At 70.0% G+C, this 194,934-nt stretch carries 189 protein-coding genes, 1 tRNA gene and 1 pseudogene; 110 read left to right on the top strand and 81 right to left on the bottom strand.

From position 1 onward, the window contains the following. Window positions 1-322, top strand: a pseudogene (locus CLV71_RS41415) (hypothetical protein); the annotation flags it as partial. A 57-nt stretch (window positions 323-379) separates the two neighbouring features. On the opposite strand, the gene CLV71_RS41410 reads toward CLV71_RS41415, so the two are convergent. Further along, window positions 380-1,417: a WD40/YVTN/BNR-like repeat-containing protein gene (locus tag CLV71_RS41410; protein ID WP_133908416.1), complete on the bottom strand. Its 1,038-nt coding sequence runs from the start codon at window positions 1,415-1,417 to the stop codon at window positions 380-382. 102 nt (window positions 1,418-1,519) lie between these two features. Here CLV71_RS41410 and CLV71_RS41405 point away from each other — a divergent pair, with 102 nt between their 5' ends. Genes CLV71_RS41405 through CLV71_RS41395 form a run of 3 tightly spaced genes read left to right on the top strand, consistent with a single transcriptional unit; the run spans window position 1,520 to window position 4,054 of the window. Further along, window positions 1,520-2,014, top strand: coding sequence for a PH domain-containing protein (locus CLV71_RS41405; protein ID WP_133908415.1), 495 nt, complete (start codon window positions 1,520-1,522; stop codon window positions 2,012-2,014). Further along, a complete protein-coding gene (locus CLV71_RS41400) occupies window positions 2,011-3,582 on the top strand; it encodes a PH domain-containing protein (protein ID WP_133908414.1) in 1,572 nt (523 codons plus the stop codon). Before CLV71_RS41405 ends, CLV71_RS41400 begins: the two co-directional genes overlap by 4 nt. Window positions 3,583-3,595: 13 nt before the next feature. Then, complete coding sequence (locus tag CLV71_RS41395) at window positions 3,596-4,054, top strand: hypothetical protein (RefSeq protein ID WP_133908413.1); 459 nt, start codon at window positions 3,596-3,598, stop codon at window positions 4,052-4,054. Here CLV71_RS41395 and CLV71_RS41390 read toward each other — a convergent pair. Then, entirely contained in the window at window positions 4,047-4,835 is a 789-nt protein-coding gene (locus tag CLV71_RS41390) for a 23S rRNA (adenine(2058)-N(6))-methyltransferase Erm(C) (protein WP_133908412.1), read from the bottom strand. The two genes, CLV71_RS41395 and CLV71_RS41390, sit on opposite strands and share 8 nt — an antisense overlap. A 163-nt stretch (window positions 4,836-4,998) precedes the next feature. Here CLV71_RS41390 and CLV71_RS41385 point away from each other — a divergent pair, with 163 nt between their 5' ends. From CLV71_RS41385 to CLV71_RS41365, 5 genes are all read left to right on the top strand, one after another. Next, window positions 4,999-6,030: an NAD(P)/FAD-dependent oxidoreductase gene (locus CLV71_RS41385; RefSeq protein ID WP_133908411.1), complete on the top strand. Its 1,032-nt coding sequence runs from the start codon at window positions 4,999-5,001 to the stop codon at window positions 6,028-6,030. Between the two features lie 20 nt (window positions 6,031-6,050). Further along, entirely contained in the window at window positions 6,051-7,421 is a 1,371-nt protein-coding gene (locus CLV71_RS41380; RefSeq protein WP_133908410.1) for an FAD-binding oxidoreductase, read from the top strand. Window positions 7,422-7,550: 129 nt separating this feature from the next. Then, a complete protein-coding gene (locus CLV71_RS41375) occupies window positions 7,551-9,104 on the top strand; it encodes an acetolactate synthase large subunit (RefSeq protein WP_133908409.1) in 1,554 nt (517 codons plus the stop codon). A 28-nt stretch (window positions 9,105-9,132) separates the two neighbouring features. Then, window positions 9,133-9,417, top strand: coding sequence for an NAD(P) transhydrogenase subunit alpha part 2 (locus CLV71_RS41370; protein ID WP_133908408.1), 285 nt, complete (start codon window positions 9,133-9,135; stop codon window positions 9,415-9,417). A gap of 150 nt (window positions 9,418-9,567) precedes the next feature. Continuing rightward, on the top strand, window positions 9,568-10,953 hold the full coding sequence (locus tag CLV71_RS41365; RefSeq protein ID WP_279588797.1) for an NAD(P)(+) transhydrogenase (Re/Si-specific) subunit beta: 1,386 nt from the start codon (window positions 9,568-9,570) through the stop codon (window positions 10,951-10,953). On the opposite strand, the gene CLV71_RS41360 is transcribed toward CLV71_RS41365, so the two are convergent. Further along, window positions 10,950-11,321: a hypothetical protein gene (locus CLV71_RS41360; RefSeq protein WP_133908407.1), complete on the bottom strand. Its 372-nt coding sequence runs from the start codon at window positions 11,319-11,321 to the stop codon at window positions 10,950-10,952. The two genes, CLV71_RS41365 and CLV71_RS41360, sit on opposite strands and share 4 nt — an antisense overlap. Window positions 11,322-11,377: 56 nt before the next feature. Between CLV71_RS41360 and CLV71_RS41355 the strand changes: the two genes are divergently transcribed. Continuing rightward, entirely contained in the window at window positions 11,378-12,256 is an 879-nt protein-coding gene (locus CLV71_RS41355; protein ID WP_133908406.1) for an oxygenase MpaB family protein, read from the top strand. Between the two features lie 6 nt (window positions 12,257-12,262). On the opposite strand, the gene CLV71_RS41350 is transcribed toward CLV71_RS41355, so the two are convergent. Beyond that, window positions 12,263-12,604 carry a histone-like nucleoid-structuring protein Lsr2 gene (locus tag CLV71_RS41350; RefSeq protein ID WP_133908405.1) on the bottom strand — a complete coding sequence of 114 codons (342 nt, stop codon included), beginning with the start codon at window positions 12,602-12,604 and terminating at the stop codon, window positions 12,263-12,265. Between the two features lie 49 nt (window positions 12,605-12,653). Between CLV71_RS41350 and CLV71_RS41345 the strand changes: the two genes are divergently transcribed. Then, entirely contained in the window at window positions 12,654-13,640 is a 987-nt protein-coding gene (locus CLV71_RS41345) for a pyridoxal-phosphate dependent enzyme (protein ID WP_243867293.1), read from the top strand. Window positions 13,641-13,802: 162 nt separating this feature from the next. On the opposite strand, the gene CLV71_RS41340 is transcribed toward CLV71_RS41345, so the two are convergent. Beyond that, the gene (locus tag CLV71_RS41340) at window positions 13,803-15,077 is read right to left on the bottom strand and encodes a hypothetical protein (protein WP_133908403.1); all 1,275 of its coding nucleotides are present in this window, start codon (window positions 15,075-15,077) and stop codon (window positions 13,803-13,805) included. Window positions 15,078-15,261: 184 nt separating this feature from the next. Between CLV71_RS41340 and CLV71_RS41335 the strand changes: the two genes are divergently transcribed. Both CLV71_RS41335 and CLV71_RS41330 read left to right on the top strand, forming a co-directional pair. Next, complete coding sequence (locus tag CLV71_RS41335; protein WP_133908402.1) at window positions 15,262-15,753, top strand: DUF3145 domain-containing protein; 492 nt, start codon at window positions 15,262-15,264, stop codon at window positions 15,751-15,753. A gap of 18 nt (window positions 15,754-15,771) precedes the next feature. Beyond that, window positions 15,772-16,356 carry a Cif family virulence factor gene (locus CLV71_RS41330; protein WP_133908401.1) on the top strand — a complete coding sequence of 195 codons (585 nt, stop codon included), beginning with the start codon at window positions 15,772-15,774 and terminating at the stop codon, window positions 16,354-16,356. A 67-nt stretch (window positions 16,357-16,423) separates the two neighbouring features. Here CLV71_RS41330 and CLV71_RS41325 read toward each other — a convergent pair whose 3' ends face one another. The 6 genes from CLV71_RS41325 to aceE all read right to left on the bottom strand — a co-directional run bounded on the left by CLV71_RS41325 (window position 16,424) and on the right by aceE (window position 24,538). After that, on the bottom strand, window positions 16,424-17,671 hold the full coding sequence (locus CLV71_RS41325; protein ID WP_133908400.1) for a beta-ketoacyl-[acyl-carrier-protein] synthase family protein: 1,248 nt from the start codon (window positions 17,669-17,671) through the stop codon (window positions 16,424-16,426). 38 nt (window positions 17,672-17,709) lie between these two features. Next, window positions 17,710-17,961, bottom strand: a complete 252-nt coding sequence (locus tag CLV71_RS41320) for an acyl carrier protein (RefSeq protein ID WP_133908399.1) — start codon at window positions 17,959-17,961, stop codon at window positions 17,710-17,712. A 54-nt stretch (window positions 17,962-18,015) separates the two neighbouring features. Then, window positions 18,016-18,990: a beta-ketoacyl-ACP synthase III gene (locus tag CLV71_RS41315; protein ID WP_133908398.1), complete on the bottom strand. Its 975-nt coding sequence runs from the start codon at window positions 18,988-18,990 to the stop codon at window positions 18,016-18,018. Further along, window positions 18,987-19,898, bottom strand: a complete 912-nt coding sequence (locus CLV71_RS41310; protein WP_133908397.1) for an ACP S-malonyltransferase — start codon at window positions 19,896-19,898, stop codon at window positions 18,987-18,989. The genes CLV71_RS41315 and CLV71_RS41310 overlap by 4 nt, the downstream gene beginning before the upstream one ends. Before the next feature lie 133 nt (window positions 19,899-20,031). Further along, window positions 20,032-21,198: a PucR family transcriptional regulator gene (locus CLV71_RS41305; RefSeq protein WP_133908396.1), complete on the bottom strand. Its 1,167-nt coding sequence runs from the start codon at window positions 21,196-21,198 to the stop codon at window positions 20,032-20,034. A gap of 565 nt (window positions 21,199-21,763) precedes the next feature. Next, window positions 21,764-24,538 (bottom strand): pyruvate dehydrogenase (acetyl-transferring), homodimeric type, encoded by a 2,775-nt coding sequence (gene aceE / locus CLV71_RS41300; RefSeq protein WP_424923952.1) that lies wholly within the window; start codon window positions 24,536-24,538, stop codon window positions 21,764-21,766. A 217-nt stretch (window positions 24,539-24,755) separates the two neighbouring features. Between aceE and CLV71_RS41295 the strand changes: the two genes are divergently transcribed. The 3 genes from CLV71_RS41295 (at window position 24,756) to CLV71_RS41285 (ending at window position 25,800) form a co-directional block, all read left to right on the top strand. Further along, a complete protein-coding gene (locus CLV71_RS41295) occupies window positions 24,756-25,187 on the top strand; it encodes a DUF3052 domain-containing protein (protein ID WP_133908435.1) in 432 nt (143 codons plus the stop codon). A gap of 78 nt (window positions 25,188-25,265) precedes the next feature. Beyond that, window positions 25,266-25,715 carry a peroxiredoxin gene (locus CLV71_RS41290; protein WP_166664470.1) on the top strand — a complete coding sequence of 150 codons (450 nt, stop codon included), beginning with the start codon at window positions 25,266-25,268 and terminating at the stop codon, window positions 25,713-25,715. A 10-nt stretch (window positions 25,716-25,725) separates the two neighbouring features. After that, window positions 25,726-25,800 (top strand) — tRNA-Val (locus CLV71_RS41285). Window positions 25,801-25,806: 6 nt separating this feature from the next. Here CLV71_RS41285 and CLV71_RS41280 read toward each other — a convergent pair. Continuing rightward, complete coding sequence (locus CLV71_RS41280; protein WP_133908393.1) at window positions 25,807-26,868, bottom strand: sialidase family protein; 1,062 nt, start codon at window positions 26,866-26,868, stop codon at window positions 25,807-25,809. 186 nt (window positions 26,869-27,054) lie between these two features. Between CLV71_RS41280 and CLV71_RS41275 the strand changes: the two genes are divergently transcribed. Beyond that, window positions 27,055-27,378: a PadR family transcriptional regulator gene (locus tag CLV71_RS41275; RefSeq protein WP_133908392.1), complete on the top strand. Its 324-nt coding sequence runs from the start codon at window positions 27,055-27,057 to the stop codon at window positions 27,376-27,378. 358 nt (window positions 27,379-27,736) lie between these two features. On the opposite strand, the gene CLV71_RS41270 is transcribed toward CLV71_RS41275, so the two are convergent. The 3 genes from CLV71_RS41270 to lipA all read right to left on the bottom strand — a co-directional run bounded on the left by CLV71_RS41270 (window position 27,737) and on the right by lipA (window position 30,572). After that, window positions 27,737-28,612, bottom strand: coding sequence for a hypothetical protein (locus CLV71_RS41270; RefSeq protein ID WP_133908391.1), 876 nt, complete (start codon window positions 28,610-28,612; stop codon window positions 27,737-27,739). A 163-nt stretch (window positions 28,613-28,775) separates the two neighbouring features. Then, on the bottom strand, window positions 28,776-29,468 hold the full coding sequence (locus tag CLV71_RS41265) for a DedA family protein (protein WP_208297989.1): 693 nt from the start codon (window positions 29,466-29,468) through the stop codon (window positions 28,776-28,778). Window positions 29,469-29,564: 96 nt separating this feature from the next. Then, window positions 29,565-30,572, bottom strand: coding sequence for a lipoyl synthase (gene lipA / locus CLV71_RS41260; protein WP_133908390.1), 1,008 nt, complete (start codon window positions 30,570-30,572; stop codon window positions 29,565-29,567). Between the two features lie 80 nt (window positions 30,573-30,652). Here lipA and CLV71_RS41255 point away from each other — a divergent pair, with 80 nt between their 5' ends. Continuing rightward, window positions 30,653-33,190 (top strand): M14 family zinc carboxypeptidase, encoded by a 2,538-nt coding sequence (locus tag CLV71_RS41255; RefSeq protein WP_133908389.1) that lies wholly within the window; start codon window positions 30,653-30,655, stop codon window positions 33,188-33,190. 43 nt (window positions 33,191-33,233) lie between these two features. Here CLV71_RS41255 and lipB read toward each other — a convergent pair whose 3' ends face one another. Genes lipB through lpdA form a run of 4 tightly spaced genes read right to left on the bottom strand, consistent with a single transcriptional unit; the run spans window position 33,234 to window position 38,077 of the window. After that, window positions 33,234-33,962 (bottom strand): lipoyl(octanoyl) transferase LipB, encoded by a 729-nt coding sequence (lipB, locus tag CLV71_RS41250; RefSeq protein ID WP_133908388.1) that lies wholly within the window; start codon window positions 33,960-33,962, stop codon window positions 33,234-33,236. Window positions 33,963-34,003: 41 nt separating this feature from the next. Then, complete coding sequence (locus CLV71_RS41245; RefSeq protein ID WP_133908387.1) at window positions 34,004-34,888, bottom strand: TIGR01777 family oxidoreductase; 885 nt, start codon at window positions 34,886-34,888, stop codon at window positions 34,004-34,006. Further along, on the bottom strand, window positions 34,885-36,654 hold the full coding sequence (gene sucB, locus CLV71_RS41240) for a 2-oxoglutarate dehydrogenase, E2 component, dihydrolipoamide succinyltransferase (RefSeq protein ID WP_133908386.1): 1,770 nt from the start codon (window positions 36,652-36,654) through the stop codon (window positions 34,885-34,887). The genes CLV71_RS41245 and sucB overlap by 4 nt, the downstream gene beginning before the upstream one ends. Before the next feature lie 52 nt (window positions 36,655-36,706). After that, window positions 36,707-38,077: a dihydrolipoyl dehydrogenase gene (gene lpdA, locus CLV71_RS41235; protein WP_133908385.1), complete on the bottom strand. Its 1,371-nt coding sequence runs from the start codon at window positions 38,075-38,077 to the stop codon at window positions 36,707-36,709. Window positions 38,078-38,270: 193 nt separating this feature from the next. Between lpdA and CLV71_RS41230 the strand changes: the two genes are divergently transcribed. The 3 genes from CLV71_RS41230 (at window position 38,271) to CLV71_RS41220 (ending at window position 41,947) form a co-directional block, all read left to right on the top strand. After that, window positions 38,271-38,549 (top strand): oxidoreductase, encoded by a 279-nt coding sequence (locus CLV71_RS41230; RefSeq protein WP_133908384.1) that lies wholly within the window; start codon window positions 38,271-38,273, stop codon window positions 38,547-38,549. Between the two features lie 324 nt (window positions 38,550-38,873). Further along, entirely contained in the window at window positions 38,874-41,084 is a 2,211-nt protein-coding gene (locus CLV71_RS41225) for an Hsp70 family protein (protein WP_133908383.1), read from the top strand. Then, the gene (locus tag CLV71_RS41220) at window positions 41,081-41,947 is read left to right on the top strand and encodes a DUF7159 family protein (RefSeq protein ID WP_133908382.1); all 867 of its coding nucleotides are present in this window, start codon (window positions 41,081-41,083) and stop codon (window positions 41,945-41,947) included. The genes CLV71_RS41225 and CLV71_RS41220 overlap by 4 nt, the downstream gene beginning before the upstream one ends. 304 nt (window positions 41,948-42,251) lie before the next feature. Here CLV71_RS41220 and CLV71_RS41215 read toward each other — a convergent pair whose 3' ends face one another. Continuing rightward, the gene (locus CLV71_RS41215; protein WP_133908381.1) at window positions 42,252-43,754 is read right to left on the bottom strand and encodes a leucyl aminopeptidase; all 1,503 of its coding nucleotides are present in this window, start codon (window positions 43,752-43,754) and stop codon (window positions 42,252-42,254) included. Between the two features lie 99 nt (window positions 43,755-43,853). Between CLV71_RS41215 and CLV71_RS41210 the strand changes: the two genes are divergently transcribed. Both CLV71_RS41210 and CLV71_RS41205 read left to right on the top strand, forming a co-directional pair. Continuing rightward, window positions 43,854-44,780 (top strand): hypothetical protein, encoded by a 927-nt coding sequence (locus tag CLV71_RS41210; RefSeq protein WP_133908380.1) that lies wholly within the window; start codon window positions 43,854-43,856, stop codon window positions 44,778-44,780. Window positions 44,781-44,843: 63 nt separating this feature from the next. Next, the gene (locus CLV71_RS41205) at window positions 44,844-45,938 is read left to right on the top strand and encodes a branched-chain amino acid aminotransferase (RefSeq protein WP_133908379.1); all 1,095 of its coding nucleotides are present in this window, start codon (window positions 44,844-44,846) and stop codon (window positions 45,936-45,938) included. 3 nt (window positions 45,939-45,941) lie between these two features. On the opposite strand, the gene CLV71_RS41200 is transcribed toward CLV71_RS41205, so the two are convergent. The 3 genes from CLV71_RS41200 to CLV71_RS41190 are packed head-to-tail and all read right to left on the bottom strand — an operon-like array spanning window position 45,942 to window position 48,270. After that, on the bottom strand, window positions 45,942-46,661 hold the full coding sequence (locus CLV71_RS41200) for an adenosylcobinamide-GDP ribazoletransferase (protein ID WP_243867291.1): 720 nt from the start codon (window positions 46,659-46,661) through the stop codon (window positions 45,942-45,944). Further along, the gene (cobT, locus tag CLV71_RS41195; RefSeq protein ID WP_133908378.1) at window positions 46,661-47,701 is read right to left on the bottom strand and encodes a nicotinate-nucleotide--dimethylbenzimidazole phosphoribosyltransferase; all 1,041 of its coding nucleotides are present in this window, start codon (window positions 47,699-47,701) and stop codon (window positions 46,661-46,663) included. Before cobT ends, CLV71_RS41200 begins: the two co-directional genes overlap by 1 nt. 56 nt (window positions 47,702-47,757) lie before the next feature. Continuing rightward, window positions 47,758-48,270: a bifunctional adenosylcobinamide kinase/adenosylcobinamide-phosphate guanylyltransferase gene (locus CLV71_RS41190; RefSeq protein ID WP_133908377.1), complete on the bottom strand. Its 513-nt coding sequence runs from the start codon at window positions 48,268-48,270 to the stop codon at window positions 47,758-47,760. Between the two features lie 25 nt (window positions 48,271-48,295). On the opposite strand from CLV71_RS41190, the gene CLV71_RS41185 reads away from it, so the two are divergent. Beyond that, the gene (locus tag CLV71_RS41185) at window positions 48,296-48,463 is read left to right on the top strand and encodes a hypothetical protein (RefSeq protein ID WP_243867289.1); all 168 of its coding nucleotides are present in this window, start codon (window positions 48,296-48,298) and stop codon (window positions 48,461-48,463) included. Here CLV71_RS41185 and CLV71_RS41180 read toward each other — a convergent pair. From CLV71_RS41180 to CLV71_RS41170, 3 genes are read right to left on the bottom strand one after another with little or no spacing between them, the layout of a single operon-like run. Continuing rightward, window positions 48,460-49,443, bottom strand: coding sequence for an aldo/keto reductase family protein (locus CLV71_RS41180; RefSeq protein WP_133908375.1), 984 nt, complete (start codon window positions 49,441-49,443; stop codon window positions 48,460-48,462). The two genes, CLV71_RS41185 and CLV71_RS41180, sit on opposite strands and share 4 nt — an antisense overlap. A 49-nt stretch (window positions 49,444-49,492) precedes the next feature. Then, on the bottom strand, window positions 49,493-50,278 hold the full coding sequence (locus CLV71_RS41175) for an SDR family oxidoreductase (RefSeq protein WP_133908374.1): 786 nt from the start codon (window positions 50,276-50,278) through the stop codon (window positions 49,493-49,495). After that, entirely contained in the window at window positions 50,271-50,921 is a 651-nt protein-coding gene (locus tag CLV71_RS41170) for a DUF3043 domain-containing protein (protein ID WP_133908373.1), read from the bottom strand. Before CLV71_RS41170 ends, CLV71_RS41175 begins: the two co-directional genes overlap by 8 nt. Window positions 50,922-50,959: 38 nt before the next feature. Between CLV71_RS41170 and CLV71_RS41165 the strand changes: the two genes are divergently transcribed. Together CLV71_RS41165 and CLV71_RS41160 are read left to right on the top strand one after the other, a co-directional pair. After that, window positions 50,960-52,069 (top strand): glycerate kinase family protein, encoded by a 1,110-nt coding sequence (locus CLV71_RS41165; protein ID WP_133908372.1) that lies wholly within the window; start codon window positions 50,960-50,962, stop codon window positions 52,067-52,069. 110 nt (window positions 52,070-52,179) lie between these two features. Continuing rightward, window positions 52,180-52,542, top strand: a complete 363-nt coding sequence (locus tag CLV71_RS41160; protein WP_133908371.1) for a HesB/IscA family protein — start codon at window positions 52,180-52,182, stop codon at window positions 52,540-52,542. Window positions 52,543-52,593: 51 nt separating this feature from the next. Here the strand turns inward: CLV71_RS41160 and CLV71_RS48175 are convergent, their stop codons facing one another. Then, complete coding sequence (locus tag CLV71_RS48175) at window positions 52,594-52,764, bottom strand: hypothetical protein (RefSeq protein ID WP_166664469.1); 171 nt, start codon at window positions 52,762-52,764, stop codon at window positions 52,594-52,596. A 196-nt stretch (window positions 52,765-52,960) separates the two neighbouring features. Here CLV71_RS48175 and CLV71_RS41155 point away from each other — a divergent pair, with 196 nt between their 5' ends. After that, on the top strand, window positions 52,961-53,893 hold the full coding sequence (locus CLV71_RS41155) for a carbohydrate kinase family protein (RefSeq protein WP_133908432.1): 933 nt from the start codon (window positions 52,961-52,963) through the stop codon (window positions 53,891-53,893). A gap of 38 nt (window positions 53,894-53,931) precedes the next feature. Beyond that, entirely contained in the window at window positions 53,932-54,759 is an 828-nt protein-coding gene (locus CLV71_RS41150) for a hypothetical protein (RefSeq protein ID WP_133908370.1), read from the top strand. Window positions 54,760-54,877: 118 nt separating this feature from the next. Here CLV71_RS41150 and asnB read toward each other — a convergent pair whose 3' ends face one another. Further along, window positions 54,878-56,800 carry an asparagine synthase (glutamine-hydrolyzing) gene (gene asnB, locus CLV71_RS41145; protein ID WP_133908369.1) on the bottom strand — a complete coding sequence of 641 codons (1,923 nt, stop codon included), beginning with the start codon at window positions 56,798-56,800 and terminating at the stop codon, window positions 54,878-54,880. Between the two features lie 144 nt (window positions 56,801-56,944). Here asnB and ctaC point away from each other — a divergent pair, with 144 nt between their 5' ends. Both ctaC and CLV71_RS41135 read left to right on the top strand, forming a co-directional pair. Beyond that, window positions 56,945-57,904 carry an aa3-type cytochrome oxidase subunit II gene (gene ctaC, locus CLV71_RS41140; protein ID WP_208297988.1) on the top strand — a complete coding sequence of 320 codons (960 nt, stop codon included), beginning with the start codon at window positions 56,945-56,947 and terminating at the stop codon, window positions 57,902-57,904. A gap of 22 nt (window positions 57,905-57,926) precedes the next feature. Beyond that, window positions 57,927-58,328 (top strand): cytochrome c oxidase subunit 4, encoded by a 402-nt coding sequence (locus tag CLV71_RS41135; RefSeq protein WP_133908368.1) that lies wholly within the window; start codon window positions 57,927-57,929, stop codon window positions 58,326-58,328. Between the two features lie 111 nt (window positions 58,329-58,439). On the opposite strand, the gene trpD is transcribed toward CLV71_RS41135, so the two are convergent. Then, window positions 58,440-59,474 (bottom strand): anthranilate phosphoribosyltransferase, encoded by a 1,035-nt coding sequence (gene trpD / locus CLV71_RS41130; RefSeq protein ID WP_133908367.1) that lies wholly within the window; start codon window positions 59,472-59,474, stop codon window positions 58,440-58,442. Between the two features lie 7 nt (window positions 59,475-59,481). Beyond that, window positions 59,482-59,889, bottom strand: a complete 408-nt coding sequence (locus CLV71_RS41125; protein WP_133908366.1) for a hypothetical protein — start codon at window positions 59,887-59,889, stop codon at window positions 59,482-59,484. 149 nt (window positions 59,890-60,038) lie between these two features. Here CLV71_RS41125 and ctaE point away from each other — a divergent pair, with 149 nt between their 5' ends. From ctaE to CLV71_RS41100, 5 genes are read left to right on the top strand one after another with little or no spacing between them, the layout of a single operon-like run. Beyond that, window positions 60,039-60,650 (top strand): aa3-type cytochrome oxidase subunit III, encoded by a 612-nt coding sequence (gene ctaE / locus CLV71_RS41120; protein ID WP_133908365.1) that lies wholly within the window; start codon window positions 60,039-60,041, stop codon window positions 60,648-60,650. 54 nt (window positions 60,651-60,704) lie between these two features. Continuing rightward, window positions 60,705-61,502 (top strand): cytochrome bc1 complex diheme cytochrome c subunit, encoded by a 798-nt coding sequence (gene qcrC, locus CLV71_RS41115; RefSeq protein WP_133908364.1) that lies wholly within the window; start codon window positions 60,705-60,707, stop codon window positions 61,500-61,502. Continuing rightward, complete coding sequence (qcrA, locus tag CLV71_RS41110) at window positions 61,499-62,626, top strand: cytochrome bc1 complex Rieske iron-sulfur subunit (RefSeq protein WP_133908363.1); 1,128 nt, start codon at window positions 61,499-61,501, stop codon at window positions 62,624-62,626. The genes qcrC and qcrA overlap by 4 nt, the downstream gene beginning before the upstream one ends. A 49-nt stretch (window positions 62,627-62,675) precedes the next feature. Then, entirely contained in the window at window positions 62,676-64,355 is a 1,680-nt protein-coding gene (qcrB, locus tag CLV71_RS41105; protein ID WP_133908362.1) for a cytochrome bc1 complex cytochrome b subunit, read from the top strand. After that, entirely contained in the window at window positions 64,352-65,266 is a 915-nt protein-coding gene (locus CLV71_RS41100) for a class A beta-lactamase-related serine hydrolase (protein ID WP_243867287.1), read from the top strand. The genes qcrB and CLV71_RS41100 overlap by 4 nt, the downstream gene beginning before the upstream one ends. Window positions 65,267-65,281: 15 nt before the next feature. Here CLV71_RS41100 and iolB read toward each other — a convergent pair whose 3' ends face one another. The 4 genes from iolB to CLV71_RS41080 are packed head-to-tail and all read right to left on the bottom strand — an operon-like array spanning window position 65,282 to window position 69,671. Next, window positions 65,282-66,079: a 5-deoxy-glucuronate isomerase gene (iolB, locus tag CLV71_RS41095; RefSeq protein ID WP_243867285.1), complete on the bottom strand. Its 798-nt coding sequence runs from the start codon at window positions 66,077-66,079 to the stop codon at window positions 65,282-65,284. Between the two features lie 5 nt (window positions 66,080-66,084). Then, window positions 66,085-66,975: a Cgl0159 family (beta/alpha)8-fold protein gene (locus CLV71_RS41090; RefSeq protein WP_133908360.1), complete on the bottom strand. Its 891-nt coding sequence runs from the start codon at window positions 66,973-66,975 to the stop codon at window positions 66,085-66,087. Beyond that, window positions 66,965-67,903, bottom strand: a complete 939-nt coding sequence (gene iolC, locus CLV71_RS41085) for a 5-dehydro-2-deoxygluconokinase (protein ID WP_208297987.1) — start codon at window positions 67,901-67,903, stop codon at window positions 66,965-66,967. The genes CLV71_RS41090 and iolC overlap by 11 nt, the downstream gene beginning before the upstream one ends. Window positions 67,904-67,961: 58 nt before the next feature. Continuing rightward, window positions 67,962-69,671 carry a DEDD exonuclease domain-containing protein gene (locus CLV71_RS41080; RefSeq protein WP_133908359.1) on the bottom strand — a complete coding sequence of 570 codons (1,710 nt, stop codon included), beginning with the start codon at window positions 69,669-69,671 and terminating at the stop codon, window positions 67,962-67,964. A 1,786-nt stretch (window positions 69,672-71,457) separates the two neighbouring features. Here CLV71_RS41080 and CLV71_RS41075 point away from each other — a divergent pair. The 5 genes from CLV71_RS41075 to CLV71_RS41055 all read left to right on the top strand — a co-directional run bounded on the left by CLV71_RS41075 (window position 71,458) and on the right by CLV71_RS41055 (window position 77,323). Then, the gene (locus CLV71_RS41075; RefSeq protein ID WP_133908358.1) at window positions 71,458-72,804 is read left to right on the top strand and encodes an NYN domain-containing protein; all 1,347 of its coding nucleotides are present in this window, start codon (window positions 71,458-71,460) and stop codon (window positions 72,802-72,804) included. 209 nt (window positions 72,805-73,013) lie between these two features. Continuing rightward, window positions 73,014-73,229, top strand: a complete 216-nt coding sequence (locus CLV71_RS41070; protein ID WP_133908357.1) for a hypothetical protein — start codon at window positions 73,014-73,016, stop codon at window positions 73,227-73,229. A 527-nt stretch (window positions 73,230-73,756) separates the two neighbouring features. Continuing rightward, on the top strand, window positions 73,757-74,740 hold the full coding sequence (locus CLV71_RS41065; protein ID WP_166664468.1) for a C40 family peptidase: 984 nt from the start codon (window positions 73,757-73,759) through the stop codon (window positions 74,738-74,740). A 104-nt stretch (window positions 74,741-74,844) separates the two neighbouring features. Further along, window positions 74,845-76,179, top strand: a complete 1,335-nt coding sequence (locus CLV71_RS41060; protein ID WP_243867283.1) for a peptidase MA family metallohydrolase — start codon at window positions 74,845-74,847, stop codon at window positions 76,177-76,179. A gap of 10 nt (window positions 76,180-76,189) precedes the next feature. Beyond that, window positions 76,190-77,323: a glycosyltransferase family 4 protein gene (locus tag CLV71_RS41055; protein ID WP_133908354.1), complete on the top strand. Its 1,134-nt coding sequence runs from the start codon at window positions 76,190-76,192 to the stop codon at window positions 77,321-77,323. 3 nt (window positions 77,324-77,326) lie between these two features. Here CLV71_RS41055 and CLV71_RS41050 read toward each other — a convergent pair whose 3' ends face one another. Continuing rightward, window positions 77,327-78,448, bottom strand: coding sequence for an AMP-binding protein (locus tag CLV71_RS41050; RefSeq protein WP_166664467.1), 1,122 nt, complete (start codon window positions 78,446-78,448; stop codon window positions 77,327-77,329). Between the two features lie 60 nt (window positions 78,449-78,508). Here CLV71_RS41050 and CLV71_RS41045 point away from each other — a divergent pair, with 60 nt between their 5' ends. The 6 genes from CLV71_RS41045 to CLV71_RS41020 are packed head-to-tail and all read left to right on the top strand — an operon-like array spanning window position 78,509 to window position 82,539. After that, entirely contained in the window at window positions 78,509-78,886 is a 378-nt protein-coding gene (locus CLV71_RS41045) for a polyketide cyclase / dehydrase and lipid transport (protein ID WP_133908352.1), read from the top strand. After that, window positions 78,886-79,671 (top strand): metallophosphoesterase family protein, encoded by a 786-nt coding sequence (locus tag CLV71_RS41040; RefSeq protein WP_133908351.1) that lies wholly within the window; start codon window positions 78,886-78,888, stop codon window positions 79,669-79,671. Before CLV71_RS41045 ends, CLV71_RS41040 begins: the two co-directional genes overlap by 1 nt. Window positions 79,672-79,698: 27 nt before the next feature. Further along, window positions 79,699-80,136 carry an SRPBCC family protein gene (locus CLV71_RS41035; protein ID WP_133908350.1) on the top strand — a complete coding sequence of 146 codons (438 nt, stop codon included), beginning with the start codon at window positions 79,699-79,701 and terminating at the stop codon, window positions 80,134-80,136. A gap of 20 nt (window positions 80,137-80,156) precedes the next feature. Beyond that, a complete protein-coding gene (locus CLV71_RS41030) occupies window positions 80,157-81,260 on the top strand; it encodes an ArsA family ATPase (protein ID WP_133908349.1) in 1,104 nt (367 codons plus the stop codon). Beyond that, a complete protein-coding gene (locus tag CLV71_RS41025; protein ID WP_133908348.1) occupies window positions 81,257-81,595 on the top strand; it encodes a hypothetical protein in 339 nt (112 codons plus the stop codon). Before CLV71_RS41030 ends, CLV71_RS41025 begins: the two co-directional genes overlap by 4 nt. Continuing rightward, window positions 81,592-82,539, top strand: a complete 948-nt coding sequence (locus tag CLV71_RS41020) for an ROK family glucokinase (RefSeq protein ID WP_133908347.1) — start codon at window positions 81,592-81,594, stop codon at window positions 82,537-82,539. The genes CLV71_RS41025 and CLV71_RS41020 overlap by 4 nt, the downstream gene beginning before the upstream one ends. A gap of 71 nt (window positions 82,540-82,610) precedes the next feature. Here the strand turns inward: CLV71_RS41020 and CLV71_RS41015 are convergent, their stop codons facing one another. Beyond that, window positions 82,611-83,153 carry a hypothetical protein gene (locus tag CLV71_RS41015; RefSeq protein WP_133908346.1) on the bottom strand — a complete coding sequence of 181 codons (543 nt, stop codon included), beginning with the start codon at window positions 83,151-83,153 and terminating at the stop codon, window positions 82,611-82,613. A gap of 239 nt (window positions 83,154-83,392) precedes the next feature. Here CLV71_RS41015 and CLV71_RS41010 point away from each other — a divergent pair, with 239 nt between their 5' ends. The 4 genes from CLV71_RS41010 to CLV71_RS40995 all read left to right on the top strand — a co-directional run bounded on the left by CLV71_RS41010 (window position 83,393) and on the right by CLV71_RS40995 (window position 87,338). Then, a complete protein-coding gene (locus CLV71_RS41010; RefSeq protein ID WP_133908345.1) occupies window positions 83,393-84,160 on the top strand; it encodes a lysophospholipid acyltransferase family protein in 768 nt (255 codons plus the stop codon). Window positions 84,161-84,173: 13 nt separating this feature from the next. Next, entirely contained in the window at window positions 84,174-84,677 is a 504-nt protein-coding gene (locus CLV71_RS41005; RefSeq protein ID WP_133908344.1) for a polyadenylate-specific 3'-exoribonuclease AS, read from the top strand. Window positions 84,678-84,777: 100 nt separating this feature from the next. After that, window positions 84,778-85,803, top strand: a complete 1,026-nt coding sequence (locus CLV71_RS41000) for a 6-phosphofructokinase (protein WP_133908343.1) — start codon at window positions 84,778-84,780, stop codon at window positions 85,801-85,803. 164 nt (window positions 85,804-85,967) lie between these two features. Next, window positions 85,968-87,338, top strand: coding sequence for an amidase family protein (locus CLV71_RS40995; protein WP_133908342.1), 1,371 nt, complete (start codon window positions 85,968-85,970; stop codon window positions 87,336-87,338). 4 nt (window positions 87,339-87,342) lie between these two features. On the opposite strand, the gene CLV71_RS40990 is transcribed toward CLV71_RS40995, so the two are convergent. Next, window positions 87,343-87,792 carry a group II truncated hemoglobin gene (locus CLV71_RS40990; RefSeq protein ID WP_133908341.1) on the bottom strand — a complete coding sequence of 150 codons (450 nt, stop codon included), beginning with the start codon at window positions 87,790-87,792 and terminating at the stop codon, window positions 87,343-87,345. Between the two features lie 89 nt (window positions 87,793-87,881). On the opposite strand from CLV71_RS40990, the gene CLV71_RS40985 reads away from it, so the two are divergent. The 3 genes from CLV71_RS40985 (at window position 87,882) to CLV71_RS40975 (ending at window position 90,683) form a co-directional block, all read left to right on the top strand. After that, on the top strand, window positions 87,882-89,270 hold the full coding sequence (locus CLV71_RS40985) for a class II 3-deoxy-7-phosphoheptulonate synthase (protein WP_133908340.1): 1,389 nt from the start codon (window positions 87,882-87,884) through the stop codon (window positions 89,268-89,270). 79 nt (window positions 89,271-89,349) lie between these two features. Further along, on the top strand, window positions 89,350-90,159 hold the full coding sequence (locus CLV71_RS40980) for a class I SAM-dependent methyltransferase (RefSeq protein WP_133908339.1): 810 nt from the start codon (window positions 89,350-89,352) through the stop codon (window positions 90,157-90,159). After that, window positions 90,159-90,683 carry a TetR/AcrR family transcriptional regulator gene (locus CLV71_RS40975; RefSeq protein WP_133908338.1) on the top strand — a complete coding sequence of 175 codons (525 nt, stop codon included), beginning with the start codon at window positions 90,159-90,161 and terminating at the stop codon, window positions 90,681-90,683. Before CLV71_RS40980 ends, CLV71_RS40975 begins: the two co-directional genes overlap by 1 nt. A gap of 15 nt (window positions 90,684-90,698) precedes the next feature. On the opposite strand, the gene CLV71_RS40970 is transcribed toward CLV71_RS40975, so the two are convergent. Further along, on the bottom strand, window positions 90,699-92,861 hold the full coding sequence (locus CLV71_RS40970) for a Stk1 family PASTA domain-containing Ser/Thr kinase (RefSeq protein WP_243867281.1): 2,163 nt from the start codon (window positions 92,859-92,861) through the stop codon (window positions 90,699-90,701). Between the two features lie 172 nt (window positions 92,862-93,033). Between CLV71_RS40970 and CLV71_RS40965 the strand changes: the two genes are divergently transcribed. Then, the gene (locus CLV71_RS40965) at window positions 93,034-93,405 is read left to right on the top strand and encodes an Rv2175c family DNA-binding protein (protein ID WP_133908337.1); all 372 of its coding nucleotides are present in this window, start codon (window positions 93,034-93,036) and stop codon (window positions 93,403-93,405) included. On the opposite strand, the gene CLV71_RS40960 is transcribed toward CLV71_RS40965, so the two are convergent. The 6 genes from CLV71_RS40960 to CLV71_RS40935 form a co-directional block, all read right to left on the bottom strand. Further along, complete coding sequence (locus tag CLV71_RS40960; protein ID WP_133908336.1) at window positions 93,387-94,067, bottom strand: MauE/DoxX family redox-associated membrane protein; 681 nt, start codon at window positions 94,065-94,067, stop codon at window positions 93,387-93,389. The genes CLV71_RS40965 and CLV71_RS40960 overlap by 19 nt on opposite strands. A gap of 4 nt (window positions 94,068-94,071) precedes the next feature. Continuing rightward, on the bottom strand, window positions 94,072-94,350 hold the full coding sequence (locus tag CLV71_RS40955; protein WP_133908335.1) for a hypothetical protein: 279 nt from the start codon (window positions 94,348-94,350) through the stop codon (window positions 94,072-94,074). A gap of 13 nt (window positions 94,351-94,363) precedes the next feature. Then, complete coding sequence (locus CLV71_RS40950; protein WP_133908334.1) at window positions 94,364-94,840, bottom strand: hypothetical protein; 477 nt, start codon at window positions 94,838-94,840, stop codon at window positions 94,364-94,366. A gap of 177 nt (window positions 94,841-95,017) precedes the next feature. After that, window positions 95,018-96,415: a hypothetical protein gene (locus CLV71_RS40945; RefSeq protein ID WP_133908333.1), complete on the bottom strand. Its 1,398-nt coding sequence runs from the start codon at window positions 96,413-96,415 to the stop codon at window positions 95,018-95,020. 66 nt (window positions 96,416-96,481) lie between these two features. Further along, window positions 96,482-98,002, bottom strand: a complete 1,521-nt coding sequence (gene crtI / locus CLV71_RS40940) for a phytoene desaturase family protein (RefSeq protein WP_133908332.1) — start codon at window positions 98,000-98,002, stop codon at window positions 96,482-96,484. Further along, window positions 98,003-99,103 (bottom strand): polyprenyl synthetase family protein, encoded by a 1,101-nt coding sequence (locus tag CLV71_RS40935; RefSeq protein WP_243867279.1) that lies wholly within the window; start codon window positions 99,101-99,103, stop codon window positions 98,003-98,005. Between the two features lie 87 nt (window positions 99,104-99,190). On the opposite strand from CLV71_RS40935, the gene CLV71_RS40930 reads away from it, so the two are divergent. Next, on the top strand, window positions 99,191-100,093 hold the full coding sequence (locus CLV71_RS40930) for a methylenetetrahydrofolate reductase (protein WP_133908331.1): 903 nt from the start codon (window positions 99,191-99,193) through the stop codon (window positions 100,091-100,093). On the opposite strand, the gene CLV71_RS40925 is transcribed toward CLV71_RS40930, so the two are convergent. After that, entirely contained in the window at window positions 100,090-100,761 is a 672-nt protein-coding gene (locus CLV71_RS40925; RefSeq protein WP_166664466.1) for a DUF3153 domain-containing protein, read from the bottom strand. The two genes, CLV71_RS40930 and CLV71_RS40925, sit on opposite strands and share 4 nt — an antisense overlap. Before the next feature lie 76 nt (window positions 100,762-100,837). On the opposite strand from CLV71_RS40925, the gene CLV71_RS40920 reads away from it, so the two are divergent. The 3 genes from CLV71_RS40920 to ribA all read left to right on the top strand — a co-directional run bounded on the left by CLV71_RS40920 (window position 100,838) and on the right by ribA (window position 104,978). Further along, window positions 100,838-102,481, top strand: a complete 1,644-nt coding sequence (locus CLV71_RS40920) for a DUF885 domain-containing protein (protein ID WP_133908329.1) — start codon at window positions 100,838-100,840, stop codon at window positions 102,479-102,481. 296 nt (window positions 102,482-102,777) lie between these two features. Then, window positions 102,778-104,241, top strand: coding sequence for a PfkB family carbohydrate kinase (locus CLV71_RS40915; RefSeq protein ID WP_133908328.1), 1,464 nt, complete (start codon window positions 102,778-102,780; stop codon window positions 104,239-104,241). A gap of 5 nt (window positions 104,242-104,246) precedes the next feature. Beyond that, window positions 104,247-104,978: a GTP cyclohydrolase II RibA gene (gene ribA / locus CLV71_RS40910; protein WP_243867277.1), complete on the top strand. Its 732-nt coding sequence runs from the start codon at window positions 104,247-104,249 to the stop codon at window positions 104,976-104,978. Between the two features lie 85 nt (window positions 104,979-105,063). On the opposite strand, the gene CLV71_RS40905 is transcribed toward ribA, so the two are convergent. Both CLV71_RS40905 and CLV71_RS40900 read right to left on the bottom strand, forming a co-directional pair. Beyond that, window positions 105,064-105,627, bottom strand: a complete 564-nt coding sequence (locus CLV71_RS40905) for a GNAT family N-acetyltransferase (protein WP_133908327.1) — start codon at window positions 105,625-105,627, stop codon at window positions 105,064-105,066. Further along, complete coding sequence (locus tag CLV71_RS40900; protein WP_133908326.1) at window positions 105,624-106,145, bottom strand: YbaK/EbsC family protein; 522 nt, start codon at window positions 106,143-106,145, stop codon at window positions 105,624-105,626. The genes CLV71_RS40905 and CLV71_RS40900 overlap by 4 nt, the downstream gene beginning before the upstream one ends. Before the next feature lie 209 nt (window positions 106,146-106,354). Here CLV71_RS40900 and CLV71_RS40895 point away from each other — a divergent pair, with 209 nt between their 5' ends. The 3 genes from CLV71_RS40895 to CLV71_RS40885 are packed head-to-tail and all read left to right on the top strand — an operon-like array spanning window position 106,355 to window position 108,296. After that, window positions 106,355-106,774 carry an SAV_6107 family HEPN domain-containing protein gene (locus CLV71_RS40895; protein ID WP_133908325.1) on the top strand — a complete coding sequence of 140 codons (420 nt, stop codon included), beginning with the start codon at window positions 106,355-106,357 and terminating at the stop codon, window positions 106,772-106,774. Further along, window positions 106,771-107,532 carry a maleylpyruvate isomerase N-terminal domain-containing protein gene (locus CLV71_RS40890; protein ID WP_133908324.1) on the top strand — a complete coding sequence of 254 codons (762 nt, stop codon included), beginning with the start codon at window positions 106,771-106,773 and terminating at the stop codon, window positions 107,530-107,532. The genes CLV71_RS40895 and CLV71_RS40890 overlap by 4 nt, the downstream gene beginning before the upstream one ends. Before the next feature lie 32 nt (window positions 107,533-107,564). After that, window positions 107,565-108,296 carry a VOC family protein gene (locus tag CLV71_RS40885; RefSeq protein ID WP_133908323.1) on the top strand — a complete coding sequence of 244 codons (732 nt, stop codon included), beginning with the start codon at window positions 107,565-107,567 and terminating at the stop codon, window positions 108,294-108,296. A gap of 16 nt (window positions 108,297-108,312) precedes the next feature. Here the strand turns inward: CLV71_RS40885 and CLV71_RS40880 are convergent, their stop codons facing one another. Beyond that, window positions 108,313-108,894 (bottom strand): TetR/AcrR family transcriptional regulator, encoded by a 582-nt coding sequence (locus CLV71_RS40880; RefSeq protein ID WP_133908322.1) that lies wholly within the window; start codon window positions 108,892-108,894, stop codon window positions 108,313-108,315. A gap of 86 nt (window positions 108,895-108,980) precedes the next feature. Here CLV71_RS40880 and CLV71_RS40875 point away from each other — a divergent pair, with 86 nt between their 5' ends. Continuing rightward, window positions 108,981-110,402 carry a carboxylesterase/lipase family protein gene (locus CLV71_RS40875; RefSeq protein ID WP_133908321.1) on the top strand — a complete coding sequence of 474 codons (1,422 nt, stop codon included), beginning with the start codon at window positions 108,981-108,983 and terminating at the stop codon, window positions 110,400-110,402. A 57-nt stretch (window positions 110,403-110,459) separates the two neighbouring features. On the opposite strand, the gene CLV71_RS50810 is transcribed toward CLV71_RS40875, so the two are convergent. Beyond that, entirely contained in the window at window positions 110,460-111,473 is a 1,014-nt protein-coding gene (locus tag CLV71_RS50810) for a Clp protease N-terminal domain-containing protein (RefSeq protein ID WP_133908320.1), read from the bottom strand. A gap of 62 nt (window positions 111,474-111,535) precedes the next feature. Here CLV71_RS50810 and CLV71_RS40865 point away from each other — a divergent pair, with 62 nt between their 5' ends. After that, window positions 111,536-111,889, top strand: a complete 354-nt coding sequence (locus CLV71_RS40865; protein WP_133908319.1) for an excisionase — start codon at window positions 111,536-111,538, stop codon at window positions 111,887-111,889. Window positions 111,890-111,898: 9 nt separating this feature from the next. On the opposite strand, the gene CLV71_RS40860 is transcribed toward CLV71_RS40865, so the two are convergent. Then, window positions 111,899-112,453 carry an RCC1 domain-containing protein gene (locus CLV71_RS40860; RefSeq protein WP_243867299.1) on the bottom strand — a complete coding sequence of 185 codons (555 nt, stop codon included), beginning with the start codon at window positions 112,451-112,453 and terminating at the stop codon, window positions 111,899-111,901. 38 nt (window positions 112,454-112,491) lie between these two features. Further along, window positions 112,492-117,135, bottom strand: coding sequence for an ATP-dependent helicase (locus tag CLV71_RS49830; RefSeq protein ID WP_243867276.1), 4,644 nt, complete (start codon window positions 117,133-117,135; stop codon window positions 112,492-112,494). 178 nt (window positions 117,136-117,313) lie between these two features. Here CLV71_RS49830 and CLV71_RS40850 point away from each other — a divergent pair, with 178 nt between their 5' ends. From CLV71_RS40850 to CLV71_RS40815, 8 genes are all read left to right on the top strand, one after another. Beyond that, window positions 117,314-119,269, top strand: a complete 1,956-nt coding sequence (locus CLV71_RS40850) for an Hsp70 family protein (protein ID WP_133908316.1) — start codon at window positions 117,314-117,316, stop codon at window positions 119,267-119,269. Window positions 119,270-119,356: 87 nt separating this feature from the next. After that, on the top strand, window positions 119,357-121,192 hold the full coding sequence (locus CLV71_RS40845; RefSeq protein WP_133908315.1) for an Hsp70 family protein: 1,836 nt from the start codon (window positions 119,357-119,359) through the stop codon (window positions 121,190-121,192). A 171-nt stretch (window positions 121,193-121,363) separates the two neighbouring features. Continuing rightward, a complete protein-coding gene (locus tag CLV71_RS40840) occupies window positions 121,364-121,558 on the top strand; it encodes a DUF3046 domain-containing protein (RefSeq protein ID WP_133908314.1) in 195 nt (64 codons plus the stop codon). A 170-nt stretch (window positions 121,559-121,728) separates the two neighbouring features. Then, window positions 121,729-122,775 carry a recombinase RecA gene (gene recA, locus CLV71_RS40835; protein ID WP_133908425.1) on the top strand — a complete coding sequence of 349 codons (1,047 nt, stop codon included), beginning with the start codon at window positions 121,729-121,731 and terminating at the stop codon, window positions 122,773-122,775. A 702-nt stretch (window positions 122,776-123,477) separates the two neighbouring features. After that, a complete protein-coding gene (locus tag CLV71_RS40830) occupies window positions 123,478-123,960 on the top strand; it encodes a regulatory protein RecX (protein WP_243867274.1) in 483 nt (160 codons plus the stop codon). Between the two features lie 601 nt (window positions 123,961-124,561). Next, window positions 124,562-125,362, top strand: coding sequence for a hypothetical protein (locus CLV71_RS40825; RefSeq protein ID WP_133908312.1), 801 nt, complete (start codon window positions 124,562-124,564; stop codon window positions 125,360-125,362). 15 nt (window positions 125,363-125,377) lie between these two features. Further along, entirely contained in the window at window positions 125,378-127,291 is a 1,914-nt protein-coding gene (locus tag CLV71_RS40820) for a fumarate reductase/succinate dehydrogenase flavoprotein subunit (protein WP_133908311.1), read from the top strand. A 115-nt stretch (window positions 127,292-127,406) separates the two neighbouring features. Further along, the gene (locus tag CLV71_RS40815; RefSeq protein ID WP_133908310.1) at window positions 127,407-128,165 is read left to right on the top strand and encodes a succinate dehydrogenase/fumarate reductase iron-sulfur subunit; all 759 of its coding nucleotides are present in this window, start codon (window positions 127,407-127,409) and stop codon (window positions 128,163-128,165) included. A 52-nt stretch (window positions 128,166-128,217) separates the two neighbouring features. Here CLV71_RS40815 and CLV71_RS40810 read toward each other — a convergent pair whose 3' ends face one another. The 5 genes from CLV71_RS40810 to CLV71_RS40790 form a co-directional block, all read right to left on the bottom strand. Then, window positions 128,218-128,844 carry a class I SAM-dependent methyltransferase gene (locus CLV71_RS40810; RefSeq protein ID WP_243867272.1) on the bottom strand — a complete coding sequence of 209 codons (627 nt, stop codon included), beginning with the start codon at window positions 128,842-128,844 and terminating at the stop codon, window positions 128,218-128,220. Then, window positions 128,837-129,721: an amino acid ABC transporter permease gene (locus tag CLV71_RS40805; protein ID WP_133908308.1), complete on the bottom strand. Its 885-nt coding sequence runs from the start codon at window positions 129,719-129,721 to the stop codon at window positions 128,837-128,839. Before CLV71_RS40805 ends, CLV71_RS40810 begins: the two co-directional genes overlap by 8 nt. A gap of 31 nt (window positions 129,722-129,752) precedes the next feature. Then, window positions 129,753-130,400: an amino acid ABC transporter permease gene (locus CLV71_RS40800; RefSeq protein WP_133908307.1), complete on the bottom strand. Its 648-nt coding sequence runs from the start codon at window positions 130,398-130,400 to the stop codon at window positions 129,753-129,755. Window positions 130,401-130,474: 74 nt separating this feature from the next. Then, complete coding sequence (locus CLV71_RS40795; protein ID WP_133908306.1) at window positions 130,475-131,374, bottom strand: glutamate ABC transporter substrate-binding protein; 900 nt, start codon at window positions 131,372-131,374, stop codon at window positions 130,475-130,477. A 62-nt stretch (window positions 131,375-131,436) separates the two neighbouring features. Beyond that, window positions 131,437-132,165, bottom strand: coding sequence for an amino acid ABC transporter ATP-binding protein (locus CLV71_RS40790; protein WP_166664472.1), 729 nt, complete (start codon window positions 132,163-132,165; stop codon window positions 131,437-131,439). A 175-nt stretch (window positions 132,166-132,340) separates the two neighbouring features. Here CLV71_RS40790 and miaB point away from each other — a divergent pair, with 175 nt between their 5' ends. Together miaB and CLV71_RS40780 are read left to right on the top strand one after the other, a co-directional pair. Next, entirely contained in the window at window positions 132,341-133,813 is a 1,473-nt protein-coding gene (gene miaB / locus CLV71_RS40785) for a tRNA (N6-isopentenyl adenosine(37)-C2)-methylthiotransferase MiaB (protein WP_243867270.1), read from the top strand. Further along, entirely contained in the window at window positions 133,810-134,277 is a 468-nt protein-coding gene (locus CLV71_RS40780) for an Rv2732c family membrane protein (protein ID WP_133908303.1), read from the top strand. The genes miaB and CLV71_RS40780 overlap by 4 nt, the downstream gene beginning before the upstream one ends. Window positions 134,278-134,328: 51 nt before the next feature. Here the strand turns inward: CLV71_RS40780 and CLV71_RS40775 are convergent, their stop codons facing one another. Then, complete coding sequence (locus CLV71_RS40775; RefSeq protein ID WP_133908302.1) at window positions 134,329-135,645, bottom strand: DUF349 domain-containing protein; 1,317 nt, start codon at window positions 135,643-135,645, stop codon at window positions 134,329-134,331. Window positions 135,646-135,866: 221 nt separating this feature from the next. Between CLV71_RS40775 and CLV71_RS40770 the strand changes: the two genes are divergently transcribed. From CLV71_RS40770 to CLV71_RS40750, 5 genes are all read left to right on the top strand, one after another. Beyond that, complete coding sequence (locus tag CLV71_RS40770; protein ID WP_133908301.1) at window positions 135,867-136,568, top strand: class III extradiol ring-cleavage dioxygenase family protein; 702 nt, start codon at window positions 135,867-135,869, stop codon at window positions 136,566-136,568. Next, complete coding sequence (miaA, locus tag CLV71_RS40765) at window positions 136,565-137,455, top strand: tRNA (adenosine(37)-N6)-dimethylallyltransferase MiaA (protein WP_133908300.1); 891 nt, start codon at window positions 136,565-136,567, stop codon at window positions 137,453-137,455. Before CLV71_RS40770 ends, miaA begins: the two co-directional genes overlap by 4 nt. A 1-nt stretch (window position 137,456) precedes the next feature. Then, entirely contained in the window at window positions 137,457-138,281 is an 825-nt protein-coding gene (gene dapF / locus CLV71_RS40760) for a diaminopimelate epimerase (protein WP_133908299.1), read from the top strand. A gap of 123 nt (window positions 138,282-138,404) precedes the next feature. After that, complete coding sequence (gene hflX / locus CLV71_RS40755) at window positions 138,405-139,817, top strand: GTPase HflX (protein ID WP_243867268.1); 1,413 nt, start codon at window positions 138,405-138,407, stop codon at window positions 139,815-139,817. Window positions 139,818-139,863: 46 nt separating this feature from the next. Next, on the top strand, window positions 139,864-140,892 hold the full coding sequence (locus CLV71_RS40750; protein WP_424923951.1) for an SdiA-regulated/phytase-like domain-containing protein: 1,029 nt from the start codon (window positions 139,864-139,866) through the stop codon (window positions 140,890-140,892). A 58-nt stretch (window positions 140,893-140,950) separates the two neighbouring features. Here CLV71_RS40750 and lexA read toward each other — a convergent pair whose 3' ends face one another. Next, on the bottom strand, window positions 140,951-141,646 hold the full coding sequence (gene lexA, locus CLV71_RS40745; protein ID WP_208297990.1) for a transcriptional repressor LexA: 696 nt from the start codon (window positions 141,644-141,646) through the stop codon (window positions 140,951-140,953). A 277-nt stretch (window positions 141,647-141,923) separates the two neighbouring features. On the opposite strand from lexA, the gene CLV71_RS40740 reads away from it, so the two are divergent. From CLV71_RS40740 to CLV71_RS40730, 3 genes are all read left to right on the top strand, one after another. Continuing rightward, the gene (locus tag CLV71_RS40740) at window positions 141,924-142,355 is read left to right on the top strand and encodes a LysM peptidoglycan-binding domain-containing protein (protein WP_133908297.1); all 432 of its coding nucleotides are present in this window, start codon (window positions 141,924-141,926) and stop codon (window positions 142,353-142,355) included. A 485-nt stretch (window positions 142,356-142,840) separates the two neighbouring features. Further along, the gene (gene nrdR, locus CLV71_RS40735; protein ID WP_133908296.1) at window positions 142,841-143,311 is read left to right on the top strand and encodes a transcriptional regulator NrdR; all 471 of its coding nucleotides are present in this window, start codon (window positions 142,841-142,843) and stop codon (window positions 143,309-143,311) included. 112 nt (window positions 143,312-143,423) lie between these two features. Beyond that, window positions 143,424-146,240 carry a vitamin B12-dependent ribonucleotide reductase gene (locus CLV71_RS40730; RefSeq protein WP_133908295.1) on the top strand — a complete coding sequence of 939 codons (2,817 nt, stop codon included), beginning with the start codon at window positions 143,424-143,426 and terminating at the stop codon, window positions 146,238-146,240. Between the two features lie 45 nt (window positions 146,241-146,285). On the opposite strand, the gene CLV71_RS40725 is transcribed toward CLV71_RS40730, so the two are convergent. After that, window positions 146,286-146,645, bottom strand: a complete 360-nt coding sequence (locus tag CLV71_RS40725; RefSeq protein ID WP_133908294.1) for a nuclear transport factor 2 family protein — start codon at window positions 146,643-146,645, stop codon at window positions 146,286-146,288. A 62-nt stretch (window positions 146,646-146,707) separates the two neighbouring features. Here CLV71_RS40725 and CLV71_RS40720 point away from each other — a divergent pair, with 62 nt between their 5' ends. Beyond that, window positions 146,708-147,463 carry a helix-turn-helix domain-containing protein gene (locus tag CLV71_RS40720; protein WP_133908293.1) on the top strand — a complete coding sequence of 252 codons (756 nt, stop codon included), beginning with the start codon at window positions 146,708-146,710 and terminating at the stop codon, window positions 147,461-147,463. A 25-nt stretch (window positions 147,464-147,488) separates the two neighbouring features. Here CLV71_RS40720 and CLV71_RS40715 read toward each other — a convergent pair whose 3' ends face one another. Beyond that, window positions 147,489-147,917, bottom strand: a complete 429-nt coding sequence (locus tag CLV71_RS40715; RefSeq protein WP_133908292.1) for an SRPBCC domain-containing protein — start codon at window positions 147,915-147,917, stop codon at window positions 147,489-147,491. 95 nt (window positions 147,918-148,012) lie between these two features. Here CLV71_RS40715 and CLV71_RS40710 point away from each other — a divergent pair, with 95 nt between their 5' ends. The 3 genes from CLV71_RS40710 to CLV71_RS40700 all read left to right on the top strand — a co-directional run bounded on the left by CLV71_RS40710 (window position 148,013) and on the right by CLV71_RS40700 (window position 150,229). After that, window positions 148,013-148,747 carry an SDR family NAD(P)-dependent oxidoreductase gene (locus CLV71_RS40710; RefSeq protein WP_208297986.1) on the top strand — a complete coding sequence of 245 codons (735 nt, stop codon included), beginning with the start codon at window positions 148,013-148,015 and terminating at the stop codon, window positions 148,745-148,747. Then, on the top strand, window positions 148,737-149,318 hold the full coding sequence (locus CLV71_RS40705) for a TetR/AcrR family transcriptional regulator (protein ID WP_133908291.1): 582 nt from the start codon (window positions 148,737-148,739) through the stop codon (window positions 149,316-149,318). Before CLV71_RS40710 ends, CLV71_RS40705 begins: the two co-directional genes overlap by 11 nt. A 395-nt stretch (window positions 149,319-149,713) precedes the next feature. Beyond that, window positions 149,714-150,229, top strand: a complete 516-nt coding sequence (locus tag CLV71_RS40700) for a hypothetical protein (RefSeq protein ID WP_133908290.1) — start codon at window positions 149,714-149,716, stop codon at window positions 150,227-150,229. 60 nt (window positions 150,230-150,289) lie between these two features. On the opposite strand, the gene CLV71_RS40695 is transcribed toward CLV71_RS40700, so the two are convergent. Both CLV71_RS40695 and add read right to left on the bottom strand, forming a co-directional pair. Continuing rightward, complete coding sequence (locus CLV71_RS40695) at window positions 150,290-152,302, bottom strand: prolyl oligopeptidase family serine peptidase (RefSeq protein WP_243867266.1); 2,013 nt, start codon at window positions 152,300-152,302, stop codon at window positions 150,290-150,292. Between the two features lie 16 nt (window positions 152,303-152,318). Next, window positions 152,319-153,356 (bottom strand): adenosine deaminase, encoded by a 1,038-nt coding sequence (add, locus tag CLV71_RS40690; protein WP_133908288.1) that lies wholly within the window; start codon window positions 153,354-153,356, stop codon window positions 152,319-152,321. Between the two features lie 216 nt (window positions 153,357-153,572). Between add and CLV71_RS40685 the strand changes: the two genes are divergently transcribed. Further along, entirely contained in the window at window positions 153,573-155,066 is a 1,494-nt protein-coding gene (locus tag CLV71_RS40685) for a DUF4192 domain-containing protein (protein WP_166664463.1), read from the top strand. On the opposite strand, the gene galE is transcribed toward CLV71_RS40685, so the two are convergent. From galE to CLV71_RS40670, 3 genes are all read right to left on the bottom strand, one after another. After that, a complete protein-coding gene (galE, locus tag CLV71_RS40680) occupies window positions 155,041-156,003 on the bottom strand; it encodes a UDP-glucose 4-epimerase GalE (protein ID WP_133908286.1) in 963 nt (320 codons plus the stop codon). The genes CLV71_RS40685 and galE overlap by 26 nt on opposite strands. Before the next feature lie 29 nt (window positions 156,004-156,032). Then, entirely contained in the window at window positions 156,033-157,202 is a 1,170-nt protein-coding gene (gene galK / locus CLV71_RS40675) for a galactokinase (protein ID WP_133908421.1), read from the bottom strand. A gap of 202 nt (window positions 157,203-157,404) precedes the next feature. Beyond that, a complete protein-coding gene (locus CLV71_RS40670) occupies window positions 157,405-158,100 on the bottom strand; it encodes an iron-dependent transcriptional repressor DtxR (protein ID WP_133908285.1) in 696 nt (231 codons plus the stop codon). Window positions 158,101-158,230: 130 nt separating this feature from the next. Here CLV71_RS40670 and CLV71_RS40665 point away from each other — a divergent pair, with 130 nt between their 5' ends. From CLV71_RS40665 to CLV71_RS40640, 7 genes are all read left to right on the top strand, one after another. After that, window positions 158,231-159,112 (top strand): sulfurtransferase, encoded by an 882-nt coding sequence (locus tag CLV71_RS40665; protein ID WP_133908284.1) that lies wholly within the window; start codon window positions 158,231-158,233, stop codon window positions 159,110-159,112. 329 nt (window positions 159,113-159,441) lie between these two features. Beyond that, on the top strand, window positions 159,442-159,582 hold the full coding sequence (locus CLV71_RS48170) for a hypothetical protein (protein ID WP_166664461.1): 141 nt from the start codon (window positions 159,442-159,444) through the stop codon (window positions 159,580-159,582). A gap of 219 nt (window positions 159,583-159,801) precedes the next feature. Then, entirely contained in the window at window positions 159,802-160,977 is a 1,176-nt protein-coding gene (locus CLV71_RS40660; RefSeq protein WP_133908283.1) for an acetoin utilization protein AcuC, read from the top strand. Between the two features lie 6 nt (window positions 160,978-160,983). Continuing rightward, window positions 160,984-163,653, top strand: a complete 2,670-nt coding sequence (locus tag CLV71_RS40655; RefSeq protein ID WP_133908282.1) for a bifunctional acetate--CoA ligase family protein/GNAT family N-acetyltransferase — start codon at window positions 160,984-160,986, stop codon at window positions 163,651-163,653. A gap of 52 nt (window positions 163,654-163,705) precedes the next feature. Beyond that, a complete protein-coding gene (locus tag CLV71_RS40650) occupies window positions 163,706-164,179 on the top strand; it encodes a hypothetical protein (protein WP_133908281.1) in 474 nt (157 codons plus the stop codon). A gap of 166 nt (window positions 164,180-164,345) precedes the next feature. Further along, the gene (locus tag CLV71_RS40645) at window positions 164,346-164,627 is read left to right on the top strand and encodes a hypothetical protein (RefSeq protein WP_133908280.1); all 282 of its coding nucleotides are present in this window, start codon (window positions 164,346-164,348) and stop codon (window positions 164,625-164,627) included. Between the two features lie 40 nt (window positions 164,628-164,667). Next, a complete protein-coding gene (locus CLV71_RS40640; protein WP_133908279.1) occupies window positions 164,668-165,240 on the top strand; it encodes a hypothetical protein in 573 nt (190 codons plus the stop codon). Here the strand turns inward: CLV71_RS40640 and CLV71_RS40635 are convergent. The 4 genes from CLV71_RS40635 to CLV71_RS40620 all read right to left on the bottom strand — a co-directional run bounded on the left by CLV71_RS40635 (window position 165,237) and on the right by CLV71_RS40620 (window position 169,449). Then, a complete protein-coding gene (locus tag CLV71_RS40635) occupies window positions 165,237-166,892 on the bottom strand; it encodes a fumarate hydratase (protein ID WP_208297985.1) in 1,656 nt (551 codons plus the stop codon). The two genes, CLV71_RS40640 and CLV71_RS40635, sit on opposite strands and share 4 nt — an antisense overlap. 152 nt (window positions 166,893-167,044) lie before the next feature. Next, the gene (locus CLV71_RS40630; protein WP_133908277.1) at window positions 167,045-168,013 is read right to left on the bottom strand and encodes a sigma-70 family RNA polymerase sigma factor; all 969 of its coding nucleotides are present in this window, start codon (window positions 168,011-168,013) and stop codon (window positions 167,045-167,047) included. Between the two features lie 227 nt (window positions 168,014-168,240). Continuing rightward, a complete protein-coding gene (dtd, locus tag CLV71_RS40625; protein ID WP_133908276.1) occupies window positions 168,241-168,666 on the bottom strand; it encodes a D-aminoacyl-tRNA deacylase in 426 nt (141 codons plus the stop codon). Window positions 168,667-168,690: 24 nt separating this feature from the next. Further along, the gene (locus CLV71_RS40620; protein ID WP_133908275.1) at window positions 168,691-169,449 is read right to left on the bottom strand and encodes a methyltransferase domain-containing protein; all 759 of its coding nucleotides are present in this window, start codon (window positions 169,447-169,449) and stop codon (window positions 168,691-168,693) included. A gap of 80 nt (window positions 169,450-169,529) precedes the next feature. Here CLV71_RS40620 and CLV71_RS40615 point away from each other — a divergent pair, with 80 nt between their 5' ends. Continuing rightward, entirely contained in the window at window positions 169,530-169,871 is a 342-nt protein-coding gene (locus CLV71_RS40615) for a DUF3099 domain-containing protein (protein WP_133908274.1), read from the top strand. Between the two features lie 7 nt (window positions 169,872-169,878). On the opposite strand, the gene CLV71_RS40610 is transcribed toward CLV71_RS40615, so the two are convergent. Beyond that, window positions 169,879-170,751: a carbohydrate kinase family protein gene (locus tag CLV71_RS40610; protein WP_133908273.1), complete on the bottom strand. Its 873-nt coding sequence runs from the start codon at window positions 170,749-170,751 to the stop codon at window positions 169,879-169,881. Here CLV71_RS40610 and CLV71_RS40605 point away from each other — a divergent pair. From CLV71_RS40605 to CLV71_RS40595, 3 genes are read left to right on the top strand one after another with little or no spacing between them, the layout of a single operon-like run. After that, window positions 170,701-171,585 carry an ABC transporter permease gene (locus tag CLV71_RS40605; RefSeq protein ID WP_133908272.1) on the top strand — a complete coding sequence of 295 codons (885 nt, stop codon included), beginning with the start codon at window positions 170,701-170,703 and terminating at the stop codon, window positions 171,583-171,585. The two genes, CLV71_RS40610 and CLV71_RS40605, sit on opposite strands and share 51 nt — an antisense overlap. Beyond that, window positions 171,578-172,372, top strand: coding sequence for an ABC transporter permease (locus tag CLV71_RS40600; protein ID WP_133908271.1), 795 nt, complete (start codon window positions 171,578-171,580; stop codon window positions 172,370-172,372). Before CLV71_RS40605 ends, CLV71_RS40600 begins: the two co-directional genes overlap by 8 nt. 22 nt (window positions 172,373-172,394) lie before the next feature. Beyond that, the gene (locus tag CLV71_RS40595) at window positions 172,395-173,384 is read left to right on the top strand and encodes an ABC transporter ATP-binding protein (RefSeq protein WP_243867264.1); all 990 of its coding nucleotides are present in this window, start codon (window positions 172,395-172,397) and stop codon (window positions 173,382-173,384) included. Here the strand turns inward: CLV71_RS40595 and CLV71_RS40590 are convergent. Then, window positions 173,347-173,916 carry a TetR/AcrR family transcriptional regulator gene (locus CLV71_RS40590; RefSeq protein ID WP_133908270.1) on the bottom strand — a complete coding sequence of 190 codons (570 nt, stop codon included), beginning with the start codon at window positions 173,914-173,916 and terminating at the stop codon, window positions 173,347-173,349. The two genes, CLV71_RS40595 and CLV71_RS40590, sit on opposite strands and share 38 nt — an antisense overlap. A gap of 58 nt (window positions 173,917-173,974) precedes the next feature. On the opposite strand from CLV71_RS40590, the gene CLV71_RS40585 reads away from it, so the two are divergent. Then, on the top strand, window positions 173,975-174,607 hold the full coding sequence (locus CLV71_RS40585; protein ID WP_133908269.1) for an O-methyltransferase: 633 nt from the start codon (window positions 173,975-173,977) through the stop codon (window positions 174,605-174,607). Here CLV71_RS40585 and CLV71_RS40580 read toward each other — a convergent pair whose 3' ends face one another. From CLV71_RS40580 to CLV71_RS40570, 3 genes are all read right to left on the bottom strand, one after another. Next, window positions 174,608-175,165, bottom strand: a complete 558-nt coding sequence (locus CLV71_RS40580; RefSeq protein ID WP_133908268.1) for a DUF4865 family protein — start codon at window positions 175,163-175,165, stop codon at window positions 174,608-174,610. 9 nt (window positions 175,166-175,174) lie between these two features. Next, entirely contained in the window at window positions 175,175-176,086 is a 912-nt protein-coding gene (locus CLV71_RS40575; RefSeq protein ID WP_133908419.1) for a pseudouridine-5'-phosphate glycosidase, read from the bottom strand. Window positions 176,087-176,227: 141 nt separating this feature from the next. Then, complete coding sequence (locus CLV71_RS40570) at window positions 176,228-176,464, bottom strand: DUF3039 domain-containing protein (RefSeq protein ID WP_133908267.1); 237 nt, start codon at window positions 176,462-176,464, stop codon at window positions 176,228-176,230. 58 nt (window positions 176,465-176,522) lie between these two features. Between CLV71_RS40570 and CLV71_RS40565 the strand changes: the two genes are divergently transcribed. Beyond that, entirely contained in the window at window positions 176,523-177,323 is an 801-nt protein-coding gene (locus tag CLV71_RS40565) for a sporulation protein (RefSeq protein WP_133908266.1), read from the top strand. On the opposite strand, the gene CLV71_RS40560 is transcribed toward CLV71_RS40565, so the two are convergent. Beyond that, window positions 177,320-178,402: a YihY/virulence factor BrkB family protein gene (locus tag CLV71_RS40560; protein WP_208297984.1), complete on the bottom strand. Its 1,083-nt coding sequence runs from the start codon at window positions 178,400-178,402 to the stop codon at window positions 177,320-177,322. The genes CLV71_RS40565 and CLV71_RS40560 overlap by 4 nt on opposite strands. 277 nt (window positions 178,403-178,679) lie before the next feature. Between CLV71_RS40560 and CLV71_RS40555 the strand changes: the two genes are divergently transcribed. The 6 genes from CLV71_RS40555 to CLV71_RS40530 all read left to right on the top strand — a co-directional run bounded on the left by CLV71_RS40555 (window position 178,680) and on the right by CLV71_RS40530 (window position 185,722). Next, entirely contained in the window at window positions 178,680-180,413 is a 1,734-nt protein-coding gene (locus CLV71_RS40555) for a DEAD/DEAH box helicase (RefSeq protein ID WP_133908264.1), read from the top strand. Window positions 180,414-180,787: 374 nt separating this feature from the next. After that, window positions 180,788-181,921: a sugar ABC transporter substrate-binding protein gene (locus CLV71_RS40550; RefSeq protein WP_133908263.1), complete on the top strand. Its 1,134-nt coding sequence runs from the start codon at window positions 180,788-180,790 to the stop codon at window positions 181,919-181,921. Between the two features lie 73 nt (window positions 181,922-181,994). Then, the gene (locus tag CLV71_RS40545; protein ID WP_133908262.1) at window positions 181,995-182,768 is read left to right on the top strand and encodes an ATP-binding cassette domain-containing protein; all 774 of its coding nucleotides are present in this window, start codon (window positions 181,995-181,997) and stop codon (window positions 182,766-182,768) included. 25 nt (window positions 182,769-182,793) lie between these two features. Next, on the top strand, window positions 182,794-184,224 hold the full coding sequence (locus tag CLV71_RS40540) for a sugar ABC transporter permease (protein ID WP_133908261.1): 1,431 nt from the start codon (window positions 182,794-182,796) through the stop codon (window positions 184,222-184,224). A gap of 69 nt (window positions 184,225-184,293) precedes the next feature. Beyond that, window positions 184,294-185,430: an ROK family protein gene (locus CLV71_RS40535; protein WP_133908418.1), complete on the top strand. Its 1,137-nt coding sequence runs from the start codon at window positions 184,294-184,296 to the stop codon at window positions 185,428-185,430. Window positions 185,431-185,443: 13 nt separating this feature from the next. Next, complete coding sequence (locus CLV71_RS40530; protein ID WP_133908260.1) at window positions 185,444-185,722, top strand: MFS transporter; 279 nt, start codon at window positions 185,444-185,446, stop codon at window positions 185,720-185,722. 173 nt (window positions 185,723-185,895) lie between these two features. Here the strand turns inward: CLV71_RS40530 and CLV71_RS40525 are convergent, their stop codons facing one another. Further along, the gene (locus CLV71_RS40525) at window positions 185,896-186,087 is read right to left on the bottom strand and encodes a DUF7455 domain-containing protein (protein ID WP_133908259.1); all 192 of its coding nucleotides are present in this window, start codon (window positions 186,085-186,087) and stop codon (window positions 185,896-185,898) included. A gap of 272 nt (window positions 186,088-186,359) precedes the next feature. Here CLV71_RS40525 and CLV71_RS40520 point away from each other — a divergent pair, with 272 nt between their 5' ends. After that, window positions 186,360-187,154 carry an EamA family transporter gene (locus tag CLV71_RS40520; protein WP_133908417.1) on the top strand — a complete coding sequence of 265 codons (795 nt, stop codon included), beginning with the start codon at window positions 186,360-186,362 and terminating at the stop codon, window positions 187,152-187,154. On the opposite strand, the gene CLV71_RS40515 is transcribed toward CLV71_RS40520, so the two are convergent. The 3 genes from CLV71_RS40515 to ppgK all read right to left on the bottom strand — a co-directional run bounded on the left by CLV71_RS40515 (window position 187,151) and on the right by ppgK (window position 190,686). Continuing rightward, window positions 187,151-187,789, bottom strand: coding sequence for a DinB family protein (locus CLV71_RS40515; RefSeq protein WP_133908258.1), 639 nt, complete (start codon window positions 187,787-187,789; stop codon window positions 187,151-187,153). The two genes, CLV71_RS40520 and CLV71_RS40515, sit on opposite strands and share 4 nt — an antisense overlap. Before the next feature lie 75 nt (window positions 187,790-187,864). Next, window positions 187,865-189,238 (bottom strand): RNA polymerase sigma factor, encoded by a 1,374-nt coding sequence (locus CLV71_RS40510; RefSeq protein WP_133908257.1) that lies wholly within the window; start codon window positions 189,236-189,238, stop codon window positions 187,865-187,867. 686 nt (window positions 189,239-189,924) lie between these two features. Next, a complete protein-coding gene (ppgK, locus tag CLV71_RS40505; protein ID WP_133908256.1) occupies window positions 189,925-190,686 on the bottom strand; it encodes a polyphosphate--glucose phosphotransferase in 762 nt (253 codons plus the stop codon). Between the two features lie 83 nt (window positions 190,687-190,769). Here ppgK and CLV71_RS40500 point away from each other — a divergent pair, with 83 nt between their 5' ends. Then, on the top strand, window positions 190,770-191,567 hold the full coding sequence (locus tag CLV71_RS40500; protein ID WP_133908255.1) for an inositol monophosphatase family protein: 798 nt from the start codon (window positions 190,770-190,772) through the stop codon (window positions 191,565-191,567). Between the two features lie 96 nt (window positions 191,568-191,663). Here the strand turns inward: CLV71_RS40500 and cei are convergent, their stop codons facing one another. Further along, window positions 191,664-192,344, bottom strand: a complete 681-nt coding sequence (gene cei / locus CLV71_RS40495; RefSeq protein ID WP_133908254.1) for an envelope integrity protein Cei — start codon at window positions 192,342-192,344, stop codon at window positions 191,664-191,666. Window positions 192,345-192,748: 404 nt separating this feature from the next. Here cei and CLV71_RS40490 point away from each other — a divergent pair, with 404 nt between their 5' ends. After that, complete coding sequence (locus tag CLV71_RS40490) at window positions 192,749-193,057, top strand: DUF4193 domain-containing protein (protein WP_133908253.1); 309 nt, start codon at window positions 192,749-192,751, stop codon at window positions 193,055-193,057. 53 nt (window positions 193,058-193,110) lie between these two features. On the opposite strand, the gene CLV71_RS40485 is transcribed toward CLV71_RS40490, so the two are convergent. After that, window positions 193,111-193,581, bottom strand: a complete 471-nt coding sequence (locus tag CLV71_RS40485) for a DUF3093 domain-containing protein (RefSeq protein ID WP_133908252.1) — start codon at window positions 193,579-193,581, stop codon at window positions 193,111-193,113. Between the two features lie 24 nt (window positions 193,582-193,605). Between CLV71_RS40485 and dut the strand changes: the two genes are divergently transcribed. Further along, on the top strand, window positions 193,606-194,073 hold the full coding sequence (gene dut, locus CLV71_RS40480; protein WP_133908251.1) for a dUTP diphosphatase: 468 nt from the start codon (window positions 193,606-193,608) through the stop codon (window positions 194,071-194,073). Between the two features lie 4 nt (window positions 194,074-194,077). Then, window positions 194,078-194,746, top strand: coding sequence for a DUF3710 domain-containing protein (locus tag CLV71_RS40475; protein WP_133908250.1), 669 nt, complete (start codon window positions 194,078-194,080; stop codon window positions 194,744-194,746). The last annotated feature ends 188 nt before the right edge of the window (window positions 194,747-194,934 follow it).

The following is a 194,934-nucleotide window of genomic DNA, read 5'->3' as shown; positions in this document are numbered from 1 at the left end:
GGTGATCCTGTACAACGCGACCACCGACAACCTGGCGCCGCTCGCCGCGCAGGCAGCGGCCCAGGGCACCCCGCCGCCCGCGATGGACTCGATCAGCGACCTGCCCGAGCCTGTCCGCACCACGGTGGCGGGCCTGCTGGCCGACGCGTTCTCGTCGACGTTCGTGTGGGCGCTGGTCCTGCTGGCCATCGCGTTCATCCCGGCGCTGTTCCTGCCGAGGGGCAGGACCACGCCCGCGATGGTCGAGGGTGGTGTCGTGCCGTCGGACATGGACGGTTCGACGCGTGACGAGGCACCGGAGCCCGCGGCCGACCGCCGCTAGCCCGACATGCCGAGAGGGCCCCGGGGGACTTGTTCCCCGGGGCCCTCGACGTGTTTCTCAGCCCAGCCGCAGCGTGGCCACCGCCCCGGTCGCGCCTGCCGCCCAGCAGGCGCCGTCACGGCCGCAGTCGACCGTGTCGAGGCTGCCCGCGTAGAACTGGCGCCAGTGGCGGCCGCCGTCGAACGACGCGTCGCTACCGGTCGGGCCCACCGCGATCAGGACGTCCGCCAGGAACGGGTGGTAGGTGACGCCGGAGCGGTAGCCGGCAGGTGCCGTGGCAGGCGCACGCCACGTGCGACCGCCGTTGCCGGACAGGGCCAGTGCGTCGGCGCCGTTGGTCGGGTTGTCGAAGTCGCCGCCGATCGCGATGCCCGTGCGGGGGTCGCGGAAGGCCACCGCGAACACGCCCGCGCTCTCGCTGCTCGCCAGCGGGGTCTGCGAGGCGGTCCACGTCAGACCACGGTCGGACGAGTGCAGCACCCGTGCCACCGTCGAGCCGCCGGTCGCGAGCCACGCGTCCCTGCGCCCGGCCACGTTCAGGCACTGGCCGCTCGCCGAGAACTGGTACTCGCCTGCCAGGGCGGCGGGCCCCGGGACGTTCTTCCACGACCTGCCGCCGTCCTCGGTGGACAGGACGCGGAACTCGCCGTCCACCGGGTCGCCGACCGTCAGCCCGTGGTGGGAGTCGAAGAACGCGAGGCAGTTGTAGAAGGCAGTCGGCTCGGCGTTGCGGAAGGTCTCCGTCCACGTGCGACCGCCGTCGGTGGTGCGGTAGATCCGCGACGCGTCGGCCTCGCCGATCGAGAGCGCGATGGCCGTGCGTGCGTCGAACGCCTCGATGTCACGGAAGTCGAGCGACTCGGTGCCGGGTGGCGCGACCTGCTGCCAGTGCCTGCCACCGTCGACGGTTCTGAGGATGGTGCCTGCGGAGCCGCTCGCCCACGCGACGTAGCGGTCGACCGCCGAAAGGCCGCGCAGCCGCGCGTCCGATCCGGTGGTCGTCGGGGCCCAGGTGAGCGAGGTGGCGTTCGCGCCGGCGGGAGCGGTCAGGAAAGTGGCCAGGACCAGCAGAGAGATCATCAGGGCACGCTTCATGGGTTGAGAACATAATCGCGACATGTCCGCCCTGGGAATGACAACGAAGACCAATCCCCAGGTTGACGCGCCAACCTCCACCCACTCACTAGTTTGTCCCCCATGGAGGGGCACATGCGGCTGCGGCCGCCACGCAACCGGGTCGACCCCCGGGCAGTGCGGTACTGGATGACGGGGGAGGCGATCTCCAACGTCGTGGTCGCCGCGGTGCTCGGAGTGCTGGCCCTGCTGATCGAGCCGGCGAGGTTCTGGTTGCTGGTCGCGCTGGGGGTGGCACTCGTGATCGGGGTGCCTTACATGATCGTGATGCCGCTGTGGCGGTACCGCGTGCACCGGTGGGAGGTCACCGACGAGGCCGTCTACACGCGCACGGGCTGGCTGTGGCAGGAGTGGCGGATCGCGCCGATGTCACGCATCCAGACCGTCGACACCGCTCGGGGTCCACTCGAGCAGGCGTTCCGGTTATCGAGCGTGACCGTCACGACCGCCTCGGCCGCGGGTCCGCTCAAGATCAGGGGACTCGACCGCGAGGTGGCGGCGGACCTCGCCCAGAAGCTGACTGAGGTGACGCAGGCCAACCGGGGTGACGCGACATGACGGCGACGGTCTCGGCGGAGTCCAGGACCGAGGAGGGCTGGCGGCAGCTGCACCCGCGCACGGTGTGGGTGACCGCGCTGACCATCGCGGGCATCCTGGCGGGCGTCGCGGTGCCGATCATCATCGGCATGACCGACGACGTGTCGCTGCTGGTGTCGGTGCCGATCGCGTTCGGCGGGATCGTGGTGTTGTCCGGCGTGGCGGCGGTGGTCGACCTGATGCGCTGGCGGTACACGACGTACCGGGTGACCGACGAACGGGTGGAGCTGCGGTACGCGTGGGTGCTGCACAAGCTGCGGTCGGTGCCCCGCGAGCGCGTCCGCACGGTCGACCTGACGGCGAACCCCCTGCAGCGGGTGTTCGGCGTGGCGAAGGTGACCATCGGTACGGGACAGCGGACGAGCGAACACAGCCACCTGACACTGGACCCGGTCGACAAGGCGGTGGCGGAGGAGTTACGTCGCCTCCTGCTGCGCCGCGAGGCCCCCACTGCGGCGGCAGACCCGGCCGGCTCCACCGGCACGGCGGATTCGGCTGCGTCGGCTGCTCCGTCGACAGGCGCCGTGCCGGAGCCGGAGATCGCTCGTCTCGACTGGCGCTGGATCCGGTACGCGCCGATCTCGGTGACGACTCCACTCCTCGGCGCCGCGGCCTTCGGTGCCGTGATGCAGGTGTCGGAGTGGTTCAAGCTGCAGGGCGCGGTCTTCCGGACACTCCGTGACCTGCTCGGTGGCCTGTCGGTCATCGGTTTGGTCGCGGTGCTGGTCGTGGTCGGCATCCTCGTCGGGATCGTGGGCTCACTCGGCCTGTTCGTCGAGATGTGGTTCCGCTACCGCCTGTCCCGCGAGGACGGCAACCTGGTGATGACGAGGGGCCTGCTGACGACCAGGTCGCTGTCGCTGGAACGCCGTCGCCTGCGAGGGGTGGAGCTGGTCGAACCGCTGGGCGTCCGCCTGGCGGGAGCGGCACGCGTCGACGTCATAGCGACTAGCATGACCAAGAAGTCGGACGACGACAAGACCGACCCGAAGACGATTCTCCCGTCGGCCCCGTACGACACTGCCGGCCGAGTGGCGGCGGAGGTCCTCGGCTGTCCCGCCGTGACGGCGACGGCCGTGGTGGGGCACCCGAGGGCGGCTAAGTGGCGCCGGGTGCGCTGGGCCTTGTACAGCGTGCTGGCGGTGGTCGTCGTGCTGGCGTTGCTCGGTTGGCTGCTGACGGTGGTGTTGCTCCACCTGGCGTGGATCGCGGCGGTGGTCCTGACGCCGGTGGCAGTGCTCCTGGCGCTGGAGTCGTACCGGAATCTGGGCCACGGGCTGGCGGAGGAGCACCTGGTGACCCGCTACGGCGTGGGTGCGCGTCGAACAGCCGCCCTTGTGCGTACGGGTGTCATCGGGTGGACCATCACCAGCTCCCCGTTCCAGCGCCGCGCGGGGTTGATCACCATCCACGCGACGACGGCGGCCAACAAAGGCGCGTACCCGGTCTACGACGTCGGCACGGACGAGGGCCTTCGGTTCGCGGAGGAGGCGGTGCCTGGGCTGCTCGGGCCGTTCATCGAGCGCTGACTGTCAGAGAGGGTTGGAGGTCTGCCTGCCCCACACCTTCCGATCGCCGTGGCGCTGGGTCGGCGTCGTCATCGGTGCGGGGCTGGCGTTCGTGGGCGCGAGTGGTTTCACCGCAAGCCAGGTCCAACGGGGCGACATGGCCGTCGCAGGTGCCTTGGTCGCGTTCGGCTTGCTGGTCATCTATGCCTCCTGGCGTTCCGGGGTCCTGGTGGACCGGGAGCACCTGCGGCACCGGGTCATGGGTGTCGGCACGGACCGTGTGCGCTGGGTGGATGTGGCCGACGTCAAGATAGTTCGCGGACCATCGATCCTCCCCTCCCGCGCGGTCACCTTGGTGAACAAGAACGGCGATGACGAGCACACACTGACATCGCTGTCCTGGTACCAGATCCGATCACGCGAACCCCGTCGCGTCGCTCGGGTCGTTCAGGTGGCGACCATCCTCATCGAACGTTGGGAGCTGGTCACCTGAAACGTCTTGCGGGGACCACGTTCTGGTCCAGCGCCAGGGTTTTCGCCAACATCAGCCACTGTCCGGTGTGGACTCCCGATGCCGAGTGCTCACTCAGTAGGCGGTGCGTGACCCGTCGGGGTGCCCTGCCGTTCAACGCGGTTCGGGCCGGTAGGCGGGGGCGCTCGTACGCCGCCGACAGCAACGTCCACAGGATCGCCAGCGTGCGGCGGTCCAGGCCGCGCTGCCGCACACCCAGGTGCGCCGCGTCGACGCGCGGGGCCGGGGAGAAACACCGCGCCGGGATCCGTCTCCTGACGGTCATCGTGTAGCGGCACGACCACCAGGCTGCCTCGAAGTCCCTGTGATGAGTGGTGGTCAGCCGTTTCGCCAGGCCCCACTCCACCACCAGCTCGGCTCTCGAGAACCCGCCGTTCACGGGTGTCAGCAGGCGGCGCAGCAGTGGCGTCGACACCGCGAACGGGATGTTCGCCACCACGGTGAACGCACGCCTTGGCAGGCGGACCGTGCGTAGGTCCTCGTGTACCACGCTGACCCGCGGCACCGTCGCGAAGCGGCGGCGCAGGGTGTCCACGAAGCGGGGGTCGCGTTCCACCGCCAGTACTCGTGCGCCCGTGCGGGCCAGAGGTGCGGTGATGGTGCCGGGGCCCGCACCGAAGTCGATGACCAGGTCGTCCTCGGCCAGGTCGGCCGCGTCGACAAGACCGGTGATCACCCGGTCGTCGGAGAGGTGGTGCACGCCGGACGAGGTCGCGGCGGCACGCCGTCGATGGGAAGGCATGAGTGCCTGGCTCCAAGCAGGAGAGAACGGGCAGAGATGCTTGGAGACAGCGGCGTACTACGCCACGAGGAGGACGACCGCCGCTGTCAGCGACGGCGCAAACGTATCGACGCACCCATACCGATCACGCTAACCGCACGGACAACCGAATTAAGCTCGCCTCATGGTCGACGTCCTGGTCATCGGTGGCGGCATCGCCGGTGTCTCCATCGCCTACGAGCTCGCCGCCGACGTCGAGGTGCTCCTCGTCGAGGCCGAGCCAGAGCTGGCGCTGCACACCACCGGCCGCTCCGCCGCCATCTACGCCCCCAGCTACGGCGGACCCGTCGTCCGCGCCCTGACCACCGCCAGCGGCCCGCTCTTCGGCGACGGCATCCTCACCCCTCGCCCCACCCTCTGGATCGCCGTCGACGACGAGGGGGTGGCCGAGCTGCGCCGCCTGGCGGTCGAGCCCCTCACCACGGCACAGGCCGTCGCGCTCTGCCCCGTCCTGCGGACACCACTGGCCGCCGCCGTCGACCGCTCCGCGATGGACATCGACGTGATGGCCCTGCACGCCCGCTACGTCAGCGGCCTCCGCGCCCGCGGCGGCACCATTCGGAGGAACACCAGGGTCACCGAGCTGCACAGGCAGGGCGACGGCTGGGTCGTCGACGACATCCACGCCCGTACGGTCGTCGACGCCGCGGGTGCGTGGGTCGACCAGGTCGCCGAGCTGGCCGGGGTGCCGACCGTCGGCCTTCGGCCCATGCGCCGCACCATCGCGCTCGCCCACGCCACCGCCGACCCCGCCTGGCCGCTCGTCACCGACGCCCTCGACCGGTTCTACTTCCGTGCCGAGAGCGGCCACCTGCTGGTCTCCCCCGGCGACGCGACGCCGAGCGAGCCGTGCGACGCCAAGCCCGACGACCTCGACGTCGCCACCGCCATCGAGCGCGTGAACGCCGTGACCACGCTCGGGCTGCGGTCCGTGCACACCGCGTGGGCGGGACTGCGGTCGTTCGTGGCCGACGGCGAACCGCTGGTCGGCGCCTGGCCCGACCACCCCGGGTTCGTGTTCTTCGCCGGCCAGGGCGGCTACGGCATCCAGATGGCGCCCGCGTTGGCCCGAACGGGCGCCGACATCGTGCTCGGCAGGCCTTCGGCCTTCGCCGATCACCTCGCTCCGACGGCCACCCGACTAAGGTGGCCCTGATCCACGGCGGGAGGAGTCCAATGGCGGACATTGGGGCGCGACTGGAAGAGATCTGCGCCGGGCGGGTGCTTTCCGGTGACGCGATCGGCGACGACTACACCCACGACGAGACCCTGGGCGGTGAGCCGGTCCGGCCGGCACACGTCGTGCTGCCGGAGGACGCCGACGAGGTGGCCGCCATCCTGAAGCTCGCCGCCGAGACCGGCACCCCGGTGACGGCCCGCGGCAGCGGCAGCGGCCTGTCCGGCTCCGCCGTCCCTCACCCGGACGGGATCCTCGTGTCCTTCGAACGGATGAACAAGATCCTGGAGATCGACACGGTCAACCACGTCGCCGTCGTCCAGCCGGGTGTCACGCTCACCGAGCTGGAAGAGGCCACCGCCGCGGTCGGGTTCGTCTACCCCGTCTACCCCGGCGAGCTGTCCGCGAGCCTCGGCGGCAACGTCAACACCAACGCGGGCGGCATGCGTGCCATCAAGTACGGCGTCACCCGCCACCACGTCCTGGGCCTGCAGGCCGCACTGCCGACCGGCGAGGTCATCCGCACCGGCGGCCGGTTCGTCAAGGCCTCCACGGGCTACGACCTCACCCAGCTCATCGTCGGCTCGGAGGGCACCCTCGCGCTGGTCACCGAGGCCGTCCTCAAGCTCCAGCCACGCCTGGCCCACCAGGCCACGATCCTCGTGCCGTTCCCGGACCTCGCCTCGGTCATGACCGCGGTGCCGAAGGTCGTCGGCTCCGGCCTCGGCCCGCTGATCCTCGAGTACATCGACGCGCTGACCATGGGCGCCATCACCTACACGCACGACCTGCAGCTCGGCATCCCGGACGAGATCAAGGAGAAGGCACAGGCCTTCCTCGTCGTGATGCTGGAGAACAACTCGGCGGGCCGCCTCGACGAGGACATCGAGACCGCGGGCGAGCTGCTCACCGAGCTGGGCGCGCTCGACGTGTACTCGCTGCCCGGCGGCGCCGCGCGCAAGCTCGTCGAGGCTCGCGAGAACGCGTTCTACACCGCCAAGGGTGTCGGCGCCGACGACATCATCGACACCGTCCTGCCGAGGTCGTCGCTGCCCGAGTTCTTCACCAGGGTGCTGGAGATCGCGCAGGGCAACCAGACACTGGTCATCGGCTGCGGCCACGCGGGCGACGGCAACGTGCACCTCGCCGTGTTCCAGAAGGACCCCGAGGTGCGCCACCGGGTGCTGCACGAGCTGTTCGCGAGCGGAATGGCGCTCGGCGGCGCGATCTCCGGCGAGCACGGCATCGGCCGAGGGAAGAAGCGGCACTTCCTGGAGCTGGAGGACCCCGGCAAGATCGAGCTGATGCGGCGGATCAAGCAGGCTTTCGACCCACAGGGCATCCTGAACCCCGGCGTCCTCTTCGACTGAGCGGACCGGTGCGGGCCGGACTGGGCGAGCAGCGGAGGGACACACGCCGAGCAGCGCAGGGAGACCAGACGCCGGGAAGGGGCTCGCGAACCGCCGGGCGGAGCGAGGCAATCGAACAGGGAGAACAACATGAACGGCGCCCAGGCGCTCCTGCGGACCCTCGTCGGCGGCGGTGTCGACGTCTGCTTCGCGAACCCCGGCACCTCCGAGATGCACTTCGTGGCCGCGCTCGACGCCGTGCCCGAGATGCGGGCGGTGCTGTCGTTGTTCGAGGGCACGGTCACCGGCGCGGCGGACGGCTACGGCCGCATGGCGGGCCGTCCCGCGGCGACGCTGCTGCACCTGGGCCCCGGCATGGCCAACGGCCTCGCGAACCTGCACAACGCGCGCCGCGCACGCACCCCGATCGTCAACGTGATCGGTGACCACGCCCGCTATCACAAGGGCTTCGACGCGCCGCTCGAGTCCGACATCGACGCGCTCACCGGCTGGCTCGGCGGCTGGGCACGCACCACGAAGGCCGCGGCGGAGGTCGGTGCCGACGCGGCGGCCGCCATCGCCGCGGCCATGCAGCCTCCCGGCCAGCTCGCGAACCTGGTGCTGCCCGCCGACGTCTCGTGGTCCGAGGGCGGTGTGGCGGCCGACCCGGTCGAGCCCGTAGCGGCGCAGCCCGTCGAGGACGACCGGGTCGCGGAGATCGCCGGGGTGATCCGGGGTGGCGAGCCGACCGTGCTGCTGCTCGGCCACGGCACCACCCGCGAGCAGGGGCTGCGTGCCGCGAGCCGGATCGCCGCCGCGACCGGCGTCAAGCTGTTCGCCGAGACGTTCCCCGCGCGCATCGAGCGCGGTGCGGGCCTGCCAGGAGTCGAGCGCCTCGGCTACCTCGCCGAGCAGGTGCAGTGGCAGCTCACCGACGTCCGGCACCTGGTCCTGGTCGGCGCCAAGTCGCCGGTGTCGTTCTTCGCCTACCCCGGCAAGGCCTCCGAGCTGGTGCCGGACGGCTGCCAGGTGCACGTCCTGTCGGTGCTAGGCGAGGACGGGACCACCGCACTCGAGCACCTCGCCGACCTGGTCGCGGCGGACGCGGCGCCGGTGCTGCAGGAGGCGTCCCGACCCTCGGTGCCCTCGGGTGCGCTGACCCCGCAGAACTGGACCGACGTCATCGGCGCGCTGCTCCCGGAGGGCGCGATCATCTCCGACGAGGCCAACACGTCCGGTCTCATGGTCCCGATGTCCACGGCAGGCGCGCCGCGCCACGACGTGCTGACCCTGACCGGCGGCGCGATCGGCCAGGGCCTGCCGGTGGCCGTCGGCGCCGCGGTCGCCGCCCCCGACCGGCCTGTGGTGTGCCTGCAGGCCGACGGCAGCGCGATGTACACGGCGTCGGCACTGTGGACCATGGCCCGCGAGGGTCTCGACGTGACGACCGTGCTGCTCAACAACCGGGCCTACGCCATCCTGCGGATGGAGCTGTCCAGGGTGGGCGCCGAGGCGGCGGGCCCGAAGGCGCAGCAGCTGCTGGACCTGTCGGGACCGGACCTCGACTTCGTGTCGATGTCCCGGGGCATGGGCGTCCCGGCGTCGCGGGCCACGACGGCCGAGGAGCTGGCCGACCAGTTCGCCAAGGCCCTCGCCGAGCCCGGCCCACACCTGATCGAGGCGATGGTCCCGCCTCTGCTCTAGAAAGCGCTGTCCTACAAGGGGGTAGGTCATGTTGGTACAGAACCTGGCGATCCTGGTGCTGGCGGGCTTCGTCGGCTTCGCCGTGATCTCCAAGGTGCCCAACACGCTCCACACGCCACTGATGTCCGGCACGAACGCGATCCACGGGATCGTCGTGCTCGGCGGGTTCATCGTGCTGGGGCTGGGCGCCGAGGGAGTGCTGAACAAGATCCTGCTCGTGGTGGCGATCGCGTTCGGCACGATCAACGTCGTGGGCGGGTTCCTGGTCACCGACCGCATGCTCGGCATGTTCAAGGACCGGGACAAGTCGTGAGCGGAGCTTGCGTGGCGAACCGTCAGACACAGGGCGACCGCGAGCGGCGGTACCGAGCCTGCGAGGGGTCGTTGTGAGTGGAGCTTGCGTAGCGAACCGTCAGACACAGGGCGACCGCGAGCGGCGACAGCGAGCCTGCGAGGGGTGGTCGTGAGCACGACGTTCATCCAGTGCCTCTACATCGTCGCGTTCGCGTTGTTCATCTACGGGCTCATGGGCTTGACCGGGCCGAGGACCGCGGTGCGCGGCAACATGATCGCGGCTGCCGGCATGGCGGTCGCGGTGATCGCGACGCTGCTGACGCCCGGTCTCGGCAACTGGTGGCTCATCCTGCTCGGTGTCGCGATCGGCACCGTGATCGGCGTGCCCGCCGCGCGGCGCGTGAAGATGACCGCGATGCCGCAGATGGTGGCGTTGTTCAACGGCGTGGGCGGCGGCGCGATCGCGTTGATCGCGTGGGTGGAGTTCCGCAGCAGCTCGGGGTTCTTCGACGAGCCGGCCTACGTCGCGGTGGCGTCGCTGTTCGCGGCGATCATCGGGTCGCTGTCCTTCTGGGGCTCGACCGTCGCGTTCGGCAAGTTGCAGGAGATCCTGTCCAGTAGGCCCGTCACGGTCGGCAGGTTGCAGCAGCCGCTGAACCTGTTGGTACTGCTGCTCGCCGTGGCGTGCGGAGTGTCCATTGTGGTGGGTGCGCGGTCCGAGTGGCTGATGGTCGGCCTGCTGGTGACCTCGTCCGTGCTCGGCCTGCTGGTGGTGCTCCCGATCGGCGGCGCCGACATGCCGGTCGTGATCTCACTGCTCAACGCCGCGACCGGGCTGTCCGCCGCCGCGATGGGGCTGGCACTGGCCAACACGGCACTGATCGTGGCGGGCATGATCGTCGGCGCGTCCGGCTCGATCCTGACGAACCTCATGGCCAAGGCCATGAACCGGTCCATCCCGGCGATCGTGGCCGGTGGGTTCGGCGGCGGTGCGGTGGCGGGCGCGGTCGACGCGGGTGACCGCTCGGTCCGCCAGACCTCCGCGGGTGACGCGGCGATCCAGATGGCCTTCGCCCGCCAGGTGATCATCGTGCCGGGCTACGGGCTCGCCGTCGCCCAGGCCCAGCACCAGGTCCGCCAGCTCAGCTCCCTGCTGGAGGACAAGGGCGTGTCCGTGTACTACGCCATCCACCCGGTCGCGGGCCGGATGCCCGGCCACATGAACGTGCTGCTGGCCGAGGCGGACGTGCCCTACGACCGCCTCAAGGAGATGGAGCTGATCAACGGCGAGTTCGCCCGCACCGACGTCACGCTGGTGATCGGTGCCAACGACGTGACGAACCCCGCCGCCCGCACGGATCCGACTTCGCCGATCTACGGCATGCCGATCCTCGACGTGGACGAGAGCAAGTCGATCATCGTGCTCAAGCGCTCGATGCGGCCGGGCTTCGCGGGCGTGGACAACGAGCTGTACTACAACCCCAGGACGTCGATGCTGTTCGGGGACGCCAAGTCGTCGGTTTCGGAGATCACCGAGGAGCTGAAGGCCCTCTAGTCAGTCCACTTCTTGATCATCCACGCGCAGACCTCGGGCTCGGTCATCTCGGGGAACTCCTCGCCGAACGTGTCCAGCGTCCGCAGGGCCTCGTCCCGGTCGAACCCGTGTCCCGCGGCCACGAGGAGGTACTCCTGCCTGGTCGCGGTCGGTCGGCTACCCGCGGTGGCGTGCAGCCGCTCCCGCCACTCCTTGACCTCGGCGAGCCGGTTCGGCCGCCAGCCCGGCGTGCCATCGATCTCGATGTCCGGTTCCGGGAAGGGGTGACCAGAGCCACCCGGGAAGCGGGCGAGCCACCTGGGCACCGCGAACTGGCTGACGCCCAACGCTTTCCCGAGCTCGACGGGGCCGATGTACCGCACGGTCATGGGCGCGACGCTAACGATCCGTCCGAATCGCTGTCAATCTGGGGTTCAATGGAGCCATGGCGGACGTGTCCCCCGACGACGCCGGTCTGTTCGGCCCCGGATCGGTGAGCTGGCAGCTCCACGCGGAGCCTGCCATGTGGCTGGCGGGCATCCGCAGCCTCTACCTGCAGGCACTGCACCCCAGGGCGGTCGCGGGGATCGTGCAGAACTCCGACTTCCGCGCCGACCCGCTGGGCAGGCTCGTACGCACGGCCAACTTCGTCGGCGTCTCGACGTACTGTCCGCGTGCCGCCGTCGAGCGCGAGGCGGCGAAGGTGCGTGCCGTGCACCGGACGCTGCGTGCCACCCACGATGGCAGGACCTTCCGCATCGACGAGCCGGAACTGCTGTTGTGGGTGCACTGCGCGGAGGTGTCTTCGTTCCTGACCGTCGTGCGCAGGGCCGGTTTCCCCCTCACCGCCGCGCACGCCGACCAGTACCTCGACGAGCAGCGCGCGTCGGCCGCGCTGGTGGGCCTCGACCCGTCGGAGGTACCGGGCTCGGTCGCCGCGATGCGGGACTACCTGCGGGAGATGCGGCCGACCCTTCGCCGCACCGAGGACACCGACGTGATCTACGACTTCCTCCACCGCCCGCCCGTCGCGGGCAGGCTGGCGCTTGGCCTGCCGCTGTACGAACGGACGGTGGGGCACCTCGCGTACTCGCTGCTGCCCGGCTGGGCGGTGAAGCTCTACGGCCGCGGCGCCTATCCGGCGCCGGTGAGCACCGCGGCCATGCGCACGCTGGCGGAAACGTTGAGGGTGTTGCAGAAAACCGTTCGGACGGTCATGCGAGAACCGCATCTCGGACCACTCGTGCCACACCCCGTGCTCGCGACGCGGCGGCTCGGGAAGTGGGCGGCGCCGTCGGCGAGGAAGCTGCCCGCGGCGGCCTGACCGAGGTCAGTTCGAGTGCGCCTCCTGGAAGCGGATCACCAGTGCCTGCGGCACACGGCCACGCTCGGCGACCGTCTCACCCTGGCTGCGGGCCCACTCGCGGACGGCCTGTGTGTCCGGTTTGCCGTTGCCCGCGACCGCCTTGACCACACCGCTGCTGCGCTGCTTGCGGCCACCCGTGCGGCGCGCGTGCCCGACGTACTCGGCGAACGCGTCACGGAGGCGGGCGGCGTTGTCGTCGGACAGGTCGATCTCGTACTCGACCCCGTCGAGGGCGAAAACCACGGTCTCGTCGGCCTTCCCACCGTCCAGGTCGTCGACCAGCTCGAGAATCGTTCGCTGCGCCACAGGGGTCCTCCGAATTGGATTGATCCGAACGATGGTGAGGATAGCGCGGGTGGCGGCCCGCACCGCGCAGCGCCAGACTTGGCGTGTGGACCTGTCGGCGTTTCCCCGCATCCCCCTCGGCTCCTGGCCCACCCCGCTGGACCCGTGCCCCCGTCTGTCCGCCGTTCTCGGTGCGACAGTGCTGGTCAAGCGCGACGACATCGGCGGACTCGGCCTCGGTGGCAACAAAGTACGCAAGCTCGAGTTCACCCTCGCCGCCGCGCTGGCGGCCGGTGCGGACACGATCATCACCTTCGGTGGTGTCCAGACCAACCACGGCCGCCTCACCGCGGCCGCGTGCGCCCGCCTCGGCCTGCGGTGCGAGCTGGTGCTGACCCGTTCCGTGCCGAGGTCCGGCTTCGCCTACGACCGGTCGGGCAACGTCGCGCTGGACCGGATGTTCGGCGCCCGCCTGCACATGTGCGACACCGACGCGGAGGCCACCTACACCGCCGGCGCGCTGGCGACCGCGACGTCGGTCACCCTGCCCGTCGGCGGGTCCAGCGGCCTGGGCGTCCTCGGCTACGTCGCCGCCGCGCGGGAGCTGAGCGACCAGCTCGGTGAGCTGAAGGTCGACCGCATCGTCTGCGCGGCAGGGTCCGGCGGCACGGTGGCCGGTCTCGTGCTCGGCACCGAAACCCGCGTCACCGCGGTCAGCGTGTCCCGCGACGCCACCGGCACCAGGGAGAAGATCGAGCAGGCCGTCGGACTGGCGGTGCGGGAGCTGGACATCGAGCCGCCCGAGCTGGACCACCTCGAGGTGGACGACAGCGCGCTCGGCGAGGGTTACGGCCTGCCGACGGACAAGGTCTGGTCGGCGCTGCGACTGTTCGCCCGCACCGAGGGCATCGTGCTCGACCCCGTGTACACGGGCAAGGCGGCGGCAGCGCTGATCGCGGGCGTGAAGAAGGACGAGGTGGTCGTGTTCGTGCACACCGGCGGCGCCCCGGCCATGTTCGGCTACGCGCCGGACCTGGTGGCGGAGGCCGGCCGCTAGTGCCGTGTCCAGGTGGGGAGGGTCGTTTATCCGTGGATCCAGGTGGTCGCTGGCAAGGCGCCGGGAAGCCGCTCGTACCGGGTTGTACTCGGGCTTTCCGGCAACGCCGCCAGCGGCCGCCTGGGCCGCGGAGAAACGTGCCCTCCTCGCCTGGACGCGGCACTAGGCGGGCGCGGGGATCTCCAGCGCGCTCGCCGCGAGCCTGCCGAGCGTCGGGTCGTCCGGTGTGGACGGTGCGCCGATCCACACCGCCTGCACGAGGCGGAGGCTGTTGCCCTCACGTCCGCTCGCGAACGCCGCCGACTCGAAGAACGGCTTCGACTTGCCGGGCCACGGCGTGCCCTCCGTCGACGCGTCGGCGATGGCGCCGCTGCCCGGCTGCTCCGCGACCGTGTTCAGCTCGCCTGCCAGCACGGTCTCCGGGAACCGCAGCACGGCGACCAGGATCGCGGCCCGCTTGCCGTCCGATGTGGACTCGTAACGGCCCCGGACCAGCTCGGAGCAGCGGTTGCGCTCCAGCCACACCTGCACGTCGCCGTAGGCGTGTGCCGCGCAGTCGGTGTCGGACACCGCGCCCCTCGGCTCGAACGTGAACCCGTCGACCTTCACCCCGCTCGACTCGGCGCGTGTCGAGGTGGTGTTGCGCGCCTCGTCGTCCGAGGCGCCGGATGACGCGACCGCGTAGACGATGCCCGTGAGCAACAGCAACGCGACGAGCACGGCCGCGCCCGTGGGTAACCAGCGGAGCCCGCTCTTCTTCGCCGGAGCCGCCGAGGGCTGGGGCGACGGGACGCGGGGGATGAGCGTGGTGCTGTCGGCCGACACCGAAGGGGCTGCCGCGTCCGTGAAGCCCTCGCCCGCCAGATCGGCCTCGGCGGCGTAGTCGGGGTCGAGCGCCGCGAGGATCCCCCTGGCCTGGGCGACCGTGCACGGCCGTCCGTAGGTGGCCAGCTCGCGGGCGACGGTCAGCAGGTTCCTGGGTTCGGGGTGCAGGATGCGCACGCCGCGGTTGAGGTCCGAGGTCGGCTGGTGGACCTGTGAGACGTACGGCCCGACCGCGACGACCGTGCCGACGGGCATCGGCTCGACCCTGGCCTCCTCGAGCGACCTGCGTACAGCCGTGACGGTTTTGACCGCGTCGGTGGCCGGGTTGACCGCCCCGTCCGGCCCCACGAGCGGCCAGCCGTCGGTCTTCCACTGGCCGGCAAGCGGCGCGTCGAGCCGCACGGCGGGGTCGGGAAGATCGACACCGACGATCACCAGCACCCCGCGCGGGAGCACCACCACGGCGTCAACCGCCTGGTCACAGCCCTGCGGACGGACTCCGACGAGGGCGACGCCACCCACGAGGCCGTCACCGCGACCCCACGACGCGAGGGCGGCCCGAACGTCGGCCCCGACAGCGGAGGTCTCGCCCCCGACGCGTACCACCCGCACCGCGCACCCCCTGACAGAACGCAAGGCGGGCCACCGGCCCGACGGAACAACGGTAGCCGGGGCTCGATAGTGTGGCGTAACTACCCGTACACAGGGCACAATGGACCCGCGTGTGTGTCTGAAGACCGGCCGTTGACGAGGGCGTAGGGGAAGACGAATCCTCGTCGAGCAGCGGAGGTCAGCAGTGAGCACTCGTGGCGTTGTGTACGTCCACTCGTCGCCGTCTGCGGTATGTCCGCACGTCGAGTGGGCTATTTCGGGCACCCTCGGTGTGCGTGCGAGCCTCCAGTGGACCGCGCAGCCCGAGGCAGCCGGCCAACTGCGCGCCGAGTGCGGGTGGACCGGCGATCCCGGCACGGGTGCGAAGCTCGTGGCGGCCCTCAAGGCCTGGCCCATGCTGCGCTTCGAGGTCACCGAGGAACCCAGCCCCGGTGTCGACGGGGAGCGGTTCTGCTTCGCCCCCACCCTGGGCCTCTGGCGTGCCCGCACGAGCGCCAACGGCGACATCGTCGTCGGCGAGGACCAGTTGAGAGCCATGGCGACGGCCGCCCGTTCGAACGAGTCCTTCGCGCACCGCGTCGACGAGGTGCTCGGCGCGTCCTGGGACGCGGCCCTCGAGCCCTACCGCCGCGCGGGCGACGGCGCCCCCGTGACCTGGCTGCACCGTGTGGGCTGAGCCTGCCATCCTGTAGACGTGACCTCCCCTAGGCAGTTGTGGCTGCTGCCGGTGCTGCTGATCACGGTGATCGCGACGGCGCTCGGCGCGCTGGTCGCCCGCAGTCTGTACGCCGACCAGACCCCGGCGCCCCCGGTCGCGATCGAGCCGTCCCAGCCCTCGGTCCAGCCGGGAGAGCAACCGGGCCCCACGGAGGTCCAGGGCACGACGGACGCGACCACACACCCGCTGTACACGACCCTGCAGCCCCTGCTGCAGCGTTACTTCGACGCGATCAACGCCAAGGACTACGCTGCGTGGACCCAGACGGTGACGACGACACGTCAGCATGACCAGGACGAGGCCGACTGGCAGCGCGACTACCGCACGACCCGTGACGGCAGCATCGTCATCCACCGCATAGAAGCGGGCGGTGGCGGCACGGCGAGCGTCCTCCTGCAGTTCACCAGCACGCAGGACCTGGCCGACGCACCCCTGGAACTGCCTGCGACGTGCATCCAGTGGTACGTCGTGTGGGCCTTCGCCAAGCAGAAGGACGAGTGGCGGCTGGCAGCCGGCTCGACGAGCGCCTCCCCACAGCACGACCAGTGCCCTGGCCAATGAGGCGCGGGCAGCACGACGGCGCCGCCGACCGGTCGTAGCCAGGTCGACGGCGCCGCCGCGAGACAGATCAGGCTGCCGTGAACACCAGGGCCACGTTGTGCCCGCCGAACCCGAACGAGTCGTTCATCGCCGCGGTCAGCTCCACCTTGCGGGGCTCGCCCGACACGACGTCGAGCTCCACCCTCGGGTCCTGGTTCTCCAGGTTCCTCGTGGCCGGCACGACCCCGTGGTAGATCGACAGCAGGGTCGCGATGCTCTCCACCGCCCCGGCGCCGCCGACCAGGTGGCCGAAGGCGCTCTTGGGGGCGGTCAGGACGACGTGGTCACCGACCGCCTTGCGGATGGCGACCGCCTCGCCGATGTCGCCGACCACGGTCGACGTCGCGTGGGCGTTGACGTGGCCGATGTCGGTCGCGGTGAGCCCCGCCTGCTCGATGGCCTGGCGCATGGCCCGGATCTGGCCGATGCCCTCCGGGTGGTTGCCCGTGATGTGGTAGGCGTCGGAGGTGATGCCGGTGCCCGCGAGCTTGCCGTACACCCGCGCCCCCCGGGCACGCGCGTACTCGGCCGACTCGAGGACCAGCACGCCGGCACCCTCGCCGAGGATGAAGCCGTCGCGGTCGACGTCGAACGGGCGGGAGGCGCGCTCCGGCTCGTCGTTGCGCAGCGACAGCGTGCGCGACTGGGCGAAGCCGGCGACCGTGATCGCGTGGATGCACGCGTCCGCGCCGCCGGCCACGACGACGTCGGCCCGGCCGTTCTGGATCATCTGGTACGCCTGCGCCAGTGCCTCGGCACCCGTCGCGCAGGCCGACGCCGGGGAGTGAACCCCGGCCCGTGCCCGCAACTCGATGCTGACGTGCGCGGCAGGACCGTTGGGCATGAGCATCGGCACCGTCAGTGGCGACACCTTCCGCAGGCCGTACTGCTCGAGCAGGTCGTCCTGGTCGAGCAGCGTGACGGGCCCGCCGATGCCGGTGCCGAGCACGACGGCGAGGCGCTCCGGGTCGACCGGTTCGTTCTCGTCCGTCGGGGTCTCGAATCCGGCGTCCGCCCACGCCTGCCGGGCCGCGATGAGCCCGACCTGCTCACAGCGGTCCATCCTGCGCAGCTGCACCCGGGGCAGGACCTCGGACGGGTCGACGGCCAGCGGGGCGTGCAGTCGTGCCGGCAGGTCGTACTTCTTCGCCCATTCGGTGTCGTTCCTGGCGATGCCGTTGCGGCCGGCGATGAGTCCGTCCCAGGTGGACGCGACGTCACCGCCGAGCGGAGTGGTCGCTCCCATGCCGGTGACGACGACTTCGACCGTGCTCATGGCGTCTCCGTGATCCTTTTCCGGGTTGTGCTGTTACGTCAGGCGTGCTTGGAGACGTACGACATCGCGTCGCCGACCGTCTTGAGGTTCGCGAGCTCCGCGTCCGGGATCTTGACCTCGAAGCGGTCCTCGGCCTGCACGGCGATCTCCACCATCGACAGGGAGTCGATGTCCAGGTCGTCCACGAAGGACTTCTCGGCGGTGACCTCGTCGGCCTCGACGCCCGCGACCTCTTCGACGATCTCCGCGAGACCGGCCAGGATCTCCTCGTCGGTGAACTTTTCAGCCATGGGTTCGTTTCTCTCCTTTGTCGCCCGGACCGGGTGGTCCGGGAAGTACTGGACCTACGGGCAGATGACGACCTGGCCCGCGTAGGACAGGCCGGCGCCGAACCCGACGAGCAGTGCCACGTCGCCGGAGTGGATCCGGCCGGCGGCCCGCATGTGGTCCATCGCCATCGGGATGGACGCGGACGAGGTGTTGCCGGAGTACACGATGTCGTCGGCGACGACCATGTCCTCCCGCGCACCCTCCTTGCGGAGCTTCTTCGCGATCGCCTCGACGATCCGCAGGTTGGCCTGGTGCGGGATCAGCACGTCGACGTCCTCGGGCCGCAGCCCGGCCGCCTCGAGCGCCCTGAGCGCGATCGGCGCGATCTTCGTGGTGGCCCAGCGGAAGACCGACTGGCCCTCCTGCGTGATGAACGTGCGCTCGGTCATGGTGATCATGTCGACGAGGTCGCCCGCGGTGCCCCAGACCACCGGGCCGATGCCCGGCTCGTCGGACGGACCGACGACCGCGGCACCCGCCGCGTCGGCGAAGATGATCGCGGTCGACCGGTCGTGGGGGTCGACGATGTCGGAGAGCTTCTCGGCGCCGATCACCAGCGCCCGCCGCGACGAGCCCGCGCGCACCAGGTCGGAGCCCACGCCGAGGCCGTAGCAGAAGCCCGCGCACGCGGCGTTGAGGTCGAACCCGCCCGCCGCCTTGATCCCGATGATGTCGGCGACCTGCGCGGCCGCGTTCGGGATGGGTGCCGTGGCGGTGCAGTTCGCGACGATCACCGTGTCGAGGTCCGTCGGCGCGAGCCCGGCCGCCGCGATGGCCTTCGAGCCCGCCTCCACGGCCATGCTGACCACGGTGTCCTTCTCGCCCGCGAACCGCCGCTCGACGATGCCGACCCGCTCCCGGATCCACGCGTCGTTGGTGTCGATGTACTCGGACAGGTCGTCGTTGGTGACGACGCGTTCCGGCTGGGCACTGCCGATGCCGAGGATCCGGGTCCCTGGCACGCTCTGTGCGATGCGCAGCGTCGTCATGCCGGCACCCCCGCGATCTTCGCGAGGTCGGCGGGTGTCTTCAGTGCCACGGTGGGAACCTTCAGCTCGCGTTTGGCAAGGCCGGTGAGCGCGCCGGCCGGCGGCAGCTCGACGGTGGCGGTCACGCCGAGGCTGGTCATGGTCGCCTGGCAGAGGTCCCAGCGGACCGACAGGGTGACCTGGTTGACCAGTCGTTCGAGCATCTCGGCGCCGCTGGTGACCGGCCGGCCGTCGGCGTTGGACAGGAGCGTGCGGGTCGGGTCGGAGACGGTGACGTCCCTGGCCCTCTCGCGGAGCTTGTCCTGGGCGGGGGCCATGTAGTGGGTGTGGAACGCGCCCGCGACCTTGAGCTGGATGACCTTCTTGACGAAGTCCGGCTTCTCGGCGACCACGGCCTCGATCCCGTAGGCCGGCCCGGCGGCGACGATCTGGCCGGCGCCGTTCATGTTGGCGGCGGTGAGGTCGTTCTTGTCGAGCCAGGCGACGACCTCGTCGGGCTCGCCACCCATGACGGCGGCCATCCCGGTGGGCGCGAGCTCGCAGGCCGCGGCCATCTCCCGGCCACGGACCGCGGCGAGCATGACGGCGTCGTCGGCGCTGAGAACCCCGGCGATGGCGGCGGCGGCCAGCTCACCGACGGAGTGCCCGGCGACCACCAGGTCGTCGGGCAGCTGCTCCTGGCTCGCCAGCACCTCGTAGGCGAGCAGGGCGGCGGCGACGACGAGCGGCTGGGTGACGGCCGTGTCCTTGATGGCGTCGGCGTCCGCGACCGTGCCGAGCTCGAGCAGGTCCAGGCCGGTGAGCTCGGACCAGGTGGTCACCCGGGAGCGGGTGCCCTCCAGTTCGAGCCACGGGCCGAGCATGCCGGGAGTCTGTGAGCCCTGACCGGGGGCGAGTAACGCGAGCACGTACTCAAGGGAACACGGTGAGGGTTGTCCACGGTGATATCGATAGTCACCAAGTCGAGCGCAGCGATTTGTAGGAAACCTCCAAAGGTTGCCGCCGCATGAACGGTACAGAGGGATTTCCGTCGTTCGCTGGCTACCACAAGCCACGCGAACGTGACAGACGTCCCACTGCCAGCGCGATCCGCAGCACGAGCGCGTCCCGGGGAAGGTTCGCGTTGTGCCCGGTCAGTTCGGTGGCCTTGCGCAGCCGGTACCGGACGGTGTTCGGGTGCACGAACAGCAGCCGGGCGCAGGTCTCGAGCACCCCGCCCGCCTCGAGGTAGGTCTCGACGGTCTCGAGCAGGGCGCCGCCGGCCTTCTCGAGCGGCCGGGCGATCTGGTCGATGAGCTGCCACTCGGCCTCGGGGTCCCCGGCCAGCGCCCGCTCGGGTAGGAGGTCGGTGGACCGCACGGGCCGGGGTGCCGCGGGCCAGGCGACAACGGCCCGAAGCCCGGAAAGCGCCTCGGCGGAACTGCGATGCGCGTCGGCGATGTTGGCGACGGTCGGCCCGGCGACAACGGGCCCGTCACCGAAGGAGGAGGCCATCTTGGCGAGCACGCGGGGCTCGTCGGTCTCCCCGGCGAGCACGATGACCAGCCGGGAGCCCTGTACGCCGAGAAGAACGGGCCGGTTGGCACGGGCCGCGCGGCTGCGCACCTCGTAGAGGACGGTAGGGGGGTCGTCGGATGGCGAGTTCCCGACGAGGACGGTGGCAGGCTCGTCGAGGTCCCATCCGAGGGCGGCGGCCCGGCTGAGCAGGGACTCCTCGGCGTCCCCCCGAACGATGGCGTCGACGACGGAGGCCTCGAGGCGGGCGTCCCAGGCGCCGCGGGTCTCGGCGGCGGAGGCGTAGGACATGGCGGAGGTGAACGCCACCTCACGCCCGTAACGCAGGACGGCCTCGGTGAGCACACGCCGCTCGTCCTCGTTGGCGGCGAGAAGCGGAACCTCTTGTTCGATGACGTGAAGGGCGACCCGGACCAACTCGACAGTCTGCCGAAGCGAGATCCACCGCGAGAGATCCCGAGGGGCTTGGCGAAAGGCCTCGGCGGTGAGCTGGATGGCTTCGCGTTGGTCGCGGAGGTAGGAGGTGAACCCGGCCGCACCGGTCTGCGCGATGAGCTGCACGGAGGCTCGCTGGTCAGCGGGCATCCGCCCAAACCAGGCAAATTGCCGCTCCATGGAGGCAAGCGCAGCGGAAGCCAACTTCCCGGAAGCACGATCAAGCGCCGCAAGAGTCCCCTGCGACACCTCAACCATGCCCCGACTGTATAGCCCGCCCCGACGAGCAAGACAGCGAGGAAGGGAGGGCTGGAGGGGAGGGAGCAGGGAGGGAGGGGAAGGAGTTGGGAAGGGCTACGAGGAGGAGGTGTGGTGCGGGGGAGCGCAGTGAGGAGGCGGGCGGGAGGAAGGAGGGCGCAGGGGGGATTGAGGAGGGCAACGAGGGCGGGGCAACGAGGGAGGAGCAGGAGAGCGAGCAGGGAAGGCGGGCGTGGCAGAAAGAACCACAAAGAAGCCCGCGACAAGCGCACAAAGCGCGCAAGACACAAACGGGCCAACGGCCCGAAAAACGTCACCAAGCTGGGTCAGCAACGATCCGCACCGTGGGGGGTTCGGGGGGCTCGGCCCCCCGGCCGACACTGAGGCCTCGGCAGGAGGGAAGGTGCCCCAGGCACCGAACACCCCCGCCCAGCCGAGGCCGGGCGGGGGCTCTCCCCGGTCCCCACCGGTGATTCCACTATGGAGGGTGCGGGGAAAGGGTGCCAGCCGTGTACCCCTATCGTGTTACGGATTCGTCAGTGCAGGTCAACCATGTTGCGCTGAGTTACGCCACGCCCGGGTCCGAGGTCTGGGGGCCCGCCGCCGTGATGTCGTCGATGCGGTACCTCCTCGCCGCCTCCACGACCTTCGACTGGTCGAGGTCACCGGTCCTCGCCAGGGCCGCGAGCACGCCGACGACGATCGACTCCGCGTCCACCAGGAAGTGCCGCCGGGCGGCGGGCCGGGTGTCGGAGAAGCCGAAGCCGTCCGTGCCGAGCGTGAGCATCTCCGTCGGGACCCACGCGCGCACGAGGTCCGGCACGGCGCGCATCCAGTCCGACACGGCCACGACCGGGCCCTCGGCACCCTCCAACGCCGTCGTCACGTACGGCTTGCGCGGCTCGGCCTCCGGGTGCAGGAAGTTGTGCCGCTCGGTCTCGACCGCGTCCCGCCTCAGCTCGCCCCAGGACGTCGCGGACCACACGTCGGCCAGCACGCCCCACTCGTCGTACAGCTTCTGCTGCGCCGCCAGCGCCCACGGCATCGCGACGCCCGACACCAGGATGTTCGCCTTCGGGCCCTCGGCCTCCTCGGCGCGCTTGTACCGGTACAGACCGCGCAGCAGGCCCTCGACGTCCAGCCCCTCGGGCTCCGGTGCCTGGACGTACGGCTCGTTGTAGATCGTGAGGTAGTAGTAGATGTCCTCCGTCTGCTCGCCGTACATCCGGCGCAGGCCGTCCCGCACGATGTGGGCGATCTCGAACGACCACGCCGGGTCGTAGGCGATCACGGCCGGGTTCGTCGCCGCCAGCAGGTGGGAGTGGCCGTCGTTGTGCTGCAGGCCCTCGCCCGTCAGCGTGGTCCTGCCTGCCGTGGCACCCAGGATGAACCCGCGGGCCATCTGGTCGGCCGCCGCCCACAGGCCGTCGCCGGTGCGCTGGAAGCCGAACATCGAGTAGAAGATGTAGATCGGGATCATCGGCTCGCCGTGCGTGGCGTACGACGTCCCCGCGGCGGTGAACGACGCCGTCGACCCGGCCTCGTTGATGCCCTCGTGCAGGATCTGGCCCTGCTCGCTCTCCTTGTAGGACAGCATCAGCGACGCGTCCACGGACGTGTACATCTGTCCGTGCGGGTTGTAGATCTTCTGCGTCGGGAACATCGAGTCCATGCCGAACGTGCGTGCCTCGTCCGGGATGATCGGCACGAGCCTCGGGCCGATCTCCGGGTCCTTCGCGAGGTCGCGGACGAGCCGGACGAACGCCATCGTCGTGGCGACCTCCTGCTTGCCGGACCCCCGACGCACGGCCTCGTACACCTTGTCGCCCGGCAGGACGAGCGTCTTGGCCTTGGCGCGCCGCTCCGGCACGTGGCCGCCGAGCTGGCGGCGCCGTTCCAGCAGGTACTTGATCTCCGGCGCGTCGTTGCCGGGGTGGTAGTACGGCGGCAGGTACGGGTCCTTCTCCAGCTCGTCGTCCGCCACCGGGATGCGCAGCGAGTCCCGGAAGAGCTTGAGGTCCTCCAGGGTCATCTTCTTCATCTGGTGGGTGGCGTTGCGGCCCGCGAAGTGCGGTCCGAGGCCGTAGCCCTTGATCGTCTTCGCGAGGATCACGGTCGGCTGGCCGTGGTGCTCGACGGCCGCCTGGTACGCGGCGTAGACCTTGCGGTAGTCGTGGCCACCGCGCTTGAGGTTCCAGATCTCCGGGTCGGTCATCGGCGTGACCAGCTCCTTGGTGCGGGGGTCCCGCCCGAAGAAGTGCTCGCGCACGAACGCGCCGTCGTTGGCCTTGTACGTCTGGTAGTCGCCGTCCGGCGTGGTGTTCATCAGGTTGACCAGGGCGCCGTCGCGGTCGGCGTGCAGCAGCGAGTCCCACTCGCGGCCCCAGATGACCTTGATGACGTTCCAGCCGGCGCCCCGGAAGTAGGACTCCAGCTCCTGGATGATCTTGCCGTTGCCGCGCACCGGGCCGTCCAGGCGCTGCAGGTTGCAGTTGATGACGAACGTCAGGTTGTCGAGGTTGTCGTTCGCGGCCACGTGGATGAGGCCGCGTGACTCCGGCTCGTCCATCTCGCCGTCGCCGAGGAACGCCCATACTCGCTGGTCGGAGGTGTCCTTGATGCCGCGCGCGTGCAGGTAGCGGTTGAACCGGGCCTGGTAGATGGCGTTCATCGGGCCGAGGCCCATCGACACGGTCGGGTACTCCCAGAAGTCCGGCATCAGCCGGGGGTGTGGGTAGGACGGCAGGCCCTGGCCGGGGCCGCCGTGCGAGTACTCCTGGCGGAAGCCGTCGAGCTGGTCCGCGGACAGGCGGCCCTCGAGGAACGCGCGCGCGTACATGCCGGGGGAGGCGTGGCCCTGGAAGAAGACCTGGTCGCCGCCGCCCGGGTGGTCCTTGCCCCGGAAGAACCAGTTGAAGCCGACCTCGTAGAGCGTCGCGGAGGACGCGTAGGTCGAGATGTGGCCGCCGACGCCGACACCGGGGCGCTGGGCGCGGTGCACGGTCATCGCCGCGTTCCAGCGGATCCACGCACGGTAGCGGCGTTCCACCTCTTCGTCACCGGGGAACCACGGTTCGCTCTCGGTGGGGATGGTGTTGACGTAGTCCGTGCTGGTCAGCGACGGAACGCCGACCCGCTTCTCTCGTGCACGCTCGAGCAGCCTCAACATCAGATAGCGCGCACGCTGCTGGCCACCCGCGGAGAGCATCGAGTCGAAGGACTCGAGCCACTCCGAGGTCTCCTCCGGATCGATGTCCGGCAGATGTGCGGCGTGACCGTCGCGGATGACCCTTACCCGCTCGGGATGGTTCTTGCTGTTTTCGCTGTTCTGCGTAGCCAAGGGGTCTCCAGTGCCTGCGCTCATGGTGCTAACTCTGCCATCGTCGTCCGAACCACCGTCCGGGTCATCGTTACCGGCCAGTACGTGTCTCTTTGTGATGGTCCGTCCAGGGCAAACCCGGCGTGGGTGGTTGCGCCGGTGGGCAAGGTCAGTGTTCGCTGTCCCAATACCGAATTCGTGGTGGTAGCCACGACGGAGCTGAGGAGGAGTGGAAACCGTGGTCGCCGCGGGAGACACCGGTAAGGCCGGCGTCGCCGATAGGCTCGGGATCGAGCCGGGGATGGTCGTCCAGGAGCTCGGATGGGACGAGGACGTCGATGACGGCGTTCGCGCCGATATCGAGGAGCGGATCGGCAGTGATCTGCTGGAAGAGGACGCTGACGAGGTCGTCGACGTCGTGCTGCTGTGGTGGCGCGAGGACGACGGTGACCTGGTCGACGCCCTCATGGACGCCATGGGTCCACTGGCGGAGAACGGTGTGATCTGGGTCCTCACCCCCAAGACCGGACGTGACGGACACGTCGAGCCGAGCGAGATCGCGGAGGCCGTGCCGACCGCCGGGCTCGCTCAGACGTCGAGCGCCGGTGTCGGTGACGACTGGGCGGCGACGAAACTCGTCTCCCCGAAGTCCGCGAAGACCAAGCGCTGACCTTCGTTAGGCTGTCCCTCGACGGGTACCCGCACGCGGGTGCCGCGTCGTCGGTCGTCGCCGTCTGAGGAGGTCGTCGTGGTCGAGGTCGGGGCCAAAGCGCCGGAGTTCACCCTGAAGGACTACAACAACCAGCTGGTCTCGTTGTCGTCCGTCTACTCGGAGAAGCCGGTTCTGCTGGTCTTCTACCCGTTCGCGTTCAGCGGTATCTGTACGGGTGAACTCTGTCAGCTCCGTGATGACTTCTCGGCGTTCGGCAACGTGCGCGTGCTGGGTGTGTCGGTCGACACGCCGTTCAGCCTGAAGGTGTGGGCGGAGCAGGAGGGGTACCAGTTCCCGCTCCTGTCCGACTTCTGGCCGCATGGTGCCGTCGCGCAGCAGTACGGCGTCTTCAACGAGAAGGCGGGTATGGCGAACCGGGGCACCTTCCTGATCGACACGACCGGTACCGTTCGGTTCGCCGAGGTCAACCAGCCCGGCGAGGCCCGCGACCAGGAGTCCTGGAAGAAGGCGATCGCCGGCCTCTGACCTCCGGCGGGGGCGTGTAGCTCAGCGGAAGAGCACTCGGCTTACACCCGAGCGGTCGCAGGTTCGAATCCTGTCGCGCCCACCAGGTCGTTCACAGGCGTGTCGAGGTCTCGGCGAGGTTGGTGAACCACAGGCTGGAGCTGCCGTCGGCGCGCTCCATCCCGAACGGCACCGCGACAGCCCCGTCCGGCGTCTCGACCGGTGCGGCGTACGACATGCCGACGTCCGTGCCCGCCTCGGCCGCCATCAGGGTCGGACCCCAGGCCCAGGTGCCGGTGTGGTCGAGGCTGTAGGCGACCTGGGCGCCGCCCCGCGACCCGCCGCGAGTGTCCCGGCACACCATCACGATCGTTCCCGTTCGGGTGATCACGGACGAGGGACGACCGTTACACCCGGTAATGGCAATTCGAGCCGTGTTCCAGGTGGCGCCGGAGTCGGTGCTCGATCGGACCGCGATCTGCGTGCCACCCCACCGGGCGAACACGTGGATGCTCGTGCCGTCGACGACCAGCCAGGGTTCCGGGGTGGGGATGCCGGCGCCGATGGCGTTGAGGATCCGGTTCGAGGTCCAGGTCTGGCCCTGGTCGGTCGACCAGGCCATCCAGGCGGTGTCGATCGTCTCGCCCGGCTTGCGGGCGTAGAAGGCGGTTCCGAGGCGGCCGTCCGGGAGCTTGACGACCGGGCCGGAGATCGCCGCGAAGGGTAGGCCGCCGTCGACGCGTACCGCGGGTGCGCTGTCCTTCGACACGTAGGCGCCCTGGGCCGGGTTGGTCGAGCTGCCGGTGAAGTAGGTGAGGTACTCGTGGCCGTCGAGGTAGGCGAGGTAGGGGTCCCGGTAGTCCTGGCCGGAGAGGATCACCTGTGGGGTGGTCCAGGTCTTGCCGAGGTCGTACGAGTCGGCACGCAGGATGGCGCCGTCGCGGTGGTCGACGTGGTCGAAGGCGCCGCGCCAGACCAGCGCCAACGTCCCGTCGGGGCGGAGTGCGGCCCCGGGGAACGCCGAGTGGCGGTGCGGGGCCTCGATCGGTTGGGGCTGGGTGGCGATGACGATGCCGGTGGTGGCCGCGTCGGCGGATGGAGCGGCGAACGCCAGCCCCGCCGCGGTCGCGACTGAGGCGGCGGCCCTGACGGTGCGCGCGGCGATGCTGTCCATGATCAGGACTGAGTGTGGGGGAAGCGCGTGGCTGGCGCACGAGAAGAGCCTCGGCGATTCCACTGGTGGCTACTACGCGGCGGTGGTAGTGGTGCGAACAACTGGCGCCTGGCTCCCTCATGGGGGTAGACGCACACGATGGAGAGTTGGGCGCGTAGCGCGTCATATGGCTCTTAGACTGGGAATATGAGGCCGGACGTGTTGTGGGGACACCTCGACGGCATGATCCTGGCGGTTCTCGAGGACGAGCCCTTGCACGGGCATGCCGTCATGGAGGCACTTCTTTCTCGTAGTGATGGCGCCTTGACGCTGTCAACTGGCACGTTGTACCCGGCCCTCCGTCGGCTGGAGCTTGCGGGATTTCTTGTTTGTGGGCGGGATCCGGCTGCTGACCGCCGCCGGCGTACCTATCAGCTGACCGAGGTGGGGCGACGCATGCTGGCCGACGAGCGGGCCGAATGGCGCATGTTCGCAGCTTTGGTCGACAGAGTGCTGCGCCCTGCGCCATAGCTACGGCGCTGTTGTGGTTGGTGTGCCGACGGTCCAATGGTGCTTGCCGGAGTTTCTTGGAGGGCTAATTGTCGCAGTTGGTAGTAATTAGCACACAATGTGATGATTACCGCCGCTGACACGGCCCGGCATCTTCCGTTACCCCCGTGTGATCCCTGCGAAGAGTTATAAGATAAAGTTCCTACGTCAAGCAATCAGCTGATGTTCAGTGTGCGTGGTCGTAACACGCGCACTGAGACTGCATTTACTTACACTCATTGTTCACTCTATCAAGGACGGAGCGCGCGTCAATGGGCGGGGAAGACGGAGACACGTAGTCTGCGTGTCGCTATGAAGTGCCCGTGGTTGGTGCTGCGGGCTACTTCAGTTCTAGTCTTATGCCCACTGTCGTCAGGGTGGGCACCTTGTCGGCGCGCCACGTGAAGACTCGTCGGCCCTCGTGGTCGCATCCTGTGTCGGCAGAGAGCTGAACATCGGGCTCGGCGGCACCGATCAACTCGTACGTGGCGTCGAGACCCTCGGGGAGCACGACGCTGTAGTCGACATGTTGGATTTCGAGAAGTCGGGTCGTGCAGAAGGAGAACTCCTCTGCCTCGCCTTTGACCAGGGGTAAGCACTTCGCGGGCCAGATGCGGATCACTTCAAAAAAGATCTCCTCCCCTCGTTTGATCGAGTGGTGGAGATGCAGGATCGAGTTCATCTTCTGTGTGGACACCCAGGAACTCGTCACGTTCCAACGAGGGCCGGTCGCACCGTTGATGGTCAGACTGCGTGCGATCACCCGTACGTCGCGTCGATATCTTTCCGGCTGGTCCCATCTGCTACCGGCCTTCAGTCGAATAAAGTAGACCCGGGTTCTGAGTGCGACTGCCCTGAGTGTCAGTACCTCTCTGACGTCGCCGTTTCTGTGCACATAGACTTTTTGTCCCCAGGATTCGAAGGAGACCAGTGGCTCGGAGTTGTGATCGATGACGAAGTCGCAGTAACGTGCCAGCAGAGTTCGATGCATTTCATGCGCCTTGCTGAGGCTTCGCCGGTCGGCAAGCAGCAAGAGCATCACCAATGCCGCGAACACGATGACAGTGACAAATGCCCCAGCGCGAATCGCCTGGTTGCCAAATAAGGTGCCCAGTAGACCGGCAAATGCCATGAGGCCGACCATGGCCTTCAGGACGGCGGAGGGTTCCTCGCGGGAGATGTAGGAATCAAGCCAGGCAATGAAGTCCTTGAACATCCCTCTCGCCTTCCCCGGGGCTGCCAATTAGCGGAGGAACGCTCAGGATAGGTGCACCACGGACGATATCACTGGGCCTGGTGAAAAGATGTTACCCAAACGTGGTGTTTGTTTGGGCGATTCTGTCCGCCATTATCCGTGGCCGGGTGGTTACCGAACCTCTTCAGTTCGCTGGTTCGAGGTCCGTGTCGTCGATCAGTGGGGATTTCTCCACCGGGATTACGTGTACGGCTGCCGCTGCCCTGGCCTTCTTGCGGCGCTTGCGGATGGTGATGGCCACGATCAGGCCCACGACCACCGCCCCGAGGACCACCGCGCCGCCCGTGCTGATGATGCCCTCGATGCGCTTCGCGGCCTCACCCATAGCCGCGCCCAGTGCGATGTGCATCGCCGACCAGCCTGCCGCGCCCGCGACCACGGCCGGGAGGAACTTGCGGTACGGCAGGCCCGACGTGCCCGCGGCCGCGGGGGTCAACGTGCGGACGACCGGTAGGAACCTGGCGAAGAACACCGCCCAGGCTCCTCGGCGGCGGAGGATGTCGGTCGCCTTGTCCCAGCCCTCCGTGCCGTACTTCTTGATCAGCTTGGTCTCACGCAGCGTGGGACCGAAGCGGCGGCCTATGGCGTACCCGATCGAATCCCCCACGCCCGCGCAGACGGTCACCACTGCCCACAGAACCAGGAAGCGCGACACCGAGTCGACCGTGGTCGCGGCGATCAGCAGGCCGCTCTCGCCCGGGGCTATGAAGCCCAGGCCGATCGTGCACTCCGCGAACACCAGCGCGCCGGTCGCCCCCACCAGCGCCGGTTGCGGTAATGCCTGCAACCACTCCAGAACGTCGGTCACCAACGCCACGATCTGCTCCCCTCGGATGCTTCCTTCAACGAAAGCCTCGCATTAGGACCGAGGAAATCACATCCGGGTTCCCCCGACATCAACCCTGAAGCTGACCTATGACCTACGACCTAGGACGGAGCTGATCTCCTGGTGGGCGGGTCCGGCAGCGGTCAGGTGCGCCAGCGACTCGGGCACCTCGGCACCCCGGTGGGCCATGGCCTGCGCGTACAGCCTCCCCGCCCGGTACGACGACCGCACCAGTGGGCCGGCCATCACCCCGGCGAAGCCGATCGCCTCGGCCGACTCCTTGTGCTCCAGGAACTCCTCCGGCTTCACCCACCGGTCCACGGGGTGGTGGCGCAGCGACGGGCGCAGGTACTGGGTGATCGTGATGATGTCGCAGCCTGCGCCGTGCAGGTCCCGCAGCGCGGCCGTCACCTCGTCCGGGGTCTCGCCCATGCCCAGGATCAGGTTCGACTTCGTGACCAGGCCGAACTCCCTCGCCCGCGTGATCACCTCCAGCGACCGCTCGTAGCGGAACGCGGGGCGGATTCGCTTGAAAATCCTCGGCACGGTCTCCAGATTGTGCGCCAGCACCTCCGGACGCGCCTCGAACACCTCCGCCAGCTGGGCCTCGTCCGCGTTGAAGTCGGGGATCAGCAGCTCGACGCCGGTGCCGGGGTTCAGCGCGTGGATCTGCCTGACGGTCTCCGCGTACAGCCAGGCGCCGCCGTCGGGCAGGTCGTCGCGGGCCACACCGGTGACCGTCGCGTAGCGCAGGCCCATCGCCTGGACCGACTCGGCGACCTTCCTGGGCTCCGTGCGGTCCAGGTCGGCCGGTTTGCCGGTGTCTATCTGGCAGAAGTCACACCGCCGGGTGCACTGCTCGCCGCCGATGAGGAACGTGGCCTCGCGGTCCTCCCAGCACTCGTAGATGTTGGGACAGCCCGCCTCCTCGCACACCGTGTGCAGGCCCTCGCGCCTGACCAGGCCCTTCAGCTCGGTGTACTCGGGGCCCATCTTCGCGCGGGTCCTGATCCACGAGGGCTTCTTCTCGATCGGCGTCTGGCTGTTGCGTACCTCTAGCCGCAGCAGCTTTCGCCCCTCCGGAGCGATCGTCACGCCGTTCAGGCTACGCCACTTGACTCGGTCCGATCCGTCCCGTTAGACACGGCCCACCCTGCTACTCACGGAGGCAGTTCGTGCACGTCAAGCGAAGAGTTCTCCTCGTACTGACCACCGCGGCCCTCGCGGTGACCTCGATCACCGGGGCGCCCGCCGCCGCGGACCCGACGGCCAGGGCCGGCACCGACCGCGACTTCGGCAACGGCCCCGACCGCAACGAGGTCGCCGCCGCCGACCAGCCTCTCGCTCGCCGACCCGGGCCGGCCGGTGAGAACAAGGTCCACGTCTACCAGGGCTACCCGCGCCGGACCGAGCTGCGCGTCTATCCCGAGGACACCACCGACAAGTCGACCAAGCTGGGGCTCACGCCCTACCACGCGATCGCCCCGAGGCTGAACGCGCTGCAGGCACGGGGCGACCGGGTGTCCGTCGAGGTCGTCGGGCAGTCCGGGCTCGGCCGCGACCTCTACAAGGTCACGGTCACCGCGCCGGAGCGACCGTCGGAGACGCGCCAGCAGGACGCCTGGCGTGCGCTGATCGAGAACGACCCCGTGCGCGCCGCCCGCGACCGGCGGCTCGAACGCGACTACAAGGCGCCGGTCTGGATCAACAACAACATCCACGGCAACGAGTGGGAGGGCACCGACGCCTCCCTCCGCCAGATCGAGCACCTCGCCACCAGCAACGACCCGGCGACCAGGCGGCTCCTCGCGCACAACCGGCTGTACTTCAACATCACCGCGAACCCGGACGGGCGCGTCGCGGGCACACGCGGGAACGCGAACGGCTTCGACCTGAACCGCGACTTCGTCACAAACTCCCAGCCGGAGAACGTGGCCATGCGCGACATGATCGAGGACACCCAGCCGGTGATCACGCTGGACGAGCACGGGTACTCCGACGGCACCCTCATCGAGCCGACCGGTCCGCCGCACGGGCAGAACTACGACTTCGACCTCTACATCAGGCACGGCTACGCCGACGGCCTCGAGATGGAGGCCGCCGTCAAGGCACTCGGCTACCCCGAGGCGCAGGACGTCGTCGTGCCCTTCCGCGACCTGCCGCCCGGCGACTGGGACGGCTGGCCGCCGATCTTCACCGCCCAGTACGCGATGTACCACGGCGCGGTGTCCTACACGATCGAGATCCCGCTGCAGGTCAACAACAACGCCTACGACTCGCTGCCGGTCGACGAGCTGCGCCGCCGCGCGGCCATCAACACCGACGTGTCCGAGGCGACGATCGCGACCACACTGTCCTACCTCGACCGCCACCGCGTCGAGCTGGTCGACAACCAGATCGAGATCTTCCGGCGCGGTGCCGCGGGCGAGGCCCAGCGGTACATCCCGGACGGGTTCGTGCCCGGCTTCGGGCCGGAGGACCGGTACACCACGGAGTTCCCGCGTGCGTACGTGATCCCGACCGGCCCGTCGCAGCGTTCGGCGACCGCCGCCGCGCGGCTGGTCGACCAGCTCGTCGCGCACGACGTGCGGGTCCGGCAGGCCACGAGGCCGTTCAGCCTCGGCGGCAGGAGGTACGCGGCCGGGTCCTACGTCGTCGACATGCACCAGCCCAAGCGTGGCCTCGCCAACGTGATGCTGGAGGCGGGCAAGGACCTGTCGGCCGACGCGCCCCAGATGTACGACATCGCCGGGTGGAGCCACCGCCTGCTGTGGGGTGCCTCGGTCGACATCGTGAAGCACGGCCAGGTCCACGTGCCGAGCTACGACGTGACGGCGGCGGCGCCGACCGGTGCCGTCGACGTGGCACCCGGGCGTGACCTGGCACTCAGGGTGCTGGATGGCAAGGACGCGAGCGCCGTCAACGACCTGCTCGGCCTCGGTCTCGCGTTGCGCAGGCAGGCCGACGGCACGGTCGTGGTGCCGGCGTCCGCACGGCAGGCGGCCAGGCAGGTCGCGGACCGGTACGGCGTGCGGTTCACCCAGGCGTCCGGTGCGCCGGGCAGTCCGCTGCGGCCGGTGACGGTCGCAGCGGCGGTGGGTGCCGACGAGCTGTTCGCGCTGCGGGAGATGGGCTTCGACGTCCGTCCCGTGTCCACGGCGGTCCTGAACGGCGGCTTCGACCTGTCACGGGTCGACGTGCTCGTGGTGTCGTCCGGGCTGCGCTACGACCAGCTCCAGCCCGCCGCGAAGGCACAGGTCGACGCGTTGTTCTCCCGAGGCGGCGTGGTCACGCGCGGGGCGACCGGGTCACGGTTCAACGCCGACGCGAAGCTGCTGCCGGTGACCGCGGTACCCGGACGGAGTGACGCCAACGGTGTGGTCACCGTGGCCAACACCGACGCGTCCGTGCTGGCCGGGGCGATGCCGACCTCGTTCGTGTACTCCCCGCAGTGGTTCGTGAACCTCGGTGCGGGTGTAAGGGCCGAGCAGCGGTTCGGCCCGGCCAATCCGCTGGTCGCCGGTCACTGGCTGCCCAACGGGAACGGCTCGGGCGGCCCGGCGGACGCGGCGGGGCAGGCGGCGGTGGTCTCCGGCCAGTCGGCGACCGGCGCGCGGGTGCTGATGTTCGGCACCGAGCCGATGTTCCGCGCGCACCCGAAGGGCCTGTACGCCCAGGTCGCCACGGCGATCTACTGGGGCGCGACGCGGTAGTAGGGCGGTGGGTGGGGGCCGTGCCGGCTCCCACCCGGCCGTCCTAGCGCTGGGCCAGCTCGAAGCTGACGCCGGGGCTCGTCGGGGTCCATCTCGGGAGCCAGCGGTCCGCGACCGGCAGCGAACCGTCGAGTGCCCGGCGCACGTACTTCTCCGCGAGTGGGGAGACCTCCGTGACGGTCACCGTGCGGCCCAGCTCCAGCGTCAGGGACGTGACGCCGGCATCGCGGATGCCGCAGGGGACGATCCGGTCGAACGCGGACAGGTCGGCGTCGCAGTTGATCTCGAAGCCGTGCATGGTGACGCCTCGTTGTACGCGGATGCCGATGGCGGCGATCTTGCGTTCGTGGCGGTGGTCGTCGGCGGCCAGCCAGACTCCGCTGCGGCCCTCGACGCGGCCCGTGGGCACGCCAAGTTCGTCACACACCGCGATCAGTGCCTGCTCGATGCGGCGCACGTACTGCACGACGTCCACCGGGTCGCCCAGCTTCACGATCGGGTAGCCGACGAGCTGTCCCGGGCCGTGCCAGGTGATCTTGCCACCCCTGTCGACGTCCACCACCGGGGTGCCGTCGTCCGGGCGCTCGTCCGGCTCGGTGCGCTTGCCCGCCGTGTACACCGACGGGTGTTCCAGCAGCAGCAGCGTGTCCGGGCCCGTCTCGTCGGCGCGGGCGGTGGCCAGCTCCCGTTGCAGCTCCCACGCCTCGACGTAGTCGATCGTGCCGAGCTCGCGGACATGCACGGGAGCGCCTGACGCGCGACAGGAAGTCACATGAGCGACCCTACGCCGTCCACTCACGACTCAGTAGAGCGCTACGTGAGCAGCGACGCGAACGTCTCGTCGAGCGAGGGGTGGCGGTGCGTGAAGCCGTTCGCGGCCAACACGGTCGGCACCATGCGCTGGCTGTAGAGGATCTCCCCGTCGGAGTCGCCCGCCCCGAGCTTGATCACCGGTGCCGGCACGAACAACGGTGCCGGGCGGTGCATCGCGCGGCCGAACGCGGCGGTGAACTCGGTGTTGGTGACCGGGTTGGGGGAGCACACGTTCACCGCGCCGGACACCGTGTCGTTCTCGATGAGGTGGCGCATCGCGGCGACCTGGTCCTCGACGTGGATCCACGGCATGTACTGGCGGCCGTTGCCGAGCTTCGCGCCGAGCGCGAGGAAGAACAGCGGCTTCAGCATGCCGACCAGACCGCCACGCCTGGCGAGTACGTGACCGGTGCGCAGCCGCACCACCCGGACACCGGCGTCGGTGGCGCGCTGCGTGGCCGCCTCCCAGTCGCGGCACAGGTCGGCGAGGAAGCCCGCGCCACGCGGCGCGGTCTCCTCGACCACCTGGTCGCCCTTGTCGCCGTAGTAGCCGGCCGCGGACGCGTTCACGAGCAGCGGGATGTCCTGCTCGGCGACGGCCGTGGCCAGCACCTCGGTCGGCTCGAGCCTGCTGTTGACGAGCAGCTGCCTGCGCGCGTGGCTCCACCGGCCACCCGCGATGGGCGCGCCGCACAGGTTGACCACGGCCTGCGCGCCCGCCAGCGCACCGTCGTCGATGCGGCCGGCAGGCGGGTCCCAGCCGCGCTCGTCAGGCTCACGAGGAGCGCGCCGGACGAGCCGGAGCACCTCGTGGCCTGCCGTGCGGAGCTCGCCGGCGAGTGCTGACCCGATCAGGCCGGACGCGCCGGCGAGCACGACCTTCACAGCCCGAGTTCGCCCTCGAAAGTGCCTTCCTGCAGGCGGTTCTTGATGGTCGTCAGGAAGCGGCCCGCGTCGGCGCCGTCGACGAGGCGGTGGTCGTAGGTCAGCGCCATGTACATCATCGAGCGGATGGCGATGGTGTCGTTGCCGTCGTCGTCGGTGACCACGACCGGCCGCTTCACCACCAGGCCGACGCCCAGGATGCCGACCTGCGGCAGCTGGAGGATCGGCGTGTCCCACAGCGCACCCTGGCTGCCGAGGTTGGTCAGGTTGAACGTCGCGCCGAACAGCTCGTCCGGGGTGACCTTGTTCGCCCTGGTGCGCTCGGCGAGGTCGGCGATCTTGTGTGCGAGGCCTGCGACGCTCAGGTCACCCGCGTTGTGGATGGCCGGCGTGAGGAGGCCGCGCTCGGTGTCCACCGCGATGCCGAGGTGCTCGGCGCCGTGGTAGGTCACCTCCTTGGTCTCGTCGTTGATCGACGCGTTCAGCTTCGGGTGCTGCTTGAGCGCCTCGACCGTGGCCTTCGCGAAGAACGGCAGGAACGTCAGCTTGACGCCCTCGCGGGCCTCGAACGCCGACTTGGCGCGTGCGCGGAGCTTGGCGATCCTGGTCACGTCGACCTCGACCACCTGGGTGAGCTGCGCGGCCGTCTGCAGTGACTCGACCATGCGCCGCGCCACGGTCTGGCGCAGGCGGCTCATCTTCTCGGTCTTGCCACGCAGGTCGGCGGCCGGTGCGGCCGGTGCCGAGGACTTGGCGGGCTTCGCGGCCGGCTCGGGGGCCGGCGCCTTGGCGGCCTCGGCGGCGGCGAGCACGTCCTGCTTGCGGATGCGGCCGCCGACGCCGCTGCCCTTGACCGTGGACAGGTCGACGTCGTTCTCCGCGGCGAGCTTGCGCACCAGCGGCGTGACGTACGGGCCGTCACCACGCGAGCCGTTGCCGGACGGCGCGGGCGCGGGCTTCGGCTCCGACTTGGTCTCCTGCTTGGGCTCGGGCTTGGCCTCTTGCTTGGGCTCTTGCTTCGGCTCTTGCTTCGGCTCTTGCTTGGGCTCTGCCTTGGGCTCCGGCTTCGCTTCCTGCTTGGGGGCCGGCTTCGAGGACTCCTTCGCGGGGGCCGCGTCGCCGGAGCCCACGATCGCGAGCTGGCCGCCGACCTCGACGGTCTCGTCCTCGCCCGCGGTGATCTCGAGCAGGGTGCCCGCCACCGGCGACGGGATCTCGGTGTCGACCTTGTCGGTGGAGACCTCGAGCAGTGCCTCGTCGACCTCGACCGTGTCGCCGACCTGCTTGAGCCACCTGGTCACGGTGCCCTCGGTCACGCTCTCGCCGAGCGCGGGCATCTTCACCGGCGTGCCCTCACCGGATGACCCGGACGACCCGGAGGACTCCGAAGACTCCGACGAAGCGGGCTCCGGCTCCGCTTCCGCCTCGGCCTCCTCCGGCTCCTCCTCGGGCTCGGGCTCGGGCTCCTCGGGGGCCTCGTCCTGCTCCTTGGCGGGCTCCGGGGTCTCGTCCTGGCCCGAGTCCTCACCCGAGTCACCGATCACCGCGAGCTCGGCACCGACCTCGACGGTCTCGTCCTCCTCGGCGACGATCTTCTGCAGCACGCCTGCTGCCGGGGACGGGATCTCGGTGTCGACCTTGTCGGTGGACACCTCGAGCAACGGCTCGTCGACCGCTACGGTGTCGCCCACCTGCTTCAGCCACCGGGTCACGGTGCCTTCGGTGACACTCTCCCCGAGTGCCGGCATCTGGACGGAGAACGCCATGGTTTCGCTGACTCCTTGAACTCTGGCTCGTACCGAGGCTCGCCGCGCAAGCTCAGCCGTGCACGTGCAGTGGCTTGCCGGCCAGGGCGAGGAACGCCTCGCCGAGCGCCTCGGTCTGGGTGGGGTGGGCGTGGATGAGCGGTGCGACGTCCTCGGGGTATGCCTCCCAGTTGTAGATCAACTGGGCTTCGCCGACAAGCTCGCCGACCCGCTCGCCGACCATGGTGATCCCCACCACGGGGCCGTCGGGTGCCTTCACGAGCTTGACGCCGCCGGACGTCTTGAGGATCTGGCTCTTGCCGTTGCCGCTCAACGCGTAGACGTAGGTCTGTGCGTCGCCGAACTTCTCCTTGGCAGCTGCCTCGGTGAGGCCGACGGACGCCACTTCGGGCTTGCAGTAGGTGACCCTGGGGATGCCGGCCTCGTCGACGGGCCGGGGGTTCCGGCCCGCGATCTCCTCGGCGACGAAGATGCCGTGCTGGAAGCCGCGGTGCGCGAGCTGCAGGCCCGGCACGAGGTCGCCGACGGCGTAGACGTTGGGGAGGTTGGTGGCGAGGCGCTCGTCGGTGAGCACGAACCCGCGCTCCATCGTGACGCCTGCCTCCTCGTAGCCGTGGCCGCCGCTGTTGGGGCCTCGGCCGACCGCGACGAGCAACGTGTCGGCCTCGACCGTCTCACCGGACTCCAGTGAGACGGTCACGTCGGTCTCGTTCTGAGACGCACCCGTGAACCTTACGCCGGTCCGGTACTTGATCCCGCGCTTGCGGAAGGCCCGCTCCAGCTGCTTGGACGCCCACTCGTCCTCCAGCGGCACCAGGCGGGGGAGCGCCTCGACGATGGTGACGTCCGCACCGAACGAGGCCCAGACGCTCGCGAACTCGACCCCGATGACACCGCCACCGAGCACGACGACGCGCTCGGGGATGTAGTCGAGGTGCACGGCCTGGTCGCTGGTGATGATCCGCCCGCCGATCTCCAGGCCGGGCAGCGTCTTCGCGTACGAACCGGTGGCGAGCACCACGTTCTTGCCGGTGTAGCTCCGCCCGTCGACCTCGACGACGTTCGGGGCCCGGAAGGTCCCCGCGCCCTCGACGACCGTGACCTTGTTCGCCTTCGCCAGGCCCTGGAGTCCCTTGTACAGCCCGCCGACGACACCGTCCTTGTAGGAGTTGACGCCCGCGATGTCGATGCCCTCCAGCGAGGACTTGACACCGAACTGGTCGCCCTCGCGGGCGAGGTCGGCCACCTCCGCCGCGTGGAGCAGCGCCTTCGTCGGGATGCACCCCCGGTGCAGGCACGTGCCGCCGAGCTTGTCCCTCTCGACCAGGACCACGGACAGGCCGAGGCCCGCCGCGCGGAACGCGCACGCGTAGCCGCCGGAGCCGCCGCCAAGGATCACGAGGTCAGCGGAGGTATCGGTCACGGGTTCTCCTAGCACGAGGTGGGTGACTTGTGGGCACCACACATCATCTTGTCACTACGTGCGGCACGCTTGCGAGGTGGCCGGACAGGCACAATGAAAGGGACGAAGTTCGCGCGGCGAACGGTCCAACACTGATCTTCATCGGAGGTAAGGCGCCGTGGGGTTGTTCCGCCGGAAGAGTGGGCAGGGGCAGATGCGGTCCGCCAGCAAGGGCGACACCGCTCACCTGGACGAGTGGGCGTCCACCCGTCGCGGGGTCGAGGCGTTCGTGGAGCCTCGCACGCATGTGACCGAGGCCACCGTGTTGCTGGTGGCCCACGACGGGGAGTGGACCCGCCGCCGCATCGCGAACTTCGAGGCGGCGGCCGACTTCGCCCGCAAGCGCAAGATGCCGCTGTACGAGGTGGAGCGGGTCGGCTACCCGAAGCGGATGCGCGAGTACCAGGAGCGCCAGAAGCGCGAGCGCGGCTGACCCACGCCGCTTTCCGCCAACTGGGGAATCAGTTCTCGCCCGCGGCCCGCGCGGGTCCGGAGCGTCCGATTACACGATTACAACCTGTCACACCTCGTGAACTTCTGGTTACGTCTAGACCTGTTTGAGTGATGGATGCTGCGTGCCCTCTATCCATGGAGTGGTTGGAACGGGTCCAATCTCCCCCAGATGGCTTAACCCGGAGGTGATCGTGTGTGATGTTGTGGAATTCGTCGTAACCGGCGCCGCCTCTGGTCTCCCCAAGCCTCGAATGGTCTGACAAGCTGTGGTGCCGCGGAGCCCCTTCTTACTGGTGAGGACCATGTGAGCGTTACTGCTGTTGTCGACTTCGGCAGTTCGCACACCGTCACCGTGGTGCACGCCCCCGGTGGGGTGCCCAGGGTGGTCAACGTGGACGGTGAGCCCTACCTGCCGTCGGCTGTTTTCCTCACCGGCGACGACTCGCTCGTCGTCGGCCACGACGCCCTGCAGATGGCCGCCGTCGACCCGTCCCGGCTCGAGAGCCGGGCGAAGGCGAAGATCGCCCAGCGCGAGGTGCTGCTCGGCAACACGGTCGTGCCGGTGCCCACGGTCGTGCTCGCGATCCTCGTGCGGGCCGTGAAGGCCGCCGCGTCCGTCGTCGGCGCGCCGGTCGACCACCTCGTGCTGACACACCCGGCCGCCTGGGGACCCGCCCAGCGCAACGGGTTGCTCGCCGCGGCGGAGGACCTCGCGCCACAGATCAGCACGATCGTCGAACCGGTCGGCGCCGGTGTCTGGTACGCAACGCACGGGCGCGTCGGTGTCGACGGCGCGGACCGGTTCCCGCTCGGCGCCGTGCTCGCCATCCTCGACCTCGGCGGCGGCACCACCGACGTGGCCGTCGTGCGCCGCGAGCGCGGCGGCATCGTCGTGATCGGCCGTTCGTCCATTCCGGACCTCGGCGGCGACGTCTTCGACGAACGGATCATCTCCTACCTGCGCCAGACCGTGCCAGGGCTCGCCGAGGTGCTCGTCGACGTGTCCGCGCCGGGCCGGGTGAGCCTCGTGCAGCTGCGCGAGCTCGTCGCGTTCCGGCGGGAGGTGCGCCGCGCCAAGGAACTGCTGTCCCGGCACGACCAGGTCGAGCTCCGGTTACCCGGCGGGCTGCCCGGTGCCGTGCTCCGGCGCGCCGACCTCGAACGCGTGCTGTACGCCGACATCGACCGCATCACCGCGTTCACGCTCCGCGCGATCCTGAGCGCGGGCGTCGAGGCCTACGAGCTGACCGCGCTGCAGCTCGCGGGCGGCTCGGCCCGCATCCCCCTGCTGCGCCACAAGCTCGCCGAGGTCGTGCCCACCCCCATCCAGCTCGACGACCAGCCGGAGGCGGTGACCGCGCTCGGCGCGTGCGCGGTCGCCGTGTCGCACGACGAGCCGGGACGGCCACAGGAGCACCCGGTCGCCGCGCCGCCCGTCAAACCCGACCCCCGTCCCCGCAGGGCCCGCAGGCAGGCCGAGCGGCCGAGGGGGCCGCAGACCTTCGTGGCGTTCCTCGTCGCGGTGGGGTTCGTGGTCCTCGCAATCGGCTACGGGGTCGTGCTGAAGCCTGCCAACGCGGTCACCGGCGACGCGCTCGCGACGAGCGAGCGGTTCGCGCTGCCGCCCCCGGAGGCCGGGACGGAGGTCGTCAGCGGCGGCGACGTCACGGACGGCCTGGTCACCGGCAGGCTGGACGCGCCGGTTCGGGTGTCCGACGGCGACACCGACCTCGAGTGGACCGTGCGGGAGATCACCGACCCGGCGACCGACGAGCTGGTCCGTGCCGGTGCCCGCAAGCCGCTGCCCGACCTGCGGTGGGTGCTCGTCGACACGTCGATCCGCGCCCGCGCTCGCGCCACGGCCCCCTACTTCCTGCGTGACACGTTCCTCGCCGACGACCGCGGCCTGCTGATCCCCGCGGCACGCGACCAGCCGCTGCCGTGCCCGACCGAGACGCCGGGCACCCTCGACGCGGGCGACACCGCGCGTCAGTGCCTGGCCTTCGCCGTGTCCGTGCGGACGCGGGTGAGCGCGGTCGTGATCAGCAGGGTGACCGGCGGGGAGCAGGTCGGCGCACGGGTGCCGGTCGACGGCGCGACACCGGCCGGCGGGCCGGTGACCGGGCGGGCGCTGCCGCTGGGTGCGGTGCGTCCGCTCTGGGTCGGCAACAGTGGTGTGCGTGCGGCGATCGTGGACGTGGTGACCAGGGCGAGCGCGTACGTGAGCGCCGAGGTCGTCGACCGGCCGGGACATCGGGCGGTGCTGGTGCGGGCGGTGGTCGACTCGCCGACCGGGGTGTCCGTGCCGGACCTCGCCGCGCGCCTGCTGCTGCGTGACGACCGGTCGCAGCCGGTGTCGGCGCGGCAGGTGTCCGACCGGGGCGGCTGTGCGGTCGGCACGGCGTCCGGGCGGTTCACCGTGTGCGCGGTGTTCGTGGTGCCCTCGGGCATGCCACTCGGCTCGGTCGCGTGGTCGGGTGACGACTCGCGACCGTTCCTGTGGCAGCTGCCATGACCCTGGTGATCGACTTCGGCACGGTCAACACGGTGGGCATGGTCGACGGGCGCCTGGTGACGGTGGACGGCGCGCCGTGGCTGCCGTCGGTCGTGCACTCCGGGGTGGTCGGGGTGGACGCCGTCCTGCTGGGCAGGGGCCAGGAGCTTCGGGACCTCAAGGCGAGCATGGAACCGTCGTCGGTCGGTGCCGTGTTCGACCGGATGGTCGCCGCGGCCCGTGAGCAGGGCGGGAACGTCACCGACGTCGTGGTGACGCACCCGGCCGGCTGGCCACCCGAGCGGATCGCGGTCCTGACCACCGCGGCGGGCACCTCGGTCAGGACGATCCCAGAACCGGTGGCGGTCGCCTGTTCCGCCGCACCCGGCGTCTCGGTGCTCGTGGTCGACGCGGGCGGCGGCACGTGGGACGCGGCCGTGGTCCGGGACCGGGCGGTGACGGCGGCGGAGTCCGTCCCGGTGGACGTCGACCAGCGGATCGTGGACCGGGTCGGCCCGTCGCTGAGCGAACCGGTCAAGGACGACGCGACGAGGGCGGAGCTGAAGGAGGCCGTGCGGTCGGGCAAGGAGCTGCTGTCGAGGCACGACATCGCGGAGATCGTCCTGCCGGACCACCGCGCGGTCCGGCTCACCCGCACGGAGTTCGAGCTGCTGATCGCCCCGGACGTGACGCGGCTGATGGCGGCGGTCAGCCGCGTGACCGCCGACGCCCCGGTGGCCGGGGTCTTCCTCGTCGGTGGCGCGAGCCGCATCCCGCTCCTCGCGCTGCGGCTGTCCGCGGTGACCGGCCACCACGTGACCGCCGACCCCGAACCGGAGGCAGCCGTGGCCCGAGGAGCGGCCTTCCTGGCCCGCTGTGTCTAATTGGCTCGCTCCGCTCGCGGTGAGTGGGCCTTCATCCGGCGTCTTCCCTCCTGCGCGCGGAAATCCCTGGGCTCGTTCCTCGCGCAGGAATTTCCGTGCTCGTCAGTCCAGACGCCGGCGGCCCACTGTGACATTGGCTCGCTCCGCTCGCGGTGAGTGGGCCTTCATCCGGCGTCTTCCCTCCTGCGCGCGGAAATCCCTGGGCTCGTTCCTCGCGCAGGGACTTCCGTGCTCGTCAGTCCAGACGCCGGCGGCCCACTCACAGGGTTGCGGGGTTGTACCCGTCTGTTCGCTCTTGGGGGCCTCAGCCCTTCTCGGCGATGTCCGCCAGGAGCGCGGCCACCGTGCGGACCGGGATGCCCGTGCCGCCCTTGGCCGTGTAGCCCCACGGGCCGCCGACGTTGAAGGCGGGGCCCGCGATGTCGATGTGCACCCAGGCCACGTCCTTCGCGACGAACTCACGGAGGAAGATGCCTGCGGCCAGCATGCCGCCCCACCGGTGACCGGTCACGTTCGCGATGTCGGCGAGCTTCGAGTCCAGGTCGCCACGCAGCTCGTCGGGCAGCGGCATCGGCCAGCCGCCCTCGCCGGTCGCCCTGGCGATCTCGGCGGTGCGGTCACGGAACTCGTCCGTGCCCATGATGCCCGAGGTGCGCCTGCCGAGGGCCACCAGCTGCGCGCCGGTCAGCGTCGCGATGTCGATCAGGTAGTCGGGGCCGTCCTCGCAGGCACGCACCATCGCGTCGGCCAGGATGAGCCTGCCCTCGGCGTCGGTGTTGAGCACCTCGACGGTCTTGCCGCCGTACATCGTCAGCACGTCGCCGGGGCGGTAGGCGGACCCGGACGGCATGTTCTCCGCCATCGGGACCGTCGCCGTCAGCGACAGCGGGTACTTCAGCTTCGCGGCGAGGACCATGACCGCGACGACGGCCGCGGCGCCGGACATGTCCGAGGTCATCTCGTCCATGGTCGCCGCGGGCTTGATCGAGATGCCGCCGGTGTCGAACGTGATGCCCTTGCCGACCAGCGCGACCTTCGCCTTGGGCTTCGGGCCCTTGTACGACAGCCGCACGATGCGCGGCGGACGGGCGGAGCCCATGCCGACGCCCAGCACGCCGCCGTAACCGCCCTTGCGCAGTGCCTTCTCGTCCAGGATCTCGACGTCGAGGCCCGCGTCGCTCGCCAGTGCCGCCGCGCGGTCGGCGAACGACGCGGGGTAGAGGTCGTTGGGCGGGGTGTTGACGAAGTCGCGGGCGGTGCACACGGCCTCGGCGATCGCAGTGGCGGCCTTCAGCGTCGCCCGGTGGTCCTTCGGGCTGCCATCGGCGGGCGCCACGACGTCCACCCGCTCGATCGGGGCGTCGCCCTTCTCCGACCGGTACTCGGTGAAGCGGTAGGCACCGAGCAGCGTGCCCTCCACCGCGGCGTGTAGATCCACAGTGGACAGCGTGGTGACCGCCCGCCTGGTGCCGGCGAGCGAGCGGGCGGCGACACCGGACGCCCGGCGCACCTGCTCGGCCGTCGGTCCGTCGCCGGTGGTCCTGCCGAGACCGACGGCGACGACGAGCCCGGCGGGGATCTTGCCCATGCTCGGGATCTTCACGACCTCGTCCTGCTTGCCGGTGGCTCCGACGGTACGCAGGATGCCGGCGAGGGCGCCGTCGAACGCGGTGTCGACCCGCTCGCTCCCCGGCGCCAGCGCGACGCCCCCCGGATCGCTGTCGGACTGCACGGTCGCGATGATCACCGCGTCGACGGTGGCCTCGTCTGCCGTGGTGGTGGTCAGTGACAGCTTGGGCGCGGTCAACGAAAGCTCCTGTCGGTTCGAGTTGCAGACGCATGCTAACTACTTGTGACATCCCTGCCCACCGTCAGGTGGGTGCCGCACTTCTGACACGGTGGTGGCGTGACCCAACCGACATCGACCGTGGACCGCGTCGCCCGCGGGGTGGTGTCCACGTTCGGCGCGGGACTTTTCCTTGCCCTGGCGCCCGCTTCGGCCGTCGCCGGCTGGTGGCTGGTCGCGGGCATGGTCCTCGCCGCCGCGGTGGCCGTCCTCTTCGCACTGTCCACACCGGATTCCACGCCGAGCCGGGCCGCTTCACTAGTGGGAATACTGGGAAGGATTGCCGCCGCCTCGGCCGCCGCCACCGCCTTCGGGCGGTACGTGCTGCCCGGCAGACCCGAGGTCGGCGCGGTGATGCTGGTGGTCGTGGTCACAGCGGTCGTCCTCCTCGCGCCTCCGCTGCCGGGGGTCGTGGAGCGGGTCGCCGCCGTCGTGGTCGTCGGCGTGCTGGTCGCGGTCGTCGTGTCGTGCTTCTCGATCGCGCCGGTCGACCTCGCCGTGGCGCCGCCGTCGGACGCGGCGGGCGCCGACCGGCCGCTCGGCCTGCTGCCCGCCGCCGTTCTGCTGTTCCTGGGGTTCTCCGGGTCGCCGAGCGCGGTGCGGCGGGAGCGGCTCACAGTCATCGGGATCGTGCTCGTGGTGAGCCTCGGGGTCGCGGTCGCGTCGCTGTGGCAGCTCGGCGGGGAGCGGCTCGCACTGTCGACGGCCCCGCTTCTCGACGCCCTCGCGGCCGCCGACGCGTCCGGCGTCGACGGGATGCTCGCGGTCGGCGTGACGGTCTCGTGCGTGTTCGCGCTGCGTGGCGTGCTCGGCGACATCCGTGACGTCGCGAGGGTGAGCAGGCCGGGCATGGTGGCGTTGGCGGCCGCCGCGGCGGCGCTCGGGGCGCTGCTGCTCGCACCGGAGTACACACTGACCGGCGCGGCCGTACTTCTCCTGGGTGAAGCGGTAATCCGCCTGCTGGACACGCGACGGGATCGGGCATAGTAGGACGTCAGACAGTTGAACTGCCGATTCTCTGAACGGCCCGAGGAGAGTTACGGTGCTCACATGACCCAGTCATTCACCAGGACTCCCCATCCGGCGCCGGCGACCCCGGAGCGGATCGCGGAAGTATTGGCCAACCCGGGTTTCGGCGCTTACTTCACCGACCACATGGTGACCACGCGCTGGAACCGAACCGACGGTTGGCACGGGGCGACGGTCGAACCGTACCGCCCGATCGAGCTGGACCCCGCGGCCATGGTGCTGCACTACGGCCAGGCGATCTTCGAGGGACTCAAGGCCTACCGGCACACCGACGGGTCCGTCCAGGCCTTCCGCCCGGAGGCGAACGCCGAGCGGTTCCGCCGCTCCGCGCGCCGCATGGCGATGCCCGAGCTGCCCGACGAGCTGTTCCTCGGCTCGCTCCGGGAGATCGTGGACGTCGACGGCCGGTGGGTGCCGGAGGAGGACGAGGAGTCGCTCTACCTGCGGCCCTTCATGATCTCGACGGAGGTGGGCCTGGGGGTACGGCCCGCCGCCGAGTACCTGTACATCCTGATCGCCTCGCCGGCGGGCTCGTACTTCGCGAGCGGCGTCAAGCCGGTGAGCGTCTGGCTGTCGACCGAGTACGTGCGCGCGGCCCCCGGTGGGACCGGCGCGGCCAAGTTCGCGGGGAACTACGCCGCGTCACTGGTCGCGCAGGCGCAGGCCGCCGAGCAGGGCTGTGACCAGGTGGTCTGGCTCGACGCGATCGAGCGCCGCTGGGTCGAGGAGATGGGCGGGATGAACCTGTTCTTCGTCTTCGGCTCCGGCTCCGACGCGCGGGTGGTCACCCCGGAGCTGTCCGGTTCGCTGCTGGCGGGCATCACCCGCGAGTCGATCCTCACCCTGGCCACCGACCTCGGCTACGCGGTCGAGGAGCGGCGGGTCTCCACCGAGGAGTGGGAGAAGAAGGCCGAGTCCGGCGAGCTGACCGAGGTGTTCGCGTGCGGGACGGCCGCGGTGATCACGCCGGTCGGCTCCGTGAAGCACGCCGAGGGGTCCTTCGACGTCAACGGCGGCCGCTCCGGCGAGGTGTCGATGCGGCTGCGTGCCGCACTCACCGCGATCCAGCGCGGCACGGCACCCGACACGCACGGATGGCTGACCACGCTGTCCTGAGCGTCAGGTCACCACGACCAGGACCGCGGTGGCGGCGAGCTCACCGGCGGCGCCGAGCACGTCACCGGTGATGCCGCCGAACCGCTTCTGGACGTGGTTGCACAGCAGCAGTACGAGCCCGGTGGCGACCACGATCGCCACCGGGCCCTTGTACGGGTGGGCGATGTCGGCGAGCGGCGAGACCAGCAGCAGCCCGATGAGCCAGAACACCGGCGCGGCGAGGGACTGGGTACCGGCCACGAGCGCGCCGAGCCCCTGCTGCCGGGCCGCCGGGACGTTGTGGCAGCACAGCACGAACGCGACGCGACCGGTGGTGACGGCCAGTATCAGCTCCGGCCAGTCGTTGATCGCCGCGGCCTGGATGCCGATCGTCAGCACCAGCGCCACGGCCCCGAACGGCCCGACCGGGCCCTCCCGCATGATCGCGAGCGCCCTGGCGGCGTCGGCGTAGGAGCCGAGGCCGTCCGCGGTGTCGGCGAGCCCGTCGAGGTGCATGCCCCTGGTCGCGAGCGCCAGGAACGCGACGACCAGCAACCCGGCGAGCAGGCCGCCGAGCCCGGCGAGGTCGAGCAGGAACCACAGGCCCGCGGCCACGCCGCCGAGCACGAGCCCGACCAGGGGTGCCGAGGTGATGGCGGCGCCCGCGACCGCCCGGTCCACCTGCCCGACCGGCATCGGAAGCACGGTGAGCCAGGAGAAGGCGAGCCGCACCCCGGCGGCCACTACGCGGGGTCCTCCCGCTCGGTGACGCCAGCGTCCTCGAACGTGGCCATGTCCGTGAGGATCCGGACGGCCATGGTCAGCAGGGGGATGGCCGCGGTGGCACCGGAGCCCTCACCGAGCCGCATGCTCATCTCCAGCAGCGGTTCGAGGTCGAGCTGCTCCAGGACGAGCGTGTGTGCCGGCTCGGTGGACCGGTGACCAGCGACCCACCAGGCCCGCGCGCCGGGTGCCAGTTCCTCGGCCACCAGCGCGGCGGCGCCGGAGACGACGCCGTCCAGCACGACCGGGGTCCGCCGGATCGCCGCCTGGGCGAGGAAGCCGGCCATGGCCGCGATGTCGGCACCCGCTGACGTGCGCAGCAGCGCGACGGGGTCCGCGGTGACCGGCCTGGCACGGCGGAGCGCGTCACGGATGGCGGCGGTCTTGCGCATCCACGCGCGGTCGTCGATGCCCGTGCCCCTGCCGACGACCGCGACCGGCTCGCTGCCGGTGACGGCCGCGACCAGCACGGCGGCCGGGGTGGTGTTCCCGATGCCCATGTCGCCGACGACCAGCAGGTCGGTGCCGGAGTCGACCTCCTCGTCCGCGACGGCCCTGCCCGCGGCGACGGCGGCCTCGACCTCGTCCTCGGTGAGCGCGTCCTCCCGGTCGATGGACCCGGACGACTGGCGCACCTTGCGGTCGCCTGCCGTGGTGTCGACGGCAACGGACATGTCGACCACCCGCACGGTCGCGCCCGCGACCCCGGCCAGCACGTTGACGGCCGCGCCGCCCGCCTGGAAGTTCGCCACCATCTGGGCGGTGACCTCGCTGGGGTAGGCAGACACGCCGTGCGCGGCGATCCCGTGGTCGCCGGCGAAGACGACGACCCTCGGCCGTTCGATCGGCCGGGGCGGGCACATGCCCTGACATGCGGCGACCCACGCACCCAGCTGTTCGAGCCTGCCGAGGGAGCCCCGCGGCTTGGTCAGCCGGGCGTGCCGCTCCTCCGCCGCCTGCCGCACGGCCTCGTCGGGCATGCCGACCAGCTCGAACTCCATCGGGTAAGCCTCCAGGTCTTCTGAGCGGAGCTTGCGGAGCGATTGTTTCGGGTAGGTCACCGCAGTCGCAGGGGGATGCCGGCCACCAGCAGGACCACCTCGGCACACCGCTGCGCGAGGTCCGCGTTGAGCGTGCCGAGCTGATCGCGGAAGAGCCTGCCAGAACGTGTCGCGGGCACCACGCCGAGGCCGACCTCGGCGGACACGAGCACGAGCTGGGCCGGGCAGTCCGTGACCGCCTCGACGAGCCGGTCGCACTCCCCACGCACGCCGTCGAGGCCACCGTGCCAGGCGTCGTAGTCGTCCATGACCCCGGTCAGCCAGGTGGCGAGGTCGTCGACGATCACCGGCCCCCGCGCCCTGCCGAGGAACCCGGGGAGGTCGGTCGGCTCGACCGTGCGCCAGCCGGGTGGCCTGCGGGCGACGTGGGCGGCGATCCGCTGCCGCCACTCGGCGTCGTCCGGGTCGAGACGGGCGGTGGCCACGTAGGTCGCGTCGTCGGCGGGCAGGAGGCCTTCCGCGTGCGCGGACTTGCCGGACCGCGCGCCGCCGAGCACCAGGGTCGCCATGGCCGGCACGCTATCCTGCGCGGTCGTGGGATATCGCTGGAACCATGAGGGATCGCCGGAGTTCGAGGACCAGCCCGCCGCGGAGGACTGGCTCTCCGAGAACTGGCGGGACCTCGCCGACGCGGGCGTCGGCGAGGTGACCCTCCTGTGTGACGACGAGGTCGTCTACGGCCCGATGAGCCTGGACCCCTAGCCGCCGAGCGTCGGGTCGCTCACGACGACCCCGTCCAGCGCCTCGTCGATCTTCTCGAGCAACTCGGCGTCGAGCTTGACGCCTGCCGCCCTGACGTTCTCGGCGACCTGCTCGGGCCGGGTGGCGCCGATGATCGCCGAGGCGACGTTCTGGTTCTGCAGCACCCAGGCGACGGCGAGCTGGGCCATCGACAGGCCCGCTTCCTCCGCGATGGGCTTGAGGTTCTGGACTTTCTGGAGCAGTTCGTCGTTGTCGAGGAACCGCGAGATGAAGTTGCCCCCCGAGGCGTCGGTGGCCCGCGAGCCCTCGGGCGGCGCCTGGCCGGGCAGGTACTTGCCGGTCAGGACGCCCTGCGCGATGGGCGACCAGACGATCTGGCTGACGCCGACCTCCTCGCTGGCCGGGACCACCTCCGGCTCGATGACCCGCCACAGCATCGAGTACTGCGGCTGGTTGGAGACGAACGGCACCTTCAGCTCACGCGCCAGGTCGGCCGCGGCCCTGATCTGGTTGGCCTTCCACTCCGACACGCCGATGTAGAGCACCTTCCCGGCACGCACGAGGTCGGCGAAGGCCAGCATGGTCTCCTCGAGCGGGACGGTGTTGTCGAACCGGTGCGCCTGGTAGAGGTCGAGGTAGTCGGTCTGCAGCCGCTTCAGGGAGGCGTTGGCCGACTCCATGATGTGCTTGCGCCCGAGGCCCCTGTCGTTCGGGCCACCCGGCCCGGTCGGCCAGAAGACCTTGGTGAAGATCTCGAGACTCTCCCGTCGCTGCCCCGCGAGCGCCCGGCCGAGAACGGACTCGGCCCGGGTGTTCGCGTAGACGTCGGCGGTGTCGAAGGTCGTGATCCCAGCGTCGAGCGCGGCCTTCACGCAGGCGTGCGCCTGCTCCTCCTCGACCTGCGACCCGTGCGTGATCCAGTTGCCGTACGAGATCTCACTGACGTTGAGGCCGCTGCGGCCAAGTCGACGAAACTCCATGCCTCACAACCTAACGGTGGAGCTGCTCCAGCTCGGGTCGGAGATCGACTCAGCGGCGGAAGCCGCCCTCGGAGTTGATCACCTGGCCGGTGATCCAGGCGGCCTCGTCGGTGGCGAGCCAGGCGATGAGGCGGGCCGGGTCGTCGGGGGCGCCCCAGCGGCCACCGGGGAAGCGGGCGGCCACCTCCGCATGGACGTCCGGCGGGGCGTAACCGGTGTCCACCGGGCCCGGGTTGACGGTGTTGACGGTGATCCCCGACGACGCCAGCTCGTCGGCCAGCGTCGCCGTGATCGACCAGAGGGCGCCCTTGCTCGCCGCGTAGGCCACCTCGCCGGGCATCGGTCCCTGGTTCTGCCCGGACGTCATGAAGATCAGCCGGCCGGGTCCGCCCAGCGAGGCGAGGGCCTGCGCCAGCAACAGCGACGCCCGCGCGTTCACCGTCCAGTGGGCGTCCAGCATCTCGGCCGTCACCGCCGACAGCGGGCCGTCCGAGCCCGACCGTGCGTGGTTGCACACCACGATGTCGAGGCGCCCGAGCGCCGACACCGCGGCCGACACCAGCGCGGCGGGTGCCGCCGGGTCCGACAGGTCACAGGACAGGTCCGCGACCGGCGCCGACGCCACCTCGCGGACGCCGTCCACCACGGCCGACACCTCGTCGCCGCCCCAGGGCTGCTCGGCGTCGTGGCTGCCGAAGTGATGCACGAACACACTCGCCCCGTACGCCGCGAGCCTGCGGCAGATCGCGTACCCGATCCCGGCGCGCCGCGACGCGCCGGTCACCAGGGCCACGCGGCCACGAAGCGGCAGCGGGTCGCGGGCGAGGTCAGTCAATCGCGTCGCCAGGCCGGACCCTCGGCTTCGGCACGCGCAGCTTGCGCAGCTGGGACGCGCGGATGAACGCGTACCAACCCACCGAGACCCCCCGGACGGGCTCCTTCGGGAACTTCGCCCGCACCGCCCGCGAGATGCGGCGGCCGGACAGGACACCCTCGAGGACCATCGCGACCAGCATGAGCAGGCAGAGCAGCGTCGTGAGGCTCTGGACGCGCGGGTCCGGCACCAGCAGCGCGACGAAGATCAGGATCGCCAGTGGCATGAAGAGACCGAGCAGGTTGCGGCGGGAGTCCACCGCGTCCCGGATGTAGGCCTTGACCGGCCCCCGGTCACGGGGCATGAGGTACTTCTCGTCACCCGCCATCATGCGTTCGCGCTGCTTGACGCGGATCTCGCGGCGCTTGGCGGTCAGCTCCTTGCGCTCCTCCTTGTTCCCGCGCGCCCGCTTCATCGCCTCGCGGGTGGTGCGTGGGGGAGGCGCCACCGGCCCGCGCCTGCGCTGCTCGGCGTCTCGGCGCTTCGGGGTCGGGCGGCCCTTGCCCGGTGTGTGTGCCTTGGCTTGGGCGACCTCCTCCTCCGTCGGCTCGACCTCACCGACGTCGTCGGTGCTCTCTGCGTCTTTGCGGCGAAGGAACCTCACACGCCAAAGACTAAAGGAGTCGCTATTACGCTTTGACCATGCGGGTCCTGATCGCTCCTGACTGCTTCGGTGGGACGTTGACCGCGCCGGAGGCCGCCGAGGCCATCGCCGCCGGGTGGCGCAGTGGTGCGCCTGACGACGAGCTCACCCTCTGTCCACTCGCCGACGGCGGCCCCGGCTTCGTCGAGGTGCTGTACTCGGCCCTCGGTGGTGACCTCCACCACAGGCAGGTCGCGGGTCCGCTCGGCGCGCCCGTCGACGCCGTGTGGCTGGAACACGACGGCACCGCCTACATCGAGTGCGCCCAGGCCTGTGGGCTCACCCTGGTCCCCCGCGACGAGCGGGACGCGCTAGCCGCGAACACGTTCGGTGTCGGCGAGCAGATAGCCCACGCTCTCGAACGCAAAGTCCACACGATCGTCGTCGGCCTCGGCGGGTCCGGCAGTACGGACGGTGGGTCCGGGATGTTCCGTGCGCTCGGCGCCATCCCAGTGGGTGAGGACGGCAGGCCCCTGCCTCCCGGTGGCGGGCCGCTCGTGGACACCCTGCGCCTCACCGGACGCGTCGACCTCGGTGACGTGACCCTCGTCGCGGCATCGGACGTGGAGAACCCGCTCCTCGGCAAGGAGGGCGCCGCCAGGGTGTTCGGACCGCAGAAAGGCGCCGACGACCTGGCCGTTCGCCGTCTGGAGCGGTCGCTGGCCCGCTGGGCGGACGTGCTCACGGGCGTCGCGGGCCGGGACGTGCGCGACGAGACGGGTGCCGGTGCGGCAGGCGGGCTTGGGGCGGGGCTCATCGCGCTGGGCGCGACCGTCGAGTCCGGCGCCGGGGTCGTCCGGCGCCTGACCGGCCTCGACGAGGCGCTCGACCGGGCCCAGCTCGTGGTCACCGGAGAGGGCAGCTTCGACTTCCAGTCCCTGCGCGGCAAGCTCGTGACCAGGGTGTCCGGCGCGGCGGCCGAGCGGGGAACCCCCTGCGTGGTGCTCGCGGGCCAGGTCAGCGTCGGTCGCAGGCGTGCGGCGTCGGCCGGGGTGTCCCAGGCCTACGCGGTCGCGGAACACGTCGGTTCCGCGGAGGCGTCGCTCGCCGACCCGGCGGGCACGCTGAGTGATCTGGCCCGGCACGTGTCCACACAGTGGCGGCTGTAACAGCGGGGCTTGAGCGGGATGTGTCACCATGGGTCAGGAGGACGGGGAATAAACCGCGGCTCGGCCGTGATTGACCTCGGTAGTAAGCCCCGAAAGGTCGAGGGAGAACCATGACGACCGCCCAGGAGAACACCACCGAGACGGAGACGCACGGCGTGCTCGTGTCGGACGCCGCCGCCAGCAAGGCCAAGGCTCTGCTGGACCAGGAGGGCCGTGACGACATGCATCTGCGCATCGCCGTCCAGCCAGGTGGCTGCGCCGGCCTGCGCTACCAGCTCTTCTTCGACGAGCGCACGCTCGACGGCGACCTGTTCCGTGACTTCAACGGTCTCAAGGTGGCTGTCGACCGGATGAGCGCCCCGTACGTGAACGGCGCGACGATCGACTTCGTCGACACGATCGAGAAGTCGGGCTTCACCATCGACAACCCCAATGCCGGTGGTTCCTGCGCGTGCGGCGACTCGTTCCACTGAGTCACTGACATGTCACGGGCCGCGACTCGCGTCGCGGCCCGTGGTGCGTTCTCAGACGAATTCTTCCAGGTTGCTGACCTGGGCGAAGGTCGCATCGTCGACTTCCCACGGGCTCGCCGCCCGCTGTCCGGGAAGGTCTTGGCCGCGGGTCCGCAACGCCGCAGGGATGTCCGCGCAGTCCGCGATCAGCTCGGCGAACGACTCGGCTTCAGGATTGGTCACGGCTCGAACCTAGGGTCGGACGACCGGTCCCGGACACCCTTACCAACCGGTAGTGTCAAAGCTGTCCCTGCGTAGGGCGCGAAATCCAGCGCCCACTACGGTTGATGACTGCCGTTTCACCGCATCTGATGACCACCAGACAGGGGAATCCGCCGTGCCAGTAGCCGTCTCCGGAAGCATCGCCACTGACCATCTCATGCACTTCCCCGGCAGGTTCGCCGAGCAGCTCGTCGCGGAGCAGCTGCACCGGATCTCGCTGAGCTTCCTGGTCGACGACCTCGTCGTCCGGCGGGGTGGGATCGGCGCCAACATCGCGTTCGGCATGGGGGTGCTCGGCGGCTCTCCCGTGCTCGTCGGCGCGGTCGGCAGGGACTTCGGCGACTACCAGTCGTGGCTGGAGCGGCACGGCGTGAACTGCGCCGGCGTGCACGTGTCCGAGGTCGCGCACACCGCGCGCTTCGTGTGCACCACCGACGACGACATGTGCCAGATCGCGTCGTTCTACGCGGGTGCGATGTCCGAGGCACGCAACATCGAGCTGCTCCCGATCGAGCAGAAGGTCGGCGGCTTCGACCTGGTGCTGATCAGCCCGGACGACCCGGACGGCATGCTGCGCCACGCCCAGGAGTGCCGGGAGCGCGGGTACGCGTTCGCCGCGGACCCCTCCCAGCAGCTCGCGCGGATGGACGGTGAGCAGATCCGGACGTTCGTCGAGGGCGCGAAGTACCTGTTCAGCAACGACTACGAGTGGGAGCTGCTGCGGCAGAAGACCGGCTGGACCGAGCAGGACGTGCTGTCCCGCGTCGGCATGCGGATCACCACGCTGGGTGAGAAGGGCGTGGAGATGGTCGACGCGTCCGGCGCGTCCATCCACGTGTCCGCCGTGCCCGAGACGGTGAAGGCGGACCCGACCGGCGTCGGCGACGCGTTCCGCGCGGGCCTGCTCGCCGGGCTGGAGAAGGGCCTCGAGCTGGAGCGGGCCGCGCAGCTCGGCTCCTACATCGCGGTGCTCGTGCTCGAGACCGTCGGCCCGCAGGAGTGGGAGCTGGACAAGACGCTCGCCATCACCCGCATCGGCGGCGCGTACGGCCCGGAGGCGGCCGCGGAGATCGGCGCCATCCTCCCGTAGGTTCCACTTTCGGGTGACAGCTGGTACTTGTGGTGACCATGCGTGTTCTCGCGGTCACCGCTGCGCTCATGCTCGTGTTCGTCGGGGTCGCGTCGGCCGACGTCGGCCCCTGGCGCACCATCGGCTCCGACGTCGCGCGGCCCCTGGACGAGAGCCAGGGGCTCGCCGTGGTGGAGCGGCCGTCGGGGACGACGGTCAGGTACACCGGCATCGGCACGATCCCGGTGTCGATCTCCTCGCGTGGCTGGAACCATGTGGGTGACCCGGGTGCCGGCCGTGGTTACTACGTGGAGCCGTACCAGCGGGACGACCGCGGCGCGAAGCTGTTCAGGGTCCAGGCCCCGGACGGCACGTGGGCGGAGTACCAGCACGCGCTGGAGTCGTGGGAGGCGAACAACAACTCGTTCGCCGCCGTGTCCCCGGACGGACAGTGGCTGGTGGCGGGCGAGTGGGGCACGATGTCCCGCCTGCTCGTGCACCCCATGCCGGGCATCGCGTTCACCAACCCGGCGGCGAACCTCCCGTACGCGTCGGCCGTCCGCCTCGACCGCCCGGTCCGCGACGTCCAAGGCTGCGACTTCGTGACCGCGACCCAGCTGCTGTGCTCGTCGGACGACCCGGAAGGCACCCTGTTCGGCGTCACGAAGCCCCTGCTGCAGGTCGACCTGAGCGCGCCGGTCGGCTCGGCGGACGTGACGGGCCGGGTCACCTCCCTCGGTCAACTCCCGCTGGAGAGCGGCTGCTCGGGCACCTTCGAGGTCGAGGGCATCGACTACGACGAACGCGACGGCACCCTGCGCGTGGTCGTCATGTCGCCGAGCATCTGCATCCTGTTCGACAGCAAGACCTGGCGTTTCCGCCGCTAGCACCACACCCATCGTTACGAAGGCGTCCTTCAGTACGCTGGGCGTTACGAAGGCGTCCTTCGGTGCGCCCAGTGTTATGAAGGCGTCCTTCGGTGCACTCGGCGGCGGGGCGTGGTCGTCAGAGTTTCACCGGGTAGTGCGGCTCCGGGACGCGGGGCTGGATGTTCTTCTCCACGAAGATTCCGTGCCACAGCATGTAGACCAGCAGCGCCCAGATGCGGCGGCTGTGGTCCAGGGTGCCCGCGCGGTGCTCCTCCAGCAGACGCATCACCGCGTCCTTGTCGATCTCCTCCTCGGTCTGCGAGCGGAGGATGATCTGACGGGCCCAGTCGTACATCTCCTCCTTGAGCCACAGCCGGATCGGCACCGGGAAGCCCAGCTTGCGCCGGTTCAGCACGTGCTCGGGGACGATCCCGCGCAGCGCCTGGCGCAGCGCGTACTTCGTCGTCTCCTTGGTGATCTTCTCCTCGGTCGGGATCTTCGAGGCGATCTTGAAGACCTCGGCGTCGAGGAACGGCACCCGAAGCTCCAGCGAGTTGGCCATCGTGACCTTGTCCGCCTTCACCAGGATGTCGCCGCGCAACCACGTGAACAGGTCCACGTGCTGCATCCGCGTCACCGGGTCCCAGTTCTCCGACTCCCGGTACGGCCCCGCCGTCACGTCCACGTGGCCGATCTCCGGATCGAACGTGCGCAGCACCGCCCGCAGCTGGTCGTCGCGGAAGATGCGGGCGTTGCCGTAGTACCGCTCCTCCAGCGAGAGCGCGCCCCGGCGCAGCAGGTCCTTGCCGCGCCGACCGTCCGGCAGCTTGGTCGACAGGGTGCCCATGGCCTTGCGGAGCGCGCCGGGCACCCGCTCGAACGGCGCCAGCGAGATCGGCTCCTTGTAGATCGTGTAGCCGCCGAACAGCTCGTCGGCGCCCTCGCCGGAGAGCACGACCTTCACGTGTCGGCGTGCCTCGCGGGCGATGAACCACAGCGGGACCAGCGCGGGGTCGGCCACCGGGTCGTCCAGGTACCAGACGATCAGCGGCAGCGCCTCCATCATCTCCTCGGGGCTGACCGTGCGGATCACGTGCTTCACGCCGATCGCGGCCGCCGACTCCGCGGCGACGTCGACCTCCGAGTAGCCCTCGCGCTCGAAGCCTGTCGTGAACGTCACCAGGTTCGGGTTGTGCTCGCGCGCCAGCGCCGCGATGGCCGTCGAGTCGATGCCGCCGGACAGGAACGACCCGACGGTCACGTCGGCACGCATGTGCTTGGCCACCGAGTCCTTCAGGACCTCGGCGATCTCCTCGTACAGCTTCTCCGACTCGCCGCGCACCGGCGTCGGGCGGAACGTGTGGAAGAAGTACCTGGTCGTCTTCACCTCACCACCCGGCGAGATGGAGAACGAGTGGCCCGACTCGATGCGGCGGACCTCCTGGTGCATCGTCTCCGGCTCCGGCACGTACTGCAGGGTCAGGTAGTGCTGCAGTGCCGTGCGGTCGAGCGTCTGGGGCAGGTGCAGGCGCGGCGACAGCTCCAGCAGCGCCTTCTTCTCGCTGGAGAACGCCACCCCGCCGGGGCCGGCCGAGTAGAACAGCGGCTTGATGCCGAACGGGTCGCGTGCGCCGAACACCTCGCGCTTGCGCCAGTCCCAGATCAGGAACGCGAACATGCCGCGCAGCTTCTGCACCGCGGACGGCCCGAGGTAGTGGTAGAGCGCGACGATGACCTCGCTGTCACCGTGCGTGCGCATGGCGGCGCCGTGCTCGTCGATCAGCTCCTGGCGCAGCTCGAGGTAGTTGTAGATCTCCCCGTTGAAGAGCAGCGTGTAGCGCTCCTGGACGCCCTCGGGGCTCCAGTGCAGCGGCTGGTGCGAGTGGTCGACGTCGATGATCGACAGGCGGTTGAACCCGAAGACCACCTCGTCGCCCGCCCAGGTGCCGCTCTCGTCCGGTCCTCTGTGCCGCTGGCAGCGCATCGCGCGCGCCACCGCGTCCCTGGTCGCGTTGGCTTCCTGTTCCGTCGGGCACACCACACCAAGCAGACCGCACACGGTTCGGCACAACCTTCCCTGTCGAGTGCACGTCGGTGGCCAGTATGGCTGCCTCGCACAAGTCTGCCCCTGAGCGGTGTGGCCCGCACCTCTCGGCTACGCTCCAACGCTGTGATCACCGGTCTTACTAGGAGGGATCGCGCAGTGGGCGGAACACGGCGCTCGCGGGCGACGCGACTTGCCGGCCTCGCCGGACTGGTCGCCCTGACCGCGTCCGGCTGCTCCGGCAGCGAGGTCCTGCGCTTCGGCTGGCCAGAGGGCATCACCCCGCAGTCCGAGCGGATGGTTACCTTCTGGACCTGGACCGTCGTCGCGTCGCTGATCGTCGGCGTGATCGTGTGGGCGCTGATCCTGTGGCCGGTCATCGCGCACCGCAAGAAGAGCGACAAACTGCCCAAGCAGTTCCAGTACAACCACTTCCTCGAGTTCATCTACACGGGTGTCCCGTCGATCATCGTCGTGATCCTCTTCTACTTCACGGTGACGACGCAGAACTACGTGCTGGCCGAGGAGCCCGAGGACCAGGTCGGCGTGAACGTCGACGTGCTGGCCTTCCAGTGGAACTGGCAGTTCACGTACAACGAGTACGTCAACGCCGACGGCCGCCACGTCACCCCGCGCACCTCCGACGGCGACCTCGTCGCGACGACCGGCAGCACCACCGAGATCCCGCTCCTGGTGCTCCCGTCGCAGGCGACCATCCACTACAAGCTGCACTCGAAGGACGTCATCCACTCCTTCTTCGTGCCGGAGTTCCACTTCAAGCGCGACGTCTTCCCGTACCCGGAGAGGAACAACCAGGACGACACCTTCCAGAACTCGATCGACAAGGAAGGCTCGTTCGTCGGCCGCTGCGCCGAGCTGTGCGGTACCTACCACTCGGGGATGAACTTCGAGGTCAGGGTGCTGACCCAGGACCAGTTCGACGCGTACATGGAGCTGCGGACGGCGTCCAACGACGACACCGGCAAGCCGTACACGGCGGCGGAGGCCCTGGCGCAACTGGGCAAGGACGACCCGTCGTGCGGTGAGCTGTGCACCCCGCACGCGGTGACCACGTCCCCGTTCAACAGCGACCGCACCGCCCGCACGTCGTCGAACTGACCGTCTCCGGAGGACTCGAGTCATGAAGGTCGAAGCCAGGCTCTTCCACATCATCACGGCCTTCTTCTTCCTGGCCGCCATCGTCTACGGCGTCTGGTCGAAGGAGCCGGTCGGCACCGTCGGCCTCACGCTGACCGGCGGGCTGTCCCTGATCATCGGGTCGACCTTCCAGTTCATCTCGCGGCGGGTGGAGCGCCGCCCGGAGGACAACCCGGAGGCCGAGGTCAGCGACGGCGCCGGCGAGGTCGGCTTCTTCTCGGCAGGCAGCTACTGGCCGGTCGCGATCGCCGCCTCCGGTGGGCTGACGGCCCTCTCGCTGGCCTTCTGGCAGATCTGGCTGCTGGTGATCGGCCTGGTTCTCGTCCTGACGGCCGTCGGCGGCCTGGTCTTCGAGTACCACACCCGCCCGAACGCGACCGACTGACGTGCACTGAAGGACGCCTTCAGTGCACCCAGCGTTACGAAGGCGTCCTTCGGTACGTCCCGCGTTACGAAGGCGTCCTTCAGTGCACGGGGGGCCGGTCCGCGCGCGGGCTCAGGCCAGTTCCTTGCTCCGGGTGACCCAGCGGTCCAGCAGCTTCGCCGCGCGGCCGGAGTCGATCGCCTCGGCCGCGGTGTCCATGCCCGCGCGGAGATCGGCCGTCAGGTCGGCCGAGAAGCCCCTGAACGCGGCGATGGCCCCTCCGGCGTTCAACAGCACGGTGTCACGCACCGCGCCGCCCTCGCCTGCCACGAGCGCCCGCAGTACCGCGGCGTTCACCTCGGCGGTCCCGCCCTTCAGCGCCTCGGGGGAGGCGGGGGCGATCCCCAGGGCCGCCGGGTCGATCACGGCCGGGCGGACCGTCCCACCTGACGCGACCCACGCGGTGGTGGTCGTCGTGGTGGTGATCTCGTCGAGGCCGTCGTCGCCCCTGACCACGAGCACCGAGAAGCCGCGTGCGGCCAGCACGTCCGCCACCACCGGCGCCAGCCATGACTGCGCGCACCCCACCAGTGCCGACGTCGGCTGTGCCGGGTTGGTCAGCGGCCCCATGATGTTGAACACCGTGGGGATGCCCATCTCCCTGCGGGTGGGGCCCGCGTGACGCAGCGCGGGGTGGAAGGCGGGCGCGAAGCAGAACCCGATCCCCACCTCGCGGACGCACGTGGCGACCGCCGTGGGGGAGAGCTCTATCACCACACCGAGTGACTCGAGGACGTCCGCGGCGCCGCACTGCGACGACTGGGCCCGGTTGCCGTGCTTCACGACCGGCATCCCGGCGGCGGCCGTCACGACCGCGCTCATCGTCGAGATGTTCACCGATCCCGCCTGGTCACCGCCGGTGCCGACCACGTCGACGGCGGCCACGTCGAGGGGCACGCGGCGGGCGCGCGACAGCATCGCCGACGCCATGCCCGCCACCTCGGAGGGCGTCTCGCCCTTCATCCGCAGTGCCGCGGCGAACGCGCCGATCTGGGAGCCGGTGGCGACGCCGGACATGATCTCGTCCATCGCCCACGACGTGTCCTCGGCCGTCAGGTCCTCGCGCGCCACCAACCGGCCCAGCAGGCCGGGCCAGGTCTGGGTCATGGTCGCCTCACCCCTGGACGACGGGAAGCTGCTTGTTGCGCAGCACGTCGGCGACCGTCTCCGCGGCGGTCAGCGGGTCGAGCGGGTGCACGAGCACCGCGTCGGCCTGCGACCAGGTCGCGAGCCAGCGGTCGTCCCTGCGCCGGATCGCGATCACGATCGGGGGACAGGCGTCGATCTCGTTCTTGAGCTGGCGGCAGAGTCCGATGCCACCGGTCGGCTGGGCCTCGCCGTCGAGGATCGCCAGGTCGACGGTGCCGGAGTCCATCTCCATCAGCACGTCGGCGATGGTCGCCGACTCGTGGTAGGTCACCCGGCCCACGTCCGCGGCGGGCCTGCGACCCACAGCTGTGACAATCCTCTCCCGCACCTCGGGCCGGTGGCTGAACACGAGGATCTTCAGCGGGGCGCTCATGGCTGTTCCTCCGGCAACGAAATCAGGCAGGTCGGGACACCTCGATGCTATCCGGCACGACTTCACGGCCGACAGCCGCCCGATCCTCGGGAGACGATCTCCGACACGCCCCGGACCCGATCTGCTGACCTGTGAAAGGGCAGGCAATAATGCCTGCCGTGACGACAGCAGCGCCCTCAATCAGCCAGCGTGTGCACTCGCTGAACAGGCCCAACATGGTCAGCGTCGGCACGATCGTGTGGCTGGCCAGCGAGCTGATGTTCTTCGCCGGCCTCTTCGCCATGTACTTCACGGCGAAGGCACAGGAGAGCACGGGCCAGTGGCCCCCACCGCCGTTCCACCTCGACGTGCCCTACGCGCTCGTTGTCACGATCGTGCTCGTCGCCTCGTCCATCACCTGTCAGATGGGTGTCTTCGCGGCTGAGCGAGGTGATGTGTACGGGTTGCGGCGCTGGTACACGCTGACACTGTTCATGGGGTTGTTCTTCGTGCTCGGCCAGGCCAACGAGTACCGGTCGCTGATCGAGGAGGGACTCACCATCCCGTCCTCGGCGTACGGCACGGTCTTCTACCTGGCCACCGGGTTCCACGGCCTGCACGTGACGGGTGGCCTCATCGCCTTCGTCTACCTGATCGGGCGCACGAAGATGAGCAAGTTCACGCCCGCGCAGGCCACGTCCGCGATCGTGGTGTCGTACTACTGGCACTTCGTCGACATCGTCTGGATCGGTCTGTTCTTCGTGATCTACTTCGTGCAGTGATCCGACCATGCCGCCACTCGCCGGGTCCGAACTGACATCAGAGGTTGCCGCACAATGAGCAAGAAGATGAGGGCACGCACCAAGATGCGGCGCCGCGTCGCCGGTCTGCTGGCGCTCGCCTTCGCGCTGGTGGGGGTCGGCGCGCTGTACAGCGTGCTCGTGCCCGAGCCGCAGACCGCGCAGGCCCAGCAGGATCCGGCCATCGTCCGTGAGGGCGAGAAGATCTTCAACAACACGTGCATCAGCTGCCACGGCGCGAACCTCGAGGGCGTCAAGGACCGCGGCCCGAGCCTGATCGGCGTCGGCGAGGCCAGCGTGTACTTCCAGACCTCGACCGGCCGCATGCCCGCCATGGCGCAGTCCGCGCAGATCCCGCGCAAGCCACGCGTGCTGACGCCGGACGAGGTCGACGCGGTGGCCGCGTTCGTGCAGGCCAACGGCGGCGGTGTGCAGATGCCGGACGAGAAGGGCGCGGCGCTGCAGGGTCAGGACCCGGCGCGCGGCGGCGAGCTGTTCCGGTTCAACTGCGCGTCCTGCCACAACTTCACCGGCCGTGGCGGCGCGCTGTCGTCCGGCAAGTTCGCGCCGGCACTCGACGGGGTGACCGAGGACGAGATGTACGCGGCCATGCTCTCCGGCCCGCAGAACATGCCGAGGTTCTCCGAGCGCCAGCTGTCGCCGGACGAGAAGAAGGACATCATCGCCTACGTCAAGTCGGTGACGGACGGCAACAACAACCCTGGCGGTGCCCCGATCGGTGGACTCGGTCCCCAGTCTGAGGGGTTCATCGCCTTCATCGTGGGGATCGTCGCCCTGCTAGGCATCACGTTGTGGATCGGGGCCAAAGCATGAGTAACGAGAAGCCTGAGGAGCTGCCGAGCGAGGAGGAGCTCGCGCAGCTGTCCAGGGACGAGCTGGTCAGGCTCGGGGCGAAGCTCGACGGCGTCGAGCTGGTCGAGTACCCCGACCCGTGGCCGGTCAAGGGCACGCGCGCGGAGAAGCGCGCGGAGCGGCAGGTCGCCTTCTGGTTCGCCCTCGCGGGCATCGCGGGGCTGGCGTTCGTCGTCGCCTTCATCTGGTGGCCGGCCAAGTACGTCGCGCCGAACGAGGACGGGTACTTCATGTACTCGCTCTACACGCCGGTCATCGGCGTGACGCTCGGTCTCGCGATTCTGGGCATCGGCATCGGCGTGCTGAACTACACGAGGAAGTTCATCCCGCACGAGATCGCGGTCCAGCAGCGTCACGACGGCGGTTCCGGCGAGCTGGACAAGGCCACGATCCTCGCGGGCCTGGCCGACGCGGGTAACCGCAGCACGATCGCCCGCCGGCCGATGATCAAGCGCTCGCTCGGGTTCGGCGGCGGCGTGCTCGGCCTCGCGCTCGTCGCTCTGCCCCTCGGCAGCCTCCTGCGCAACCCGCACGCACAGTCCGCGAACAAGGACGGGCTGTTGCACACGCCGTGGCAGCACACCAAGAAGGACGAAAAGGTCTTCCTGCGCAGGGCCACGGCCAACGACGAGATCTCGCTGGTGCGCCCCGAGGACATGGACGCGGGCTCGATGGAGACCGTGTTCCCGTACCGGGAGACCGACACCCACGAGGACTGGGCGAAGACCATCCTCCGAGGTGACAGCCCCGTGATGCTGATCCGCCTGCGTCCCCAGGACGGGGCCAGGGTGATCCAGCACCAGGGCCAGGAGGACTACCACTACGGCGACTACTACGCCTACACCAAGATCTGCAGCCACCTCGGGTGCCCGACGTCCTTGTACGAACAGCGGACGAACCGCATCCTGTGTCCGTGCCACCAGTCACAGTTCGACGCGCTGCAGTACGCGAAGCCGGTCTTCGGGCCTGCCACCCGCAAGCTGGCGCAGCTGCCGATCACCGTCGACGAGGAGACCGGCTACTTCATCTCGACCAGCGACTTCAACGAGCCGGTCGGGCCTGCCTACTGGGAGCGAAGGTCATGAGCGGAGCTTGCGCAGCGTTCCGGCGCCACGCAGCGGGTGAGGTGACAGCATGAGTGGACTCACGACACCGACCAAACCCGACAATGTGGTCATGCGTGCGGCGGGGGGCGCCGCCAAGTGGGCCGACGACCGGTACCACCTGGCGGGCGGTATCCGGCGGCAGCTGAACAAGGTCTTCCCGACGCACTGGTCGTTCCTGCTCGGCGAGATCGCGCTGTACAGCTTCATCGTGCTGCTGCTGTCCGGCACGTACCTCGCGCTGTTCTTCGACCCGTCGATGGCCGAGGTCACCTACCACGGCACGTTCGCGAACCTGCGTGGCCTGGAGATGACCAGGGCGTACGAGTCGACGCTGTACATCACGTTCGACGTGCGCGGCGGTCTGTTCGTCCGGCAGGTGCACCACTGGGCGGCGCTGCTGTTCATGCTGGCGCTGACCATCCACATGTTCCGCACGTTCTTCACCGGCGCGTTCCGCAGGCCGCGTGAGGTCAACTGGATCATCGGCATCCTGATCTTCATGCTGGGCTGCTTCGAGGGCCTCTTCGGCTACTCGCTCCCGGACGACCTGCTCTCCGGCGCCGGGCTGCGCATCACCGCGGGTCTGGTCATGTCTCTGCCGGTGATCGGCACCTGGGCCAGCTGGCTGCTGTTCGGCAGCGAGTTCCCTGGCACGGAGATCATCCCGAGGTTCTACACACTCCACATCCTGCTGATACCCGGGTTGCTGCTCGCGTTGATCGGTGTCCACGTCGGACTCGTCTGGTACCAGAAACACACGCAGTTCCCCGGCGTGCGCCGAAAAGAGACCAACGTCGTCGGCGTCCGCATCATGCCGGTGTTCGCGCTCAAGGCCGGTGGTTTCACGGCCGTGGTCATCGGCATCACCGCGCTGCTCGGCGGCCTGTTCCAGGTCAACCCGATCTGGAACTTCGGACCGTTCTCGGCGGCGCAGGTGTCGGCCGGCACGGTGCCGGACTGGTACATGGCCTGGACGGACGGGCTGGTCCGACTGTGGCCCGCCTGGGAGGTCTACCTCGGGAACTACACGATCCCGGCGCCGTTCTTCCCGTTCATCATGGGTCTACCGCTGCTGACCGGCATCGCCGCGGCCTATCCGTGGATAGAACGGAAGTTCACGAAGGACTACGCGCACCACAACCTGTTGCAGCGGCCGCGTGACGTGCCGGTGCGCACCAGTCTCGGCGTCATGGCGATCACGTTCTTCATGGTGTCGCTGGTGTCCGCCGCGAACGACGTGTTCGCCGACAAGTTCCAGATCTCGCTGAACGCGACGACGTGGATGGGCCGCATCGGGTTGCTGGTGCTGCCGCCGCTCGCCTACGCCATCACCTACCGCCTGTGCCTCGGCCTGCAGCGGTCCGACCGGTTGGTGCTCGAGCACGGCGTCGAGACGGGCATCATCAAGCGGCTGCCGCACGGTGAGTTCATCGAGGTGCACCAGCCGCTGGCCGGCCTCGACGAGCACGGCCACCCGATAGCGCTCGAGTACCAGGGCACCCCGGTGCCGAAGAAGATGAACAAGCTCGGCTCGGCAGGTGCCCCGGTGGCAGGCTCGCTGCTGCGGCACGACCCGCCGGAGGAGACGGCCGCGCTGGCCAAGGCCCGTGCCGCCCAGCACGGACACGCCGCCGAGCTGGAGTCCGGGGAGACCGAGACCGGTACCTCGATCGCCAAGACACAGGACGATCCGTCGAAGCGACTGTGAGTTCACGACTGATGGCGGTCACCGCGTTGCTCGCGGCGGCCGCCATCGGCCTGTCCGGGTGCAGTGGCACGCCGTCGGCGGAGTCGCCGCGTGCGGTCAGCTCGGGCTCGATGTCGGTGGCGTCCACGGTCCCGGCCGCGCCGCCGTCACCCGAGTGCGCCGCGGCGCCGGTCCCCGGCTTCGACTGCGACCTCCAGAACCGGGTCGCGGCCGTTCAGCAGTACCTCGGCACCCGGCCCGGCACCACCGGCGTGGTGCTGCACGACCTGCAGAGCGGCGCCGTGTGGGAGAACGACCACGCCAAGGACCCCACCTGGACGGCGTCGACCATCAAGCTGGCGATGGTGGTCGACCTGTTCACGCGCGACCGGTCCGGCGAGATCCACCTCACCGACGACGACCGGACCCTGATCCAGTCGATGCTCCACTCGTCGAACGACGACGCGGCGGACACGCTCTGGTACCGCTACGCGGGTGGCGACCACCTGTCGTTCAACGACAACTTCGCGGCGTACGGCATGACCGGCCTCGTGCCCCAGCGGGGCTTCTCCGAGTACTACCCGTACTGGGGCTTCCAGAAGTGCACGCCGGAGGACCTCGACCGGCTGATCCACTACGTCCTGACGGACCTGCCCGCCGACGAGCGCGGCTACATCGTCGGCCAGCTCCGCTCGGTGGACCCGAACCAGCAGTGGGGCGTGTGGGGCGCCGGCCCGGCCGCCCAGCCCGGCAACAAGGACGGCTGGTCGGAGGAACAGGGCGGCTGGGTCATGAACACGGTCGGCTTCGTCGGTCCCGACACCCGCTTCACCCTGGTCGTGATGAACAACCTCCGCGGCCAGGGCGACTACAACGCAGGCCGCGAAACCGTCACCCAGGTCGCGAAGCTCTTGTTCGACGGCCGTTACTGAGGCCTCAGCGGGCCGTCAGCGGTAGAACGGGAGCCGGGGGTCCACCGGTTCGTGCTCCCAGGTCTCGCGGATCCAGCCGTGATCTGGGTCGTCGCTGATGAGCCACTCCCGGGTCGCGCCGGGGCCCGCCATGACGTTGAGGTAGTACAGGTCGTAGCCGGGGGTCGCCATGGACGGGCCGTGCCAGCCGTGGGGGATCAGGACCACGTCGCCGGTGCGGACCTCCTCGAGGATGTCGATCGGCCGCTCGGGCGTGCCGTACACGCGCTGGTAGGCCATGCCGTCGCCGGCCACCTCGAAGTAGTAGATCTCCTCCAGCTCGCACTCGCCGTCGCGGACCTCGTCGTGCTTGTGCGGCGGGTACGACGACCAGTTGCCGCCCGGGGTGAGGACCTCGCAGGCGATCAGCCTGTCCGCCTCGAACACCGCCGGGGTGGCGAAGTTGTTGACCTGCCTGCTGCACGTGCCAGCCCCACGCAGCTCGACCTGCGTGTCGGCCGCCGGGACGTACCTGGCGGGCAGCCGGCGCTCGCACACGGCCGACGGGAAGGCCAGCTTCGCGCCCGCCTCGCTGACCACCTCGGCGGTGGCGTCGCGGGGCACGTACACGAAGTCGGTGGGTGCCTCGAAGACCGACGAACGGCCGGCCACCTCGAACGTGGTGGCCTCCGTGGTCACCACACAACCGCCGGACAGCGGGAACACGAGCGTCTCCGAGGAGCCCGTCGCCAGCGTGTGCGACTCGCCGGGCGCCAGCGTGACCACCGTGAGGCCGCTGTAGGTCCAGCCCGCCGACGCCGGGGTGACCGCCACGCCGTTCACAGCAGGCCCGCCGCGGTGTCGACGGCCTTCGCCACGTCGCCGTCCGGCGGGTACAGCAGCGAGCGACCCACGACCAGGCCACGCACGGTCGGGTGACGCAGCGCCCGGGCCCAGCGTTCGAACGTCGCGTCCTGGTTGGCCGTGACCTCGCCGCCGAGCAGGAGCGTCGGCAGGGTGGTGCAGGACAGCACGTGTGCCATCACGTCGCCGCCGTCGCCGATGACCGGGACCTTCAGCCACGTGTAGGCGGAGGTGTTGCCGAGTCCGGACGCGATGGACATCGCCGTCGTCGCGGCCTCGACGGACAGGTCGTTCGTCAGCCTGCCCTCGATGCGGTGGGACACGAACGGCTCCACCATCGCGACCAGCTTCTCGTCGGCCAGGTCGGTCACGGCCCTGGCGCAGGCGGCGATCGTCGCCTCGGTGCGTTCGTCGCTGTAGTCGATGCGGAGCAGCATCTTGCCGCCGTCGAAGCCGGACCGCGCGATCGAGCGCGCGTCGTAGCTCGTGAAGCGGTCGTCCAGCTCGAACACCGCGCCCGCGAGGCCGCCCCGGTTCATCGAGCCGAACACGCTGCGGTCGTTCAGCGCGCCGAGCAGGAGCAGGTCCTCGAGGATGTCCGGCGTGCCGAGCACCCCGGTGACACCCGGCCGCGCCAGCGCGACGCACAGCCGCCGCAGCAGGTCGCGGCGGTTGGCCATGGCCATCGGGTTCATGCCGATGCGCAGCGCGCCGCGGGCCGGGTGGTCGGCGGCGATGATCAGATCTCGTTCGTCGTCGTCGAACGGGGTGTTGGGCCGGACCCGTTTCTCCGCGGCCTCCGCGATCTTCTCCGGGGAGCGGGCCCGGGTCGTGGTGATCCTGGCCAACTGTCTGTCAGTCAGCATCGAGCACTGCCTCCACCTCGTCGATCGTCGGCATGGCGGCCGAACAGGACAGTCGCGACGCGACGATCGCGCCTGCCGCGTTCGCGAACCGCATGGTGTGTCGGGTCGACCAGCCGGACAGCAGGCCGTGGCACAGGGCGCCGCCGAACGCGTCCCCCGCGCCGAGTCCGTTCACGACCTCGACGGGGTGTGGCGGCACCTCCACCGCGCCCGTGTCGTCGACGGCGAGCACGCCCTCCGGTCCCTGCTTCACCACGGCGAGTCGAACTCCCTTGTCCCGCAACGCTTTGGCCGCGGCGCCCGGGTCACGCACGCCGACCGCGGTCTCACACTCGTCGAGGTTGCCGACCGTCACCGTGACGTGTGGCAACGCCTCACCCACCCAGTGGCTGGCGTCCTCACGGGACGGCCAGAACATCGGCCGGTAGTCGAGGTCGAGCACCGTCGTCGACCCGGGGTCGCGGACCCGGAGCGCGGCGAGCGTCGCCGAGCGGCTCGGCTCCTCACACAGTCCGGTGACCGTGACCCACAGGATCCTGGCCGCACGGATGGCATCCAGGTCCAGCTCGTGTTCGTGGATCACCAGGTCGGGTGCTTTTGGCAGCCGGTAGAAGTAGATGGGAAAGTCGTCCGGCGGAAAGATCTCGCAGAACGTGACCGGAGTCGGCAGCTCCGACACGTCCGAGACGTACCGGTCGTCGACCCCGAAGTCACGCAGCGTGCGGTGGAGGTACTCGCCGAAGGGGTCGGCACCGGTCCGGCTCACGAGCGCGACCCGGTGCCCGAAGCGCGCGACCGCGACCGTCACGTTGGCCGCAGTGCCGCCGAGGTACTTGCCGAACGTCGTCACGTCCGCCAGCCCGACCCCGATCTGCTGCGGATAGATGTCCACCCCGAGCCGACCCATCGCGATCACGTCGAACGGCATGCCACCACCTCTTCCGCCGCGCGCCACCGGCGCCCTGAGCAGCGATGACCGGCTCTGCTCATACGCCCACCTCCGTGCTGCGTGCCGCGTCCGCCCGGGTCAGCCACCCGCGCCAGCTCGCCGCCGCGCGGGCCGGTTCCGTCCATGGCCGCGAGCATCGAACCATCCGGGTTCCCGGTCGATCCAACCACCGCAGCACCAGGGCCACCTCCTCGGCCGGTGCACCACGCAACGGACCCTCGCCGGGCAGCACCGTCTCGGCCGACGCGGCGAGCATGTCCACGACCGGCATCGGCGCCACCCCACGCCGCGCCACCCCGGCCGACGCGAGCCTGCCATACCGCACGACGGCGAACTCCCAGCCGTGGTTGCCGTCCGGACGGGCGGCGATCAGCTCGGCCACCGAGGCGAGCGCGGCAAGCCGCTGCCCCCGGTCGAGCGTGCGCACCAGCACCGACAGCCGGTCGCGGTCGAACCCCGCCTGCTCGAACCGCTCCGCCGCGGAGTGCGCGTGCAACCGCTCTTCCAGCACCCGCAGCGGATCGAGGAGCCGCCCGGCCACGAGCCCGACGAACGACGACACCGACGGCGAGTACTCCTCGACCGTCTGCCGACCCGCACAGGGCGCCGCGCACCGGCCCAGTTCCGCGAGCGCGCAGGGTCGGCCGCTGGCGCGCTGAGCCGGGATCCGCACGGTGCAGGGGCGGAGGCCGGTGGCGTCCTGGAGGGCGACCATGGCGTCCTCGGCCATCCCACGCGAGCGGAAGGGCCCGAGGGCGCCGTCCCGAGGCGTGCGGACCAGTGACAGCCGGGGGAAGGCCTCGTCGGTGAGGGTGAGCCACCAGGACTGCTTCGGGTTCTTGGACCTGCGGTTGTAGGCGGGCTTGTGCGCCGAGATCAGGCGCAGTTCGCGGACCTGCGCCTCGAGGGCGTGGGCGCACTCGACGTGGTCCACCCGAACCGCGAGCGCCACCATCTCCCGAAGGCGACGGCGCGTCTCGCTGGCGGTGAAGTACTGGCGAACGCGCCGCCGCAGGTCGACCGCAGTGCCGACGTAGAGCACCTCCTCACCGGGGCCGCGGAAGAGGTAGACGCCGGGGGTCGAGGGCAGGTGCGCGGCCATCGAGCGCTTGCGCCGCTGCTCGGGGGTGACGTCCGGGATGTAGTCGTGCAGCTCCTCGAGGGTCTGCACTCCGATCGAGCCGACCCGCTCCAGGAGGGAGTGGAAGACGTCGACGGTGGCGCGGGCGTCGGAGAGCGCGCGGTGGTTGGGTTTCGTGGAGGCGTGCAGGAGTTCGGCCAGGGCGGAGAGCCGGCAGCTGGGGGCCTCCTCCCTGGTGAGTACCCGCCTGGCGAGCTGGACCGTGCACAGGACGGTCGGCTTGGGCCAGCGGTAACCGTGCCGTTCGCAGGCCTTACGGACGAAGTTGACGTCGAAGCCCGCGTTGTGGGCCACCAGCACCGCGCCGCTGACGAACTCCATGAAAGCGGGCAGCACGGAGTCCAACCGAGGGGCGGCGTAGACCATCGCGTTGGTGATCCCGGTGAGCGCGACGACCTCGGGGGGAATCCCCCGCCCGGGATCGACGAGCGTGGCGAACTCACCGAGCACCTCACCCCCACACACCTTCACCGCCCCGAACTCGGTGATCGTGTCCTCGTCACTGACCCCAGTCGTCTCGAGATCGAAGACGACGAAGGTCGTCGCCCGCAGCGGAGTACCCAGCTCGTCGAACGCGAGCTGGCCGCCCGCCCCCGGTTTGGTCATGCCGGGAAGCTAGAACAGAGCACCGACAGTGTTGAATTTGCTCGCTCCGCTCGCTGGTGAGTGGGCCTTTACCCGGCGTCTTCCCTCCTGCGCGCGGAAGCCTCTGGGCTCGCTTCGCTCGCGCAGGGGCTTGCGTGCTCGTCAGTCCAGACGCCGGCGGCCCGCTCACGGTGTTGGTTTGGCTCGCTCCGCTCGCTGGTGAGTGGGCCTTCATCCGGCGTCTTCCCTCCTGCGCGCGGAAGCCTCTGGGCTCGCTTCGCTCGCGCAGGGGCTTGCGTGCTCGTCAGTCCAGACGCCGGCGGCCCGCTCACGGTGTTGGTTTGGCTCGCTCCGCTCGCGGGTGAGTGGGCCTTCATCCGGCGTCTTCCCTCCTGCGCGCGGAAGCCTCTGGGCTCGCTTCGCTCGCGCAGAGGCTTGCGTGCTCGTCAGTCCAGACGCCGGCGGCCCGCTCACGGTGTTGGTTTGGCTCGCTCCGCTCGCGGGTGAGCGGGCCTTTACCCGGCGTCTTCCCTCCTGTGCGCGAAGGTCCCTGGGCTCGTTCCTCGCGCAGGGACCTTCGTGCTCGTCAGTCCAGACGCCGGCGGCCCGCTCACGCCTTGCGTGGTTGCACTGTCTCTTCGCTCATGCAGCGTGGCTTCACCGGAGCCATCTCTTCCCTCGCCGGGGCGGGTCGCTCGCTTCGGCGCCCTCGCTGATCGGTCGGGCGTGGCGTTGGTGGCTCGCTTTGTGACAGTGGCTCGTTTCGCATGTGTCCATTGGCTCGCTCCGCTCGCCGGTGAGCGGGCTTTCGCCCGGCGTCTTCCCTCCTGCGCGCGGATGTCCCTGGGCTCGTTCCTCGCGCCGGTGTCTTCGTGCTGGTCGGTCCAGACGCCGGTGGTCCACTCGCGGTGTTGCCTGGTTGCACCGGCTGCTCGCTTCGGTGCGTGGCTTTGCCGGAGCTTCACTTCACTCGTCGGGCCGGGTCGTTCGTTTTCGTGCCTTTGCTGTTCGGCCGGTGCTGGCGTCGGCGGCACTGTGTTCATTGGCTCGCGGAGCGACCTGTTCGCTTGTGCAGTGTGGGTTTTCCCGGAGCGTTCGCTTCGCTCGCGGGGGTCGGGTCGGTCGTTCGCCGCGTGCCTTCACAGGTCGGCCAGGCCTGGCGCCGGCGGCCCACTGTGTTGGATTGGCTCGCTGGTGAGCGGGCCTTCACCCGGAGTCTTTCCTCCTGCCGGCGGGAGCCCGTGGGTTCGTTCCTCGCGCAGGTGCCCTTCGTGCTCGTCAGGCCCGACTCTGGTGGCCCGCTCGGGCGTTGCGTGGATGCACGGGGCGTTCGCGCTCGGAGCGTTGTTTCCTCTGGGGTTCGCTCTTGGGGCGGCGCTCCAGGGCTGTTCTTGCCGGACTTCATGCTCGTCAGTGCGGGCGTCCGGTGGGTTGCGCTGTGACGTTGGCTCGCTCGTCGGGGAGTGGTCTGTCCTGGCGTTTTTGCTCCTGTGGCCTCCGGCGGCGCCTCTCGCGGTATTGCGTGGTCGCACGGTGGGGGATCTTGGCGCCTTCGCCTCGGGGGTTGTGCTGGGACTCCGGTGTTTGAGCCATCTGTCGGGAAGGGCAGTCCTGGTTCTGGCCGTGTCTGTTGCTCGTTGGCGAGGCGTTCCGTTTGGGGGCGTTTGCGCTTTTTGCTGCTTGGCGGGGTTGTCCCGGGTTCGGGGGCGGGGGCTGCCCGGGTGGGCGGGGTGCTCGCGGCGTTGTTGGGCTCCTGCGCCGGGAAAGCCGGTCGGTGCTGTCCTGACCAGGCGACTACCCTGGTGTGATGGTGCCGTCGCTCGAGCCGGTCGATCCGGTCGACCCCGTGGACGAGCCTTCTGGCGAGCCCTCGGTCGACTGGACCGCGCTGCCCGACGCCGTTCGTACGCGGATCGCCGAGTTGGGGGCCGAGGCGCTCGGGGCGCTGCCCAAGGTCGACGTGCCCCAACAACTGCGGGCCGTCGCTCGGTTCACGCCTGCCAAGCGGGCCAGGCTCGGGGCAGGCACGATCATCGCGAGCCTGCGGGACTCCGTCGCCTTCCGCACTGCCGTCGTCGAGTGGTGTCGGGAGCATCGGCCCGCCACGCTCGACCTCGGTGGGGACGACGCCGCCGCGGTGGCCGCCGCTGCCGTGCTTCTCGGCGAGGACACTGCCCCCCACTACGTCGAGCTCGTCACCCGGCGCGCCTCCGACGCGGGGCTGCGTGCCCAGCGTGACGCCGCCGTCACCCGTGCGGACAGGGCCGAGCACGAGCTGGCCAAGGTCCGTGCCGAACTGGACGCCACCCAGGGCTCCATCGACAAGGTCCGGGCCGAGGGCGAGGTCGAGCTGGAGCGTCTGCGCAAACGTTTGCGTGAGCAGGGGGTGCGGGTTCGCGCCGCCAAGGACGAGGCCGACAACGCCAGCGCCGCCATCGAACGCATCCGCACCGAGACCGGCGCCCAGGTCAAGGCGTTGACCGAGCAACGCGACCGCGAGCGGGAGCGCGCCGAGGCCGAGCGCACCAGGGCCGAACGCGCCGAGGCCGACGCCGAGATCGCCCGCCAGTCCGCCCGCGAGGCCCGCCAGGCCGACGAGGTCCGCCTCGCGCTCCTCGTCGACACCCTGGACGGCGCGGTCACCGGCCTGCGTCGCGAGCTTGCCCTCGGCGGCTCCGGTCCCCGCCCCGCCGACCTCGTGCGCGGCGCCACCGAGGCGCACGGTTCGGTCAGCCGCGTCGAGGACCCTGCCGCCCTCGAGCGGTTGCTGACGCTGCCTACCGTCCACGTCGTCGTCGACGGCTACAACGTGACCAAGACCGGCTACCCCGAGCTGTCCCTCTCCGAGCAGCGTGAACGCCTGATCCGCCAGCTCGCCGCCCTGGCCGCCCGCACGTCGGCCGAGGTCACGCTCGTGTTCGACGGCGCTGGGGTCGTCGCCGTGCCCACGACCGCTCCCCGGGGCGTTCGCGTGCTGTTCAGTGACCCCGGTGTGCTCGCCGACGACGTCATCCGCGCGCTCGTGACGGCCGAGCCGGAGGGGCGCCCGGTGGTCGTGGTGACGTCCGACCGGGCCGTGGCCGACTCGGTCCGCAGGCGTGGCGCCCATCCCGTGCCCTCGGCCGTCCTGCTGGCGAGGCTCGGCAGGAGCTAGTGACCGAGGTCATGCCGGGTGGCTTCTCCCGCGCTGGTCAGTCGCGACGCATTGGGTGAACACGAGCACGCGGGCGGCCCGGTTCAACGCTTTCACGCTGTGCTCGGTGGGCGGCGCGACAGCGTCGACGTGCGGCACGGCCCCTGCGGACAAACTCCTGACCTGCGCGGACCCCGAAATTGTCGGTGGTCTGCCATAGCCTCCGCTCCATGAGGCCGAAACAGGACGAGGAGCCGGGGATGATCATCGACTGTGACAGCTGTGTGGTTCGCGGGCTGGCCTGCGAGGACTGCGTCGTGAGCGTGTTGCTCGGCGTGCCGGAGGTCGTCGAGATCGACCCGCTGGAGCAGCGGGCCATCGACGCGCTCGGGCGTGCGGGCATCGTCCCGAGGCTCTGGCTGGTGCCCGTCGACCGCACCGCGTGACCGATTTGTCCGACACGCCCGACCGATGCTCTCGGTCGTTGAGCGGTCGAAAAAGGTCGCCGAACGGTGTGAACGAGTTAACCCGAGCCGGTGAACTGAGGTGTTGCTGTGATCACACGGTGGTGTTCGGACTGCTCCATTGGTGTTCAGGGCCCTCCACGGCCTTTTTTTCGCCGGTCCAGCTAGACGCATCGACTCACGTTTCGTAACCTGTCCGAGATCTCGCGGCCGACAGTGGTCCACCCCGAGGGCCCTACGCGAGATCGCCGCCGAAGCCGGCTCCACAGAACGGACTCCCCGAGTCCCGACGTGAACCGGACCGGATTCCCCCACGGTGGGTGGGGCAGACGATGAGAAGTCGCTGTAGCGGTAGCTCCTTGTCGGAAAACACCCCCCCGGTCGGCGGTTTTGGATGTAAGGGAGACACGCGCGACGTGGCGTCACAAAGAACCAAGCGCGCAGTCCGTGCCGGGTTGAGTGTCACCGCGGCCGCGGCGGCCATTCTGTTCACAGTTCCGGGTCCGGCCATGGCCGTGCCCATCTCGTACCAGCAGCCGCCGCCGCCGAACACCGCGTCGGAGGCGCTGGCTCAGTACCAACAGCTGAGCCAGCAGGTCTCGTCGGTCAACGAGCAGTTACTCGCCGCGAAGACCGACCTCGACAAGAAGAACGGTGAGCTGGCGAAGGCCAACCAGGACCTCGCCGCCGCCAACGCCGCCATGACCCAGGCGCAGGCCGACGAGGAGGCCTACCGCGGCCAGGTCGACGAGCTGACCAGCGCCTCCTTCCAGGGCGCCCGGTTCAACAAGCTGTCCGCCCTGCTCACCGGTGACTCCGCGGACGACTTCCTCGAGCGTGCCTCCGCACTCGGCGTCCTCGCCTCGGACAACGAGCAGGCGCTCTCGGCGCTCACCACCGCGACCAACCAGGCTTCCGACGCCTCGGACAAGGCCAAGGACGCCCAGAAGCGCGCGACCGACGCCCAGGCGGCTGCCCAGCAGCTGACCGACCAGATCACCAAGACCCGTGACGACCTGAACACCCAGGTCGACAAGGTCGAGGACGCCTACCAGTCGCTGTCCGGTGCGGACAAGGACGCGCTGGCCGGCCCCACGGACAACAGCGTCTACCTCGCCCCGGCTGGCACGGGTGGCGCCGCCGCCAAGGTCGCGATGGACCAGCGCGGCAAGATGTACGAGTGGGGCGCGGACGGTCCCGGCACCTTCGACTGCTCCGGCCTGACGATGTACGCCTACGCGCAGGTCGGCGTCAGCCTGCCGCACTCGAGCCGCTCGCAGTACACCTACGGCAAGTCCGTGGCGTACGGCCAGTGGCAGCCGGGTGACCTGCTGTTCTACGGCAGCAGCGCGAGCTCGATCCACCACGTCGCGATGTACATCGGCGACGGCCAGCTCGTGCACGCCTCGACCACCGGCACCCCGGTCAAGACCGCCGCCGCGCCGTCCGGCGCGGGTGGCGACTACCTGGGCGCCCGGCGAATCGCGGGCTGACCACACGGATCACGAAGTCGGGGCCGGTGCGACGCACCGGCCCCGACCCGTGTCCTGACGGGACTCGACGAGCGAAAATCCACACTGCCCATACGATGCTTCCTGTGCAGCCCAGGGCGAGGTTCCGGACATGGCTCGGCGCGGCAGTGGCCGTCGCCGTGCTCGCGGGGCTCGCCCTCGTCTCGTTCCCGGCCACCACGACGGCACCCGCCTCGAACGGCGGCCCCGGCGCACCCATGGGCGCGGTCAGCCCCGCCCCGCACGTCGACGAGGCCTCGCGCACCGACGCGGTCGACGACATGCTGCGCCACCGCGCCCAGGCCGTGCTCGCCCACGACGAGCAGGCGTTCCTCGCCACCATCGACCCCAAGGCCGACCCCGCGTTCGTGGCCGCGCAGCGCCGCCTGTTCACCAACCTCGCCGGTGTCCCGTTCGACGTGTGGAGCTACCGCCTGCACGCGGACGACACCCTCGACGTGGTCGGGCTGCCGGACGACGCGGACGAGCTGTGGGCACCGGCCGTCGACCTGCGGTACGCGCTCCGGGGCGCCGACCTCACCCCGACAGACCGGGCCATGGGCTACCTGTTCGCCCGGCACGGCGACACCTGGTACCTGCGGTCCGACAGCGCGCTCGACACCCTCGGCAGGCGTACCTGGCGCGGCCCGTGGGACTTCGCGCCGTGTGTCGTGTCCACGACCGAGCACGGGATCGTGGTGAGCCATCCCGGCAGCGAGCCCATGGTGGAGCGGCTGGTGCGGGAGCTGGACTCGTCCGTCCAGGCGGTCAGCGCGGTGTGGCCGACGTCGTGGTCGCAGCGGGTCGCCCTGCTGCTGCCGGACTCGCCGGCCGAGATGCGCGCGCTCGTCGGGCCGGACTTCCCGGTCGAGTCCGTCGTCGCGGTCGCCGTGGCGGACCGGGTGGACAACAAGGCCCGCACGGTCGCCGGGCAGCGGGTGGTGCTGAGCCCGTCCGGGGTGCGCGCGCTGTCGGTCGCGTCGCTGCGGATCGTGCTCCGGCACGAGATCACCCACCTCGCCGCCCGCGCGGACACCGTGGACGGTTCACCGACGTGGCTCCTGGAGGGCTTCGCGGACTACGTCGGCTACCGCGACAGCGGCGTGACGCTGGCCGAGGGCGCGCCGGACCTGGCGAAGCGCGTCCGCCAGGACGGTCCGCCGACCGCGTTGCCGGAGGACCGCGCGTTCAAGTCACGGGGCTCCGAACTGGACCTCGCCTACCAGCAGAGCTGGTCGCTGGCACGCTACGTCGCCGACCGCTACGGCGAGAACACGCTGATCGCCATGTACCGCAGGCTCGCGGGCGCCGGCCCGGTGTCCGCGAGTGAGACGGACGACATGCTGCGTGAGGTGCTCGGTGTGGACCGGGGCGGCCTGGTGGCCGGTTGGCAGTCATACCTGAGAGAGGTACTCAAGTAGGGTTTCGCGGGTGACCCGGACACTGCTCGTGACCAACGACTTCCCGCCGCGTCCCGGTGGTATCCAGTCCTACCTGCATGCGCTGGCGACCCGACTACCGGCCGATGACCTGGTCGTGTACGCCCCGTCGTGGGAAGGCGCCGAAAAGTTCGACGCTGAGCAACCGTTCCCGGTCGTCCGCCACCCGACGAGCCTGATGCTGCCGGGGCCGGGCGTCGCCCGCAGGGCGAAGGAGATCCTGCGTGCCGAGGACTGCGACACGGTGTGGTTCGGCGCGGCGGCCCCGCTGGCGCTGCTGGGGCCCACCCTGCGTGCGGCGGGCGCCCGCCGGGTGATCGCGAGCACGCACGGCCACGAGGTCGGCTGGTCGATGGCACCCGGCACGTGGCACGCGCTGCGTCGCATCGGCAACACGTCGGACGTGGTCACGTTCGTCAGCAAGTACACCCGGTCCCGGTTCGCGCCAGCGTTCGGCCGCATGGCCGCGCTCGAGTACCTGCCGTCCGGAGTGGACACCGAGCAGTTCAGACCGGACTTCCACGCCCGCAAGGAGATCCGCACCCGCTACGGCCTCGGCGACCGGCCGACCGTCGTCTGCGTGTCCCGCCTGTGGCCGCGCAAGGGTCAGGACATGCTGGTCCGGGCGCTGCCCGCCATCCGTGCCCGGGTGCCGGAGGCGGCACTGCTGGTCGTGGGCGGCGGCCCCTACGAGGACCGCCTGCGCACGCTGGTGTCCCAGCTGGACCTGCGGTCCGACGTGGTCCTCACCGGCCGGGTGCCGTGGGAGGAGCTGCCTGCCCACTACGTGGCTGGTGACGTCTTCGCGATGCCGTGCCGCACCCACGGCCGCGGCCTGGACGTCGAGGGCCTCGGCATCGTGTACCTGGAGGCGTCGGCGTCCGGCCTTCCCGTGGTCGCGGGCAACTCGGGCGGCGCGCCGGAGACCGTCATGGACGGCGTGACGGGCAACGTGGTCGACGGCCGCGACCTGGCCGGCATCGCGAAGTCGGTCGGCGACCTGCTGGCGGACCCCACGATGGCCACGGAGATGGGCGAGGCGGGTCGTCGGTGGGTGTCGCGCCACTGGCGCTGGGAGGACATGGCCGACCGCCTGACGAGCCTGCTGGACGGTGCTGCCTTCTAGCCTCTACACCGGTGCGGTCAGCTCGTGTACCTCGATGCCGATGCCCCGGTAGAAGTTCACCCGACTGATGTCGAGCGGCTCACCGGACGTGAACGCCGCGACGCACCGGCCGCCGAACGACGCCCGCAGCTTCGGGTACACGACCTTGCTCGCCACCACGTGCTTCAGCCGCAACGCGAGCGGCGCCCGGTCACCGGCCGCGCCGTAGGACACGGCCACCGACTCGGCCGTGTCGAACACGGCCATGTTGCCCTCCGCGTACGCCTTCGACCGCGCAGCGTCGTGGAAGCGGCCGAGCAGCTCGGCGTCCGCCACGATCACCCTCGGCCGGAACACGCCGAGGTCGGTGAACAGGTCGTCCGCGTCGGGGACGAGACCGAGCGTCGTGCGGGTGTACACGCACGCCAGCGTCACCACGCGGGTCGGCAGGTCGGCGGGCGCGAGCAGCACCAGCAGCGAGTTGCCCGACCGCAGCAGCGCGGGATGTGCGCCGATCGTGGCACGCACGGCCGCGAGAAGGTCGCCGTGCGTCAGCTCGCTCCGCTTCGGGTGATCCCCGTCCGGGTACGCGACCGTCGCGATGTCCTCGGTGCGTACCGACAGCCTGCGCTCGTGGGCGCGGTCGTCGTAGATCTGGGTGCCCAGTGCCGTCAGCTCGGGCACCGCGGCGGGCACGTCCTCGGCGAGGTCGCCCGACCCGGCCACGCCGCCGTCGAGCTGCCACACCCACACGATCTCGGGCAGCCGGTCGACCACCCGCCGGACCGTCTCGCGGTGCTCCGGGGTCTCGACGACCACGCCGCACGCGCCGGAGTCCGACAGGATCCACTCGGCCTCCGCGGGCGTCGCGGTCGCGGCGATCGGCACCGTCACGCAGCCGACCGACCAGCAGGCGAACTCGAACAGCGACCACTCGTAGCGCGGTCCGGACAGCAACGCGATCCGGTCACCCGGCCGCAGACCCGCGGCGATCAGGCCCTTCGCCAGCTCGAGCACCTGGGTGGCGAACTCGCGGGTGGTCACGTCCACCCACGAGCCGCCGAGGCGCCTGCGAAACCCGATGGTCGCGCCGAACCGCTCGGCGTTGGCCCAGACCATGTCGGTGAGGCTTTCCTCGTCGGTCACCCAAGGAACGTAGCGCGCCGAGGCGTGCGGGGCGTTTCCGGGCCGTGACATGCTGCGTACGTGCCAGAAGTAGACGTGATCGACGAGACCTTCCTCGCCGTGCCGCCGTCGTCCGTGGCCGCCGCCTTCGCCGATCCGGGTGCCTGGCGCCGGTTCTGGCCCGATCTCGACCTCGCGGTGTACGCCGACCGGGGCGAGGAGGGGCTGCGCTGGACCGTGCGCGGCGGGCTGGTCGGCACGATGGAGGTGTGGCTGGAGCCCGTGCTGGACGGCACTGTCCTGCACTACTTCCTGCGCGCCGACTTCCCGCCCGGCGCCACCGGCAGACCGCTGAAGGAGATCAGCAGGCGCCAGCGCGCCGCGAAGGCCGTCGCGCTCGAGCTCAAGTTCGTGCTCGAGGACGGCAGGCCCCCGGGCGTGGCTCCCGGGAGGGTGTGATGCGGGTCCACGTGGTGTCCGATGTGCACGGCAACGCCGAGGCACTCGCGCGGGCCGGGGACGGCGCCGACGCGCTCGTCGTGCTCGGCGACCTGATCGACTTCGTGGACTACCACGACCACGGCCGCGGCATCCTCGGCTCGATCTTCGGCGCCGACAAGGTCCGCGAGTTCGCGCGGCTGCGTCGTGAGCACCCGGCCGAGTTGCCCGCGTTCGCCCGCGCGCTGTGGGGGTCGGTCGGCGACCCCGCCGCGATCGTCGAGGAGGCCGTGCGCACCCAGTACGCCCGCCTGTTCGCCGCGATGACCGCCCAGACCTACGCGACGCCCGGCAACGTCGACACCCCCGACCTGTGGCCGGAGTTCACGCACCCTGGCGTGCGGATGCTCGACGGCGAGGTCGTGGAGATCGGCGGGCTGCGGTTCGGGTTCGTCGGCGGTGCGCTCCTGCCGCCCGGGATCGCCACCCGCAGGCCCGGCGTGTTCCGGCCCTACCTGCGCACCGAGGACGACTTCGCGACCGGGGTCGCCGCGCTCACCGACGTCGACGTGATGTGCACGCACGTCCCGCCGGACCTGCCGGAGCTGACCTACGACGTCGTCGCCCGCCGCGCCGAGTTCGGCTCGCCGTCGCTGCTCGACCTGATCCACAAGCAGCAGCCGCGCTGGGCCGTGTTCGGGCACGTGCACCAGCCGCTCACGCCGAGGACGCGGGTCGGGTACACCGAGTGCGTCAACGTCGGGCACTTCCAGCGGACGGAACGGCCCTACGTGCTGCGCTGGTAGGGCCTACGCTCGGGTAACCTGCCGGGCATGGCCGACGAGTCCACTCAGTCCATCGTCGTCGACGCACCCCCCGCGGACGTCATGGCGGTGATCGCCGACTTCCCGGCGTACCCGGAATGGGCGAACGCCGTGAAGAGCACCGAGGTGCTCGACGAGCTCGAGGGCGGCCGGGCACGCGAGGTGAAGTTCACGCTCGACGCGGGCCCGTTCAAGGACGTGTACACGCTCGCCTACGACTGGGCCGCCGACGGGCTTCGGGTGGACTGGCACCTCGTCAAGGGGCAGATGCAGAAGGCGCAGCAGGGCCAGTACCTGCTCACGCCGGAGGGCGACCGGACCAGGGTGACCTACACGCTGTCCGTGCAGCTCGCCGTGCCGATGATCGGCCTGTTCCGCCGCAAGGCCGAGAAGATGATCATGGACATCGCGCTCAAGGAGCTGAAGCGCCGGGTGGAAGGCGCGTAGCCGACGCGATGGAGAGGCCGGTGCGGATGCTGCTGTTCACCGGCAAGGGGGGCGTCGGCAAGACCACCCTTGCCGCGGCGACGGCCGCCCGTCTCGCGGTCGGCGGGCACAAGGTGTTCGTCGTCTCGGCCGACCCCGCACACTCGCTCGGCGACGTGTTCGGCGTGCCCGTGTCGGCCGATCCGTCCGAAGTGGACACCTGCCTGTACGCTGCGCACGTCGACGCGCGTGGCCTCGCGGACCGTTCGTGGCAGGCGATCCGGCGTGAGATCCGGGGTTTCCTGCCCGGTCTGTCCGATGTGGACGCCGCAGAGCTGACCGTGCTGCCGGGCGTCGACGAACTGCTGGCACTGACGGAGGTGGCCAGGCTCGCCGCCGACGGGCCGTGGGAGGTCGTGGTCGTCGACTGCGGCCCGACCGCGGAGACGTTGCGGCTGCTCGCACTGCCGGAGGCGATCGGCGGATACCTGGAGCGGTTGTCCGTCGGCCGCCACCTCGCCGACCGGGTGGGCGCATTGCGGGACGTGCTCGTCGACCCGGCGCGGACGTCCGTGCGGCTCGTGCTCACGCCCGAGCGGATCGTCGTCGCCGAGACCCGCAGAACCCTTGCGGCACTGGCACTTCGGGGTGTGCGGGTCGACTCCCTCGTCGTGAACCGGTTGGTGCCGAAGGCAGGCCGTTGGCGCGGGCCTGCCGCGAGCTGGCTGCGGGTGCGACGCGCGGAACAGGAGGCGGTGTTGTCCGAACTGGACGCCTCGATGACGCTGCCCCTGCGCCGGGTCGAGCACCGCGCGGCCGAACCCGTTGGCGTGCGGTCATTGCTGGGCCTGGCGGACGAGCTGTACGGCGAGACGGACCCACTGGAGGGAGCCGGCCCGTACGCCACCCCGCTGCTGTCCGTGCGATCCGCGCCGGGCGGCTACGAGCTGACCGTGACGCTCCCGCTCACCGACGAGTCCACCGTGGAGCTGGCGAGGGTCGGCGACGAGTTGTCCGTCACGGTCGACGGCGTCCGCAGGCTGGTCGCGCTCCCCGTGCTCCTGCGCCGCCACGAGGTGACCGACGCGACGACCGGACCCGACGGCTTGGTCGTGCGTTTCGAGGCGGGAGGATCACCAGCGTGAGCACTGAGCCGGGTAGCCGGCTGGCCGAGGAGCTGCGGCTCCTGGTCGAGGCCGTCGCCGAGCGGGGCGGGCCGTGGCTGGACCGCGTCGCGAGTGCCGAGGTGTCGGGCAGCTGCGCGTGGTGCCCGCTGTGCGCGGCCGTCGCGCTCGTGAAGGGCGAACCCAACACGCTTGCCGGCCGAGGACTCGACGCGGCCGCCGACGTCGTCGCGCTGCTGCGGGCCGTGCTCGCCGACCGGTGGGAGCCCGGGGTCTCGCACATGCCGGGCTTCACGCCCGAGGAGAGGCCGTCGCCGAAGGTCCAACACATCCCAGTCCGGCGGGAGTACCGTTGAGGGCCAAGACCACGATCGGCGTCGACATCGGGGGGACGAGCGTGCGTGCCGGCGTCGTCGACCGGCACGGGAACGTCCTGGACACCGCCCGCGCGCCGACACCGACGGGGGAGACCGCGCTGGAGGACGCGATCGTCGCGGCGGTGGGCGGGCTCGCGGCCCGCCACCGCGTCATGGCCGTCGGCCTCGCGGTGGCCGGGTTCGTCACCACCGACCGCCGCTCGGTCATGTTCGCGCCGCACCTCGCGTGGCGGGACGCACCCGTCGCCGACCGGATCTCACGGCGGCTGGAGCTACCGGTGGTACTTGAACACGACGCGAACGCGGCACTGCTCGGCGAGCACCGGTTCGGCGCGGCACGCGGGGCGAGGGTGGCACTGCTGGTGGCCATCGGCACGGGCATCGGTGGCGGCCTGCTGCTCGACGGCGAGCTGTTCCGCGGCGCCCACGGCGTGGCACCGGAGCTGGGCCACCTGCGGCTGGTGCCGGACGGCCGGGCGTGTCCGTGCGGGAAGCAGGGCTGCTGGGAGCGCTACTGCAGCGGCACGGCACTGAGCGCCACGGCGGTCGAGCTGCTGGCACGCCATCCCGGCCGCTCGACGGTCCTCCTACGCGACGCGATGGACTCCAGGGCCATCACGGGCCGAAAGGTGGCCGCGGCGGCGCGAGAGGGCGACCCACTGGCCCAGCGGGCGATGTCGGAGCTGGCGAAGTGGCTCGGCGAGGGCCTGGCGCTGGCGGCGGACATCTACGACCCCGAGATCGTGGTCATCGCGGGCGGCGTGTCCGAGTCGGCCCCCCTGTTCCTGGACGACGCCCGCGACCACTACAAGAAGATGATCACCGGCGCCGGCTACCGCCCCCTGGCCCGCATCCGCACAGCCCAGTTGGGCGACGACGCGGCCCTGGTAGGCGCCGCCACCCTGGCCGCCGACAGCTGCTGACCCAAAACGCACTGAAGGCGTCCTTCGTAACGTCCAGCGTAAGGAAGGCGTCCTTCAGTGCGGTCCACCAGCTAGATCTGGGCGCCGTCGTCTCGGGCGTTCGGGTCCTTCGGGTTCTGGCGGATGCGGAGCAGGAGCATGCCGCCACCGCAGGTGACCGACAGCAGGGCGATCGGGGTGGCGATGCGTGCGTCCAGGCCGACCAGCGTCGGGATGATCAACAGTATGACCCCCAGCACGATCAGCACGAGGGCGACGACCGTCAGCGGGCGCAGCTTCGGCAGCGGCGGCGGGTCCGGCGGCACGTAGTGGTCCTCGTCGGTGCCCCAGGACCAGTCCCACTCCGCGTCGTGGCCGCGCCACGCGTCCGCGCGGGACGGGCCGCCGGGCGGCGGGGCCGGCGCGGTGCCGGTGCGGCCCAGCGACGACGGGCCGGACGGATCGAGCGAGCCGAATCCGGCAGGCGGCGTACCGTCGGGATCGTCGGTGACCGGTAGCTCGGATGTGTCCGTTAGGTCATCCAAGTCCGGAATGGTCCGGCCGACGCCTTCGCGCCGCAGGTCCGCAACGATCTCCGCGAACGCGGCGTCCACGTCGTCAGGCCGGTCGGACACCCAGGCCTCCTCGGTCCACGAGCCAATGGGCAGGTGCTCACGGCCATGGTCGCACGAACTGAGCCGTCCATGGCCGCATCTTCCCCTCCATGTTTACTCGTTGGGTACGGTGGACGGTTGGGAGAGTTAGTCCTGTTACATGTTCCGACAATCGGGTGGCGAAGCATTGTGCGCGCCCACCACCCTGCATACGCTCGACAAACGCGTCGGGCGAACCAGAAACGGAGGCACGGGAAGCGGTGCTGTACTTCGTGATGAAGTGGGTGTTCATAGGGCCGCTGCTCAGACTCTTCTTCCGGCCGGCGGTCGAGGGACGGGAGAACATCCCGCCCAAGGGGGGTGCGCTGCTCGCCAGCAACCACCTCGCCGTCGCGGACTCGTTCTTCCTCCCGCTCATGCTGTCCCGCCGCGTCACCTTCCCGGCCAAGCTGGAGTACTTCACGCAGGCGGGTGTCAAGGGCAAGCTCAAGAAGTGGTTCTTCACCGGCATGGGCCAGATCCCGATCGACCGGTCCGGCGGCGCCGCCGCGCAGGCCGCGCTCGACACGGGCATCCGGTTACTCCGTGAGGGCCACCTGCTCGGCATCTACCCGGAGGGCACCCGTTCCCCCGATGGGCGGCTCTACAAAGGTAAGACCGGCCTCGCCCGCATGGTGCTCGAGGCCAAGGTCCCGGTCGTGCCCGTCGCGATGTTCGGCACCGACAAGGCCAACCCGATCGGCTCCAAGATCTGGCGCCCCCACAAGATCCGCATCAAGATCGGCAAGCCGCTCGACTTCTCGCGCTACGAGGGCCTGGCGGGGGACCGCTTCGTGGAGCGGTCCATCACCGACGAGATCATGTACGCGCTGATGGAGATGTCCGGCCAGGAGTACGTGGACGTCTACGCCGCGAAGGCCAAGGAGCTCATGACCGCGCAGGAGGCCGGAGAGCCCGCCAACCTGCCCAAGCAGGAGCGCCGCACGGCCCGCGAGGCCGACCGCATCCCGGAGACCGAAGCAGGCTGAATAGGCTGACCGGGTGAGGTTTTTCTACGATACCGAGTTCATCGAGGACGGAACGACCATCGACCTGGTGTCGATCGGTGTCGTGGACGAGAACGGGCGCGAGTTCTACGCCGTGTCGACGGAGTTCGATCCGGACAAGGCGGGCCAGTGGGTGCGGGAGCACGTGCTGGACAAGCTGCCCTCGCCCGCGGACCCGGCCTGGTGCGACCGCGCGACCATGCGTGACCGGCTCCTGAGGTTCCTGAACCGGGGCCGGGACCGGGTGGAGCTGTGGGCGTGGTTCGCCGCGTACGACCATGTCGCGCTCGCCCAGCTGTGGGGTGACATGCCCGCTCTGCCGCGCGAGCTGCCGCGCTTCACCCGCGAGCTGCGCCAGCGCTGGGAGGACGTCGGCAAGCCGCACCTGCCGCACCCGCCGAGCGACGCCCACGACGCCCTCGCCGACGCCAGGCACAACCTCGTGCGCTGGCGGGTGATCGAGGCCGAACGGATGAAGAGAGGGTTTCCCGTGAGTTAAGCGGGGGCGCCTTGCTGCACCGATCCAGAAGATGGCACGCTACGGGCGAATAGACCCAGACGGGACCTCAGCTCTAGCGGCCGGTTGGAGGATCGAGCACATGCGCGTCGGATTGCTCACAGGTGGCGGTGACTGCCCAGGACTCAACGCGGTCATCCGCGCCGTGGTCCGCAAGGGCATCGAGGCACACGGGTGGGAGACGGTCGGGTTCCGCAACGGCTGGCTCGGGCCCATCGAGGGACTGACCAAGCCCATCGGGCTCGACGACGTCGAGGACATCCTGACCCGGGGCGGCACGATCCTCGGCTCGTCGCGGACCAACCCGTACAAGGTCGAGGGCGGCGTCGACCGGATCAGGGAGAACCTCGCCGAGCTGGGTGTGGACGCCCTGATCGCGATCGGCGGCGAGGACACCCTCGGTGTGGCCAAGCGGCTCACCGACGACGGCATCGGCGTGGTCGGCGTGCCGAAGACCATCGACAACGACCTCGGCGCCACCGACTACACGTTCGGCTTCGACACCGCGGTGCACATCGCGACCGAGGCCATCGACCGGCTGCGCACCACGGCCGAGTCGCACCACCGCGCGCTCGTCGTCGAGGTCATGGGCCGCCACGCCGGCTGGATCGCACTGCACTCCGGCCTCGCGGGTGGCGCGAACGTCATCCTGGTCCCGGAGCGTCACTTCAGCGTCGACCAGGTCGTCGACTGGGTGAAGCGGCGGTTCGAGCGTGAGTACGCCCCGATCATCGTCGTCGCCGAGGGTGCGCTGCCCGAGGGTGGCGAGGAGAAGCTGCTGACCGGCGAGAAGGACTCCTTCGGGCACGTCCGGCTCGGCGGCATCGGTACCTGGCTCGCCGAGGAGATCGCGCAGCGGACCGGCAAGGAGTCCCGTGCGGTCGTGCTGGGGCACGTCCAGCGCGGTGGCACGCCGACCGCGTACGACCGCGTGCTCGCCACCCGCTTCGGCCTGCACGCGGTGGACGCCGTGCAGGACGGCGACTTCGGGGTGATGGTCGCGCTGCGTGGCACCGACATCGTCCGGGTGAAGCTCGCCGAGGCGACCGCCGAGCTGAAGACCGTGCCGCTGGAGCGTTACCAGGAGGCCGAGGTCTTCTTCGGCTGATCTGGTCCGCCTCCCCGCGATTTCATGTGTGGGTCGCGTCGCGTCGAAGGTTCCGCTGCCGAGGCGGATCGTGGCTGGGTGCCGTCACGTTCCCCTGAGGTATCTGCTCGTCGGCGCGGACTTCAGCACAAAGATGCGGGGCGCAGGCACTAGTGTTCGTCCGCATGGACATCGAGGAGCTGTTGTGGGCCGGCGCGGACAGGCAGGCCGCCGCACTGCGCGACGGTGACGTGTCCGCGCCCGACCTGCTCGAGGCGGTGCTGACGCGGCTCGAGGCGGTCGACGACAAGCTGAACGCGTTCCGTGTCGTCTGGCCCCACCACGCGCGAGTGCAGGCGGTGGACGCGCAGCGGCGGCTCGACGCCGGTGAGCGCACGCCGTTGCTAGGCGTGCCGGTCGCGGTGAAGGACGATCAGGACGTCATGGGCGACGTGACCGCCATGGGCGGCCGCCCGCAGTTCCCGCCCGCTGAGGCGGATGCCCCCGGTGTGGCCAGGCTCCGGGAGGCGGGCGCGGTGCTCGTCGGCCACACGCGGACGCCGGACCGCTGTCTGTGGCCGTTCACCGAGACCCTCACCTACGGCGCCACCCGCAACCCGTGGGAGCTGAACCACACGCCGGGCGGCTCCTCGGGTGGCTCGGCCGCGGCGGTGGCCGCGGGCATCGTGGGTGCCGCGACCGGGTCCGACGGTGGCGGCTCGGTCCGCATCCCCGCCAACTTCTGCGGTCTGTTCGGCCTGAAGACCACCCGCGACCTGATCAGCATGGGCGACGAGGAGCACTGGCACGGTCTGGCCGGTGTCGGTCCGCTCGGCCGCAGGGTCGCCGACGCGGGCGCGATGCTGGACGTGCTGGCCGACGAGCCGGGCGGCTACCGCGACGCCGTGGACGCCGACCCCGGCAAGCTGCGGATCGCGATCTCGCTGCGCAGCCCGCTCGGTCCGACCCCTGTCGAGCGGCAGCGAAAAGAGGCGGTCCAGCTGGTCGCCGACCGGCTGAGCGTGCTCGGCCACGAGGTCGTGCCCGCCGAGCCGCCGCTGGGGCCCAGGGCGAGCCAGCAGTTCATCGTGCGGTACCTGCGCGGGGTGGCCGACGACGTCGCACAGCTGCCGCACCCCGAGTGGCTGGAGCCACGCACGCGGCGCATCGCGGCACTCGGGCGACGTGTGCCGGACGGGGTGCTGGCCAAGACCCGCGCTGCCGAGTCGGTCCTCCACTCCGCGATGGCGCCGTTCTTCGCCGACTACGACGTGATACTGCAGCCGGGCTGGACGGCACGGCAGCCACGCGTCGGCCGCTTCCACGGTGCGGGCGCCTCCCACACGCTCGGTGCCGTGTCGATGGGCATCGCGTACTACCCGACGTGGAACGTGCTGGGCTACCCGGTCGCCGCGCTGCCCGCGGGCTTCGACGACTTCGGCCTGCCGTTCGGCGTCCAGCTGGTGGGACCGGCGGGCTCGGAGGCACGGCTGTTGTCGCTGTCCGGTCAGTACGAGCGCGCCCACCCGTGGGCGGACCGCAGGCCGGCGCTGTAGGTCCTCAGCCCTGCCACGGCGGCTTGGCCCAGTCCCAGGTCGGCATCTCCTCCGGCCCGGGGGTGTCCGCACCCGGGGCGGAGAAGACGACCGCGAGTCGGCTGCCCCACTCGAGGTAGCCGACGAACGACGCGCGGAACTCGGGGTCGGTGGGCAGCCCGACCTCGTCCGCGGTGTCGACGAGGAGGTTCACCCAGCGGCGCCGCTGCTCCTCGGTGATGGCCCGGCCCGCGTGCCTGGAGATCATGTGCGCGTGGCCGCCCCTGGCGCTCGAGTAGGCCTTGGGGCCGCCGAACACCTCGCCGACCCAGGCGGCGACGTGCTGGGCGTGGTGGGGGTCCATGTGCGCGAACAGCGGCGCCAGCAGCGGCTCGTCCGGCACCTTCTCGTAGAAGCGGCTGAAGAGTTTCTCAAGGGCCGGCGCGCCGCCGAGCCACTCGTAGAGCGTGGGCATGAGGCCAACGAACCACGATGTGGTGAAGCGATCAAGAAGGCTCCGCCGTCGGCGTAAACGCGGGGAACAGCCGGGGCTACGCTTGTGTCGTGAACTGGACCGTTGACGTGCCGGTGGACACCCTTCCCGAGCTTCCGCCGCTGCCGCCGGCGTTGCGTGCCCGCCTCGACGACGCCCTGTCGCGGCCTGCCGCGCAGCAGCCCGAGTGGCCCGACTCCGAGCAGGTGCGGCAGGTGCGCACCCTGCTGGAGAGCGTGCCGCCGGTCACCGTGCCCAACGAGATCGACCGCCTGCGCGAGCAGCTCGCCGAGGTCGCCCGCGGCGAGGCGTTCATGCTGCAGGGCGGCGACTGCGCCGAGACCTTCGTCGACAACACCGAGCCGCACATCCGGGGCAACATCCGCACGTTGCTTCAGATGGCCGTCGTCCTCACCTACGGCGCCAGCATGCCCGTCGTGAAGGTCGGTCGCATCGCGGGCCAGTACGCCAAGCCGCGCTCGAACGCCATCGACGCGCTCGGCCTGCCGGTCTACCGCGGCGACATCATCAACTCGCTGGTCAAGACCCCCGAAGCCAGGGTGCCCGACCCGAGTCGCATGATCCGCGCCTACGCGAACGCGGGCGCCGCGATGAACCTCGTGCGGGCGCTGACCGCGGCCGGGATGGCGGACCTGTCGAAGGTCCACGAGTGGAACAAGGACTTCGTCAGCAACTCGGCCGCGGGTGCGCGGTACGAGGCGTTGGCCACCGAGATCGACCGCGGCCTGCGGTTCATGCAGGCGTGTGGCGTCGAGGACTCGTCGCTGCACTCGACGGAGATCTTCGCGAGCCACGAGGCGCTGCTGCTGGACTACGAGCGCGCCATGCTCCGCATGGACACCCGCGAGTCCGACCCGCGCCTGTACAACCTCTCTGCGCACTTCCTGTGGGTCGGGGAGCGGACCCGCCAGCTCGACGGCGCGCACATCGCGTTCGCCGAGCTGCTGTCCAACCCGATCGGCCTCAAGATCGGCCCGACGACGACTCCGGAGCTCGCGGTCGAGTACGTCGAGCGCCTCGACCCGCACAACACGCCCGGCCGCCTGACGCTGATCAGTCGCATGGGCAACGGGAAGGTGCGCGAGGCGCTGCCGCCGATCGTGGAGAAGGTGGAGGCGTCGGGGCACCGGGTCATCTGGCAGTGCGACCCGATGCACGGCAACACGCACGAGTCGCCGACCGGCTACAAGACCCGTCACTTCGACCGGATCGTGGACGAGGTGCAGGGCTTCTTCGAGGTGCACCGCCGCCTCGGCACGCACCCCGGCGGCATCCACGTCGAGCTGACCGGCGAGGACGTCACCGAGTGCCTCGGCGGTGCCCAGGACATCTCGGACGCGGATCTCCACGGCCGCTACGAGACCGCGTGCGACCCGCGGCTGAACACCCAGCAGTCACTCGAGCTGGCGTTCCTGGTCGCGGAGATGCTCCGCAGCTAGGACCCGGGACAGGCCGGCCGTCGACGGGCCGGCCTCTTTCGGACGTTGACAAAAACGAACGTTCATTCATTATGGTGTCATGCGCACCGCCAGCCGCACCGCCGAGCACGTCGCCCTGTTCCGCGCGCTGGAGACCCGGCGTCGCGACCGCCTCTTCGCCGACACCTACGCCACCCGCTTCCTGCCGGCGCGCTACCGCTGGCTGGTGCGGGCCGCCGCCGTCCCGCCGGTCGGCCACGGCATCGCGCGGCTCATCGACCACCTCCACCCGGACGGGCCGCGCATGTCCGCCATCGCCCGCACCCGGCTCATCGACGACCTCCTCGCCGACGCCGAACCCGAGCAGGTCCTGATCCTCGGCGCAGGCTACGACAGCCGCGCGCACCGCCTCCCGCGCATCCCCACCACCTACGAGGTCGACCACCCCGCCACCCAGGAGGCCAAGCGCCGGCTCGTGGCCGACACTCCCCACGTGCACTACATCGCGGCCGACCTCAACGACGAGAACCTGGCCGATGTCCTGACGAAAGCCGGTTTCCCAAGTAGATGCACGGCCGTCGTCTGGGAAGGGGTAACCAACTATCTCACCGACGCGGCGGTCGACCGGACACTCCGCGACCTGACGAAAACCACCGCTCCCGGCAGCACGGTCATCCTCACCTACGTCGACAGGGCCGCTCTCCGGGCCGACACCACCTGGCACCGGACCGTCGCGGACGTCGGCGAGCCGTGGACGTTCGGCCTGCACCCGGCCGAGGTCGGTGACTACCTGACCGAGCGCGGACTCGACCTGGTCGGCGACCTGTCCACTCGGGACGCCGCGATCCGGTACCACCGAAGCGATCCGGCCGCGGACTTCTACCGGATCGCCTGGGCGGTGGTCGGGTAGTGCCGAAGGTCAGCGCGGAACACCTGGCGAACCGGCGGCGGCAGATCCTCGACGCCGCCGCGAAGTGCTTCGCCGACAACGGTTTCCACCGAACGTCCATGCAGGACATCGTGAAGGGGTCCGGGCTGTCCGCCGGGCTCATCTACCGCTACTTCACCGGCAAGGACGACATGATCGCCGCCATCGTCGAGGAGTGGCAGACCCGGCGCACGGCCACGCTCGGGGCGGCCGACCTCGACACCGGCTTCCTCGATCTACTCCGGACGATCGCGGGTGAGGAGTCGGCACAGGAACGCAACCTCAGCATGCAGGCCTGGGCGGAGACCGTCCGCGAGCCGAGGATCCGTGCCCTGGCACGCCAGGGCGTCGACGACACCGTGCGGGCGTTCGGGGACACCGTGCCGGAAAGCGTCGTCCGCGTGGGCATCGCCATCTACCAGGGCCTGCTGCTGCAGGCGTCCTGGGACGACACCCTCGACGTCGAGGCGTTCGTGGAGTCGGTCCGCGGGCTCATGGAGCGTTGAGCGGACCGACTCACGTCACCCGAACAGGTACAGGGTCACCTTCGTGCCCGCCGCGACCCTGGAGTTCCCGCCGGGGGACTGCTGGAACACCCTGCCGCCGTCCCCGCCGCCGCCGAACGGGTGCTGGACGTCGACGTCGAGCCCCAGCTCCTGGAGCGCGCGCCGGGCGTCCTCGCCCCGCTGGCCGTTCAGGTTCGGGACCGTGACGGCGTTGGACAGCGTCACGGTGACCTTGCGGTCGTCCCCGTTGATCTTCGTGCCCGCCTCCGGGTCGGTGCGGATCACGTGGCCGCCCTCGACGTCCTGGTCGAACGTCGCCTGCCCCTCCACCGGCTGGAATCCGTCGTCGGTGAGCTGCTGGAACGCGTCGTCCCGGGACTGACCCCGCACGTCGGGCACCGGCTTGGGTGCGCGGCCCTTGCTGACGACGATCACGACCCGCTGGCCGAGGTTCACCACGGTGCCCGGCTGCGGGTCGGTAGTGACGACCTTGTCCTTCGGCACGGTGTCGGAGTAGGTGTTCTCGCGGTCGTCGTAGTCCGGGGTCAGGCCCTGGTCCTTGAGCAGGCTCTCGATCTCGGCCTTGTCGGCGCCCGCGCGGACGTCCGGCACCTTCGGCTTGCCCTGCGACACGACGACCGTGACCTGGTCGCCCCGCAGCACCTCCTGGCCCTTGTCCGGCTCGGTGCGGATCACCACACCCGCCGGGACCGTGTTGTCCCGCGCGACCTCGACGTTCGGGTTGAGGTCGTTGTCCGTGAGGATCTGCTGGGCCTCCGCCGACGTCCTGCCCGCCACCGAGGGCACCGTGCGGTAGCGCCCGGAGGTGAACCACCACGTCGTGGTGCCGACGAGCGCCAGCACGACCACCCCGATCACGGCCCACATCACGATCTGGCCGGTCCGGTTCTTCGGCTTGGGTGGCGGGACGGGCCGCTTGGGGCGCGGCCGGTTCGGCGGCGGCTGCGGCGACTGGTAGGCGAACCCGCCGGAGGGGGGACCGACGGGCGGCACGTACTCGGTCGCGGCGTTGGCCCGGTCCAGGTCGGTACGCAGCATCGCGCGCGTGCCCTGTGGGCCGATCGGCCGGAACCCGGCGGGTGCCTGCCGCACGATCGTGGCGTTGGCTACCGCGGGCATCCCCGAGGAGACCGGCTGCCCGTGCGCGACCGTCTGCTCGGTCGTCGTCTCCGCGGGCAGCTCGGCGAGGTTCGTGCCGCCGTTCAGTGCCGCGGCCCGCTCCACCGGCGTCACGGGGATCGTGCGGTCGGACACGGTCGGCGCGGGCACCGGCACGGCCACCCGCTGCGTGCCGAGCATGATCCGCAGCTTCTGCACCTCGGCGAGGAACGCGGCGCCGTCCGCGGGCCGCTGCGACTGGTCGCGACGCGTCGCGCGGACCACGAGGTCGTCCAGCTCGGCCGGGATGCCCGGCACGAGCGTCGACGGGCGCGGCACGTCGTCGTTCACGTGCCGGTAGGCCACCGAGATGGCGCTGTCGCCGGTGTAGGGCGCGGCGCCGGTCAGCGCCTCGAACATCACGACACCGGCCGAGTACACGTCCCCGGCCGAGGACGCCGCACCGGTCGTGACCTGCTCGGGGGAGAGGTAGGCGACCGTGCCGAGAATGACGCTCGCACTGGTGGTTCCCGCACTGTGCACGGCTCTGACCAGGCCGAAGTCGCCGACCTTGACGGTCGCGCCGCTCTCGCCCGCGTGCCCGATGAGCACGTTCTCCGGCTTGACGTCGCGGTGCACCAAGCCGACGCGGTGCGCGGCCGACAACGCGGCGAGCACCGGCTCCATGATCGCGAGCGTCGTCGGCACGTCCAGCGCGCCGCGCTCGTTGATCAGGTCGCGCAGCGTGCCGCCGTCGACCAGCTCCATCACCAGGTACACGAGGTCCCCGGCCACCGACCTGTCCACACCCTGGTCGTGCACCGCGACCACGTTCGGGTGATGGATCTTGGCCGCGGACCGCGCCTCCCGCTCGAAGCGGTCGACGAACGCTCTGTCGTCCGCGAAGCGCTCGTCCATTACCTTGATCGCGACCCGCCGGTCGAGCCTCGTGTCCAACCCGCGGTACACCGAGGACATGCCACCGCGGGCGAGCAGCGCGTCGACCCGGTACCGCTGCTCCAGCAGCGCACCGAGCAAGCCGACTCCCCTTTCGTCCACGTCCGTGATGGTACGGAAGCGTGTGGCGCCGGCGAGCGGAAGCGGTCGATTTGGGCACGGGTTTCCGAGGTAAGACCAGTTCGCCGCTCACCGGCGAGCGGAGCGAGCCAAATCGATACCGCTACGGAAATCGGTGGGCGCGGTCACACGATCCTGTGGCATCGTTGCGGGTGTGAGTGCGATTCCCTCCGCCACTGATGTGCTGGGCTCCGAGGTCGAGGTACTGCCCCTGCCCGATGTCGCCGACCGGTTGGCGCTACCGGTCACCAAGGTCCGCCAGGCTCTGCGAGACGGCCAGCTGCTCGCGGTCCGCAGGGACGGGGTGCTGAGCGTGCCGACGACCTTCCTCACCGAAGACGGCCAGATCGTGAAGGGCCTGCCCGGCACGATCACGGTGCTCGCCGACGCCGGCTTCTCGCCGGACGACATGCTCCGCTGGCTGTTCGAGCCGGACGACACGCTGCCGGGAGGCACCCCGATCGGGGCACTGCGTGCCACGGGCGGCCGCGAGGTCAAGCGGAGGGCTCAGGCACTGGCGTTCTGAGCGGAGCCCGCGTCCCTGAGTGCGTGCTCCTCGGTCAGCGCGTCGAGGTAGCGCCGCCGCTGGGCGCCGGTGCCCGCGTGCACGAACCCGAGGAAGAAGGCGAGCCGGGCCGCCGCGCGGCCACGACGTGTCGGCGCGGCCCGCATCTCGAGCCTGCGGGCCACCTTCGCCGAGCGGACGGGCGCCACCCGGCCACCCGCGACGGTCACCACCAGGGTGACGGCCAGGAACGCCGCCGCCCAGCCGACCGCTGCCCAGCCGTAGTCGGTCGACCACCCGGACACCGCCAGCAGGCCCGCACCGGCGGCCAGGACGCCCGTGCGGGCCAGTTCGGCTCCACCGGCGGGTCCTTCGGTCAGCGAAGCCCAGCAGCCGCAGGAAGCGCCCTTGCGCACCGCGGCCACCACGAACCCGAGGAACCCCAGGAACGTCACCAGCACCGCGAGACCCACGACGGTTCCGCCGAGCACGACGACCGCCCCGGCCAGCACCAGCTCCCACATCCCGAGCAGCTGGCCCGCGAAGCGCAGCGTCGGCTGCGACGTCGTGCGCCGGACGAAGACACGGCGAAGCGCCCCGGCGACGTGCTCGGGGCGCCACAGCTTGGGTAGGCCGGCGCAGGCCAGGAGAACGGCCAGCGCCAGCGCCACACCTTGGGTCACGAGGTCACAGCTTGTCGTAGCAGTCGTAGATGATCGCGATGAGCGTGCCGAGCCCGGCACCGGCCGCCGCGGCCGCGATGGCCTCGGCCGCCGCGACGCCCGCGGCGGCGAGCGCCCGCGTCAGCAGGGCACCGCCCCACTCGGCCGCCGCGATGATCATGTTCTTGATCGTGTCCGGGAGGTTGTCCCAGATCTCCTTGAACTGCGTTACCGCGTCCTCGCCCGCCTCGTAGAGGATCTGGCCGTCCTGCCCGGCACATGCGGTGAAGTCATCCCAAGACATCGGTCATCTCCCCTCAGGCCGAGGCCTGCTCGAGTGCCTCGCCGGTCGCCTGCAGCGACTCGCCGAGGGTCTTGTCGGTCGCGGCGAACGCCGTCACCAGCGGGTCGTCCGCGTTCACGACGCCGACGGTCGGGTCGGCCAGCAGCGTGTCGGCGCCCTCCTGGGACAGCGCGTCGACGACTGCCTTGCTGACGTCGTCGAGCGAGTCGTACCAGTCGCTCAGGTGGTCGTACATCTGCTGGACGTAGCCCGCGTCGGCGTTCTCCGGCGCGATGTCGATGCCCTGCGAGCTCAGCGCCTCGTGCAGGCCGTCGCCGCCCTCCTCGTCGGCAGGCTGCCACTGGCTGCCGTCCCATTTCCACTTGCCGTCCTCGGAGAGCTGGCCGACCTCGGTCGACCCACCCCCGTCCTCCGGCACCGGCTGCCAGTCGGAGCCGTCCCACCAGTACTTGCCGTCCTCGGAGAGCTGTGCTCCGTCTGGCACCGTCATCGAAGTTCCTCTCACGGCGTCGGGCCACGACCTCCGTGGCCCTACCAGCGAGGATGGCCGTTGTGCGCGGTCTTGCGCAGTCGCCGTGGAACGGGTTAACGGGAGCCCCGAGCCACCCCAAAGGGCAGCGCGGAGGACGCCACTCGGGCAGGGCCGCGAAGCAGGCCTCGTCGAGCTCTACTTCGTGCAGCCCACCCACTGCCCGGCCGGGCACTTGCCCTTCTCCTGCACGTAGGCCGCGACCTGCTGGTTGACCAGGCCGTAGGCCGACACGGCGTTCGGCGTCGTGGTCACGAGCGAGTACGTGCAGGCCGACCTCGTGAGCCCGAGGCAGGCCCGCAGCTGCTCCTTGGCGTTGTCCCGCCAGTACCGCGCCGAGGTCACGCCGTACTTCCACACGCCGTCGGAGTTGCCGATCTCGTACACGGCGAGCCCGGTGTCCGACTCCTTCTTGTCCTTCGCGTCGGCGGGCTTGGCCGTGGCGAGCTCGTCGAGCGCCTTCACGTCCGGCGGGTCGGCCAGCGCGAGCGCGGTCCACACGGCACCGTACGGGTGCGTGCCGGGCACCGAGTTGGCCCGCTGGAAGAAGCTCACCCACTGCGGCGAGTTGATGGCACAGCTCATCGAGGCCGACGCGCCGGGCGCGAGCGGCTCGGAGACCTGCTCGCACGTGCCGAGCGGCGCGTTGTCGCCCGTCCAGTCGGCACGCAGGTGGACCTTCACGGCCTTCTTCGCCGGGTTGGTGACGTCCACGACGAGTGTGCAGCTCGGCGCGCCGCACGCGTCGAACCGGTTGCCGCCCTGGGAGATCGAGGTGAGCGCGTCGACCGCGGTGCCCAGCTCGTTCTTCGCCTGAGCCGAGAGGTCGGTGTAGGTCTTGGCGATGTTCGCAGACCCGTCGGTCACCGCGACGGACACGTTCTTGGCCTTGGTGTTCTCCGCGGAGCCGATCTCGTCGAGCGCGATGCTGACCACGCCGTGCGGCGCGTCTTTCGCGAGGTAGACCGTGCCGCCCTCGACCGGGACCTCGATGGCCTGGACCGCCCCGACCTGCTTGGTCTGGGTGGTCAGCTCGGTGTCGGCGCCCTTGGTCGCCTTGCCCGCGGTCTGCGCGACCACGTCCGGGGTGAAGATGTCGGCGAACTCCACGCCGAGCAACACGGTCGGCAGCTTCACCCAGCGGTTGCCGAGCGCGGTCCCGTCGCCGGAGGTGACGCCGAACCTGCCCGCCATGGCGGCCCAGAACTCGGGCGCACCCTTCAGGAACAGGGTCTTGTCGAGCACGACGACGTTCGCGCCGAGGCCCTGGACGGTGATCGTGCCGAAGACCTCGCCGCTGCTGGTCGCGGTCACGTCCACGGTGAGGTCGGCGCCGTCGGAGGCCTTCAGCGTGCCCTGGTAGCGCACGGCGGCCGACTCGGCGAAGCTCTCCAGGGCCGCCGAGGTCGCCTCCGCGGTGGTGAGCGGGCCGATCTCGACCCCCTTCGCGCTGCCGGAGACCTCGTTCGTGCATGCGGTCAGCCCGAGCACGCCAGCGGCGAGCAGTACGGCTAGGCGGCGTGCTGTTCTGGCCATCGTGCTACTTCCCATCCGGGCGCGTCCGTGGTCTGTTCGGCGTATGCCCGGGAGGAGTATCCCAACTCACCGGACGGCCATGTGCCGGGATCGCCTGATCACCTGACGACGGCCTGCCCCGACCACCCGCAGCGCGGCCAGCCTGCCGGAGACCACGACCGGCGGGATGCCGACACCCGGCGTCGTGCCGCACCCCGCCAGCACGACGTTCGCGGCGCCCCGGACCAGGTTGCGCGGTCGGAACGGGCCGGTCTGCGCGAACGTGTGGGCCAGTGAGAACGGTGTGCCCGCGGCGAGCCCGGCGCCTGCCCAGTCGGCGGGCGTCACCAGTCGTTCCACCTCGACGGCGTCGTCGAACCCGGTGAGACCGCGCCGCTCCAGCACTCTGCCCAGCTCCGCGCGGTAGGCGGGGCCGACGCGTGCCCAGTCGATGGGCCCGGTCTCCAGGTTCGGGCACGGCGCGAGCACCGACACGACGTGCCGTCCCGAGGGGGCGAGGCCGGGGTCGGTCGCCGTCGGCCGCGTCACCAGCAGCGACGGGTCGCTCATGAGCCTGCCGCGACGCAGGATCTCGTCGAACGTCCGGTCCCACGCGTCGCCGAACAGGATCGTGTGGTGGTCGAGCGCAGGCCACGTCCGGGTCACGCCGGCGTGCAGCACCACGGCGGACGGCGACCAGCGTGGCCGCAGCGGCCTGCGTGGCGCCATGCCGAGCAGCCGGTAGGAGACCGGCAGGTCGGGGGTGAGCACGACGGCGTCGCACGGGATCCGCTCGCCGTGCGTGGTGCGCACGGCCGTGACCCGGTCCCCGCGCCGCTCCAGCCATGCCGCGCCGGTCGAGACGCGGACGTCCGCGCCCGCGTCGGTCGCCGCGGCGGCCATGGCGTCGGCGACCGAGGCGACCCCGCCACGCGGGTGGTACACGCCCGCGACCGTGTCCATGTAGGCGATCACGGCGTACGCGGCCAGTGCCTGCGCGGGCGCGACACCCGCGTACAGGGACTGGAACGAGAGCAGCCGCCGCAGCCGCTCGTCGGCCAGGAACGTGCCGATCCTGGGACCGAGCCTGCCGAACCCGCCGAGCACGGCGAGCCGGGCGAGGGCGGGGGACACCAGGTCGAGCGGCGAGTCGAAGTTGGCGCCGATGAACGTGTCCCGCTGCACCCGGTACAGCTCGGTGAGCCACGCACGCAGGCGCCGGTAGCCCGCCGCCTCCCCCGGCCCCGCGACGCGGCGCACCTCCGCCTCCATGGCGCCCGCGTCGGTGTGCACGGCGATGGTGCTCCCGTCGGCGAACCTCGCGCGGTAGGCCGGGTCGAGCCGGGTCAGCTCGACCCGGTCGGCCAGCGACGAGCCGACGGCGGCGAACGCCTCGTCCAGCAGCTCGGGCATGGTCAGCACGGACGCGCCGGTGTCGATCCGGTAGTCACCCAGCCGGTCGCCACCGGCGCGGCCGCCGACGTGCGGCGCGGCCTCCAGCACGGTCACCCGCCTGCCAGCACCGAGCAGGTGCAGTGTCGCGGACAGGCCGGACAGCCCGGCGCCGACCACCACGACGTGGTCGGTCGGGCCGTCCAGGCCCCGCATTCAGCGGTCCCGCCGGGTCGCGGCGATCGCGAGGTCGGCGAGCCTGGTGCGGCCCGGCTCGGTGAGCCCGGAGGTCTCCAGCGCGGCGAGCCCGGAGGTCGTGAGGCGCTCGATCCGCCGCTCCAGCTCGTCGACCGCGCCGACCTGGACGAGCAGCTCACGCACCCGGTCGATGGTCTCCCGCGTCAGCTCGGGGTCGCCGAGCGTGCCCCGCAGGTGCTCCGCGTCGGCGTGCCTGCCTGCCTCGTCCGCGTAGCGCAGTCCGAGCGACACGAGCAGCGTGCGCTTGCCCTCCCGCAGGTCGTCGCCGACGGGCTTGCCGGTGACCTCGGTGTCGCCGTACATGCCGAGCAGGTCGTCCCGCAGCTGGAAGGCGATGCCGATGTCGGTGCCGAACGTGCGGACCGCGTCGACGGTGTCCTGCCCGGCCCCCGCGAGCGCGACCCCCATGTGCAGCGGCCGTTCGACGGTGTACGCGGCGGTCTTGAGCCGGGCCACGCCGAACGGGCGGTCCTCCGACTCGTCGCCCTCGGCCTGGGCCAGCACGTCGAGGTACTGGCCCGCGAACATCTCCGAGCGCATGGTGAGCCACGGCTCGCGGGCGGCGCGGCGCATCTCGTCGGACAGGGGCGCGCCGGTGAACATGTCGTCCGCCCACGCCAGCGCGATGTCGCCGAGCAGGATCGCGGCGGCCATGCCGAAACGCTCCGGCTCGCCGAGCCACCCACCCGCGCGGTGGGCCTCGGTGAAGCGGACGTGCACGGTGGGCTTGCCCCGCCGCAGCTCGGAGGCGTCCATGAGGTCGTCGTGGACGAGCGCGCAGGTCTGGATCAGCTCGAGCGCGCTGACCGCGGTGAGCACGGCCTCCGCACGCGGCCCGGTGCCCTCGCCACCCGCCGCCCGCCAGCCCCACCAGGCGAACGTGGGGCGGATGCGCTTGCCACCTCGCAGCGCGAAGTCGGACAGCGTGTCCACCGCGGCGGCGAACGTCTGTGCCAGCTCGGGCAGCTCGCCGCGCCGCTGCGCGAGGTAGCGCCTGAGCAGGACCTCGACGTGCCGGTGCACTGCGACGTCGATCTCGCCGTCGATCTCCAGGGTCACGTGCCTATCGTGCGTGTTGGGCCCGCGCTATGCATCGGCGGGGTGTCCTTGAGGCCGCGTGTAGGCCCGATCACTACCCTTGTTCACATGACTAAGGTCGTGGATCGCATTCCTGGTGACCGGCCGGTGTTCTCGGTCGAGTTCATGCCTCCGCGCGACGACGCGGACGAGCTGCGCCTGTGGAACTCCATCCGGTCCCTGGAGGGTCTCGACCCGGCGTTCGTCTCGGTGACCTACGGCGCGGGTGGCTCCGGGCGCGACCGCACGATCCGCACCACCGGTCGCGTGGTGACCGAGACGACGCTCGTGTCCATGGCGCACCTCACCGCCGTCGACCACTCGGTCGCCGAGCTGCGCAACGTCATCGGCTGGTACGCCTCGCTCGGCATCCGCAACGTCCTCGCCCTGCGTGGCGACCCGCCCGGCGACCCCAACGGCGAGTGGGTCAGGCACCCCGAAGGGCTGAACTACGCCGAGGAGCTGGTGCGCCTGGTCCGCTCGCTCGGCGACTTCTGCGTCGGCGTCTCGGCGTTCCCGTACGGCCACCCGCGCTCCGCGGACCTCGACACCGACACCAGGTACCTGGTCAGCAAGCTCCGTGCGGGCGCGGACTTCGCTATCGCCCAGCTGTTCTTCGAGGCGGAGGACTTCCTGCGCCTGCGTGACCGCGTCGCCGCGGCAGGCTGCGAGACCGTGCTGCTGCCCGGCGTGATGCCGCTGACGACCCCGAGGATCCTCAGCAAGACCGTCGAGCTGTCCGGCGAGGAGGTCCCCGCCGCGCTCGTGGCACGCATGGACCGGTTCACCGGTGACCCGAAGGCCTTCCGCGAGGAGGGCATGAACGTGACCACCGAGCTGTGTGAACGCCTGCTCGCCGAGGGCGTGCCGAGCCTGCACTTCTACACGTTCAACCGTGCGAAGGCGACCAAGGAGATCGTGGTCGACCGGCTGGGCCTGGTGCCTGGTCGCAAGGCCCAGCCGGTCGCCTAGGTAGTCGCCTGCGCCCGGTCGGAGCTTCGGCTGCGCCGGTGGGCGATCAGCGCGAGCAGGGTGGCGATGATCGCGGCCAGCAGGGCTGCGCCGCCGACCAGCAGCGCCCACCGCACCCACGAGCCGTCGTCGTTGGTCGAGTACTGGGCGATGGCGTCGAACTCGGTCACCGCGCCGGGGTTGGGTGACCAGCTGACCGTGCCGTCGTCCTCGTCGCCGTTCGTGCGGCTCACCGACCCGGGGAACGCGACCTTGATCTGGACGTCCGCGCGGTCCTTGGGCAGCTGCGTGAGGTCGATGGACCCGGCGAGCGTCACGACGTTGCCTGCCCTGCGCAGCGACAGCCGGTACTGCTTGGCCTCGGAGATGGTCTGCACGAGCTGTGTCACGTCGACGAACCGCAGCTTGGAGAACGTGATCCGCTGACCGACGTACTCGCCGTCGACGTACTTCTCCGTGCGGACCCGGTCCGACAGCTCCGGCGGGATGGTCAGCGTCGGCCCGTTGTCCTGGTCGCTGGCCCGGACCGAGGCGACGATCAGGTCCCCGGACACGCGGTCGTCCGGGGACACGGCGAGGGCCGCGTGCACCCGGAGACAGCCGGACAGCGAGCACACCAGCACGCCGAACAGCACGAATAACCGAACGACCCTGAATGCGCTGCGCACCGCGCCATCCTGCCAGCACACCTCGTCGTGGCGAAATCCTGTGCTCGTCGCCCGATCAGTGGGTACCGTCCGCGCCATGACCGTGCACCGGATCGCCGACTCCTTTGTAGACCAATACGTAGAGCTGTCACCGACTGTGGCCACGGCCCTGGGTGTGCCGGGCTACGACGACCGGTTGCCGGACCTGTCCCCGGACGGCTGCGCGGCACGCAACGAGTTGGCCAGGAAGGCCCTGGCGGACATGGCGGCGGCCGAGCCGGCCGACGACCGCGAGCGGGTGGCGAAGGCGGTGTTCACCGAGCGGCTCGGCGTCGACGTCGAGCTGTACGACGCCGGACTGGTCGAGGGCGACCTGAACGTGCTGGCCAGCCCGCCGCAGGACCTGCGGGAGACGTTCGACCTGATGCCCGCCGAGACGGCCGAGCACTGGGCGACCATCGCGACGCGCCTGTCCCGCATGCCGGAGGCGGTCGCCGGCTACCAGGCAGGCCTGAGCCACGCGGCCGCACGCGGGCACGTGGCCGCCCGCCGCCAGGTCGAGAAGGTCGCCACGCAGTGCGCCAGGTGGAGCGACGGCTTCTTCACCGAGTTCGCCGCCGGTGGCCCGGACAGCCTGCGCGCCGAGCTGGACGCCGGTGCCGCCGCCGCGTCGCAGGCGTACGCGGACCTCGCGGAGTTCCTGCGCACCGAGCTGCTGCCCAAGGCGCCCGCGAAGGACGCCGTCGGCGAGGACGCCTACCGGCTGCACTCCCGCCACTACCTCGGCGCGGCCCTTGACCTGCGTGAGGCCTACGAGTGGGGCTGGACGGAGTTCCTCCGCCTCGAGGCGGAGATGAAGGAGATCGCGAACCGCATCAGGCCGGGTGCCTCGCTGGTCGAGGCGGCCGAGGTGCTCGACGCTGACCCGCGCTACCAGGTGCGGGGCGTCGCCGAGTTCCGCGACTGGATGCAGAAGCTGTCCGACCAGGCACTGACCGACCTGCGTGGCGTGCACTTCGACATCCCGGACCCGATCATGCGGCTGGACTGCCGGATCGCCCCGCCCGGCGGCTCGGCGGGCGCGTACTACACCAACCCGAGCGACGACTTCAGCCGTCCGGGTGCCATGTGGTGGGCGCTGCCGCCGGACAAGGCCGCCTTCACCACGTGGCGCGAGCTGAGCACCGTCTACCACGAGGGCGTGCCCGGCCACCACATGCAGATCGCGACCGCCATGTACGAGGCGGAGCGGCTGAACAAGTTCCAGCGGATGCTGGCCTGGGTGCCCGCCTACTCGGAGGGCTGGGCGCTGTACGCGGAACGCCTGATGCGCGAGTTCGGCTACCTCACCGACGACGGCAACCTCTACGGGATGCTCAACGAGAACCTGTTCCGCGCGGCGCGGGTGATCATCGACATCGGCATGCACCTCGAGCTCGGGATCCCCGCTGGGACGGGCTTCCACGAGGGCGAGCGCTGGACCCCCGAACTGGGGCTGGAGTTCATGCTGACCCGCACCATCACCGAGCGCGAGCTGGTGGTCGACGAGGTCGACCGCTACCTCGGCTGGCCGGGCCAGGCGCCCGCCTACAAGCTCGGTGAGCGGCTCTGGCTGGCCGCCCGTGACGAGGCCAGGGCACGCAAGGGCGCGGCCTTCGACCTCAAGGCCTTCCACATGGAGGCGCTGTACCTCGGGCAGATGGGGTTGGACACCTTGAGGGAGTGCCTGGCCGCCATCTAGCCCAAAAAATCACGCCTGGGTAGTCGCATTCGACCAATCAGGTGACGAAAAAATCACAGCCGGCGACTCCTTCTCTACCCGGAAGGTGCGCTGGTGGCACCCGTCGGGGCCACCCCCGGTATCATGGTCAACTTCTCATTACCGCAGGTGACAGGCCTGTGTCATCTGGCAGACAGAGCCTCCCGGTGTCGTGCGCGGGGCGGCTCCCCGGTCCGATTTACCGCCCGTTCGGTGGGTCCGGGTGCTTGCCCGACGCGAGATAGTGGGAGGCAAATGACATGCAGTGGAGGTTGGCCATGGCAACCGACGCGGAAGTCATCGGCGTCCGCGGCGTCTTCCTCAAGCTGAGGACCCATGCCGGCCTGAGCGCGCGGCGACTGCGCGACACCGAGGTGGACACCCGGGTCCTCGCGGACCTACCGGTGGTCCAGCGGGTCATCCGCGAGTCTGGGGTGCCGGTCGAGCAGGCGATCGTCGATGCGGTCGCCGGGGTGGTGGCGGAGCTGTCGCCGACCGACCGGCTGATCGCCGACGTCGTGCTCGCGCTCGGGCTGTTGGGCGAGCGGCTGAACGACAGGCCGGAGCTCGCTGCTCGGCTCTATCGGGCTGATCTGGGGATACGCCGTATCGCGCTGTCCGAGGGGTGGACGGCGCTGCACGAGCTGATGGGTGTCTCGTCCTCGCCCCCCGCGCCGACGGTGCGGGGGCTGCGTGGGTCAGTGGAGGAACGCACGCTCGGAGTTCTCGCCGAACGGATCGTTCGTGCGGCAGGCGGCGTCCGTCCGGTGTCGACGGATGAGCGCGCCAACGCCGTCGTGGTCGTCGGCGGGGCGGTGATGGACCTGGTGTCCGTCGTCGAACGGCTGCCCGAGAAGGGTGAGTCGGTGCAGGCCACGTCGTTCCAGATGAACCCCGGCGGCAAGGGCCTCAACCTGGCCGTGGCCGGTGCTCGCATGGGCTTCGACGTGCGCTTCGCCGCGGCGATCGGCGACGACGAGCCTGCGACCAGGCTGCTCGAGTACATGCGTGCCGAGGACCTCGCGACGGACCTCATCGTCCGAGCACCGGGGGAGTCGACGCCGGTCGCACAGGTTATTGTGCTGCCGAACGGAGACGCAGCCACGATCGGCTGGAAGAACCAGCTCCGGGTCGCACTCTCCACAAGAGACATGCGAAACCAGACAATGAGCCAGGCCCTGGCACACGCCGACGCCGTGCTCGTGACTCTGGAAGCGCCGGTCGACGTCGTCAAGTGGACTCTCAACACCGCACGCAGCCTGCCAAGGGAACCACTGGTGCTGCTGCAGGCATCGCCGCCGCTGGAGCGTCCACAGCAGATCTACCGTGAGCTCGGTGGAGTGGACTACGTCGTCGGGTCGGAATGGGCGCTGCGGCAGCTGTTGCCGGACCGCGGTGCCGGCAGGACGATGGAAGAGGTCGCACGACAGCTGCGCACCATGGGAGTCACCACGGTGTGCGTCGTCGAGAACTTCCAGGCCATGATCAGCTCTCCTCAACTGCAGGCGACGATCAACGCACCATCGGTACCGCTCACCGACTCACCCGGCGCACGGGAGGCTTTTTCAGCCGCCTTGTTGCACCATTTGTTGAGGATTGGTCGACGGGACCTCACCGACGAGACGCTCAAGTGGGCGACCGCGGCGATGGCCACGAACCTTTCCATCGACATCATCACAGACGCCATGCCGAAGCCCAGTGACGTTGGGCGGACGTTGGAGTCGGACCAGAGTGTGGGGTAGCCCCGTTGGGCGACAGGAACCTGACGGAGCACGAGCTGAGGCACGCTGACGGGGATTTCCGCGTTGTCGTACTCGGCGATGTCTCCGAAATGCACGGCAATCGCCCGTGCGCCGCCGTATTCGGTGAGCCGACGAACGGTTGTCTCGTTCGGATCCACTCGCGATGCGTGTACGGCGAGATCTTCGAATCCGTCGACTGCGACTGCCGTGACCAGTTGCGACAGTCGATGGCCATGATGCGCAAGGCCGGCGCGGGCGTGCTCATCTACCTCGACCAGGAGGGAAGAGGTGCCGGGCTGCTCGCCAAGGCGCTCGGCTACCAGCTGACGCAACGGCACGGCATCGACACGTTCTCCAGCTACCGGTCGCTCGGCCTGCCGGAGGACTGTCGGACCTATGAGGACGCCGTCGCGATCCTCCGCAGTCTGAACCTTCGGCACATCCGGTTGCTCACCAACAACCCGGCCAAGGTGGCAGCACTGTCCACGGCGGATTTCCAGGTCGACCAGCAGCCGTTCCTCGTGCGTGGTCAGAGCCCGGAGGCCAGGCGTTACCTGGCGGCCAAGGCCAGGTACGGCCACACCATCCCGCTCGCCAAGCTGGACACGTTCTCCGAGCGTGTGCGGCGTTGGGCGCGCAGGCTGGTGCCGAGCAGGCAGCAGGCCGACGTGGTCTCCCTGCCGGTGGCCACAAAGGAACCGGTAGCGGCCTCAACACCAACAGACATGGTCAGTTGATCGGGTGGTCTTACCGGTCGCTGTTGGTGTTTCACAAAGTACTGTGCACTGTGGCTGACCCAAATGACCGGTCACAGTGCACGGTTCACAGTGGAAGGACCCGGCCGAGCACGCCGAACGGTCGGGGGTCGCCGGTGAACCGGTAGTGGCGCAGCACGTCGGTGAAGCCCATCCGGTAGTACAGCCGCCACGCGCGGGACGGGCCCTCCGGCGTCGACAGGAGCACGTTCGCGCTGGGTACGTTCGCCAGCAGCCTGCGAAGCAGCTCCTCGCCGATGCCCCGGCCCTGGTTGACCGGCCGCACGTGCACCTCGGTCAGCTCGAAGTAGTCCTCGAGCCAGCGTTCGGCCAGCGCGGTGCCGGAGCGCTCGACGATGCCGCGCCGCACCTGCTCGTGCCACCACTGCCCGGACGCGCCACGGTAGCCGTAGGCGATGCCGACCATGTGGTCGTCGGTGTCGAAGGCTCCCGCGCAGCGCCAGTCGGCGCGGAGCATGTGCGCCAGCCACATGGGCGCACGCTGCTCGGCCGTGCCGGTCGGGTAGCGCATCGCCGTGACGTACAGCGACAGGGCTTCTGGCAGGCGAGCGCGCAGGTCGTCGGCGCTGAGGTCGACGAACCGTTCTACGCGTGGCGGAACCGCGGTCACGACGTGTGATTCTCCTCCTGCCCCGCGACGTCCGCCGCCGCGCCCCCTGTGAGGGCGAGCAGGTCGGCGTAGGTCGTCGGGAACACCGACTTGGGGTGGCCCGCTGCCGCCCAGACCACCGCATAGCCTGCCAGATCCCGGTCCACGATCGTCTGTATCGGCCGAGGATGGCCCACAGGGGCAACTCCTCCGATGGCCTGACCGGTGTGCTCGCGCACGAACGCCGGATCCGCCTTCCCCACCTCGTCCGCCCCGGCCAGCCGCGCGAGGACGACCGTGTCCGCGCGGTGCGCGCCGGAGGTGAGGGCGAGCAGGGGCGCCACCTCGTCGCCGTGCGTGGCCCGGAAGACGAGGCTGTTGGCGATCGCGCCCACCTCGACGCCGAGGGCCGCCGCCGCTGCCGCCGCGGTGCGCACCTCGTCGTCGAGGATGCGGATGCCGTCCGCCGCCGCGGCCATGCCCGCCTCACGCAGCGCCGCGGCCATCTTGCTGATCGAGGGGTGGTCGAGAGTGGTCATGGCTTATCTGATCACGCGAGTGGCGCCTTTCGCGCGGAAATTCCCGACCGAGGTTGATGCACCCAGGCACCTGGGGTTATGGTGGATTCGTTCGAACAGAGGTTCGAACACTGCTCGGTGGTGGGGCGGGGGAAGCGCCTCGCCACCGAGCACGCCGGCTTCCCCACGGCTCGTTGTCACCTTCAGTGATCCACGAGGAGGCCGTTCCCGTGACCGCGACCCTGGATTTTCCGAACCACCCGGCGGCGCCGGAGTCCGCGCTCGGCCTGCTCGCCCAGGCGGAGCTTGGTCTGCGCACCGCGGAGCTGGAGGACGACCCGGCTCAGCGTTTCGCGGCCGCCTACCTGACGGCGTTACGTGCCGGGGCGGCGCTGCTGGCGCTGCGTGGGCGGCCGCACCGCGGTCGCGCACGTCCGATGAGCGTGTGGACGCTGCTGTCGTCGGTGGCGCCGGAGCTGCGGGAGTGGGCCGCGTTCTTCGCGTCCTGCTCGGCCACCCGCGCGTCGGTGCAGGCCGGGATCACGCGTGCGGTCAGCACCCGGTCCGCCGACGACCTGGTGCGCCAGGCCGGGCAGTTCCTCGAGCTGGTGGCGCGGATGATCCGCGCCGCGGTCACGCGCGACCAGTGACCGTCACCCCGCTGATCGGTTACCCCAACCTGCTGGACGTGCTGGAGGTCGAGGGCGAGCGGCTCGCCACCTCGACCATCGGATCGGATCTCGAGTCGGAGGTGCCGCACCTGCCGGGCATGCGGCTGGGGGAGGTCGTGCGGCACGTCGGCAGCGTGTACCGGATGGTGGTGTCGTGGTTGCACGACCGCACGCGGCCAACCCGCTGGCAGCGTGCGCCCGCCGAGGACCAGTCGCTCGTCGACTACCTGCGTGCCGGGCTGCTGGAGGTCGTACACGAGCTGGCGCGCCACGACCCGTTGGAAGGAGCGCCCACGTGGTGGCCGGAGCACCAGAACTACGGGTTCTGGTACCGCAGGCTGGCCCACGAGACGACCGTGCACCGCTACGACGTGCAGATGGGCGGCGCGGCCGCGATGGTCGGCGGCATCCCACCAGAGATCGCGCTCGACGGCGTCGACGAGATCCTGACCCTGTGGTTCACGCACCGCCTCGGGGTACTCGGCATCGCCGACCTGCGTCCGGGTCGCGTGGCCGTGCACACGGGCGACAGGCGGTGGATCGTCCAGATCACCCCGACCGGCACGTCGGCGTGGCGGGCGGAGGCCGACGAGCCGGTCGACGCGATCGTGTCGAGCGACCCGGCGGGGATGTACCTGTGGCTGTGGGGCAGGCGGCCGGGCGCGCACGTGCTGGAGGCCGGCGACCAGGAGGTGGTGTCGCAGCTGAGGGACCTGCTCAAGGTGGCGACACGCTGACCGATGTCGGTGTGGTCCGCTAGCTTCTGCGCATGTCCACGCGACTGTGCAACGTGGTGGTAGACGCGCTCGACCCGCAGGCCCTGGCCCGGTTCTGGGCGAACCTGCTCAGCTGGGAGGTGTCGTTCGCGAACGCCGACGAGGTGGACCTACAGGCCCCACCGGACGACGGCTGGGACCTGGACCTGGTCTTCGTCCCGGCGACGGAGCCGAAGACGGCGGTGAAGAACCGCGTACACCTGGACCTGGCGAGCGAGTCGCCGGACCACCAGTTGGCGCAGGTAGCGCACGCCCTGTCCCTCGGCGCCACTCGAGCCGACATAGGCCAACACAACGTTCCGTGGATCGTGCTGGCCGACCCGGAGGGCAACGAGTTCTGCGTACTGGACCCGCGCCCGGAGTACATGGCGACCGGAGCGGTGGCAGCCATCGTGGTGGACGCACTGACCCCGCTGAGGCTGGCGGAGTTCTGGTCCGCGGCGGCAGGCTGGCAGGTGGCCGAGACCACCGAGAACACGGCGTCCCTGCGCTCGCCTACGGGCAGGGGGCCCTGGCTGGAGTTCATCCCGACAACGCACCCGCACGAGATCAAGAACCGCGTCCACCTGGACGTGGCCCCGTTACTGGAGGACGACCACTGGACAGAGGTGACCCGCGTGCTGGAGCTGGGTGCCCGCAAGCTCGACATCGGCCAGGGCTCGGTTCCCTGGCAGGTGATGGCCGACCCGGAGGACAACGAGTTCTGCGTGCTGACCCCACGCTGAGCCGTCGTCCGGGGCTTCAGCTCTTCTCGACGCCGAGGAGTGTGCGCAGGCCCGTCATGACCTCGGCCGCGGTCGGGGTCAGGTCCTTGTCCATCAGCCACTGGACCATCAACCCGGAGATCAGCGCCATCTGGACCCCGCCCACCGAGCGGGTCACGGCGTCCGGGATCTCCTCCTCGGACTGGCCGGTCACCATCGCGGCCAGGCCCCTTCTGCCTTCGAGCTGACCGCCCGCCAGCTGCGCACGCAGCTCGGGTGAGCGCTGTGCCTGCATGAACGCCTCGATGCTCGCCAGCCACACCTGCCGGTTCTCCGCGAACGACTCGAACAGCCTGCGCAGCTTCGACTCGAACTGGGCGTCCGGGGTGTCCGGCACGGTCGGGTCCGGCGCCACCGCCCTGCCGACCCGGTCGCCCCAGTCGTCCAGCGTGCGGAACAACGCCTCGTTCAGCAGCGTCTCGCGTGAGCCGTAGTGGTAGCCGATCGCCGCCATGCTCACGTTCGCCGCCGTCGCGATGTCGCGCACCGTCGTGCGGTCGTAGCCCTTCTCCAGCAGGCACTGCTTCGCCGCTGCCAGCAGGTCTTCCCGGTTGCCCACGCGGGCGAGCCTAGCAACGACGCTTGAGGCGATCGTCTCACGCAATCGTCTTGCGCAAATGCCTAAGGCGCTCGTACAGTCCCGGCATGAACCTCAAACCACTGCTGCTCACCGCGGTCGCCGGCCTGCTCAGCCTCGGCGCGGATGCCGAACCCACCGCCGAGACCCGCACCTACACCGGGATCCGCTATGCCCAGGCTGAACGCTGGGATCCACCTAGGCCCGTCCCGTTGGCGCCACCAACGGGTGAGATGCCCGCGTGCCCGCAACCAATGGACATCCCACTGGCGCCACCCGACCAGAGCGAGAACTGTCTGCGGCTCAACGTCACGACTCCCGCCACACCCGGTCGACGCCGGCCGGTGCTCGTGTACCTCCACGGCGGCAGCTTCAACTACGGCGCCGGCGCCAACTACCGGCCGGACACGCTCGTGACCAGGGGAGACGTCGTCGCGGTCACGATCAACTACCGCCTCGGCCCGTTCGGGTTCCTCGCCCACCCGGAGCTAGGCCCCGACGCGGGCAACCTCGGGCTCGCCGATCAGCAGGCCGCGTTGCGCTGGGTGCGTGACAACATCGCCGGCTTCGGCGGCGACCCCCACAACGTCACGATCATGGGTCAGTCCGCCGGCGGCTACAGCGTGTGCGCGCACCTCGCGTCGCCCCACTCGGCCGGGCTGTTCCACCGGGCGATCGTCCAGAGCGCGGGTTGCACACAGGGTTACCGCGACCAGGTCGAGGCGGAACAGCAGGCCCTTGGCCTCGCCGCTGCCCTGGGTTGTGCCGACGCCGCGTGCCTGCGCGGCAGGACGGCCGCCGAGCTGGTCGCGGCATCCGGCGCCGGCCACGACGAGTACCGCCCGGTCGTCGGCGGCGAGCTCCTGCCCGTGAGCCCGGCCGAGGCGATCGCGACCGGCCGGTTCAACCGCGTGCCCGTCCTGATCGGCGGCAACCACGACGAGGAGGCCGGCAGGCTGGCCGGTCTCGAGCTGGCCGGCATGCCCCCGCTCACGGCCGCCGCGTACCCGGCCGCCGTGGCCGAGAACTTCGACGCGGCCGCGGAAGACGTGCTCGCGCGATACCCGCTCACCGACCACGGCTCGCCTAGCGAGGCGTTGGCGGCCGCCCTCACCGACCGGAACTGGGCGCTGCAGATCGACGAGAGCCGCAGGCTGCTGGCCCGTCACGTGCCGGTGTACGCCTACGAGTTCGCCGAGCGGGACACACCGTGGTTCCCCGGCGCGCCCTCGGCGAGCTTCCCGGCAGGCGCGAGCCACATGCTGGAGCTGCCGTACCTGTTCTCGGTCCGCTACCTGACGCCGGCCACGCAGGAGGACCTGCGGAACACCATGATCGACCGCTGGACGCGCTTCGCACGCACCGGCGACCCGGGCTGGCAGTGCTTCCGTGACGGGCGGTACGTCCTGTCACTGGCGTCCGGCCTGGACGGCGTGCACCGCACGGACTACGAGACCGACCACAAGCTGGCCTTCTGGCGCGAGCGGTGACGAGGGCGGGAGGCGCGGCCGGTGCCGGCCGCGCCTCCCGGTCCCCTCGGTCATGGCCTATCCGGCGGCCTGGCCGCCACCGCGCCTGCGCAGTCGGTCGTGCAGCACCCGGCGGACGAGAAGCGCCGCCTTGCCGCCACGCTCGGCGCCTTCCTCCACGGGATCGCGCATCGACTGCAGGAGGGTCATCAGCAGCTCGTTGGTCACCGTCCAGATGGGGACGAACTTCCCCGCGACGGGTCCGGTCCCCGTGATGGGCCCGTCGATGAGTGCGGAAACGGCCTTGGCGAGCCCGATGGTGGCCTGGTCGCGGAAGACGAGGTGCACCTCATCGGTGCCCTCGCCACCCTCGGTGCTGACGACACGCAGCTCCATCCGCCGCGCGGCGCTCTCCTGGGGAGTGGCGTCGGTGGTCTCGTCGGTGTCGAACTCGTCGACCTTCTCGGCGATGGCGGCGGCGTCGATACCGAGATCGCTGAGGACCTTGGCGGCCATGCTCCCCTCGGCACGGATGAGGGCCTCCAGGAGGTGGTGGCTGCCCATGGGCGCACCACCGGCGAGCGCTTGCGCGGCACTGACGACCTCGTCGGCCGCGGTGGTGCGGTTGGGCGCGGCGTCGACGGCGCCTTCCTGCTGTCCACTGCCGAGCAGCTCGTGCACGGTGGCGCGAATGGTGGCGAGATCACTGACCTGCGCGGCGAGGATCTTGGCCGCGAGTCCCTCACCCTCCCGCTCGAGCGCGAGGAGGATGTGCTCGGTCCCGATGTAGTTGTGCTTGAGCTGCAACGCCTCCCGCAGGGCAAGCTCCAGCGCCTTCTTGGCACGCCGGGTGAACGGGATGTGCCCGCCCAGCGTTGTTTTGCCGCGTCCGACCTCGGCCTCGACGGCCTCCCGGACGGCCGCCGCCGTGACCCCGAGCCGCAGCAGGGCCTGCGCCGCGAGACTGGAGGGCATGGCGAAGAGCCCGAGGAGGATGTGCTCGGTCCCGATGTAGTCGTGCTGTAGGTCGCGAGCCTCTTCCTGAGCGCGGATGACGACCGCGCGAGCGTTGGTGGTGAACCTCTCGAACATGTCAATGATGGTCGGCGGCGCGCACAACCCTGTCAATACAGTGTCAATGATAGGGTGACGCTATGTCGGACTGGGACGATCGCCTATCCCGTTGGCGCGACGAGCTGGAACTCTTCGCCCAGCTGGAGGAGACCCCGTGGGTGCCCCTGGCCCAGGCGGAACAGGAGACGGGCGTGTCCCGCTCGGCCCTGAGAGCGTGGTATCGCAACGGCGAGATCGAGTCTCGCCTGGTAGACGGGCCGAACGGGCCGCAACGCCTCGTCCCACTGGACGCGGTGGTGGAACGGGCGGCCCGCTCCCCACGCATCCAACGCCGAGCCGAACGGGAGGTCAGCCTGGAGGCACAGGTGATGCTTCTCCGTCACCGGGTCGACCAGCTGGAACTACGGCTGGCGGCCCTGGAGAAGGACAAGTAGCCCCGGGTTTCAGGGGCGCGGCACGAGCGCCTGCCCGCCGTCGCCGAGCGCGGTGACCCCCGCCAGGCCGGGGATCAGTCCCGGTCGGGGCCGGGAGCCGCTCGGCTGGGTGCCCAGCTCGCCGTTCTGGTTCGACCCCCATCCCCAGACCCGGCCCGCGTTGTCCAGCACCAGCCCGCCGTAACCGTGGGAGCCGACGTCGACCGCGCCGCCGATGTCCACGACCTGTCCCGGCACGTTCGACGCGCACTCGCAGTCGCTGCCGTTGCCGAGGGCGCCGAGCCAGTTCGAGCCCCAGGACCAGACGGTGCCGTCCCGCTTGACCGCGAACGCGGTGATGCCGCCGCCCGCGGCCGCGACGACCCCGGTGAGGCCGGACACCCGCACCGGGACACGGGAGTAGGCGACGGCGGAACCGTTGCCGAGCGTGCCACTGGCGTTGGTGCCCCACGCCCAGAGCGAGCCGTCGGCGGTGACGGCGTACGCGTTCCTCTCAGGTGGCCAGGCCGTGGTCGCGAACCAGGTGGTCGGGCCGCAGGTGCCGCTCTGGTGGTCGGGCCGCAGCCGCGAGCCAGGTGGTCGGTCCGTGCCGGGAGTAGATGTCAGGCCCGCAACCGCAACCCCTTGGGTGTGGCGCGGAACCCGGCGTCCCGGAGCACCTCCGCCAGGTTCGACGTCAGCGCCACCTCGCCATCGGCTCGCTGCACGGCCAACTGTCCAAGCCATCCCTCCCTGACTGCCTTCGACAGTCCTTCCGCTCCTGCGCGCAACACCGCGTCGTCCTCGGTGAACGACAGCAGCGACTTGCCGCCACGCTCCACATAGAGCGCAGGCACACCGTCCACGAGCACCGCCAGCGCACCGGCTTTCCTGGCAGGGCGGTGCTTTCCGTCTCCCGTCGGGTCGGGCCACGGTAACGCGGCGCCGTACGGCTGTGCCGGGTCTGCCGCCGCCAGCACGGTCGCCTCCGTGTCCGTCGACTGCGGACTGTCCGAACGTGACAGCGCGCGCAGCCGGTCCACGGCCCCCCGCGCCGCGAACTGTGACGCCCCAAGGCCTTCCACCACGTAGCCTCGCACGATCTGCCCCGTCTCCTCCATGGCGCGCAACACCTTGTACACGCCACTGAAGCCACCGGTCACCCGCTCGGTGTCGATCGCCCCTCGGGTCAGTACGCCGTGGCGCTCCAGGAACGCCTCCGCGCGGGCATGGGCCCGCCGCGTCGGGTCCTCCTCTCGCGGGACCACCAGTGACCAGCGGCCCGCTACCGTCGGTGGGCCCGTCCTGCTCGGCATCGCCGGGCGGGCGCCTCGCAGCCGTGCGTACCGGCCACGCGGGGTCGACCTTCGTGGTTTGTGTGCCGCACCCCGGCCTGACACCAGCGCACGCAGCGGCGCGATCGTGTCGTTGGTGACCAAACCCGACCACACCAGATCCCACAGTGCCGCTACCACGTCCGCGTCCGACGGTGCCTGCGCACCTCCGTCCAGCAGGACCGCCGATGCTCGGTCCGCGAGCTGCCGGAAGAACAACGCGCCACCGTCCATCGCGGACAGTACGGCTCCGTGCAGTGGCGTGTCCGGCACCGCCTCCTCGACGTCCGGCAGCAGCAGGTCGGCCACATCCGTTGGTGCCACGGCGATCCAGCCGTCGCCGCCGGCCAGTGAGCCTGTGCCGCACCACGTCACCTCGCCCGCCGTGGTCAGCTCGTCCAGCAGGGACGGTGTGTAGCCCGGCAACCGTGACGGCAGGATCAGCGACTCCAGCCCGCTCGCTGGCAGCGGCGCGCCTGCCAGCTGCTCCACCACAGAGAGCACGTCGTCCGCTGTCGGGGCCGTGCGCAAGCGTTTGCCCACGCCGTGCCACACCGGCAGGAAACGGCCCAGCGCCGCGGGTTCCACCGGTTCCACCTCGGCTCGCAGCTTCGCGAGCGACGCCCGTCGGACCCGGCGCAGCACGTCCGCGTCGCAGTACTCGACATGCGTGCCGCCCGGCCGCAGTTCGCCCCGTACCAGCCGGCCCGTGCCGACCATCCTGTCGAGTACCCCCGTCACCACCGCCACACCCAGGCCGAACCTCGTCGCCACCTCTGCGGCCTGGAACGGGCCGTGTGTCCTCGCGTAGCGGGAGAGCAGGTCACCCAGTGGGTCGTCCACCGGCTCCGTGAACGCCTCTGGCACGCCGACCGGCAACGCGACCCCGAGTGCGTCCCGCATCCTTCCCGCGTCCTCGATGATCACGTACCGGTCCGCACCCGCGATGCGCACCCGGATCACCCGTCGCTGCCGCTCCAGCTCGTCGAGCCAACCCGGCTCCACCCCGCGCAGCGCCGCCTCCGCAGGCGAGAGATCTCCCAGGAACCGCAACAGGTCCGCCGCGTCCTCCGCGTGTCTGGCGTGCCGTGCGGGGTCGAGCCGTTGCAGCGAATGCTCGATCTCGTCGAGCACCTCCGGGTCGAGCAGCTCCCGGATCGCCTCCGACCCCAGCAGCTCGGCCAGGAGCGACGAGTCCAGCGACAGTGCCGCGGCTCGCCGTTCCGCCAGCGGCGCGTCCGCGTCGTACAGGAACATCGCCGTGTAGCCGAACATCATCCCGCGCGCGAACGGCGACGGGGACTGCGTCGCCACCTCGACGACCCGCATCTTCCGCGACCGCACCTCGGACATCAGCGACCGCAGCCCGGCGAGGTCGTACACGTCCTGCAGGCACTCCCGCATGGCCTCCAACACCACGGGGAACTGCTCGTACTTGGCCGCCACCGCCAGCAGCTGCGACGCCCGCTGCCGCTGCCGCCACAACGGCGTTCGCTTGCGTGGATCGCGCCGTGGCAACAGGAGCGACCGTGCCGCGCACTCCCGGAACCGCGACGCGAACAACGCCGAGCCGCTGACCTCGGCCACCACGATCTGCTCGACCTCGTCCGGTTCGAGCAGCACGTCCTCCGCGGAGGCCACCACGTCCGCGCCCTCGTCGTCCACGGTGTCCGGCAGCTGGATCACGATGCCGTCGTCGGAGTGCGCGACCCGGGCCTCGACCCCGCGCCGCTCACGCAGCCGTGCGCCGATCGCGAGCGCCCACGGTGCGTTGACCTGCGCCCCGAACGGCGAGTGCACGACCATCCGCCAGTCGCCCAGCTCGTCGCGGTACCGCTCGATCAGCAGCGTCCGGTCGTCGGGGACGTGCCTGGTCGCCTCCTTCTGCTCGTTCAGGTACGCGAGCAGGTTGCCTGCCGCGAACGCGTCCAGCCCGGCCGCCGTGGCCCTGGCCAGCGCCTTGTCCTCCGGCATGCTCGACACCTCGCGCAGGAACTTCCCCAGCGCGCGGCCCAGTTCGAGCGGACGGCCCGGCGCGTCGCCCTTCCAGAACGGCATCCGTGCCGGTTCACCAGGCGCGGGCACGGCGATGACGCGGTCCGCGGTGATGTCCTCGATCCGCCATGCCGACGTGCCGAGCAGGAACGTGTCGCCCACCCGCGACTCGTAGACCATCTCTTCGTCCAGCTCGCCGACCCGCGAGCCGGAGCCGCCCTCGGACGCGGGTGTCATCACCGTGTAGAGCCCCCGGTCGGGGATCGTGCCGCCGGAGGTGACCGCGAGCCGTTGCGAGCCGGGGCGTCCCCGCAGCTCGCCGTTGACCCTGTCCCACGTCACCCTTGGCCGCAGCTCGCCGAACTCCTCCGACGGGTACCGGCCCGCCAGCATGTCCAGCACCGAGTGCAGTGCCGACTCGGGCAGGGCCGCGAACGGGGCCGCCCGACGCACCAGTGCGGCCAGGTCCGTCAGCGACCACGGCTCCAGCGCCACCATCGCCACGACGTGCTGCGCCAGCACGTCGAGCGGGTTGCGCGGGTACCGCATGGCCTCGATGGCGCCCTCGGCCATGCGTTCCGCGACCACCGCGCACGACACCAGGTCGCCGCGGAACTTCGGGAACATGACGCCACGCGACACCGCGCCGACCTGGTGGCCTGCCCGGCCGATGCGCTGCATGCCGGACGCGACCGACGGTGGTGCCTCGATCTGGATGACGAGGTCGACCGCGCCCATGTCGATGCCCAGCTCCAGCGACGACGTGGCCACCACGCACGGCAGCTGCCCCGACTTGAGCGCCTCCTCCACCGACGTCCGCTGCTCACGCGACATCGAGCCGTGGTGCGCCCTTGCCACGGTCGGTGCCGCCACCCCGGCTCCCCAGCCCGACCCCGCGATGGCGCTGGCGGGGAAGTGGCCGACGTCCGCCGGGTAGACGGGCTGGTCGGCCGCCAGCTCGTTGAGCCTCGACGTCAGCCGCTCGGCCAGGCGCCGGGAGTTGGTGAACACGATCGTGGACCGGTGCCGACGCACCAGCTCCAGCACCCGCTCCTCCACCGCGGGCCAGATCGACGGTCGCCGCGTGCCGCCGACGGGCCCGGTCATCTCCTCCAACGTGCCGAGGCCGCCCGGCAGCTCCAGGTCGAGGTCCGGGTCGGGCGTGAGCGGACCCTCGACCGGCGGTGGCCCGTCCAGCTCGGTCATGTCCTCGACCGGGACCACGACCGTCATCTCGATGGTCTTGCCGATCTTGGGTGCCACGATCGAGACCGGTCGGCCACCCGCCAGGAACGAACTGACCTCATCGATCGGCCGGACCGTCGCGGACAGCCCGATGCGTTGTGCGGGCCGGGGCAGCAGCGCGTCGAGCCGTTCGAGCGACACGGCGAGGTGCGCGCCGCGTTTGGTGCCCGCGACGGCGTGCACCTCGTCGACGATCACCGTCTCGACTCCGCGCAGCGACTCCCGCGCGGCGGACGTCAGCAGCAGGAACAGTGACTCCGGGGTCGTCACCAGGATGTCCGGCGGGGTGCGCTGGAACGACCTTCGTTCGTCGGCGGGGGTGTCACCGGTTCGCATGCCGACCGTGATGCCGGGGTCGGGATCGCCGAGCCGTCTTGCGGCCTGGCTGATGCCCGCGAGCGGCGCGCGCAGGTTGCGCTGCACGTCGACGGCCAGTGCCTTGAGCGGCGACACGTACAGCACACGGCAGCGCGACGTGCGTTCCGCGGGCTTCGGGCGCGTCGCCAACCGGTCCAGCGCCCAGAGGAACGCCGCGAGTGTCTTGCCGGAGCCCGTGGGTGCCACGACCAACGCGTGCTCGCCCGCCGCCGCTGCCTGCCACGCGCCGGTCTGGGCCTCGGTGGGCATGGCGAAAGCGCCGGTGAACCACTGCCTGGTCGCCGGTGAGAAGAGGTCGAGCACGTCGGAACTCACGGGACCATGATGAACCCGGGCACCGACAATTTCCGTTTGACCAGGTCAGGGGCGGTTTCGTCGAGCCTGACGGTCGGTAGCGCGTCGATCACGGGGGGCGTGGATCTGCGGGACCCGTCCCACAGTGTCGGGGCGTTCTGGCAGCATCTCCTCTCAGCAAGGCGACGAGGGGAGAGTCGTGAACGTCCTGTCGGTGGATCTCGGCACGTCCAACACGGTTGCCGTGCTGTCCGCACACGGCAGGCCGCCTCGGGTGGTGGACGTGGACGGCGCTTCGATGATGCCGTCGGCCGTGTTCGCCGCCGAGGACGGGAACCTCGTGGTCGGGCGGGATGCCGAGCGCCGGGCCCGGCTCGACCCGGCACGTTTCGAGCCGAACCCGAAGCGCCGTGTCGACGAGGGCACGCTGCTGCTCGGCGACCAGGTCGTCCCCGTGACCGACGCGCTCGCCGGTGTGCTGCGGCGTGTGATCGACGAGACCTCACGACAGCTCGGCGGCAAGAGACCGGACGAGGTGCGCCTGACCCACCCCGCGCAGTGGGGGCCGGTGCGCCGCAACGTACTGCTGTCCGCGGCGCGGCAGGCCGGCGCCGGCTCGAACCTCGTGCTGCTGCCGGAGCCGGTGGCCGCGGCGGCCCACTTCGCGTCCTTCCCCGGACAGAGCCTCGCCCCCGGCAAGGCACTCGCCGTGTACGACCTGGGCGCGGGCACCTTCGACGTCGCCATCGTCGGCGCCACCCAGAACGGGTTCGTGGTGCTCGCGGAGGCCGGGCTGCCCGACCTCGGCGGCCTCGACGTGGACCAGGCGCTGCTCGAGCACGTCGGCCGTCAGGTGTCCGTCCGCGACCCCGGCCGCTGGCAGAGCCTCCTGCGCCCGGTGTCAACCGGTGACCGCCGTGCTCAGCGCGCGCTGCGCGAGGACGTGAAGGCGGCCAAGGAGTCGCTGTCGCGACACCCGCAGACCGAGGTGCCGCTGCCGGAGCCGTTCGACGACGTGCTGGTCACGCGCGTCGAGCTGGAGGCGTTGATCCGGCCGGGCATGCTGCGCAGCGTCGAGCTGCTGGCGGGCACCATCCGGTCGACCGGCATGACGCCGGACCGCCTCGTCGGCATCTACCTCGTCGGCGGCTCCAGCCGCATCCCGCTGATCGCGACGCTCATCGCCGAGAACATGCGGGTCGTGCCGACCTCGCTGGACCAGCCGGAGACGGCCGTGGCCCTCGGCGCGCACCACGTGCCCCAGGAGGGCATCACGCTGCGCACCAGCGACATCAGCAACACGATCGAGGACGTCCAGCGCACCAGGCAGATGGTGACGCCACGCTCCGGTGGGTACAACCCGCCCCCGCCGCCGACGCAGGGGACGCCCGCACAGAACCCGTTCCCCAACAGCGGCCCACAGCGCGTGCAGGGGCCGCCGAGCACGCCGGTGCCTGCCCTGGCGGGCCAGCCGTCGCCGATCGGGCCGTTACCGCAGTTCCCGGCGCAGCAGCGGCCGAACGGATCGTCGAACAAGGGCTGGTACATCGCCACGGCCGTCGTCGCGATCGTGGTGGTCGCCGTGGTCAGCATCATCATCGCGACGTCGGGCGACTCGGGCGCGGGCACCGTGGCAGGCACGGACTGCTCGGACCGCACGGCGGACAGCAAGGGCATGAGCGAGTGCATGCGCAAGGTCGCCGGCGCGGTCGCGGAGAACAACGACTGCAAGTCCGGCGCGAACGCGGGCGGCCAGTCGATCGACACCCCTGGCGCCACGACCTCCACCTGCACGATCGACTCGACCTACTCGGTCATGTACATGCACTTCGGCGGCAGTGACAAGGCGGACGGCAGCCCGCAGTCCGGCGTCGACACCGCGAAGCAGTACGTCGACAGCGTCACGAAGCAGCTGGAGGGCACGAGCGCCTCGGGTGGCGACCCGAAGAAGGGCGACTGGGACGGCGACGGGATGCAGGGCGCCTACACCGCGATCGAGATCGTGAGCGGCAGCGGCATGCTGGTGTTCGCGGTCGACGACTCACCAGTGGCCGGCATCCTCATCAAGATCGACATCAGCGGCTCGGACAACCTCGACGACCTGATCGACTACTTCGACCAGCACGTCAAGCCGGGCGGCGACGGCGGCGCGTAAACGGCGGGGCGAGTATCGCGGGTCCGGGCACACAGGACGCCAGGACATGGCAGCATCTTCGTGACCAGCCAGCGCGAGGGGAGATTCGTGGCCGTCCTGTCGGTTGACCTCGGTACGTCCAACACCGTCGCAGTGCTGTCCGCGCACGGGCGACCGCCACGGGTGGTCGAGGTGGACGGGTCCGCCACGATGCCGTCGGCGCTCTTCGCCGACGACGACGGCAACCTCGTGGTCGGCCGCGACGCCGAGCGCCGCGCCCGGCTCGACCCGGCCCGTTTCGAGCCGAACCCGAAACGCCGCGTCGACGAGGGCACACTGCTGCTCGGCGACGTGGTCGTGCCGGTCACCGAGGCGCTCTCGGCCGTGCTGCGCCGCGTCGCCGACGAGACGTCCCGCCAGCTCGGCGGCGCCAAGCCGGACGAGGTGCGCCTGACCCATCCCGCGCAGTGGGGGCCGGTGCGGCGCAACGTCCTCCTGGCCGCCGCGCGCCTCGCCGGGATGGGCACCAACCTCGTCCTCGTGCCGGAGCCGGTCGCGGCCGCCGCGCACTTCGCGTCCTTCCCGGGACAGCAGCTCCTGCCAGGGCAGGCCCTCGCGGTGTACGACCTCGGCGCGGGCACGTTCGACGTCGCCATCGTCGCGGCCACCCAGACCGGGTACGCCGTCCTCGCCGAGGCCGGGCTGCCCGACCTCGGCGGCCTGGACGTGGACCAGGCGCTCCTGGAGCACGTCGGCCGCCAGGTGTCGATCCGCGACCCCAGCCGCTGGCAGCGCATCCTGCGTCCCGAGTCCACCGCGGACCGCCGCGCGCGCCGGGCCATGGCCGAGGACGTCAGGGCCGCCAAGGAGGCCCTGTCACGCCATCCGCAGACCGAGGTGCCGCTGCCGGAGCCGTTCGAGGACGTCCTGGTCACGCGCATCGAGCTGGAGGCGCTGATCCGGCCGAGCATGCTGCGCAGCGTCGAGCTGCTCGCGGCGACCATCCGGTCCACCGGCATCACCCCCGACCGGCTCGCGGGTGTCTACCTCGTCGGCGGCTCCAGCCGCATCCCGCTGATCGCGACGCTCATCGCGGAGCAGCTCGGCGTCGTCCCGTCGAGCCTCGACCAGCCCGAGACGGCCGTCGCACTCGGCGCGCACCACATCACGCCGGAGGGCGTCAGCCTGCGCACGGCCAACATGGGTCCCGCGCAGGCGCAGCCGACCGGTGGGTTCCGCCCGCAGACGCCGATGGGGCCCATGCCCCAGACCGGTCCGAACCCGGTGCCGCACACGGGTCCCAACCCGGTGCCACTGCACGCCGGTCCGGGTTCCGGTCCCAACCCGATGCTCGGGGCAGGCTTCCCCACGCCACCCCAGCCGCCTGCGCGGCCGAACACCGGCAGGCGCAGGGCACTGCTGGGCGTCGCCGCGGTCGTCGTGCTCGCGATCCTCGCGGTCGGCGCGGTGTTCCTGCTCAAGCCGGACAGTGATCTGCCGACGGCCGAGAGCTGTCAGCAGAAGGGCGACACCGACGGCGAGGGCTTCACCGCGTGCCTGCGCCAGCTCGCGGGGGCGGTGGCCGACAGCGGTGACTGCAAGCCTGCTGAGCAGGACACGAACGCGGATGTCATGTGCACGCTGCAGGACAGCTACCAGGTGATGTACGCGCACGTGGCGTCGGTGCGGGACGCGGAGAAGCTCGCGGGCACCGAGCTGTCCGACATGACCGAGGGCGACCACGTCGAGGCCGAGTGGAAGGGCAACGGCCTGGACGGGCGCTGGCGGGCCGGGGTGAACGGCGGCACCGGCGTACTGGTGTTCACCGTCGAGGACCGGCCGCTGGTCGGATGGCTGACCAGGACCGAGCTGCGTTCCGCGGACGACTTCACCCCGGACACGCTCGGCGACTTCTTCGCCAAGAACGTCCAGCCGGGCACCTAGCCTGCGGCCGACCGGTCACCGCCTGTTGCGCCAGGCGATCAGCCCCGTCACGATCGCCGCGATCAGCACGCCGACGCTGGCGATGACCAGCAGGGCGGACTCCAGGCCGTTCGGTTCGAGGTCCATGGCCGGATTCTCCCAGATCCCGGCCGGCTCGTAGGCTGGTCCCCGATGCGTATCACGGTGTTCCGCAAGCTCATGTCCAACGAGTTCGGCGAGGTCCGGGCCGACATGCTGGCACGTGACCACGTGTTCAGCTCCCTCGGCGGCCGCACGGTCGACCAGGCACTCGACGCCGGGTTGGAGCCGAAGGAGATCTGGCGTGCGGTGTGCGAGGCGTTCGAGGTCCCACCGGAGCGGCGCTAGCCTTGCGGCGTGTCGGTGCGGGGTCGAACATCCGTTCGGGTAATGTCCCTGTCCACAGCAGGGTGAGTTATCCACAGCCCGGCCCGCTCGGACCGGAATTGTCGGTGCTTGCCGCTACCGTCGCCGACGTGAGTGCAAAGCGGTCTAAAAACAACCAAGGTGGATCTCTGATGGCAGCAGCTCCCGATCGCGCGAAGGCGTTGGACCTCGCCCTCGCCCAGATCGACAAGAACTTCGGCAAGGGATCGGTCATGCGTCTCGGCGACGAGACGCGGGCGCCGATCGAGGTCATCCCGACCGGGTCCATCGCCCTGGACGTGGCCCTGGGCATCGGCGGTCTGCCGCGCGGCAGGGTCGTGGAGATCTTCGGCCCCGAGTCGTCGGGTAAGACGTCGCTCGCCCTGCACGCGGTGGCCAACGCGCAGAAGGCGGGCGGCATCGCGGCGTTCATCGACGCGGAGCACGCGCTCGACCCGGACTACGCGAAGAACCTCGGGGTCGACACCGACGCGTTGCTGGTGTCCCAGCCGGACACCGGTGAGCAGGCGCTGGAGATCGCGGACATGCTGATCCGCTCCGGCGCGCTCGACATCCTGGTCATCGACTCCGTGGCGGCACTCGTGCCCCGCGCCGAGATCGAGGGCGAGATGGGTGACAGCCACGTCGGTCTCCAGGCGCGTCTGATGAGCCAGGCGCTGCGCAAGATCGCTGGTGCGCTGAACAACTCCGGCACGACGGCCATCTTCATCAACCAGCTCCGCGAGAAGATCGGCGTCATGTTCGGGTCGCCGGAGACCACCACCGGTGGCAAGGCGCTGAAGTTCTACGCCTCGGTGCGGCTCGACGTCCGTCGTATCGAGACGTTGAAGGACGGTGGCGAGGCGGTTGGTAACCGGACTCGGGTGAAGGTCGTCAAGAACAAGGTCGCGCCGCCGTTCAAGCAGGCTGAGTTCGACATTCTGTATGGCAAGGGCGTCTCTCGGGAGGGGTCGCTTATTGACATGGGGGTTGAGCAGGGCATTCTGCGCAAGTCCGGCGCCTGGTACACGTACGAGGGGGATCAGCTGGGGCAGGGTAAGGAGAACGCTCGCAAGTTCCTCCGTGACAACCCGGATGTCGCCAACGAGATCGAGAAGCGGATCAAGGACAAGCTCGGCATCGGTGCCAAGTTGGACGCTGAGGCGGCTGAGCCTGCTCCTGCGCCTGTCGACTTCTAGGTGGTTTGGTCTTTGCCGGCCGGGGGGCCGGGGGCGGGGGCCGGGGTGGGGGCGACGGGGTTGGCAGAGGGCTCGGTTTGGGGTGCGCGGCGTGAGCCCTTTGCCTGGTCGGCGGGTTGGGTTGGGGCTGCGCGCTTGCGCCTTTGCCTGGTCTCGGCAGGCGATGGGTTGTGCAGAGGGCTCGGTTGGGTCGCGCGCTTCTGCCTTTTGCCTGGTCTCCGCAGGTGGTTGGGTAGGGCCGCGCGCTTCAGTCCTTTTGCCTGGTCTCCGCGGGATCGGCAGGGGGTTGGGTTGGGTCGCGCGCATCAGCCTTTTTGCCTGGTCTGGGTGAGTTCGGTAGAGGGGTTGGGTTGGGTTGCGCGCCTTCAGTCCTTCGCCTGGTCTCCGGGGACAGGGGTTGGGTTGGGTCGCACACTTTGGCCCTTGCTAGGCCCTTCGGTCTGTTTCGTCGTTTAGTCGATTTGGGGAGGGTTGATGTCTGTCGGGGGTGACGGGTCGGCGGGGTCTGGTGGGGGGCCTGCCGGGGAAGGCAGTGGGTTGGCTGAGGGCTGGGTTGGGGAGGCTCGGTCGTCGGAGGCGGCTGGTCGTGGTCGTGGGGGGCGGCGTGGGCGGGGGGCGGGGAAGTATGAGGGGCGGTCGGATGCTTCGGGTGGGGTTGGGGCATCTGGTGGCTCGGTTGGTCGTGCGGGGTCTTCTGGGGCGGTGGATCCTGTTCAGCAGGCCAAGGACATCTGTCTGCGGTTGTTGACTGCTCGGCCCCGGACCCGGGTCGAGTTGGGGCAGGCCCTGGCTCGTAAGGGGGTCGAGGACGACGTTGCTGAGCGGGTGCTCAGTCGTCTCGACGAGGTTGGGCTGGTTGACGACGCTGCCTTTGCCGAGGTGTGGGTTCGGTCGCGGCACAACTTCCAGGGGCTCAGTCGGCGTGCTTTGGCCGTTGAGCTTCGTCGGAAGGGGGTGGCTGAGGAGTCTGCTGCCGAGGCGTTGGCGAACGTGGACTCCGAGGCCGAGGAGGAGCGGGCTCGGTTGCTTGTGCGCAAGCGGTTGCGCTCACTTGGGGATGCCGATGAGGCCACAAAGGTCCGCAAGCTTGTCGGCATGCTTGCTCGGAAGGGGTACTCCGAGGGGCTGGCCTACCGGGTGGTGAAGGACGAGGTTCGGACTTCTCTGCTCGACGAGACGTTCTGATCCTGGTCGGTCCTCGGATGCGCGTGTGGTTGGAAACGTTCACGCAATCGCAACGTCCCTTCGCTGTGGGCTCCTTCGGGTGGAGGTTGGGGCTTGTGGTGGCGTGTCGCTTGGCAATGGGCGCGGTCCGTGCGTTGGTGGCGTGATTTCCGCCATGTTCTCCCGCCTCTTCCTGGGTGGTTGTATTCTGTATACAGACCCTCTTCTTAATCGATGAACCTGGTGGGAATTGGCTTCCTGTCGGGACTTTTGCCTGTGGGGTGATCACTGCCGGACGCGAATGGGCGGGGTGTGGTCGCCGGGGTCGGGGCCTGAGGGCCGGTGGCATCGTTCCTGGCAGGACGTGCCCCACGCCACCTTCCGTGCAGGGCGCCGACCGGCGCTTTCCCAGCGTGTGGTACTTCTCCTCTTGCCACCGACGGCACAGTTGGCGGCTCGGCGCCGCCTCCGCTCAGTGGGGTGGCGGCGGAGGTGAGTGGACCGCAGCAGGGTGGCGACGATGACGACCCATCGCCCACGGTGTGATACGCGGAACGCCGCCACTGGCACGGATCACCGTTAGTCTCTGACAATCAATACGGTCTGGAGTCGAGGACAAACAATGAAGGCTGGCGTCGCAGCCCCCGGCCGGGCGCAAATCTCCGAGCGTACGTATCGGAAGGACCGTTGGTGGGCCTGGCCGCTGAGCATGGGCGCGGTGCTGGCGTTCTTCGTCGTCTACGCGACGATACGTATCTTCATGAACAAGTATTACTGGGCCGGTGAGGAGCACTACCTCACGCCGATCTACTCGCCGTGCCTGAGCGCGTCGTGTGTGCCCGGCTCCAGTCACTTCGGTACGCCGCTGCCCGAGTTCCCCATCTGGCTGCCGATGGCGATCATCTCGTTCGTCATTCTCGCCGGGTTCCGGGCCACCTGCTACTACTACCGGAAGACCTACTACCGGTCGTTCTTCCTCTCGCCCTCCGCCTGTGCGGTGCCCGAGCCCCGTGGCAAGTACTCCGGTGAGCGGCGCTTCCCGCTGGTGCTGATGAACTCGCACCGCTACTTCTTCTACGGTGCCTGCATCTTCGCGCTCATCAACGTCTACGACGCGGTTCTCGCCTTCCACGGCAAGGACGGCGGCATCGGCATGGGGCTCGGCACGATCATCATCCTGATCAACCTCGTGGCACTGCTCGGCTACACGGCCTCCTGCCACGCCTGCCGGCACATCATGGGCGGCAAGCTGAAGAGCTTCTCCGACCACCCGCTGCGCTACCGCTACTGGACGTTCGTGTCGAAGCTCAACCCCCGGCACGGGCAGTTGGCCATGACCTCGCTGTTCACGGTCATCCTCACCGACGCGTACATCATGTCGGTCTCCGCCGGCTGGATCACCGATCTGCGTATCTTCAACTAAGGCTTAGAAGGACTCATGGTTCAGGTTCAGGTCGATCGCTTCGACTACGACGTCATCGTCATCGGTGCGGGTGGTGCCGGGCTCCGCGCCGCCATCGAGGCACGCCAGCAGGGCAAGCGGACCGCCATCATCTCGAAGTCGCTGTTCGGCAAGGCCCACACGGTCATGGCCGAGGGCGGGTGCGCCGCCTCGATGGGCAACGTCAACGAGAAGGACAACTGGCAGGTCCACTTCCGCGACACCATGCGTGGTGGGAAGTTCCTCAACAACTGGCGGATGGCCGAGCTCCACGCCAAGGAGGCCCCCGAGCGGGTCTGGGAGCTGGAGACCTACGGTGCGCTGTTCGACCGCACCAAGGACGGCAAGATCAGCCAGCGCAACTTCGGCGGGCACACCTACCCCCGCCTCGCGCACGTCGGGGACCGCACCGGCCTCGAGATGATCCGCACGATGCAGCAGAAGATCGTGTCGCTCCAGCAGGAGGACTACGCGGAGTTCGGCGACTACGAGGCCAAGCTCAGGGTCTTCGCCGAGTGCACGGTCACCGAGCTGATCAAGGACGGCGACCGCGTCGCCGGTGCCTTCGCCTACTGGCGCGACTCCGGCAAGTTCGTGGTGTTCGAGGCGCCCGCCATCGTGCTGGCGACCGGCGGCATCGGCAAGTCCTTCAAGGTCACCTCGAACTCCTGGGAGTACACCGGCGACGGGCACGCGCTCGCACTGCGCGCCGGCGCGACGCTCATCAACATGGAGTTCGTCCAGTTCCACCCGACCGGCATGGTCTGGCCACCGTCGGTCAAGGGCATCCTCGTCACCGAGGGTGTCCGCGGCGACGGCGGCGTGCTCAAGAACTCCAAGGGCGACCGGTTCATGTTCGGGTACGTCCCGGACGTCTTCAAGGGCCAGTACGCGGAGACCGAGCAGGAGGCCGACGGCTGGTACAACGACCAGGACAACAACCGTCGCACGCCCGACCTGCTGCCCCGCGACGAGGTCGCCCGCGCGATCAACTCCGAGGTCAAGGAGGGGCGCGGCTCACCGCACGGCGGCGTGTTCCTGGACATCGCGAGCCGCCTGCCCGCCGAGGAGATCCGTCGCCGCCTGCCGTCGATGTACCACCAGTTCAAGGAACTGGCCGATGTGGACATCACGGCGCAGCCGATGGAAGTCGGGCCGACCTGCCACTACGTCATGGGTGGCGTCGAGGTCGACCCGGACACCGCTTCGTCGGTCGTGCCGGGCCTGTTCGCGGCCGGTGAGGTCGCGGGCGGCATGCACGGCTCCAACCGCCTCGGTGGCAACTCGCTCTCCGACCTGATCGTGTTCGGCCGCCGGGCCGGGCTGGGCGCCACGAACTACATCGACTCGCTCGACCAGCGCCCGAAGATCTCCGAGTCCGATGTGGATGCCGCGGCCGCGCGGGCGACGAACCCGTTCGACTGGCCGGACAGCGGGCAGGCCGAGAACCCGTACACGATCCACGCCGAGCTGCAGCAGTCGATGAACGACCTCGTCGGCATCATCCGCAAGGAAGAGGAGGTCCAGCAGGCGCTGGGCAAGCTCGCGGAGCTCAAGCAGCGTGCGAAGGGCATCGCGGTCGAGGGGCGCCGGGAGTTCAACCCCGGCTGGCACCTCGCGCTCGACCTGCGCAACATGCTGCTGGTCAGCGAGTGCGTCGCCAAGGCGGCCCTGATCCGCACCGAGAGCCGCGGCGGCCACACCCGTGACGACTTCCCCGGCATGGACGCCACCTGGCGCAACAGGCTCCTGGTCTGCGAGGCCGAGGCCGACGGCGAGCACGCCAAGGTCACGCCGAAGCCGCAGGAGCCGATGCGGGAGGACCTCCTCGAGCTGTTCGAGCTGTCGGAGCTGGAGAAGTACTTCACCGACGAGGAACTGGCCGCCCACCCCCAGAGGAGCGCCAAGTGAGCGGAGCTTGCGGAGCGAACCATCAGCATTCAGGACAGCGCCTCGACTGCGGAGGGCGCCGGTGTAGCGGAGCCTGCGGAGCGTTCCGGCGCCACGGAGCGGGCGAGGAGATGTCGTGAGTTACAAGGCCAACTTCAAGGTTTGGCGCGGCGACGCCGACGGCGGAGACGTCCAGGACTACATCGTCGAGGTCAACGAGGGTGAGGTCGTACTCGACATCATCCACCGGCTGCAGGCCACGCAGGCGCCGGACCTCGCGGTGCGGTGGAACTGCAAGGCGGGCAAGTGCGGCTCGTGCTCGGCGGAGATCAACGGCATGCCGCGCCTCATGTGCATGACGCGGATGTCGACCTTCACCGAGGAGGAGACGATCACCGTCACGCCGCTGCGCACCTTCCCGGTGATCCGCGACCTCGTGACCGACGTGTCCTTCAACTACCAGAAGGCACGCGAGATCCCGTCGTTCGCGCCGCCGAAGGTCGGGCTCGGCGAGTTCCGGATGAAGCAGCAGGACGTCGAGCGCTCGCAGGAGTTCCGCAAGTGCATCGAGTGCTTCCTGTGCCAGAACACGTGCCACGTCGTCCGTGACCACGAGGAGAACAAGGAGAACTTCGCGGGCCCGCGCTACCTCATGCGCGTCGCGGAGCTCGACATGCACCCCCTCGACCAGGCCGACCGCGTGCGTGAGGCGCAGGACGAGCACGGCCTCGGGTTCTGCAACATCACCAAGTGCTGCACCGAGGTGTGCCCCGAGCACATCAAGATCACCGACAACGCGCTGATCCCCATGAAGGAGCGCGTGATCGACCGCAAGTACGACCCGGTGGTGTGGCTTGGCAACAAGCTGTTCCGCCGCAGCGGCAGCCGTAGCTGACAGCAGTCCACACAGGAGCCGCGCCCGGACCCCGGGCGCGGCTTCCGTGTGTTCAGGGCTTCTGTGCCAACAGCATCGCGTGCGGAGTCCGTTCACTGGCATCGGCTTCACGGACCGTGCGGACCCGGACCGGTACGCCCGCGTCCGCCAGCAACTCGGCCATCCAGGACGGTTGGCGGCGGTGGAAGTCCAGCGCGACCTCGTGGCCGAGCGCCGACGTCATCCGCAGCGGCTCGTCGCCGACCTGGAAGGCCAGCAGCAGGTGGCCGCCGGGCCGCAGCACCCGCGCCAGCTCGGCCATGGCGGCGGGCAGCAGGTCGTCCGGCACGTGGATCGTCGAGTAGAACGCGACCACGCCACCGAAGGAGTCGTCGGCGTAGGGGAGCGCGAGCATCGAGCCGACCGCGAAGTCCAGCCCAGGCAGTGCCGACCTGGCCACCGCCACCATGCCAGGCGACAGGTCCACGCAGGACACGTGCAGACCGAGGCGAACCAGCTCGGCGGTCGTGTGGCCGGTGCCGCAACCCACCTCGAGCACCGGCCCGTCGACGACCGAGGCGAACAGCGACAGCACCGACAGCTCGACCGGCTTGTCCCTGTACCCGTCGCGGAAGTGCTCGTCGTAGTCGACCGCCACCCGGTCGTAGGACGTCCGGGTGGCGGTCAGGAAGTCAGACACCGCCGCCGCCGGCATCGCCGACGAGCACGATCTGCTTGGCCTTCTCACCGCCGTCGTCGAGCGCGATGTGCTTCTTGCTGCGCCGCTCCCGCTTCTGCAGGTAGGTCGCGAGCCACGTCAGCAGCAGGCAGAGGCCGATGTAGATGGCCGCGACGACCAGCGCGGTCGGCACGAACGGACGGCCGAACTGGCCGTCGCCGCCGATGCGCTGTGCGAACCGCAGCAGCTCCTCGTAGGTGATGAGGAAGCCGAGCGCGGTGTCCTTGAGCAGCACCACGAGCTGGCTGATGATCGTCGGCATCATCGAACGCAGTGCCTGGGGGAGCAGGATCATCACCATGACCTGCGTCTTGCGCATGCCGAGCGCGTACGCGGCCTCGGACTGGCCCTTCGGCAGTGCGTTGATGCCCGCGCGGAACACCTCCGCGAGCACGGAACCGTTGTAGAGCATGAGGCCGAGCACGACCGCCATGTACGGCGACATCTTCACGCCCGCGGTCGGCAGGCCGTAGTAGAACAGGAAGATCAGGACCAGCAGCGGGATCGCGCGGAACAGCTCGACGACGAACGCGGCGACCCAGCGGATCGGCTTGTGGTCGGACAGCCTGCCCGCGGCGAACACGGCGCCGAACGCGAGCGCAAGCACGGCACCGAGCGCGAAGGCCTGCAGCGTGGCGAGCACCGCGGAGGCGAGGTCCTCCTGGATGACCTTGTACTGGATCCAGTCCCACTTGCGCCCCGCGAACTGGTTGCTGTCGTAGAAGCGCCAGATGATGTACGCGATGACCGCCAGGAGCACGAGCGCCCCCACACCGGCCAGCACCCGGTGCCGAACCCGAGCACGCGGGCCAGGAATGTCGAAGAGGACATTGCTCATGCCAGCACCTCCGCCGCTCCGCAAGCTCCGTTCATCGGGCCACGCTCCACCGCTTCTCGAGGGTCCGCTGTACCAGCGTCAGGATCATCACCAGGATGAGGAAGCCGAACGCCACCCACAGCAGGCCGACCAGCTGGTTCTCACCGTCGTCGGACAGCACCGAGCGGATCCGGCCCGCCTCGGCGACGGAGAACCCGGCGGCGATCGTGGTGTTCTTCAGCAGGGCGATCAGCGTGCTCACCAGCGGTGGCACCACCGACCGCATCGCTTGCGGGAGGATGATCTGGGACAGCGACTGGCCGGACGTCAGGCCGAGTGCGCGGGCCGCCTCCGCCTGGCCGAGGGGCACCGTGTTGATGCCGGACCGGACGACCTCGCAGATGAACGCCGAGGTGTACACGGTCAGCGCGACGACCGCGGCGGTGAAGAAGGACAGCGGGACGATGTCCAGGTACGGGTAGGCGAAGACGAAGAACAGGAACACGAGCGTCAGCGGGGTGTTCCGCACGACAGTCACGTACAGCGTCCCGGTCGCCCGGAACACCGGCACGGGACTGACCCGCAGCATCGCCAGGATCGTGCCGAGCACGAGTGACGCGACACCGGCGAGCAGGAACAACTCGATCGTTGTCAGGAAGCCGTCACGGAACAACGGCCAGTAGTCGATCAGTATGTCCATCGGGCCTTCTTCCCGCTGTCGTAATGAAGGTGGGTGGCCACCGCGAAGGGTGACCACCCACCATCAGGGTCAACTCAGTAGCGCTCGAGCGTCGGCGGCGTCCCCTTGGACCCGGACTTGCCGAGCGTGGAGTCGTAGATGTCCTGCCACGTGCCGTCGTCGATGGCGCCCTGCAGGATGTCGTTCACCTTATCCCGCAGGACCTTGTCGTCGTGGTTCAGGCCGATGCCGTACGGCTCGTCGGAGAACGTCTTGCCGACGACCTTCAGGTTGTCGGGGTCCTGCGACGCGAAGCCCTTCAGGATGGCGTCGTCGGTCGTGACCGCGTCGACCTCCTTGGTGAGCAGCTTGTCGACGCACTGCGAGTAGCCCTGGAACTCGACGATGTTGCCCGGCTCGGTCAGCTGCCCGTCACGCACCCGCTGGATCGGCGTCGAGCCCGTCACCGAGCAGACCTTCTTGCCCTTCAGCGTGTCCTTGCTGGTGATCGAGTCGTCGTCGGCGCGCACCAGCAGGTCCTGGCCCGCGACGAAGTACGGGCCCGCGAAGGAGATCTGCTCCTTGCGCTTGTCGTTGATGGTGTACGTGCCGACGTAGTAGTCGACGTCGCCGTTCACCAGTGCGGCCTCGCGGCCCGCGGACTGGACGGTCTTGTACTCGATCTGGTCCTCGCCGAAGCCGAGCTTCGCGGCGACCAGGCGTGCGATCTCGATGTCGAAGCCGGAGTACTTGCCGGTGGTCGGGTCCTTGTAGCCGAGGCCCGGCTGGTCCTCCTTGACGCCGATGACGACCTTCTTGTTCTGGGTCATCCGGTCGAACGTCGGGGAGCCGTCGAGCTTGACGTCCGAAGCCACCTTCTGGGTCGTGGACGGGCCCTCGGTGACGTCCGACCCGGCCGGCGTGCCCTCCTTGCCGCAAGCGGTCAGGGCGAGGCCGCCGACCAGCAGTCCGATCGCCAGGGAACGAACCCTCATTGCTACTGCTCCTGCTCTTGTGGTCAGGCGACGAGGACTGGCCACGCCGCGACAACGGTCCCTCAGTGAGTGAGGATCTTTCCTAGGAAGTCCTTCGCCCGGTTGGACTTCGGCGCGGAGAAGAACTCCTGCGGTGTCGAGTCCTCGACGATCTCGCCGTCGGCCATGAACACCACCCGGTGCGCCGCGTTGCGCGCGAAACCCATCTCGTGGGTGACGACCAGCATCGTCATGCCCTCCTTGGCGAGGGTGGTCATGACGTCGAGCACCTCGTTGATCATCTCCGGGTCCAGCGCGGAGGTCGGCTCGTCGAAGAGCATGACCTTCGGCTTCATGGCGAGGGCTCGGGCGATCGCGGCACGTTGCTGCTGGCCGCCGGAGAGCTGGGCCGGGTACTTCTGTGCCTGGTTGGCGATGCCCACCCGTTCGAGCAGCTCCATCGCGGTCCGCTTCGCCTCGGCCTGCGCGGTCTTGCGGACCTTGAGCGGGGCGAGCATCACGTTGTCCACGATCGTCTTGTGCGCGAAGAGGTTGAAGGACTGGAACACCATGCCGACGTTCGCCCGCAGGTTCGCGAGCTCCTTGCCCTCGGCAGGAAGCGGCTTGCCGTCGATCTCGATGACGCCGGAGTTGATCGGCTCGAGACGGTTGATCGACCGGCACAGTGTGGACTTGCCGGAACCGGACGGTCCGAGCACGACCACGACCTGCCCGCGAGGCACCTCGAGGTTGATGTTCTTGAGCACGTGCAGCTGCCCGAAGAACTTGTCGACCTCGACCATGCGGATCATCGGCGCGTCGGCGGCCGCTTCGGTCATCAATCCTCCAACGTGGGCGTGTCACACCAGGCGTTTGAGACTACTGGCCCGGTAATGGGCGAAACCTACCCCCACTGGACATGAAGTTCATGCCTGTTTGACCACTCCCAAGGTCTCAATGCGGTCACGCGTACCCTCGGTGGCTGAGATGAGCACTCGTACTTACCAGGTGCGCACGTTCGGCTGCCAGATGAACGTGCACGACTCCGAGCGGCTGGCCGGCCTGCTCGAGGACGCTGGTTACGCGCCGGTCGACGGTGACGGCACGCCGGATGTCGTCGTGCTGAACACGTGCGCCGTCCGCGAGAACGCGGACAACAAGCTGTACGGCAACCTCGGGCACCTGCGGCCGGCGAAGCTCGCCAACCCCGGCATGCAGATCGCCGTCGGCGGCTGTCTCGCGCAGAAGGACCGCGGCGACATCGTCAGGCGGGCGCCGTGGGTGGACGTCGTGTTCGGCACCCACAACATCGGCGCGCTGCCGGTGCTGCTGGAACGCGCCCGGCACAACGAGGAGGCCCAGGTCGAGATCCTGGAGTCCCTCGACACGTTCCCGTCGACGCTGCCCGCCCGCCGGGACTCCGCGTACTCCGGCTGGGTGTCGGTGTCGGTGGGGTGCAACAACACCTGCACGTTCTGCATCGTGCCGTCCTTGCGTGGCAAGGAGAAGGACCGCAGGCCCGGTGACGTGCTCGCCGAGGTGTCCGCGCTGGTTGCCGAGGGTGTCATCGAGGTCACACTGCTCGGCCAGAACGTGAACTCCTACGGCGTCGAGTTCGGCGACCGGTACGCGTTCGGCAAGCTCCTGCGTGCGTGTGGCGACATCGACGGCCTCGAGCGCGTGCGGTTCACCTCGCCGCACCCCAAGGACTTCACCTCGGACGTGATCGCCGCGATGGCCGAGACGCCGAACGTGTGCCACCAGCTGCACATGCCGCTGCAGTCCGGTTCGGACCGTGTGCTGAAGGCGATGCGGCGGTCCTACCGCCAGCAGCGCTACCTGTCGATCATCGACGAGGTGCGTGCCGCGATGCCGGACGCGGCGATCACCACGGACATCATCGTCGGCTTCCCCGGCGAGACCGAAGAGGACTTCGAGGAGACCCTGAACGTCGTGCGGGCGGCCAGGTTCTCGTCGGCCTTCACGTTCCAGTACTCCAGGCGGCCCGGCACGCCCGCCGCGACCCTGCCGGACCAGCTGTCGAAGGAGGTCGTGCAGAACCGCTTCGAACGGCTGATCGCCGTGCAGGAGGAGGTGTCCTGGGCGGCCAACAGGGCGTTGGTCGACAGCACGGTCGAGCTGCTCGTGTCCACGGGCGAGGGCCGCAAGGACGCCGACACGATGCGGATGTCCGGTCGCGCCAGGGACGGCCGCCTCGTGCACTTCGCGCCGGGCACCGCCCGCATCCGTCCCGGCGACGTCGTCGAGACGGTGATCACCTACGGCGCCCCGCACCACCTGGTGGCCGACGGCGAACTGCTGTCCCACCGCAGGACCCGTGCGGGCGACAACCACGAGGAGGGCCTCCGGCCACGGACGTCCGGCGTCGGCCTCGGGCTGCCGTCGTTCGGCCCGCCCTCGGCCACGAGCGAACCGGTGGGCGGATGCGCGGTCATATGACGGGGCACGACTCGGAGCCGGGCTCCCCGGAGCTGCGGGACGAGATCAACGAGGTCGGCAGGCGTGCGTCGCGCACGGTCGAGCTGGGCACCAGGGGCCTGGTGATCGCGGTCGCCGTGTTCGTGCTGCTGGTGGGACTCGTCCTGCCGTGGATGAACGGCTCGTCGGGCCTCGAGGTGCTGATCGGTGCCGAGACGGGCAAGGCGTCGATGGTGCCCCGGCTGTTCGCGGGCACGTCGGTGCTGTTCGGGGTCGTGGCGTCGGCACTCGCCCTGACCACGCGTCGCTGGGTCTTCGCCTGGGTCGGCGCGGCAGGCGGCTGGTTCGCCTGCGTGGACGGCCTGCTGGCCATCTGGTCGCGCCAGTCGTCCGGCTCCGCGCCCGGCATCGGCCTGATCATCTCGGTGGTGGCGATCGTGGTCATCGCCGTCCAGTGGTTCCGCACGGCCGCGTCCCGCAACTGACACGCGAATGGGGGGCGAGCCCGGCTCGCCCCCCATGTCGTCGACAGAACCTCAGCGGCTGGCGACCGCGTTCTCGGCCGCCGCGAGCCACTCGCGCCACTGTGCGGCCTGGGCCTCGGCCTGCTCCGCCCGGCGCTTGTCGCCCGCGGCGCGTGCCTTGGCCGCCTGGGCCTCGAACTGCTCGACCCGCTCGCGGAACTGCGCCGCCCTGGCCTCGGCCTCCGGGTCGGTCCGGCGCCACTGGGCGTCGGCCGCCTGGCGGACCTTCTCCTCGATCGACCGCAGCCTGCCCTCCAGCTCACGGATCCGGTCACGCGGGACCTTGCCGATGACCTCCCACCGCTCCTGGATCCGGTGCAGCTGGGCCCTGGCGGCGTCCAGGTCGCCAGCGGGGTTGATCTTCTCCGCCTCGGCCAGCAACGCCTCCTTGGCCTTGCCGTTCTCCACCAGCTCCGCGTCCCGCTCGTCGAACACCGACGACCGGCGCGAGAAGAACTTGTCCTGCGCGGCACGGAACTGCTGCCACAGCGAGTCGTCGGCCTCCTTGGGCGCCCGGCCCGCCGCCTTCCACTCCGTCATCAGGTCGCGGTAGGCCGCCGCCGTGCCGCCCCAGTCGTCGGAGTCCGACAGCTCCTCGGCCTGGCGCACCAGCTCCTGCTTGCGCTCCTTGGCCGTCGCCCGCTGACGGTCCAGGTCCGCGAAGTGCGAGCCCCGCCGCCGGTTGAACGTGTCACGGGCCTTGGAGAACCGCTTCCACAACGCGTCGTCGGTCTTGCGGTCGACCCCCTTGATGGTCTTCCACTCGTCGAGGATCGTCCGCAGCCGGTCACCCGCCGCCTTCCACTGCGTCGACGACTCCGCGATCTGCTCGACCTCCTCCACCAGCTCCTGCTTGCGCCCGGTCGCGGCCTGGCGGGCCTCGTCGCGCGCGTGCTTGACCGACTCGACGGCCTCCTGCGCACGCCCCATCACGTGGTCGACCCGCGCCTGCAGAGCCTCGAGGTCGCCCACGAGCGCGGCGTCGGTCAGGCTCTCCTTGATGTGCTTCGCACTGGTGAGGCTGTGCTTGGGATCGCCGGAGCCGGCCTTGAGCCTGGCCTCCAGCAGCTCGACCTCGGTGCGTACGTCGTCGAAGCGGCGCGCGTAGTGCGCGAGCCCCTCGGCAGGCTCACCCGCCTGCCACGACCCGATCGCGCGGTCCCCGTCCGCCGTCTTCACGAACACGGTCCCGTCCGCGTCGACCCGGCCCCACTTCTCCGGGTGGGACGACGCCACCGGGACCGGTGGGGCCGTGGGAGATGGCGCGGAGGGCAACGGCGCAGGGGCGGCCGATTCGTCCGTGGTCGTGTTGTTTTCCGTGTCCGGCATGGCCCGTTCCTCCCGCTGGCGTGCCCGCGTCACCGCGGGCGCCCCGCTCTCACGGGGCCTGGCACTCGTCCGCGTCGCACGCGAGAAGTCGCGCGGCGCACGCGCGCATTCAAACAGGTCACGCCGCGCCCCGGTACTCCAGCATTAACACTGGCAGCAGAGGGTGACGCCCCGAGCCCGGAGAGTTCACATCCTTGGGTGAATGGGTAGCCTCGGGAGCCGTGATCGTCCGTGCTGCCGTGGTCGCGCACCCACCCCTGCTGGTGCCGGAGCTCGTCGGGGGTGGCGACGACGACGCGACCGCCGTCCGTACTGCCTGTCTGGCCGTCGCCACCCGCCTGACCAGCGCGGCTTCGCGCTGGGTCGCCGTGGGGGCCGGCCAGGAGGGGGTGGTCGGCCCGGACGCCGCAGGCACGTTCGCGGGCTTCGGGGTTGACGTCGTGGTCCGGATGAGCGACGCCGCGCGGGGTGTCCCGGACCCGGTGATGCCGTTGCCTGCCCTCGTGGCGGGATGGTTGCGGCAGCAAGTACTTGCCGACGAGGTCACAGTCCACCTCGTGCCCGCCGATCTGCCGCCGGAGGACTGTTACGCGCTGGGCGAACGCATCGCGGGCGACCCGGCGCCGGTCGGTCTGCTCGTGGTCGGCGACGGCTCGCACCGCCACGGCGACCGCGCGCCCGGTCGACCCGACGACCGCGCGGGCCCGTTCGACGACGCCGTCCACGAGGCGCTCGCGGCCGCCGACGCCGAAGCACTCCGGGCGCTCGACCCGAAGCTCGCCGACGAGCTGGGCGCTGAGGGCCGCGCGCCGTGGCAGGTGCTCGCGGGCGCCATGGGTCGACGCCGCTGGACGGGCGACGCGCGGCTCATGGTCCCCTTCGGCGTGGCCTACCATCTCGCCGTGCTGGACCCGACGCCATGAGGCCGATCGCGATCGTCGGCCCGACCGCCACCGGCAAGTCCGCGCTGGCCGTCGCCCTGGCCGAGGAGCTGGGCGGCGAAGTGATCAACGCCGACGCCATGCAGCTCTACCGCGGCATGGACATCGGGACCGCCAAGGTCACGCCGGACGAGCGCCGCGGGGTGCCGCACCACCTGCTCGACGTCCTGGACGTCACCGAGACCGCGTCCGTCGCCGCCTACCAGCGCGACGCACGGGCGACCGTGGAACGGCTCATGGACCAGGGCCGCGTGCCGATCCTGGTCGGTGGCTCCGGGCTGTACGTGCGTGCGGTGCTCGACGAGCTGGACTTCCCCGGCACCGACCAGGACATCCGCACGAGGCTCGAGCGGGAGCTGGCCTCGGCGGGCATCGCGCCGCTGTACGAGCGGCTCACGAGGCTCGACCCGACCGCGGCGGCGGCGATCCTGCCCACCAACGGCCGCCGCATCGTGCGTGCACTCGAGGTCATCGAGCTGACCGGCCGCCCGTTCTCCGCGACCATGCCCCGGCCGGGCCCGACGCGTTACGACACCCGCCAGATCGGCCTCGACCTCGCCACCGAGGAGCTGGACCGGCGCGTCGACGTGCGGGTCACCCGGATGTTCGACCACGGCCTCGTCGACGAGGTGGCGCGGCTGGAGAAGGAGGGCCTGCGGACCGGCCGCACCGCGTCGAGGGCACTGGGCTACCAGCAGGTTCTCGACGAGCTGGACGCCGACCACGACATGGCCGCCGCGGCGGCGGCCACCGCGCAGGCCACGCGCCGGTTCGTGCGCCGCCAGCGGTCGTGGTTCCGGCGCGACCAGCGGATCCACTGGCTGGACGCCACCAGGACCGACCTCGTGGCCGCGGCGCTAGCCTGTTGAAATGGGCATTCCGTTCCTCAAGGGCCACGGCACGCAGAACGACTTCGTGCTGCTGCCCGACCTGTACGCGACGCTCGACCTGACGCCCGCGCGTGTTCGCGTGCTCTGCGACCGCCGCGCGGGCCTCGGTGCCGACGGCGTGCTGCGGGTCGTGCCGTCGAAGGCCGTCGACGGCGCTGAGGACGGCCTCTGGTTCATGGACTACCGCAACGGTGACGGCTCTGTCGCGGAGATGTGCGGCAACGGCGTGCGTGTGTTCGCCCGCTACCTCGTGGACGCCGGCCTGGTCACCGAGCCCGAGTTCACCATCGGCACCCGTGCGGGTGTCCGGCACGTGACCGTCGCGGACGACATCACGGTCGAGATGGGCAAGGTCAGCGTCACCGGGACCTCGCTGGCCACGGTCGCGGGCGCCACGTTCGCCGGTGTCGCCGTCAACGTCGGCAACCCGCACCTGGTGTGCGTCGTGGAGAACGCCCACCGGCTCGCGTCGCTCGACCTGTCCGTCCAGCCCTGGTACGACCCGGAAGCGTTCCCCGAAGGTGTGAACATCGAGTTCGTGGTCATCGAGGCACCCGACCGGCTGCGCATGCGAGTACACGAACGAGGCGTCGGCGAGACCCGGTCGTGTGGCACCGGAACCGTCGCGGCGGTCACCGGCGTGCTGTTCGGCCGGGGTGCGCAGCACGGCGCGGCCACGGTCGACGTGCCGGGCGGCCGGGTGCGGGTGACCGTCGAGCCGGGTGGCTCGACACTGGCCGGACCAGCGGTGTTCACGGCGCGTGGCGAGCTCGACCAGGCCTGGTGGGACCGGCTTTCGGAATAACCCACTCGATCCGGGCGCTGAACCGTGGGAGCATGGGTGTCAGACAGCGACCAACCGGACCAGGGAGGGTTACACCGAGTGACAGAGAATCTCAATCATCAGCAAGCCGACGAAGACGACCGGTTGACTGACCTGGCTGAGCTCTCTGTTGGTGAACTCGACCTCTCCGACCGCGCCGCGCTCCGGCGCATCGCGGGACTGTCCACCGAACTTTCGGACATCACCGAGGTCGAGTACCGACGGCTCCGGCTCGAGAAGGTCATCCTCGTCGGCGTGTGGACCGAGGGCACCGCGGCGCAGTCCGACGCGTCCCTGGCCGAGCTGGCCAGGCTCGCCGAGACCGCGGGCTCGGAAGTCCTCGAAGGGCTCGTACAGCGACGTGAGCGGCCCGACCCGGCCACCTACATCGGCTCCGGCAAGGTTCTGGAGCTGTCCGGGGTGGTCGAGGCGACCGGCGCCGACACGGTCATCTGCGACGGTGAGCTCTCGCCGTCGCAGCTGCGCCAGCTGGAGGCGAAGCTCAAGGTCAAGGTCATCGACCGGACCGCGCTGATCCTGGACATCTTCGCGCAGCACGCGCGGTCCCGGGAGGGCAAGGCCCAGGTCGAGCTGGCCCAGCTCCAGTACTTCCTGCCACGCCTGCGTGGTTGGGGTGAGGCGCTGTCCCGGCAGGCCGGTGGCCGCGCGGGTGGCGGCAACGGCGGCGTGGGTCTGCGTGGTCCCGGTGAGACGAAGCTGGAGACCGACCGGCGGCGCATCCGGCACAAGATCTCCAAGCTGCGCAAGGAGATCACCGCCATGGGCACCGTGCGGGAGACCAAGCGGAGCCAGCGGCGGGCCAACCTCGTGCCGAGCGTCGCGATCGCCGGGTACACCAACGCGGGCAAGTCGAGCCTGCTCAACGCGCTGACCGGTGCGGGCGTACTGGTGGAGGACGCGCTGTTCGCCACCCTGGACGCCACGACGCGCCGGACCACCACGCCGGACGGGAACGTCTACACGCTGACCGACACGGTCGGGTTCGTGCGGCACCTGCCGCACCAGCTGGTCGAGGCCTTCCGTTCCACACTGGACGAGGTCGCCGACTCCGACCTGATCGTGCACGTGGTCGACGGCGCCGACCCGAACCCGGAGTGGCAGGTCGAGGCCGTCCGCGAGGTGCTCGGCGAGATCGCCGAGCGGCGTGACGAGGCACTGCCGACCGAGCTGGTCGTGGTCAACAAGACCGACGCCATGGACGAGCTGGCCCTGACCCGACTGCGGCACCTGTTGCCGCGTGCGGTGTTCGTGTCGGCGCACTCGGGTCTCGGGATCGAGGAGCTGCGCGAGCGGCTGGCCGAGCTGCTGCCGCGTCCGGAGGTCGAGCTGGACGTGCTCGTGCCGTACGCGCGGGGCGAGCTCGTGGCCAGGGTGCACCGCGACGGCGAGGTCCTCGCCGAGCGGCACACCGAGCACGGCACCCAGCTGACCGCCAAGGTCAAGCCGGACCTCGCCGGTGTTCTGGAGAGCTTCATCGTCAACGGCACGTCTCTGTAACCTCCGATAACGTGGGTTCCCGGTGGGATCCACGGGAGGTGTGCGGGTGCGGTCGGTCATGCTCGTCGTCATGCTGGGGCTGTTGTTCGCAGCCCCGGCATCGGCCGACCCGGTACCGGCGGCCGTCCCCGCCTGCACTGTCACCGATCCCCGGCTCGCCGAGCTGTCGGGTCTCGTCGCGGACGACCAGCACTGGTACGCCATCACCGACGGCGGCACGTCCGCGAAGGTCTGGGTGCTCGGCAAGGACTGCCAGGTGCAGGACTCGATCACCGGCGCGGTCGACCCGTACGACGTCGAGGACCTCGCCCGTGGCGCGGACGGGACGTTCTGGCTCTCCGACACCGGCGACAACGACGAGGACCGCGACACCATAGCGTTGATCTCACTGACCCCCGCGGGCGAGGCCGCCATCCACCGGCTCACCTACCCGGACGGCAGACACGACGCCGAGGCACTGCTGCTCGATCCCGCGGGCGTGCCGTACGTGATCACCAAGAACCCGCTCGGCACCGCGGACGTCTACCGCCCGGCCGGGCCGCTGGCCTCACCGGGGCCGACACCGCTCACACATGTTGTCTCGGTGCGGTTGAGAAGCACGGACACGCCGGGCGGACCGGTGCCGGGCGTGGTGGGTTCCGTGGTGGTGACCGGAGCTTCGACCAGTGCGGACGGCACGGCCATCGCGTTGCGCACCTACACCGACGCGTACGTGTTCCCGATGCGTGACGGCGACGTGGTGGCGGCGCTCGAGGAGAAGCCGGTGCGGGTGCCGCTGCCGAACGAGCCGCAGGGCGAGGCCATCGCGTTCCAGCCGGACGGGTCACTGGTGTCCGGGTCGGAGTCGGGCCGGGAGAACGCCGCGCAGTCCATGAACGTGGTCGCGGGCGCGGCGGCGCTGGTGGCACCCGAGCCGCCGCCCGATGTGACGAAATCGCGGTCGGCGTCGAAGGTCTCCGGCAAGCAGGAGGAGAAGGAAGGGCTGGCCGCCATCCCCGCCGCGGCCGTGACGGTTGCCGTCATCGGGGTGATCTATTTGCTGTTCCGCTCGATGCGCAGGCGGAGGACGAATTGACGAAAACGAGCGGCGACCGTGGGGGAGGCTGCGTGGTCCACGGTCGCCGCCGCGCTTTCTAGAGCCTGCGCAATACAGCCACGACTTTGCCCAGAATCGTGGCGTCGTCACCGGGAATCGGTTCGTACGCCTCGTTGTGGGGCATCAGCCAGACGTGGCCGTCCTTGCGCTTGAACGTCTTGACCGTCGCCTCGCCCTCGATCATCGCGGCGACGATCTCGCCGTTGTCCGCCGTCGGCTGCTGCCGTACCGCGACCCAGTCGCCGTCGGTGATCGCCGCGTCCACCATCGAGTCACCGGCGACCCGCAGCAGGAACAGCGAGCCTTCACCGACGATCTCCCTCGGCAGCGGGAAGACGTCCTCGACGGCCTCCTCGGCGAGGATCGGCCCACCCGCGGCGATCCGGCCCAGTACCGGGACGTCCACTGACGGGTAACGGCTCGCTGGAGGCGCCTCCAGTGTCGCGGTGGCCGTGACGGTGGACGGGTCCACGTCCGGGGGCAGCACCCCGATGGCGCGTGGCCGGTTCGGGTCCCGCCGCAGATAGCCCTTCTGTTCCAGCGCTCGTAGCTGGTAGGCGACCGAGGAGGTGGACGTGAGGCCGACCGCCTCACCGATCTCTCGGACGCTGGGCGGGTAGCCGAAACGCTCCACCCAGGTGCGGATGACCTCCAGAACCTCCTTCTGGCGGATCGGGAGCTCCTCCGCGTCAGCTTGCGCGACGTCGGGGAAACTGCGTAGGTTGCCCCGCAACGGCTTCCTCTTGGGAACGCCCTTCGGTATTCCGCCTGGTTTGCGTGGCACGGTATGCCTCCCTGCGCGCCGGTCCGCCGTGCATGGCGGCCGGAATGTTCGTGTTCGTCACCGACGTTATCCGTAGGTCACCTGGAGATCAAACACCTGTTCGACGACACGCCGTGTAGGTCTCGTTTTTTGTCGGTGCTCCGTGGTACAAAATCGCACGGAGGTTCGATCGAACGACTGTTCGACCCTTCGTACGGTTGTTCGAGAGTGGTCTGGAGGTTTACCCATGAGCGTGGTGACACACAAGCCGCAGGTCGAAGCGCCCATCCCGGTCACCCGACCCGGGCAGGCGGTCCGCAGGGGCGCCATCGGGCGCCCGCCGACGCGTGCCCGGGTGGCAGGCGCACCTCGGGTGCTGGCGCGCCGCAACTGCCCGCCGCAGGGGCCCCGGCTGTCGGTCGTCTGCGTCCTGGCGCTGGCCACGGTCGCCTGTGCCGCCGTGCTCGGTCTCGGGGCGTTGGCCGGGTCGGTCGGGCCGTCGGTGCCCTCGGAGACGAAGGTCGTCCGGGTGCTGCCCGGTGAGAGCCTGTGGGAACTGGCCGGGCGGGTGGCGCCGACTTCGGACGCCGCTGCCGTCGTCGAGCGGATCCGGGAGCTGAACGGCGTCGACGGTGCCGTGCACCCCGGACAGCCCCTGACCGTGCCGTTCTCTCGCTGACGCTCTGCTGCTGAGTCCCTTGTGGAGTGGTCTGGCCACTGTCCACACGCGCCTTCCGTGAGTTTGCTTCTCTGGTCTGGCTTCTTGTCCGGTGGTCCGGGTTCGCCCTGTCGCCGGGCCGGCGTGTCGAACGCCCTTCGGGTGTGAGTCGAACACTTCTGCAGGACCTCTGGTCTGACCGCCGCCCCGACCCCGCGGCTCCCAGCTGGTCCGTTACTCTCCGTCCTTCGGTGCTCTCCGTCCGGGCGTCGAGAGTCTGCGGATGTCACCCGGAAGTGGCACTCAAGGAGTGGCCTCACCCGTAGTGGCGTCCGTCACCCCGGGCAGCACGCCCGCGTGTCGCGCCCGTCTCGACTTGCATCATGTGGCGCCTGCGCCTACCGTCGACCCCAACATCTAGTAGTTACAGTGCTGTAGTTCATCCACAGGTGGGGGTGGACTTATCCACCGGTTGTCCACAAGTTGATCACCAGAAGGGGTGACCCATGCGCTGTCCGTTCTGTCGGCATTCGGACTCGCGGGTCGTCGACTCGCGTGAGGTGGACGACGGACAGGTGATCCGGCGCAGGCGGTCCTGCGCCAAGTGCAGCCGGCGGTTCACGACTGTCGAGGAAGCGGTCCTGGCGGTCGTCAAGCGGTCCGGTGTGACGGAGCCGTTCAGCCGCGAGAAGGTGGTCTCCGGCGTGCGGCGTGCCTGTCAGGGGCGCCCGGTCGACGAGGACGCGCTCCAGCAGCTGGCGCAGAAGGTCGAGGACACCATCCGCTCGACCGGCGCCGCCGAGGTGCCGAGCAACGAGGTGGGTCTTGCGATCCTCGGCCCCCTCCGTGAGCTGGACGAGGTCGCGTACCTGCGGTTCGCCAGCGTGTACCGGTCGTTCTCGTCCATAGAGGACTTCGAGAAGGAGATCGCCGGCCTGCGCAGGGCGGTCGAGCAGAGCGAAGAAGCGAATGAGTAGAAGCCGTATCACGCGGCGCTATGCGGTTGGCAGAAGGTCACGGCGGGCGGTTGGTCCGTACACGGGAGCGAACGCGACCACACCGACAAGAGCGAGTAACGAGGGAGAGGCCATGACGGAGACGGTGGGGACCGATCAGGAGACAGCACCCGCGGTACAGAAGGGACTCGCGGTCGAGCGCGTGTTCACCACCGAGGGTGTGCACCCGTACGACGAGGTCACCTGGGAACACCGCGACGTGGTGATGACCAACTGGCGCGACGGCTCGGTCAACTTCGAGCAGCGGGGCGTCGAGTTCCCCGAGTTCTGGTCTGTCAACGCCACGAACATCGTCACCAGCAAGTACTTCCGCGGCGCCGTCGGCACGCCGGTGCGCGAGCACTCGCTGCGCCAGCTCATCGACCGCGTCGTGAAGACCTATGTGGACGCGGGCGTCGAGCACGGCTACTTCGCCACCCAGGACGACGCCACGATCTTCGAGCACGAGCTGACCTGGATGCTCATGCACCAGGTGTTCAGCTTCAACTCCCCGGTGTGGTTCAACGTCGGCACCAGCTCTCCCCAGCAGGTCAGCGCCTGCTTCATCCTGGCCGTCGACGACACGATGGACTCGATCCTCAACTGGTACCGCGAGGAAGGCCTCATCTTCAAGGGCGGTTCCGGCGCGGGCCTCAACCTCTCGCGCATCCGCTCGTCCAAGGAGTTGCTGTCCTCGGGCGGCACCGCCTCCGGCCCGGTCTCCTTCATGCGTGGCGCCGACGCGTCCGCAGGCACGATCAAGTCCGGTGGCGCCACCCGTCGCGCCGCGAAGATGGTCGTGCTCGACGTCGACCACCCGGACGTCGAGGAGTTCATCGAGACCAAGGCCAAGGAGGAGGAGAAGATCCGCGTCCTGCGTGACGCGGGCTTCGACATGGACCTCGGCGGTGCCGACATCACCTCGGTGCAGTACCAGAACGCCAACAACTCGATCCGCGTGTCGGACGACTTCATGCACGCCGTCGAGCAGAACGGCCCCTTCGGACTCCGCGCCCGCACCACCGGCGAGGTCATCGAGGAGATCGAGGCCAAGAACCTGTTCCGCAAGATGGCGAAGGCCGCGTGGGACTGCGCCGACCCGGGCATCCAGTACGACGACACGATCAACGACTGGCACACCTGCCCGGAGTCCGGCCGGATCACCGCGTCCAACCCGTGCAGTGAGTACCTGCACCTGGACAACTCCAGCTGCAACCTCGCGTCGCTGAACCTGATGAAGTTCCTCCGCGAGGACGGCACGTTCGACTCCGAGCTGTTCACCCGCTCGGTCGAGCTGGTCATCACCGCGATGGACATCTCCATCTGCTTCGCGGACTTCCCGACCGAGCCGATCGGCGACACCACGCGCAAGTTCCGCCAGCTGGGCATCGGCTATGCCAACCTCGGCGCGCTGCTCATGGCCACCGGCCACGCGTACGACTCCGAGGGTGGTCGCGCGCTCGCCGCCGGCATCAGCTCGCTGATGACCGGCACCGCCTACCGCCGCTCCGCCGAGCTGGCAGGCGTCGTCGGCGCGTACGAGGGCTACGCCCGCAACGCCGACGCGCACCAGAAGGTCATGCGCAAGCACGCCGCGGCCAACGACCTGATCCGCACCTACCACAAGAACGACGCCGCGGTGCAGCGCCGTGCGACGCAGGAGTGGCAGGACTGCCTGCGGATCGGCGCGGCGAACGGCTGGCGCAACGCGCAGGCCTCGGTTCTGGCACCGACCGGAACCATCGGCCTGATGATGGACTGCGACACGACCGGCATCGAGCCGGACCTGGCGCTCGTCAAGTTCAAGAAGCTCGTCGGCGGCGGCTCGATGCAGATCGTCAACCAGACGGTGCCGCGCGCGCTCACCTCGCTCGGCTACCAGGACGAGCAGGTCGAGGCGATCGTCGAGTACATCGCGGAGCAGGGGCACGTCGTCGACGCCCCCGGCCTGCGTCGCGAGCACTACGAGGTGTTCGACTGCGCCATGGGCGAGCGGTCGATCGCCCCGATGGGCCACGTCCGCATGATGGCCGCGGTCCAGCCGTTCATCTCGGGCGCCATCTCCAAGACGGTCAACATGCCGGAGTCGGCGACCGTCGAGGACGTCGAGGAGATCTACTTCCAGGGTTGGAAGCTGGGCCTCAAGGCACTGGCCATCTACCGCGACAACTGCAAGGTCGGCCAGCCGCTGTCCGCCGGCAAGGGCGCGAACAGGGGTGCGGAGCCGGAGAAGGTCATCGAGTACCGGCCGGTCCGCAAGCGTCTGCCCAAGAAGCGTCCCTCCCAGACAGTGTCCTTCACGGTCGGCGGTGCCGAGGGCTACCTGCACGCGGGCTCGTACCCGGACGACGGCCTCGGCGAGATCTTCGTGAAGCTGGGCAAGCAGGGCTCGACCCTGGCCGGCGTGATGGACGCCTTCTCCATGTCCATCTCGGTGGGTCTGCAGTACGGCATCCCGCTGGAGTTCTACGTCTCGAAGTTCCAGAACCTGCGCTTCGAGCCTGCCGGTATGACCGACGACCCGGACGTCCGCATCGCGACGAGTGTCCTCGACTACCTGTTCCGCAGGCTGGCCCTGGACTACCTCCCGTACGAGAAGCGTGCCCAGCTGGGCATCTTCACGGCCGACGAGCGCTCCGCACAGCTGAACAACGACTACGGTCCGTCCGGCGACGTGGACCTGGAGGGCATGCGCGGCTCGGTCGAGGCGAGCCCGGCGAGCCCCGCGCGTCCCGCCGTGGAGGCCGCGAAGCCGGACATCAAGGAGGCCCACAGCTCGACCGAGCTGCTGGAGCTCCACCTCGGCAAGGCCGCCGACGCCCCGCTGTGCATGACCTGTGGCACCAAGATGCGGCCCGCGGGCTCGTGCTACGTCTGCGAGGGCTGCGGCTCGACGTCCGGCTGTAGCTGACCTCGGTCCCGGGGTGGGTGGCGTCCACTCACCCCGGGTATCCGGTCAGAACATCCCGTTGGGCACGGCCGCCGGGTCGGGCACGGGCTGGACCACGTCCCAGTGCTCGACGATGAGACCGTCCTCGAGGCGCCAGATGTCCACCACCGCCGCACCGCGTTCGTCGTCCGCGCGGGTCGCGTGGTGGTGGACCATCACGTAGGGGCCCTCCGCGACGATCCGTTTCACCGTCATCCGTGACTCCAGCAGCGGCGACCGCGTGAGGAACTCGACGAACTCGTCCCTCCCGGACGGGTTGCCCGGGCTGTGTTCGAGGAAGTCCTCGTGCAGCAACGTCCGCAGCGCCTCGACGTTCCCCGACGCGAACTCCTTCAGGCCTCGCTCGATCAACTCCTTGTTGTTCATGGCGCACACCGTGGCAGCCGATCGGGCGGCGAGTCGATTACCTCCCAGGTAAGACTGGTGTCATGCACGTCGGCACCCTCCTCCGCGAATGGCGGCACCAGCGCCGCCTCAGCCAGCTCGAACTCGCCAGCCAGGCCGGCGTGTCCACTCGTCACCTGAGCTTCGTCGAGACCGGACGGACCGCGCCCAGCCGTGCGATGGTGCTCCACCTGGCCGACCACCTCGACGTCCCGCTCCGCGACCGAAACGCTCTCCTCGTGGCCGCCGGCTTCGCCCCGGCGTACCGCGAGGAGCCCGCTGCCGCACAGGCGATGCTGGACCGGGTCCTCACCGGACACGAGCCGCATCCCGCACTGGCCGTCGACGACCGTTGGTATCTCGTGCAGGCCAACCGGTCCGCCGAGATCTTCTTCGCGGGCGTCGCACCCGCGCTCCTCGAACCCCCGGTCAACATGATGCGGCTCGGCCTCCATCCGGACGGCTTCGCGCCGCGCCTGCGCAACCTCGCGCAGGTCCGCGCCTTTCTGCTGCCGCGTCTGGCTCGCCAGGCAGCCCGCACTGGCGACCCCGAGCTGCGCGCACTCCACGAGGAGCTGCTGACCCACGGTGAACCAGGCGAGCCGCCGGAGCCGACCGACATCGCACTGCCGATCGAGATCACCCACCGCGGCGTCGACCTCACGTTCATCAACACCATCACGACCTTCGGCACCGCGTTCGACATGACCCTGGCCGAGATCGCGATCGAGACCTACCTTCCCGCGGACGAGCGCACAGCCGCCTTCCTGACGACTCACACCTTCGAAGCGGCCGAGTAGTGAGCTGGCTCAGGGGCAGAAGGTCTCAGGCGGACTCCACTCGCTCCTTCAGCGCCGCGTTGAGCGTGCGGAAGTCTCGCTCCGTCTGGTCGATCGTCGTGCGCAGCAGGGGGACCAGCACACCGCGGAACACCTCGCTCTGCTCCAGCCGGGTGCCGTCACCGACCGTGGACAGTGCGAACCGGTGCTCGCCGCTGAACAGCCACGACCAGCGCAGCGCGCCGAGCCACCGCAGCTCGGCGTTCTCCCGCACCGAACGCACCTCCGGGGTGAACGTCTGTTCCTTCTCCCCGCCGAGCAGCATCCGCAGCGTCAGGGTCTCGCCGACCGCGAGCTTCCCCTCGGCGTCGGTGATGAACGGGTTCCACTCCGGGTAGGCGGCGAAGTCGATCAGCACCGCCCACACGGCGGCAGGCGCCGCGTGGATCTCGGTCTCAGTGTGGATCACGCGCATACGCGCCAATTTAGCGGACCGGCGTGACCTGTCATGAACTAGAAGGTTGTTCTAGAATATCTCTACAGTTAGTGTGTGGCATGCGTACAGCGGTGGTGACGGGCGGCAACCGGGGAATCGGCTACGCGGTCTGCGAATCGTTGACACGTGAGGACTTCCACGTCATCGCGGTGGTGCGCGACCCGACGGCGCCAGTGCCGCCAAGAGTGGAGAGGCTACGAGGCGACCTGTCGTCCCGCCGAACAGTGGCCCAGCTGGCGGAGGCGCTGGCGGGCACCACCATCGACGTGCTGATCCACAACGCGGGCATATGGCCGACCCGCCTGCGCCGCAACGAGGACGGCATCGAGGAGTCGTTCGCCGTCAACCACCTGGCCCCGTTCCAGCTGAACCTGGCACTGGAACCTCGATTGCGTCGAGTCGTGCAGGTGAGCGCGGGCCTGTACGTGAAAGGCGACGTGGACCCCGGCAAGACCCCGTGGGGCAAGGACTTCCACCGGCTTCGCACGTACTGTCACACCAAACAGGCGAACCTGCTGATGGTGAAGGAGTTCGCCCAACGCTGGCAGGAGGTGACGATCGATGCCATCCACCCGGGCGTGATCCGCACCAACCTGGGTGATCCTGGCGGTGCGCTGGGACTGGTGCTGCGTGCACTGAAAAAGACCTGGTCGCCAGTGGCCGAGGCCGCGCCCCCGATAGTCGATCTGGCGACCGCTGAGGGGACGGGCCGCTACTTCAACGTGACAGCGGAAGAACCCTTACCGGAGAATCCCGAACTCTCATCGCGACTGTGGGAACAGGCAAGGAAGCTGACCGGTGCCGACTAAACAACGCAGAGGAGAGGAAACGAGGAAGCGCCTGCTGGAAGCCGCACTTCTAACCCACGAACGGGGAGAGTTCACGGTGCAGGCCGTACTGGCGGAAAGCGGCGTCAGCCTGGGTAGCCTGTACCACCACTTCACCAACTTCGACGGCCTGGCAGCGTCTTCGTATGCGAAATGCATGGCAGAGCTGCTGGATCACCTCGTGGCGGAACTCGCAAGGACGAGAACCGCCAGGAGAGGCGTGGAAGCAGTGGTGAGGGCCTACCTGTCGTTCGTGGTAGACCAGTCGTCGAAGGCCCGTTTCATCCACGCGTCGGCCTATGCCACCTACCTCCCGGCCTACAAAGAGCTGATCGCGGAGACGAAGAAAGTCCGAATGGCACGGATGGCGGAGTGGCTGGCGCCCCACGTAGCGGCGGGCACCGTGATCCCCCTGCCAGACCCACTTACGGAAATGCTCCTGATAGGCCCGGTAGCGGAACTGTCCCGTCGCTGGCTCACCGACCCCACCATCGACCTGGAGAAGGCGGCCGGGCTTCTCCCTGCGAGGATCTGGGCAGCCCTGGCCGCCTGACTCGCCCGCACCGAATGTTGTGGTCGCGAGTCACCGGAACATGGAGTCGGAAAGGAAGTCGACGCCGATCCCGAGGGGGATCGAGAACACAAGGCCGGCCAGGAACAGGAGTACCTGAGCCCCCGCTCAGGCTTCGCCGCCTTCTCGTTGGCGGTGTCGATCTTCGCCGCGATGAAGGTGCGGACCGCCTCGGCCTGGTCCTGGCGCAGCGACGCGATGCGTTCGTTCTCCTCGGCTTCCGCGCGTATTCGCTGCAACGCCGCCTCCTGTAGGTGTAGCTCGGCGTTGATCTCGTCGATCAGATTGCCAAGGCGCTCGGGCTCGTCGAGCGGAGCCGTTCCGAACGAGTGGCCAGAGCAGTTGGTCGCGGCGTCGCGACCGTGTCCGAGGATGTCGTGGCGGCGGTCGGGTTCCAACGGTGGCTCACCGGTGCCGACCGTGGTTCCCGCGTGCCTCCCCGGCGGATCTGGGTCGCCATCACGGTGGCGGTGGTCGTCTTGCTCGCCCTGGGATTCATGTCAGGGGTATTGGTCTCGGCCGACGAGTCCGAGTCCGCCGGAACGGCCGCCGAGGGCTCCGCGTCGTCCGCTGAGCCGACCAAGCCGCCGTCGCAGGGTCTGCCGCCCCTCATCGGCCGAGCCGACGTGACTGTGACGAACGAGCGCACACAACGGGTGTTCGCGTTCCTGAAGGTGGGCGATCGCTACTATCCCCGCCAGCCGTGCGTCCTCGTCGACAAGCTGTGGCAGTGCGTGGGAACCGACGTACCGCGGTCCGATGTCGACATTCCCACACGGTTGGTCGCCATCGCCGTGCCTGTGGGTGAGGTCGAGGAACTGCTGGTGAAGTCATGGGGTGACCAGCCGACCGAGCGGGCACCAGAGTGGGGCAAAGAAGTGCCTGTCACCTGACGTCGCCACGCCGTCGGTACGGCTCGCGTCCCTGCGAGCCGTACCGGCGACGACGCCGTGTCAGGCGGTCGGGTTGCCGGCCAACTGCTGCCACAGGAACTCGAACACCAGGGCCCACTTGAACGCCAGTTGCTCGTTGTCCGCCGCCGCGCCGTGGCCGCCTTCGATGTTCTCGTAGTAGCGCACGTCGTAACCCAGTTCGGTCAGGCGCGCCATCATCTTGCGGGCGTGGCCGGGGTGTACCCGGTCGTCCCGTGTGGACGTCAGGATGAAGGTCGGTGGGTACGGGCGGTCCGCCGCAACGTTCTGGTACGGCGAGTACTCCTTGAGGTACGCCCACTCCTCCGGCTCGTCCGGGTCGCCGTACTCGGCCATCCACGACGCACCCGCCAGCAGAGTGTGGTAGCGCCGCATGTCCAGCAGCGGCACCTGGCACACGATCGCGCCGAACAGCTCCGGGTACCGCGTCAGCATCACGCCCATCAGCAGTCCGCCGTTGGAGCCGCCCTGGATGCCGAGGCGTTCCGGTGTCGTGATGCCCCGTGTCACGAGGTCGCGGGCCACCGCCGCGAAGTCCTCGTACACGCGCAGTCGGTGCTCCTTCTGCACCGACTGGTGCCACTCCGGCCCGTACTCGCCGCCACCGCGGATGTTCGCCACCACGTACTGGCCACCGCGGGCGAGCCAGCCGCGTCCGGTCGTGCCGCTGTAGCCGGGGGTGAGCGACACCTCGAAGCCGCCGTAGCCGGTCATCAGTGTCGGACCGTCGTTCTCCTGACCGACCACGAAGTACGGGATCTGCGTGCCGTCGTCGGACGTCGCGAAGTACTGGTGGGTCGAGAGCCCTTCCGCGTCGAAGAACGTCGGCGCACGCTTCACCGCCGCTACGTGGCCGCCGATCTCGCCGTAGTAGAGCGTCGCGGGCTGGGTGTAGCCGCTCGCGTTGAGGAAGTACTCGTCGTCGACGTCCGGGTTCGTGTCGAGGATGTCCGCCGAGCCGACTTCGGGCACGCCGGTGAGTGGCGTCCGCGCCCAGTCCTGTACGGGCGTGAGCACCTCGAACCGGCTCTTCACGTCCTGCAGTGACGCGATGACGAGATGGTTGCGGGTCCACACCTGGTAGGACAGCGACGTGTGCTCGTCCGGCTCGAACAGGACGGTCAGGTCCCGCGCGCCTGCGAGGTAGTCGTCGAACCGAGCCGCGAGCAGCGCACCGGCCGGATAGGTCGTGTCTCCCACCGTCCACGGTGTCCTGGTACTGATCAGCAGCCACTCGCGGTGCACCGACGTCTCCGCGTCGTCCGGCACGTCCACCTTGACCAGCTCCCCGCCCGGGCGGCGCAGGAACTTCTCCGTGCGGTAGAAGTCGACGTTCCGGTACACGAAGTCGCGCTCGAAGCCCTCGGTCGGGTCGTGGTACGCGCCGGCCGACACGTCGTCCGGCTTGCCCTCGAACACGGTGACCGCCTCGGACAGTGGGGTGCCGCGCCGCCACTCCTTGGCGATCCTCGGGTAGCCGGACGCGGTGAGCGAGCCCTCACCGAAGTCCGTCCCGACGAAGAGCCTGTCCTCGTCGATCCAGCCGACCCGGCTCTTCGCCTCCGGCAACGTGAAGCCGCCCTCGACGAACGTCTTCGTCTCGAGGTCGAACTCGCGTACCACGCTCGCGTCCGCACCACCACGTGACAGCTCGACCAGTGCCAGGCGGTAGCCCGGCCGGAGCACCGTCGCGCCCTGCCAGACCCAGCTCTCGTCCTCGGCCCTGGCGAGCGCGTCGACATCCACCACCAGCTCCCACTCGGGGTCGTCCGTGCGGTACGAGTCGAGCGTCGTGCGCCGCCACAGGCCGCGCGGGTTGGTGGCGTCCTGCCAGAAGTTGTACAGGTACCGGCCCCGCCTGCGCGGGTACGGGATCCGGTCGTCTGCGTCGAGGACCTCGCGGAGCTCGTCGCGCAGGCCGGTGAACCGTTCGCCGGTCAGCTCGGCGACGGCGGTGGCGTTGCGTTCCCTCACCCAGTCCAGGGCGGTTTCGCCGGTGACCTCTTCGAGCCAGAGGTACGGGTCGTCTGTCATGACACGAGTCTGCCCCTCAGCCATCGTGTGTGCGCCTCCCTTCGGTGTCGTACTGGCGCTCGACGGCATCGATCTCGGCCAGGAGAGCCGTCGTGCGGTCCGGCTCGCGGAACGAGGCACGCACCCCCGTCCTGGCCAGGTCCGCGAGCTCACCCCGGCTCAACCCGAACTGCTCGTGCACGAGCAGGTACTCACGGTTGAGATCGGTGTGGAACATGCCGGGGTCGTCGGTGGCCAGCGTGACCGGCACTCCCGCGTCCAACAACCGGGGCAGCGGGTGCTCGGCGAGCGTGGCCACCGCCCTCGTGCGGATGTTGGAGCTCGGGCACACCTCCAGGGGGATGCCCTCGCCCGCGAGATGTGCGAGCAGGTTCGGGTCGCGCACGGCACTGGTGCCGTGACCGATGCGCTCGGCGTGCAGGTTGAGGAGCGCCGACCAGATGGTCTTCGGTCCGGTGGTCTCACCCGCGTGCGGCACCAGGTGCAGGCCACCGTCGCGGGCCATGTCGAACGGGACCTGGTAGCGCTCGCGTGGCACGCCGACCTCGTTCCCACCCAGGCCGAAGCCGACCGTGCCCTCCGGCCGGTACCGCAGCACCCACTCCGCGGTCTGGACACCTGCCGCGTAACCGAGCGAGCCGGCGATGTCGAACACCCAGGCCAGCTCGACGCGGTGTTGCTCCCATCCCAGCCGGCGGCCGGTGGTGAGCGCCTCCGCCAACTCGTCCGGCTCGATGCCGAGCATGACGTGCGGCACCGGCGTGACGGTCACCTCCGCGTAGCGCACGCGGTTGGCGGCGAGGTCACGCGCGAGCCCGACGGCGAGCGCGGTGATGTCCGCGCCCGTGACCACGAGACTGGTGACCTTGACGTACACGTCGATGAAGTGTGCGAAGTCGGTGAACTCGTAGAAGGCGCGTAACCGCTCACGCTCCGTCGGGACGTCCTGGTCGGGGTGGCGGCGCGCCAGCTCCAGGACGGTGTCGAGGGAGGCCGAACCGACCAGGTGTACATGGAGTTCGGGCTTCGGGAGTTGTTCGATGAAGTCACGCACAAGGCCATGGTGCACGACGGTGCCGACAATTTCTTCTCACTCTCGGTGCGATTTCGACAAAGGCTCCATTCACACCGGATCCGAGGGGCGCGCACCTTACTCCGCGCCACCGACAGTTCCGCTGGTTCGTCGGCGAGTTGTCCACAGCCCACCCAGTTGTCCACAGATCGACCTCGACGTCCCCCACGGGACCGCCGGAGCGCGCATCGTGGACGCATGACAACTTCGTCCTCGCACACGCACATCCGGCTACGTGATCTGTCCGAACTGGTCGCAGGCATCCCTTACGTCATCGGCTTCCCGCCCACGAACTCGTTGGTGCTGTTCACCTTTCGTCGATGTCCAGAGCTTCGGCTGTCCACGACGATCCGTGTGGACCTGCCCAGACCGGAGCACATACCGCTCGTCGTCACCGAACTCACGGCGGCGGTGGTGAGGAACGACGCCGTGGCGGTTGTCGCCGTCGTCGTCGGCGACGACGGGCCGGAGCACGGGCTGCTCGTCGACGTGCTCCGAAAGATGTTGGCGGACAAGGACATCCTGCTGTCGCACTCGTCCTGGGTCTCGAAGATCGCCCATGGTGAGGTGTGGTGGTGCTACGACGATCCACTGTGTACCGGCACGGTGCCGGACCCGCAGAGCTCCGCGTTGGCCGCGGCCAGAGCTGTCGCGGGCGACACTACTTATACAAGCCGGGAGGCCATGGCGGCGAACCTGGCCGCCGACTCGAAAGAAGTGCTGGAGCGTAGGAGGAAACTGCTGAGCGCCTACCGGATCGCCTGGCCGGACGGTGACATCGACACGGATCTGCGCGCGGATCTCGCACTGGTCGGGCACACCCTGGAAAGGGCGAGAAGCTCCTACGATCCACCGATCCTGACCGACCTCCAGCTGGTCCGGCTGGCGCGGGCGTTGTCACGGACACCGGTCAGGGACGAGTGTCTGGCCGTGGTCGTGTCCGACGAATCCGAGGCAGCGGAGCGCCTCTGGACGGTACTGGTGCGGGGCCTACCCGCGCCGGAACGAGCGGAACCGGCGTTCCTCCTGGCGATGTCCGCCTATCTCCGCGGCGAGGGCGTGGTGGCCGGTCTGGCGCTGAAGATCGTCATGGAGGCGAATCCCCTGCACGACCTGGCGGTGCTCCTCGACCGCGCGCTCCAGATGGGCATCTCCCCGGACGAGGTGAGAAGCCTGCTCGTGATGAGCATCCTCAGGAACGACGAGGCACAGACCGACTCGGCCGAGGAGGAGGACGACGACCCACCATGGGACACGACACCCGAGCCAGACCCCACCACCGCACCCGCTCAGGAGGCGCCACAGGACGAACCAGTGGACTGTTGCCCCGAGTCAGGGTGCGACGATGCCGGTTCCTGCGACGCGACGCTCATGTTCCTCATGCCACCCGAACCGACAGCGCGGTCGGAAGTCCCGGTGTTCAGCGCGCTCGCGTTGGTCGGATCGTCCGGTCCAGGCGTGGTGGCAGTCGACGACGGTCTGGGTTTCGGGCCCTGGTACCCAGGCCTGGTGGCGATGGCCGACCCGGGGCGAGTTCCGGTCACGGAACCACCCCGGATCGCACCGGGGCCGCTGGGCAGGCGGGATGCCGCGGCTTTGGGCATCTCCGGTGGTGCGCCGGTCCAGCGCACCACCATGGACGCCCTCGCCGGGTACCTGCCGCCGCCTATCGAGCGGCGCGAGCCCGGGTGAACTCCCAGGCGTCGCGGACGATGACCTCGAGGTCCACGTGCTCGGGCTTCCAGCCGAGCTCGTCGCGTGCACGGTCGCTCGCGGCAACCAGCGCGGGCGGGTCGCCCGGGCGACGGTCCTTGATCTCGGCCGGGATGGGGTGACCGGTGACCTGCCTGCAGGTCTCGATGACCTCACGCACCGAGAAACCGCTGCCGCTGCCGAGGTTGTAGATGTGGTGGCTGCCCGGCTTGGCGAACTCGAGCGCGAGCAGGTGCGCCTCGGCGAGGTCGGCGACGTGGATGTAGTCGCGGATGCAGGTGCCGTCCGTCGTCGGGTAGTCCTCGCCGTACACGTGGATCGACTCGCGCTGGCCGAGGGCGACCTGCAGGACCAGCGGGATGAGGTGGGTCTCGGTGGTGTGGCGCTCGCCGTAGCCGCCCCACGCGCCCGCGACGTTGAAGTACCGCAGGCTGACAGCGCCGAGCCCGTGCGCCTGCGCGTACGAGGTGATGGCGTGGTCGATGGCGAGCTTGGTCGCGCCGTAGGTGTTGGTGGGCCGTGTCGGGGCGGTCTCCTGGATGGGGATGACCTCGGCCTCCCCGTACACGGCGGCCGTCGAGGAGAACACCAGCCGGGGGACTCCGTTGGCCCGCACGGCTTCGAGCAGACGAAGAGAGGTGAGAACGTTGCCGTCCCAGTACTTCTTGGGGTCACTCATCGACTCGGCGACGAGTGACTTCGCGGCGAAGTGGAGCACGCCGTCGAAGCCGTCGGCGAGTAGGTCGCCTGCGGCGTCGGCCAGTTCGGCCTGGACGAACCGGCAGCCCTCGGGCACGGCGTCGGCGTGGCCGGTCGACAGGTCATCGAGTACCACGACCTCGTGGCCGGCCTTCACCAGTCGCGCGGCACACACGCTTCCGACGTACCCGGCACCGCCCGTGACGAGCAGCTTCACCACATTCTCCGTTTCGTTGAGAGGCAAACTCAGGTGTCCCGGCCAGCGCCGGGGGAGGGCACCGCCGTGAACAGGCCGGGTGCGGTCAGTCCGCGTGCGGAGAAGGCCGCCTGCACGCGTTGGCCGGTGGAGGCCACGGCGTCGGCCGGAACGAGTGCGATCGCCGAACCGCCGAAGCCGCCGCCCGTCATCCTGGCGCCCAGTGCGCCCGCGTCGAGGGCGGTGTCCACGGCGAGGTCCAGCTCGAGACAGGAGATGCGGTAGTCGTCGCGCATGCTCGTGTGGGACGCGGTCAACAGGTCGCCTATGTCGGCGATGCGGCCAGCACGCAGGTGCTCGACCGTGCGCACGACACGTGCGTTCTCGGTGACCACGTGACGCACGAGGGGACGGAGCTCGTCCGGCAGGGCCGAGAGAGCGTCGTCGAGGCCGGCGTCGGTGATGTCACGCAGTGCGGCCAGCCCGAGCAGTGACGCTGCGCGCTCGCAGCCTGCGCGGCGCTCGCGATAGCCGGAGTCGCTGTGCGAGTGCTTGGCCTTGGTGTCGATGACCAGAACAGCCAGACCAGCAGAGGAGGTGTCGAAGGGAACCTGCTCCATCTCACCGGAGCGCACGTCGAGGAACAACACGCGGTCGCGCACGCACGAAAGGGATGCGGTCTGGTCGAGCAGACCGGTCGGGACGCCGACGAAGTCGTTCTCGGAGCGCTGCACCCACCTGGCGACTGTGGCGCGGCTCGGCGCGTCCGGATCGTCCAGCTCAACCCCACCCAACCCGAGGAGCGCGAGCGCCGTGGCGCACTGCAACGCATGAGAGGAGGACAGTCCGGCACCCGCGGGGACGTCGCCTGCGACGACGAGGTCGGCGCCACCGCCGAAGCCTTCGGCATTCAGTACCCAGGCCACTCCGGACGGGTACGCGGCCCAGCCGCTGACCGATCCCGGTGCGAGGTCGGCGATCCGGACGGGCGCGGCCTGCTGGGGACGGCCGTCATCGCCGACGGTGGTGACCGCGAGCATGCCGTCGGTACGTGCGGCCGCGGCGACGGCGATCCGGTAGGGCAACGCGAACGGGAGCACGAAGCCGTCGTTGTAGTCGGTGTGCTCGCCGATGAGGTTGACCCGCCCGGGTGCCAACCACACGCCGGCAGGCGGGCGGCCGTGGAGCGTGCGGAACTCGGCGGCGGCGTGATCGGCCACCCGTGACGCGTCGGTCGACGGTGCCCGCGTGCTCCGCGGCTGTGTCGGAGTCGGGGAGGGGGTCGAGGACGGCGACGTGTCCGAGGCTGACGGGTTGTTCGTGGTCTGCGGGTTGTTCGCGGTCGGCGGAGTGGTTGGGGTGGCGCCTCGGCGTGCTTCGGCGCCGTCACGCTCGTTGGTGGTGGTCACGTGGCGGTGGCTGTCACTTCGCGCGGGCGAGGACGGCGTGCAGCACGGTCGGGGGGACCTGCGTCGAACTGTGCTCGCCGCTGACCTCGATCGTGTTGCCGTCGCCCTTGGACGGACCGACGTGGACGGTCTGGCCCGGGATGACGCCGACGCTCCTGAGCTCGGCCATGAGGTCGGGGTCGAGTTGCACGTGCTCGGCGATGCGGCGCACCTCGACCTTGCCGCCGCCGCGGCGGGCGACGTCGTCCATGCGGACGAGGTCGGCCTCCACCGGTGGGGCGGGCTCGCCCTCGCCCAGCTTGTCGAGACCGGGGATGGGGTTGCCGTACGGGGACGTGGTGGGGTTGCCGAGCAGCTTGACCAGCTTGCGCTCGACGGCCTCGCTCATCACGTGCTCCCAGCGGCACGCCTCGCTGTGGACGTGCTCCCACTCCAGACCGATGACGTCGACGAGGAGGCGCTCGGCGAGCCGGTGCTTGCGCATGACGGTGATGGCGAGCGCACGCCCGTGCTCGGTGAGCTCCAGGTGGCGGTCGCCCGCGACGATGACCAGGCCGTCCCGCTCCATGCGGCCGACGGTCTGACTCACGGTCGGACCGCTCTGGCCGAGGCGCTCGGCGAGCCGGGCACGCAGTGGGACGACGCCCTCCTCCTCAAGTTCGTAGATCGTCTTGAGGTACATCTCGGTGGTGTCGATGAGCTCGTTCACGCCGCTTCCCCTTCGTCGTCAACCATGCTAGTCGCTCGCCCGGGTGGAGCAGCGTGGCGGTCACGGGCTGTGAGCAGACACCCGCTGCGGGATCACGGCACGGCAGATCGGGTGAGTGAAGAATAGCGGGGTGACCTCTCCACTGGTGTCGACCACCGACCTCGCCGCGTCGCTGTCCGAAGCCGAGCCGCCCGTCCTGCTGGACGTGCGGTGGCGACTGGGCGGCCCGCCCGGGCGCGACGACTATGTGCGCGGACACCTGCCGGGCGCGGTGTTCCTCGACCTGGACGCCGACCTCGCCGCGCCACCCGGTCCGGGTGGCCGCCACCCCCTGCCCCCGGCCGAGGACCTGCAACGCGTGCTCCGGGCGGCAGGCATACGTGACGGCGCACCGGTGGTGGCGTACGACGCGGACAACGGGTCGATCGCCGCCCGCGCGTGGTGGTTGTTGCGATGGGCAGGCCACGACCGGGTGCGGGTCCTCGACGGTGGCTACGCCGCCTGGGTCGCCGAGGGACGGCCGGTGACCACCGAGGTGCCGGTACCCGCAGCGGGCGACGTGACCGTCCGGCCGGGCCACATGCCGGTGGCGGACGCGGAGGAAGCGGCCGAGCTGGCCCGCGCCGGCGTGCTGCTGGACGCACGGGCACCGGAGCGTTACCGCGGCGACGTGGAACCGATCGACCCGAGGGCCGGTCACGTGCCAGGCGCCAGAAACGCGCCGTTCGCCGCCCACACGGGCGAGGACGGCCGCTGGCGCGCGCCCTCGGAGCTGGCCGAGCACTTCGCAGGTCTGGGAGTGCCTGACGAGAAGGCACCCGACTCCGGAGAGGCGCCAGGCGGCGTCGGGGCCTACTGCGGCTCCGGGGTCACCGCCACGTCCGTGGTGTTGGCGTTGGAGGTCGCGGGGCTCACCAGCGCGGACGCTCCGGCCGTGCTCTACGCGGGTTCGTGGTCCAACTGGAGCGCGGACCCCGAGCGCCCGGTGGCCACCGGAGAAGCGCCTGCCTGACCGCGTTTCGCACAGGCCGTTGTGGAGAGGCGAGACGAGGGCGGGGAAAGGCAAGGCGGAAGGGCCGGGGAGCGCCGGGAGAAGTTAAGACGAGGGAAGCCGGAGGAGCCGGCGGGCGCGAAGAGGCGAGAAGCGCCGGGGGCAGGTAGGAGCAGGCGCGGGAGGTTCGAGGACCGGTGGGGAGAGGCCGAGGAGACCGAACGAGACCGACAGGCGACCGCAGGTGGCGACAGGCGACGACCAGCGGCACCAGGCTGCGACCGGCTGCGACCGGCTGCGACCGGCTGCGACCGGCTGCGGCAGGCGACGGTGGGCGGCGGCGGACTGCGGTGGGCTGCGACCAGCGGTGGCGGGCTGCGGCGGACTGCGGTGGGCTGCGGCGGGCGACGACCAGCGTCCGCAGGCTGCGGCAGGCGGCCACGAGCGACGGCAGACGACGACCACCGGCGGCGGGCTGCGGCAGGCGGTGACGGACTGTGGCAAGCGCTACAGGAAGGCGGCGTGTCGGCGCACCGCGGCTCTTGCCCGCCTCGGCTCACGGCGGTTCTCGCCTGGCTCGGCTCGTCGCGATCCCTGCCCGCCTCGGCGACCAGCCCCGCTGGTAATCCGATACTGCACGTAGGCTGTATACAGAATGCAGAGACGTTGATCGGCGGGCTGTGGTCGGTCTGGGTGGATAGGGTTGTGGCATGGGTTTGCCTGGTTCGGTTGTCTGGGACTCCGCTCTGCTCGGGTACGACCTGGGCGGGGAGCATCCGCTGCATCCGATCCGGTTGGAACTGACCGTTCGGTTGGCTTCGGCGCTCGGGGTGCTCGACGGGGTCGAGCTTCTGGTTCCCGAAGAAGCCACCGACGAGGAGATCGAACGGATCCACGACGCCGGCTACCTCGCCGCCGTGCGGGAGGCGCCTACGGTCGGATGGGACGTCGGCCACGGGTTGGGGACTTCCGACAACCCCGTCTTCGACAACATGCACTCGGCCTCGGCTCGGGTGGTGGGGTCCTCGCTCCTGGCCGCTCGGCAGATCGCCTCGGGGACCACCAAGCGGGCGGTCAGCATCGCGGGTGGGCTGCATCACGCCATGCGGGACCACGCCCACGGGTTCTGTGTCTACAACGACCTCGCCGTGGCCATCTCCTGGTTGTTGGACAACGGGTTCGAGCGGATCGCCTATGTGGACACCGATGTCCACCACGGCGACGGGGTGCAGGCGGCCTTCTACGACGACCCCCGCGTGCTCACCATCTCCCTTCACCAGAACCCTCTGACGCTCTTTCCCGGGACCGGGTTCGCCGACGAGACCGGTGGACCCCAGGCACTTGGCAGTGCCGTCAACGTCGCGCTGCCGCCGCTTACCGGGGACCGTGCCTGGTTGCGGGCCTTCAATGCGGTCGTTCCTTCGCTCCTCGAGGCTTTTCAGCCGCAGCTCCTGGTCAGTCAGTGTGGGGTCGACACCCATGAGGAGGATCCGCTCGCCTCGCTTTCCCTCTCCGTGGACGGGCATCGCGCCATCTACCGGACCGTGCGGGAGCTTGCCGAGCGGTATGCCGGGGGGAACTGGCTTGCTGCCGGGGGTGGTGGGTACGCGCTCCTGCGGGTCGTGCCACGGTCCTGGACCCATCTCATCGCCACCGTCCTCGACCGGGACGTCGCTCCCGACTCCACGCTGCCCAACGAGTGGACCCGGTTCGTGGATCGCATCGCGCCCACCGCCGAGCTGCCCGCGACCATGACCGACAACAAGAGTGTCGACTTCGAGCCTTGGGACGGGGAGGACGGGGACCGGGTCGACAGCGTCATCAAGGAGACCCGGCGGGCCGTCTTCCCCCTGCACGGTCTCGATCCGGACGACCCGAGAGACTGAACACCCATGCATCCGGATCCGTTTGACTACCCCGGCGACTGGGAAGCGGACGTGGTCCTGTCCGACGGCGGGACCGTCCACCTCCGCCCGATCGTGCCCAGCGACGCCGACGCCCTTCTCGCCTTTCACTCGCGGATGTCCGCGCGCACCCGCTACCTCCGGTACTTCGGCGCCTACCCCCAGATCCCCCCGCGCGACCTCGAGCGGTTCACCACCGTCGACCACCGGGACCGGGTGGCGTTCGTGGCCCTGCTCGGGGACGACATCGTCGCCGTGGCCCGCTACGAGCGGATCGATCACGGGCCCACGGCCGAGGTCGCCTTCGTCGTCGAGGACCGGCACCAGAGTCGAGGGCTCGGGCCGATCTTCCTCGAGCATCTCGCCGCCGCTGCCCGGGAGCGGGGGATCCAGCGGTTCGTCGCCGAGGTGCTCGCCGAGAACGCGGCCATGCTCGGGGTCTTCCGGGCCGCCGGCTACCACGTCGCCAGGGAGATCGAGGAAGGCGTCTTCCACCTCACGTTCGCCATCGACCCCACCGACGAGTCCGTCGCCGTCGCCCGGTCCCGGGAGCAGGCCGCCGACGCCAGGAGCGTCCACAACCTCCTGCACCCCCGCTCCGTCGCCCTGATCGGGGCCTCCACCGACCCCGACAAGGTCGGCTACGCCGTGCTCGGCAACCTCCTGCGCGCCGACTTCGCCGGGCCCGTCTTCCCCGTCAACGCCGAGCACCGGGCCGTGCGTGGCGTCCGCGCCTACGCCAGCGTGCTCGACATCCCCGACCCCGTCGACCTCGCCGTGGTCGCGGTGCCCGCCGCGCACATGGACGAGGTCATGGACGCCTGCCTCGCCAAGGGGGTCAAGGCGCTCGTCGTCATCTCCTCCGGGTTCGGGGAGAGCGGGCCCGCGGGCGAGGGGGCGGAGCGCCGCCTCGTCACCGAGGCGCGGGCACACGGGATGCGGGTTGTCGGGCCCAACGCGCTCGGCGTCGTCAACACCGACCCCGCGGTACGGCTCAACGCCACGCTCGCACCCGTTCTGCCCGGTCGTGGACGCGCGGGGTTCTTCAGCCAGTCCGGGGCACTCGGGACGGCGATCCTCGCCGACGCCGAGGCGCGGGGGCTCGGGCTCTCGACGTTCGTGTCCGCGGGCAACCGGGCCGACGTGTCCGGCAACGACCTCCTCCAGTACTGGGCGACCGATCCCGCCACCGACGTCGTGCTGCTCTACCTGGAGTCGTTCGGCAACCCGAGGAAGTTCGCGCGGGTGGCTCGGCGGCTCGGACGGGCCAAGCCGATCGTCGCGGTCAAGTCCGGCCGCAACGCGGTGCTGCCCGCGCTCGCCGCCACCTCGGTCGAGGTGGACGACGCCAGCGTGCAGGCATTGTTCGAGCAGGCCGGAATCATCCGGGTCGAGTCGATCGCGCAGCTCTTCGACACGGCACTCCTCCTCGCCCACCAGCCGCTGCCCCGGGGTGGGCGGGTCGCTGTCGTGGGCAACTCGTCCGCCATCGGGGTTCTCGCCGCGGACGCCGCGCTCGGGCAGGGTCTCGAACTGGCGGGCGGTCCCGTGGACGTCGGGGCCGCCGCGGGACCGGACGTGTTCGCCGACGCCGTTCGTGCCGAGCTGCGGCGCGACGACGTCGACGCGCTCGTCGTGGTCTTCGTGCCGCCGCTGTCCATCCCCGGCACCGCCTACGCTCGCGCGTTGCGGGACGCCGCCGGGGACAAGCCCATTGTCTCCACCTTCCTCGCCACCGAAGGGATTCCGGCCGAACTGGCCGTGCCGGGGCCCGACGGGTCGCCCGCGCGTGGGTCGATCCCCTCCTACCCCAGTCCCGAGCGGGCGGTGCTGGCGCTGGCCAGGGCCACGCGGTACGCGACCTGGCGGTCCGCGCCGCAAGGGCACCTCACGCGGCCGCACGGGATCGACTCGGAGGCCGCGCAGGCGGTCCTCGACGACGTGTTGTCCGAGGTGACCGGGGAGCTGGTCGAGCTGTCGGACGCGGTCGCGGTGCGCCTGCTTTCCTGCTATGGCATCGAGATAGTGCCGCACCGGGTGGTCGGCTCCGCCGACGACGCCGTGGCCGCGGCCGACGAGCTGGGATATCCGGTGGCGGTCAAGGCGACGGGTGAGCGGTGGTGGCGGCGGCCCGACCTGGAAGGCGTGCGGCTCGACCTCGCGACGCCCGAGGCCGTCCGGTCCGCCCACGCGGACCTCGTCGCGCTGGCCGACGTCGCCGACGTGTACGTGCAACGCATGGCACGCAAGGGAATCGGCTGCTCCATCGGGCTGCAGGACGACCCGTCGTTCGGCACCATCGTCTCGTTCGGACTGTCCGGCGTCGTGAGCGACCTGCTCGGGGACCGTGCCTACCGCGCGCTGCCCGTGACCGACACCGACGCCGCCACCCTCGTGCGCGCACCCAAGGCCGCGCCGCTGCTCACCGGCTACCGGGGCAGCGAACCCGCCGACCTCGACGCCCTCGCCGACCTCGTCCTGCGTGTCGCGGCGCTCGCGGAGGACGTGCCGTCGGTGCGGTGGCTCGTGCTCGAACCGATCCTGGCCGGACCTGGAGGTGCGCAGGCCGTCGGCGCCAGGGTGAAGGTCGGTGCGCCGCCTTCGCAGCAGGACAGCGGGCCCCGGCGGCTGCGGTCGCCCGAGTTCCTACGAAAGTAGGGTTTGACCACCCCCGTGCAACCCGGTGCGCGGCCTGTCACGTCCCCCGGACATGAAACGCCTAGGAACCGTGGTCGCCGGCGCACTGCTCCTGCTCGCGAGTGCGTGCGCCGGCCCGCAGGAGAACCAGGAAGCGGGTACCGACCGGTCCACGTCGGCCTCGGCGCCGACGTCGTCGGCCGAACCCGACAGGCAGCCGGCCAGGACGCCGCCCGCCGGTGGTCAGCCGGTCACGTCGCAGCAGCTCGACACGACCGCCCTGCCCCAGAACTACCCGGTGCTGGTCTGGACCGAGGACGGCGGTGCCACCGTCGGCGTCGTCGCCCAGGAGGGCGGCTGCGGCAAGGCGAGCGTCGAGGTGCCGGAGCAGACCGACGCGCAGGTCGTGGTCACCATGATCGAGACGGTGCCCGCCACGCCGCAGAACTGCACGATGGACCTGCGCTACCCGAAGATCACCACCGAGCTGCAGGCGCCGCTCGACGACCGCAAGGTGGTGCTCAGGGCCGAACAGCGCAAGCGCTGACACGACAGGACTCGGGTGGGCCGCTCGTCGGGGGGCGGCCCACCTTCCTGTCGAAAGGATCAGACACAGCTCGGTGAACGGGAGATATCGGTTGGACCTTCGCCCTAACCGTGCCACTCGACCGGGCGAGCACCAGGTGTCGTCGCGAGTCTCACGACAGGAGGCGATGACCATGACGAACGCCAACCACCGGGATCCGGCCGACCAGCCACGGCCGCTGCGGATCATCGCCGCGGGCACCAGTGCGGTCACGCTGATCCTCGGCGGGCTCCCCACGGTGGGGGTGCCGCTGACGCCCGAGGTGACCGGGTGGCTGATGGGGGTGATCGGGGCGCTTTCGGGGCTCGCGGTCGCGTTGTTCGGTGAGCGGAAGGTGACGCCGGTGGCGTCGCCGCGCGACCAGGACGGCCACGCGCTCACGCCGGACACCTCCGAAGCCACGCGGTAGGTCGTGCAACCGGTGGCGGTCCGGCTAACGTCCTCCCACCATGAGGGCTTACCTGATCGCCACCACCGCCGTGCTGGGCCTCGGCGTGCTCGCCGCGTGCGGGTCCCAGGCCACGCCCGCCGCCTCGGACCAGACGTCGACGAGCCAGTCGGTGGCGACGCCGAAGTCGTCGCCAGAGCCGCCGTCGAACGTCGCCGAGCCGACGCCGGGCAACGGCGCGAAGCCCAGGGACCCCACCAGCGGCGAGGCGCCGGTCACCATCGGGCCGAACGGGCCCGTCGTGCCGCCCGGGGTGACCGAGGTGCCCGCCAAGCAGGTGGACGCGGTGGCCCTGCCGAACTACTTCGAGTACGGCAACAAGGTGTGGAGCTTCGAGGGCGGTTTCTCGCTGCAGTTCTTCGCGGCGGCCAGCAGTAGCTGCACCGGCGTGGAGGCCAGGGTCGTCGACCAGTCCACGGACAGCGTGAAGATCCTCGTGCAGCCCATGGACAGCCCACAGGGCGGCCGTCCCGACGGCGGCGCGTGCGCCATGGTGATGACGCCGATGCCGGTGACGGTCACGCTCGACACTCCGTTGCAGGACCGCAAGATCCTGCTGTCCGGCGGTCGCTAGCGGCGGAACGAGATCTGCAGGGTCGGCTGCGAGGTACCCGCGAAGAAGTCGTTGCCCTTGTCGTCGACCACGATGAACGCCGGGAAGTCCTCGACCTCGATCTTCCACACGGCTTCCATGCCCAACTCCGGGTACTCCAGGACGTCGACCTTCTTGATGCAGTCCTGCGCGAGGCGTGCCGCAGGGCCGCCGATGGAGCCGAGGTAGAAGCCGCCGTGGGACTGGCACGCCTCGGTGACCTGCCCGGAGCGGTTGCCCTTGGCCAGCATGACCAGTGAGCCGCCCGCCGCCTGGAACTGCTCGACGTAGGAGTCCATGCGGCCCGCGGTCGTGGGGCCGAAGGAGCCGGAGGCGTAGCCCTCGGGGGTCTTCGCGGGGCCCGCGTAGTACACGGGGTGGTCGCGCAGGTAGTCGGGCATGGGCTCGCCCGCGTCGAGGCGTTCCTTGATCTTGGCGTGGGCGATGTCGCGTGCGACGACCAGCGGGCCGCTCAGGGACAGGCGCGTCTTGACCGGCAGCTTCGACAGCGTCTCGCGGATCTCGGCCATCGGGCGGGTGAGGTCGATCCTGACGACCTCGTCGGTCAGCTCCTCGCCCGTCACGTCCGGCAGGAAGTGCGCAGGGTCGCGCTCGAGCTGCTCGATGAACACGCCGTCTGCGGTGATCTTGGCCTTGGCCTGGCGGTCGGCCGAGCAGGACACGGCGATGCCGACGGGGCAGGACGCGCCGTGCCGCGGGAGGCGGATCACCCGGACGTCGTGGCAGAAGTACTTGCCCCCGAACTGCGCGCCGATGCCGAACTGGCGGGTCATCTCCAGGACCTGCTGCTCGAGGTCGACGTCGCGGAAGGCGTGGCCGAGGGGCGAGCCCTCCCGGGGCAGGTCGTCGAGGTAGCGGGTGGAGGCGAGCTTGGCGACCTTGAGGTTGTACTCGGCCGAGGTACCGCCCACGACGACCGCGAGGTGGTAGGGCGGGCACGCGGCGGTGCCGAGGCTGCGCAGCTTCTCGTCGAGGAAGCGGGCGAGGCGCTTGGGGTTCAGCAGCGCCTTGGTCTCCTGGTACAGGAAGGTCTTGTTGGCGCTGCCGCCGCCCTTGGCCATGAACAGGAACTCGTACTCGGGCTTGTCGCCGTCCTTGTGGTACAGCTCCAGCTGCGCCGGGAGGTTGGTGCCGGTGTTGCGCTCCTCCCAGAAGTTGACGGGCGCGAGCTGGGAGTAACGGAGGTTCAGCTCCTGGTAGGCCTCGAAGATGCCCCTGCTCAGCGCTGCCTCGTCCTGACCGCCGGTGAGGACGTTCTCGGTCCGCTTGCCGATGACGATCGCGGTGCCCGTGTCCTGGCACATGGGGAGCACACCGCCCGCCGAGATGCAGGCGTTGCGCAGCAGGTCCATGGCGACGAACCGGTCGTTGCCGCTGGCCTCGGGGTCGTCGACGATGGCACGCAGCTGCGCGAGGTGCGACGGGCGCAGGAGGTGCTGGATGTCGCGGATCGCCTCTTTGGCGAGGGCGGTCAGAGCCTCGGGAGAGACCTCGAGGAACTGGCGGCCCGCCGCCTCCACGAGCCGCACGCCGTCCGGGGTGACCAGCCGGTACTCGGTGTGGTTGTCGGGGGCGAGAGGCAGGGCTTCTGTGTAGGTGAAGGTCGCGGTCACCTTGGGGACTCCTGTGTCGCGTGGTGGGATTCCCCGACGTTACCGCCTGGCCGCTGACGGTCGCTGTGTGGTGTTGGTCGCGTCGAAAACGACCGGAAGGCCAGGGCGGCCCCCGGCCGGCCTGACCTTCCGTTGGAGAGGGGTTCGGTTACTCAGCTCGCGTAGGCGCGGAGCTTCTCGGCCCGTTCGCCCTGACGGAGCTTCGACATGACCTCGCGCTCGATCTGGCGGACGCGTTCGCGCGAGAGGCCGAAGCGCTTGCCGATCTGGTCGAGGGTGTGCGGCTGACCGTCGTCCAGGCCGTAGCGGAGCCGGATCACGGACTGCTCGCGGTCGTCGAGGGTCGCCAGCACGCGGCGCAGGTCGTCGTGCAGGAGGCCGGAGATGACGGCGCTCTCCGCGTCGGTCGCCTCGCCGTCCTCGATGAAGTCGCCGAGCGGGGCGTCCTCCTCCGAGCCGACGGGCATGTCGAGGCTCACCGGGTCGCGTGCGTGGTCGAGCAGGTCGGAGACCTTCTCAGGGGTCAGTCCGACCTCCTTGGCCAGCTCGTCGTGGGTGGCCTCGCGCCCGAGCTGCTGGTGCAGGTCGCGCTTGATCCTCGCCAGCTTGTTGACCTGTTCGACCAGGTGGACCGGGAGGCGGATCGTCCTGCCCTGGTCGGCCATGCCCCTGGTGATGGCCTGCCGGATCCACCACGTCGCGTACGTGGAGAACTTGAAGCCCTTGGTGTAGTCGAACTTCTCGACGGCACGGATCAGACCCAGGTTGCCCTCCTGGATGAGGTCCAGTAGCGGCATGCCGCGGCCGGTGTAGCGCTTGGCGAGCGACACGACGAGCCGGAGGTTCGCCTCGAGCAGGTGGTTCTTCGCCAGGTGGCCGTCGGCGACGAGCTGACGCAGCTCTCCACCGCGAGTACGATCGAGTTCGGCGGCCGTGTCCAGCATGTGCTGGGCGAACACGCCGGCTTCGATCCGCTTGGCGAGCTCGACCTCCTGGGCCGCGGTCAACAGTGCGGTGCGGCCGATGCCGTTCAGGTACACGCGGACCAGGTCGGCCGCGGGGCCCTGGGCGTCGAGGTCGTACTCACTCGGCTCGGGCTCGCGTTGCTGTGGGACCGTCATGCTCTCCCTCCCCCTTTTCGCGGGCTGGTGTGCTGGTTGTCACACACCGGCCACTGTCCGGTGAGCCTTCGATCGACCGCCTGTTTGGTGACCTGTGCTCGTTGGCTGGACACTCTGGAAACGCCGTTGGGTCTCGATTCGTTCCCGGGTTCTCAACCATGAAGACGTCGCCCTCGCCACAGCGGTTGTTCGACTATGCCTGAGCTTTTGCTGAGAAGTTGACGACGTCAGATCTCGACGATGACGGTGAACGGCCCGTCGTTGATAGAGGTAACCGCCATGGCGGCGCCGAAACGTCCTGTGTCGACCTGTGCGCCGCGTGTACGGAGGTTCGCGACGACCGCGTCGACGAGAGGCTCGGCCACCTCGGGCCGGGCGGCGGCTGTCCAAGATGGACGGCGACCCTTTCGAGTGTCCCCGTAAAGGGTGAACTGGCTCACTACGAGTAGGGGTGCTCCGGTCGTCGCACAGGACTGCTCGTCACGCAGGACGCGTAGTTCGTGCAGTTTGCGCGCCATGGTGTCGACCTTGGCCGCGGTGTCGTCGGTCGCGATGCCGAGCAACACGAGGAGACCGGGCACGTCGATCTGACCCACCACCGCGTCGTCGACGGTCACGCTCGCCGACAACACCCTCGCCACCACCGCTCGCACGACGGCGATGGTGTCAAAGCGGTCTCAGCGGCGCGCGATCAGGTGGTAGAAACGGGCGGTCAGCAGGTAGGGCATGCGGCTGGACAACGCGATCTCCAGCAGCTCGAGGTCGGCCATGAACGCCGGGTTCTCGGCGTCCTCCTCCGAGACCAGGTCGCTCACGCAGCGCACGCCGTAGCGGACGACCTCCTGCACGCCGAGGGTCGCCAGCGACGCCACCAGCTCGCCGACGGTCAGCGGCTCCGACCACTCGCCCGCCTCCGCGAGCAGCTCGGCAAGTGCCAGGTCGGGGGCGCGGTCGCGCACGACCGCCTGGACGGGGCCGAAGTGCTCGTTGGGCCCCAGGACCGACAGCAGGCCGCCGGGGCGCAGCGGCGCCATGACCGCGCGCAGGACCTCCTGGCGTTCGGCGGCCTCGGCGGTGTAGTGCAGCAGGTTGTGGCACAGGACCAGGTCGAACTCGTGGCCGTCGAAGACCTCGGGGGCGTCCTGGGCGGCGGCCTGGACCACGTGGAGCCGGTCGGCGACACCGTGTGCCTCGGCTGCCTGGATCGCGGTGCTCAGCATGGCGCCTGCCGGGTCGAGCACCGTGACCTCGTGCCCCTGGGTGGCCAGCCGGACGGCTGTCACACCGTTGCCGCCCGCCACGTCCAACACGCGGGACGGCTCGTCACCCCAGTGCCTGGCCAGGTTGGCCTCGGTGAGGACGTGGCGCAGCATTTCCAGGGGGCTCGGGCGCCACTGGAGCAGGGACAGGTTGGTGTCGAACCCGCTCGACGTCATACAACCTTCATACCGGGTCGACCCTGCCCGGCCACATTACTTCTACCCGTATGGCGGAACACCCTCATGCGGGTGGGACTATGGGTAGGTCTGGAGGTGGTGCCGTGAAGTCCGAACGGGACGACACCCCGGTTCTCATCACCGAAGCCGCGCAGTCGCACGACGACGACCTCGCCGCGCGCAAACGCAAGTACCTGATCATGATGGCGATGCGGCTGCCGTGTCTGGTGCTGGCCGGTGTCTTCCACGACACCTGGGTGCTGGCGCTCGTCTTCATCGTCATCTCCATCCCGCTGCCCTGGATCGCGGTGCTCATCGCGAACGACCGGCCGCCGAGGAAGGCCGAGCAGGTCAACCGCTACGAGCGGACGCCGACGGCCATCGAGGGCGGCAACCACCCCGTCATCGAGTCCGAGGCGTAGCGCTCCGTCAACGCGACGGTTGCGCGCCCACCTGGCCGACCGCCAGCGCGCCGAGCCGTACGCCTGCGAGCAGGCAGTCCTCCGGTGACTCGCCTGCCAGCAGCGCGGCCAGCAGGCCCGCGTCGAAGGCGTCCCCCGCGCCGGTCGAGTCGACGCAGTCCCCCGGCGCGGACGGCACCGACACGATGCCGTTCCCGTCGACCCAGCTCGCGCCGGACGCCCCGGTGGTGACGGCCACCGCGCCGACCGCGTCCAGCAGCGCGGACGCGCTCGCGGGGTCGCGTGAGCCGGTCAGCACGGCCAGCTCGTCGAGGTTGGGCAGCAGGACATCCACACCCCGCACCTCGTCCATGAACAGCGCCGGGTCGGTGATCAGGGCCGCCGCCTGCGGGTCGACGGAGGTGGTCAGTCCTGCCTCGCGGGCGGCGGCCAGCATCGCCACGCCCGCGTCCCTCGACGACTCGTCGAGCAGGACGTAGCCGGACAGGTGCAGGTGCGTGGCGTCGGCCAGCGCGGTAGCGGCCAGGTCGCCGGGCACCAGGTTCTTGCCCGCGCCACGGTCCGGGAGCATGCTCCGCTGCCCGTCCCCGTCGACCAGGACGACGACGCAACAGGTCGAGGCGGTCGCGTCTATTACGAATGCGCAGCGGACCCCGGCCGTGGTTAGCTCCTCGAATGCCCGACGCCCCGCAACGTCGTCGCCCACCCTTGCCACGAGAACCGGTTCGACCCCGCAGTGGGCGAGCCACGCAGCCGTGTTCGCGCCTGCCCCGCCGGTCGTGAGTGCCACGCTCGCACGCACGTCACCGCCGTGCACCACGGAACCCGCATGAGTGGCGACCACGTCCAGCGCGACGTCGCCGACGACCAAGATGCTCACGAGGACCGCAGGTTAACGGGCGTTATCGCGGGCGGTTCGGCCCGGGTACTCGCCGCGCTGGCAGGCGCCGAGTTCCGCCGCTACGTGACCTACCGGCAGGCCACGTTCGCGGGCGCGTTCACCAACACGATCTTCGGCTTCATGCGCTGCTACGTCCTGCTCTCGGTGGCGAGTGCGACCGGCCAGGTCGCGGGCTACGACGCCAGCAGGCTGGTCGCGTTCGTCTGGATCGGGCAGGGGCTGCTCGCGGTCGTCAACTACTGGGGCCAGCAGGAGCTGCCGGAACGCGTGCGCTCCGGACAGGTGATGTCCGACCTGCTCCGCCCGGTCGACCTGATGAACGCCTTCCTCGCCTCGGACGTGGGCAGGGCCGGGCACGCCATGGTGACCAGGTTCGTCGTGCCGGTCGTCGCGGGCATCGTCTTCTTCGACTTCTACCTCCCCGGACACGCGCAGACCTACGCCCTGTTCGCGGTGTCGGTCCTGCTCGCGGTGCTGGTGTGCTCGGCGTGCCGGTACCTGGTGGCGCTGACGTCCTTCTGGCTCCTGGACATCCGGGGCATGCAGGGGGTGTGGCTGCTCCTGTCCGGTGTGGGCAGCGGGCTGTACTTCCCGTTGCCGGTGTTGCCGGACTGGCTCGTCACCCTCCTCTGGGTCGGCACACCGCTGCCCGCGCTCCTGCAGGCGCCGCTGGACGTGTTCGTCGAGCGGGGCGGCACCGGTCACGGGCTGGTGCTGGTCGCCGGGCAGGTCGCGTGGCTGGCGATCATGGTCGGGCTCTGTCGGCTCGTGCAGGGCCGGGCGTTGCGGCGGTTGGTGGTGCAGGGTGGCTGACCCTTACGTGCGGCTGCTCGTCGCGCAGGTGCGCAGCCAGACGCAGTACCGCCTGTCCTTCGCGCTCGACCTCGCCTTCTCGACGGTGCTGACCTCGCTGGACCTCGTCACGCTGTGGGTGCTGTTCACGGTCAACGGCGACCTCGGCGGGTTCGGCGGCGAGGACGTGCTGCTGATGGCCGGTATCGCCGCGTGCGCCTTCCCGGTCGCGGACCTGGCCGTCGGCAACACCGAGAAGCTGCGTGTCTACGTCAGGTCCGGGCTGTTCGACGCGGTGCTGCTGCGGCCGCTGTCGGCGCTCGGGCAGCTCGTGGTGATGGACTTCGCGCCGAGGCGGGTCGGCCGGGTCCTGCAGGGCACGGCGGTCTACGTGGCGGCACTGGTGATCTCGCCCGTCCAGTGGTCCCCGCCGGTCGTGGTGCTCGCGGTGGTCGCGCCGCTCGCCGGGGCGGTGTTCTTCGGTGCGATCTTCGTCGCGGGGGCGACGGTCGCGTTCTGGTGGATCGACTCGGGGGAGATGTCCAACGCCTTCACCTACGGCGGCAAGGACGTGTCCGCCTACCCGGCGACCGTGTTCGGCGGTCTGTTCCGGCGGGTCTTCGTCTACGGGCTGGGGTTCGCGTTCGTCTCCTACCTGCCCGCGCTCGCCATGCTCGGTAGGTCGGACCCGCTGGGGACACCCGACTGGCTGCGCTGGTGCTCGCCCCTGACCTCGCTGGTCTTCGCCGTGGCCGCCGGGTTGTTCTGGCGCACCGGCGTCCGACACTACCGGAGCACAGGATCGTGACTGACGGAACGGAGCTTGCGGCGTGAGCGTCATCATCGAGACTTCGTTGCTGCGCAAGGAGTTCACCGTACGCAGGAAGGCGGGTAGGTTCCGTCGCACGTCCACCACGGTGTCCGCTGTGGACGGTGTGTCGCTGTCGGTCGCCGAGGGGGAGATGCTCGGCTACATCGGACCGAACGGCGCGGGGAAGTCGACCACGCTGAAGATGCTGACCGGAGTGCTCACGCCGTCCGGCGGGACGGTGTCGGTGTGCGGGCTCACGCCCGTGCCTCAGCGTGCGCGGCTCGCGCGGCGCATCGGGGTGGTGTTCGGGCAGCGTTCGCAGCTGTGGTGGGACCTGCCGTTGACGGAGTCGTTCACGTTGCTGCGGCACGTCTACCAGGTGCCCGCCGCCGACCACGCGGCGCGGCTTCGGTACTGCCGGTCGCTGCTCGACCTCGACTCCTTCGTGGACACTCCGGTGCGGCAGCTCTCGCTGGGACAGCGGATGCGGGGCGAGCTGACGGCCGCGCTGCTGCACGGGCCGTCGGTGCTGTTCCTCGACGAGCCGACGATCGGGCTGGACGTGCTGAGCAAGCAGGCGGTCCGCGCGTTCCTCGGACAGGTGGCCGAGCGCGGTGACACGACGGTCGTGCTGACGACGCACGACCTCGCCGACATCGAGAAGCTGTGCCGCCGCCTCGTGGTGATCGACCACGGCCACGTCGTGCACGACGGGACTCTGGACGAACTGCACGCGACCTACCGGTCCAAGCGGCGGATCGTGGCGGACCTCGACGCGCCGTGGCCCGGCCGCGACCTGCCGGGTGCCGCCGTCGAGAGCGTCGAGGCGGACGGGTACCGGGTCACGCTGACGCTCGAGGGCGCGACCGCGGGTGAGGTGGTCGCGCGTCTCGCCCAGGCCGTGCCGCTGCGGGACCTTTCCGTCCTGGAGCCGGAGATCGAGGACGTCGTGGCGCGGCTCTACGCGGGCGCTAGTTCCGTAGGAACCGCTGTACCAGGTGATCGGTGAACTCGCGGGGGACGGGCTCGCCCGTGACGAGCACCCGGTAGTAGAGCGGGCCGACGAGCTCGTCGACCGCGAGGTCGACGTCGAGGTCGGCGGGCAGCTCGCCGCGCTCGATCGCCCGTAGCAGCGGTTGCCGGTCGCGTTCTCGTTGCTGGCCCAGGTAGTCCGTGCGCAGACGGGTCGCCAGCTCCGGGTCGTGCTGTGCCTGGCCGGTGAGTGCGCGCAGGACCGCGCCAGGGTCGGACTCGGTGAGGAACAGGGCGAGCCGGTGCAGGTGGGCACGCAGGTCGGTGCCGAGGTCGCCCTCGTCCGGCGGGAAGAGGTGCTCGGCCATGTCCTGGGTGAACGCCTCGAGCAGGATGTCCACCTTGGACGGCCACCAGCGGTAGATCGTCTGCTTGGCGACCCCGGCCCGCGTGGCGATGCCCTCGACCGTGACGGCCGCGAAGCCGCGCTCGGCCAGCAGGTCGTCAGCCGCATCGAGCACGGCCTGCCTGGCCGCCTCGCTGCGTCCGTGCCGGTTACCGCGGTGCATGTCCACGGAGCCTAGCGGTGTCTAGACAAGACGCAACGTTGCGTCTAGCGTAGCTGGCATGACGACCTTACTGAGTGATCCGGTGCGTACCGTCCTCGACCGGCTGTTCACCGCCTCGGACCGCGACGACGACCTCGAACTGGCCTTTCCCGACGGCGCCACGTCTCAGGAGGCGGCCGACGCGCTGGCCGACGTGTACATGCCGGTCTCGGCGTCGGCGGGTGAGCTGCTGTACGCCCTGGTGCGGTCGAGCCGCCCGGAGACCGTCGTGGAGTTCGGGACCTCCTACGGCATCTCGACGCTGCACCTGGCGGCCGCGGTCGCGGACAACGGCACCGGGCACGTGTTCACGACGGAGCTGAGCGCGGTCAAGGTCACGGCCGCCCGGTCCAACCTGGACGAGGCAGGGCTCGGCGACCACGTGACGATCCTGGCCGGGGACGCGCTGGAGACACTGGCCTCCGTGCCCGGCCCGGTCGGCGTGGTGCTGCTGGACGGGTGGAAGCAGCTGTGCCTACCGGTCCTGCGGCAGCTCGAACCCAGGCTCGCGCCCGGCGCGCTGGTGCTCGCCGACGACACGAACCTGCCCGACCTCGCCGGCTACCTCGACTACGTCCGCGACCCGGCCAACGGCTACGTGAGCGTCCACTTCCCGGTGGGCGACGGCGTGGAGGTCAGCTGCCGCGCGTAGTCACCAGCAGCGGCCCGGCGGCAGCTGGTCCAGCTCCGGTGTGGACAGGTGGCGGACCTCGTAGCGCGTGCCTTCGGTCTCCGGCTCGCCGCGCCACAGGACGAAGTGGACCAGCTCCCAGCCGTGCGGGTCGACGGCCAGGGCGGCGGTGTGGACGTTCTCGTTGTGCTGCAGGTCGCTCAGCGACTCGACCGCGTCGTCGACGTTGATCAGGTCGATCGGGGTCAGCAGCCGGGAGGCGGTGGCGGGCACCGTGTCACGAGCGGGGCCCGCCACGGTGGCGATGCCGGTCCACTGGCGGACGGCGGGCCTGCCGAAGTCGCGGATGATGTTCTGGAAACCGCCGCCGCCGAACAGGAAGTGGGCCATCGCACCGGTGTCGTGCCACAGGTAGAACGGGGCGTACTGGTTGACCGGGTCCTGCTCGCGGACCAGGTAGGCCTTGAGCGCCAGGCCTTTCCGGTCGTCGAGCAGGTGGCCGTTGTCCTCGATCCGCCTGCGGATGATGCCCATGTCGTAGTCGGTGGGCAGGGTGATCTCGTACTGCGCGGCGTACATGCTCGCCTTTCAGCTGGTGTGGAGTGCGACGGCCACCTCGGCGGCCAGGGTCACGTTCGACAGGACGAGCGCCACGTTCGCGTCGAGGGACACCCCGGCGCTCGCGGTGTGGAAGTGGTCGAGGAGCACGGGGGTCACGTCCCCGCCCCGGACGCCGTCCTCTGCGACCCGGGCCATGCCCTCGGCGAGGAGGCGGTCGTGGAGGTCCTGGGACATCTCGTCGGCGGCCGGGATCGGGTTGGTGAGCAGGACACCGGAGCCGGGGCCGTGCTCGCGGTGCGCGCGGACGACCGCCGCCACCTCCTCGGGGGTCTCCACCCGCCAGGACAGCGCGAACCTCGACTCCCTGCGGTAGAAGGCCGGGAAGAAGCCGGTCCGATAACCCAGCACCGGCACCGACCGCGTCTCGAGGACCTCGATCGTCGCGCTGATGTCCAGTACCGACTTCACGCCGGAGCACACGACCGTGATCGGGGTGCTCGACAGGACGTCCAGGTCCGCGGACACGTCCCACGACAGCGCGTCGCCGGGCGGCGGGAGGTGCACGCCGCCGAGGCCACCGGTGCCGAACACCGGGATGCCCGCCGCGTGTGCGATGACCGACGTGCCCGCGATGGTCGTCGCGCCGTCGTGGTGCAGTGCGATGGCCGGGCCCAGGTCGCGGGCGGACAGCTTCGCGAGGCCGGAGCCCGCCGCGCACAGGCGGTCGAGCTCGGTGCCGGTGAGGCCGACGCGGATCTGTCCGTCGAGGACGGCGATCGTGGCGGGGACCGCGCCTGCGGCACGCACCGCGTTCTCGACCTCGGTCGCCACCTCGCGGTTGCGGCCGGGCGGCAGGCCGTGCGCGAGCAGCGTGCTCTCCAGCGCGACGACCGGCAGCCGGTCGGCCAGCGCGCCCGCGACCTCGTCGGTGATCCGCATGCTCTCCTCGTTCACTGGGTCACCTGCTCCGGGCGCGCGTCGGCGAACGGCGGCGGCGCGCACGCCGTCCGCAGCAGGATACGCAGGCGAGAGGTGGGACAGGGCCGGTGAGCGGCTTGTCCGAAATGCCCGTCGACGGTGTCAGTCGTCCCCGCCCGGCGGCAGGTTGTTGTAGATGCGCTGGCACTCGGGGCAGACCGGGGAACCGGGCTTCGGCGACCTGGTCACCGGGAAGACCTCGCCGCACAGGGCGACGACGACGGAGCCGGTCACGGCACTCTCGGCGATCTTGTCCTTGCGGACGTAGTGGAACATCTTCGGGGTGTCGTCACCCGTGCTGTCGCGGGTGTCGACTTCTGGCAGCGTCTGTGTACTCACGGTGCAATGATGCCGGAAATGGCGGCGGGGGTGCTCACCCGCTGGCAGGATGCGCCCCATGTTCCAGAAGGTGATGGCCAGCTTCGGCCAGGGGGGCGCCACGGTCGACGCCCGGCTTCTCGACCGTCTCGTTCTGCCGGGCGGCACGCTGCACGGCGAGGTCATCCTCCAGGGTGGACAGGTCGACCAGGAGATCGAGTCGCTCGCGGTGACCCTGCTGGCGAGGGTCGAGCAGGGGTCCGAGGAGACCACCGCCGACCTGCCCTTCCAGAACGTGCAGCTGGCCGGCAGGGAGCTGGTGCGGGCGGGCGCGCAGATCAAGGTGCCGTTCGAGGTGCAGATGCCGTGGGAGACCCCGGTGACCACGGTGTTCGGCAAGTACCTGACCGGCATGGCCGTCGGGCTGCAGACGAACCTCAACCTCGCCCGCACGGTCGTCGACCCGCAGGACGTCGACGCCATCCCGATCGAGCCGGTGCCCGCGCAGCACCGCATCCTCGACGCGCTGACCCGCATCGGCTGCCAGTTCCGCGACGCGAACCTGGTGAAGAACCGCATCGACGGCGTGGACCAGCAGCTGCCCTTCTTCCAGGAGATCAACTTCGCGCCGTCGCAGGCGTTCGGCAACGTGTTCAACGGCGTGACGGTGTCGTTCCTCGCCAGGCCCCGGGACGTGCAGGTCGTCCTCGACGTCGCGAAGCGGGTCCGCGTGCTCAAGGGCGGCGGCCTCGGCACGCGGTCGCAGTCACGGCTCGGGACGTTCGTCGTCGAGTACGCGGCGATGGGCCGCCCCAACTGGGAGCAGCAGATCGAGGGCTGGCTGCGCGAGGTCGCGAAGCCCAGGGCGATCTTCGACTAGGGCTCGGTGTCCGGGGTGCGCCTCGCCTCGCGGGGCGCCTCCGCCTTCCCGTTGGGGCTCGCGGGCGGCGGTTGGACGGGCTGCTGGCGCACGGGCTGCGCAGCGGGCTCGGTACGGGACCCGGCCTTCGACATCTCCAGGCGGCGCCACGCGCGGCGCTGGCGCTTGGTCATCTTGGCGGGCCACATCTCCTGGATGGCCGCGTTGAAGTACGCGCCGATCACGATGGCGAGCCCGATGAAGAACGCGAACAGCAGGAACGCGATCGGCGTGGCCAGTGCGCCGTAGGTGTAGCCGGTCGTGGTGATCCACGAGATGTAGAGCCGCAGGCCGATGCTGGACAGCAGGAACACGATCATCGCGAGCACGGCGCCCGGCAGCCCCCGGTGGTAGGGGAGCTTGCGGGGCAGCGCCAGCTTGTACAGGGTGGCCAGCGCCAACACGATGAGCACCCCCAGCGCGGGGTAGTAGAACGCGTTCACCCAGAACGCGATCTCGTTGCGCCACGCCATCGGGAAGATCTTCGGGAGCACGTCCGGGCCCAGGGCGAGGATCGGCAGCCCGATGACCAGCAGCACGAGTGCCGCCATGTAGAGCAGCAGCGCGAAGATCCGCTGCCACACCTCGTGACGCACCCCGTACTGGTTGTGCGCGACGGTGATCGCGTCGACGAACGACGACATCGCCGACGACCCGCCCCACAGCGAGATCAGGAACCCGACGGTCACGATCTCGCCCCGGCCGTGGCGCAGGATGTCGTCGACGGTCGGGCTGATGATGTCGTTGACCACGTTCGGGGAGAAGGCCGTGTTCGACCACTCGATGATCGACTCGTGGACCGAGTCGATCACGTCCTTACCGAACCACTGCGCGACGTAGCCGAGACTGCCGAGCAGCCCCAACAGCAGTGGCGGCAGCGACAGGACCTGCCAGAACGCCGCCTCCGCCGCCTCGGAGAAGAGGTTGCCCTCCCAGGACTTGACCCAGGTGCGTTTGAGCAGGCGCATCGGACCGCGCCGCGGCAGGGCGCTGGTCGCCTGCTGCGCGTTGCGCGTCGGGTTCTGCGGCTGCGGACTCATCTCAAGGCCAAGCATGGTCCATCAAGACCCCACCTGCGCGATAGCGCAGTGTTTTTTTCGCCCGCTCCGCTCACGGTGACATTGGCTCGCTCCGCTCGCGGGTGAGTGGGTCGCGGGGCTGCACGGTCTGTTCGCTGGTGAGCGAACAGACGGCGCCTTGGAGGTGTCGCGTCGCGTTGTCGGGAGGGGCGGCAGGTAGAGTCAACTCCGCCCTCAACGTCGCCCGCTGAGGGCTTCGTTGTGCCAGGAGTGCGTCCAGGGAGGAGTTGCCGGACGAATGACGTCGGTGCAGGGGAAAGAACAGGCGGTACAGCCGGGGGGCTCTCGACCGCTTCGCGCGTGGCAGCGTCGGGCGATCACCAGATATCTGACCAACCGGCCGCAGGACTTCCTCGCGGTCGCGACGCCGGGTGCGGGCAAGACCGTGTTCGGTCTGCGGGTGGCCAGCGAGCTGCTCGCCGACCGGGTGGTCGAGCGGGTCACGATCGTGACGCCCACCGAGCACCTGAAGTACCAGTGGGCGCAGGCGGCTGCCATGGCCGGGATCTCGATCGACCCGAACTTCCGCAACTCGGCGGGCCAGACGGCGAGCGACTACCTCGGCGTCGCGGTGACGTACGCGCAGGTCGCCGCGCATCCGATGCTGCACAGGGTGCGCACGGAGCAGCGCAAGACGCTGGTGATCCTCGACGAGATCCACCACGGCGGCGACGCGAAGTCGTGGGGTGACGGCATCCGTGAGGCGTTCACCCCCGCCGTGCGGCGGCTGGCGCTGACCGGCACGCCGTTCCGCAGCGACGACTCGCCGATCCCGTTCGTGGCCTACGAGCCGGACGCGGGCGGCTTCATGCGCAGCAAGGCCGACCACACCTACGGCTACAGCGACGCGCTGGCCGACGGCGTGGTCCGGCCGGTGATCTTCCTGGCGTACTCGGGCGAGGCCAGCTGGCGAACCAGCGCCGGTGAGGAGTTCACCGCCCGTCTCGGCGAGCCGATGACGAACGAGCAGACCGCCAGGGCGTGGCGCACCGCGCTGGACCCGGAGGGCGAGTGGATCCCGGCCGTCCTGCGGGCCGCCGACCTGCGGCTCGCGCAGCTGCGGCAGAGCGTGCCGGACGCGGGCGGCCTGGTGATCGCGTCGGACCACATCACGGCCAAGGCGTACGCGAAGACCATCGCGCGCCTCACCGACCGGGAACCGGTCGTGGTGCTCTCCGACGACCCGAAGGCGTCGAGCCGCATCGCCGAGTTCGCCGAGTCCGACGACCGGTGGCTCGTCGCGGTCCGGATGGTCTCCGAGGGTGTCGACGTGCCGCGGCTCGCGGTCGGCGTGTACGCCACCAGTGCGTCGACGCCGCTGTTCTTCGCGCAGGCCGTCGGCCGGTTCGTGCGTGCGCGGCGGCCGGGGGAGACGGCGAGTGTGTTCCTGCCGAGCGTGCCGGTGCTGCTCGAGCTGGCCAGCCAGCTCGAGGCGCAGCGCGACCACATCCTCGGCAAGCCGCACCGCGAGAAGGACGGCTGGGAGGACGAGCTGCTCGCCGACGCCAACCGTCAGAAGGACGAGCCGGGCGAGGAGGAGAAGGCGTTCACCGCGTTGTCCGCGTCGGCCGAGCTGGACCAGGTGATCTACGACGGTTCGTCGTTCGGCACCGCGGCGTTCGCGGGCTCCGACGAGGAGCAGGAGTACCTGGGCCTGCCCGGGCTGCTGGAGCCGGACCAGGTGCGGGCGCTGCTGCGCCAGCGGCAGGACCAGCAGCTCGCGGACCGCACGAAGCGGGCGGCGAACGCCCAGCCGGAGGAGGCGCGGCAGCCACGCGTGCAGTCGGTCGCCGAGCGGCTCACCGCACTGCGCAAGGAGCTGAACACCCTGGTCGCGATGTACCACCACCGCACCGGCAAGCCGCACGGCATGATCCACGGCGAGCTGCGCCGCGTGTGCGCCGGGCCGCCGACGGCCATGGCGTCGGTGGAACAGCTCGAGGAGCGCATCGCGACCCTGCGGAGCTGGTGACCGCCGCGACGTTCGGTAGTCGGGCTCCCGAAAGTGGTCTAGACCGTCAACTGGTCGGGTGGTCACCCCGCCCCCGGCCTTAGCTGCTGGTTATCGGGTCGTCAGGGTGCGCGCGCATCAGGTGAAATCCTGTCGACCCGCGAACTTCCCCTCGCGCGGATGATCCGAGGCCGCTACCCTTCGTGTTCGGCGCGCCAGCCCTGCGCGGAGCACGGCCTCGATGACCACCACATGGCCGGTTCGTTGCCAAACTGTGTCGTTCGGAACCCCTGCGTGGCTTCCCTCACAGCGTTCGCGGGCATATGTTGTGCACCGCAACATTTCGGCTTGGGGTTGGCGCTAGCCACCGAGACCGACCGTGAAGGGATCGTTGAATGCGCAGTACAAGGCTTGCTCTCATTGCCGCGGGCATGGGTCTGACCCTGGCCATGTCGGCGTGTGGGGCCAACTCGGACAACTCCTCGTCCGGGAGTGACAGCGGGGACACCGACAGCGCGTCGGGCGGCATCCCCGTTGGCGTCATCCTGCCGGAGACCGCCACCTCCGCCCGCTGGGAGGGCTTCGACAAGCCCATGCTCGAGGCGGCGCTGAAGGCGGAGGGCCTCGACCCCCACATCGAGAACGCCCAGGGCGACGTCCAGAAGTTCTCCACCCTGGCCGACGGCATGATCAACGACGGCGTCAAGGTCCTGATCATCGCCTCCATCAACTCCGAGCTCGGCGGCACGGTCGCTCAGAAGGCCAACGCGCAGGGCATCCCGACGATCGACTACGACCGCCTGAACCTGGGCGGCAGCTCCGAGTACTACGTGTCGTTCGACAACGTGAAGGTCGGCGAGCTGCAGGGCCAGGGCCTGGCCGATGCGCTCAAGGACAAGCCGAACGGTCAGCAGGTCATCGAGATCGAGGGCGCGCCGACGGACAACAACGCCACGTTGTTCTACAACGGCCAGCAGAACATCCTGAAGCCGCTGTACAGCTCGGGCAAGCTCAAGCTGGTCCAGTCGCAGCCGATCGACGACTGGGACAACCAGAAGGGCGGCACGACCTTCGAGAACATCCTGACCAGCAACGGCACCAAGGTCGACGGTGTCGTCGCGGCCAACGACGGTCTCGCGGGCGCGATCATCACCGTGCTGAAGAAGTACCAGCTGAACGGCAAGGTCCCGGTGACCGGTCAGGACGCCACCGCGGACGGCCTCAAGGCCATCCTGTCCGGTGACCAGTACATGACCGTCTTCAAGCCGATCAAGCAGGAGGCGGAGGCCACCGCCAAGCTGGCCGCCGCGCTCGCCAAGGGTGCCTCCGGCAAGGCCGAGGCCGACAAGGTCGCCACCGCGACCAGCGACGACCCGGTCGGCAAGCGTCAGGTCAAGTCCGTGCTCCTCGAGCCGTTCCTGATCACCAAGGCCGAAGTCAAGCGCGTCATCGACGAGGGCTACGTGAAGGCCGAAGAGGTGTGCACCGGTGACCTGAAGGCCGCCTGCACCCAGGCCGGCATCTCCTGATCCCCGTGTAAGCCGGGCCGGTCGCACCCGCCACCACCGGGGTGCGACCGGCCTACGCAGGAGGAACCTTTCAATGAGTGAACCCCTTCTCGAGCTGATCGGGATCAACAAGAGCTTCGGCCCGGTGCACGTGCTGCACGACGTCGACTTCACGGTGCGGGCAGGCGAGGTCACCGCACTCGTCGGCGACAACGGCGCAGGCAAGTCGACGCTCATCAAGTGTGTCGCCGGGATCTACCCGATGGACTCCGGCCAGGTCCGCTTCCGCGGCCAGCCGGTCACGATCCACAGCCCGAAGGAAGCAGCCGACCTCGGCATCGAGGTCGTGTACCAGGACCTCGCGCTCGCCGACAACCTCGACGTCGTGCAGAACATGTTCCTCGGCAGGGAGCGCGGCTCCAGCTGGCTGATGGACGAGTCGAGCATGGAGAAGGCCGCCCGCGAGACGCTCGCCTCGCTGTCGGTCCGCACGGTCAAGTCGGTGCGAACGCCAGTCGCATCGCTGTCCGGCGGCCAGCGCCAGACCGTCGCCATCGCCAAGGCGGTGCTGTGGGACAGCAAGGTCGTGCTCCTCGACGAGCCGACCGCCGCACTGGGCGTCGCCCAGACCCGTCAGGTCCTCGACCTGGTCCGGCGCCTCGCCGAGCAGGGCCTCGGTGTCGTGCTGATCAGCCACAACATGGCCGACGTGTTCGAGGTGGCCGACCGGGTCTCCACGCTGTACCTCGGCCGCATGGTGGCCGATCTGCCGGTCAAGGAGACCACGCACAGCCAGGTCGTCGAGCTCATCACCGCGGGCCGGTCCGGTGAACTCGGCCTCGCCCGCCCAGAGCAAGTCACCCTCTAGCTCTTCTCACCCGAGGACCTCTTCCATGACCGAGACCCCGGCCAGGCCGGACACCAAGAACCAACGGGGAGCGATCTCCGACTTCGGCATCGACACGACCTCCCAGTCGACCGGCGAGGCGATCCGCGACTACTTCGCGAGGTTGCGCGGCGGTGACCTCGGCTCGCTGCCCGCCCTGCTCGGGCTCGCCGTGCTGGTGGTCGTGTTCGCCACGCAGTCGGACAACTTCCTGACACTGAACAACACCGCGAACCTGGTCGCACAGGGCGCAGGCAAGATGATCATCGCCATGGGCCTGGTCTACGTCCTGCTGCTCGGCGAGATCGACCTGTCGGCAGGCACCCTGTCCGGCGTGTGCGCGTCCGTCATGGCGATGCACTACGTCGAGGCGGGCAACCTGCTCGGCGGCATGGGCACCACCGTGTTCTGGGTGTTCGAGATCGGCATGGGGTTGGCCGCCGTCCTCGCGATCCTCATGCGGATCTGGGCGGGTGCGGTGTTCGCGCTCGCCGCGTTCTTGATCGCCGTGATCGGCGTGCCGCCGAACGCGTGGCTCGAGATGCTGCTCGCGGTCTGCGTCGGTGCGGCCATCGGCTGTATCTCCGGCTTCCTGGTCTCCAAGATCGGTATGCCCTCGTTCGTGGTGACACTCGCGTTGTTCATCGCGTGGCAGGGCGTGATCCTGCAGTTCATCGGCCAGGGCGGCGTGCTCGGCATCCGCACCTCGCAGGTGCTGTTCAACGTGGCCAACGGCAACCTGTCGGTGTTCGGCAGCTGGGTGCTGTGCGTGATCGCGGCGGGCGGCTACGCGGTGGTGGTGCTCGGTGAGCACTTCACGCGGCTGCGCAAGGGACTCGTCACCTCGCCGACGTCGATCGCGCTCGGCAAGGTCGTGGTGGTCGTGGCCATCGCGGTCGTCCTCACGGCGCTGTTCACGCTCAACCGCTCGCCGAACCCGGACCTGGTGACCATCCAGGGCGTGCCGTACGTGGTACCCATCATCCTGGCTCTGCTGGTGATCGGTACGTTCGTGCTCAACCGCACGCGTTACGGAAGGCACATCTACGCGGTCGGCGGCAACGCGGAGGCCGCGCGCCGTGCCGGTATCAATGTGAGCAAGATCCGTGCGAGTGTTTTCGTGGTCTCGTCCGCGGCGGCCGCCATCGGTGCGATCGTGTACTCGTCGAAGGCGGGCTCCGTCGACCCACAGGCCGGTGGCCTGAACACCCTGCTGTTCGCCGTCGGAGCGGCGGTGATCGGTGGTACCTCACTGTTCGGCGGCCGGGGCAAGGTCGCGCACGCGGTCATCGGTGGTCTGGTGCTCGCGGTGGTGGAGAACGGCCTCGGGCTGCTGAAGCAGCCGGCCGCGGTGGTCAACATCATCACCGGTCTGGTGCTGCTGCTCGCCGCCTCGGTCGACGCGCTGTCCCGCAGGAGGGCGGCAGTCAGTCGTTAGCAGGTAGGAGCGAGGGGTTTGACCAGCACACCAACGGGCACGCCCAGCCTGGGCGCCCGGCCCGACGAGGTGCGCCGGCACAACCGCACGGTCCTGTTGAGAAGGCTGCACGTCGGTGGTCCGACCACGAGGGCGTCGCTGGCGGCTGAGCTGGGCCTCAACCGCAGCACGATCAAGGCACTCGTGGACGGGCTCGCCGAGACGGGAGTGGTCGAGGAGAAGGTGCCCCGCCAGCGTTCCGGCGCGGGGCGCCCGTCCCTCCTCGTCCTCCCGCAGCCACACGCCGCGGTGGTGCTCGCGGTGGACGTGCGGGTCGACCAGGTCTCGATCGCCCTGGTCGGCCTCGGGGGTGCGATTCTCGGGCGCAACAGCTGGAACCTGCGGGGGCACACCCGCGGGCCGGAGGAAGTCATCACACACGTGGTCGACTCGGCCATCGTGCTGGCGGCGGACATCGGCGTGACGATGGTCGCGGGAGGGGTGTCGGTCCCCGGCGTGGTCCGGCGTTCGGACGGTCTCGTACACGAGGCGCCGAACCTGCACTGGACAGGCGTGCCACTCGGCGAGCGGCTGTCGACGGTGTTCGGCATGCCGGTCGTGATCGGCAACGACGCGGAGCTCGGTGCGTTGGCCGAGCACCTGCGCGGCGCCGCCCGCGAGGCGTCGGACGCCGTGTACGTGTCGGCCGACGTCGGTGTCGGCGGCGGCGTGATCTCGGACGGCTCCGCGTTGCGGGGCACCGCGGGCTACGTCGGCGAGCTCGGCCACATGGCCGTCAACCCGGCTGGGCGGCAGTGTTACTGCGGCAGCACCGGCTGCTGGGAGACCGAGGTCGGCGAGCCGGCGCTGTGCCGTGCGCTCGGCCTGCGGGAGGGCTCACCGCGTGGCGCGGTGGTCGCGGAGCTGCGGGCGCTGGCCAGCTCGTCGGCGCTGGTGCGGGAACGCCTCGGCGAGTTCGGCGAGTGGCTGACGGTCGGGCTCGTCAACGTCGTGAACGTCCTCGGTCCGGAGCTCGTGGTGCTCGGTGACCTGTTCACCGCGCTGCCTGCGTCGCTGATCGCGGACGTGGGCGGCGAGGTGCGCAAACGCAGCCTGGTCAGCCGCGCGGTCGGCGGCATCCGCATCGTGGTGTCCACCCTGGGTCCCGACTCGACCCTGCTGGGCGCGGCCGAGCTGGCCTTCGAACCGGTCCTGGACGGCGTCTAGGGTCGTTCCCCAGATGTTTGCCAACGCCCTTCTGGACCTCACAACTCTCCGCACTGCCGTGTTCCGGCGGGTCTGGTTCGGGCAGATCGCGTCCGCGCTCGGCGGCCAGATGACGTTGGTCGCCGTGTTGTTCCAGGTGTGGGACGCCACGAGGAGCCCGGTCTGGACCGGGGCTGTCGGCATGGCACAGGCGGTGCCGCTCATGGTGCTCAGCCTGTTCGCTGGAGCTCTTGTCGACCGGCGGGACCGGCGTCTCGTCTACCTGACGGCCATGACCGGGCAGGCCGGGTGAAGGCCCGCTCACCAGCGAGCGGAGCGAGCCAATCTCGCAGTGCTCGCCAGTGTGGCGGCCGTCCTGCTGGTCGCGGCGGTGACACCGAGCCTTCGCCGGTTCCGGGTATAGGCGAGGCGGGACCCACACACCAGGGTCCCGCCTCGAAGTCGCTTTTTGGTTGTGGTGGCTGGCTAGGCCTGCGGCTGTCCTTGCTGCAGGTCGGCTTCCAGCTCGCGAAGGCGCTCCTGGTGCTTCCTGGCGTGGTGACCACAGAAGAGGAGCTCGCCGCCGGAGGGAAGTATTGCCCGTACCTGCGCGGCTGCCCCGCAACGGTCACAACGGTCAGCAGCGGTCAGGTCGGGGCGGGTGAGCGTCGTGTTCATGGCAGTTCTCCCTCCGTCCCGGCATCCGGGAGTCCCGGTGCCGATGTCGGCTGCGGCCACTGCTGGCGCGGTGTCGCAGCCTCTACTCTTCCAGACGTTTCGATCCCCGTCAGTGTTCCCGGGCTGAATGAGAGATCGCTCGACGCATGATTTAACCCGGTTGTCGTATTGGGCCTCTCACATTGCAGGATCGTCACGTGGGTTCGAAAGGTTCAGTGACTCACGCCACTCGCCTCCCGGCGCCGCTACTCTTCGTGATCGGTGGCGTGTCGATGTACCTGGGCGCGGCGGCGGCCGTCTGGCTGTTCGGGTCGCTGTCGCCGTCGGCCGTCGCGTGGCTCCGGCAGCTGGGCGCCGCGGTGGTCCTGCTCGCATGGCGGCGGCCGGGACGTGCCGCCTGGCGTGGGAAGGTCTTCTGGCTCGCGGCGTTGTTTGGGTTGGTCACGGCCGTCATGAACCTCGCGTTCTATGAGTCGCTCGACCGGCTGCCGCTCGGGACGGCGGTCGCTCTGGAGTTCGTCGGACCGGTCCTTGTGGCGGCCTTCGGATCACGCTCCGTGAGGGACTTCGGCGCACTGTTGCTGGTGGTCAGCGGTGTGGTCCTCATCGCGGACGTGCGTTGGGCCGGCAGCACCCTGGGAGTTTTGTTCGCTCTCAGCGCAGCGGTCCTGTGGGCCGCATATATCGTCCTCGGCAAGCGTGTCGCGAGTGTCGGGCTCGGTGTGGACGGCCTCGCGGTCGGGTTCGGCGTCGCGACCGTGGTGCTCTCGCCGCTGGCGCTCAGCACCGGCCCGGTGTGGTCTTCGCCACGTCTGATCCTGCTCGGCGTGGGAGTCGGGGTGTTGTCCACAGTGGTGCCGTACGTGTTCGACCAGATCGTGCTGCGGCGGATGGGACAGGCCCGGTTCGCCCTGCTGCTGGCGCTACTCCCGGTAACAGCCACGGCGATCGGCTTCCTCGTGCTGCGTCAGGTGCCCACGCTGCCGGAGGCCGTCGGCATTCTCGCCGTGGTGGTTGGTCTCACGATTCGGACACGAGATGTCGAGCCGGCTCCAGAGGCGCTCTAGACCGTCCCTAGTGGAACTCCAGGGGCGGGCTGGTGCTTCGCGCCCAGGCCCGAGTCCCAGGGCCGGTCCCGGGGCCGCCAGGGCGTCACCGACGACGACGCCGGCCAACCCTCCGCCGCGGCGAGCAGTTCCTCGGCCCGGGCGCCGTCGATGGACTCGCGGATGATGTCCGCCTGCCCCGCGTGCCTCGCGAGGTCCTCGATGAGGTGCAGGAGCACCCAGCGGACCGACCACGCGGCCACGTCCGGCGCGAACGCCGGGTGGTTCGCGGGCGCGGGCACCGCCTGACCCAGGTCGTCGACCGCCGCGACGGTCGCCTCGGTCTCGGCCGCCGCCGCGTCCAGGTCGGCCAGCAGGCTCTCCAGGGTGTCAGCATCGCCCAGCTCGAACTGGCGGTCGTACTCCGGGTTCGTCCTCGGGTCGGGTCGTCCGGCGACGCGGTCGAGCCACCCGCGCTCGGTGAACGCGACGTGCTTGAGCAACCCGCCGATCGACAGGGCGCTCACGGTCGGCGTCGCACGCAGCTGCTCCTCGGTGAGGCCGTGGGCGGCGTGCCGGAGCACGCGTCGCTGCTGTGCGAGGAACCCGAGCAGCCCGGACCGCTCGTCCGGCACCGGCGGAACGTTCGCGTCCAACTGACCAACCCCCGCACTAAGACACATCCCCGTCGCCCTGAGGGGCGACGGGGATGTGGTCAAGCAGTGTTCAGCTCATTCCAGGTAGTCGCGCAGGACCTGCGAGCGCGACGGGTGACGCAGCTTCGACATCGTCTTCGACTCGATCTGGCGGATGCGCTCACGCGTCACGCCGTAGACCTGGCCGATCTCGTCGAGAGTGCGCGGCTGGCCGTCGGTGAGGCCGAAGCGCAGCCGGACCACGCCCGCCTCGCGCTCGGACAGCGTCGCCAGCACGGACTGCAGCTGGTCCTGCAGGAGCGTGAACGACACCGCGTCGACCGCGACGACCGCCTCGGAGTCCTCGATGAAGTCGCCGAGCTGGCTGTCGCCCTCGTCACCGATGGTCTGGTCCAGCGAGATGGGCTCCCGGGCGTACTGCTGGATCTCCAGCACCTTCTCCGGGGTGATGTCCATCTCCTTGGCGAGCTCCTCCGGCGTCGGCTCGCGGCCGAGGTCCTGGAGCAGCTCGCGCTGGATGCGACCGAGCTTGTTGATGACCTCGACCATGTGCACCGGGATACGGATGGTGCGGGCCTGGTCGGCCATCGCGCGGGTGATCGCCTGCCGGATCCACCAGGTGGCGTACGTGGAGAACTTGTAGCCCTTGGTGTAGTCGAACTTCTCGACGGCACGGATCAGACCCAGGTTGCCCTCCTGGATGAGGTCCAGGAACGCCATGCCGCGGCCGGTGTAGCGCTTGGCCAGCGACACCACCAGGCGGAGGTTGGCCTCGAGCAGGTGGTTCTTGGCGCGCTCACCGTCACGCACGATCCACCGGAGGTCACGCCGCAGCTGCGGGTTCAGCTTCTCCGACGACTCGTCCTCGGACTTGCGCACCCGCTCCGCCGCGTACAGGCCGGCCTCGATCCGCTTGGCGAGCTCGACCTCCTCCTCGGCGTTGAGCAGCGCCACCTTGCCGATCTGCTTCAGGTAGGCGCGGACCGAGTCGGCCGACGCGGTGAGCTCGGCGTCCTTGCGAGCCTGCCGCAGGGCCTCCGACTCCTCCTCGTCCCAGACGAAGTCGCCGTCCTTGGTCTCCTTGCGGGGATCCTTCTCGTCGACCTCCTCGACCGGCTCCTCGACGACGTCGGCCTCGAGCTCGACGTCCTCCAGGTCCTCCAGGTCGGGGGAGTCGAGATCGGGCTCCTCACCGTCACCCGCCTCGCCGTCGGCCGGGCTGCCCGCCTTCTTCGTGGCATCGGCCTTGGTCTTCTTCGGGCCGGCCGCGGCGGACTTGGTCGCGGTCTTGCGGGGAGTGCGCGTCTTGGCGGCGCTCGCCGTCTTGTTCGTCGCGGTCTTCAAGCTCGGCTTCTCAGTGGTTTCGTCGGTGTCCGGCTGGGCGTTGGCCGACTCGGCCGCGTCCGCCGGAGCGGTGGAGCGTCGGGTTGCGGTTCTTGCGGCTGCCACGTACGCCCTTTCGCTGCTCAATCACTGGCAACGCCAGACATTCGAGAACGACTGGCCTGCCGGAGTTCGGGGATCGCCCGGTGGCCTTGGCCGCGGGCACTGTTCCATTGTAACTACGAAGCTGGCGCCCCGGGTGACGGCCTGGGACACAAGACGATCAGTTTTGACTCGTTCGGTGACGTTGGCTCGCTCCGCTCGCTGGTGAGAGGGCTGTGACATTGGCTCGCTCCGCTCGCGGGTGAGCGGGCCTTTACCCGGCGTCTTCCCTCCTGTGCGCGAAGGTCCCTGGGCTCGTTCCTCGCGCAGGGACCTTCGTGCTCGTCAGTCCAGACGCCGGCGGCCCGCTCACGGTGACATTGGCTCGCTCCGCTCGCGGGTGAGCGGGCCTTCATCCGGCGTCTTCCCTCCTGCGCGCGAAGGTCCCTGGGCTCGTTCCTCGCGCAGGGACCTTCGTGCTCGTCAGTCCAGACGCCGGCGGCCCGCTCACGGTGACATTGGCTCGCTCCGCTCGCGGGTGAGCGGGCCTTCATCCGGCGTCTTCCCTCCTGCGCGCGCAAGCCTCTGGGCTCGCTTCGCTCGCGCAGAGGCTTCCGTGCTCGTCAGTCCAGACGCCGGCGGCCCCCTCACGCGCAGCGTGGTTGCACCGTCTCTTCGTTCTCGGAGCGGGGACCTACCTGGTGCTTTGCTCAGCCGCGGTGGCCGAGCTTCGCCGCGCGTGCCGCACCGACGATGCCCGCGTCGTTGCGTAGTTCGGCGGCCACCACCCGGGTGCGGACGTCGAGAAGGGGCAGCCACTTGTCCGCCTTCTTGCTGACGCCGCCGCCCGCGATGATCAGGTCGGGCCAGATGAGGTCCTCGAGGCTGCGGACGTACCGCGAGACGCGGACCGCCCACTCCTCCCACGACAGGTCCTGCTCCTCCTTCACCGAGGCGGCCGCGCGGGTCTCCGCGTCGTGGCCGTCGACCTCGAGGTGGCCGAACTCGGTGTTGGGGATCAGTTTCCCGTCGAGGAACAGGGCGCTGCCGATGCCGGTGCCGAACGTGAGCAGCACGACGACGCCCGTCTGGTCGTCGGGCCAGCCGTAGGAGATCTCCGCGACCCCCGCCGCGTCGGCGTCGTTGAGCACGACGACCTCGCCCGGCTCGCGTCCGAGCCGCTCACCGAACAGCGACGCGGCGTCCGTGCCGAGCCACGCCTTGTCGATGTTCGCCGCAGTGTGTGCCACGCCGTGTTTGATCACGGCGGGCAGCGTCACCCCGAGCGACCCGGTCCATTCGAACTCGTCGACTATCTGCCTGACGACGTCCGCGACCGCGTCGGGCTTGGACGGGTCCGGCGTGGGGATGCGCACGCGCTCCCCGACGAGCTTGCCGGCGTCCAGGTCCACCACGCCGCCCTTGATGCCTGACCCGCCGATGTCAACGCCGAAGCCGAGGGTTGCAGCCATCCCCGCGGTTCCCTTCGTACTCGATTCAGTGACGCTTTCCCCGGAGGTTATCCGGATGTGGTCCGATAGGTCTCGTGGGAGCCATGGAAGGACTGCTGGACGTTGCCGTATCGGTAGCTCGGGAGGCTGCCGCGCTCGCGCTCAGTTCCCGGCCGTCCGCGATACGTGACGTCGACACGAAGTCCTCGGCGACCGACGTCGTGACCGCCGCCGACCTGGCCGTGGAGCGGCTCGTGCGCACCAGGCTCGCGGAGCTGCGGCCCGGGGACCCGGTGTTCGGTGAGGAGACGGGCGGCGCGGCAGGCGGGCCCGGGCAGGTCTGCTGGGTGGTCGACCCGATCGACGGCACGGTGAACTACCTGTACGGGATGCCGTGGTACTCGGTGTCACTGGCCGCGCAGGTCGACGGGGTCTCGGTGGCCGCGGCGGTCGTCGAACCGGAGTCGGGACGGGAGTGGACGGCAGTGCGTGGCGGCGGGTCGTGGCTGGACGGGGTCACGCTGCGGGTGTCCTCGGCGACCGAGCTGGCGATGTCGATGATCGCGACGGGTTTCGCCTATCGCGCCGAGCGGAGGGCGAGGCAGGCGGCGGGTGTGGCGCGGCTGCTGCCGGTGGTGCGGGACATCCGGCGGCCGGGGTCGGCGTCGCTCGACCTGTGCTCGGTCGCGGCCGGGTGGGTCGACGGGTACTTCGAGCACGGGCTGTCACGCTGGGACTGGGCGGGTGGCGCGCTGGTCGCGGAGGAGGCCGGTGCGGTGGTGCGGCTGTCGTCGTCGCCGGAGGCGGTGGGGCCGGACCTGACGTTCTGTGCGACGCCGGGGATCGCCGACCAGCTGCGCGCAGCGGTCAAGGAGATCGGGCTGGCCGAGGAGTTGCCCTGACTTCGGTCGGGGCCGAGCGTCATGAAGGCGTCCTTCGGTGCGCTGGGCGTTACGAAGGAGTCCTTCAGTGCGGGTGGGGCGGCCCGGGGGAGTGCTTCAGCAGTTGACTTTGCGGGCGGCGGTCAGCAGTTGCGCGTCCAGGTTGGGTTGCGGGGCGTCGGCCTGTAAGCCGCCCTGGGCCACCGGGTTCTGCTTGGCGAAGTCGTTCAGCTGCTCGATCAACGTCTTGCCCGCGCGGTTCGGGTGCAGGTCGTCGAACTTGTCGCCGAGCACGATGTCGACCGTCGCGTCCTGGCGTTCGTCGCGGACCAGCTCCGCGCACGGCTCGATCAGGCTCAGCGTCCGCGCCGCGGCCGTGCCCTGCGCGCCGAAGCGGATCTGGGCGCGGCAGGTCATCGAGTCGCCGTACAGCGGGTCGTTGGCCGGGTCGGCGATCTCGCTGAAGCCGAGCGCGCGCAGGCTCTCGGTCACCAGCCGGGCCTGGCCGCGCTGGCTGCTCGCGTTCACGACCCGCACGAGTGCCGAGGCCGGCGAGGCGGGCTCGGTCCGGTTCAGCGCGTCCGGCTCGAGCGGCTTGCCCAGCGTCGGCACCGGCTGACCCTGCGCGGGGGCCGTCGGTTTGGCCGATGGCGGGTCGCAGTGCGCCGCCGCCGTCATCTCGTTGTCCGCGCTCATGACCTTCAGCCACACGATCGTGGCCGCTATGCCGAGCACGATGATCAGCAGGAACGCGGGCAAGGGCCGGCGCTTCCGGTAGCGCTGACCACCGCGTCGCATGACGTTCCCCGCCGTCACTAGTCCCCGCCCTCCTACGTGCCGCACCGAACGAACGTCCCCCACCCCTTGTTCGCTGCTGATCAGCCTAGGCGTTCCAGCTCCGTTCGGCGGCTCGGGCACAGAACTGTAGACGTATCGTGTCGCTTCCGGTTGCTCGGTGTTGATCACCAGTTGAGACACACCCGAACGGGTGACCTGCTGGATCGGTCCCTGAGCATGGTCTACGCTCTGCCCGCTCCGGTCATCGAGCACGAGACGCGAATCGATTCCGACGGGCGCCGATTTCCAACGGGGACACGCGGCGCGACGTGCGAGACGTCCGTCACTTGAGATGGCGGGCACAAACCGGGGCGCCTGAACGTTGACCAGCGCGCGAACACATCCTGAAGTGGGGGTGCACACAGATGGCTACCGATTACGACGCGCCACGTCGAAGCGAGTCCGACGATCTCGCGGAGGACTCGCTCGAGGAGCTGAAGGCACGTCGAAATGAGAACCAGTCCGGAGTCGTCGACGTCGACGAGTCGGACACCGCGGAGAGCTTCGAGCTTCCCGGTGCCGACCTGTCGAGCCTGTCGGGCGAGGACCTGACCGTACGAGTCGTCCCGAAGCAGGCCGACGAGTTCACCTGTTCCAAGTGCTTCCTGGTGCATCACCGCAGCAGGCTCGCCGAGGAATACAACGGTCAGCCGATCTGCCGAGACTGCGCATAAGGGAGCGGGCCCGTTCACCTAGGCGGGGGGATGGGCCCACCCGACAGAGTGAATCATCCGTTCAGGAGAGAGGCGACCTTCTCCGGACGGCGGGTGGAGAACACCCAGTACGGCGTCGGGTCCTCGGGGTCGGTCACCTCGACCCGCACGGTCGGGCCGACCCAGCCGCGGTGCAGTACGAACGCGGTCGGGTCGAGCTCGCGGCCGAGGACCTTGCGCTTCTCGGCGGCGCCGAACACCTCGACGGTGCCCACGTGTGCCAGAGGCAGGTGCGCCGTGCCGACGAACAGCTGGTCACCGTCTATGCGTACCGGCGCGCGGCCGGCCCGCCAGATCAGCACGGCCGTGAGCGGCAGGAGCACGACGTAGGGCAGCCACGCCCGGACGCCGGGGTAGCCGAGATGCACCTCGGCGGCGAGCAGTCCGGCGGCCAGCAGCGGCGGCAGCCACCAGTACCAGGGGACGTAGAGGCGCTCCGCGTGTCCGGTCTTGGCCGGCGCTTTCCCTGCCGCGCTGTCAGTCACGGGACCAGGGTAGTCTCGCCGCTCGTGCCCAGCGTGGAGGTCCTGCTCACCCGACTCGACCCCGACGTCCCCCTGCCGTCGTACGCGACGCCGGGAGACGCCGGCGCCGATCTCGTGACGACGACCGACGAGACGATCGAACCGGGGGAACGCGTGACGGTCGGCACCGGCGTGGCGATCGCCCTGCCGGACGGCTACGCCGCGTTCGTGCACCCGCGTTCCGGGCTCGCGGCGCGCGTCGGGCTGAGCGTGGTGAACACGCCGGGCACGATCGACTCCGGGTACCGGGGCGAGATCAGGATCTGCCTGATCAACCATGACCAGCGGAAGCCGGTCGTGCTGCGCAGGGGTGACCGCATCGCCCAGCTGGTGGTACAGCGCGTCGAGCACGCGGTGTTCCGTGAGGTGGACGAACTGGGTGACACCGCCCGCGGCGCGGGCGGCTACGGATCGACCGGCGGGCACGCTGTGCTGTCTCCGGTGGAGGGGTAGCTAAGTGGGACTGTTCGGACGACGTAAGCGCGCCGAGTCCGAGTCCGAGTACGACGACTCGTACGACGAGGACGAGTACGACGAGCAGGACGACGCCGCTGACGACGACGATCTCACCTCGGAGTTCGAGGGAGACCTGTTCGAGTACGCGGGCCCGCACGACTCGACCGAGGCACCCGACGACGGCATCAACCGCCTCGACCTCGGCTCGATCCGCCTCCCCGTGCCGGACGGCGCCCAGCTCCAGGTCGAGCTGGACCAGAACAAGGCGATCCGCGCGGTGCACGTGATCACCCCGGTGGGCCAGCTGACCGTCAACGCCTACGCGGCGCCGAAGTCGGGTGGCCTGTGGCGCGAGGTGGCCACGGAGCTGGCCGACCAGCTGCGTGAGGACGGCGCGACCGTCCGCACCGTCACCGGCGAGTGGGGCATGGAACTCCTGGCCGCACTCGGCGAGGTGTCACTGCGATTCGTCGGCGTCGACGGGCCTCGGTGGATGCTGCGTGGAGTGGTCGCCGGACCGCCGCAGGCCGCCGAGCAGAGCGCCCACGCGCTGCACGACCTGGTCCGCGGCACGGTCGTGGTCCGAGGCCCCAAGCCGATGCCGGTACGCACGCCACTGGAAGTGGAACTGCCACCGGCGATAGCGGAACACATCGCCGCGCAGAGTTGATTGGCTCGGTGACATTGGCTCGCTGTGACATTGGCTCGCTCCGCTCGCTGGTGAGTGGGCCTTCATCCGGCGTCTTCCCTCCTGCGCGCGGAAGTCCCTGGGCTCGCTTCGCTCGCGCAGGGGCTTCCGTGCTCGTCAGTCCAGACGCCGGCGGCCCGCTCACGGTGACATTGGCTCGCTCCGCTCGC

It is taken from the genome of Actinophytocola oryzae, from assembly GCF_004364325.1.
GTDB lineage: Bacteria > Actinomycetota > Actinomycetes > Mycobacteriales > Pseudonocardiaceae > Actinophytocola > Actinophytocola oryzae.
This window is presented reverse-complemented; position numbering and strand designations above follow the sequence as displayed.

Bases quoted from the DNA above. Each gene is read 5' to 3' on its own strand.
- CLV71_RS40695 (WP_243867266.1), bottom strand. From the start codon at position 152,302: ATGACAGACGACCCGTACCTCTGGCTCGAAGAGGTCACCGGCGAAACC.
- CLV71_RS40520 (WP_133908417.1), top strand. From the start codon at position 186,360: ATGTACCTGGGCGCGGCGGCGGCCGTCTGGCTGTTCGGGTCGCTGTCG.
- CLV71_RS40795 (WP_133908306.1), bottom strand. From the start codon at position 131,374: ATGAGGGTTCGTTCCCTGGCGATCGGACTGCTGGTCGGCGGCCTCGCC.
- sucB (WP_133908386.1), bottom strand. From the start codon at position 36,654: ATGGCGTTCTCCGTCCAGATGCCGGCACTCGGGGAGAGTGTCACCGAA.
- CLV71_RS41065 (WP_166664468.1), top strand. From the start codon at position 73,757: ATGGCCGTGCCCATCTCGTACCAGCAGCCGCCGCCGCCGAACACCGCG.
- ppgK (WP_133908256.1), bottom strand. From the start codon at position 190,686: ATGGCTGCAACCCTCGGCTTCGGCGTTGACATCGGCGGGTCAGGCATC.
- CLV71_RS41270 (WP_133908391.1), bottom strand. From the start codon at position 28,612: ATGTTCAAGGACTTCATTGCCTGGCTTGATTCCTACATCTCCCGCGAG.
- CLV71_RS41080 (WP_133908359.1), bottom strand. From the start codon at position 69,671: ATGACCAAACCGGGGGCGGGCGGCCAGCTCGCGTTCGACGAGCTGGGT.
- CLV71_RS40605 (WP_133908272.1), top strand. From the start codon at position 170,701: ATGAGTGGCGACCACGTCCAGCGCGACGTCGCCGACGACCAAGATGCT.
- CLV71_RS40540 (WP_133908261.1), top strand. From the start codon at position 182,794: ATGACCGAGACCCCGGCCAGGCCGGACACCAAGAACCAACGGGGAGCG.
- qcrA (WP_133908363.1), top strand. From the start codon at position 61,499: ATGAGTAACGAGAAGCCTGAGGAGCTGCCGAGCGAGGAGGAGCTCGCG.
- cei (WP_133908254.1), bottom strand. From the start codon at position 192,344: ATGCGACGCGGTGGTCAGCGCTACCGGAAGCGCCGGCCCTTGCCCGCG.
- CLV71_RS41380 (WP_133908410.1), top strand. From the start codon at position 6,051: ATGGCGGACATTGGGGCGCGACTGGAAGAGATCTGCGCCGGGCGGGTG.
- nrdR (WP_133908296.1), top strand. From the start codon at position 142,841: ATGCGCTGTCCGTTCTGTCGGCATTCGGACTCGCGGGTCGTCGACTCG.
- CLV71_RS40780 (WP_133908303.1), top strand. From the start codon at position 133,810: ATGACGGGGCACGACTCGGAGCCGGGCTCCCCGGAGCTGCGGGACGAG.
- CLV71_RS41385 (WP_133908411.1), top strand. From the start codon at position 4,999: ATGGTCGACGTCCTGGTCATCGGTGGCGGCATCGCCGGTGTCTCCATC.
- CLV71_RS41315 (WP_133908398.1), bottom strand. From the start codon at position 18,990: ATGACGACGCTGCGCATCGCACAGAGCGTGCCAGGGACCCGGATCCTC.
- CLV71_RS40525 (WP_133908259.1), bottom strand. From the start codon at position 186,087: ATGAACACGACGCTCACCCGCCCCGACCTGACCGCTGCTGACCGTTGT.
- CLV71_RS40950 (WP_133908334.1), bottom strand. From the start codon at position 94,840: ATGACGGTGCCAGACGGAGCACAGCTCTCCGAGGACGGCAAGTACTGG.
- CLV71_RS41150 (WP_133908370.1), top strand. From the start codon at position 53,932: ATGCGTGTTCTCGCGGTCACCGCTGCGCTCATGCTCGTGTTCGTCGGG.
- CLV71_RS41180 (WP_133908375.1), bottom strand. From the start codon at position 49,443: ATGGAGTTTCGTCGACTTGGCCGCAGCGGCCTCAACGTCAGTGAGATC.
- CLV71_RS41040 (WP_133908351.1), top strand. From the start codon at position 78,886: ATGCGGGTCCACGTGGTGTCCGATGTGCACGGCAACGCCGAGGCACTC.
- CLV71_RS41275 (WP_133908392.1), top strand. From the start codon at position 27,055: ATGAGGCCGGACGTGTTGTGGGGACACCTCGACGGCATGATCCTGGCG.
- CLV71_RS40645 (WP_133908280.1), top strand. From the start codon at position 164,346: ATGACCATGACGAACGCCAACCACCGGGATCCGGCCGACCAGCCACGG.
- CLV71_RS41090 (WP_133908360.1), bottom strand. From the start codon at position 66,975: ATGCTGACTGACAGACAGTTGGCCAGGATCACCACGACCCGGGCCCGC.
- CLV71_RS41220 (WP_133908382.1), top strand. From the start codon at position 41,081: ATGACCCTGGTGATCGACTTCGGCACGGTCAACACGGTGGGCATGGTC.
- CLV71_RS40660 (WP_133908283.1), top strand. From the start codon at position 159,802: ATGGGTTTGCCTGGTTCGGTTGTCTGGGACTCCGCTCTGCTCGGGTAC.
- CLV71_RS41190 (WP_133908377.1), bottom strand. From the start codon at position 48,270: ATGGCGACCCTGGTGCTCGGCGGCGCGCGGTCCGGCAAGTCCGCGCAC.
- CLV71_RS40655 (WP_133908282.1), top strand. From the start codon at position 160,984: ATGCATCCGGATCCGTTTGACTACCCCGGCGACTGGGAAGCGGACGTG.
- CLV71_RS41075 (WP_133908358.1), top strand. From the start codon at position 71,458: ATGGTGCCGTCGCTCGAGCCGGTCGATCCGGTCGACCCCGTGGACGAG.
- CLV71_RS40990 (WP_133908341.1), bottom strand. From the start codon at position 87,792: ATGCCCACGCTCTACGAGTGGCTCGGCGGCGCGCCGGCCCTTGAGAAA.
- CLV71_RS40790 (WP_166664472.1), bottom strand. From the start codon at position 132,165: ATGATCCGCATGGTCGAGGTCGACAAGTTCTTCGGGCAGCTGCACGTG.
- CLV71_RS40865 (WP_133908319.1), top strand. From the start codon at position 111,536: ATGTCGGACTGGGACGATCGCCTATCCCGTTGGCGCGACGAGCTGGAA.
- iolC (WP_208297987.1), bottom strand. From the start codon at position 67,903: ATGCCGTTCGACGTGATCGCGATGGGTCGGCTCGGGGTGGACATCTAT.
- CLV71_RS41165 (WP_133908372.1), top strand. From the start codon at position 50,960: ATGCGGGTCCTGATCGCTCCTGACTGCTTCGGTGGGACGTTGACCGCG.
- CLV71_RS40900 (WP_133908326.1), bottom strand. From the start codon at position 106,145: ATGACCACTCTCGACCACCCCTCGATCAGCAAGATGGCCGCGGCGCTG.
- CLV71_RS40565 (WP_133908266.1), top strand. From the start codon at position 176,523: ATGTTCCAGAAGGTGATGGCCAGCTTCGGCCAGGGGGGCGCCACGGTC.
- CLV71_RS41280 (WP_133908393.1), bottom strand. From the start codon at position 26,868: ATGGACAGCATCGCCGCGCGCACCGTCAGGGCCGCCGCCTCAGTCGCG.
- CLV71_RS40685 (WP_166664463.1), top strand. From the start codon at position 153,573: ATGACAACTTCGTCCTCGCACACGCACATCCGGCTACGTGATCTGTCC.
- CLV71_RS40530 (WP_133908260.1), top strand. From the start codon at position 185,444: ATGTTTGCCAACGCCCTTCTGGACCTCACAACTCTCCGCACTGCCGTG.
- CLV71_RS41070 (WP_133908357.1), top strand. From the start codon at position 73,014: ATGAGGCCGAAACAGGACGAGGAGCCGGGGATGATCATCGACTGTGAC.
- CLV71_RS41370 (WP_133908408.1), top strand. From the start codon at position 9,133: ATGTTGGTACAGAACCTGGCGATCCTGGTGCTGGCGGGCTTCGTCGGC.
- CLV71_RS40980 (WP_133908339.1), top strand. From the start codon at position 89,350: ATGCGCACCGCCAGCCGCACCGCCGAGCACGTCGCCCTGTTCCGCGCG.
- CLV71_RS41155 (WP_133908432.1), top strand. From the start codon at position 52,961: ATGCACTTCCCCGGCAGGTTCGCCGAGCAGCTCGTCGCGGAGCAGCTG.
- CLV71_RS40560 (WP_208297984.1), bottom strand. From the start codon at position 178,402: ATGAGTCCGCAGCCGCAGAACCCGACGCGCAACGCGCAGCAGGCGACC.
- CLV71_RS40875 (WP_133908321.1), top strand. From the start codon at position 108,981: ATGAACCTCAAACCACTGCTGCTCACCGCGGTCGCCGGCCTGCTCAGC.
- CLV71_RS40740 (WP_133908297.1), top strand. From the start codon at position 141,924: ATGAGCGTGGTGACACACAAGCCGCAGGTCGAAGCGCCCATCCCGGTC.
- CLV71_RS40915 (WP_133908328.1), top strand. From the start codon at position 102,778: ATGGCAACCGACGCGGAAGTCATCGGCGTCCGCGGCGTCTTCCTCAAG.
- CLV71_RS40545 (WP_133908262.1), top strand. From the start codon at position 181,995: ATGAGTGAACCCCTTCTCGAGCTGATCGGGATCAACAAGAGCTTCGGC.
- CLV71_RS40725 (WP_133908294.1), bottom strand. From the start codon at position 146,645: ATGAACAACAAGGAGTTGATCGAGCGAGGCCTGAAGGAGTTCGCGTCG.
- CLV71_RS41305 (WP_133908396.1), bottom strand. From the start codon at position 21,198: ATGGTTGAGGTGTCGCAGGGGACTCTTGCGGCGCTTGATCGTGCTTCC.
- dapF (WP_133908299.1), top strand. From the start codon at position 137,457: ATGGGCATTCCGTTCCTCAAGGGCCACGGCACGCAGAACGACTTCGTG.
- CLV71_RS40650 (WP_133908281.1), top strand. From the start codon at position 163,706: ATGAAACGCCTAGGAACCGTGGTCGCCGGCGCACTGCTCCTGCTCGCG.
- CLV71_RS41410 (WP_133908416.1), bottom strand. From the start codon at position 1,417: ATGAAGCGTGCCCTGATGATCTCTCTGCTGGTCCTGGCCACTTTCCTG.
- CLV71_RS40550 (WP_133908263.1), top strand. From the start codon at position 180,788: ATGCGCAGTACAAGGCTTGCTCTCATTGCCGCGGGCATGGGTCTGACC.
- CLV71_RS41360 (WP_133908407.1), bottom strand. From the start codon at position 11,321: ATGACCGTGCGGTACATCGGCCCCGTCGAGCTCGGGAAAGCGTTGGGC.
- recA (WP_133908425.1), top strand. From the start codon at position 121,729: ATGGCAGCAGCTCCCGATCGCGCGAAGGCGTTGGACCTCGCCCTCGCC.
- CLV71_RS40640 (WP_133908279.1), top strand. From the start codon at position 164,668: ATGAGGGCTTACCTGATCGCCACCACCGCCGTGCTGGGCCTCGGCGTG.
- CLV71_RS40555 (WP_133908264.1), top strand. From the start codon at position 178,680: ATGACGTCGGTGCAGGGGAAAGAACAGGCGGTACAGCCGGGGGGCTCT.
- CLV71_RS41405 (WP_133908415.1), top strand. From the start codon at position 1,520: ATGGAGGGGCACATGCGGCTGCGGCCGCCACGCAACCGGGTCGACCCC.
- CLV71_RS41035 (WP_133908350.1), top strand. From the start codon at position 79,699: ATGGCCGACGAGTCCACTCAGTCCATCGTCGTCGACGCACCCCCCGCG.
- CLV71_RS40920 (WP_133908329.1), top strand. From the start codon at position 100,838: ATGACCGTGCACCGGATCGCCGACTCCTTTGTAGACCAATACGTAGAG.
- qcrC (WP_133908364.1), top strand. From the start codon at position 60,705: ATGAGCAAGAAGATGAGGGCACGCACCAAGATGCGGCGCCGCGTCGCC.
- CLV71_RS41000 (WP_133908343.1), top strand. From the start codon at position 84,778: ATGCGCGTCGGATTGCTCACAGGTGGCGGTGACTGCCCAGGACTCAAC.
- CLV71_RS40500 (WP_133908255.1), top strand. From the start codon at position 190,770: ATGGAAGGACTGCTGGACGTTGCCGTATCGGTAGCTCGGGAGGCTGCC.
- CLV71_RS40930 (WP_133908331.1), top strand. From the start codon at position 99,191: ATGACTAAGGTCGTGGATCGCATTCCTGGTGACCGGCCGGTGTTCTCG.
- CLV71_RS41205 (WP_133908379.1), top strand. From the start codon at position 44,844: ATGACCCAGTCATTCACCAGGACTCCCCATCCGGCGCCGGCGACCCCG.
- cobT (WP_133908378.1), bottom strand. From the start codon at position 47,701: ATGGAGTTCGAGCTGGTCGGCATGCCCGACGAGGCCGTGCGGCAGGCG.
- CLV71_RS40490 (WP_133908253.1), top strand. From the start codon at position 192,749: ATGGCTACCGATTACGACGCGCCACGTCGAAGCGAGTCCGACGATCTC.
- CLV71_RS40995 (WP_133908342.1), top strand. From the start codon at position 85,968: ATGGACATCGAGGAGCTGTTGTGGGCCGGCGCGGACAGGCAGGCCGCC.
- CLV71_RS41355 (WP_133908406.1), top strand. From the start codon at position 11,378: ATGGCGGACGTGTCCCCCGACGACGCCGGTCTGTTCGGCCCCGGATCG.
- CLV71_RS41125 (WP_133908366.1), bottom strand. From the start codon at position 59,889: ATGAGCGCCCCGCTGAAGATCCTCGTGTTCAGCCACCGGCCCGAGGTG.
- CLV71_RS40575 (WP_133908419.1), bottom strand. From the start codon at position 176,086: ATGCGGATCACCGACGAGGTCGCGGGCGCGCTGGCCGACCGGCTGCCG.
- CLV71_RS40730 (WP_133908295.1), top strand. From the start codon at position 143,424: ATGACGGAGACGGTGGGGACCGATCAGGAGACAGCACCCGCGGTACAG.
- CLV71_RS50810 (WP_133908320.1), bottom strand. From the start codon at position 111,473: ATGTTCGAGAGGTTCACCACCAACGCTCGCGCGGTCGTCATCCGCGCT.
- CLV71_RS41160 (WP_133908371.1), top strand. From the start codon at position 52,180: ATGACGACCGCCCAGGAGAACACCACCGAGACGGAGACGCACGGCGTG.
- miaB (WP_243867270.1), top strand. From the start codon at position 132,341: ATGAGCACTCGTACTTACCAGGTGCGCACGTTCGGCTGCCAGATGAAC.
- CLV71_RS41400 (WP_133908414.1), top strand. From the start codon at position 2,011: ATGACGGCGACGGTCTCGGCGGAGTCCAGGACCGAGGAGGGCTGGCGG.
- CLV71_RS40805 (WP_133908308.1), bottom strand. From the start codon at position 129,721: ATGAGCAATGTCCTCTTCGACATTCCTGGCCCGCGTGCTCGGGTTCGG.
- CLV71_RS40715 (WP_133908292.1), bottom strand. From the start codon at position 147,917: ATGCGCGTGATCCACACTGAGACCGAGATCCACGCGGCGCCTGCCGCC.
- CLV71_RS41320 (WP_133908399.1), bottom strand. From the start codon at position 17,961: ATGGCTGAAAAGTTCACCGACGAGGAGATCCTGGCCGGTCTCGCGGAG.
- CLV71_RS41230 (WP_133908384.1), top strand. From the start codon at position 38,271: ATGCGGTCCGCCAGCAAGGGCGACACCGCTCACCTGGACGAGTGGGCG.
- trpD (WP_133908367.1), bottom strand. From the start codon at position 59,474: ATGACCCAGACCTGGCCCGGCCTGCTGGGCCGGTTGGTGGCGCGCGAG.
- CLV71_RS40615 (WP_133908274.1), top strand. From the start codon at position 169,530: ATGGGTAGGTCTGGAGGTGGTGCCGTGAAGTCCGAACGGGACGACACC.
- CLV71_RS40820 (WP_133908311.1), top strand. From the start codon at position 125,378: ATGGTTCAGGTTCAGGTCGATCGCTTCGACTACGACGTCATCGTCATC.
- CLV71_RS41375 (WP_133908409.1), top strand. From the start codon at position 7,551: ATGAACGGCGCCCAGGCGCTCCTGCGGACCCTCGTCGGCGGCGGTGTC.
- CLV71_RS40720 (WP_133908293.1), top strand. From the start codon at position 146,708: ATGCACGTCGGCACCCTCCTCCGCGAATGGCGGCACCAGCGCCGCCTC.
- CLV71_RS40585 (WP_133908269.1), top strand. From the start codon at position 173,975: ATGACGACCTTACTGAGTGATCCGGTGCGTACCGTCCTCGACCGGCTG.
- CLV71_RS40825 (WP_133908312.1), top strand. From the start codon at position 124,562: ATGAAGGCTGGCGTCGCAGCCCCCGGCCGGGCGCAAATCTCCGAGCGT.
- CLV71_RS40885 (WP_133908323.1), top strand. From the start codon at position 107,565: ATGTCCACGCGACTGTGCAACGTGGTGGTAGACGCGCTCGACCCGCAG.
- CLV71_RS40580 (WP_133908268.1), bottom strand. From the start codon at position 175,165: ATGTACGCCGCGCAGTACGAGATCACCCTGCCCACCGACTACGACATG.
- CLV71_RS41135 (WP_133908368.1), top strand. From the start codon at position 57,927: ATGAAGGTCGAAGCCAGGCTCTTCCACATCATCACGGCCTTCTTCTTC.
- CLV71_RS40775 (WP_133908302.1), bottom strand. From the start codon at position 135,645: ATGCCGGACACGGAAAACAACACGACCACGGACGAATCGGCCGCCCCT.
- CLV71_RS40590 (WP_133908270.1), bottom strand. From the start codon at position 173,916: ATGCACCGCGGTAACCGGCACGGACGCAGCGAGGCGGCCAGGCAGGCC.
- CLV71_RS40620 (WP_133908275.1), bottom strand. From the start codon at position 169,449: ATGACGTCGAGCGGGTTCGACACCAACCTGTCCCTGCTCCAGTGGCGC.
- CLV71_RS40955 (WP_133908335.1), bottom strand. From the start codon at position 94,350: ATGTCTTGGGATGACTTCACCGCATGTGCCGGGCAGGACGGCCAGATC.
- ctaE (WP_133908365.1), top strand. From the start codon at position 60,039: ATGCCTGCCGTGACGACAGCAGCGCCCTCAATCAGCCAGCGTGTGCAC.
- CLV71_RS40630 (WP_133908277.1), bottom strand. From the start codon at position 168,013: ATGACGGTCCCACAGCAACGCGAGCCCGAGCCGAGTGAGTACGACCTC.
- miaA (WP_133908300.1), top strand. From the start codon at position 136,565: ATGAGGCCGATCGCGATCGTCGGCCCGACCGCCACCGGCAAGTCCGCG.
- CLV71_RS41390 (WP_133908412.1), bottom strand. From the start codon at position 4,835: ATGCCTTCCCATCGACGGCGTGCCGCCGCGACCTCGTCCGGCGTGCAC.
- CLV71_RS41325 (WP_133908400.1), bottom strand. From the start codon at position 17,671: ATGAGCACGGTCGAAGTCGTCGTCACCGGCATGGGAGCGACCACTCCG.
- CLV71_RS40840 (WP_133908314.1), top strand. From the start codon at position 121,364: ATGCGTATCACGGTGTTCCGCAAGCTCATGTCCAACGAGTTCGGCGAG.
- CLV71_RS40945 (WP_133908333.1), bottom strand. From the start codon at position 96,415: ATGGCCAGAACAGCACGCCGCCTAGCCGTACTGCTCGCCGCTGGCGTG.
- crtI (WP_133908332.1), bottom strand. From the start codon at position 98,002: ATGCGGGGCCTGGACGGCCCGACCGACCACGTCGTGGTGGTCGGCGCC.
- CLV71_RS40800 (WP_133908307.1), bottom strand. From the start codon at position 130,400: ATGGACATACTGATCGACTACTGGCCGTTGTTCCGTGACGGCTTCCTG.
- qcrB (WP_133908362.1), top strand. From the start codon at position 62,676: ATGAGTGGACTCACGACACCGACCAAACCCGACAATGTGGTCATGCGT.